At 60.4% G+C, this 230,686-nt stretch carries 189 protein-coding genes, 1 tRNA gene and 5 pseudogenes (2 of these 195 only partly in view); 97 read left to right on the top strand and 98 right to left on the bottom strand.

Translation table 11 applies throughout. The features are described from left to right. Positions 1 to 903: the 3' portion of an SMP-30/gluconolactonase/LRE family protein gene (locus ACMDB8_RS11845; protein WP_056724384.1), read on the top strand. The gene continues 177 nt to the left of window position 1, outside the view; the window shows 903 of its 1,080 coding nt (coding positions 178-1,080); the start codon falls outside the window, past its left edge; the stop codon is at positions 901 to 903. Positions 904 to 1,178: 275 nt separating this feature from the next. Here ACMDB8_RS11845 and ACMDB8_RS11840 read toward each other — a convergent pair whose 3' ends face one another. The 7 genes from ACMDB8_RS11840 to ACMDB8_RS11810 all read right to left on the bottom strand — a co-directional run bounded on the left by ACMDB8_RS11840 (position 1,179) and on the right by ACMDB8_RS11810 (position 10,244). Continuing rightward, entirely contained in the window at positions 1,179 to 1,412 is a 234-nt protein-coding gene (locus ACMDB8_RS11840; protein WP_008050666.1) for a DUF465 domain-containing protein, read from the bottom strand. Positions 1,413 to 1,576: 164 nt separating this feature from the next. Further along, positions 1,577 to 3,688, bottom strand: coding sequence for a hybrid sensor histidine kinase/response regulator (locus ACMDB8_RS11835; protein ID WP_223542784.1), 2,112 nt, complete (start codon positions 3,686 to 3,688; stop codon positions 1,577 to 1,579). 159 nt (positions 3,689 to 3,847) lie between these two features. After that, a complete protein-coding gene (locus ACMDB8_RS11830; protein WP_409078978.1) occupies positions 3,848 to 6,946 on the bottom strand; it encodes an error-prone DNA polymerase in 3,099 nt (1,032 codons plus the stop codon). Beyond that, positions 6,922 to 8,337, bottom strand: coding sequence for a Y-family DNA polymerase (locus ACMDB8_RS11825; protein ID WP_056724378.1), 1,416 nt, complete (start codon positions 8,335 to 8,337; stop codon positions 6,922 to 6,924). The genes ACMDB8_RS11830 and ACMDB8_RS11825 overlap by 25 nt, the downstream gene beginning before the upstream one ends. A gap of 7 nt (positions 8,338 to 8,344) precedes the next feature. Continuing rightward, a complete protein-coding gene (imuA, locus tag ACMDB8_RS11820; RefSeq protein ID WP_056724376.1) occupies positions 8,345 to 8,962 on the bottom strand; it encodes a translesion DNA synthesis-associated protein ImuA in 618 nt (205 codons plus the stop codon). Further along, entirely contained in the window at positions 8,962 to 9,579 is a 618-nt protein-coding gene (gene lexA / locus ACMDB8_RS11815) for a transcriptional repressor LexA (RefSeq protein WP_007987463.1), read from the bottom strand. Before lexA ends, imuA begins: the two co-directional genes overlap by 1 nt. A gap of 506 nt (positions 9,580 to 10,085) precedes the next feature. Continuing rightward, positions 10,086 to 10,244 carry a hypothetical protein gene (locus tag ACMDB8_RS11810; protein ID WP_156385767.1) on the bottom strand — a complete coding sequence of 53 codons (159 nt, stop codon included), beginning with the start codon at positions 10,242 to 10,244 and terminating at the stop codon, positions 10,086 to 10,088. Between the two features lie 651 nt (positions 10,245 to 10,895). Here ACMDB8_RS11810 and ACMDB8_RS11805 point away from each other — a divergent pair. Continuing rightward, positions 10,896 to 11,615 (top strand): AAA family ATPase, encoded by a 720-nt coding sequence (locus ACMDB8_RS11805; RefSeq protein WP_409078979.1) that lies wholly within the window; start codon positions 10,896 to 10,898, stop codon positions 11,613 to 11,615. Positions 11,616 to 11,684: 69 nt separating this feature from the next. On the opposite strand, the gene ACMDB8_RS11800 is transcribed toward ACMDB8_RS11805, so the two are convergent. The 11 genes from ACMDB8_RS11800 to ACMDB8_RS11750 all read right to left on the bottom strand — a co-directional run bounded on the left by ACMDB8_RS11800 (position 11,685) and on the right by ACMDB8_RS11750 (position 22,367). After that, entirely contained in the window at positions 11,685 to 11,963 is a 279-nt protein-coding gene (locus ACMDB8_RS11800; RefSeq protein WP_409078980.1) for a DUF971 domain-containing protein, read from the bottom strand. Further along, positions 11,960 to 12,922 (bottom strand): HEAT repeat domain-containing protein, encoded by a 963-nt coding sequence (locus ACMDB8_RS11795; RefSeq protein ID WP_409078981.1) that lies wholly within the window; start codon positions 12,920 to 12,922, stop codon positions 11,960 to 11,962. Before ACMDB8_RS11795 ends, ACMDB8_RS11800 begins: the two co-directional genes overlap by 4 nt. Then, positions 12,919 to 13,767: an ABC transporter ATP-binding protein gene (locus tag ACMDB8_RS11790; RefSeq protein ID WP_056724366.1), complete on the bottom strand. Its 849-nt coding sequence runs from the start codon at positions 13,765 to 13,767 to the stop codon at positions 12,919 to 12,921. The genes ACMDB8_RS11795 and ACMDB8_RS11790 overlap by 4 nt, the downstream gene beginning before the upstream one ends. Continuing rightward, positions 13,767 to 14,549, bottom strand: a complete 783-nt coding sequence (locus ACMDB8_RS11785; RefSeq protein WP_223542790.1) for an ABC transporter permease — start codon at positions 14,547 to 14,549, stop codon at positions 13,767 to 13,769. Before ACMDB8_RS11785 ends, ACMDB8_RS11790 begins: the two co-directional genes overlap by 1 nt. Positions 14,550 to 14,690: 141 nt before the next feature. Further along, positions 14,691 to 16,097 (bottom strand): ABC transporter substrate-binding protein, encoded by a 1,407-nt coding sequence (locus tag ACMDB8_RS11780; RefSeq protein WP_409078982.1) that lies wholly within the window; start codon positions 16,095 to 16,097, stop codon positions 14,691 to 14,693. 299 nt (positions 16,098 to 16,396) lie between these two features. Then, entirely contained in the window at positions 16,397 to 16,642 is a 246-nt protein-coding gene (locus tag ACMDB8_RS11775; protein ID WP_056724362.1) for a 4Fe-4S dicluster domain-containing protein, read from the bottom strand. Between the two features lie 26 nt (positions 16,643 to 16,668). Continuing rightward, the gene (locus ACMDB8_RS11770; protein WP_223542792.1) at positions 16,669 to 18,399 is read right to left on the bottom strand and encodes a fumarate reductase/succinate dehydrogenase flavoprotein subunit; all 1,731 of its coding nucleotides are present in this window, start codon (positions 18,397 to 18,399) and stop codon (positions 16,669 to 16,671) included. Continuing rightward, positions 18,396 to 19,148, bottom strand: a complete 753-nt coding sequence (locus tag ACMDB8_RS11765) for a GntR family transcriptional regulator (RefSeq protein WP_056724359.1) — start codon at positions 19,146 to 19,148, stop codon at positions 18,396 to 18,398. The genes ACMDB8_RS11770 and ACMDB8_RS11765 overlap by 4 nt, the downstream gene beginning before the upstream one ends. Positions 19,149 to 19,363: 215 nt before the next feature. Next, on the bottom strand, positions 19,364 to 20,332 hold the full coding sequence (locus ACMDB8_RS11760; RefSeq protein WP_409078983.1) for a Gfo/Idh/MocA family protein: 969 nt from the start codon (positions 20,330 to 20,332) through the stop codon (positions 19,364 to 19,366). 16 nt (positions 20,333 to 20,348) lie between these two features. Further along, positions 20,349 to 21,236, bottom strand: coding sequence for a Dyp-type peroxidase (locus ACMDB8_RS11755; protein WP_056724356.1), 888 nt, complete (start codon positions 21,234 to 21,236; stop codon positions 20,349 to 20,351). A 90-nt stretch (positions 21,237 to 21,326) separates the two neighbouring features. Beyond that, the gene (locus ACMDB8_RS11750; RefSeq protein ID WP_409078984.1) at positions 21,327 to 22,367 is read right to left on the bottom strand and encodes an AraC family transcriptional regulator; all 1,041 of its coding nucleotides are present in this window, start codon (positions 22,365 to 22,367) and stop codon (positions 21,327 to 21,329) included. A 208-nt stretch (positions 22,368 to 22,575) separates the two neighbouring features. On the opposite strand from ACMDB8_RS11750, the gene ACMDB8_RS11745 reads away from it, so the two are divergent. After that, on the top strand, positions 22,576 to 23,520 hold the full coding sequence (locus ACMDB8_RS11745) for a SphA family protein (RefSeq protein ID WP_223542793.1): 945 nt from the start codon (positions 22,576 to 22,578) through the stop codon (positions 23,518 to 23,520). 119 nt (positions 23,521 to 23,639) lie between these two features. Here the strand turns inward: ACMDB8_RS11745 and ACMDB8_RS11740 are convergent, their stop codons facing one another. From ACMDB8_RS11740 to ACMDB8_RS11730, 3 genes are all read right to left on the bottom strand, one after another. Next, complete coding sequence (locus ACMDB8_RS11740; protein WP_409079009.1) at positions 23,640 to 24,848, bottom strand: DSD1 family PLP-dependent enzyme; 1,209 nt, start codon at positions 24,846 to 24,848, stop codon at positions 23,640 to 23,642. Positions 24,849 to 24,922: 74 nt separating this feature from the next. Continuing rightward, positions 24,923 to 26,317 carry a D-arabinono-1,4-lactone oxidase gene (locus tag ACMDB8_RS11735; protein ID WP_409078985.1) on the bottom strand — a complete coding sequence of 465 codons (1,395 nt, stop codon included), beginning with the start codon at positions 26,315 to 26,317 and terminating at the stop codon, positions 24,923 to 24,925. 22 nt (positions 26,318 to 26,339) lie between these two features. Then, the gene (locus tag ACMDB8_RS11730) at positions 26,340 to 26,726 is read right to left on the bottom strand and encodes a c-type cytochrome (RefSeq protein WP_056724348.1); all 387 of its coding nucleotides are present in this window, start codon (positions 26,724 to 26,726) and stop codon (positions 26,340 to 26,342) included. A 265-nt stretch (positions 26,727 to 26,991) separates the two neighbouring features. On the opposite strand from ACMDB8_RS11730, the gene ACMDB8_RS11725 reads away from it, so the two are divergent. Both ACMDB8_RS11725 and ACMDB8_RS11720 read left to right on the top strand, forming a co-directional pair. Beyond that, the gene (locus tag ACMDB8_RS11725) at positions 26,992 to 28,617 is read left to right on the top strand and encodes an NADP-dependent glyceraldehyde-3-phosphate dehydrogenase (protein WP_409078986.1); all 1,626 of its coding nucleotides are present in this window, start codon (positions 26,992 to 26,994) and stop codon (positions 28,615 to 28,617) included. Between the two features lie 44 nt (positions 28,618 to 28,661). After that, positions 28,662 to 29,702 (top strand): FUSC family protein, encoded by a 1,041-nt coding sequence (locus ACMDB8_RS11720; RefSeq protein ID WP_056724344.1) that lies wholly within the window; start codon positions 28,662 to 28,664, stop codon positions 29,700 to 29,702. A 15-nt stretch (positions 29,703 to 29,717) separates the two neighbouring features. On the opposite strand, the gene ACMDB8_RS11715 is transcribed toward ACMDB8_RS11720, so the two are convergent. Beyond that, entirely contained in the window at positions 29,718 to 30,611 is an 894-nt protein-coding gene (locus ACMDB8_RS11715; protein ID WP_409078987.1) for a DMT family transporter, read from the bottom strand. 136 nt (positions 30,612 to 30,747) lie between these two features. On the opposite strand from ACMDB8_RS11715, the gene ACMDB8_RS11710 reads away from it, so the two are divergent. Then, entirely contained in the window at positions 30,748 to 31,185 is a 438-nt protein-coding gene (locus ACMDB8_RS11710) for an Lrp/AsnC family transcriptional regulator (RefSeq protein WP_007987480.1), read from the top strand. Between the two features lie 56 nt (positions 31,186 to 31,241). Next, the gene (locus tag ACMDB8_RS11705; protein WP_409078988.1) at positions 31,242 to 31,571 is read left to right on the top strand and encodes a YceK/YidQ family lipoprotein; all 330 of its coding nucleotides are present in this window, start codon (positions 31,242 to 31,244) and stop codon (positions 31,569 to 31,571) included. Positions 31,572 to 31,631: 60 nt separating this feature from the next. On the opposite strand, the gene ACMDB8_RS11700 is transcribed toward ACMDB8_RS11705, so the two are convergent. Continuing rightward, complete coding sequence (locus ACMDB8_RS11700; protein WP_056724337.1) at positions 31,632 to 32,303, bottom strand: Bax inhibitor-1/YccA family protein; 672 nt, start codon at positions 32,301 to 32,303, stop codon at positions 31,632 to 31,634. A gap of 123 nt (positions 32,304 to 32,426) precedes the next feature. Here ACMDB8_RS11700 and ACMDB8_RS11695 point away from each other — a divergent pair. Next, positions 32,427 to 32,514: transfer RNA gene (locus ACMDB8_RS11695), tRNA-Ser, on the top strand. A gap of 138 nt (positions 32,515 to 32,652) precedes the next feature. Here the strand turns inward: ACMDB8_RS11695 and ACMDB8_RS11690 are convergent. The 14 genes from ACMDB8_RS11690 to ACMDB8_RS11625 form a co-directional block, all read right to left on the bottom strand. Then, entirely contained in the window at positions 32,653 to 34,104 is a 1,452-nt protein-coding gene (locus tag ACMDB8_RS11690) for a DUF1254 domain-containing protein (RefSeq protein WP_409078989.1), read from the bottom strand. Positions 34,105 to 34,159: 55 nt separating this feature from the next. After that, positions 34,160 to 34,336 (bottom strand): hypothetical protein, encoded by a 177-nt coding sequence (locus ACMDB8_RS11685; RefSeq protein ID WP_409078990.1) that lies wholly within the window; start codon positions 34,334 to 34,336, stop codon positions 34,160 to 34,162. Positions 34,337 to 34,616: 280 nt separating this feature from the next. Then, entirely contained in the window at positions 34,617 to 35,393 is a 777-nt protein-coding gene (locus ACMDB8_RS11680) for a glucose 1-dehydrogenase (RefSeq protein WP_409078991.1), read from the bottom strand. A gap of 23 nt (positions 35,394 to 35,416) precedes the next feature. Next, positions 35,417 to 36,232 carry an SDR family NAD(P)-dependent oxidoreductase gene (locus ACMDB8_RS11675; RefSeq protein ID WP_409078992.1) on the bottom strand — a complete coding sequence of 272 codons (816 nt, stop codon included), beginning with the start codon at positions 36,230 to 36,232 and terminating at the stop codon, positions 35,417 to 35,419. Positions 36,233 to 36,255: 23 nt separating this feature from the next. Then, positions 36,256 to 36,699, bottom strand: a complete 444-nt coding sequence (locus tag ACMDB8_RS11670) for a hypothetical protein (RefSeq protein WP_409078993.1) — start codon at positions 36,697 to 36,699, stop codon at positions 36,256 to 36,258. Between the two features lie 83 nt (positions 36,700 to 36,782). After that, positions 36,783 to 37,904: a saccharopine dehydrogenase family protein gene (locus ACMDB8_RS11665; RefSeq protein WP_409078994.1), complete on the bottom strand. Its 1,122-nt coding sequence runs from the start codon at positions 37,902 to 37,904 to the stop codon at positions 36,783 to 36,785. Between the two features lie 32 nt (positions 37,905 to 37,936). After that, positions 37,937 to 39,541 carry an AMP-binding protein gene (locus ACMDB8_RS11660; protein WP_409078995.1) on the bottom strand — a complete coding sequence of 535 codons (1,605 nt, stop codon included), beginning with the start codon at positions 39,539 to 39,541 and terminating at the stop codon, positions 37,937 to 37,939. Then, complete coding sequence (locus ACMDB8_RS11655; protein WP_409078996.1) at positions 39,538 to 40,782, bottom strand: thiolase family protein; 1,245 nt, start codon at positions 40,780 to 40,782, stop codon at positions 39,538 to 39,540. The genes ACMDB8_RS11660 and ACMDB8_RS11655 overlap by 4 nt, the downstream gene beginning before the upstream one ends. Positions 40,783 to 40,792: 10 nt before the next feature. Beyond that, complete coding sequence (locus tag ACMDB8_RS11650) at positions 40,793 to 42,025, bottom strand: acyl-CoA dehydrogenase family protein (protein WP_409078997.1); 1,233 nt, start codon at positions 42,023 to 42,025, stop codon at positions 40,793 to 40,795. Between the two features lie 218 nt (positions 42,026 to 42,243). Then, the gene (locus ACMDB8_RS11645; protein WP_409079010.1) at positions 42,244 to 43,698 is read right to left on the bottom strand and encodes a DUF1254 domain-containing protein; all 1,455 of its coding nucleotides are present in this window, start codon (positions 43,696 to 43,698) and stop codon (positions 42,244 to 42,246) included. Between the two features lie 106 nt (positions 43,699 to 43,804). Beyond that, entirely contained in the window at positions 43,805 to 45,451 is a 1,647-nt protein-coding gene (locus ACMDB8_RS11640; RefSeq protein WP_409078998.1) for a DUF1254 domain-containing protein, read from the bottom strand. Between the two features lie 187 nt (positions 45,452 to 45,638). After that, a complete protein-coding gene (locus ACMDB8_RS11635) occupies positions 45,639 to 46,679 on the bottom strand; it encodes a saccharopine dehydrogenase family protein (protein ID WP_409078999.1) in 1,041 nt (346 codons plus the stop codon). A gap of 35 nt (positions 46,680 to 46,714) precedes the next feature. Beyond that, positions 46,715 to 49,216, bottom strand: coding sequence for a LuxR C-terminal-related transcriptional regulator (locus tag ACMDB8_RS11630; RefSeq protein ID WP_409079000.1), 2,502 nt, complete (start codon positions 49,214 to 49,216; stop codon positions 46,715 to 46,717). Between the two features lie 184 nt (positions 49,217 to 49,400). Beyond that, a complete protein-coding gene (locus tag ACMDB8_RS11625; protein ID WP_409079001.1) occupies positions 49,401 to 51,302 on the bottom strand; it encodes a DUF1302 domain-containing protein in 1,902 nt (633 codons plus the stop codon). Between the two features lie 249 nt (positions 51,303 to 51,551). Here ACMDB8_RS11625 and ACMDB8_RS11620 point away from each other — a divergent pair, with 249 nt between their 5' ends. The 3 genes and pseudogenes from ACMDB8_RS11620 to ACMDB8_RS11610 form a co-directional block, all read left to right on the top strand. After that, positions 51,552 to 52,919, top strand: coding sequence for a DUF1329 domain-containing protein (locus tag ACMDB8_RS11620; RefSeq protein ID WP_409079002.1), 1,368 nt, complete (start codon positions 51,552 to 51,554; stop codon positions 52,917 to 52,919). Positions 52,920 to 53,144: 225 nt separating this feature from the next. Beyond that, positions 53,145 to 55,775 carry a LuxR C-terminal-related transcriptional regulator gene (locus ACMDB8_RS11615; protein WP_409079003.1) on the top strand — a complete coding sequence of 877 codons (2,631 nt, stop codon included), beginning with the start codon at positions 53,145 to 53,147 and terminating at the stop codon, positions 55,773 to 55,775. A gap of 79 nt (positions 55,776 to 55,854) precedes the next feature. Further along, a pseudogene (locus ACMDB8_RS11610) lies at positions 55,855 to 56,505 on the top strand (Ig-like domain-containing protein); the annotation flags it as partial. Between the two features lie 96 nt (positions 56,506 to 56,601). Here ACMDB8_RS11610 and ACMDB8_RS11605 read toward each other — a convergent pair. From ACMDB8_RS11605 to nirB, 3 genes are all read right to left on the bottom strand, one after another. Beyond that, a complete protein-coding gene (locus ACMDB8_RS11605; RefSeq protein ID WP_223542804.1) occupies positions 56,602 to 57,042 on the bottom strand; it encodes a CBS domain-containing protein in 441 nt (146 codons plus the stop codon). Positions 57,043 to 57,119: 77 nt separating this feature from the next. After that, positions 57,120 to 57,506: a nitrite reductase small subunit NirD gene (nirD, locus tag ACMDB8_RS11600; protein WP_056725130.1), complete on the bottom strand. Its 387-nt coding sequence runs from the start codon at positions 57,504 to 57,506 to the stop codon at positions 57,120 to 57,122. Continuing rightward, positions 57,506 to 60,067, bottom strand: a complete 2,562-nt coding sequence (gene nirB, locus ACMDB8_RS11595) for a nitrite reductase large subunit NirB (protein ID WP_409079004.1) — start codon at positions 60,065 to 60,067, stop codon at positions 57,506 to 57,508. The genes nirD and nirB overlap by 1 nt, the downstream gene beginning before the upstream one ends. A gap of 247 nt (positions 60,068 to 60,314) precedes the next feature. Between nirB and ACMDB8_RS11590 the strand changes: the two genes are divergently transcribed. The 5 genes from ACMDB8_RS11590 (at position 60,315) to ACMDB8_RS11570 (ending at position 65,371) form a co-directional block, all read left to right on the top strand. Further along, positions 60,315 to 60,800, top strand: a complete 486-nt coding sequence (locus tag ACMDB8_RS11590; protein ID WP_409079005.1) for a hypothetical protein — start codon at positions 60,315 to 60,317, stop codon at positions 60,798 to 60,800. A gap of 204 nt (positions 60,801 to 61,004) precedes the next feature. Then, positions 61,005 to 61,565 (top strand): YSC84-related protein, encoded by a 561-nt coding sequence (locus ACMDB8_RS11585; RefSeq protein WP_056725134.1) that lies wholly within the window; start codon positions 61,005 to 61,007, stop codon positions 61,563 to 61,565. 224 nt (positions 61,566 to 61,789) lie between these two features. Further along, complete coding sequence (gene gltS / locus ACMDB8_RS11580) at positions 61,790 to 63,004, top strand: sodium/glutamate symporter (protein WP_409079006.1); 1,215 nt, start codon at positions 61,790 to 61,792, stop codon at positions 63,002 to 63,004. A gap of 167 nt (positions 63,005 to 63,171) precedes the next feature. After that, positions 63,172 to 63,471 (top strand): hypothetical protein, encoded by a 300-nt coding sequence (locus ACMDB8_RS11575; RefSeq protein WP_082562971.1) that lies wholly within the window; start codon positions 63,172 to 63,174, stop codon positions 63,469 to 63,471. 160 nt (positions 63,472 to 63,631) lie between these two features. Further along, positions 63,632 to 65,371: a dipeptidase gene (locus ACMDB8_RS11570; protein ID WP_409079007.1), complete on the top strand. Its 1,740-nt coding sequence runs from the start codon at positions 63,632 to 63,634 to the stop codon at positions 65,369 to 65,371. 145 nt (positions 65,372 to 65,516) lie between these two features. On the opposite strand, the pseudogene ACMDB8_RS28465 reads toward ACMDB8_RS11570, so the two are convergent. Further along, positions 65,517 to 65,609: pseudogene (locus ACMDB8_RS28465) on the bottom strand (DUF6124 family protein); the annotation flags it as partial. Positions 65,610 to 65,842: 233 nt separating this feature from the next. Between ACMDB8_RS28465 and ACMDB8_RS11565 the strand changes: the two are divergent. Next, positions 65,843 to 70,078: a DUF5801 repeats-in-toxin domain-containing protein gene (locus tag ACMDB8_RS11565; protein WP_413966575.1), complete on the top strand. Its 4,236-nt coding sequence runs from the start codon at positions 65,843 to 65,845 to the stop codon at positions 70,076 to 70,078. Between the two features lie 130 nt (positions 70,079 to 70,208). Here the strand turns inward: ACMDB8_RS11565 and ACMDB8_RS11560 are convergent, their stop codons facing one another. Further along, entirely contained in the window at positions 70,209 to 71,159 is a 951-nt protein-coding gene (locus tag ACMDB8_RS11560) for a LysR family transcriptional regulator (RefSeq protein WP_201783876.1), read from the bottom strand. A 388-nt stretch (positions 71,160 to 71,547) separates the two neighbouring features. Here ACMDB8_RS11560 and ACMDB8_RS11555 point away from each other — a divergent pair, with 388 nt between their 5' ends. The 10 genes from ACMDB8_RS11555 (at position 71,548) to ACMDB8_RS11510 (ending at position 84,160) form a co-directional block, all read left to right on the top strand. Then, positions 71,548 to 71,877: a DUF485 domain-containing protein gene (locus tag ACMDB8_RS11555; RefSeq protein ID WP_056722759.1), complete on the top strand. Its 330-nt coding sequence runs from the start codon at positions 71,548 to 71,550 to the stop codon at positions 71,875 to 71,877. Next, positions 71,874 to 73,523, top strand: coding sequence for a cation acetate symporter (locus ACMDB8_RS11550; protein ID WP_056722761.1), 1,650 nt, complete (start codon positions 71,874 to 71,876; stop codon positions 73,521 to 73,523). The genes ACMDB8_RS11555 and ACMDB8_RS11550 overlap by 4 nt, the downstream gene beginning before the upstream one ends. 173 nt (positions 73,524 to 73,696) lie before the next feature. Beyond that, positions 73,697 to 74,947, top strand: a complete 1,251-nt coding sequence (locus ACMDB8_RS11545) for an OprD family porin (protein WP_056722763.1) — start codon at positions 73,697 to 73,699, stop codon at positions 74,945 to 74,947. Positions 74,948 to 75,235: 288 nt separating this feature from the next. Further along, entirely contained in the window at positions 75,236 to 76,939 is a 1,704-nt protein-coding gene (locus tag ACMDB8_RS11540; RefSeq protein WP_056722765.1) for an AMP-binding protein, read from the top strand. 103 nt (positions 76,940 to 77,042) lie between these two features. Then, positions 77,043 to 78,551: a CoA-acylating methylmalonate-semialdehyde dehydrogenase gene (locus ACMDB8_RS11535; protein WP_056722766.1), complete on the top strand. Its 1,509-nt coding sequence runs from the start codon at positions 77,043 to 77,045 to the stop codon at positions 78,549 to 78,551. 88 nt (positions 78,552 to 78,639) lie between these two features. After that, on the top strand, positions 78,640 to 79,530 hold the full coding sequence (gene mmsB, locus ACMDB8_RS11530; RefSeq protein WP_409079397.1) for a 3-hydroxyisobutyrate dehydrogenase: 891 nt from the start codon (positions 78,640 to 78,642) through the stop codon (positions 79,528 to 79,530). Positions 79,531 to 79,532: 2 nt separating this feature from the next. Next, positions 79,533 to 80,621, top strand: a complete 1,089-nt coding sequence (locus tag ACMDB8_RS11525) for an enoyl-CoA hydratase/isomerase family protein (RefSeq protein WP_223541621.1) — start codon at positions 79,533 to 79,535, stop codon at positions 80,619 to 80,621. An 18-nt stretch (positions 80,622 to 80,639) separates the two neighbouring features. Next, a complete protein-coding gene (locus ACMDB8_RS11520; protein WP_223541622.1) occupies positions 80,640 to 81,791 on the top strand; it encodes an acyl-CoA dehydrogenase family protein in 1,152 nt (383 codons plus the stop codon). 66 nt (positions 81,792 to 81,857) lie between these two features. Continuing rightward, entirely contained in the window at positions 81,858 to 83,486 is a 1,629-nt protein-coding gene (locus tag ACMDB8_RS11515; protein WP_056722773.1) for a methyl-accepting chemotaxis protein, read from the top strand. Then, on the top strand, positions 83,483 to 84,160 hold the full coding sequence (locus ACMDB8_RS11510) for a TetR/AcrR family transcriptional regulator (protein WP_056722775.1): 678 nt from the start codon (positions 83,483 to 83,485) through the stop codon (positions 84,158 to 84,160). The genes ACMDB8_RS11515 and ACMDB8_RS11510 overlap by 4 nt, the downstream gene beginning before the upstream one ends. On the opposite strand, the gene ACMDB8_RS11505 is transcribed toward ACMDB8_RS11510, so the two are convergent. The 3 genes from ACMDB8_RS11505 to ACMDB8_RS11495 form a co-directional block, all read right to left on the bottom strand. Then, positions 84,142 to 85,098, bottom strand: coding sequence for a LysR family transcriptional regulator (locus ACMDB8_RS11505; protein ID WP_156385727.1), 957 nt, complete (start codon positions 85,096 to 85,098; stop codon positions 84,142 to 84,144). The genes ACMDB8_RS11510 and ACMDB8_RS11505 overlap by 19 nt on opposite strands. Positions 85,099 to 85,183: 85 nt before the next feature. After that, positions 85,184 to 86,956: an acyl-CoA dehydrogenase C-terminal domain-containing protein gene (locus ACMDB8_RS11500; RefSeq protein WP_409079396.1), complete on the bottom strand. Its 1,773-nt coding sequence runs from the start codon at positions 86,954 to 86,956 to the stop codon at positions 85,184 to 85,186. A 118-nt stretch (positions 86,957 to 87,074) separates the two neighbouring features. After that, positions 87,075 to 88,697, bottom strand: coding sequence for an acyl-CoA synthetase (locus ACMDB8_RS11495; RefSeq protein ID WP_409079395.1), 1,623 nt, complete (start codon positions 88,695 to 88,697; stop codon positions 87,075 to 87,077). Between the two features lie 221 nt (positions 88,698 to 88,918). Between ACMDB8_RS11495 and ACMDB8_RS11490 the strand changes: the two genes are divergently transcribed. Together ACMDB8_RS11490 and ACMDB8_RS11485 are read left to right on the top strand one after the other, a co-directional pair. Then, positions 88,919 to 91,189, top strand: coding sequence for a PAS domain-containing sensor histidine kinase (locus tag ACMDB8_RS11490; protein WP_223541624.1), 2,271 nt, complete (start codon positions 88,919 to 88,921; stop codon positions 91,187 to 91,189). Between the two features lie 10 nt (positions 91,190 to 91,199). Next, complete coding sequence (locus ACMDB8_RS11485; protein WP_056722784.1) at positions 91,200 to 91,835, top strand: response regulator transcription factor; 636 nt, start codon at positions 91,200 to 91,202, stop codon at positions 91,833 to 91,835. A gap of 4 nt (positions 91,836 to 91,839) precedes the next feature. Here the strand turns inward: ACMDB8_RS11485 and ACMDB8_RS11480 are convergent, their stop codons facing one another. Both ACMDB8_RS11480 and ACMDB8_RS11475 read right to left on the bottom strand, forming a co-directional pair. Further along, positions 91,840 to 96,249: a response regulator gene (locus tag ACMDB8_RS11480; protein WP_409079394.1), complete on the bottom strand. Its 4,410-nt coding sequence runs from the start codon at positions 96,247 to 96,249 to the stop codon at positions 91,840 to 91,842. 51 nt (positions 96,250 to 96,300) lie between these two features. Beyond that, on the bottom strand, positions 96,301 to 97,458 hold the full coding sequence (locus ACMDB8_RS11475) for an HD-GYP domain-containing protein (RefSeq protein WP_056722787.1): 1,158 nt from the start codon (positions 97,456 to 97,458) through the stop codon (positions 96,301 to 96,303). Positions 97,459 to 97,728: 270 nt separating this feature from the next. Here ACMDB8_RS11475 and ACMDB8_RS11470 point away from each other — a divergent pair, with 270 nt between their 5' ends. Continuing rightward, the gene (locus ACMDB8_RS11470) at positions 97,729 to 98,430 is read left to right on the top strand and encodes an EthD domain-containing protein (protein WP_056722789.1); all 702 of its coding nucleotides are present in this window, start codon (positions 97,729 to 97,731) and stop codon (positions 98,428 to 98,430) included. A gap of 55 nt (positions 98,431 to 98,485) precedes the next feature. Here the strand turns inward: ACMDB8_RS11470 and ACMDB8_RS11465 are convergent, their stop codons facing one another. The 5 genes from ACMDB8_RS11465 to ACMDB8_RS11445 form a co-directional block, all read right to left on the bottom strand. Continuing rightward, positions 98,486 to 99,484 carry a 3-hydroxybutyryl-CoA dehydrogenase gene (locus ACMDB8_RS11465; protein ID WP_056722790.1) on the bottom strand — a complete coding sequence of 333 codons (999 nt, stop codon included), beginning with the start codon at positions 99,482 to 99,484 and terminating at the stop codon, positions 98,486 to 98,488. Continuing rightward, positions 99,484 to 100,590, bottom strand: coding sequence for an NAD/NADP-dependent octopine/nopaline dehydrogenase family protein (locus tag ACMDB8_RS11460; RefSeq protein WP_056722792.1), 1,107 nt, complete (start codon positions 100,588 to 100,590; stop codon positions 99,484 to 99,486). The genes ACMDB8_RS11465 and ACMDB8_RS11460 overlap by 1 nt, the downstream gene beginning before the upstream one ends. 96 nt (positions 100,591 to 100,686) lie before the next feature. Beyond that, positions 100,687 to 101,661: an AraC family transcriptional regulator gene (locus ACMDB8_RS11455; RefSeq protein ID WP_409079393.1), complete on the bottom strand. Its 975-nt coding sequence runs from the start codon at positions 101,659 to 101,661 to the stop codon at positions 100,687 to 100,689. Between the two features lie 85 nt (positions 101,662 to 101,746). Next, the gene (locus ACMDB8_RS11450) at positions 101,747 to 103,024 is read right to left on the bottom strand and encodes a spinster family MFS transporter (RefSeq protein ID WP_409079392.1); all 1,278 of its coding nucleotides are present in this window, start codon (positions 103,022 to 103,024) and stop codon (positions 101,747 to 101,749) included. A 244-nt stretch (positions 103,025 to 103,268) separates the two neighbouring features. Further along, positions 103,269 to 104,519 (bottom strand): OprD family outer membrane porin, encoded by a 1,251-nt coding sequence (locus ACMDB8_RS11445; RefSeq protein ID WP_056722799.1) that lies wholly within the window; start codon positions 104,517 to 104,519, stop codon positions 103,269 to 103,271. Between the two features lie 787 nt (positions 104,520 to 105,306). Here ACMDB8_RS11445 and ACMDB8_RS11440 point away from each other — a divergent pair. The 3 genes from ACMDB8_RS11440 to ACMDB8_RS11430 all read left to right on the top strand — a co-directional run bounded on the left by ACMDB8_RS11440 (position 105,307) and on the right by ACMDB8_RS11430 (position 108,598). Then, positions 105,307 to 106,179, top strand: a complete 873-nt coding sequence (locus ACMDB8_RS11440) for a TauD/TfdA dioxygenase family protein (protein ID WP_409079398.1) — start codon at positions 105,307 to 105,309, stop codon at positions 106,177 to 106,179. Between the two features lie 108 nt (positions 106,180 to 106,287). Continuing rightward, entirely contained in the window at positions 106,288 to 106,767 is a 480-nt protein-coding gene (locus tag ACMDB8_RS11435; RefSeq protein WP_056722803.1) for a 2,4'-dihydroxyacetophenone dioxygenase family protein, read from the top strand. A 181-nt stretch (positions 106,768 to 106,948) separates the two neighbouring features. Further along, a complete protein-coding gene (locus ACMDB8_RS11430) occupies positions 106,949 to 108,598 on the top strand; it encodes a 3-(methylthio)propionyl-CoA ligase (RefSeq protein WP_056722805.1) in 1,650 nt (549 codons plus the stop codon). Between the two features lie 60 nt (positions 108,599 to 108,658). On the opposite strand, the gene ACMDB8_RS11425 is transcribed toward ACMDB8_RS11430, so the two are convergent. Beyond that, positions 108,659 to 109,702, bottom strand: coding sequence for an alpha/beta fold hydrolase (locus tag ACMDB8_RS11425; RefSeq protein ID WP_201783875.1), 1,044 nt, complete (start codon positions 109,700 to 109,702; stop codon positions 108,659 to 108,661). Between the two features lie 111 nt (positions 109,703 to 109,813). Between ACMDB8_RS11425 and ACMDB8_RS11420 the strand changes: the two genes are divergently transcribed. Both ACMDB8_RS11420 and ACMDB8_RS11415 read left to right on the top strand, forming a co-directional pair. Beyond that, entirely contained in the window at positions 109,814 to 110,851 is a 1,038-nt protein-coding gene (locus ACMDB8_RS11420; protein ID WP_223541629.1) for an AraC family transcriptional regulator, read from the top strand. Between the two features lie 435 nt (positions 110,852 to 111,286). Then, entirely contained in the window at positions 111,287 to 112,321 is a 1,035-nt protein-coding gene (locus ACMDB8_RS11415; RefSeq protein WP_056722808.1) for an AraC family transcriptional regulator, read from the top strand. Between the two features lie 85 nt (positions 112,322 to 112,406). Here ACMDB8_RS11415 and ACMDB8_RS11410 read toward each other — a convergent pair whose 3' ends face one another. Continuing rightward, entirely contained in the window at positions 112,407 to 113,738 is a 1,332-nt protein-coding gene (locus ACMDB8_RS11410; RefSeq protein WP_056722811.1) for an MFS transporter, read from the bottom strand. Between the two features lie 460 nt (positions 113,739 to 114,198). Here ACMDB8_RS11410 and ACMDB8_RS11405 point away from each other — a divergent pair, with 460 nt between their 5' ends. The 8 genes from ACMDB8_RS11405 (at position 114,199) to ACMDB8_RS11370 (ending at position 122,068) form a co-directional block, all read left to right on the top strand. Then, on the top strand, positions 114,199 to 115,071 hold the full coding sequence (locus ACMDB8_RS11405) for a GNAT family N-acetyltransferase (RefSeq protein ID WP_056722814.1): 873 nt from the start codon (positions 114,199 to 114,201) through the stop codon (positions 115,069 to 115,071). After that, on the top strand, positions 115,071 to 115,964 hold the full coding sequence (locus ACMDB8_RS11400; protein WP_409079391.1) for a polysaccharide deacetylase family protein: 894 nt from the start codon (positions 115,071 to 115,073) through the stop codon (positions 115,962 to 115,964). The genes ACMDB8_RS11405 and ACMDB8_RS11400 overlap by 1 nt, the downstream gene beginning before the upstream one ends. Positions 115,965 to 116,125: 161 nt before the next feature. After that, positions 116,126 to 116,680, top strand: coding sequence for a YdeI/OmpD-associated family protein (locus ACMDB8_RS11395; protein WP_056722819.1), 555 nt, complete (start codon positions 116,126 to 116,128; stop codon positions 116,678 to 116,680). Between the two features lie 283 nt (positions 116,681 to 116,963). After that, positions 116,964 to 118,376, top strand: coding sequence for an FAD/NAD(P)-binding protein (locus ACMDB8_RS11390; RefSeq protein WP_223541631.1), 1,413 nt, complete (start codon positions 116,964 to 116,966; stop codon positions 118,374 to 118,376). A gap of 16 nt (positions 118,377 to 118,392) precedes the next feature. Continuing rightward, positions 118,393 to 119,352, top strand: a complete 960-nt coding sequence (locus ACMDB8_RS11385) for an alpha/beta fold hydrolase (RefSeq protein WP_056722824.1) — start codon at positions 118,393 to 118,395, stop codon at positions 119,350 to 119,352. Positions 119,353 to 119,498: 146 nt separating this feature from the next. After that, positions 119,499 to 120,926 carry a GGDEF domain-containing protein gene (locus ACMDB8_RS11380; protein ID WP_409079390.1) on the top strand — a complete coding sequence of 476 codons (1,428 nt, stop codon included), beginning with the start codon at positions 119,499 to 119,501 and terminating at the stop codon, positions 120,924 to 120,926. 85 nt (positions 120,927 to 121,011) lie between these two features. Beyond that, positions 121,012 to 121,590 (top strand): S-(hydroxymethyl)glutathione synthase, encoded by a 579-nt coding sequence (gfa, locus tag ACMDB8_RS11375; RefSeq protein WP_409079389.1) that lies wholly within the window; start codon positions 121,012 to 121,014, stop codon positions 121,588 to 121,590. A 289-nt stretch (positions 121,591 to 121,879) separates the two neighbouring features. Further along, a complete protein-coding gene (locus tag ACMDB8_RS11370) occupies positions 121,880 to 122,068 on the top strand; it encodes a ribbon-helix-helix domain-containing protein (protein WP_056722830.1) in 189 nt (62 codons plus the stop codon). Positions 122,069 to 122,089: 21 nt separating this feature from the next. Here ACMDB8_RS11370 and ACMDB8_RS11365 read toward each other — a convergent pair whose 3' ends face one another. Then, positions 122,090 to 123,751: a SulP family inorganic anion transporter gene (locus ACMDB8_RS11365; protein ID WP_409079388.1), complete on the bottom strand. Its 1,662-nt coding sequence runs from the start codon at positions 123,749 to 123,751 to the stop codon at positions 122,090 to 122,092. A gap of 175 nt (positions 123,752 to 123,926) precedes the next feature. Here ACMDB8_RS11365 and ACMDB8_RS11360 point away from each other — a divergent pair, with 175 nt between their 5' ends. Beyond that, positions 123,927 to 124,157, top strand: a complete 231-nt coding sequence (locus ACMDB8_RS11360) for a hypothetical protein (RefSeq protein WP_056723133.1) — start codon at positions 123,927 to 123,929, stop codon at positions 124,155 to 124,157. A 466-nt stretch (positions 124,158 to 124,623) separates the two neighbouring features. Here the strand turns inward: ACMDB8_RS11360 and ACMDB8_RS11355 are convergent, their stop codons facing one another. The 3 genes from ACMDB8_RS11355 to ACMDB8_RS11345 all read right to left on the bottom strand — a co-directional run bounded on the left by ACMDB8_RS11355 (position 124,624) and on the right by ACMDB8_RS11345 (position 132,678). Next, positions 124,624 to 125,388 carry a tetratricopeptide repeat protein gene (locus tag ACMDB8_RS11355; RefSeq protein WP_409079387.1) on the bottom strand — a complete coding sequence of 255 codons (765 nt, stop codon included), beginning with the start codon at positions 125,386 to 125,388 and terminating at the stop codon, positions 124,624 to 124,626. A gap of 223 nt (positions 125,389 to 125,611) precedes the next feature. Further along, complete coding sequence (locus ACMDB8_RS11350; protein WP_413966574.1) at positions 125,612 to 132,301, bottom strand: VCBS domain-containing protein; 6,690 nt, start codon at positions 132,299 to 132,301, stop codon at positions 125,612 to 125,614. A gap of 89 nt (positions 132,302 to 132,390) precedes the next feature. After that, complete coding sequence (locus ACMDB8_RS11345) at positions 132,391 to 132,678, bottom strand: PilZ domain-containing protein (RefSeq protein ID WP_056722837.1); 288 nt, start codon at positions 132,676 to 132,678, stop codon at positions 132,391 to 132,393. 202 nt (positions 132,679 to 132,880) lie between these two features. Here ACMDB8_RS11345 and ACMDB8_RS11340 point away from each other — a divergent pair, with 202 nt between their 5' ends. The 4 genes from ACMDB8_RS11340 to ACMDB8_RS11325 all read left to right on the top strand — a co-directional run bounded on the left by ACMDB8_RS11340 (position 132,881) and on the right by ACMDB8_RS11325 (position 136,934). Beyond that, a complete protein-coding gene (locus ACMDB8_RS11340; protein WP_056722842.1) occupies positions 132,881 to 133,546 on the top strand; it encodes a LuxR C-terminal-related transcriptional regulator in 666 nt (221 codons plus the stop codon). A gap of 381 nt (positions 133,547 to 133,927) precedes the next feature. Next, positions 133,928 to 134,668: an AzlC family ABC transporter permease gene (locus ACMDB8_RS11335; RefSeq protein ID WP_409079467.1), complete on the top strand. Its 741-nt coding sequence runs from the start codon at positions 133,928 to 133,930 to the stop codon at positions 134,666 to 134,668. Beyond that, positions 134,665 to 134,991: an AzlD domain-containing protein gene (locus ACMDB8_RS11330; protein ID WP_056722846.1), complete on the top strand. Its 327-nt coding sequence runs from the start codon at positions 134,665 to 134,667 to the stop codon at positions 134,989 to 134,991. Before ACMDB8_RS11335 ends, ACMDB8_RS11330 begins: the two co-directional genes overlap by 4 nt. Before the next feature lie 83 nt (positions 134,992 to 135,074). After that, complete coding sequence (locus tag ACMDB8_RS11325) at positions 135,075 to 136,934, top strand: ABC transporter ATP-binding protein (protein WP_056722851.1); 1,860 nt, start codon at positions 135,075 to 135,077, stop codon at positions 136,932 to 136,934. 212 nt (positions 136,935 to 137,146) lie between these two features. On the opposite strand, the gene ACMDB8_RS11320 is transcribed toward ACMDB8_RS11325, so the two are convergent. Further along, positions 137,147 to 138,484, bottom strand: a complete 1,338-nt coding sequence (locus tag ACMDB8_RS11320) for a Wzz/FepE/Etk N-terminal domain-containing protein (protein WP_082562908.1) — start codon at positions 138,482 to 138,484, stop codon at positions 137,147 to 137,149. 276 nt (positions 138,485 to 138,760) lie between these two features. Between ACMDB8_RS11320 and ACMDB8_RS11315 the strand changes: the two genes are divergently transcribed. After that, positions 138,761 to 139,159 carry a hypothetical protein gene (locus ACMDB8_RS11315; protein ID WP_082562911.1) on the top strand — a complete coding sequence of 133 codons (399 nt, stop codon included), beginning with the start codon at positions 138,761 to 138,763 and terminating at the stop codon, positions 139,157 to 139,159. 198 nt (positions 139,160 to 139,357) lie between these two features. Next, positions 139,358 to 140,530: a DUF1624 domain-containing protein gene (locus ACMDB8_RS11310; RefSeq protein ID WP_223541638.1), complete on the top strand. Its 1,173-nt coding sequence runs from the start codon at positions 139,358 to 139,360 to the stop codon at positions 140,528 to 140,530. 68 nt (positions 140,531 to 140,598) lie between these two features. Here the strand turns inward: ACMDB8_RS11310 and ACMDB8_RS11305 are convergent, their stop codons facing one another. From ACMDB8_RS11305 to ACMDB8_RS11275, 7 genes are all read right to left on the bottom strand, one after another. Then, positions 140,599 to 141,972 carry an LLM class flavin-dependent oxidoreductase gene (locus ACMDB8_RS11305; protein WP_056722857.1) on the bottom strand — a complete coding sequence of 458 codons (1,374 nt, stop codon included), beginning with the start codon at positions 141,970 to 141,972 and terminating at the stop codon, positions 140,599 to 140,601. A gap of 34 nt (positions 141,973 to 142,006) precedes the next feature. After that, on the bottom strand, positions 142,007 to 142,852 hold the full coding sequence (locus ACMDB8_RS11300; RefSeq protein WP_056722859.1) for an amino acid ABC transporter permease: 846 nt from the start codon (positions 142,850 to 142,852) through the stop codon (positions 142,007 to 142,009). Then, positions 142,849 to 143,670, bottom strand: a complete 822-nt coding sequence (locus ACMDB8_RS11295) for an ABC transporter substrate-binding protein (RefSeq protein ID WP_409079466.1) — start codon at positions 143,668 to 143,670, stop codon at positions 142,849 to 142,851. The genes ACMDB8_RS11300 and ACMDB8_RS11295 overlap by 4 nt, the downstream gene beginning before the upstream one ends. Before the next feature lie 189 nt (positions 143,671 to 143,859). Then, the gene (locus ACMDB8_RS11290; RefSeq protein ID WP_409079465.1) at positions 143,860 to 144,828 is read right to left on the bottom strand and encodes a DHH family phosphoesterase; all 969 of its coding nucleotides are present in this window, start codon (positions 144,826 to 144,828) and stop codon (positions 143,860 to 143,862) included. 12 nt (positions 144,829 to 144,840) lie between these two features. Further along, positions 144,841 to 145,629, bottom strand: coding sequence for an SDR family oxidoreductase (locus ACMDB8_RS11285; protein WP_409079464.1), 789 nt, complete (start codon positions 145,627 to 145,629; stop codon positions 144,841 to 144,843). Between the two features lie 31 nt (positions 145,630 to 145,660). Further along, a complete protein-coding gene (locus ACMDB8_RS11280) occupies positions 145,661 to 146,830 on the bottom strand; it encodes a sulfotransferase family protein (protein WP_409079463.1) in 1,170 nt (389 codons plus the stop codon). Continuing rightward, positions 146,827 to 147,942: a DUF1214 domain-containing protein gene (locus ACMDB8_RS11275; protein ID WP_409079462.1), complete on the bottom strand. Its 1,116-nt coding sequence runs from the start codon at positions 147,940 to 147,942 to the stop codon at positions 146,827 to 146,829. The genes ACMDB8_RS11280 and ACMDB8_RS11275 overlap by 4 nt, the downstream gene beginning before the upstream one ends. Positions 147,943 to 148,151: 209 nt before the next feature. Between ACMDB8_RS11275 and ACMDB8_RS11270 the strand changes: the two genes are divergently transcribed. From ACMDB8_RS11270 to ACMDB8_RS11240, 7 genes are all read left to right on the top strand, one after another. Then, on the top strand, positions 148,152 to 148,622 hold the full coding sequence (locus ACMDB8_RS11270) for an SRPBCC domain-containing protein (protein WP_223541643.1): 471 nt from the start codon (positions 148,152 to 148,154) through the stop codon (positions 148,620 to 148,622). After that, positions 148,537 to 149,631 (top strand): sulfate adenylyltransferase subunit CysD, encoded by a 1,095-nt coding sequence (gene cysD / locus ACMDB8_RS11265; RefSeq protein ID WP_409079461.1) that lies wholly within the window; start codon positions 148,537 to 148,539, stop codon positions 149,629 to 149,631. The genes ACMDB8_RS11270 and cysD overlap by 86 nt, the downstream gene beginning before the upstream one ends. Then, a complete protein-coding gene (gene cysN / locus ACMDB8_RS11260) occupies positions 149,631 to 151,523 on the top strand; it encodes a sulfate adenylyltransferase subunit CysN (RefSeq protein WP_056722883.1) in 1,893 nt (630 codons plus the stop codon). Before cysD ends, cysN begins: the two co-directional genes overlap by 1 nt. A gap of 121 nt (positions 151,524 to 151,644) precedes the next feature. Beyond that, entirely contained in the window at positions 151,645 to 152,817 is a 1,173-nt protein-coding gene (locus tag ACMDB8_RS11255) for a helix-turn-helix transcriptional regulator (RefSeq protein ID WP_056722886.1), read from the top strand. 244 nt (positions 152,818 to 153,061) lie between these two features. Then, a complete protein-coding gene (locus ACMDB8_RS11250) occupies positions 153,062 to 153,973 on the top strand; it encodes a peptidyl-prolyl cis-trans isomerase (RefSeq protein WP_413966573.1) in 912 nt (303 codons plus the stop codon). Then, positions 153,970 to 154,968 (top strand): HupE/UreJ family protein, encoded by a 999-nt coding sequence (locus ACMDB8_RS11245; protein ID WP_056722890.1) that lies wholly within the window; start codon positions 153,970 to 153,972, stop codon positions 154,966 to 154,968. Before ACMDB8_RS11250 ends, ACMDB8_RS11245 begins: the two co-directional genes overlap by 4 nt. A 39-nt stretch (positions 154,969 to 155,007) precedes the next feature. Then, complete coding sequence (locus tag ACMDB8_RS11240) at positions 155,008 to 157,224, top strand: DUF3604 domain-containing protein (protein WP_056722892.1); 2,217 nt, start codon at positions 155,008 to 155,010, stop codon at positions 157,222 to 157,224. A gap of 93 nt (positions 157,225 to 157,317) precedes the next feature. Here ACMDB8_RS11240 and ACMDB8_RS11235 read toward each other — a convergent pair whose 3' ends face one another. The 4 genes from ACMDB8_RS11235 to ACMDB8_RS11220 all read right to left on the bottom strand — a co-directional run bounded on the left by ACMDB8_RS11235 (position 157,318) and on the right by ACMDB8_RS11220 (position 162,904). Next, positions 157,318 to 158,559, bottom strand: coding sequence for a thiolase family protein (locus ACMDB8_RS11235; protein ID WP_409079333.1), 1,242 nt, complete (start codon positions 158,557 to 158,559; stop codon positions 157,318 to 157,320). 8 nt (positions 158,560 to 158,567) lie between these two features. Next, a complete protein-coding gene (locus ACMDB8_RS11230) occupies positions 158,568 to 160,451 on the bottom strand; it encodes a feruloyl-CoA synthase (RefSeq protein ID WP_223542104.1) in 1,884 nt (627 codons plus the stop codon). Positions 160,452 to 160,541: 90 nt separating this feature from the next. Beyond that, positions 160,542 to 161,990, bottom strand: a complete 1,449-nt coding sequence (locus tag ACMDB8_RS11225; RefSeq protein ID WP_056722897.1) for an aldehyde dehydrogenase — start codon at positions 161,988 to 161,990, stop codon at positions 160,542 to 160,544. Positions 161,991 to 162,073: 83 nt separating this feature from the next. Beyond that, a complete protein-coding gene (locus ACMDB8_RS11220; protein WP_056722899.1) occupies positions 162,074 to 162,904 on the bottom strand; it encodes a p-hydroxycinnamoyl CoA hydratase/lyase in 831 nt (276 codons plus the stop codon). A 214-nt stretch (positions 162,905 to 163,118) separates the two neighbouring features. On the opposite strand from ACMDB8_RS11220, the gene ACMDB8_RS11215 reads away from it, so the two are divergent. Then, the gene (locus tag ACMDB8_RS11215) at positions 163,119 to 163,607 is read left to right on the top strand and encodes a MarR family winged helix-turn-helix transcriptional regulator (protein WP_056722902.1); all 489 of its coding nucleotides are present in this window, start codon (positions 163,119 to 163,121) and stop codon (positions 163,605 to 163,607) included. A gap of 60 nt (positions 163,608 to 163,667) precedes the next feature. Here the strand turns inward: ACMDB8_RS11215 and ACMDB8_RS11210 are convergent, their stop codons facing one another. After that, the gene (locus tag ACMDB8_RS11210) at positions 163,668 to 164,975 is read right to left on the bottom strand and encodes an OprD family porin (RefSeq protein ID WP_223542105.1); all 1,308 of its coding nucleotides are present in this window, start codon (positions 164,973 to 164,975) and stop codon (positions 163,668 to 163,670) included. A gap of 345 nt (positions 164,976 to 165,320) precedes the next feature. Here ACMDB8_RS11210 and mhpT point away from each other — a divergent pair, with 345 nt between their 5' ends. Next, positions 165,321 to 166,538, top strand: coding sequence for a 3-(3-hydroxy-phenyl)propionate transporter MhpT (mhpT, locus tag ACMDB8_RS11205; RefSeq protein ID WP_056722906.1), 1,218 nt, complete (start codon positions 165,321 to 165,323; stop codon positions 166,536 to 166,538). 95 nt (positions 166,539 to 166,633) lie between these two features. On the opposite strand, the gene arsN2 is transcribed toward mhpT, so the two are convergent. Continuing rightward, on the bottom strand, positions 166,634 to 167,083 hold the full coding sequence (arsN2, locus tag ACMDB8_RS11200; protein WP_409079330.1) for an arsenic resistance N-acetyltransferase ArsN2: 450 nt from the start codon (positions 167,081 to 167,083) through the stop codon (positions 166,634 to 166,636). A gap of 144 nt (positions 167,084 to 167,227) precedes the next feature. Between arsN2 and ACMDB8_RS11195 the strand changes: the two genes are divergently transcribed. Beyond that, complete coding sequence (locus ACMDB8_RS11195; protein WP_056722908.1) at positions 167,228 to 167,548, top strand: isochorismate lyase; 321 nt, start codon at positions 167,228 to 167,230, stop codon at positions 167,546 to 167,548. Positions 167,549 to 167,713: 165 nt separating this feature from the next. On the opposite strand, the gene ACMDB8_RS11190 is transcribed toward ACMDB8_RS11195, so the two are convergent. Together ACMDB8_RS11190 and ACMDB8_RS11185 are read right to left on the bottom strand one after the other, a co-directional pair. Beyond that, positions 167,714 to 168,502 (bottom strand): ABC transporter substrate-binding protein, encoded by a 789-nt coding sequence (locus tag ACMDB8_RS11190; protein WP_056722910.1) that lies wholly within the window; start codon positions 168,500 to 168,502, stop codon positions 167,714 to 167,716. A gap of 59 nt (positions 168,503 to 168,561) precedes the next feature. Continuing rightward, positions 168,562 to 169,731 (bottom strand): M20 aminoacylase family protein, encoded by a 1,170-nt coding sequence (locus ACMDB8_RS11185; protein WP_409079329.1) that lies wholly within the window; start codon positions 169,729 to 169,731, stop codon positions 168,562 to 168,564. Positions 169,732 to 169,863: 132 nt separating this feature from the next. Here ACMDB8_RS11185 and ACMDB8_RS11180 point away from each other — a divergent pair, with 132 nt between their 5' ends. From ACMDB8_RS11180 to ACMDB8_RS11160, 5 genes are all read left to right on the top strand, one after another. Further along, positions 169,864 to 170,817: a LysR substrate-binding domain-containing protein gene (locus ACMDB8_RS11180; RefSeq protein WP_056722914.1), complete on the top strand. Its 954-nt coding sequence runs from the start codon at positions 169,864 to 169,866 to the stop codon at positions 170,815 to 170,817. A gap of 303 nt (positions 170,818 to 171,120) precedes the next feature. Further along, entirely contained in the window at positions 171,121 to 171,915 is a 795-nt protein-coding gene (locus ACMDB8_RS11175) for a PaaX family transcriptional regulator C-terminal domain-containing protein (protein ID WP_409079328.1), read from the top strand. A gap of 33 nt (positions 171,916 to 171,948) precedes the next feature. After that, entirely contained in the window at positions 171,949 to 172,950 is a 1,002-nt protein-coding gene (locus ACMDB8_RS11170; RefSeq protein WP_409079327.1) for a fatty acid desaturase family protein, read from the top strand. A 370-nt stretch (positions 172,951 to 173,320) separates the two neighbouring features. Beyond that, positions 173,321 to 173,455 (top strand): hypothetical protein, encoded by a 135-nt coding sequence (locus ACMDB8_RS11165; protein ID WP_409079326.1) that lies wholly within the window; start codon positions 173,321 to 173,323, stop codon positions 173,453 to 173,455. Positions 173,456 to 174,120: 665 nt separating this feature from the next. Further along, complete coding sequence (locus tag ACMDB8_RS11160; RefSeq protein ID WP_263291782.1) at positions 174,121 to 176,346, top strand: calcium-binding protein; 2,226 nt, start codon at positions 174,121 to 174,123, stop codon at positions 176,344 to 176,346. 248 nt (positions 176,347 to 176,594) lie between these two features. Here ACMDB8_RS11160 and ACMDB8_RS11155 read toward each other — a convergent pair whose 3' ends face one another. The 3 genes and pseudogenes from ACMDB8_RS11155 to ACMDB8_RS11145 form a co-directional block, all read right to left on the bottom strand. Beyond that, positions 176,595 to 177,137: a DinB family protein gene (locus ACMDB8_RS11155; protein WP_223542264.1), complete on the bottom strand. Its 543-nt coding sequence runs from the start codon at positions 177,135 to 177,137 to the stop codon at positions 176,595 to 176,597. Between the two features lie 133 nt (positions 177,138 to 177,270). Further along, positions 177,271 to 177,450, bottom strand: a pseudogene (locus ACMDB8_RS11150) (IS110 family transposase); the annotation flags it as partial. Between the two features lie 102 nt (positions 177,451 to 177,552). Further along, positions 177,553 to 177,993 (bottom strand): hypothetical protein, encoded by a 441-nt coding sequence (locus ACMDB8_RS11145; protein WP_223542265.1) that lies wholly within the window; start codon positions 177,991 to 177,993, stop codon positions 177,553 to 177,555. A 118-nt stretch (positions 177,994 to 178,111) separates the two neighbouring features. On the opposite strand from ACMDB8_RS11145, the gene ACMDB8_RS11140 reads away from it, so the two are divergent. From ACMDB8_RS11140 to ACMDB8_RS11125, 4 genes are all read left to right on the top strand, one after another. Beyond that, on the top strand, positions 178,112 to 178,786 hold the full coding sequence (locus ACMDB8_RS11140) for a methyltransferase family protein (protein WP_409079325.1): 675 nt from the start codon (positions 178,112 to 178,114) through the stop codon (positions 178,784 to 178,786). A gap of 143 nt (positions 178,787 to 178,929) precedes the next feature. After that, positions 178,930 to 179,142: a hypothetical protein gene (locus ACMDB8_RS11135; RefSeq protein ID WP_223542267.1), complete on the top strand. Its 213-nt coding sequence runs from the start codon at positions 178,930 to 178,932 to the stop codon at positions 179,140 to 179,142. A gap of 175 nt (positions 179,143 to 179,317) precedes the next feature. Then, positions 179,318 to 179,608: a hypothetical protein gene (locus tag ACMDB8_RS11130; protein ID WP_056722915.1), complete on the top strand. Its 291-nt coding sequence runs from the start codon at positions 179,318 to 179,320 to the stop codon at positions 179,606 to 179,608. Between the two features lie 137 nt (positions 179,609 to 179,745). After that, positions 179,746 to 180,306: a hypothetical protein gene (locus ACMDB8_RS11125; RefSeq protein ID WP_056722916.1), complete on the top strand. Its 561-nt coding sequence runs from the start codon at positions 179,746 to 179,748 to the stop codon at positions 180,304 to 180,306. A gap of 30 nt (positions 180,307 to 180,336) precedes the next feature. Here the strand turns inward: ACMDB8_RS11125 and ACMDB8_RS11120 are convergent, their stop codons facing one another. Genes ACMDB8_RS11120 through ACMDB8_RS11100 form a run of 5 tightly spaced genes read right to left on the bottom strand, consistent with a single transcriptional unit; the run spans position 180,337 to position 185,389 of the window. Beyond that, on the bottom strand, positions 180,337 to 180,654 hold the full coding sequence (locus tag ACMDB8_RS11120) for a cytochrome C oxidase subunit IV family protein (RefSeq protein WP_008053359.1): 318 nt from the start codon (positions 180,652 to 180,654) through the stop codon (positions 180,337 to 180,339). A gap of 13 nt (positions 180,655 to 180,667) precedes the next feature. Continuing rightward, on the bottom strand, positions 180,668 to 181,399 hold the full coding sequence (locus tag ACMDB8_RS11115; protein ID WP_409079324.1) for a heme-copper oxidase subunit III family protein: 732 nt from the start codon (positions 181,397 to 181,399) through the stop codon (positions 180,668 to 180,670). Between the two features lie 6 nt (positions 181,400 to 181,405). Next, positions 181,406 to 182,098 carry a cytochrome c oxidase subunit 3 gene (locus tag ACMDB8_RS11110; RefSeq protein WP_056722919.1) on the bottom strand — a complete coding sequence of 231 codons (693 nt, stop codon included), beginning with the start codon at positions 182,096 to 182,098 and terminating at the stop codon, positions 181,406 to 181,408. Then, positions 182,095 to 183,867: a cytochrome c oxidase subunit I gene (gene ctaD / locus ACMDB8_RS11105; RefSeq protein WP_056722925.1), complete on the bottom strand. Its 1,773-nt coding sequence runs from the start codon at positions 183,865 to 183,867 to the stop codon at positions 182,095 to 182,097. The genes ACMDB8_RS11110 and ctaD overlap by 4 nt, the downstream gene beginning before the upstream one ends. A 43-nt stretch (positions 183,868 to 183,910) precedes the next feature. Further along, a complete protein-coding gene (locus tag ACMDB8_RS11100; RefSeq protein ID WP_056722927.1) occupies positions 183,911 to 185,389 on the bottom strand; it encodes a c-type cytochrome in 1,479 nt (492 codons plus the stop codon). A 315-nt stretch (positions 185,390 to 185,704) separates the two neighbouring features. Here ACMDB8_RS11100 and ACMDB8_RS11095 point away from each other — a divergent pair, with 315 nt between their 5' ends. Both ACMDB8_RS11095 and ACMDB8_RS11090 read left to right on the top strand, forming a co-directional pair. After that, positions 185,705 to 186,043, top strand: coding sequence for a hypothetical protein (locus tag ACMDB8_RS11095; RefSeq protein ID WP_056723139.1), 339 nt, complete (start codon positions 185,705 to 185,707; stop codon positions 186,041 to 186,043). Positions 186,044 to 186,590: 547 nt separating this feature from the next. Further along, positions 186,591 to 186,746 (top strand): hypothetical protein, encoded by a 156-nt coding sequence (locus ACMDB8_RS11090; RefSeq protein WP_177336460.1) that lies wholly within the window; start codon positions 186,591 to 186,593, stop codon positions 186,744 to 186,746. Between the two features lie 262 nt (positions 186,747 to 187,008). Here the strand turns inward: ACMDB8_RS11090 and ACMDB8_RS11085 are convergent, their stop codons facing one another. Both ACMDB8_RS11085 and ACMDB8_RS11080 read right to left on the bottom strand, forming a co-directional pair. Further along, on the bottom strand, positions 187,009 to 187,935 hold the full coding sequence (locus tag ACMDB8_RS11085) for a LysR family transcriptional regulator (RefSeq protein WP_056722929.1): 927 nt from the start codon (positions 187,933 to 187,935) through the stop codon (positions 187,009 to 187,011). Continuing rightward, complete coding sequence (locus tag ACMDB8_RS11080; protein ID WP_056722931.1) at positions 187,932 to 188,906, bottom strand: quinone oxidoreductase family protein; 975 nt, start codon at positions 188,904 to 188,906, stop codon at positions 187,932 to 187,934. The genes ACMDB8_RS11085 and ACMDB8_RS11080 overlap by 4 nt, the downstream gene beginning before the upstream one ends. Before the next feature lie 332 nt (positions 188,907 to 189,238). Between ACMDB8_RS11080 and ACMDB8_RS11075 the strand changes: the two genes are divergently transcribed. Beyond that, complete coding sequence (locus ACMDB8_RS11075; protein WP_056722933.1) at positions 189,239 to 189,916, top strand: DUF3313 domain-containing protein; 678 nt, start codon at positions 189,239 to 189,241, stop codon at positions 189,914 to 189,916. Between the two features lie 233 nt (positions 189,917 to 190,149). Here ACMDB8_RS11075 and ACMDB8_RS11070 read toward each other — a convergent pair whose 3' ends face one another. Continuing rightward, a complete protein-coding gene (locus ACMDB8_RS11070; protein ID WP_223542269.1) occupies positions 190,150 to 190,575 on the bottom strand; it encodes an ester cyclase in 426 nt (141 codons plus the stop codon). A 238-nt stretch (positions 190,576 to 190,813) separates the two neighbouring features. Between ACMDB8_RS11070 and ACMDB8_RS11065 the strand changes: the two genes are divergently transcribed. Then, on the top strand, positions 190,814 to 191,764 hold the full coding sequence (locus tag ACMDB8_RS11065) for a LysR family transcriptional regulator (protein WP_056722936.1): 951 nt from the start codon (positions 190,814 to 190,816) through the stop codon (positions 191,762 to 191,764). Positions 191,765 to 191,887: 123 nt separating this feature from the next. Here ACMDB8_RS11065 and ACMDB8_RS11060 read toward each other — a convergent pair. Next, positions 191,888 to 191,980 (bottom strand): annotated as a pseudogene (locus ACMDB8_RS11060) (LysR family transcriptional regulator); the annotation flags it as partial. Between the two features lie 261 nt (positions 191,981 to 192,241). On the opposite strand from ACMDB8_RS11060, the gene ACMDB8_RS11055 reads away from it, so the two are divergent. Beyond that, positions 192,242 to 193,048 carry a lytic transglycosylase domain-containing protein gene (locus ACMDB8_RS11055; protein WP_056727392.1) on the top strand — a complete coding sequence of 269 codons (807 nt, stop codon included), beginning with the start codon at positions 192,242 to 192,244 and terminating at the stop codon, positions 193,046 to 193,048. A gap of 66 nt (positions 193,049 to 193,114) precedes the next feature. On the opposite strand, the gene ACMDB8_RS11050 is transcribed toward ACMDB8_RS11055, so the two are convergent. The 3 genes from ACMDB8_RS11050 to ACMDB8_RS11040 all read right to left on the bottom strand — a co-directional run bounded on the left by ACMDB8_RS11050 (position 193,115) and on the right by ACMDB8_RS11040 (position 197,685). Continuing rightward, positions 193,115 to 194,569, bottom strand: coding sequence for a TrkH family potassium uptake protein (locus tag ACMDB8_RS11050; RefSeq protein WP_056727391.1), 1,455 nt, complete (start codon positions 194,567 to 194,569; stop codon positions 193,115 to 193,117). 256 nt (positions 194,570 to 194,825) lie between these two features. Then, positions 194,826 to 196,277, bottom strand: a complete 1,452-nt coding sequence (locus tag ACMDB8_RS11045) for a DUF1254 domain-containing protein (protein ID WP_409079332.1) — start codon at positions 196,275 to 196,277, stop codon at positions 194,826 to 194,828. 514 nt (positions 196,278 to 196,791) lie between these two features. Further along, on the bottom strand, positions 196,792 to 197,685 hold the full coding sequence (locus ACMDB8_RS11040) for a LysR family transcriptional regulator (protein WP_056727388.1): 894 nt from the start codon (positions 197,683 to 197,685) through the stop codon (positions 196,792 to 196,794). Positions 197,686 to 197,779: 94 nt separating this feature from the next. On the opposite strand from ACMDB8_RS11040, the gene ACMDB8_RS11035 reads away from it, so the two are divergent. The 8 genes from ACMDB8_RS11035 (at position 197,780) to ACMDB8_RS11000 (ending at position 209,174) form a co-directional block, all read left to right on the top strand. Further along, the gene (locus ACMDB8_RS11035) at positions 197,780 to 198,946 is read left to right on the top strand and encodes an MFS transporter (RefSeq protein ID WP_223541878.1); all 1,167 of its coding nucleotides are present in this window, start codon (positions 197,780 to 197,782) and stop codon (positions 198,944 to 198,946) included. A gap of 393 nt (positions 198,947 to 199,339) precedes the next feature. Next, positions 199,340 to 200,653, top strand: a complete 1,314-nt coding sequence (locus ACMDB8_RS11030) for a hypothetical protein (protein WP_409079323.1) — start codon at positions 199,340 to 199,342, stop codon at positions 200,651 to 200,653. A gap of 364 nt (positions 200,654 to 201,017) precedes the next feature. Further along, on the top strand, positions 201,018 to 201,758 hold the full coding sequence (locus ACMDB8_RS11025; protein ID WP_056722938.1) for an NAD-dependent epimerase/dehydratase family protein: 741 nt from the start codon (positions 201,018 to 201,020) through the stop codon (positions 201,756 to 201,758). Between the two features lie 475 nt (positions 201,759 to 202,233). Further along, a complete protein-coding gene (locus tag ACMDB8_RS11020; protein ID WP_056722940.1) occupies positions 202,234 to 202,974 on the top strand; it encodes a Mut7-C RNAse domain-containing protein in 741 nt (246 codons plus the stop codon). A gap of 108 nt (positions 202,975 to 203,082) precedes the next feature. Continuing rightward, entirely contained in the window at positions 203,083 to 205,209 is a 2,127-nt protein-coding gene (locus ACMDB8_RS11015) for a TonB-dependent receptor family protein (protein WP_409079322.1), read from the top strand. Positions 205,210 to 205,296: 87 nt separating this feature from the next. Continuing rightward, on the top strand, positions 205,297 to 206,574 hold the full coding sequence (locus ACMDB8_RS11010) for a tyrosine/phenylalanine carboxypeptidase domain-containing protein (RefSeq protein WP_056722948.1): 1,278 nt from the start codon (positions 205,297 to 205,299) through the stop codon (positions 206,572 to 206,574). 156 nt (positions 206,575 to 206,730) lie between these two features. Further along, complete coding sequence (locus ACMDB8_RS11005; protein WP_056722949.1) at positions 206,731 to 208,260, top strand: DUF3300 domain-containing protein; 1,530 nt, start codon at positions 206,731 to 206,733, stop codon at positions 208,258 to 208,260. Between the two features lie 80 nt (positions 208,261 to 208,340). Continuing rightward, positions 208,341 to 209,174, top strand: a complete 834-nt coding sequence (locus ACMDB8_RS11000; RefSeq protein ID WP_056722951.1) for a DUF2950 domain-containing protein — start codon at positions 208,341 to 208,343, stop codon at positions 209,172 to 209,174. A 42-nt stretch (positions 209,175 to 209,216) separates the two neighbouring features. Here the strand turns inward: ACMDB8_RS11000 and ACMDB8_RS10995 are convergent, their stop codons facing one another. Continuing rightward, on the bottom strand, positions 209,217 to 209,720 hold the full coding sequence (locus ACMDB8_RS10995) for a GNAT family N-acetyltransferase (RefSeq protein WP_409079321.1): 504 nt from the start codon (positions 209,718 to 209,720) through the stop codon (positions 209,217 to 209,219). 157 nt (positions 209,721 to 209,877) lie between these two features. Between ACMDB8_RS10995 and ACMDB8_RS10990 the strand changes: the two genes are divergently transcribed. From ACMDB8_RS10990 to arsH, 4 genes are read left to right on the top strand one after another with little or no spacing between them, the layout of a single operon-like run. Beyond that, the gene (locus tag ACMDB8_RS10990) at positions 209,878 to 210,225 is read left to right on the top strand and encodes a metalloregulator ArsR/SmtB family transcription factor (RefSeq protein ID WP_056722953.1); all 348 of its coding nucleotides are present in this window, start codon (positions 209,878 to 209,880) and stop codon (positions 210,223 to 210,225) included. A 23-nt stretch (positions 210,226 to 210,248) separates the two neighbouring features. Further along, positions 210,249 to 211,532, top strand: coding sequence for an arsenic transporter (locus ACMDB8_RS10985; protein ID WP_409079320.1), 1,284 nt, complete (start codon positions 210,249 to 210,251; stop codon positions 211,530 to 211,532). Positions 211,533 to 211,560: 28 nt separating this feature from the next. Then, positions 211,561 to 212,031: an arsenate reductase ArsC gene (locus ACMDB8_RS10980; RefSeq protein ID WP_056722955.1), complete on the top strand. Its 471-nt coding sequence runs from the start codon at positions 211,561 to 211,563 to the stop codon at positions 212,029 to 212,031. Between the two features lie 11 nt (positions 212,032 to 212,042). After that, positions 212,043 to 212,735, top strand: coding sequence for an arsenical resistance protein ArsH (gene arsH / locus ACMDB8_RS10975; RefSeq protein WP_056722956.1), 693 nt, complete (start codon positions 212,043 to 212,045; stop codon positions 212,733 to 212,735). Positions 212,736 to 212,851: 116 nt separating this feature from the next. Here arsH and ACMDB8_RS10970 read toward each other — a convergent pair whose 3' ends face one another. Then, positions 212,852 to 213,679, bottom strand: coding sequence for a hypothetical protein (locus ACMDB8_RS10970; RefSeq protein ID WP_409079319.1), 828 nt, complete (start codon positions 213,677 to 213,679; stop codon positions 212,852 to 212,854). A 441-nt stretch (positions 213,680 to 214,120) separates the two neighbouring features. Here ACMDB8_RS10970 and ACMDB8_RS10965 point away from each other — a divergent pair, with 441 nt between their 5' ends. The 6 genes from ACMDB8_RS10965 to ACMDB8_RS10940 all read left to right on the top strand — a co-directional run bounded on the left by ACMDB8_RS10965 (position 214,121) and on the right by ACMDB8_RS10940 (position 219,345). Next, complete coding sequence (locus ACMDB8_RS10965; RefSeq protein WP_056722964.1) at positions 214,121 to 214,897, top strand: ABC transporter substrate-binding protein; 777 nt, start codon at positions 214,121 to 214,123, stop codon at positions 214,895 to 214,897. 105 nt (positions 214,898 to 215,002) lie between these two features. Then, positions 215,003 to 215,692 carry an ABC transporter permease gene (locus ACMDB8_RS10960; protein WP_046040455.1) on the top strand — a complete coding sequence of 230 codons (690 nt, stop codon included), beginning with the start codon at positions 215,003 to 215,005 and terminating at the stop codon, positions 215,690 to 215,692. A gap of 13 nt (positions 215,693 to 215,705) precedes the next feature. Further along, a complete protein-coding gene (locus ACMDB8_RS10955; protein WP_046040453.1) occupies positions 215,706 to 216,404 on the top strand; it encodes an ABC transporter permease in 699 nt (232 codons plus the stop codon). Positions 216,405 to 216,413: 9 nt separating this feature from the next. Then, positions 216,414 to 217,526: a succinylglutamate desuccinylase/aspartoacylase family protein gene (locus tag ACMDB8_RS10950; RefSeq protein WP_056722968.1), complete on the top strand. Its 1,113-nt coding sequence runs from the start codon at positions 216,414 to 216,416 to the stop codon at positions 217,524 to 217,526. An 18-nt stretch (positions 217,527 to 217,544) separates the two neighbouring features. After that, entirely contained in the window at positions 217,545 to 218,309 is a 765-nt protein-coding gene (locus ACMDB8_RS10945) for an ABC transporter ATP-binding protein (protein WP_409079318.1), read from the top strand. 127 nt (positions 218,310 to 218,436) lie between these two features. Next, positions 218,437 to 219,345: a MurR/RpiR family transcriptional regulator gene (locus ACMDB8_RS10940; protein WP_046040448.1), complete on the top strand. Its 909-nt coding sequence runs from the start codon at positions 218,437 to 218,439 to the stop codon at positions 219,343 to 219,345. A 22-nt stretch (positions 219,346 to 219,367) separates the two neighbouring features. On the opposite strand, the gene ACMDB8_RS10935 is transcribed toward ACMDB8_RS10940, so the two are convergent. Next, positions 219,368 to 220,282, bottom strand: coding sequence for a universal stress protein (locus ACMDB8_RS10935; RefSeq protein WP_056722974.1), 915 nt, complete (start codon positions 220,280 to 220,282; stop codon positions 219,368 to 219,370). 340 nt (positions 220,283 to 220,622) lie between these two features. On the opposite strand from ACMDB8_RS10935, the gene ACMDB8_RS10930 reads away from it, so the two are divergent. Both ACMDB8_RS10930 and fnr read left to right on the top strand, forming a co-directional pair. Further along, complete coding sequence (locus ACMDB8_RS10930; RefSeq protein ID WP_056722975.1) at positions 220,623 to 221,051, top strand: potassium channel family protein; 429 nt, start codon at positions 220,623 to 220,625, stop codon at positions 221,049 to 221,051. A gap of 151 nt (positions 221,052 to 221,202) precedes the next feature. Next, positions 221,203 to 221,949 (top strand): fumarate/nitrate reduction transcriptional regulator Fnr, encoded by a 747-nt coding sequence (gene fnr, locus ACMDB8_RS10925; RefSeq protein ID WP_223541864.1) that lies wholly within the window; start codon positions 221,203 to 221,205, stop codon positions 221,947 to 221,949. A 33-nt stretch (positions 221,950 to 221,982) separates the two neighbouring features. Here the strand turns inward: fnr and ACMDB8_RS10920 are convergent, their stop codons facing one another. Continuing rightward, positions 221,983 to 222,882: a universal stress protein gene (locus ACMDB8_RS10920; RefSeq protein ID WP_409079317.1), complete on the bottom strand. Its 900-nt coding sequence runs from the start codon at positions 222,880 to 222,882 to the stop codon at positions 221,983 to 221,985. 190 nt (positions 222,883 to 223,072) lie between these two features. Here ACMDB8_RS10920 and ACMDB8_RS10915 point away from each other — a divergent pair. Further along, positions 223,073 to 223,194 (top strand): annotated as a pseudogene (locus tag ACMDB8_RS10915) (GNAT family N-acetyltransferase); the annotation flags it as partial. A gap of 55 nt (positions 223,195 to 223,249) precedes the next feature. Here ACMDB8_RS10915 and ACMDB8_RS10910 read toward each other — a convergent pair. Together ACMDB8_RS10910 and ACMDB8_RS10905 are read right to left on the bottom strand one after the other, a co-directional pair. After that, positions 223,250 to 224,173, bottom strand: a complete 924-nt coding sequence (locus tag ACMDB8_RS10910) for a universal stress protein (protein ID WP_056722981.1) — start codon at positions 224,171 to 224,173, stop codon at positions 223,250 to 223,252. A gap of 46 nt (positions 224,174 to 224,219) precedes the next feature. Further along, a complete protein-coding gene (locus ACMDB8_RS10905; RefSeq protein WP_056722983.1) occupies positions 224,220 to 224,444 on the bottom strand; it encodes a hypothetical protein in 225 nt (74 codons plus the stop codon). A gap of 292 nt (positions 224,445 to 224,736) precedes the next feature. On the opposite strand from ACMDB8_RS10905, the gene ACMDB8_RS10900 reads away from it, so the two are divergent. Next, positions 224,737 to 225,663 carry a universal stress protein gene (locus ACMDB8_RS10900; protein ID WP_409079316.1) on the top strand — a complete coding sequence of 309 codons (927 nt, stop codon included), beginning with the start codon at positions 224,737 to 224,739 and terminating at the stop codon, positions 225,661 to 225,663. 66 nt (positions 225,664 to 225,729) lie between these two features. Here the strand turns inward: ACMDB8_RS10900 and ACMDB8_RS10895 are convergent, their stop codons facing one another. The 3 genes from ACMDB8_RS10895 to kynU all read right to left on the bottom strand — a co-directional run bounded on the left by ACMDB8_RS10895 (position 225,730) and on the right by kynU (position 229,891). Next, complete coding sequence (locus tag ACMDB8_RS10895) at positions 225,730 to 227,139, bottom strand: amino acid permease (RefSeq protein ID WP_056722987.1); 1,410 nt, start codon at positions 227,137 to 227,139, stop codon at positions 225,730 to 225,732. A gap of 85 nt (positions 227,140 to 227,224) precedes the next feature. Further along, complete coding sequence (locus ACMDB8_RS10890; RefSeq protein WP_056722989.1) at positions 227,225 to 228,538, bottom strand: OprD family porin; 1,314 nt, start codon at positions 228,536 to 228,538, stop codon at positions 227,225 to 227,227. A 102-nt stretch (positions 228,539 to 228,640) separates the two neighbouring features. After that, positions 228,641 to 229,891 (bottom strand): kynureninase, encoded by a 1,251-nt coding sequence (gene kynU, locus ACMDB8_RS10885; protein ID WP_223541860.1) that lies wholly within the window; start codon positions 229,889 to 229,891, stop codon positions 228,641 to 228,643. 390 nt (positions 229,892 to 230,281) lie between these two features. On the opposite strand from kynU, the gene ACMDB8_RS10880 reads away from it, so the two are divergent. Then, positions 230,282 to 230,686, top strand: the 5' portion of a protein-coding gene (locus tag ACMDB8_RS10880; RefSeq protein ID WP_056722993.1) for an Lrp/AsnC family transcriptional regulator. 69 nt of this gene lie beyond the right edge of the window; 405 of the gene's 474 nt are visible here — the first part of the coding sequence; it begins with the start codon at positions 230,282 to 230,284; the stop codon falls past the right edge of the window.

The raw sequence follows: 230,686 nt of genomic DNA, 5'->3' as shown, positions 1-230,686 counted from the left end.
AACATCGATGGACCGGAAGCCTTGTTGCTGGAAAACGACGCGCTCATCACCGGCCTGCACGACGGTCGCCTGATCCGCACGAGCCTGGACGGCAACAACACCAAGATCCTGGCCGATACCGGTGGCCGACCACTGGGCCTGGCCCGGCATCCCAATGGTCTGCTGGTGATCGCCGACGCCGTCAAAGGTCTGTTGTCCCTCGACGCCCAGGGACGCCTGGTGGCCTTGACCACAGAAGCCGACGGCGTTCCCTTCAGTTTTATCGACGATGTGGCCATCGACAAACCCGGTCACTATGCTTACTTCAGCGATGCTTCGAGCCACTTCGGCTATGGCCACGACGGTGAGGCCGTGATCGAACACGGCGGCGACGGTCGACTGCTGCGCTACGATTTCCAGACCGGCAAGACGGCGGTTGTGCTGGATAAGCTGGAATTTGCCAACGGCGTGACCCTGGGTCCGGACGATGCCTATGTACTGGTCAATGAAACCGGTGCCTACCGCATCAGCCGTTATTGGCTCACCGGTCCGAAAGCCGGCACCCATGACCTGTTCATCGACAATCTGCCGGGGCTGCCGGACAACCTGTCGTTCAATGGCCGCGACCGCTTCTGGGTAGCCCTGTATGCCCCCCGAAACCCCTTGCTCGACGCCACGGCACCGCATCCGTTGGTACGCAAGATGATCGTGCGAGCCATGACCGTATTGCCCAAGCCCGTGGAAAAACGCGGATTTGCCCTGGGCCTGGACCTTGAGGGCAAAGTGATCGCCAACCTGCAGGATGGCAGCAAAAACAACTACTCCCCCATCACCACGGTGCGCGAATATGGGGACTGGTTGTATTTCGGTTCGCTGAAAGCCCGGAACATGGTGCGATTGCCGTTAAGCAAGGCATTGCAATGAGCAAGCGCCCTGTCTGAACTCACCCAGGACCCATTGTGGGAGCGAGCTTGCTCGCGATGGCGGACGGGCAGTCACCAGTGGTGTTGACTGTGCTGACGTCTTCGCGAGCAAGCCCGCTCCCACATGGGACAGCGTTCAGTTCATCGGGATATTCGGGCTGGGTCATGAGGCACCTCGTTGAGAGCCATAACATCGGTCTCTGGGCATTCGAGGTGCCATTTTTTTTGTGCCATTTCAACTGTTCAGCCACCGGTCGTCGGTGGCAGGCTGGTGGGTCAGGACGACGCGCCAAGTTGCTTGACGATCTTGTCCTTGACCAGCAGACGTGTCTCCTTGAGCTTCCTTACGGTGTCATCGTTGGACTTGGCCTCCTCTGCTTTCACCACTTCGGCATCCGCCTGGGAATACTTGTTAAGCAGTGAATCCAGTAACGGATCCTTGGTGCGTTTCTGCTGGATTTCTTCCTTTGAGCGTTTCAGATCCTGATAAAGGTCATGGGGCACCGGCATGGAACACCTCCGTTAGTTGATCGGCAGCGAAACGCGATCAATTGCGTTCACCAACTATCAGAATGGCCTCGGTTTGCCCGTTCTGTCGACCACCTGTCAGACCAGCGGTGTCCGTTCGTCGTCCGGTCCCACAGGCGCTAAAACCTTTGTCTGCTCAAGCGGTTTCAGCCGTTGAGCACCATGCGCACCATTTGCCTGAGCGCTTCAGGATTGTAGGGTTTGCTCAACAGGTGGGTGTCGGGGCTGAGCTGGTGGTTGCGCGAGATGATGTCGCGGGTATGCCCTGAGGTGAACAACACGGCCACCTGTGGTTCCTGCACTTTCGCCCAGGCCGCCAGATCCGAACTCTTGATCAGGCCGGGCATGACCACGTCGGTAAATATCAGGTCCACCGCCAGCCCTTCCAGCAACATTTGCATGGCGACGTCACCGTTGGTGGCCGTAAGGACCTGATAGCCCTCTTCTCGCAACAACTCCACCGCCGCTACCCGCACGGCCTCATTGTCCTCCACCACCAGGATGCGCTCGTGCCCGCCCCGTTGCGGCACATCAGCGCCCGGCGTTTCGCTGGGTGCCGCGCGCAAGGTGCGCGGGAAGTACAACTGCACCCGGGTCCCCCGCCCCACTTCACTGGCGATTTCGATATGACCGCCACTCTGCTTGACGAAGCCAAACACCATGCTCAGGCCCAGGCCGGTACCCTGCCCGTCGGCCTTTGTGGTGAAGAACGGCTCGAACGCCTGGGCCAGTACCTGTGGCGGCATGCCGACACCGGTATCCGTCACGGACACCCGCACATAGTCCCCGGGGGCAATGCCCTTTGCGGCACAAAACTTGCGATCGAGGACGATGTTTTCCGCGCACAGGTCAATCCTGCCCTCGCCTTGAAGGGCGTCACGGGCATTGATCGCCAGATTGAGAATGGCGTTTTCCAGTTGATTGCGATCGACGAACACATTCCACGAGTCTTCGGGTGCCGTCATGTGAACCTGAAGGGTTTCACCCAGGGCACGCAGCAGCAGCTCCGCCAGGCCATCGAAAATCTGCCGCAATGTGAAGACCGCGGGCGACAACGGTTGGCGACGGGCGAATGCTAGCAATTGCGAGGACAGCTTGGCACCGCGCTCGACGGCAGCGATCGACGCCGAGACCCGGCGTTGCACATTGGCGTTACCCGGCTCATGGCGTGCCAGCAGGTGCAGGTTGCCGGCGATCACTTGCAACAGGTTGTTGAAGTCATGGGCCACACCGCCGGTGAGGCCACCGATGGCTTCGAGTTTCTGTGACTGGCGCAGTTGTTCCTCCGCCGCCAGCCGCGCCTCGACCTCATCGGCCACCCGCTGCTCCAGGTTGCGGGTGAACTTGAGCAGGGACTCTTCGGCATTCTTGCGTTCGTGGATATCGATCAGCACGCCGGGGAAGCGAAACGCCTCGCCCTGCTCATTGAACTCGCAACAACCACTGGCGAGTACCCAAAGGTAGCTGCCATCCGGGCGCTGGATCCGGTATTCGACGTTATAGGGTTCGCCCGTCTCAACCGATAGTGTGACTCGTTCCTGGACCCAACTGCGGTCGTCCGGATGGATCCGGCTTTCAGCGATTTCCCGGGACAGGTTTTGCAGGTCTTGCCCGGGCGGATAAGAGAACGCGCGAGCGAAGCGCTCATCACCCGTCAGTACGTTGGCCTTGATGTCCCAGACAAAGGAACCGAGCAAGGCGCCAGCGTTGAGCGCCAGGCGTACCCGTTCGTTGTCGGCGCGGTAGGCGTCTTCAGCCACTTGTCGCCGTTGCTCGGAGATCACCCGCTCCGTGGTTTCCACCACCATGGACATGACCCCGGCCGGGCGCCCGTCATCGTCAGCCACCGGGCTGTAGTAGAGGTCCATCCAGACATCTTCCGGAACCCCGTCACGCAGCAGCACCAGCTCTTTGTTGCGATAGGACAAGGTGCCGCCCGCCAGGCAGGTGTCGACCACGTGGCGATTGAATTCGGCGACTTCCGGCCAACCCAGCTCTACAGCGGAACCGAGCAGATACGGATGACGCCCACCGGCAAACTTGGAGTAAGCGTCGTTATAGATCATGTAGCCGGACTGGCCCCAGAGCATCACCATCGGCAGCGGGGACGCGAGCATCAACTGCACCGCGCTGCTCAGGCTCCTGGACCATGAATCGAGCGGGCCAAGTTCGGTCGGGCTCCAGTCGAACGCACGAATGCGCCCGGCCATTTCGCCGTTCCACCCGGAGCACCCGTGGCTTTCCTCTAGAAACTGCATCGGCTGGCTCTATCCCGGTAAGTTGCACCCGTTTGTTTCGAGCATCCTGCGCGCTATTCGTTTCATAGAGGTATAGCTGATTCTCGCGGGCCACTGGAGATCCCACTATTTGGTCCTCAGTAACCGCGAGCAGGCTCGCTCCTACAGGGAAATGCGGGGTTAGTGAAAATCCCGGCTGCGCACGCTGATGCCATCGAGCAACGGGCTCAGGTCACTCAAGCGTCCGGCAATCAGATGCCGGACCTCACCCTCCTTCTCCCAGCGCCCATCGACCTTGAGCAACTGCGAGCCGACCAACACTTGGCGCTGGCGCTCTGCCAGGTCGCGCCACACCACCACGTTGACGTTGCCGAACTCGTCCTCGAGGGTAACGAACGTCACGCCGCTGGCGGTGGCCGGGCGTTGTCGGCCGGTAACCAGTCCGGCAACGCTGACGGGCCGACCGTGCTCGACGTCCAGCAACTCCTTCGAACTGCGGCAGCGCCGCGCCTTCAACTCACCGCGCAACAGGGCCAACGGATGCGGCCCGAGGGTGGTGCCGACACTGGCGTAATCGGCTTGCAGGTCCTCGCCCACGGTGGGTCTGGGCAACGACACCGCGTTCTCTTCCTGGCTCGGCAGGCCGGCAAACAGACCCAGCTGTTTTTGTACCCCGGCCACTTCCCAGCGTGCCCGATGCCGGTCGCCGGCCAGCCCACGCAACGCGCCGGCATCGGCCAGTTGCTCCTGGGCGCGGGCATCGAGTCGCGCCCGTTCGCCCAGGTCGGCGATGTCGGCAAACGCGCCTTGGGAGCGTGCCGTCTCGATGCGCCGGGCATCGTCCTCGCGAAAACCCTTGATCATGCGTAGCCCCAAGCGAATCGCCGGTTGCGCACCGGCGATCGGCTCCAGGCTGCAATCCCAGTCACTGGCGCGCACGTCCACCGGACGAACCTGCAAATGATGACGCCGTACGTCCTGCAGAATCTGGTCCGGGCTGTAGAACCCCATCGGCCAACTGTTGATCAGCGCACAGGCGAAGGCCGCCGGCTCGTGGCATTTCAACCAGCAACTGGCGTAGGTCAGCAAGGCAAAACTGGCCGCGTGGGACTCGGGAAAACCGTAGCTGCCAAAGCCCTTGATCTGCTCGAAGATCTGCGCGGCGAACTCGGCGGTGTAGCCGTTTTTCTTCATCCCGGCGGCCAGCCGTTCCTTGTGTGGCTCGAGCCCGCCATGGCGTTTCCACGCGGCCATGGAACGGCGTAGCTGGTCGGCCTCGCCGGGGCTGTAGTCGGCGGCGACGATGGCGATCTGCATCACCTGTTCCTGAAACAGAGGAACGCCGAGGGTGCGCTTGAGCACCACCTCCAGCTCCGGTGACGGATAGGCCTCCGGTTCTTCCTTGTTCCGTCGCCGCAGGTACGGATGCACCATGCCGCCCTGGATCGGCCCCGGCCGAACGATGGCGACCTCGATCACCAGGTCGTAAAACGTCTTCGGCCTGAGCCTCGGCAGCATCGACATCTGCGCCCGGGATTCGATCTGGAACACGCCGATGGTGTCGGCCCGACCGATCATTTCGTAGGTGGCCGTATCTTCGGACGGGATGGTCGCCAGACTCAGGTCCAGCCCCCGGTGCCGGCGCAGCAGATCGAAACATCGGCGAATCGCGCTGAGCATGCCCAGCGCCAGGATATCGACCTTGAGCAAACCGACCGCATCGAGATCATCCTTGTCCCACTGGATGATGGTGCGCTCGGCCATGGCGGCATTTTCCACCGGCACCAGACTGTCCAGCGGCTGCTCGGAAATCACGAAACCGCCGGGGTGCTGGGACAAATGCCGGGGGAAGCCGATCAACTGCCCCGTCAGGCTCAGCACCCGGTACAACACAGGGCTTTCGGGGTCAAACCCGCCCTCGCGCAGACGTTCCACGGGAGGCGTTTCATCGCTCCAGTGCCCGCAACAATCGGCCAGGGCGTTGATCTGGTCCGGCGGCAAGCCCAAGGCCTTGGCCACATCGCGCACCGCTCCGGCGGCGTGGTAAGTGCTGACCACCGCCGTCAATGCGGCCCGGGCCCGGCCATAACGCTGGAACACGTACTGCAAGACTTCCTCGCGGCGTTCATGCTCGAAATCGACGTCTATGTCCGGCGGCTCGTTACGTTCCTTGGACAGAAAGCGCTCGAACAACAACGTGGTGCGATCCGGATCGATTTCGGTGATGCCCAGGGCGAAGCACACTGCCGAGTTGGCGGCAGAACCGCGCCCCTGACAAAGAATCTGTTGCTGGCGGGCAAAGCGGACGATGTCGTGGACTGTCAGGAAGTAGCTTTCATAGCCCAGCTCCGCGATCAGTTGCAGCTCCTTGTCGATCTGCACCAGCACTTCGCTTTTCGGCCCTTTTGGCCAGCGCCACTCGATGCCTTCCTCGGTCAAATGACGCAGCCACGAGGTAGCCGAGTGTCCTTGCGGCACCAGTTCGCGGGGGTACTGGTAACGCAACTGGCCAAGATCAAAGGTGCAGCGCCGGGCGATGTTCAGCGTTTCGGCCAGCAAGTCGGGCGGATAAAGCGCTTGCAGCACGTCGAGGCTGCGCAGATGGCGCTCGCCGTTGGGGTGCAGGCGCAACCCGGCATCGGCCACCGGCAGGTGATGACGGATCGCGGTCATGGTGTCCTGCAAGGCGCGCCGGCCGCGCGCGTGCATGTGCACATCGCCACTGGCCACGGCCGCGATGCACAACTCCCTGGCCAGGGTCAGCAGATCGCCCAGGCGCCGGGCATCGTCCTGGCCGCGATGCAACTGCACCGCCAGCCACAGGCGCTCGGCGAAGACCTGTTTGAGCCAGCGCCCCTGTTCAAAGGCATCGACAGCGTCCGGCACCCACAACGCCAACAATCCCGGCAAGGGCTCGCTGAAGTCTTCATGCAGCACCTGATACTGGCCTTTCTGCGTGCGGCGCCGGGCGCGGGTGATCAATCGGCACAGCGCCTGATAGCCCTCGAGGCTCTCCACCAGCAGCACCAGTTTCGGACCGTTCTCGATGCGTATTTCACTGCCGATGATCAGCGGCAACTCCACGGACTTCGCCGCTTGCCAGGCCCGAACGATGCCCGCCAGGGTGCATTCGTCGGTGATCGCCAGGGCTTGATAACCCTGCTTTTTCGCGCGCTGGAACAGCTCGAGGGCACTGGAGGCACCGCGCTGGAAGCTGAAGTTCGACAGGCAGTGCAGTTCGGCATAGTCGCTGCTCATGCGAACCAGCCCTGCAACCACAGCGGGCCGTCCTCACCGACCGCCCGGTAGGCCCAGCCCTGTTGGCCGGCACGGGTTTCGATCAGGTAATAGTCACGGCGTACGTCGTCGCCGTCCCACCAGCCGGACTCGATACGCTCCGGCCCCATGAGGATGCGCGCCGAGCCCTGATGCACGGCCAGCGGCTCAGTCAGCAGCCAGCCCGGCCGTTTCACCGCGGCCGGCACCGCGCAAGGCTGGCTGTCGGCACGGGCCTGCCACGCGCACTCGGGGCGGTGATCGGCCTGGAAGCGCAAGCCATGCACCGCGTCATCCCCCAGCCGTGCACGCAGGCGTTCGCGCAGTTGCTCCCAGGGCAAGGACTGTTGCGGGCGATCGTCGAACAGTTCCTGATGCTGGGGCACGAAGGTCGGCAAATCCTCGGCGCGCAGGCGAAAGCCGCGCACCGGCGCCTCGACCTGGACTTGCTCCAGCCGCCCCCGGGCCAGTTCGAAGAGCATCGCCGGATCGCGCTCGGCACTGAGCAGGCCGACCTTGATGAGCGTGTCCGGCAACCCGGCGTGCTCCAGATGCAGGTCGAAACGCTGTACGCCGCTATCGCGACCGCAGAGGAACGCCGACAGGTCTCCCGTCAACCGGCGCAACGGAAACAGCAAGGCTTGATGGGACTGCACATCGAAATTGAGCTCGATACGCACATCGAAGCGGTCCGGCGGCAGGTAGAACGCCAGCGCCAACCGCCGCAAACCCAAGAGGGCATCCAGGTGCTTGAGCACCTGGGCCTCGAAGCGCCGGGCCAGGCTATGCCGGGGCAGCGCCTGCACCTGGCTCAAGGTGCGCAGGCCCATGCGCGACAAGGCCGTGGCGACCGAGGCTTCGAGGCCGACCCGGTCGACGGGCATTTGCCCCAGGTGATGCTGCAAGGCTTGATCGTCCGGCACCACCAGTCCGTCATAGGCGTTGGCCAGCACCCGCGCCGCCACCGGGTTGGGCGCGGCCACGATGCGGTGGCGAAACCCCAGTTCACCGAGTTCACGGCGCAGAAGCGCTTCGAATTGCGGCCAGGCGCCGAACAGGCCGAGGCTGGATTCGATCTCGAACACCAGGGCCCGGGGGTAATGCACGCTGACCTGGGAACTGAAGCGATAGGCCCAGGCGGCGAGAAACCGCTGCCAGTGTTCGATTTCAGCAGCGTCATATTCAGCCGTGACAAAACCTTTGCTCAAGGCCTGTGCCGCGCTCATGGACTGGCCTGGACGCAAACCCAGCGCCCGCGCCGCGCCGTTGACGGCCTGCAGCACCCGGCGCTGGGCCGGGCCGGTCAGCAGCGCCAGGGGTTCATCGGGATCGGCGCGCTGACGCAGTACCGCGTCCAGCGCCAATTGCGGGAAAACAATGCAGACCCAGCGCATGGCAACCTCAATGCCCCACGGCGAAGGCAATCGGCGCCGAACGGGCCAGGCCGCCGCGGCACTTGAGCACCCGCAGTTGTGCCGGACGGGCATCGATGGCAATGCGCAGGGCCGCCGGCGAAGGGTTGATCGCTTCACCGAGGGGACGATAGGCGAAGGCCAGGGTCTGGCCGGTTTCCGCCGCCACCTGCAAGCGGCGCAAGGCGCGGTCATCGGCCTTGTGCGGCCAGCACAGCACCGCGCCGCAACTGCCCGAACGCAGGCATTGCTCCGCGGCCCACAGTGCATCGCGCTCGCTGGCCTGGATGATCGACAACTGCCGCAGATCGACCCCGGCGCCCTGCCACGCCTGGGGGTACGGCACATAAGGCGGCGCCACCAGCACGATGCGCTCGCCCGCCGCAGACAGCCGTGCCAGGGTCGGCCACACCAGTTGCAGCTCGCCCACGCCCTGCCCGGCCAACAGGATTTCCGTCAGCGCCGCCTCCGGCCAGCCACCGCTGGGCAACGCGGCGTCCAGCGCGGCATGCCCGGTGGGTTGCGGGCTGGCGGCCGGTGGCGCAGGCCGGCCCTTCCAGACCTGGCCGCCATTGAACAGCGTATCCAGCGCAACGACGGCGCCCATCAGCCTTGCCTCACCAGGCCACAGAACACGCCTTCGATGGCCAGGTCCCGGTCGGCCTCGACAATGATCGGCTGGTAGGCCGGGTTGCGTGGCAGCAGGCGAACCACATCGCCGACCCGCTCGAAGCGCTTGATGGTGACTTCGCCGTCGAGCCGCGCCACGACGATCTGGCCGTTGAGCGCCTCGGGGTTGCGGTGCACGCCCACCAGATCGCCGTCGAGAATGCCGTCCTCGATCATCGAATCACCGCGCACCCGCAACATGTAGTCCGGCACCCGCGAGAAGATCGACGGATCGAGCAGCAAGCGGCTGTGCACCTCGGCATCAGCCCCGATCGGCGCACCGGCCGCCACCCGGCCAAGCACCGGGATGTCCAGCAACTCGGGCCGCGGCGGCTGCCCGAGCAGGCGAATGCCCCGGGCCTGATGCGGGTTGACCTCGATAAACCCGGCTTCGGTCAGCGCCAGCACATGCTTGCGCGCCACACTGCGAGAGGCAAAACCGAACGCCTCGCTGATTTCAGCGAGGCTCGGAGGCTGACCGTGCTCGGCGATGCGATCGCGGATAAAGGTCAGGATGGCGGTACGGCGGGGAGTCAGAGTCGTCATGGAGTACATTTGTACTCTTTTGGCTTTTTCCTGGCAAGGACCGTGTAGGAGCTGTCGAGTGAAACGAGGCTGCGATCTCTTGAGACCAGAGCGAAAAGATCGCAGCCTGCGGCAGCTCCTACAGGAGGCCGGTTCAAACGTAACGTCCAGCACTCCTTACTCGAACAAAACGGACGATCAAAAAATAGGGCCTACCGTTCGTCGCCTTTCTAAAATAATTAGCATCTGAAGAAAATAAAAATCCATAAAAAAAGTACGAAACGCACATTTACTCCTACAGAAATATTCTACTTAACATAGCAAGATCATTTCTGCTTGCCTAAAACTAAAACACAGTTTCAAAAAGGAATTTCACAGTTCCACGCTAGAAACTATCCACACCAAAACAAAACCAAGCCACTAAGGTTCCTAACATCATGCAGGACGCATCTTAAAAGCATGCAGGAATCCCCCTACAACACAAAACCCTCTCGCTTGCGTCCAACAGTAAAATCAACTAATCCTTGCAGCACCACTTAATACCAAGCGCCCCCACAAATAAAAGAAAAATAAAAAACAACAAGCCTGAAAAAGTGACGCTCAATGACTAAAAATATTCTGCCCAGAGCTTTCTCCCTAACATCCATATTCATAAAAGAACAATTAAAAGAACCCATCGCTTTTTTCTGGATCATGATATCACCTTGTGCGATGTTCTATTTTCTTGCAACAACCAGGCAAGACCCCAACTATTTTTCCAGCAATTACATTACGATTTCGGCATGGTTTTATGCCTACATCTCTTCAAGTGTCGCATTATTCGGATTCGCCTTTTACATTATCGGAAGAAGGGAAAGTGGATTCACCCGATCATTCATTTACTCCAAGGAATCGAAACTGATTTTTCTTTTATCGCACTTCATTGCCTACTCGTTAATATCGATATCCTATTGCGCAACCTTTTACTTAACGACCAAACTCCCATTTGGAAACTATGCCCTCAATGAATTACTGAATATCGCACTACGCTTTTACATCTGCTTTATCATGTTTTGCACTTTCGGGGCTGCATTTTCATTGTTACCGATCAACTTTCAGAACTCGAACACTTTGCTTTCCATTTTTTCGTTCTGCATGCTGATTCTCGGCGTAATGAGTGCCAGCAGATCAAAACCCATCACCGACACTTTGAACCTCGCAAATCCACTGACACTTGCAAGCCAGATAATGGAACAAGGTCTTGAATCCAACAAACTCATCACGACAGCAATAATTCTTTTATTTATTTCAGTACTGCACAGAACGTTCAAGCACCTAAGAATCAATCCCGTATGGAGCCGATACTGATGAAAAAATTCACGGCGCAGAGCATTGACTTCTCCTATACAGACAACCCCCTCTTGACCCAGGCATCTCTTGAGGTTACTCAAGGCGACATTGTCGGCATTCTGGGGCCCAACGGATCTGGAAAAACAACTTTTTTCGATATCGTCTGCGAGCTTAAAAAAGCAAAGTCCGGCTTGATAAAAAACGACTTCAGTCAGTTTTTATACCTTTCTCAAATCATCACCACTCCCCCGCCGCTACGCATGCGTGACATTTTTAAAATGGTGACTGCGCTGTCATCAAGCGACCCCATGACACAAGATAAAACCCTGAAAAAACTAAGCGCGTGGAGCCCTGCGATAGTTGACCGATACCAAGATATCTGGAACAAAAAATCATCGCTGTGCAGCTACGGAGAGACACGCTGGTTCTTTACTCTCACTCTTCTTTCAATTTCTGCAGACTTCGTGATTCTCGATGAGCCTACCGCCGGTGTAGACCCGGAATTTCGTCGCTATATTTGGCAATGCCTACGCGGCGCCGCCAGGGAGGGCACCGCTATTCTGGTTTCCTCGCATAATGTTGATGAGGTAATTAACCACTGTGATTATTTTTACATGATTAGCCAGCAACGCTTCAATCGCTTTGCCAATGGTAGTGAGTTCATGCATCGGTATGGCGTAAAGACTGTGGACGATGCGTTTATCCGAGCCGTTACTGAACCGGTATTCGCAACATAAGCAACTGTAAACGCACACGGGGGAGCTGCCTTAGACTGCGACAGCTCCCGATGAGGAATGGAATTCGATTCATTCGGTAAGTTCAGCAAGATAGGCCCACGGATAAATCCCCCGCTCATGCCCATCGCTGAAGACCAGTTGCAGGCCATACCCCTGCGAGTGCAACTCGATCACCTGAACCCGCACATCCACCATCGGCGCCATCCCCCGCAACCGAAACGCCCGGCACTGCGAGCACGGGCACTGCCGGCGCAATTCGGCATGATCCAGCAGTTGCTCGCGGCCATCCGGCCAGTCCAGTCGCAACTGCCGTTTGCTGCGGGAATTGCCAATCGCCACCGGGTTCATTGCAGTTGGCTCAAGGCAATGCGCACGGCCTTGCGCACTTCAGGGTCGCCGTCGTCTTGTGCGGCCTGCAACGGCGCAATGGCCCGTGGGTCGTTCAATTCGCCCAGGGCCAGCGCGGCTTCCTTGCGCAGGTTGCTGATGCGGTGGCCGAGGGTGTCGATCAGGGCGTCGAGCGCCGGTACAAAACGCAAGCGACCGAGGCTGCGGGTGGCGCGCAGGCGCACTTGCCAGTAATCGTCGTCCAGGGCGTCGATCAGGGCCGGGCCGGCGTCGAGGTGGCCGACCTTACCCAGGGTGGTGGCGGCTTCTTCGCGGACTTGCCAGGCAGCGTCGCGCAAGGCCTGGCGCAGGGCCGGCAGCACCTGTGCGTCAGACGCCAGGCCCAGCGCCCCGGTGGCGGCGCGCCGAACTTCAGTGTCCGGGTCAGCGCTGGCCAACCGCGCCAAGGCCGGCAAGGCATCGAGTTGCTTGAGCCAGCCGAGCACGCCCACCGCCTCACGGCGCACGCTGGCGCTTTCATCAATCAGTGCCCGGGCCGCCGCATCGGCGGCATCGGGGCAACGCAACTCGCGCAACGCCCTGAATGCGGCGATGCGTACGCCGCTGTCGGCGTGCCCGGTCCACGGCAGGATGACCCGGCCCGCCGCTTCACTCTTGAGCAGGCTGAGGCTTTGCGCTGCGGCCACCTGCACCGCCGGGGATGGGTCCGTCAGGGCCTGGCACAGCGCTTCGACCACCGGTTCGTCCTCCCAGGCTTCCAGCAGGCGTGCGGCTTCGGCGCGAACGTCCGCAATCGGGTCTTCGGCCAGTCGATCGATCAGCCACAGCAGGCCGTCCGGCTCCTCGAGATCGGCCAGTTCGATCAGCGCGATCCGGCGTACACCGGGGTCGTCATCGGTCAGGCGCGGCTGCAGGGCAAGAATGTCGTCGTTATCGGTTACATCGAATAGTGAGGTCATAGGGCAAATCGCGGCAGTTTGGTTTCAGGGGGAAGTCCGAGCGGGTTCAGGCGCGGCAGTTGCCGGCCGTCTTCGTGCCGCAGGAGTTCGAGGCAATGGCGCTTGAGGTGCGAGAATTCGGGGCTTGTCACCAGTTGCGTGCTGCGTGGCCGGGGGAAGTCCAGGCGCAAGTCTTCGATGATCCGGCCGGGCCGTGTACTCATGACCAGCAGGCGATCGGCGAGGAACAGCGCTTCGTCGATGTCATGGGTGACAAACACCACGGTGGTGCGGATGCGCGTCCAGATGTCCAGCAGCAGTTCCTGCATGTTCAATCGGGTCAGGGCATCGAGGGCGCCGAAGGGTTCGTCCATCAGCAACAGGCGCGGACGGTTGACCAACACCCGGGCGATTTCCACCCGTTGCTGCATGCCGCCGGAGAGCTGATCGGGCCAGCGCCCGGCAAAGCCTTCGAGGCCCACCAGGGCGAGGATTTCATCCGCTGCCTTGTGCCGTTCGGCCTTGCCGATGCCTTGCATTTTCAAACCGAACGCCACGTTGTCACGCACCGTGCGCCACGGAAACAGCGTGTGCTGCTGGAACACCATGCCGCGCTGGGGCGATGGGCCCGCCACCGCTGCGCCATCCACGTTCAAGGTGCCGGTGCGCGGTTGCAGGTGGCCGGCCAGTGCGCCGAGCAAGGTGGACTTGCCGCAACCCGACGGCCCGAGAATGCACACGAACTGCCCCGGCTCGATCTGGCAATCGAGGCCCTGCACTGCTTCGAAAGCCGTGTCGCCCTCGCCCAGGCTGATCGACAGCCCGCGAATGTCGATACGCCCTTCCAGGTGTTGAAAAACGCTCATCAGGCTTTTCCTCGTGGTCGATGCCAGGGCGTGAACAGCCCGCCCAGACGCTTGATCAACAGGCTGCTGCCCATCCCGAGCACGCCGATCAGCAACATGCCGACCACGATGTCGGCGTAGTTCTGGATGGTGTAGGACTCCCAGGTGTAATAGCCAATGCCGAACTGGCCGGAGATCATTTCCGCCGTCACCAGGCAGAACCACGAAGTGCCCATGCCGATGGCCAGGCCGGTGATGATGCTGGGCGCAGCGCCCGGCAGAACGACCTCCAGCAGGATGGCCCGGCGCCCCGCCCCGAGGCTTTTCGCCGAGGCGATCAGCCGTGGGTCGACGCCTTCGACGCCGTGCACGGTGTTGAGCAGGATCGGGAACAGTGCGCCGGTGAAGGTGATGAACACCATCGACAGCTCCGAGGAGGGAAACATCAGGATCGCCAGGGGAATCCATGCCACCGCAGGGATCGGGCGCAGCACTTCCAGGGGCGGCAGCAAGAGATCTTCGGCCCATTTCGAGCGGCCGATGGCCAGGCCCAGGGCCACGCCGATGATCAGCGCCGCGAGGTAACCGGCGAACACCCGGCCGAGGCTGCTGCCCAGGTGTTGACCGAGTTTGCCCGAGTCGCCGAGGCCGAGGGCAGCTTCAATGACCGCCACGGGTGTCGGGACGTTGGCGAAGGTCACCAGGCCGAGGTTCCAGTGGTGGCTGGCGGCGAGTTGCCAGAACAGCAGGCAGAGCAGCAGTGAAGCGACCCTTGGAATCCAACGTAAAAATGATCCAGACATACACATTTCCCGATGGCAATCACAACCCCTGTAGGAGCTGCCGAAGGCTGCGATCTTTGACGGCTTCACGATTGCCGAAGAGCACGATCAAAAGATCGCAGCCTTCGGCAGCTCCTACAGGGAACCGTGGTGTTTGGGGGGTTAGCGAACCGCCACGGCCTGGGCAGTGGCATCGGTAAAGTCAAAGACCTTGCCGCCCTGGGCCGTGGCGAACTGTTGGGCCTGACCTTTGAGCAGGAACGCGCTCAGCCGTCCTTTCCCGTCGGTGGCAAACCACGCCTGATCCGCCAGCAACTTGATCCCGCTGTCGCTGGCCTGGGCGTACACCGCGCGGATGTTCTTGCCTTCCTGTTTCAGCGCTGTCAGCGCGGTAAATGCCGACTCCGCCGAGGCGTATTGACGAACTTTCGGCTCGCCGCGCACCCAGATTTCCACCACATGACTGAAGTCGGTGATGGCTTGGCCGCTGGCGGCATCGATGGCCTTGAGCGGCGCCGGCCCGTAACTGGCCAGTTGCGCGCTGTAGTCCAGGTTCGAGGCCTTGAAGGCGGCGCGGATGTATTGGTCGTCGATGAAGGTGTTGAGATCGAGCCCGCGATCGGCCTTCTTCAACAACTTGAGGGTATCGATGGCGGTGCCCACGGCCTGACGGTATTCCGGCTTCCAGCTCAGGTCGCGGGTCTGCACACCGAGGGGGCCATGGAACAGGTAATTGACCTCGGCATCGACCCCGGTGACCCTGGCGATCAACTCGCTGTATTTCTCCGGTTCAGCCGCCAGCAACTGGTTGGCTTCGATGCTCGCCCGCAGGTAAGCGACGACGATTTCCGGGTACTTCTTCGCATAGGCCTGATCGACCAGCGCACCGTGGAAGGTCGGCGCGTTGGCCTGGGCACCGTCATAAATCTTGCGCGCGAAACCACGACTCGGGAACAGTTCGGCGAAGGGCACGAAGTCGGCATGGGCATCGATCTTGCCGGCCTGCAACGCGGAGCCGGCGACTTCCGGCGGCTGGGCGATGATGTTCACGTCCTTGAGCGGGTCCCAGCCCTGGGCCGCGACGGCCCGCAGCAACATGCCATGGGCGGTGGAAGCGAACGGCACGGAAATGGTCTTGCCCTTGAGCTCTGCGAGCGACTGCACGCCCGATGCGCTCGGCACCACGATGCCGTTGCCACTGCCCTTGATGCTGCCCGACAGCACGCTGATGAACAGGCTGTGCTTGCCCGCCGTTTCGAACGCCACGCCGTTGAACGCGCCGGGGAAGTCGGCCATGGCGCCGAAGTCGAGCTTGCCGGCCACCATCTCATTGGTCAGGGGGGCGCCGCTGGTGAAGTTTTTCCACTGCACCTCGTATTGGGCGTCTTTGTAGGGGCCATCGTGGGGCAGGTATTTGTCCAGCAGACCGAGTTCGCGAATCAACAATCCGCCGGCGGCGCAGTTGATGGTGGTGTCCTGGGTGCCGATGGCAATGCGGATGGTTTCGGCCGAGGCCGACAGGGTGAATGAAGCCAGTACCAGACCGGCTAAAGCTGCACGCAACATCATGAGTGTTTCCCCTCGAATCATTTATTGGATGTTCGTCTCCGCCACGATCAGGGCGCGGTGGGAAACGAGGGGTGTCTTGAATCAGGCGTCCGGTGGTGCCGGATGGCGTTTTGTTGTCTGGGCTGGCCTCTTCGCGAGCAAGCCCGCTCCCACAGGGTGTTGCGGTGTACACGGACTTGCGTCTGGCCTCGATCCATTGTGGGAGCGGGCTTGCTCGCGAAGGCGTCCGGTCAGTCAATGGGGATGCCAGCTGTGCCGGCCTCTTCGCGGGCAAGCCCGCTCCCACAGTTGATAGTGTTTCAGCGCAGCAGGTACGGGATCTCTACTTTCACAGCCCCTGTCGGGCAGTCCTTTTCACAGGGCATGCAGTACCAGCATTCATCGAACGCCATGTAGGCCTTTTGCGTGGCCGGGTTGATCGCCAGCAGGTCCATCGGGCAGACGTCGACGCACACGGTGCAGCCTTTGTGGGCGATGCATTTGTCCTCGTCGATGGTGACGGGGGCGTTGGAACGGAAGAAGATTTCCTGGGCTTGATAGGCCATTTCACGGTCTCTCTCTTGGGTGATGCTCAGGCGGCATCCGCGCCGACCCGCAGCCGGTCGTAGGCCTGCAACTCGTCGGCATCGAGCGGGATGATGTAAGGCTCGACGGCTTTCTTGAAACTGCTCATCAAACCGTTTTCGTCTTTCTTCAGGTGGCAATGGCAGAACCAGTCGCGGTCGTTGCGTTGCGGGTGATCGACGCGGTGGTGGTAAAGCCCCCAGCGGCTCTCGGCGCGGAACAATGAAGCGCGGGCGGCCATTTCGGCGCAGTCGCGGATCATGCTGACTTCCATGGCGCGCATCAGTTCGTGGGCGTTGTGGGCCTTGATCTGGTCGAGATCACGCTGGATGTCGCTGAAGCGTTGCAGGCCGATCTGCATCTTCCTGGTCACTTTCGGCGGTTGCAGGTAGTCATTGACGAAGCGCCGCAGCTTGTACTCGACCTGGGCCGGTGGCAGGCCGTGCTCACGATCCAGCGGTGCGTAGACCCGTTGCTTTTCGGTTTCGATCTGCCGCGCATCCAGCGCCGAAAACTCGCGCCCGGCGACAAAATCCGCCGCGTTGTGGCCAGCGAACCAGCCGTAGGTGAACGCGCCAAGCATGTAGTTGTGCGGCACGGCGGCCATGTCCCCCGCCGAGTACAAGCCCTTGACCGAGGTCTCGGCCTTCTCGTTGACCCACACCCCCGACGCCGAATGCCCGCTGCAAAAACCGATCTCGGAGATGTGCATCTCGATCATCTGCGTGCGGTAGTCGGTGCCGCGATTGGCGTGGAACTGGCCGCGACTCGGACGCTCGTTGCTGTGCAGGATCTCTTCGATGTTCTGGATGGTTTCCTCGGCCAGGTGATCGAGCTTGAGGAACACCGGACCATTGCCGCTTTCCAGCTCCTGATGGAATTCCCACATCATCTGCCCGCTCCAGTAGTCGCACTCGATGAAGCGTTCGCCCTTGTTGTTGGCGGTGTAGCCGCCCAAGGGGCCGGTGACGTAGGCGCAGGCCGGGCCGTTGTAATCCTTGATCAGCGGGTTGATCTGGAAGCATTCCAGGTTCGCCAGTTCGGCCCCGGCGTGGTAGGCCATCGAGTAGCCGTCGCCGGCATTGGTCGGGTTTTCGTAGGTGCCCATCAGGTAGCCCGAGGACGGTAATCCCAGGCGTCCGGCGGCACCGCAGGCGAGGATCACCGCCTTGGCCTTGATCACATGGAAGTCCGCCGTGCGGCAATCAAAGCCCATCACCCCGTTGACCGCGCCCTCTTCGTCCGTCAGCAATCGGGTGCAGACCAGGCGATTGGTGATGCTCACCCGCGCGCGCTTCAACTGCCGATAGAGGACTTTCTTGATGTCGTGCCCTTCCGGCATCGGCAACACATAAGCGCCCATGTGGTGAACCTTCTTCACCGCGTAGTCGCCGGTTTCGTCCTTCTCGAATTTCACGCCCCAGCGGTCCAGTTGCGAGAGGGTTTCAAAGCTGTGGGTGGCATAGGCGTACACCGCGGCCTGATTGACGATGCCGTCGTTGGCGATGGTGATTTCCTTGGTGTATTGCTCAGGCGTCGAGTGACCGGGAATGATCGCGTTGTTCAGGCCGTCCATGCCCATGCTGATCGCGCCGCTGCGCTTGACGTTGGCCTTGTCGATCAACAACACCCGCAGGTCGCGGTTGCGTTCCTTGGCCTTGATCGCCGCCATGGGGCCGGCGGTGCCGCCGCCTATGACAACGATGTCGTATTCCTGCTCCAACGTGCTGCGCGTCATGCCTGCTCCCCTTTTTGCCGGTCGATCCGCAGGCGGTACTGGAAAGCATCGCCACGGTAGTAAAGGTGTTCGAAGTCCAGCGGCCGACCCTCGACATCATGGGTCAGGCGCTCGATGCGCATGATCGGCGAGCCGGGTTCAACGTTCAGCGCCTGGGTCAGGTCGCTGTCGGCCAGCACCGCATCGATGGCCAGGTCGGCGTGCCCCAGGGCCAGGCCGCAGTCGTTTTCCAGGATCAGGAAAATGTCGCGGGTGACCAGGTCGGCTTTTTCCAAGCGCTCACCAACGGCCTTGGGCAGGTAGGTGATTTCCAGGGAAACCGGCTCGCGATTGATCAGGCGCACACGCTTGATCTGCGCCACGACCTCGCCTTCGGCCACCTGCAAACGCTCGGCGACGAGCTTGTCGGCGGCAATGAACTTGAAGCTGCGCAGGCGGTTGATCACCTCATAGCCGCGACCGGTCATCGACTCGGCCAGGCCTTGCAGGGTGCTGACGTTCTGGAAGGTTTTCGGCTTGGCGACGAAGGTGCCCTTGCCGTGGATCTTGAAGATCAGCCCCTCCTTTTGCAGGTCGCCCAAGGCCTGGCGCACGGTGATGCGACTGACCTTGAACAACGCGCCAAGCTCGCTTTCGGAAGGCATCTGGCTGTCTTGCGGGTATTCGCCGTCGAGGATGCGTGCGCGCAGCACGTCTCGCAGCTGGGTGTGCAACGGGACGCTGCTCAGGGATAGAACGTTATCGGTCATGGCAGATCACTTGTTATAACGAGTTATGACGTGATCTTAGAGAGGTTATGACAGGCTTGAGAAATACCGAATGCGCATAAGGTTAGAAGTGCAACACAACCAAAAACTGTAGGAGCTGCCGGAGGCTGCGATCTGTTGATTTTGTTTTTTAAGCCAGGATCAAAAGATCGCAGCCTCCGGCAGCTCCTACAGGGGATTGTGTGTGGTCTGAAGGATCAGTGGCGCTTGAGGATCTGGTCCATCACCCAATCGGTCTTCAGCGCCTGCTCGGCCACGGCCGGGTGCTGGGCCTCGCCACGAATATGCGCATTCATGCCCATTACGTGGTGCCACTGAATGTGGGCGTGATGCTCGATGGTCAGGCTGAGGTATTCATCGGCGTGCAGCTCGACCGGGTGTTCATCGAACACTGAAAAGGTGATCCGGCCTTTGCTGCCGATCACTTCGACCCGGTCTTCGCGAAGGTCCGCAACGAAGTTCCAGCAGCCCATGCCCAGAGCCCCGCTGGCAAACCGCCAGGTGGCGCTGACGGCATCTTCGGCCGCATACATACCGGCCTGGCGTGCGGTGAACCCGGCGACTTCGACGATATCGCCCAGCAGGTACTGAAACAGGTCCAGGCCATGGCTGGCCAGATCCGCAAAGTAGCCACCACCGGCAATCGCCGGATCGGTACGCCAGTTTTCACTGCCATTGCGATCCGCTGCCGACGGGGCTTTGGTGAGGGTCCAGCTCAGGTGCCGGACCTCGCCGATCCGCCCTTCCTCCAGCCATTGCCGCACTTGCCGGAAGCGTGGCAACGAACGTCGGTAATAGGACACGAACAAGTGCAGCCCGGCATCGGCAAACACCTGCTGCATCTCGCGGCTTTGCCCGGCATTCAGCGCCATCGGTTTTTCCACGCAGCAATGCTTGCCGGCGGCGGCCACCTGCAAGGCATAGGCGTGATGGCTGTCGGGCGGCGTGGCGATGTACACCGCGTCGACCTCGGGATCGTTGATCAGCGCCTGCGCATCGGTGTAGACCCGCGCGATACCGTGGCGCGCGGCGTAGTCGGTAACGGCTTCCAGGCGCCGGCCCATCACCGCCACCAACGCCGATCCGGGTGCCTTGTAGAAGGCTGGCGCGCTTTTGCGTTCAGCGACACTGCCACAGCCGATCATGCCCCAGCGCACCAGGTTCATAGGCTCTCCTTGCTTATCAGCCGACGCGCAATGCGCGCAGGTCCAGTCGACCGTCCTTGAGCGGCGGGCACCAGTAGTAGCCGCCGGTGATCGGACGGCTGATGCGGTACAGACCGTCGGTGATGCCGTCTTCCAGGCCACTCATGCGGCGCAGTTGGGCTTCGAAGGCATCGAGGGAAAAGCCGAAGGCCAGGAACATCAGGCCGGCGCGGTCGCCTTCGATCCACGGCATCGAACGGCGCACCACGAAGGCCTCGGGCGCAAAGCTTTCCTGGGCGGTGCGTTTGACGTGGGCGGAAACCGGCGCGTCGTCGAGCTCTTCGTTATCGCTCAAGCGGCGACCCATGATGTTGTCTTTTTCATCCGCCGACAGCCCATGGAAACCTTTCAGGTCATGCTGCCACTGCTGGATCGCGGCGAAGCTGCCACCCACCGTACCGTCCGCGCCCTCACCCACCAGGGCGGCGGCCACGGCGGCGGCGGCGTGGGGGTTCTCGGTGCCATCTTCATAGCCGGTCAGGTCGTGGCCATTCATGTGGCGGAAAGTTTCGTTCATCTGCACCAGGCGCAACGCCGGGGCCAGTGCCGCTTCGATGGCGTTGCTGCGGTTGAGCAACTCGCCACGGTCTTCACCGTGCAGCCAGCACCAGAGCGCATGTTGCGTCGACGGATTGTCGACGCCGACACCCGCCAAAGCCGGGAAAGTACGCAGGCCTTCGATCTGCCCCTCCAGTGCCTTGACCAGGGATTCGCCGAAGCCGACGACAGCCGATTTCCCGTCCACCAGATGCATCAAGTTGTCGAGCGCAGCCGGCAGTGCCGCGGCGGATTCGAGGGCGAAGAACATATGGCGGGCTTGAGGCGGAACAGGGGTGGCGAGAATGCCCGGCTGGTAATGGCTCATATGAACTCCTTGAAAAAGAGCACAGAGTTTAACCGGAGTACGAGGGTTTGTGTGCCGTGAGAGGCCACAGAAGCCACTCGCCACAAAAGATCAAACCACGCTGGGGATTTCGTTGCGGAACGCACTCGGGCTCATGCCGGTCCAGCGCTTGAACGCCCGGCGAAAGCTGCGCACGTCGCTGTAGCCGACTTCTTCGGTGATGCGTTCAATGGACATGTCCGGGTTGGCCAGCAGGCTCATGGTGCGGGCCTGACGCACTTGTTCCAGCAGCGCTTCGAAGGTCAATGCGTGTTCGGTGAGGCGGCGGCGCAAAGTGCGGCTGCTCATGTTCAGGTCGCCGGCGATTTTCTCGATGTGGCTGCCTTCGGTCAGGTCCCGGGCAATCGCCCGTTCCACGGCCTGGATCAGGTCCATTTTCTGGTGCACCTGCGCGGCTTCCAGCTCGAGCAATTTCACGGCCTGACGCAGGGCCAGGGAATGGTGATTGGGCAAGTGAACGCCCAGCCAGTGTGCCTCGATCACCATGCGGTTTTGCAGGCAGCCGAAACGCACGTCCGGCCCCAGCAGGCGCGAATATTCGCCGAGATAGTCCGGCGCGGCATGCATGAACTCCACGGCCATCGGCTTGAAATCCGCCCCGACCAGCGCCCGGCCGTACACCAGCAGGCTGGCGAAAAACTCCTCGACCGCGAACAACTGCACGTCGGCGAACGGCAAGCGGCATTCAACGTCGATAAACACCCGATCCCCCGCCTCCTCCACACTCGACACGACAATGCCGCCAGAGGTGTGTTGATGGCGAATGCCCAGTTCAAAGGCATCGCGCAGGGTCTTGCACAGCGACAACACATGCCCCAACAACCCCAGCGTACCGAGCACATTCTGCGCGCCGACCCACAGGCCCAGCCCCTGATTGGGCAAGGCCTTGAGCGCGCGCTGAATCATGGCCACGGCCTGGCGATAGGAAATTCGCTGCGCCGGGTCCTGCAGGTCTTCAAAGGTAAAACCCAAGCCTCGGCACAGGCTTTCGGGGTGGATGCCTTTTTGCTCGGCGACTTCGGCCAGGGTCTGCAGGAGAAACGGCGACACCAGCGCCAGTTCAAAGGTGGGATCGGTCACTTTCATTTGCATGGGGCTATACGTTCCGGGTCGAGCTGCATTCTTATTTTTGTAACCGGTTATGTCGAAGGAAGTTAGCACAGGGTGCAAAGGCTGTCCGCAGAAGTCCCCCTAAATGGCCGCCAATACCCTGCCTTGCAGGGCGCAGACAGCTTATTTCTATGTTGCGGCCCTCGTATGGATGCCGGACAGCCCGCTAACAATAATAATGAGAACACCCATGATCCCGACCCGCACGACACTTCCCCTACTGGTCACTGGCCTGGCCGGCGTCTGCGCCCTGCAACCGGCACTGGCCACCGAGGCTGGCGTGGACAACATCGGCACCGGCACCGACGGCTTTTTCATGTTGCCGCTTTCGCCCGACAGCCTTCCGGACAACATGGTTGCCTTCAACCTCTACTACAACCACTACAAAGCCACGAAGCTCAATATCAGCTCCCTCGGCGGCAAGGTGCCGAACGTCGAGATCGAGTCCACGGCGGTCATTCCGCGCCTGGATTACCTCAGCCCGGTGCGGGTGTTTGGCGGCCGGCTGGGTGGCTACATCGCGCAGCCCTGGCTCAAGCAGGAAGTCTCGGTGTTCGGCTTGCAGGACACCCGTGAAGGCATGGGCGACACCACGGTCGCACCGATCATTCTCTGGGACATGGGCCCAGACCTGACCCTCGGCGCCGCCATCGAAATCACCGTGCCGACCGGCGAATACAGCGTTGATCGCCTGGCCAACACCAGCAACAATTTCTACACCTACAAACCCTTGTTCTCCTTCACCTGGCTGCCGACGGACAGAACCGAGGTGTCGATGAAGACCACCTACAGTTTCAACGAGAAAAACAAGGACACCGACTACAAGTCAGGGCAGATTTTCCACTTCGACTATTCCGCCAGTTTCAAGATCACCGACAATCTGATGCTCGGGTTGAACGGCTATTACCTCAAGCAGACCACCGACGACAAACAGTTCGGCCACACCGTGCAGTTCAATGGCCAGGACGTGAACGACGGGGTGCGCGGCCAGGTGTTTGCCATTGGCCCGGCGCTGCACTGGACCTTTCTCGAATACGCCAGCGCGGAGATTCGCTGGGCCAAGGAGTTCGACGTGGAAAACCGGCCTGAAGGGGAAATGCTTTGGGCCAAAGTCAGTATTCCGTATGCGTTCTGACTGAAATGACGCCTTCGTCGGAACGCCGCCCGGAGCAAGCCCGCTCCCACAGGGGAATGCATTCCAAATGTGGGAGCGGGCTTGCTCGCGAAGGCGTCGGAACAGTCACCTAACAAATTTCAGGAATACACCGGCCAAGTAGCCACAATCTTCCCACCCCGAACCGCCAGCAAATCCCCGAACTGCAATAACACCGACTCCGTCTGGGTCGGGCGCAAGAACACCTGGTCCTCCACCGTCAGCCCCACCGCCGCCGACCCATTGACCATTTCCTGGTTCGAACTACGGCCATACACACCATTGCTCTGCAACCCCGCGGGCGACTCGAACTGCGCCATCCAGTTACCGCCATAGATGAAATACGTTTCGCGCTGATTGGTGTCCCACCAGGAAAACAGCCTGGACTTGTCATCCAGCGCCGGAATATTCAGCGCCCCGGTGCTTTTCAACACGGGCGTGGCGATGTAGGCGGCCGGCACATGCTCGGCCAGTGACGGCAAATCATAGTGAGTGGGCTTGAGCATCGCCGTCCCCACCGACACTTCGCTGCTGAGCTGTTCGTGTTCATGCATGCGATAGCTCGGGCTGCCGGCCGTATTGAGGGTCAACCCTTCGCGCCACAAACCGGGGTATTGCCGACGGGTGAAATCGACGCAGCGGTGGTAAATCACCATCACCTTGGCGAACAGCTCCTCGGGCGAGCCCAGAATCCCCGGCACGCCCATGCCCACGAACGGGTCGTAGCCCATGAACCCGGCGAATTCCAGGTGCTGCGGGTGCTGGCTGATCAGCGTCAGCATCTGCCCGAGTACGCCAAGGTCGCTGACGCCACCGCGATGCAGCCCGACATCCAGTTCGATGTTGACCCGCATTCGCGTGCCCAGCCCTTGGGCCAGGGCGAGGTATTGCTGCAGGCGCTGCGGTGTATCGAGCAACCATTGCAATTGCGTCGAAGGGTCGAAAGGCCCCTTGTGCGACTGATAGAACAACTCGGCCGAACGCACGGGCAGCGGCTTGCCCAACAGAATGTCGGCCTCGGCAAACTGCACCGCGTCATGGTTGAGAAACGGCTGGTGAAACGACATCAGGCGTTGGGTGCCGGCGCGCCGGGCGATGTAGGCCAGGAGCCCCGGCGCCGGCAGTGATTTTTCCACCAGGCGCAGGTGCTTGCCGGCGCGCTTGACCGATTGCATCACCACATCGATGTTGTGATCCAGCCGATCAAGGTCGATCAGCATCACTGGTCGCATCGGCCCGTGGTCCTTGAGTTCGCGGTTCAGCGTACGGAAGTAATCGCTGTACGGCGCGCCCCGGTCACTCGGCCGCAGCCACGCCCCGACACCCACCAGCAAGGCGCCGACGCCTGCGCTGCCAAGCAAGAAATTGCGGCGATTGACGGCCATCAGCTCACCCCCAGAATGGAAGACAGATGCGCATTGAGAAATTTGCCGCCGGGGTCGAGTGCCTGCCGCACCTGGATGAATTCCTGCCAGCGCGGGTACAGCGGCTGCAGGTTTTTCGCGTTCAGCGTGTGCAACTTGCCCCAGTGCGGCCGGCCGTTGTACTTCCAGAAAATCGGCTCGATGGCCGCGAACAAGTTGTGATGATCCATCTGGTAATGCTGATGGACCGAGATCGAACAGCTGTCGCGGCCTTCGAACATGCTCAGTGGAATGTCGTCGGCCTTGACGTACCGGTACTCGATCGGAAACCAGGTGCGCAGGTCTTTGTCCTGGATCAGTTTGAGAATCTCGCGCAAACAGGCCGGGCCGTATTCGGCCGGCACGGAATATTCCATTTCATTGAAACGCACCGTGCGCACGTTGGCGTAGATATCGAACGAGTCGCCCACCCGGTCATCGAAACTGGCCAGGTGGCGCAGGTTGTTGAGCAGGGTGCGGCGCAGGTCCGGGAAGTCGCTGGCGTATTTGTCGATCTTCTCGATCAGCGTGACAAACTCGTTGCCGCCCTCCTCATCCGCCGGCACGGGCGGTGTGGCCGGGTCGGTGGTTTCGTTCAGGGCGATCGACAAGGCGTAGTCCGAATGGGTCACCACGAGCATTTCCCAGTGCTGGTTTTCCCGGGTGTTCTTGTCCAGGTCCTCCAGCAGTTCTTCAGTCTTGGCGATCCATTGGCGCTCCCGCAAGCGGTACGCCGGGCGGTTTTGCAGGCGCACCCTGGTGGCCACGCCCAACGCCCCCAGGGACACCCGGGCTGCGCTGTACACTTCAGGATGGCGACTGGCGTCGCAGTCCAGCACCTCGCCACTGGCAGTCACCAACTGCATGCCGCAGACATGCGCCGAATAGGATTGAAAGTTTTTGCCGGTACCGTGGGTCGAGGTCGAGATCGCGCCCGCCAGGGTCTGGTAATCGATGTCAGCCATGTTTTGCAGGGCCTGGCCGATGTCCTTGAGCGGCGTGCCCATGCGTGACATCGGGGTGCCGGCGGCGAACTCGGCCTGCAGCGTTTTCCCATCGTGATCGAGCAGACCGGTGAAATAGCTCAGCGAAAGCAAGGTGCCATCAGTGGGCACCAGCGCGCTGAAGGAGTGCGCCGAGCCCACCGGCCGAATCCTGCCGGGGGCCTGGCGCACCACCTGCGTCAACTCATCCAGATTCTTGGGCGCCAGCCGCGCCGCCGGCAGGCAACTCTGGCCGCCCGACCAGTTGCGCCAGGGAATCAGGCGTGGCGCGCGCAACAGCTCGGCCAGTGCCGGCGTTGAGCCGAGCGCGGTAAAGGCGCCAATGACGCTCGCCCGTTGCAACAACTGACGCCGTGTCAGGTCCATCGTCATGAATTGCACCCTGCCGTTCTTGTTATTGGATTTGCTGGCCGGACATAAAGGCAATCAGCGCCAGGAACTGTTCTTGCGAACACTGCATGCACAGGCCCATCGGCGGCATGCCGTTGTAACCGTTGATCGCGTGATCGAGCAGCGTGTCGGCACCCTGCAATACCCGTGGTTGCCAGGCCTTGATGTCACCGGTCAGCGGCGCCCCGGCCGCCGGATTGGCGTGGCACAGCCTGCAGCTGTTGTCGTAGACCTGCGCCAGCTCGGCGTCGGCGGGTCTCGCGGCGCCTGCTTCGCTGCGGGTCGGCGGGTTGTCCGGCGCTTCGCCGCACCCTGCCAGCAACGCCGCAAAGACACACCCCGCCAAGGCCAAACAAAGGCTAGGCTTTTCAGTTAATCGGCTTGCCCGCATGGCTGTCCTCTCATTGGCTGCCCGGCCAGCCGGGTGCAGCCTTTTTTGTTGTGATCAAGGAGAGTCAACCTTAAGGCACCCCGCGCGGGCGCATTGAGGGCATTGGGGGCCAACAAGGGGCGCTTCTGAGGCCATGACGGAAAGCACCGACAAATCCCCAGACATCACGCCGTGCGGAAAAACGCTGAGATGAGTCATGACAAGCGTTGCTGAGGTCTGCTAAAACGATTCATCAGTGCATCAGCCAATCCAGAGGGGTAGCGACATGACCACAGCCAATATTCTCCAGAATCTGTTCCCAAGCCCCGCCGACATCCCGGAAAAGTACCGCCTTGACGGCCAGACCGAGCAGCGCGAGTACCTGGTCGATGGCCAACTCAGAACCTGGAACGGGCCGCTGGCCCAAGTCCGCAGCCCGGTGTACCTGGCAGGCCCGAATGGCGACGAGCAAGTGATCCTCGGCAGCACGCCGTTGCTCGATGCCGAGACCGCATTGACCGCCCTCGACGCCGCCGTCCGCGCCTACGACCGCGGCCAGGGCCTGTGGCCAACCATGCGCGTGGCCGAACGCATCCAGCACGTCGAAACCTTCCTCGGGCGCATGCGCGAGCAGCGCGACGCCGTGGTCAAGTTGCTGATGTGGGAAATCGGCAAGAACCTCAAGGACTCGGAAAAGGAGTTCGACCGTACCTGCGACTACATCGTCGACACCATCAACGCGCTGAAGGAACTCGACCGCCGCTCCAGCCGTTTCGAACTGGAACAGGACACCCTCGGCCAGATCCGTCGCGTGCCGATGGGCGTGGCCCTGTGCATGGGGCCTTACAACTATCCGTTGAACGAAACCTTCACCACGCTGATCCCGGCGCTGATCATGGGCAACACCGTGGTGTTCAAGCCGGCCAAGCTCGGCGTGCTGCTGATTCGCCCGCTGCTGGAGGCCTTCCGCGACAGCTTCCCGACCGGGGTGATCAACGTCATCTACGGCAGCGGCCGCGAGACGGTCAGTGCGCTGATGGCCAGCGGCAAGATCGACATCTTTGCCTTCATTGGCACCAACAAGGCCGCCAGTGACTTGAAAAAACTCCATCCGAGACCCCACCGCTTGCGCGCGGCGCTGGGCCTGGATGCGAAAAACCCGGGCATCGTCCTGCCGGAAGTGGATCTGGACAACGCGGTCAGTGAAGCGCTGACCGGTTCACTATCGTTCAATGGCCAGCGCTGCACCGCCCTGAAAATCCTGTTTGTCCATGAAGACGTGGTTGAGTCCTTCATCGACAAATTCAATGCCAGGCTCGCCAACCTCAAGCCCGGCATGCCCTGGGAAAGTGGCGTAGCCCTGACACCGCTGCCGGAATCGGGCAAGGTCGACTATCTGCATGCACTGGTGGCGGACGCCGAGAGCAAAGGCGCCAGGGTGGTCAACCCCAACGGCGGCGAGGCTCGTGCTTCGTTCTTCTACCCGGCGGTGCTGTACCCGGTCACGCCGCAGATGCGGGTGTATCAGGAAGAACAGTTCGGCCCCGTCGTCCCCATCGTGCCGTACCGTCATCTGGATACCGTGATCGACTACGTGCTGGAGTCGGATTTCGGCCAGCAATTGAGCATCTTCGGCACCAATCCGGTGGCGGTCGGCCGGCTGGTGGACACCTTCGCCAATCAGGTCGGGCGCATCAACCTCAATGCCCAGTGCCAGCGCGGCCCGGACACCTATCCTTTCAATGGTCGCAAGAACTCGGCCGAAGGCACCTTGTCGGTCCATGACGCGCTGCGGGTGTTTTCGATCCGTACCCTGGTGGCCACCAAGTTCCAGGAAACCAACAAGGACCTGATCAGCGAGATCATCAGCGGCCGCAGTTCGAGCTTCCTGACCACCGACTACATCTTCTGAGGAGAGCCGGCCTGAGTACATCCAGAGCCCATCGGCTGCCACCCTTGCTGCGCCGACTGCTGCGTCCGTTGCTGGACCCGTACCGGCGCTACCGCCATGCCCGGGTGATCCACGCGGTGCGGGTGTCGCTCGGGTTGCTGGCGACGATCCTGCTGACCACCGGGATCAACCTGCCCCACGGTGAGTGGGCGTCGGTGACCATGCTGGTGGTGATCGGCGGCCTGCAGCACCACGGCAACATCGGCAAGAAAGCCGCCGAGCGCGCCATCGGCACTTTGATCGGCGCCGGTGTCGGCCTGGTACTGGTGGCACAACAGGCCTGGCTCGGGATGCCCTGGCTGACCTATTTCGCCATGTCGGTGGTCTGCGGGTTTTTCTCGTATCACGCCATCGGCAAGGGTGGCTACACCGCACTGCTATCGGCGATTACCGTGTTCATCGTCGCGGGGCACGGCGACAACCCGGTTACCGATGGCTTGTGGCGCGGGGTGGACATCCTGATCGGCATTGCCCTGGCCTTGGCGTTTTCCTTCGCCCTGCCGTTGTATGCGGTTTATTCCTGGCGCTACAACCTGGCCGATGCGCTGCGTGATTGCGCGAAAATCCATGGGCGCATCATAGACGGCCAGGCTATCACCGCCGACGAACACCTCAAGCTCATGACCCGCCTGAACGCGGCGATGGTGCAACTTCGCTCACTGATGCCCTCGGTGTCCAAGGAAGTGAAGATCTCCATGACCGACCTCGATGCTCTCCAGCGCAACCTGCGCATGTGCGTCAGCACCCTGGAGATCCTCGGCAATACCCGACCGGATACCAATGACCCCGAGGCGATGTTGCTGATGCAAACGGCCTTGAAAGCCGAACATCGGCAGATTCGCGTGCAATTGATCGGCATGGCCCGGGCGTTGAAATCAGGCGCCGCCCAGCGGCTCAATCGCCCCGTGGATGCCCCTCTCGTCAGCCTCGATGCACCGGTCTATAACACGCTGGACGGGTACCGCTTGCTGACTCAACAACTGGCCGCCAACGTCGGCGAGATGCGCCAGCGCCTGGCCAAGAGCGCGCCGCGCTGGAACATCTGACGCCTGGGGCGCGGGTTACGGCGTCACCGTGCGCCGAAACTTCAGCGACCAGCCTTGTTGCATGCCGGCAGCGGCCAGCAAAATCGCCGCGACGCCGATCCATTGCAGCGGCTCCAGGCGATGACCGAAGGCAAACCAGTCGACGAAAATCGCCGCGATCGGGTAGATGAAGGACAGCGCACCCGTCAGCACCGTCGGCAGTTTTTGAATCGCGCCGTACAGCAACACGTACATCACACCGGTGTGCACCATGCCCAGCGTCACCAGGCTGGCCCACGCGCTCGGTGCCTGCGGCAATACCGAAAGATTCGCGAATGGCGCGAGCAACAGCACGCCGGTGCTGACCTGGATCAGCGCGATCAAATGCGGCGGCGTACCCGTCAAACGCTTGATGATCAACGCGGCAATCGCATAGAGAAACGCCGCGCCCAACGCCAGGGCAATGCCCATCAGGTAGTCGCTGCCGCTCTCGCCCTGGCTGCCATGGGCGCTGACAATCGCCAGCATCCCGAGAAACGAAACGCCCAGCCAGGTCAGTTTCTGCGCGGTGATCTTTTCGTTGAGAAACAAAGCCGCCAGCCCGACCAGCATGAACGGCTGGACGTTATAGACGGCGGTGCCGATGGCAATTGATGCCCGGGAATAGGACGCGAACAACAGCACCCAGTTGCCGACAATCGCCACACCGCTGAGCACCGCCAGCAGGAACGTAGTGCGGGTCAGAATGCCGGGACGCAGAAAGCCGAAAGCTGCGCAAATCAGCAGCAAGGTGCCGGCACCGAACAGGCAGCGCCAGAACACCACGTCCAGCACCGGTTGCCCGGACACCAGCACGAACCAGCCGATGGTACCGGAGATCAGCATGGCGGCCGTCATTTCGAACGAACCGCGGCGTAGGGTTTTGTCCATCATCAGACTCCTCTGTTTGTGGCCAAAGTATGCCAATGCACCCAGGGACTACTCCAGAGCAAAAAGCAGGCTAAACTCGTAATCTGCCTTTTTTATAAAGGCCATTTTGAAAAAATGCCTAACAGAGGATTTTGCCATGACCGATGACATCGACCAGGTGCTGATCACGGCACTGATGGAAGACTCGCGACGCTCGCTCAAGGCCTTGGCGCAAATCAGCGGCCTGTCCTCCCCCAGCGTCGCCGAGCGTCTGCGCCGCCTGGAAGAGCGCGGCGTGCTCAAGGGCTACACCGTTGAAATCGACCCGAAATGCTTTGGCTATCAACTCCAGGCCATCGTGCGTATTCGCCCGTTACCGGGGCAATTGCAGGAAGTGGAACGGCAAATCATGGCCATTCCCGAATTCACCGAGTGCGACAAAGTCACCGGCGACGACTGTTTCATTGCGCGCCTGCATGTGCGCTCGATGGAACAACTGGACACCCTGCTCGACCGTCTCAATACCCACGCTGAAACCAATACGGCAATCGTCAAGAAAACCCCGGTCAAGCGCCGTTTGCCGCCCATGGCGTGAGTGATATTTGTTTCAGACTGAAATAGATTGATGCTTTCCGGCGAAGGATTGACGGCATGAAAACTCAGGCAATGCTATTGGTGGCAATGGTGCTAGCGGGTTGCGGCACGATTCAGACGGTTGTGCGCAGTGACGAAGCGGCCGCAAAAAGCCTCAAGGACCACAAGAGTTATTGCGGCGCGGTGCCACGAATCTACAGCGGCGTGACCTACGACTTCTGCTACCTGAACGCGGCCCTCGAAGACGGTCGGGATGCGCAGGTACATGATCCCGCCCCCGCTATAGTACTGCTCGACGTGGTCGTGTCCGGGGCGATGGACACACTGCTGCTGCCCTACACCATCTACCGCCAGCAAGCCGATGGCAGCATTGTCATTGCAGAGTAATACTGAATTTCTGGTAATAAAAAACCCGCCTGGGCGGGTTTTTTACTCAGTGCCGACTGATCAGTCATCGCGGCCCATGATGCCGAACAGCTGCAACAGGCTGACGAACAGGTTGTAGATCGATACATACAGGCTGATGGTGGCCATGATGTAGTTACGCTCGCCGCCATGAATGATGGCGCTGGTCTGGAACAGAATGCAGACCGAGGAGAACAGCACGAAACCTGCGCTGATCGCCAGTTGCAGGCCGCTGATCTGGAAGAACAGGCTCGCCAGCGTCGCACCCAGCAGCACGAAGAAGCCTGCCGTGATGAAACCGCCGAGGAAGCTCATGTCCTTGCGGGTGATCAGCACATAGGCCGACAGGCCGCCGAACACCAGCGCCGTCATCGCGAACGCCGAGCTGACCACTTCAGCGCCGCCCTGCATTCCCAGGTAACGGTTGAGGATCGGGCCCAGCAGGAAACCCATGAAACCGGTCAGGGCAAATGCCGACACCAGGCCCCAGGCCGAATCACGGAGTTTGTTGGTGAGGAAGAAAAGACCGTAGAAGCCGATCAGCACCACGAAAATGTTCGGGTAGCCAACATGCATCTGCTGGGCAACGTAGGCTGTCACACCGCTGAATGCCAGGGTCAGGGCGAGCAAGCCGTATGTGTTGCGCAGGACGCGGCTAACCTCTAGCTGCTCAGCCTGCACGCTGTTATTAACTGCGTAATCCTGTTCGCGCATGGCGACACTCCTGTTGGTTTGAAACGTTCAGTCGCAAAGATCATAACAGACGCTCTGTAACAAGCTATGCAGAGAGTTTGACAGTGTGTTTCATTCAGGTATTATGGCGCCCGCAACGCAAACGGAGGTGTGGCCGAGTGGTTTAAGGCAACGGTCTTGAAAACCGTCGACTGTAACAGGTCCATGAGTTCGAATCCCATCGCCTCCGCCATATTTGTACCGACAAAGCCCTGATTATTCAGGGCTTTGTCGTTTCCGGGGTTTGGCTTTCACTGCTGCCTCTGCACGGATCGTTTCCGCATCTTTTCGGCCATTTCCGCAACCTACCCCATTGCAATCGCCGGGAGCGTTACTTGGTCTTGCTCACCGGCGGCATCATGTACTCGCCCTTGACCACGCTGTGCCCCGGACTGTAGAGGCGCAAGAGCAAGCTGAAGTCGCCTTTGGGTACAGGCAGCCAATTGCTTTCCTTGTTAGCCCCTGGCGAAGTGTGCTGCAGGTAAATCGTCAGTGAACCATCGGCGTTCTTCTTCAGGTCCCGGTTCTTGGTGCCGATTGAAAAGCGATTGATCCGGTTAGTTTCGAAGAAGTGCTCACCGTCGTACGCCGATATTGACCAGAACGCCTCGGCCGGCGGCAGTTGATCGGCCGCAAACGTCAGGCTGTACGGCTGAGAGCCCTGCAGCCGTTCGCCGCTGCCATCGAAGTCGGTACCCAGATACAGCGCGTCGTCCGGCTTGTTGGTGGCGATGTACGCCTTGGCTACCCAGGCACGGCGCAAGTAGTCGCTGCCCGCTGCCCCGGCAGTCAGGTCGGCCGCCCACTGATTGCCGAATTTGTCGGGGTGGATGCTGAATGAAAACCCGGCGTTGAGCAGCATCGCGCCATGCGCCAGTGCCCGGTCCAGGCCTCGCTGGGTGGCCGGGCTGGTCTTGGCCAGCTCGAGTGTGCGCTTGAAGGCGTCAATCAATGCCACCTCCTCCGGGCGTGGCTGGTTCTCCGAAAGAACTGTCGCCAGGTCGGCCCAGAATGTTTCGTTCTTGACCCAGCGCACTTCTCCCTTGCTTTGTGCCGGTGCCGGAAATTTCGGCAGTTCGTGCCAATCGACGTTTTTGGGTGTTCCGTCGAACTGACTGAGCGGATAGGCGTTGACCTGGTTGACCAGCGAGCGCACGGTTTCGCGGTCCTGACTGTTGTCGTCCATGAAAATGCGCGGTACCACCCAAGCCAGGTTGGTCGGTGAGCGCAGCACCTCGACCACACCGGCCGGTTTTTCACCCTGCCAGTCCGGCCCGACGATCATATAGAAACCAGGCTTGGACTTGATCCGCGAGCCAGGGGCCGCGAATACCTCGGTGTAGGCGTCCATGCAATGCAACACCCAATAGCGTGCGCCGAAATCAGGAACCTGGAACACCACCGGGCCCTTGCCGAGGTCGGTGAACATCTGACCGTAAATCACGTCCTGGTTGGGGGTCAGCACAAAGCGCTGCCCGGCATCGAGGTAGTCGGTCAGCATGCTCAACTGATTGACCGGGGCCACCGGAATGATGCCGCCGACCAGCCCTGGACGTGGCACCGGCTGCATGGCGGCGCGGCGGTTATGCAGATTGATCGCCGGCCAGCCCCAGATGTAAGCCTGTTTGCCGATGAGGTAGGCGTAATCCTCCTGGGCCTTCTGATAAACCTGAGTCGACTCGGCGGCATTGCCCGGCGTCTTTTCCTCGGCCACGGCCCCCAGGTTAATCGACAAGGCCAAGCCTAAAGCGGCGGCAATCGGTGAAAATTGGAGCGAGAACATTAGCGTGTTTTCCTTGTATTGAAGGGGCCTTCCCTTTCCGCGAAGGGTGTTCATGTCAGGATGGCCAGAACCAGCAAAGCCAGACGCAGGTGGTTGACTGGCTGTTCAGTTGGTCCTGTACGGCGTACCAGGCAGGCGGGTACGAGGCGAAGGCGATGGCGCCGGCGATCAGTAGCGAAGGCAGGATCAATTCAAGAACACGCGCAACCTTGCCCAGCCATTCAGAAGCCATGATTGAGTTCCCCACGTTCAGTTGACACGGCGGATGGCTGGCGCCCGGTCACCGTGGTAGATCGACGGGTCCGTGGCCAGGAATGAAGCGGATAGCGCATGCGCAGGTCCTCGATTGTTGTGATCGGGTGGCCCGAAGAGCAGTCGACAGGCAGGAGGACTATGCAAACTCCCTCGGCGCGAATTGATCCCCCACCTGGGGGGAACCTGGCAGGAAAAAAAGGGCGAACCCCGAGGATCACTCGGGTTCCGCCCCAAAAACACAGCACAGCAACTCGCGGTCACTGCGCCAGATAACCTCCGTCGACCACCAGATCCGTACCGGTCACATAGCTGGAATCGTCCGATGCCAGGAACAGCGCAGCCTTAGCGATTTCCTCCGGCGCGCCCACGCGGCCCATGGGGATGCGCTGCTGCAGGAAACCCTGGAACTGTTGCGCCTGTTCGACGCTGATGGTGCCCAGGCCGCCAGTGAACATCGCCGTCGAGATGAAGCCCGGGCACAGGTTATTAATGCGGATGCCGTAGCCCAGACGTGCGCAATGAGCGGCGGCAGCGCGCGTGAAGATGCGCACACCGCCCTTGCTGGCGTTGTAGGACGGCACCATCGGCTCGCCGATGATGCCTTCGATGGATGCGATGTTGATGATCGCCCCGCTGCCCTGCCCCTTCATGGCCGCGATGGCCTGTTGGGTACCAAGGAATACACCGTCAAGATTGACCGCGTTGGTCTTGCGCCACTGCGCCAGGGTCAAGGTTTCCACGTCGGCGATGATGGCTATGCCCGCGTTGTTGACCAATACGTCGAGGCGGCCCCAACGTTGCTGGACGGCGTCCATGACCTGCTGCCATTGCTCCTGCGAACTGGCGTCATGAACATGGAAGTCTGCCGCCAGGCCTTCTTCCTGCAAGCGGGCGGCAGCGCGTTCGCCATTTGCCACATCGATATCGGTCAACAATACCTTTGCGCCTTCACGCAGGAAGGCTTCGGCAATCGCCAGTCCGATGCCGCTCGCAGCGCCAGTCACCAGGCAAACCTTGTTGTGCAGACGACTCATGAGTTTCTCCTTTCTTCAGACAGTCAGCAGGCGCAAGCGCCGCCGTCGATGACGATTTCGCTGCCGGTGCTCCAGCGCGACGCCTCGGACGCGAGGAACAGCACGGCGCTGGAAACATCCTGCGGCTGGCCGTAGCCGAGCGGATGCAGGGACTCGGCGTAGGCATCGGCGCTGGCTTCGTCGGGCGCCAGGCCGATGGCGACAAAGCCGCGGACCACATTGACGCCCATGTCGGTCTTGATGATCGCCGGGTGGATCGAATTGACACGAACGCCATAGCCCAGGCGAGCAAACTCCACGGCCGCTGCCTTGCTCATCAGGCGGACCGCACCTTTGGAGGAGCAATAACCGCCGAGTGCCGGCATGCCTACCAGCCCGGCTACCGATGACAGGTTGATGATCGAACCGCCCTTGCCCGCCGCGGCACCGGGACGCATGACCCGGGCGGCGTGTTTGATGCCGAGGAACACGCCGGTGACGTTGATCTCGTGCATCAGGCGGAAGTCCTCGACGCTGGCCTCGGTAAACAGCGCCATCTTCTCGATGCCCGCGTTGTTGACCAGGACGTCGAGCCCGCCGAAGGCCTCGACCGTTGCTGCGACCACCTGCTGCCATTGGGCCTCATCGGTCACGTCATGCCGCATGGCCAGGGCTTCGCCCCCCGCCGCACGGATTCGTTCGGCAGTGGCTTGCGCCTGCTCGAGCTGCAGGTCGCTGACCATCACTTTGGCGCCCGCCATGGCCAGGGTGTGTGCGGTTTCGGCACCCAGGCCTTGCGCCGCGCCAGTGACCAAAGCGACCTTGCCAGCCAGGGCGAATCGTTCAAATACAGTATTCATTGTGATTTTTCTCTCGTGTTTGCTCACGCCGGTAAACGACGCAGGAAAGCCAGGAACAGCAGGCTGAACAGTGCATCGGCGCTGGCCAGCAGAGGCAGTTGCCAGCCAATGTCTCCAAGCAGCCAATGACCGAACACCAGCACGACCACCAGCGTCTTGCCCAGCACGCCCAAGGCAATGTAAGGGCGAAAACGCTGCGGATCGCCGGCGACTCGCGCGTAGGCGTAGCCGAACACCGCAATCAGCATCGCCGTCAGGTCGAGGAACAAGGCTTTGCTGCCGTAGGCCGGCGTCAGCCCCAACAGGGGTGCCAGCCAGGATTGGCAAAACAACAGGCCCGAGGCCACGGCAACATTGAAGGCGGCTGCGATGCCGAACAGCCAGCGGGCGTGAAGCAGCACCTCTCGTGCTGCCGCGCGCGGGGCGTGAACCGTATCGGCCGGTGTATCCAGGACGACTGGGGGCATATCTTTCTCCGCTTGCGATGAACCGTTCGCCGTCACCAGGCCCGACAGGCATTCGCTGTTCGGGACTGGCATCGGCTGGCTACTCAGGCCGGCAATGCGCTGCAATAGCCGCGCTCGTGGAAGAACTGGATCAGCTCGCGATGACCGAAAGCTTTGGCAGGCGACTGGAAGCCGACATTTTTCTGTCGGTTATCAAGCAGGCGCAGGGCACCTTCGGCACAGAGATCGCCGGTCCAGGTGTAGGCCGCGGACAGGTTCATCACGTAGGACGTGGTGATCTGCCGACCCTGCCCGTGCACCACGATCACACCGCGTTGCACGTCCAGCGAATCCTTCGGCGGCTCGCCCGTGTCCATCTGGTCGCCCATGTGGTTGGTCCACTCTTCACGCTGCTGCTGGGTCAGACCTGGCGCGACTGTGTTGAAGGCTTTGATCGCCTGGATGACCGGGCCGATCATGTGTTCGCCGACTGCCGTGAGCACCTTGCAGTTGCGCACGCGCGGATCGTTCTTGAACCACACCGGCTCGCAAGCGCCACCCCAGGGGTGAGCACTGAGCAGCGCATTGCGATAAGGCACGGACACCTGATAGGCCACGTCATTGGGCCAGGATTTGTACTCGCCCTGCTCCAAGTAGTACTGGGATACGTCGTTGCAGACCATGCGCAGGAACGACTTGGTCGAGGCTTCCGATGGTAGGCCGTTGTCGATCTGGTAGCAGATGTCCAGGCTGTCGATCTGCGGGTTCTCCAACACCACTTCGGCGGCTAGGGAACCGGCGGCCCACATGAAGGAGTTGGCCGGGCACAGCAACAGGCCCTTGGCGGCAAAGGCCGCACCGAACTTCTCGCCGATGGCGGCGGTCCAGTCCTGCTCGCCAGTGGTATCCATGTAATGGCAGCCCGCTTCCAGGCAAGCCTCGACCACCGGCCAGGCGATCTGCATGAACGGACCGGCCACGTTGATCACCACGTCCACCTCGGCGAACAACGGCAGCAAGGATTCCAGATCGTTGTTGGCGACGACGATTTGCGCGTCGACCGGCTGGCCATGACGCTCTTCGACTATTTGCAGTGCCGCTTCGAGGCGGCTCCGGGTGCGCCCTGCCATGTAGAACGGAATGCCGCGCTGGGCCAGGGATTCAGATACCAGTTTGCCGGTGTAACCGCTGGCGCCATAGACCAATACTTTGCGTGCTTGGGACATGTGAATTTTCCTCTTTTTGTTTGAATTGACTGTCAGCGGACTTCGAGATGCACGTTCGCCCGATCCCGCTCAAGGGCTTCGAGCAGGAAGCGATCCTGGGGTTTTTCCGAGGCGGTCTTGGGGATCTGCGCCAACACCTGCAGGTAGCCCGGCACGACGTTCGACTCGAGCTTTTCGCGGCAGACCCGGAAGATTCGCTGTGGGTCGAACCCCACCAGGTCTTTGGGCACCACCGCCGCGACCACGTCTTTTTCGCCGGGGACACCGCTGCTGGCCGGGATGCCATAGACATACACGTCATCGACCTCCGGGCACTCGGCGATGGCTTTTTCGATGAAGGCGCTGCTTATGAACTCACCGTTGCGGCGAATGCCACTGCCTTTGCGGTACTGGAAGAACAACCAACCCTCGGCGTCCTGTGTCACCACATCGCCCATGTGCAACCAGCCGGCAGCGCATTTCTTCGCCGAGGCCTCGGGGTTGTTGAAGTATTCAACCTTGTAGGGACTGCCATCGACCGGCTGGAACAGCAACTCACCCGGCTGGCCCGGCGCGCAGTCATGGCCGGCCTCGTCGACAATGCGGTGGCGCAGATTCGGCGCCGGTTTGCCGATACTGCCGACGGGGCCTGCACCGATCGGCTTGATGCTCAGCCCGCCCTCGGCAGCGCCGTAGAACTCCAGGACCTGGACGCCAAAGCGTTGCTCGAAGTCATTCCAGATCGCCTTGGGCATGCCGGCGGAAATCACGAAACGCACCGGATTGTCGGCGTCGTCAGGGCGGGCCGCCTCGGCATACAGCGCGGTGGTCATGCCGCCCAGCAGGGTGAAGCTGGTGCAGCCGTACTGGCGGGTGATGTCCCACAGGCGAGATTTGGTGAACTTGCGCGACAGCACACAGCGCATGCCCAATGCCAGCGACGCACCGAGGGTGACCAGTTGGGCGTTGGCGTGGGTCAGCGACAGTCCCGAGTACGGACGGTCGTCGGCGTGGTAGCCAAAGGCGCGGTCGGTGATCAGCGCCGACTCGCAATAGCGCCGGTGGGTCATGACGATGCCTTTCGGATCGCCCGTGGTGCCCGAGGTGAAGATCAATTGCATCGGCGCATCGTCGGCCAGATCCGCCAACGGGTAATCGTCAAGACCTGTCTCTAGGACATCGGCATACAGCGTCACATCGGCGCTGCCCTGCGATTCTCCGCTGGCCTCGTCACTGGGCAAGACCAGCACCCAGGGGCGATCGTCGAGCTGCTCGCGTACTGCCAGCAGATTGCCCAGCGCATAGTCGGCAGCGATCACCCCCTTGCAACGCGCATTGTTGAGGAAGAACGCCAGTTTCTCGCCCTTGGCTCGCGGGTCGATCGGCACGAAGACGGTGCCGGTGATTGCCGCTGCCACCATCGCATCGACAAATTCCGCGTGGTTGGCCATCAGCAAGGCGAAGCAGTCACCGGGCCGCAGTCCCAATCGGCTCAAGCCCCAAGCCAGGCGGTGGCCATTGCGCCACAGCTGCGCATAAGTTCGGGTCTGCGCCGGGCTTGCCGGGCCGTTCTCCACCGTCAACACGCAGCGCTGCGAGTTGCTCAGGACCCGGTTGCCTAGCAGTCCGGCCAGATTAAGATCGCTGTAATGACTCATCGAAAATTCTCCCGCACCAATAGAGTGACAACCGTGGCGGCGGCATCCAGGCCGATGGCCCCGCCGCCGTTATGGGCCAGGCCGATACGCGCGTTATCGACCTGTCGCGCGCCGGCGCGGCCTTGCAACTGCTCGGTCAATTCAACGATCTGCGCGCAACCGCTGGCGCCGATCGGATGGCCTTTGCGCAACAGGCCCCCGGAAGCGTTCACCGGCAGGCGTCCCCCAAGATGCGTCGCCCCGGATTCGAGCAATCGCGCACCGCCACCGGGAGCGCACAGGCCTAGGTATTCGTACGCCATGAGCTCCGACGGTGCCGATGCGTCATGCAGTTCGACACAAGACAGGTCCTGCGGGCCGATTCCGGAAGCGGCGTACACCTGCTGTGCCGCCAGGGCGCCGACGCTTTCGCCGGCCTGCTCGAAGTCCCAGCCCGACACCAGCGCCGAAGCCGCCACCCGTACCGGATTACGCAGGCCGAGTTGACGTGCCTTGCGCTCGCTGACCACCACCACGGCCGCCGCGCCATCGCCAATCGGCGAGCACATGGGCAAGGTCAAGGGATCGACGATCGAGCGGGCGCCGAGCACCTGCTCGACGGTCAGCACGTCACGAAACTGCGCGCGTTCATTGAGGCTGCCATGGAAGGAATTCTTTGCCGCGATCATGGCGAAATGCTCGACAGCGGAGCCGTACTGCTTCATGTGCTTCTTGGCCATCAACGCGTAGATGTCCATGAATACCGAACGGCTGCTGCCCGCCCCGGCCACGTCGAACGGCTCGCCTGCGGCTTCGGCGAGTTTCTTCACCACGTTCATCGCACCTTCGGGGTCTTCGACGTCGATGGCGCTGGAAAAAGCCCCGAGGCTGCGGGCCTTGTCTTCGTGAAACAGCTTCTCGTAGCCGCACACCAGGACGATGTCGTAATAGCCGGCACTGACCATGGCGCAGGCTTGCTGAAAGGCCGTGGACGATGAGGCGCAGGCGTTTTCCACGTTGACCACCGGGATCTTGCCGATGCCCATGCCCCGCAAGACCACTTCGCCACGGATCATTTCCTGGCCGGTCACCACGCCGGCGGCGGCATTGCCCATCCACGCCGCCTGCAGCTGCGTCCTGTCCAGCCCGGCATCGTTCAAGGCCAACTGGATCGCCTGTCCGGCCAGACCTTTGAGCGTCTTGTCCAGGTGTTTGCCGAACGGCACCATGCCCACACCGGCAACGTATGCATTCATCTTCATGTCGAGGTTCTCAGATCCGTGAAATCAGGGTGCCGCCCTTGATGGCGAGCATTTCGTTGCAACCGTCCTCGATCATCGAGGCGCGGGCATCACGCAGCAGCTTTTCGACCGGGTACTCACGAGTGACACCGTTGCCGCCGAACAGCTGGATCGCTTGCGAGGCCACGTCAAAGGCGGTCTGCGTCGCGGTGATCTTCGCGGCGATGGAACCTTGCAGCGCCGGTCGGGGCGCCAACTGGTTGAACAGCACCGCACGGCGCGCTAGGGCCCGGGAGGCCTCGATGCGGGTGAACATATGGAACAAGCGATAACGCACGTTCTGGTGGAAGATGATCGGCACACCGCCCTGCTTGCGTTGATGGACGTAGGCATAGGCATGCTCATAGGCGGCGCGGGCCACGCCGGTCCAGATCACGCCCATCAATGCGTTGGCCTCAGCGAGCACGCCCTGCTCAACCCTGACGTAATCTTCCGGCCCGGCCACCAGATGGTCGAGCGGCAGGCTGACGTTGTCGAAATACAACTCACCCTGCGGCAGTGCACGCTGGCCCATTTTGTCCAGCGGCGCCCCGCGACTGACACCGGCGCTGTCGAGTGACACCAGCACCACGCAGCGCTGGTCCCGGCCAGAGCCATCGTCGAAACCGCAGAACAGGATGCAGGTTTGCGCAATCGGGCCATTGGACACCCAGGCGGACTTCTGCCCGTTGATGACGATGCGCTCGCCCTGGATTTTCGCGTTGCAATTCAACCGGCCATGCCCCACGCCGGGGTGGCGTACGTGGCCGCTGCTGTCGAGCATGTCGCTACCATGGTCCGGTTCGGTGATACCCCAGCAGCCCAGCGGGCGGTCAATGTAGCGCTGCATCAGGTCCTGCCGATCGACCAGGTCCAGGACAATGCCCGGGATCATCGCGGCGCCCAGCACCACGGCCAGGCCACCGTCACCGTGCCCCAATTCCTCGAACACCAGGCTCATCAGGCGCGCGCGATCGGCCGCCGGCAAAGCCTGCAGATCGGCCATATTCAGGCCGAACCCGGCGAACTCCTCGAACACCTGCCATATCGGCGAGTCAGCGGCGATCACCTGAGCCGGGGTCATCTGGTCGAGCTGCTGGCCGAGCGGTCGCATCACGTTGCAGGCAAAGCGTCGTGCACTTTGCTGCATCGCCGTTTCCAGCTCATTGAGGTCGGCATCGAGGCCGGTTGGTTCGAGTTCCACTCGCAAGGCATACCCAATCATTATTGTTTCTCTCGGGAAATAGCGGCAGCGGGCCGCACGCAAGGCGCGGCTGTCGCGACAAGGACGAGGTGGATGGTATTAGGAGGAACGCGGGGGATTGACCCCCTTGATGGGGGATGGGAGGTGTTCAGACTTGCAGGTTAAGGGGCCCGACTTGCCTGCCCGATTGCCGGGCAGGCACGTCAATAACTACGGCTACGCTGCCAGCCGCGTCAAGGTCAGTTGGTTTTCACCACATCAGGCGGGGTCCAGCTGCCATCAATGATCGCGGCCTCAGGCCAATAATTTCGCAGCAACAACGAGAACGGCCCGGCAGGAGCTGGCAGCCAGTTGCTTTCCTTGTCCGCGCCCGGGGACTTGGCGCCCAGGTAGAGGGTCAGGGAGCCGTCGGGGTTGTCCTTGAGCGTCTTATTCTTGGTGCCCAGCGAGAAGCGCTGCAAGGGGTTGGCGTGGAAAAAGTGTTCGGCGTTGTACAGCGTCAAAGACCAGAAGCCCTTGACCGGTGGTGTTTGTCCTTTGGCAAAGGTCACCGTGTATTGATGATTGCCGTCGAGCGGTTGCCCCTGGCTGTCGTTTTCCTTGAATTGGTACTGGGTCTCCTCGGGCGTGTTCTGGTACATGCTCGACTTGGAGATGGCGGTACGGTTGAGGTAGTCGGTGCCCCACTGTGACGCGTTGGCCGGTGCGGTCCAGCCGCGACCGATGGGCCGGCCGTTGTAGCGAAAGTGGAACAGGGGGTCGACCAGGTCGGCATCGGCCTTGGCGAAGGTGTCAACCAGCTGTTGCTTGGTCTCGGGATTGCTCGCCGCGGCCTCCCACACCGAACGAATCCAGCCGTACAGGGCTTCTTCGCCCGGTAGCGGCGGCACTCGTTTCAATACGTCCGCGAGATCCTCGTAGTAGCTCGCCGGCCTCACCCATTTGGTCTCGCCGCCGCTGCCCGCCGGAGCCGGGAAATGCGGGAGCTTGGCGTAATCCACGGTTTTCATCTTGCCGTCGAACTGGCTCAAGGGGTACATCACCACCTGGTTGATCAGCGGCTGTACGGCGGCGGTGTCGGCCGGCGTGTCATCTTTGAACACCCGGGGAATGACGAACACCAAGTCGGTCGAGGAACGGGCGACGGCGGTAATGCCCGGCGGCACGGTGCCCTTCCAGTTGTCCCCGGCAATCAGGTAGAAACCCGGCTTGGTCCCGTACTGCTTGCCGATACGCGCCACTTCGTTGGTGCGCGCGTCATACAAGGCATAAACGTAGAAGCGGTCGCCGAAATCCGGCACCTGGATCACCGTCGGCTCGGTATCAAGCGCAGTGAAGCCTGCGCCATAGACCACGTCTTGGTTGGGACAGGCGATGAAGCGTTGCTGCGGCTCGACATAGCTGGTCAGCATCGCGTTATGGCCGACCGGCGCAACCGGAATAATACCGCCCAGCAAGCCAGGCTTCGGCGCCTCGGAGAAGGCCTTGCGGCGGTTATAGGCGTTGACCATGGGGTAACCCCATACATACGCCATGCGACCGACCATCTCGACATAGGACTGGGTCATCACATTGCCGGCCACCGGGCCAGACACCTGGTTGACGCTGGTGGGAATTGGTACTTGTATGTCCGGCGCTTGCGCCAGACTCAGGCGCGGGGCGATGACCGCCGCCAGCGCAAGACTCAAGGCCATGGTAGTGGGTGCTGTTCTCACGATTCACTTCCCTTGCTGGTTGATGATGTGGGTCAACTCAACTCACATGAGTTCACGGCGCGCAGTCCGCGCGTCGTTGCACTCGCTACTGGACCAGCGTTATATCGCCGGGCTTCCATGTCTTGCTGAAAAAGGCTTCGAGCGGGCTGTACAGCCGCAGGATGGTGAACCAGCCTTTGTTCGGATCGGTCTGAATCCAGTTGCCCGCCTCCACGCCTGCGGGTTTGTTCGGGCTGAAGTACACGGTAGTCGAGCCATCGCTGCCCGGCACTGCGGCCGGGGTCGGATAGTTCTGGCTGCCGGCGCGCGGGTAGCGTTGCGGCGTGTCGAGCATCGAGCGGGTCTGGTTGTCATACACGGTGAAGGACCAGAACTTCCCGGCCGGAATCTTCGGCGGCAGCGTGACCTTGTAGGTCTTGCTGCCATCGAAATACTCGCCCTTGGCGTCCGCCACGCCGACCAGGTACTGCGAGCCGATGTCGGTCAGGCGCATGATCATCGCCGGGGTGATGAAGGTGTAGCCGAAGAACATCGTCGTGCGCACGTTGAGGGTGCGCGCCCCGGTCGGTGGATTGACGCTGATGGCGCCTTCCGGGCTGACCTGCGGCGGTGGCGTTTCGAAGTTGTAGCCGCCGAGGAACAACGGGTTGAACCAGGAAGTCGAATCCGGGTAGTAGTAGCCGCCGTCCGAGGGCCGGAAGCGAAAGTTCAGGCTGCGCGCCGCCGCGTTCCCAATGTGCGCCGCATCGGTGAGGATCTTCTTCATGCGCTCATCGGGCGCAAAGGGTTTGCCCTTGACGATGCCGATGGCGGCCAGCGAACCCATGATTTCCGTGGAAAACGCCGTCGCCGGTTCCTTCTGCACCACGTCGTTGAGCAGCTCGAAATAGCTGAAGTCGCTCGGGGGCACCGTGTTCATGACCTTGCCCGTGCCTTCGGTGAACTGCACCGGCTCCTTGGGTCGCAGGAACGACCAGTCCAGCTGGTGCTCCGGTGTGCGCGCCAGCGTTGCATTGCCCTGCAAGGCAGTCCCGATGCTGGTGCCGTAGCCGCCGGGCAGGTAGGGATAGACCTTGAGGGTGTTCTTGATGCGCGCGACCACCGGTTTCGGATCGTCTTTTTCCAGGAACGAACGCCCGAGCAGCGTGGCGCGGGTGGTGTTCATTTTCTTCACAAAGTAGCCGCCCTCCGGCAGCTCGCCCTTGTAGTCGGGCGGCAGGAACAGGTATTTGCCGCCCTCGCCACGGTCGGGGCCGGGCAGGCCGAAATCGGTCACCCACTGGAACCACATGTCGTCGACCACGCCGAGCGAGAGCGGCGGCGTCTCGACCACGATCGGGCCCTTGCTGACGTCCAGGTTGACCCAGAAATACACGGTATCGGCGTTGGCCGTAAGGAACAGCGACTTGGCGTCCATCAGCCCGGAGAAGATCAAGGCGGTGTTGTTCGGTATGCCGGCCTCCTGGAAGCCCTTGAAGATGGCGGCGACCGAAGCGCCCTGGTAGGCGTTGACGAAGGCTTCGACGCCATGCATCAGGTCCAGGTAGTCATAGGCCTTGGTGACCGTCTCTTTGCTCGGTGCGCCATCCTTGTATTCGAGGGGGCCGAGACTGGATTCGACCCGGTCGGGCGTGGCAATCGAGGGTGGAATGGCCGCTGCGGCCTGGACTGCAGTACAGAGGGGCAGGATGGCGGAAACCATGATTGCCCCTAGAAGTGTGCGTTGATGCATTGAGCGTCTCCCTGCATTGGCTCCCGCAGGATTGCTGGCCATGAATCACGCGCACCAGGAATCCTGCCTTGGGGAGCACATCAATTGTTGAATGTAATCGTGGCCTACGAAATGCACTGCCGGGGTAGGTCAGGAAAGACACGAAGCAGTGTAGATCAATTCCCCCGCCGCCCTGCCCCGCAGGCGCTTAGTGTTCCCACTCCACCCCGGGCAACGATTGAATGAACTCGTTGCCCATCAGCATGGCCGGGGTATGGAAACCGGCGACAGGCCCTTTCAGGCAATGCATAGCGATGGCCAGCCCGGCTTCCACGGTCAGTCGATAGACACTCGGCGCCGAGAGTACTGCCGTGAGCTTGCGGCCATCGGTGGCCACCGCTTCTCCCCAGAATTGGGTTCGGTGATTGTCCAGCTCTGTGTGACTCGGCCCGCCCCTGTAGAATCTGTCGACCAGATGCTTGAGCCAGCGTTGCGCCGTGGGCGTTGCCAGCAGGCCACTGAAGGCAGAAGTCAGGCGCAAGAAAACGCCCATGCCCAACGGCAGCGCGGTATACACCATGCCGTTGGGCACTCCCGTGGACACACCCGCGGTATAGACGTCTGCCCAGGGAATGGTCACGCTCCAGCGGGCGCGATCCTTGAAGGGAACCCGCCGAATGCGATAGCCATTGGCGACTTTTTTCAACTGATGGTCGCGCCTGATGAGGCCACCCAGACGAATGCCTTCGACCAGGGTCTTGAGGCTGCCGGCGCTGGGTCGTGTCCCGAACGCGAACGCCAGGTCAATGCGCTGGGCGTCGGGCATGCGCGCCTTGAGGCCGGCGGCCAGGCAATCGGTCGGTACGATGTCAAAACCCGCGCCCGGGCAGAGCAGTATCGAGGCCGCCTTGGCCCGGGCATCCAGCTCATGGCACATCTGAAACACCGACAGCTCGCCGGCGATGTCCACGTAGTGAATACCCAATTCCAGGCACGCCTCCACCAGCGGCCGAGCCGTGGCCGAAAACGGCCCGGCGCAATTGAGCACGACAGCGATGTCGTCCAGAGCGCCCACGGCATCTTCCAGGGCGAACACCCGATATTCGATGCGCAGCTCATCGGCCAGGGGACGCAGCCGGGTGTCTGAGCGTGCGGCAATCACCACATCGAGATTTCTCTGCGCGGCCGCGCGACACATGAGTTCGCCGCTGTAGCCATTGGCCCCGTAAATCAACAGCTTGTTTTTCATTAGACACCTCAGGTTTGTGTTGTGGTGCTGCCGGGTCACGCCACCAGACCGAGCATCTTCGCGCGGACCACCGCTTGAGTCCGGCGCGATACACCCAGTTTCACGTTGATTTTCTGCGCATGGCTTTTCACGGTATGAAGAGAGATAAACAGCGATTCGGCGATTTCCTGATTCGATAATCCCCGGGAAATCATTTCCAGTACCGACAGTTCCCGCTGACTGAGCAGGACCGCCGTGGTGCAGACCGTGGCGTCGTTGAATACGTCCTTGCCCCAGCGCGTCAAGCCGGGGCTGCGCTGACTGCAAACGCACAGTGCGTGTTTCAGGCCGATTTGCCGGGCCAGCGCCAGACCATCGAGCAAGCTCATTTGCGCCTTGCCTTGCAGATTCTGGGCATACTGGGCTTCGGCCAGGCTGAGCCAGAGTTCGCAGGCCAGGGTCCGTCGCCCCTGGAGCAGGGCCCGTTTGAGCATGGATTCCAGTTGCACGCGCACATCCTGCCCCGACGCCGTGCGTACCTGGCAGAACAACAGTTCCAGGCGCTGGACCAGCTCCGGGCTGCCAAATGGCGGCTTGCAAGCACCAGCACCGCGGTAGTGCGCCAGGATTTTTTCAAGTGCCTGCCCTGCCCGCTCGGGCCGTCCTTGCTGCAGCCACAGTTCGCCGTAGGCCAGCACCAGCGGCCCCATGTACAGCGGCTCGGCGATGTTGCGCCATTGCATCAGGCGCTTGGCCTGTGCCAGGCGAGTAAAGGCCTGGTCGAGATCGTCGGCCGCGGCATCGAGCGCAGCCAGTCCGATATAAGCGTCGATGACCAGTGGGTCTTCGCAGGCCAGACCCGCGTGCAAACCATTCTGGAAATGCCCGGCGGCCTCCGGGTAACGCCCTTGCTTGAGCAGGATCTCGCCCAGGCGCACCTGTGTCCGGCCCCACAGCAGGTCAGGCTCCGCCCAAGTGCCATTGAGTTCGCCCTGCAACTGGCGCAGCAGACTCTCGGCCCGGGTCAATTCGCCGCGAATGCCCAGCAGTTGCACGTGTTGCAGGACCAGAAGCGCCTCCAGACCAAGGCTGCCGCGTTCCCGTGCCAGGCGGGTGGCCGTACCGCTGAGGTCATGGGCGGTTTCCAGGTGAGCGTCGACCTGGGCGAGTTCGATGAAGGCCATCCGGGTCATGAGCTGTTGCGCGCAGGCTGCTGGCGACAATAACGCCAGTGCCTCGCCCAGGTCGCTGTTCGACGGCAAGGGTTGACCACGCTGGGCGGCGATCATGGCGGTCAGTACTTGCCATTGTGCGAGCAATTCGCGCTGCTGCCGGGCACCGGGTTGAGGCAAAAATCGTTGCAACCGGTTGGCGCTTTGCGCTGCCGCTTCGAGGCGACCGCTGAGCAACAGTGCCCAGGCATCGAGGATCAACAGCGACGGTGTACGGCACAGCAGGTCGCGCGGCAGGATCTTGCATCCACTCAGAACTCGGGCCAGCTCACGGCCCTGGAACAAGCTTTCCAACGGCAATTGCTGCAAGAGTTCGGCAGCCAACTCGCCGTCGCTTGCCAACAGGGCCAGTTCAATTGCGGGCCGAACCTGATGCTCGCGGCGATACCAGTCACACGCACGGCGGTACAGCGCCTGTTTCGCCGCCTCGTCGACTTGCCTGGCGAGTACGCCTGTTATGGCCGGCCAAACGCGAAAGCGTTGATGTCTGTTGTCCAGTACCTCAATGAATTGGCCGCACTCGTACAACCGGTCGATGGGTGGCGCTCCCTCGACCGATGCCAGCAGATGCTCGCAGAGCCCGGCATCGAAGGCAGGCAGGTAAGCCAGGGTGCAAAGGGTTTGTTGCCAGGCCGCAGGCAAGGCGGCAAGCACTTCTTCTTCAAGGTAACGCTGGAGCAACGCTGCGTCGGTTTCATGGCCTGACGCATGCCCCTGCCCGGCACCGTGCAAGTGCAAGCGGATCCCGGTGTACCAGCCCCCGGTGCGGGCCAGCAGTTCGTCGACAGCCCAGGGTTGTACTGTCTGCCCGCGGCCGTGCAAAACGGCTGTCAACTCATCGGCCGTCAAGGCCATCTGCGCGGCGCCCAACTCGAATAACTCGCCCTCCAGCAACAGGCGCGTCAAGGGCAAGGCTGGCCGGCGACGACTGGCGATCCACCATTGAACCTGACAGGACGACGCCTGCAAAAGCCGGTTCAAACAGTCGTCAAGGCTTCCTTCGATGGCACCGGGCAGACCGTCGAGCATCAGCCAGACAGGCGTCTGCCGCTGCTGCAGGTGGGTTTGCACCGATTGAAAATCTGCGTGTTCCAGACCCAGGGCCGCAGCCAGGCAATCCAGCCACTCCATCTCCTGAAGTTGCCGACCCTGAAGATCAAACCACAGCAGCGGGACATCGACCGGGCATTGTCGGGCGCACTCGCGCAACAGCAAGCTTTTGCCACAGCCAGCCGGCGCCCAGATCAGGCGCAGCCGGCAGCGCGCCTCAAGCAACGCATCGCGCAGCCGGCAGCGGGGAATGAATCCGTTAGGAAGGGGGGGCATTCTGGACACACTGCTCTCCTGTCTCGCCAAGGGCCCGGGGGCGCAAGCTTGATCGCCGCTCATGCTAGTCGATGGCATTGCAGGCTTTAGTCCCCGCAATGGGGGATAGCCGACTCGCCATGAGCCATTTTTCAAGTGCGCGCCCCGGTGCCCTGGGACTGAGTCAATGTTTCCCGGAGAAGCGTTAGAAGTTCACCCCGACACTGAGGGCGACAAAGTCGCGATCAGTGGAGGTGTTGAAGTCGCCACCAAAGAAGTCGGTGTACGACAGACTGGCGGTGTAGGTGTTGAGGTAATCGGCATCCAGGCCAAGGCTGACGGCTTTGCGCCCCTCTTCAAAGTTGCCGCCGGGACCGGGCGAGTAGCCATTCACGTCATGGGACCAGGCAACGCTCGGCTTGAGGTTGATACCGGCAAATACGTTGGTGTAATCAAGGATTGCACGGCCGCGATAGCCCCAGGAGGTGGCGGTGGTGAAACCGTCGTTGTTGCAGTTTTTGTCGACGTTTTTACCGTTGGCGCCCACTGCTCCCGCGTTGATGGCATGGCAGGTATCGGCGGGCAAGGCGCCCGGGCCGAACACCGCGTCGCGCCCGTAACGTGCCTGGGATTTACTCTCCAGGCCGCCCACATGGGTCACCCCGACTTCACCGACCACCGTCAGACGCTCGGCGCCCAGGACCTGGTCGAAGAAGTGCACGAAGGTGCTTTGCAACTGGCTAATTTCCTTGCGCTCATAGCCATGGACCGTGCTGCCCGGAATGGATGCCGGATCGCCCCCAAGGACCGAAAAGTTGGAGAAGCCGGAGAACGGCCCGCCAAACTGCGCCAGGCCACGCACGCCGCTGTAGAGGACATCCGTGGTATTGAGTTGCACCGGGGCGTTGGGGCGATAGCTGACCTCGCCGGTCCAGGAAGTACCGGTGGGCAACGTGGTCGCGAAGCTCAAGCCGTACAGGCGAATATCTTCCGGGTACTCGATGAAATATTGGCTGCCTGCCGCTACGTTGGCGATCGCCACACCCTGGCGCGCAGCGCCTGGCACGGTGGGCGACGAAGCACCGGCCAGAATACCCGCCGACTCCCGGTAGGTTGCCTGGTTCGCCACTTCGGCACTGAAAATCGGTGCGCGGGAGTGGTAGTTCATGTAATAGCCGCCGAATTCGGTGTTCAGTGAATCGACCATCCAGCGCAGTGCCAGCCCGTACTGGCCACTGTCGCGTGCATCGCGGTCGCCGCTGCGCGGCACGATCACCCCTTCCGACGTGGTTTGGTAGCCGAACGCCGAACCGAACGGCGCGAGGCCAGGCGACAGAACCGCCAGGTTGCGATTGCAACCGTCCGCCACGACGTCCGGCTGGGAGAAGAACGTGCCGCAGTTGTCGACCACGGTCTGATCCCATTCCAGCTGGTAAAACGCTTCGGCGGAGATGTTGTCGGTCAGGCTCTGGGAAATGGTGAACATGTTCACCGGGATCAGGCCTTCCTTGACTTCCGCACCGGGGCGGCGGAAAGCCGAGACATCGATCGGGTTGATCGCGTTGATGCCGTTCTGGATGAAGGTGCTTTCACCCCAGCTGACGACCTGCTTGCCCAGGCGCACCGAACCCGGCGCGTCGCCAATGCTGTAGTTGTGGTAGACGAAGGCGTCGAGTAATTGCGAACCGGCGGATTTGGCGCCCTCCTTGCGTCCGTTGTCGCTGATGTCCTTGAACGGACGGCTTTCATCCTTGAGTTCGAAGTCGTACCAGTATTTGCCCCGCACGAACACACCGGAGTCGCCGTATTTGAGCTCCAGGTCGTGAATGCCCTTGAAAATCTTCGAGAAGGTTTCGCCTTTCTTGAAGTTCAGGTGGCTGTCATCGGTGGTTTGCGCCAGGCCATCGCCGCCGTTGTTCGAACCGATGAAATCCTTGTCCGCTCCGCGCACCGACCAGCTGGCGCCCACCGACAGGGAGGTGTCGAACGTACCTTCGATTTCGCCGATATTGAAGCTGGCTGCCTGGGCCTGGGCCGCGCAGCCAAGGGCGATGGCTACAGCAAGCCCCGTGAGCTTGAATTCTGCGCGCGTTATTGTTTTTTTCATGCGGCTCCCCTGTTGGGTTTTTGTTGGTCGCCGCAGCTAATCAGTTCTCCCCGCCCGAACGTAAGCGACGAAAGAGTGATTCAAAAACTCATACCTGCCCGGCCTTTTAGACGCCCCCCAAACGGGGGAGATTTCCCGCCGCCTCAGTGCGTTAGCGTGTTCCAAGAGCAATCTTTCTTGCTCGGCCGATGACTTGCGGCGAGCTGCGGCGCAAGTCCGGGCCCACTTACGTTGTCGAGGAAAGTTGAAATGCAAACAATAAGAACCTGGCTCAAAGCCGGAGCTTTCTCCCTCACTGCCCTGTCCACCGCGGCGATGGCGGCAGTCCCTGCCGAAGAGGCTGCACAACTGGGCGCAAAACTCACTCCCATGGGCGCAGAGAAAGCCGCCAATGCCAGCGGCAGCATTCCAGCCTGGACCGGTGGCCTGCCGGTAACCGCCGCCCCGGTGGATGCCAACGGTTTCCTCAGCGATCCCTTCGCCTCGGACAAACCCTTGTTCACCATCACCAAGGACAACCTGGCGCTGTACAAGGACAACCTCACGCCGGGTCAGCTGGAAATGTTCAAGCGTTATGGCGACACTTACAAAATGCCGGTTTACCAGACGCGCCGCAGTGCGGCCACCCCGGATTCGGTGTACGCCGCAGTGAAAAAAAACGCCACCACGACGAATCTGATCCAGGGCGGTAATGGCCTGGAGAACTTCGACACGGCGATACCGTTTCCAATCCCGAAAAGCGGTGTGGAGGTGATCTGGAACCACATCACGCGTTACCGCGGCGGCAGTTTTCGTCGGGTGATTACCCAAGCCACCCCTCAGGCCAACGGCGCCGGCACCTTGGTGACTTTTGAGGATCAGTTCACCTACCGCACGCAGCTCAAGGACTACGATCCGAAAGAGCCGAGCAACGTCATGTTCTATTTCACCCAGAACGTACTGCAACCGGCACGGCTGTCGGGCAATGTACTTCTGGTGCATGAAACCATCGACCAGGTAAAAGAACCCCGTCTGGCCTGGATGTACAATGCCGGTCAACGCCGCGTCCGCCGAGCCCCGCAGGTCGCCTACGATGGACCGGGACTGGCCACCGATGGTCTGCGCACCTCCGACAACTACGACATGTATAACGGTTCACCTGACCGCTATGACTGGAAGCTGGTCGGCAAGAAGGAAATCTACATTCCGTACAACAGCTACAAGCTGGCTTCCACCAAGCTGAAATACGATGACATTCTCAAGCCAGGCCATATCGACCAGAACCTGACGCGCTATGAGTTGCATCGAGTCTGGGAAGTCGAAGCTACCCTCAAGCCCGGTCAGCGTCATATCTATGCCAAACGTCACTTTTTCATCGACGAGGACACCTGGCAGGCCGCCGAGGTCGATCATTACGATGGCCGCGGCCAACTCTGGCGTGTAGCCGAAGCCCATGCCATGCAGTTGTATGATCATCTGGTTCCATATTATGCGTTTGAGACCCTGTACGACCTGCAATCGGGCCGTTACCTGGCCTTGGGCATGACCAACCAGGAGAAACGCTTCTACGATTTCGATTTCCAGGCCAGCAAGGCCGATTACTCCACCGCCGCCTTGCGTAACGCTGGCGTACGCTGAAGCGCAACCGTTCGCCGAATACCCGGCACCAGGCCACCCTTGCGGTGGCCTTTTTTCGTATCCGACGCAAACTGGAATGCCCAGCGCCGCGTCATGCGCCAACCCGGTGTCACGGTGTGCGTGCCTATACTGTCGAAGGGTCATTCCCAAGTACGCCCTCCTCCAAAAAAAATACGGGTCAGTATGTCAGCCATAACGACAATGCCATTGTTGGCGACCAAGCTCATGCCTCCGCGTCGCGGCCGTGGAACCTTGCCCAGGCCACGTCTGGAGCAACTGATCGAGCAAATTGCCCACGCCACCCTCACGGTACTCAAGGCTCCGCCTGGATTTGGCAAGAGCACCCTCGCCAGTGCCTGGGCACAGGCGGCTTTGGCACGTGGTGCGCGGGTCGCCTGGCTGACCCTGGACGAAACCGATGCCACGCCCGAGCGCTTGTTGTTGCATGTGGCCGCGGCGGTCCAGCGGGGCTTCAAGGACGACCTGGAGCAAGACCTGATCAAGGACCTGCTTCTGCTGCCCGGCGACCAGTTGGGGATCTTGCTGCTCAACGAACTGGAGCGCAGCTCGCAGAGCAGTTTCCTGTTTATCGACGACTACCACAGTGTGCCGCCGCAAGTGCTGATCAGTGCCTTCGACCAGATCATTCGCTATGCCCCGGATAACCTGCACCTGGTGTTTTGCGGACGCAGCGACTTGCCACCGACCTTGTACGCGCACCTCTACAGCGACGCCTGCCTGGAAATAGACGTCGGTCAGCTACGTTTCGATCTGGACGAAACTCGTGATCTGCTGCTGCGGTCGGGCCTGGAAGCCGTCGATGCAGGCGAAGTACTGGACTTGCACAATGCCACGGAAGGCTGGATCGCTGCGTTGCGCGCCAGTCTTCTGTCCCTGCGCCAGCGTCCTGCGGGCAGTATGCGTCTGCCCAAGAGTATCTCCGGTTTGCTCGATGAATTACTCGAACGCCTGCCAATAGAACTGGCCGGGCAACTGCCACGCTTGGCCACCGTGGAACGCTTCAATGCGACGCTGGCACAAGCCCTGACGGGGCACCCCAATGGGCATGCACTGATCGAGGATATCGAACGCCTGCAGTTGTTTCTCACCGGAATCGACGACGCTGGCGAGTGGTTCAGCTTTCATCCCTTGTTTCGCGAGCACCTGTGTCGCCGCCTGCAAGCGGACGAACTCAATACGTCGCTGCGTTGCGCCGCGCAGTGGTTCGCAGCGGAGCAACTATGGACCGACGCAGTGCGTTGCGCATTGGCTGCCGGCGACAACGACAGCGCCCAGAAATGGATCACCCATTGCGCCATTATGCTGGTCGAAAGGGCCGATTTCATCATCCTGCTGGACTGGCAACGCCAGTTGCAGGACCACCTGTTGCAAAGCCCGCCGCAATTGAAACTGGCGCTGGCCTGGGCGTCTGGCCTGGCAATGACCCGCAGCAACTCTCGCCAGTTACTCGATGAGGTCAAGGCTGAATGGACAGAACTGCAGCGTTTCCATGAACAGGATGATCTCTACTGGGAATGCCAGGCTCTGCACGCCATGTTGCTGGCACTGGACGACCAGGTGGAAATAGCCGGCAGGCTGGCCGAACAGTGCCTGCCACACCTCAAGGACCACCCCTGGATCTGCAATACCCTGCAATGCGTAGTCGGTTATGGCCATTTGGGGGCCTGCCGCTGGGAGGCGTTCTACAGTGTGCCGCCGACGATCTGCGCACCGCTGGAGCGCAGTCGCTACCTGGCCAACCAGGTATACCGGCTGACGCTGATGGGTCTTGCCGAGATCTTGCAAGGTCGGTTTTCCCAAGCCGCGGCCATCCTTGAGGAGGCACTGCGTTGCAGCTCCCGGGAGGGCCGCGAACAGAACCAGGCGCCGGTGCTGCGGGCGATACCTGCCAGTTTCCTGGCCAACGTTCGGTACTTGCAGGGGCGCCTGGATGAAGCGGCCCGGCTCAGTCTGGAAAACATCGAGATTGCAAAACTCGGCGGATTTCTCGACTGCGCTGCCAGCGTGTTTGTCACCGCCAGTGGTTTGAGCAGCAACCGTGGCAGCCTGCAAGGCGCGCGCAGTTTTCTTGAAGACGGCGAGCGCCTTGCGCAGACCCGCCAGTGGCCGCGCATGCAAGCGCAACTGTTGCTGGAGCGCACGCGCATCAGTTTGCTCGAACACAAGCATCACGAGGCGCTGGCCTGTGCCCAGCAACTCGAGGCATTACAGGTCGGCCATCCACCACAAACCAGCGACAGCCTCGATGAGTACCAGTGCCTCGCCAGCCTCGCCGGACTGTGGTGCGAGGCCGCCGGTCTATCGCGCCAGGCCGATCTGGCCATGGCCGAGCATCTCGGCCGACTGGCGATGCACCACAATCACCGATTGATGCAGATCCGCCTTGCCTCCAGTCGTGCCTTGGTCTGTTGGCAACGCCAGCAGACGAACAGTGCATTGAAATCCCTTCTAGAGGCCTGCAGCCTGGTCGAAGCCACGGGCGCCCGGCAACTGCTCGCGGACTTGCCAGCCAGCGAGCACTTGCAAAAGCTCGCAGCCTATGCGCTGCAGCAGGACATCAGCCAGAGCGAAAAAGCACAACTGCGGCAGTTACTACCGGGCGCAGTCAGCGCAAATCAGTTGGCCAGCCAGCTGCGCACGACCATCAGCCTGACCAGCAAGGAACGCAATGTGTTGAAATTGGTGGCCGAGGGCAAGTCAAACAAGGAGATGGCCAAACTACTCGGCATCACCCCCGAGACCATCAAGAGCCATATGAAAAACATCTTCGGCAAGCTCAATGTCGACAGCCGCGCCCAAGCTGCTGTGGCAGCCAAGGCGAGTGGTTTCATCTAATGTTGCCGTGCCAAAAACCTCTGTCCGACATGGTCAACGTAAGATTACTCAGCCAGCTATTTCAGTTGGAACAGCAGGATACGTCAATTCCGCTGCGCTGCCGACCTTCCGCACTGGCGATAGACGTCAAGAGGACGGTGATAACCAAAAACCGATTGCCAACCCCGACAGCGCCATCAGTAACACCGGTCAACCGGTGATCATCAACGTGCTGGCCAACGACACCGACCCTGACGGTAACGTGCCGCTCAAAGTGGTGGGTCTGGAGCAACCGGACTCCGGCAAGGGCGTGGTCAACACCGATGGCCTGCGCGTGACCTACACACCACCAGCCACCGTCCCCGCGCCGTTCACCGCGACCTTTTCCTATAGGGCCAGCGATGCCAGGAACGCGGAGTCGGCACCGGCGACTGTGTCCGTGGCGGTCTCGGCAGCGATCAACGAGAGCCTGATCGTCACCAGCGCCACCGTCACCGCCCGCAGCAACAGCCGCTGGTATTGGGTCCTGTCCGGCACCACCTCCCGAGGCACGGGCAATACCATCACGGCGACGGCCACGACCACCACCGGTACGGTGAACCTTGGCGCCGCCGTCCTGACGCTGACACCGACAGGCGCGCGCTGGAACATAGCGGTGACCACTGCCGGCAGTGGTCCGTCGCCTAACCCGACGGCGACCATCAAGTCGGCCTTCGGCAAAACCGTGACGGTGCCGATAAAGGCGAACTGAGCACAACAGGCATTAGCGATGCGGGCCTCCTTGAGGCCCTCTTGCTACACCGGCCTGGATTTTAAAGCGTGCAGACCCAACCTGCCCCCGGTCGCTTTAATGTCCGCGGATGTAGTGTTCCAGTTGCCGGATCAGTTCGGTCTGCTCGACGATGGCTTCCTTGACCAGATCACCAATCGACAACAGGCCGATCAACTGGTCGCCCTGCACCACCGGCAGATGGCGCAGATGACTGTCGGTCATCACCGCCATGCAACGCTCAATGCTCTGCTGACTGTCTGCTGTCACGACGGGTGCGCTCATGATGGCCCGGACCGGCGTACCGACCGAAGAGCGCCCCTGTAGAACGACCTTGCGCGCATAGTCGCGTTCGCTGATCACGCCGACCACCTGCCCCTCCTCCATGACGGGCAGGGCACCGACATTTTTTTCCGCCATCATCTTCAATGCTTCAAGCACCGTCTGGTCTGGCGCGATGCTATGCACCCGCCGGTTCTGCACGGCCTTGAGTTTCAGCAGTTGTGCGGCTGTTTTCATACGAGCCTCCGATACTGTTTGTCATTGATCATCGACTCCGCCGGAACCTGGCACAGCCCCCGGCAAAATCCATCTGGTCAGGCCACCGCGACCTCAACCAGGCCTGCGTTCAGGCGCACCGGCCAGACCCGCAGGCGCTGCTGCGGGTACTCCAGGCAACTGCCGTCCTCAAGACGGAAATGCTGTTTGTAGAGTGGCGAGGCAATCACCAGGTCGCCCTTGATGCTGCCGATCAACCCGCGCCCGATGACATTTGCCCCGGATTGCGGGTCATGATTATCGACGGCATAAAGGGTCTTGCCCTCGGCAGCCGGCAGGTAGAACAGCGCCACTTGTGCACCGTCGAGCCAGACCACGACGCCGGAGTTACTCACCAGATCTTCCTGGCTGCACACCGCTTGCCAGGCATCGGGGTTGACCAGGGACGAACTGGAATAGGCTCGCTGGGTATCGGACTGGCTCATCAGGCAATCTCCTCGATGACAGGGATAAGGTGGAGTTCAGAGGCCATGATCGGCCGGCGCTGACCGCGTTCCTGGACAAAATGGATGTCCGGGTCCGGGCGTTGATCGTTGACGAAGGTGCGAAAACGCTTGAGTTTTTCCGGGTCTTTGAGGGCATTGGCCCATTCGCATTCGTAGCGGTTGACCACCAGTTGCATCTGCGATTCGAGCTCCGCGCCAAGCCCCAGGCTGTCGTTGATGATCACGTCCTTGAGGTAATCCAGGCCGCCCTCCAGGCTCTCGCGCCAGACCGAGGTGCGCTGCAATTTGTCGGCGGTGCGGATGTAGAACATCAGGAAGCGGTCGATGTAACGGATCAGGGTGGCGTCATCGAGGTCGGTGGCGAACAACTCGGCGTGGCGCGGGCGCATGCCGCCGTTACCGGCCACGTAGAGGTTCCAGCCTTTCTCGGTGGCGATCACGCCCACGTCCTTGCTCTGCGCCTCAGCGCACTCACGGGTGCAACCGGAGACCGCGAACTTGAGCTTGTGCGGCGAACGCAGCCCCTTGTAGCGATCCTCGAGGGTCAGGGCCATTTTCACGCTGTCCTGCACGCCATAGCGGCACCAGGTGCTGCCGACGCAGGACTTCACCGTGCGGGTCGATTTGCCGTAGGCATGCCCGGTTTCGAAACCGGCCTCGATCAACTCGGACCAGATGTCCGGCAACTGATGCAACTGTGCGCCGAACAGGTCGATGCGCTGCCCGCCGGTGATTTTGGTGTAGAGGTCGTATTTCTTCGCCACCACGCCAATCGCGATCAGCTTGTCCGCCGTGATCTCGCCCCCGGCGATGCGTGGCACCACCGAGTAGGTGCCGTTTTTCTGCATGTTGGCCATGAAGGTGTCGTTGGTGTCCTGCAACGGCACCAGCGACGTGTCCATGATCGGCTGGTTCCAGCACGAGGCGAGGATCGAGCCCACCGCCGGTTTGCAGACGTCGCAACCGGTGTGGCCACGGCCATGTTTGGCCAACAGTTCATCGAAGGTGATCACGCCCTCTACCCGTACCAGCGCATAAAGCTCCTGGCGGGTGTAGGCGAAGTGTTCGCACAGGCTCTTGTCGACACTGACGCCACGGGCAATCAGCTCATGCTCGAACACTTGCTTGAGCAACCCGGCGCATCCGCCGCAGCCGGTACAGGCCTTGGTCTGCGACTTGAGCTGGCCCAGGTCGGTGCAACCGCCGTCGATGGCCGAACAGATGGAGCCCTTGGTGACGTTATGACAGGAACACACCGTGGCCGACTCCGGCAGCGCACCCGGCCCCAGGGTCGGCGCGCCTTCGGAGGACGGCAGAATCAGACTGGCGGGTTCTGCTGGCAAGGCGATGCCGTTCTGCATGTATTGCAGCAAGGTGTCGTAATAGCTGTTGTCACCGACCAGCACTGCACCCAGGACGTGTTTGCCACTGGCATCCACCACCAGGCGGCGATAGCTGGCGCTGGTTTCGTCGATGAATTGATAGCTGCGTGCGCCCGGGGTGTTGCCGTGGGCGTCGCCGATGGAGCCGACATCCACCCCCAGCAGCTTGAGTTTGGTCGACATGTCGGCACCGGTGAACGGCTCGGCGACTTCGTTGCACAAACGGGCCGCGACGCTGCGCGCCATCTGGTAACCCGGCGCGACCAGGCCGAACAGGCTGCCGTTCCATGAGGCGCACTCACCGATGGCGTAGATGTTCGGGTCGCAACTCAGGCACGTGTCGTCGATCACCACGCCCCCGCGCGGACCGATCTGCAGTGCGCATTGACGGGCCAGCGCGTCTTGAGCGCGGATACCGGCGGAAAACACGATCAGGTCGGTTTCGAGGCATTCGTCATTGGCGAAATTCATGCGATAGCGGTACTGCTCGCCCGCGCTGATCGATTGAGTGGCGCGGGACAGGTGTACACCGACGCCCAGTCGTTCGATCTGCGCCTTGAGCGCCTGGCCACCGAGGTCATCGAGCTGTACCGGCATCAAGCGCGGCGCGAATTCCACCACGTGGGCTTCAAGCCCCAGGCTCTTCAACGCGTTCGCGGCTTCCAGCCCCAGCAAGCCACCGCCGACCACCACACCGCGCCGGGCATTGGCCGCCGCAGCCCGAATGGCATCGAGGTCTTCCAGGGTGCGATAGACCAGGCGCGATTCACCTTCGGCGCCTTCGATGGGCGGAACAAACGGATAAGAACCGGTGGCCAGGACCAATTTGTCATACGTGACGCCACCTTGCGCGGTGACCACCTGGCGACGGACGCGGTCGATCTCCAATACCGGCACACCCAGATGCAGCGTAACGCCGGGCGTCTGGTAGAGAGACACATCGGACAGCGCCAGCGACTCGGCATCACGACCTGCGAAGTACTCGGAAAGATGCACACGGTCATAGGCGCGCATCGGCTCTTCACTGAAGACGTGCAGCCGGTAATGCTCAAGCGCTCCCCGCTCGATCAACTGTTCGACACAATGATGTCCGACCATGCCATTACCGATCACGATCAGCGTTTGCATCTTGTTCAACGTGGCAACATTGGAATTCATAGAAAGCACCCAGCCCGAGCCAATCACGGTTTTAAAAGCAAAAAAAAACGCCTGAAACCTTTCGGTTCCAGGCGTCTTTGCCTGTTCTTTGGCGGTGTTGAAACCAGACGTCTATGCCTGATCCACCGATGTTGCCCACGACCTGTTCGGCCAATCGATCGTCGTTGACCGAGGGGGCTGTCCACACGAATGCTCTCCAGGTGGACCTGATGACAGCCTTGCAGCCTTTGTGCCAGCCTGCGACAGAGTGACTTCAACTATCTGGAAACACTGGTTTTTGAGCCTGGGGCGAGTGTCACGACGCTGGAGCTGGCGCGGGCGAAAGCGCTTTGCGGCGCTTCCGACTGGTGCAAGTTGTTGTGCATGGCGCTTTATAAAAGTGCATGGACAGTTCGATTCCTCAGCTCGTTGGAGCGAAAGCCTGTTTCTGGCAGCGATCAGCTTTTCCTGTCAGCCCTGTCATGTCGTCGTCACATCCACCCATCACAATGGGATCAGCCAAAAGGATTTGGCCCATCTACAAAGAGCTTGGCCGACACCGGGCTTTTTCACTTGCTACGACATGCTTTTCACGAAACGATCACAAGATGGAGCGCAGATTGGAAACACAAAAGGATTTGACCCCAAACAGAAGGCCCGCCATTGCGCGGGCCTTTTGCTGCCTGCATTGAGCGCGGGACGAAGCGATTTCAACCCTTCGCAAGGTGAAACTGGCGGCAAGAAGCAGAACTGACAGCGAACCCGGCCATTACCCAGTGGTCATAACAGCTGATGGCAGCGCAAACGATCAGTGGCCCAGAGCCCACTTCATTCAGGAGCGCAGCCTGCAATTCACACATTTCAGGGTGCGCCGGATAACCTCAGTGGGTTCGGTTCCTGCGTGACGCGGGCACTTGCCGCTGCTCTCATCCCCCTGCTCCCTCAGCGGAGTACGCAAATGACTCAATCAATACGGTTTTTCCTCTCGTTCTTCCTCGCGATTGCAACATTGGCATCGGCCGCATTACTGAACAATGCCGCAGCGGCCACCGCCGAGGATCTGAATGCCGACGCTCGACAGGCATTGCAAACGCTCTACAAGAGCCATCCATTCTCCGAAACCATCTCGCACCAAGCCAAGGCGGTGCTGGTTTTCCCGAACATCATCAAGGCCGGTCTCGTGTTCGGCGGCAGCTATGGCGAAGGCGTACTGATGAAAGGCTCGAAAGTCGAGAACTACTACAACTCCGTCAGCGGTTCATGGGGGCTGCAGGCCGGCGCCCAGTCGTACGGCTATGCGGTTTTCCTGATGACCGATAAAGCCGTGGACTATGTTGCCAAAACCAAAGGCTGGGAAATCGGTGTGGGGCCAACGGTTGTCGTGGTGGATGAAGGGGTTGCGAAGAACCTGTCCAGCTCGACGCTGAAGGACGACGCCTACGCGTTCATCTTCGACCAGCAAGGATTAATGGCGGGCGTCAGTATCGAGGGAACGAAGATCTCACTGATCAAGCGCTGAAGTTCCCGTCTGACTGGCCATCGGGAGCGTGATGGCGGCCTGTGCCAAACCGGATGGGTTTTTCCGTTTAGGCTAGGCTGTCCTCACCCCTGGCGCACAGACGCACCTGATGATTGGGAAGCTATCTGGACGAGCAAGGCTGTTTCGACCATTCATTGATACAGGTCTAAACATTGAACGAGCGAATCCTGATAATGATTTTCCAGTTTTTTGGTAGGCCTTAAATGACTTCACAGCTCTTCCAGATTCACGGCCTCGTGAGTTTTACCCTCGCCATCCTCCTGCTTTTCCTCGGCAAGACCCTCGTCCAGCACAACGCCTTTCTGCGTCAATACTGCATCCCGGAGTCGGTAGTTGGCGGTTTCGTCTGTGCGGCGGTGACGTCCTTGCTGTACTTCGGCCTGAATATCCAGATCGAATTCGATCTGCAAGTTCGCGACACCCTGCTGCTCTATTTCTTTGCCGGCATAGGCTTGAAATCGGACATGCGCCAACTGCTCAAGGGTGGGCGCCCGCTGCTGATCCTGCTGTTGCTCGCCGCCGTGTTCATTCTGCTGCAGAACTCCCTGGGCATGGGTGTGGCCGAGGCGTTTGGGCTTGATCCCAAGGCGGGCTTGATGGTGGGCTCCATTTCCCTCACGGGTGGGGTGGGCACCACCCTGGCCTGGGCACCGCTTTTTGTCGAAAAACTGGGCATCAGCAACGCCCACGAATTGGGCATCGCCAGTAACACCGTGGGCCTGATTGCCGCTTGCGTCATCGGTGGCCCAATCGCCAACCAGTTGATTCGCCGTTATCAACTGACGCCGTCCAGGGATGCGGAGCTGGAAGTCGGCATTCTCGAGCAACAACCGGGCAAGGCGCTGGACTACTACGACGTGCTCTGGGCGTGGATGTGGCTCAACCTGACCCTGATGCTCGGCTATGGACTCAACCTGCTGCTGGTCGATGCCGGCATCACCCTGCCCAAGTTTGTCAGCTGCCTGTTCGCGGGCATCGTCATTCACCACCTCGTTCTGGCCTTTGTCGGTGACCAGCGACTGAAAACCTGGAGCGGTGCCAGCCTGGGCCTGTCGCTGATCTCCGATATCTGCCTGGGCATGTTCTTGACCATGGCCCTGATGGGGCTTCAGCTCTGGCAGCTCAGCGGCGCGTTGATGTTCATTCTGTGCGCGTTGACCCTGCAGATCCTGCTGACGGTCGCCTATACGTATTTTGTGGTTTTCCGCTTTATGGGGCGCAATTACGAAGCCAGCGTGATCGCTTCAGGATTCGGCGGGATTGCCCTCGGTTCCACGGCGACGGCCATCGTCAACATGTCGACCGTGACGCAAAAGTACGGTGCGGCGCACCAGGCCTTCCTGATCGTGCCGCTGGTGTGCGGCTTTTTCATTGACCTGGTTAATGCCGTGATCATCAGCATGTTCAGTGGCCTGTAGCGACCTCGGCCCGGCTCTCGGACGGCCAGACACGCTGTACGAAGGAAAGCGGACGAAAGGAGCAGCAGGATCGATGCCGCAAGGATAGGCTCAGAGAAAGAGTGTGCCCCGGCCCTGATCCGGCCAGGTACGGTCTCAAATGCGCCTCTTGCTGCAGGGGAACCGGGATGACGGGACACACTGCGCGACAATGCTCGTCATGGCTCCTGCTATCCCTGCTCGCCGTCGATCTGGCGCTGATCGCCGGCTGCTCAGGCAAAGCCAGCACGGCTCGCTATTCAGCCTCCAGCGTCGGCTCGGCCTGCTATGCAAAAGCCCTCCCCACTGTCGGCGAAGGCGGCCTCGCCTGGGGCGACACCCTGGACATGGCTCGGCAGAAATCCCTGAGTAATTGCATACGTTATGCCGGCCGATCCGGTGGCACGCCAAGTACCTGCAAAGTGGTGATGGCAGAATGTAAGCATTGATAGAGCGGTTTTTCATTTCTGCGCCGCTTTTGCATTTCTGTGCGACAGATCCCACTTCAGGGGCTCCCGTTTCACACGCTCGTGGTGTTAGTTTTGAAAAGTTTCTGATCGACTGATCAGATATTTCTTACAAACCGCCTGCAAAGGAATGCCCCCAGCAATGGATTTTTCCCTCAAGCACCTGGCTGCGACCACCCTCATGCTCGCCAGCCTTTCGTCGTTCACCACCGCTGCCCACGCCAATATCACCCCGCAACAGAGCGCGATCATCCTCAAGACCTTCAGTGATGCATCGGTCAAGGATTTCAGGCAGTTCCTGGCAAGCCTGGCCAACAGCGATATCGCCAGGACCGACGACCTCGGCCCGGCCATCCGTGCCTTCCTCGACAACAAGACGCTTAGCGCTGAACAGCAAAACGAAATCCATCGTTTGCTTGGCCTCTATGCCCGGGTGAAATACGGTAGCGCGGCCACCGAAACCCTGAAGGAGCTGGTGGCCATTCCGACCGTGCGCGTGGAAGGTGTCGACCAGCACGACAATCCCGAATTCATCAAGATTGCCGAGAAGATCAAGGGCCTGGCCCAGGCGTTCAACCTGAACTTTCGCAACATCGACAACCGCGTCTACGAGATCTCCCTCGAAGGCAGCGGCGATGAAGTCGTGGGCATCCACGCCCATGCCGATGTGGTGCCGGTAACGCCGGAAAACTGGGTACTGCAGGACGGCACCCGCCTCGATCCGTTCAAGGTCACCCTGATCGGCGATCGCATGTATGGCCGCGGCACCGAGGATGACAAGAACGGCATCGTGGTGGCGCTCTACGCCATGAAGATCATCAAGGAAGAGAAGCTGCCGCTGGCCCGCAACTTCAAGCTGCTGGTGGACACCACCGAAGAGACCACGGGCGACGCCATCCCCTACTACTTCGAACGCAACCCGACGCCCAACTACAACCTGGCGCTGGATGGCGGCTACCCGGTGGTGATCGCCGAGAAAGGCTACGGCACGGTCATGGCCAGCTTCGCCAAGCGCACCGCACAAGGCAAGGGCGCAGAAATCACCTCGATGACCGGTGGCATGGCCACCAACCAGATACCGTCGACTTCGGTCGCGACCCTGGTGACCGACAAGCCCGCCGAACTGGCCGCCAGCCTGCAAAAGGCCGGCACCGAATATGCCAAGCGCAACGGCGGCAATTTCGAGGTCGCCGCCAAGGTCGACGGCAAGGACGTCAAGCTGACGGTCACCGGCGTGTCCGCCCACTCCTCCGAGCCCGAGTCCGGCGTCAACCCGGTGGCCAGGATGCTCGACTTCATCAATGGCCTCGACGGCAAGGTCGCGCTCAAGCACAACCAGATCACCGACGCCGCCCGCTACGCCGCCGACAACTGGGGGCTGGACTACCTGGGTGGCAAGTTGGGGGTCGGTTTTGCCGATGAGTTCATGGGCCCGCTGACCACCTCCCTGACCTATGTCGGGATGGACGACAAAGCCTTCAAGCTCGCGGTCAACCTGCGCGTGCCGAAGGGCAAGTCGCCGGACGTGCTCAAGTCCGAAATCGCCGCAAAGCTGGACGCCTGGAGCAAGAAGACCAGCATCGCACCAGCCTTCGACCTGTCGATTGCCGAACCGATGTACCGCAACCCCGAGGGCGAATGGGTCAAGGCCCTGCTCGCGGTGGCCAGCGAAAACCTCGGCATGGAACACAAGTTCGGCACCTCCGCCGGCGCCACGTCCGTGCATGAACTGCCCAACGGCGTGCAATTCGGCCTGGCCATGCCGGACGTGAAGTACACCGGTCACAACGACAACGAGTTCAAGACCACCGAGCAGTTCCTGCTGGACTTGCAGATCGTGACCGAAATGATGGGCCGCATCGGGCAATTGCCGAAACTGTGATCCCCCTTCGGACCCGCCCTTCTGGCGGGTCTACTTCCAGAACTGCAGTAAAACCCCGGAAGATCGCAGCCTGCGGCAGCTCCTACGCATTAAGCGATCCCCGTAGGAGCTGCCGCAGGCTGCGATCTCTTGATCTTTTTTACCTTCAACCAGGCGGATCAATCTGATCCAGCACCCGGTTCGCCGTGATCTGCGCCAGCATCACGCTGTTGGAAATGCCCAGCAGCGCATCTTCAGCGTTTGGCGTAGTGGTGGACGCGCTGCGTTACAAGCGCTGAGTCGTCACATGCGGAATAGGCGGCTCCGTTGCTTCGCGTCATCCCGTCTCCCCTTCCCAGTAGTCTGAATCTCCCAGCCCGCCTGGGAGTATCGGCCGATGTATATCGTCCGGCGTTTATCCATAGTTGTGGCATGTCCCAGAAATAGGTCCACGGTCAGGCCTTGGTGTCTGCAACTGCTTTGGAGAAAGTCATGGCTACTATCAAAAAAAATTTATCGTCAACGAACGATCCGAACGCTCTATTTACCCAGCCCCTCACCACTGACCTCAATAGCTCATTGGTGACAACATCGATTACCGCCAGCACTTTGGGCGTCGTGGCGACCGGCGAGAGCGTTACGCTGGACGAAACGGCCGGGTTGCAGAACAGCACCGCCACGCCAACCCCCGCGGGGGACGCTGACGACAACGACATTCTGCTGGCGTCCCTGCCCACGACCTTCACTACCCGTTTATCCGCACTGGGGGCCGGAACCGCAACGGGTGCGGCCTTGAGCGGCTATACCGGTGCCGCCGACAACAGCGGCAGCGATGCATTCACCATCACCGCCGCGCCCGGCGCAAGCATTACCGATATCAGCTTCACCGACAGCTCAGGCGCACCGCTCGATGGCCTGGACAGCGGACTCGATACCCTCGATGGCACCAGCATCCTTCTCTATACCGATACGAACGACAACAACATCGTTCTGGGTCGAGCCGGGGGCCCGGCCGGCGCGATCGTGTTTGCGGCCTACATTGAAGAAACCGGTTCGCCGGTCACGGGCGGCAAGCTCTGGACCGTGGAATACCAGCCGCTCAAGCATCCCGATGTGACGAACGCCGATGACTCGCTCAATCTGCTGGACAAGGTTTTCATCGGAACCAGTGAGGACCTGGAGTTCAGCCTGGCCAATGCGCCCTCCGGTCAGAACCTGTTCCTGATGTTCACGAAGGCAAACCCGAACGTTATCGATGACGGTGGTGTGTTGCGGATCACTGATCCCACGATCATCGCCACCGGCAAGGACCCCGCAGACCAGTCAAGCGGCGTCAACATAAACACTGGTGACACGATCAATACCAGCCAGGCGGGCGGCCCGACCACCTTCGGCACCAACAACCAGATGATTGTGGAGCAAGAGGGCATCCGCTTTTCGTTCGTCACCGGTGCCAGGCAGGATTTGACCGTTCCCAACCTGGACCAGAACGAAGCCGACCTTGAAGCCAACGTCGACTTTACCGACGTCTTCAATGCGAAATCGGCCAATTTCGACGTGGTGCAATTGCAAAGCGGCAAGAGCGCCGTGGTAAGGGTCAGCGCATTCAGCACCGCTGCTGAACCTGGTGTGAATTTCATCAATGGGTATGCCAATGATACGACGGTGGCCATCACCAATGTCCGCGTCGTCAACAATAGCACCGGGCTGGTGATCGAGAATTCAGACGGTTCGGTGAATGATCCGGCCATCACCATCAGCTTTACCGCTGCAGGCGTTGCAACCATCACCGGCGTTAAAGCCGGCTACCAGATTGAATACACCACAGCGTCGGATCACAACCGCGTGCTCGTGGAGAACGGGGCCGCCGTCAATGCCAAGGGCAATGACCACGCCGACTTTGATATCGGTGGTTTCACGCTGGTAAAAGCCTCTGTTACGACCACTGAAATCGGCTCCCGGATGATCTTCGAAGACGACGGACCGAGCATCACCACCACCGGCACGGAGCCGACACTGACGGTGGACGAAACGATACTGACGACCGACGCCACCCAGAGCTTTGCCGCCAACTTCAACTCGGCGTTTGGCGCCGATGGGGCCGGTACCCTGACCTATGCGCTGGGCGTGGTGACCGGGGCTTCCGGGCTGATCGACACGGCCTCGGGCGAGGCGGTGAACCTGTCGCTCAATGGCAGCGTGGTGGAAGGCCGCACTGCCACGGGCAACCTGCTGGTATTCACGGTCAGCGTGGCCGCCAATGGCAACGTCACGCTCGACCAGATCCGCGCCGTGGTGCATGCCGACGCCACCAATCCCGATGACTCGACGAGCCTGACCTCGGACAACCTGGTAACGCTGACGGCGACCATCACCGACGGGGACGGCGACAGCGCCCTGGCGACGCTGAACATCGGGCAGAACCTGGTGTTCAAGGACGACGGGCCGAGCATCACCACCACCGGCGTGGAGCCGACGCTGACAGTGGATGAAACGGTACTGGCGACCGACGCCACCCAGAGCTTTGCCGCCAACTTCAATTCGGCATTTGGCGCCGATGGTGCCGGCACCCTGACCTATGCGCTGGGCGTGGTAGCCGGGGCTTCCGGGTTGATCGACACGGCCTCGGGCCAGGCGGTGAACCTGTCACTCAATGGCACGGTGGTCGAAGGGCGTACGGCCCTCAGCGACCTGCTGGTGTTCACGGTCAGCGTGGCCGCCAATGGCAACGTCACGCTCGACCAGATCCGCGCCGTGGTGCATCCCGACGCCACCAATCCCGATGACTCGACGAGCCTGACCTCGGACAACCTGGTGACGCTGACCGCGACCATCACCGACAAGGAGGGCGACAGTGCCTTGGCGACCCTCAACATCGGGCAGAACCTGGTGTTCAAGGACGACGGACCGAGCATCACCACCACCGGTGTGGAGCCGACGCTGACGGTGGACGAGACGGTACTGGCGACCAACGATACCCAGAGCTTCGCTGCCAACTTCAATTCGGCGTTTGGCGCCGATGGGGCCGGCACCCTGACCTACGCGCTGGGCGTGGTGGCCGGGGCCTCCGGGTTGATCGACACGGCCTCGGGCCAGGCGGTGAACCTGTCGCTCAACGGCACCGTGGTCGAAGGGCGTACAGCCCTCAATAACCTGCTGGTGTTCACGGTCAGCGTCGCCACCAATGGCAGCGTCACGCTCGACCAGGCCCGCGCCGTGGTGCATGCCGACCCAAGCAATCCCGATGATTCGAGGAGTTTGACCTCGGACAACCTGGTGACGCTGACCGCGATCAAGACCGACGCAGACGGCGACAGCGCCCTGGCAACCCTGAACATCGGGCAGAACCTGGTGTTCAAGGATGACGGTCCGGCACTCAGTTTCGGCAACCTGATCGGGACCGGTAGCGTCCTGGCGCAATCCGGATTCTGGAATATGGCGACGGGAGCCGACGGGCTGGGTGCGGCCGGTCTGGACATCTCGTTGGTCAATGATCAGTTCACCCTCGTCAGGCCCGACAACACGACCACGACCGGGACCGGCACGCTCACCGAGCAGACGCCATCACCGGACGCCAATGGCGCGTACCAGTTCACGGGAACCTTGACCGGTGATTTCGACAACAACGCTGCAACGGCGAATACCACCGTCGACTACACGTTGACCGCCTATTCCGATGGTCACTATGCACTGGATCTGGTGCAGGGCTTCAGTTCGACGATCGTGCTCAGCAGTGCCGACGGCTCGCTCGCTGCCGGCGGCCCGGATCCGGTGCGCACCTTGTTGATTCCTCAGACGAATGACCCGGCTATTCCTTCGACATCCGAGGAGATCGTGTTCTTTTCCGCGAAGGCGCTGGCCTCGACCGCGGACATCCTGAGCGGCATCGGGCTCGGAGCCCCCGACCCCACCGAAGCCGCGCTACAGACCAACCCCCTGCCGTCGTACATCGACCCTGCATCCATGAACGTCAGCACGTCCGGCATCGGCGTCGGCAACAACGTCTTCCAGGGCGATAACCTGGCGGCCATCAGCGCCGCCGATGAAAGCTTCGTGATCAATCCAGAGACCCTGCTGACGGGCATGAAGGTCTTCATCGACAACTCCGTGGCGGGTTACAACACGGCGACCGAAGACCTGTACTACAGGATCTACTACGCCGATGGCACGTTTTCGGACCGCGTCGAGGTGAACACCTTGACGCCGGAGGCTGGCGGACAGGTGTCCTTCCTCGTCGAGAAGGCGGGTGCGTCACTGATCGACGCCGTTCAGCTGACGATGGGCCGGGGCGATATCAAGATCCCGGTGATCCAGTTCATTCAGCAGAGCGAGAGTCTGGCCAGCGATGTCCAGCTGGCGTTCAGCGCGACGCTGACGGACAAGGATGGGGACTCGGCGACCAGTACATTTGACGCCAACCTGTTCGCCAACGACCCGGCCAACGCCCCCTTCGACTTCACACTGGTGGGCACGATCGGTGAGCAGGATGCGTTCAACATCGATCTGTCAGTCAATGAAAACCTGTACCAGGTCACCGGCTTCGATACGGGTTCAGGCGTGCAAGACAAGCTGGTGCTCAACGGCGACCCGAACGCCGTTGTCCAATCGATCGATAACACCGGTGCAGACGGCGTCGTGACGGTTGCCGAAGCTGGCGGACAAACAACGACCATCACCGTGGTCGGGGCCCATGTCGAGAGTACCGATATCTTTTTTGGCAGTGCTTGAGGCTTTGCGCGTGAACAGATGCGAGGGAGGCCTAGGAAACCACCCTCGCATTCTTTTTGCGGTCCGATACGAGATTCGCATGATCGCATGATCGCATCCGCTAACGCAGAGAGGTGAAATGCGTCGCCCCTCAAGGTGACGGTAGATAGCCCATCACACGTGACTCGCCCATCAGCAGCGGACGATTCAGTTCCGCGCAAGCGCGCAGGTACTCGGCCACCAGGGTGACCCGCTTCAGCTTGCGCAGGTCCTCGCTGTAATACATCCAGAACTGCCGCGTGACCTCCACTTCACCCGGCAGCACTTCGCACAGGCGGGGATCGGGGCCGGCGAGGAAGCAAGGCAGGATGGCCAGCGCCCGCCCTTCCAGGGCTGCGTGGTAATGGGCGACCACGCTGGTGCTGCGCAGGCGGCTGTTGGCGCCGGGCATCAGGTCGTTCAGGTAGAGCAGCTTGAAGCTGAAGGCCAGGTCCTCGACATAGGTTACGAACGAGTGGCCGGCCAGGTCCTCGCGACAGCCGATCGGCGGATGATTGGCCAGGTATTCCGGCGTCGCATACAGGCGCAGGCGGTAGTCGCACAATCGCGAGCACACATAGGGACCGCGCTCGGGGCGTTCCAGGGTGATGGCGATGTCCGCCTCGCGCCGTGACAGGTTGATGAAATGCGGGACCGGCAAAATGTCCACCGAAATATTCGGATAGTGCTCGAGGAAGTGACTCATCTGCGCAGTGATGAAACAGGTCCCGAAGGCTTCGGTACAGCCGATGCGCAGATGCCCGGAGAGCCCCCCCGTGGTGCCGAAAACCTGCTCGCAGGCTACCAGCAGCGTACTTTCCAGGGATTCGGCGTGGCCGACCAGACGCTGCCCCTCCACGGTCAGGACAAAACCGGAAGTCCGCGATTTCTCGAACAGCAGGGCGCCCAGGCACTGCTCCAGGGCGCGGATGCGCCGTGACACCGTGGTGTAGTCCACTCCCAGGCGGCGGGCCGCACCGCTGGCGGTGCGAGCACGGGCAACTTCGAGGAAGAAGCGCAAGTCGTCCCAGTTCAGTGGGGGCTGCGTTGTGCGTTTTTGCATATCCATCGGGCTTTTCTGCCAATACATATGGGAAATATGCACTTATATACTCGCATCTCACCCAGCTTGGCCAGCGTCGTTTTCGGGCCAGGAAAGCCCCCCACCCCAATAATAAATATCGAGGGCTGACAGCATGAACGCATGGATAAAAACCGGCTTTCACGCCGGACACAAGCAGCTGCGCAACAGCGCAATCGCGGCCACGATTCTCGTCTGCCGTGGGCCCGCCCTCCTGCACCGCCCTCTCTGCACCACAAGGTCAACCGGGCGGCAATAACTCCAGCACATCAGCATTCAGGCGGCGTCCCGCATCGGGTCGCTGCCCGGGTACCCGTACGCCCCTCAAAAGGCCGAACAACAAAAACAACTAGAAATGCGGAGCCTCACCATGACGACCGACCATCCGAACCACGTCCTGACCTGTGCACTGGTCAGGGCCAACCCAAAGTTCCAGCGCCTGGCACGCCAGCGTGCACTGCTGGCCTGGTCACTGAGCGGCGCGGTACTGGCCATCTACTACAGCTTCATCATGGTGGTGGCTTTCGCCCCTGCCTGGCTGCACCTGCCGCTGTACGACGGCAGTCACCTCAGCCTCGGCATGCCAATCGGCGTGACGATCATCCTGTTGTCCTGGCTACTCACCGCCTGGTACGTGCACAGCGCCAACACCCGCTTCGACGTACTCAGTTCGCAGATCCTGCAGGAGTCCCGCGCATGAAACGCCTGTCCGCCCTGCTCGCCCTCAGCCCTGTGCTGGCCCATGCCGAGCCCATCATTGCGCAGAAGCAACCACTCAACTTGCACGCCATCGGCATGTTTTTCGTCTTCGTCCTCGCCACCCTGCTGATCACCTGGTGGGCGGCACGACGCACCCGTTCCGCCGCCGATTTCTATAGCGCCGGTGGCGGTATCACCGGCTTCCAGAATGGCCTGGCCATCGCCGGTGACTACATGTCGGCGGCCACTCTGCTGGGCCTGTCGAGCCTGGTATTCGCCAAGGGCTACGACGGTTTCGTCTACATCATCGGCTTCTTCGTCGGCTGGCCCATCGTCACCTTCCTGATGGCCGAGCGCTTGCGCAACCTGGGGCGCTACACCTTCGCCGACATCGTCTCCTACCGCCTCGATCAAACCCGCGTGCGCAGCTTCGCCGCCCTCGGATCGCTGACCGTGGTCTGCTGCTATCTGGTGGTGCAAATGGTCGGCGCCGGTCAACTGATCAAACTGCTGTTCGGTCTCGACTACCGCACGGCGGTGGTGGTAGTCGGACTGTTGATGCTGGTCTACGTGATCTTCGGCGGCATGCTCGCCACCACATGGGTACAGATCACCAAGGCGGTCCTGCTCCTGGCGGGCGGCACCACCCTGGTGCTGATGGCCCTGAGTCGCTTCGACTTCAGCTTCGAGAACCTGGCCGCCCAGGCGGTGGCCGCGCATGCCAGCGGCGTGCAGATCATGGGCCCGGGCACCTTGCTGGCCGACCCGATCAACGCGGTGTCCCTATCCCTTGGACTGGTCTTCGGCATTGCCGGCCTGCCGCACATCCTGATGCGCTTCTTCACTGTGCCCAATGCCAAGGAGGCGCGTAAATCCGTACTGTTCGCCACGGTGTTCATCGGTTTCTTCTTCCTGGTGGTCTGCGTCCTGGGCTATACCGCCATCGTCATCGTCGGCACGGATCCTCAGTTCTACGTCGATGGCAAGATCGGCGGGGCCATGATTGGCGGCGGCAATATGGTGGCCATGCACCTGGCGAAGGCGGTGGGCGGCAACCTTTTTCTCGGTTTCCTCTCTGCCGTGGCTTTCGCCACCATTCTCGCCGTGGTGGCCGGCCTGGCCCTGGCCGGTGCCTCGGCCATCTCCCATGACCTTTACGCGTCGGTATTGAAGAAGGGCTGCGCCGACGAGAAGAAGGAAATGCGCGTGTCGCGCATCGCCACCATCTGCCTGGGCATCGTTGCGATTGCCCTCGGCATTCTGTTCGAGGGCCAGAACATCGCCTTCCTGGTCGGCCTGACGTTCGGCATCGCCGCCTCGGCGAATTTCCCGGTACTGATCATGGCGATGTACTGGGGCGGCCTGACCACCCGCGGCGCCCTCTATGGCGGCCTGACCGGCCTGATCAGCGCACTGGCCCTGGTGATCGGTTCGCCGTCGGTGTGGGTCGGTGTACTGGGGCATGCCCAGGCGCTCTTCCCTTACGACCAGCCAGCGCTGTTCTCCATGCCACTGGCCTTCCTGGTCATAGTGGTCGCTTCCAGGCTGGACCGCAGCGAACGCGCCGACCGCGAACGCGCCGCCTATGCCGACCAGTTCGTCCGTGCCCAGACCGGCCTTGGAGCTGCCATGGCCAGCAGTCACTGACGCTGCTTTTTCCGGGGCTGACACCCCGAGCGCGAGTCCGCTCCTTTGCTTCGCGCTTTTTTACGCCCGACCTGCGCCGCTCGGCGCAGGACACCCCAAAAGCGCCCTTCCCTCGCCAACTCCAAACGGCGCGGGAGCGGCTCGTCGACAACAAAAACAACAAAAGGCAACCCATGAAACCCACCACCCTCACCCTGTTCCTGGCCGGCACCGGTCTCGCCGCACAGGCTCACGCCGACTTCTTCGCAGACAGCACGGCCAGGCTGGAAACGCGCAACTTCTACTTCAACCGCGACTTCCGCCAGGCAAATGCCGCCCAGTCCAAGCAAGAAGAATGGGCCCAGGGTTTCCTGCTGCGCTACGAATCCGGTTATACCGACGGCATGATCGGCGTCGGTGTCGATGCCCTTGGCCAGCTCGGCGTCAAGCTCGACTCCAGTCCCGATCGCTCCGGCTCCGGCCTGCTCAAACGCGATAACGAGCCGCCCAAGCGTGCCAAGGACGAGTATGGCGAACTGGGCCTGACGGCCAAGTTCAAAGCGTCCAACAGCGTGCTCAAGCTCGGCACCCTGACCCCGAAGTTGCCGGTACTGCTGGCCAATGACTCGCGCCTGCTGCCACAAACATTTCGCGGTGGCCAGTTGAACGTCCAGGAGATCAAAGGCCTGAGCGTCGATGCCGGGCGCGTGGATCGGGTCAACCAGCGCGACTCCTCAAACTACGAAAAAATGTCGATCACCACCACCGGCGCCAAGGGCATTGTCAGTGGCCAGGCCCGCAGCGACGCCTTCAATTTCGCCGGCCTTGCCTACCAGTGGAGCGACCGGCTGAACACCGGCTACAACTATGGCGGCCTGGACGACTTCTACCACCAGCACCAGTTCAGTCTGGTCCACGTGCTGCCGCTGGGCGCAGGCCAGACGCTCAAGAGCGACCTGCGCTACGCCCGCTCCACCGACGACGGCAACAGCAACATCGACAACAACGCCTTTGGCGCCATGTTCACCTATTCCCTCGGCGGCCATGCCTTGGGTCTGGGCTACCAACGCATGAGCGGCGACACCGGCTTTGCCTACGTCAATGGCAGCGATGCCTTCCTGGTCAACTTCGTGCAGATCAACGATTTCGCCAACAAGGACGAGCGTTCCTGGCAGGCGCGCTACGACTACAACTTCGCGGCGCTGGGCATTCCCGGCCTGACCTTCATGACCCGCTACCTGTCCGGCGACAGCATCGATCTGGGCGCCGGCAAGCCCGACGGCCGCGAATGGGAGCGCGACACCGACGTCGGCTACGTAGTGCAGAGCGGCCCGCTGAAAAACGTTGGTCTGAAGTGGCGCAACGCTACGGTGCGCAGCGCCCACTTCGGTAACGATCTCAACGAGAACCGCCTGATCCTCAGCTATACCCTGGCGCTCTGGTAAGCCCCCGCACAAGGCGGGCGCTGCTTGCATCGTTTGACGGTGCGGGCAGCGCCCGCCTTGTGCATTCCTGGCGCATCGGGGATGCCGCAAGCCTGTGCTTTTTTGCACAACGCACGGGACTTTTTGAGCATTCTTATTTGATTTATGCCTGCCTATACTCGATTCAACCGCCTGGTCATGAACCAGGTCAGTCCCAATAAAAATAAACAGGGCACCCACCGTGAAGCCATTCTTGCTTGCCGTTGTCTCCCCACTTTCAGGTACTCGCGCGCGTCTCGGGAGACTGCAATGAACAACAACTGCCAACCCTTCCTGGCCGCTCGCGACTTCCTGCTGGCCCACCGTACCGACTACGCCACCGCCGTGCGTGACTTCCGCTGGCCGCAGCTGAGCGAATTCAATTGGGCGCTGGATTACTTTGACGCCATGGCCGAGGGCAACCAGGCCAATGCCCTGTGGATCGTCGAAGAGGACGGCAGCGAACAACGCTACAGCTTCCAGCAACTGGCCGCGCGCTCCAACCAGGTGGCCAATCACCTGCGCGCCCTGGGCGTGCGCCGCGGCGAACGCATCCTGCTGATGCTCGGTAACGACGTGGCCCTGTGGGAAACCATGCTGGCCGCCTTCAAGCTCGGCGCCGTGGTCATTCCCGCCACCGCCCTGCTGACCCCCGAAGACCTGCGCGACCGCATCGAGCGTGGTCATGTTTCCCACCTGGTGGTCGGTAGCGCCCATGTCGACAAGTTCGTCGGGCTGGGTGAAGGCTGCAGCCGCATCTGCGTCGGTCCGTCACCCGCCGGCTGGACCCCGCACAGCGCCGCCAGCGAACATTCCGAGCAGTTCGAAACCGAGGGCCGCACGCTGGCCACCGACCCGATGCTGCTGTACTTCACCTCCGGCACCACCTCCAAGCCGAAGATGGTGCTGCACAGTCACCAGAGTTACCCGGTCGGCCACCTCTCGACCATGTACTGGATCGGTCTGCAGCCGGGCGACCTGCACCTGAACATTTCGTCCCCGGGCTGGGCCAAGCACGCCTGGAGTTGCCTCTTCGCACCCTGGAATGCCGGTGCCTGCATCTTCATCCACAACACCGCACGCTTCAGCGCGCCCGCCCTGCTCGGCGTGCTGGAACGCTACGGCGTTACCAGCCTGTGCGCGCCGCCAACCGTGTGGCGCATGCTGATCCAGGAAGACCTGGCCAGTTACAAGGAGCGCTTGAAACTGCGAGAACTGGTGGGCGCCGGTGAGCCGCTCAACCCGGAGATCATCGAGCAGATCCTGCATGCCTGGGGCCTGTTGCTGCGCGACGGCTTCGGTCAGTCGGAAACCACCGCCCTGGTCGGCAACACGCCTGGCCAGCGGCTCAAACCGGGGTCTATGGGCCGTCCGCTGCCAGGCTACCGGGTGACCATGCTCGACCCTGATGGCGTGCCGGGCAACGAAGGCGAGGTGGCCCTGCCGCTGGACGTGCGTCCGCTCGGCCTGATGCTGTGCTACGAGGACAGCCCGGAAAAGACCGCCGAAGTGATGCGCGACGGCTACTACCGCACCGGCGACACCGCGCAGATCGACGAAGAGGGCTACATCACCTTCGTCGGCCGTGCCGACGACGTGTTCAAGGCTTCCGACTACCGCATCAGCCCCTTCGAGCTGGAAAGCGCGCTGATCGAGCACCCGGCGGTGATGGAAGTGGCCGTGGTGCCAAGCCCCGACCCGGTGCGCCTGGCAGTGCCCAAGGCCTATCTGATCCTGGCCCATGAAGCCCAGGGCAGCCACGAACTGGCCGGCAGCATCTTCGCGTTCGCCCGCGAGCACCTGGCGCCCTACAAGCGGGTACGGCGCATCGAATTTGTCAACGAGCTGCCCAAGACCATCTCCGGAAAGATCCGCCGGGTGGAACTGCGGCAAATGGAAATGCAGCGCCGCCAGAGCGACGCACGTGGCCCGCGGGAATACTTCGAAGAAGACTTCCCGCAACTCAAGGGCTGAACCCCGGGCCGGCACGCCGGCCCTTCCTGACCTAAACCCGACCGCTCGGCCAACCACGCCGAGGGGCCTCATTCGACCTAAAGAAAGCAGACAGGACCCGTAAATGACCTCTTCCATCATTCCCAGCGTCAAGCTTCTGATCAACGGCGAGTTCGTCGAATCGCGCAGCACCCAGTGGCGCGACGTGGTCAACCCGGCTACCCAGGAAGTCCTGGCCCGCGTCCCCTTCGCCACCGCAGAGGAAATGAACGCCGCCGTTGCCAGCGCCAAACAAGCTTTCAAGACCTGGCGCAAGACCCCGATCGGTGCCCGTGCCCGTGTCTTCCTCAAGTACCAGCAACTGATCCGCGAGAACATCAAGGAACTGGCCGCCCTGCTGACCGCCGAGCAAGGCAAGACCCTGCCGGATGCCGAAGGTGACGTGTTCCGCGGCCTCGAAGTGGTCGAGCACGCCGCCAGCATCGGTAACCTGCAGATGGGCGAACTGGCCAACAACGTGGCCAACGGCGTCGACACCTACACCCTGCTGCAACCCCTGGGCGTGTGCGCCGGCATCACCCCGTTCAACTTCCCCGCGATGATCCCGCTGTGGATGTTCCCGATGGCCATTGCCACCGGCAACACCTTCGTCCTCAAGCCGTCCGAGCAGGACCCGCTGGTGACCATGCGCCTGGTGGAACTGGCGCTGGAGGCCGGTGTGCCCAAGGGCGTGCTCAACGTCATCCACGGCGGCGTCGACGCGGTGAACCTGATCTGCGACCACCCGGACATCAAGGCCGTGTCCTTCGTCGGCTCGACCAAGGTCGGCACCCACGTCTACAACCGCGCCACCCAGAACGGCAAGCGCGCGCAGTGCATGATGGGCGCGAAGAACCACGCCATCGTCCTGCCCGATGCCAACAAACAGCAGACTCTCAACAACCTGCTGGGCGCCTCCTTCGGCGCCGCCGGCCAGCGCTGCATGGCCCTGCCGGTGGTGATCCTCGTGGGTGAAGCGCAAACCTGGCTGCCGGACCTGATCGAACGGACCAAGACCCTCAAGATCAATGGCGGCACCGAGCCGGGCACCGACATCGGCCCGGTGATTTCCTGCGCCGCCCTGGACCGCGTCAACGGCCTGATCGCCAGCGGCGTCGAAGAAGGCGCCAGGCTCGAACTGGACGGACGCAACCCGAGCGTGCCGGGCTACCAGGACGGCAACTTCGTCGGCCCGACCATTTTCTCCGGCGTCACCGCGCAAATGTCGGTGTATCGCGAAGAGATCTTCGGCCCGGTGTTGTGCGTCATGCACGCCGCCAACCTGGACGAGGCGATCGAGATCATCAATGCCAACCCGAACGGCAACGGCACTGCCCTGTTCACCCGTTCCGGCGCTGCCGCGCGTCACTTCCAGGAAGAGATCGACGTCGGCCAGGTCGGCATCAACGTGCCGATCCCGGTACCGGTCCCGCTGTTCTCCTTCTCCGGTTCGCGCGCCTCCAAGCTGGGCGACCTGGGTCCCTATGGCAAGCAAGTGGTGACCTTCTACACCCAGACCAAGACGATCACCCAGCGCTGGTTCGACGAGGACGACACCGGCGGCGCGGTGAACACCACCATCACCCTGAAATGACCTTGGCCGGCCGGCGCCCGGCGTCGGCCGACGACAAGCGTGCAGGATTTCCTGCGCCACTGCCCCCTTATCGTAAAAGGTAGCCAACATGCATATCGGATTTCTCGGCCTCGGCAACATGGGCGGCCCAATGGCCCGCAACCTGCTCAAGGCTGGCCACAGCCTGACCGTCTTCGATCCCTTCCCCCAGGCTGTCGCCGCCCTGGTGGAGGCCGGCGCCCGCGCCGCCGACTCGCCCGCCGCCGTGGCCAAGGCCGGGGTTGAGGTGATCATCACCATGCTGCCGACCGCCGACCACGTGAAGCAGGTCTATCGCGGCAAGGACGGCCTGCTGGCCAATATCGGTCCAGGCGTGTTGCTGATCGACAGTTCGACGATCGACCCGCTGAGCACCCGCGAGGTGGCCAAGTACGCCCTTGCCCAAGGCAACCCAATACTCGACGCACCGGTTTCCGGCGGCACCGGCGGCGCCGCGGCAGGCACCCTGACCTTTATGGTCGGCGGCCCGGACAGTGTGTTCGACCAGGCCCTGCCGATCCTCTCGGCCATGGGCAAGAACATCGTGCACTGCGGCGCGGCAGGCAACGGCCAGGTGGCCAAGATCGCCAACAACATGCTGCTTGGCATCTCCATGGTCGGCGTCGCCGAAGCCATGGCCCTGGGTGTATCCCTCGGGATGGACGCCAAGGTACTGGCCGGGATCATCAATACCTCCAGCGGTCGCTGCTGGAGCTCGGAGGTCAACAACCCGTTCCCGGGCGTACTGGAAAACGCGCCGGCCTCACGCGGCTACAGCGGCGGATTTGGCAGCGACCTGATGCTCAAGGATCTGGGCCTGGCCACCGAAGCGGCCAGGCACGCGCGTCAACCGGTGGCGCTCGGTGCCGTAGCCCAGCAGCTGTACCAGACCTTCAGCCTGCAAGGTAACGGCGGCCTGGACTTCTCCGCCATCATCAACCTGTTCCGCGGGGAAGCCTGAGCATGAGCGAGCAGCAAGCCCCGGTGCTGGCCAGCGTACGCAACCGCGTCGGCCACCTGACACTGAATCGGCCAAGCGCGTTGAACACCCTGGACCTGCCCATGGTGCGCCTGCTCTGCCGGCACCTGTGGGCTTGGGAACAGGACCCGCAGATCGTCGCCGTGACCATTCGCGGCGCCGGTGAAAAGGCCTTCTGCGCCGGCGGCGACATTCGCATGCTGTACGACAGCTACAAGGCCGGCGATAACCAGCATGAGCTGTTCCTCGAGGAGGAATACGCCCTCGACGAGTACCTGCATGGCTACACCAAGCCCGTGCTGGCGCTGCTCGATGGTTTCGTCCTTGGTGGTGGCATGGGCCTGGCCCAGGCCGCCTCGCTGCGGGTGATCACTGAGCGCACGCGGATGGGCATGCCGGAAGTCGGCATCGGCTTTTTCCCCGATGTCGGTGGCAGCTATTTCCTGCCGCGCCTGCCGGGGGAACTGGGAACCTACCTGGGTATCACCGGCTGCCAGGTGCGTGCCGCCGATGCTCTCTATGCGAACCTTGCCGACTACTACCTGCCCAGCGAACGGCTGGCCGAACTGGATGCCTGTCTCGACCACCTGAACTGGACCGCTGCGCCCGACGAAGACTTGCACGACCTGCTTGCCGACATGGCCACAGAGCGTCTTGCCGGGTCCGAGCTCAAGGCCTGTCGCCTGGCGATCGACGAATATTTCGCCTTGCCCGATGTCCCGGCCATTCGTACCGCGCTGCAGCGTGAACAACGCCCCGAGCTGCAAGACTGGGCCGAGCAGACGGTGAAACTGCTCGACAGCCGCTCGCCACTGGCGATGGCCACGACGCTTGAGTTGTTGCGCCGTGGTCGTTACCTGAGCCTGGCCGAGTGCTTCGCTCTGGAGTTGCACCTGGACTACCAGTGGTTCGACAAGGGCGACCTGATGGAGGGTGTGCGCGCCCTGATCATCGACAAGGACAAGTGCCCGCGCTGGAACCCGCCAACCCTGGCAGAGCTGGTACCTGCCAGGGTGCAGGCCTTCTTCAACGACTTTGAACGCGCCTCCGGCAAGCCCGTACGCACCGCCTGATCGGCAGGAGACTTTGCAATGCACGATATCGAATTGACCGAAGAACAACGCATGATCCGCGACATGGCGCGCGACTTCGCCCGCAGCGAAGTCGCGCCACATGCCCAGGCCTGGGAGAAGGCCGGCTGGATCGATGACGCCGTGGTGGCGCAGATGGGCGAGCTGGGGCTGCTGGGCATGGTCGTGCCGGACACCTGGGGCGGCAGCTACACCGACTATGTGGCCTACGCCCTGGCCGTCGAGGAAATCTCGGCTGGCGACGGTGCCCTCGGCGCGCTGATGAGCATCCACAATTCGGTGGGCTGCGGCCCCCTGCTGAAATACGGCACCCCCGCGCAACAGGACAGCTGGCTGCCGCTGCTGGTCAGTGGTCAAGCGATCGGCTGCTTCTGCCTGACCGAGCCACAGGCCGGCTCCGAAGCGCACAACCTGCGTACTCGTGCCGAACTGCGCGACGGCCAATGGGTACTCAACGGCGCCAAGCAATTCGTCAGCAACGGCAAGCGCGCCAGTCTGGCCATTGTCTTCGCCGTCACCGATGCGCAGTTGGGCAAAAAGGGGCTGTCGGCCTTCCTGGTACCCACTGACAACCCCGGGTTCGTGGTCGACCGCAGCGAACACAAGATGGGCATCAAGGCCTCCGATACCTGCGCGGTGACCCTCAACGACTGCACCATCCCCGAGGCCAACCTGCTGGGCGAACGCGGCAAAGGCCTGGCCATTGCCCTGTCGAACCTTGAAGGCGGCCGCATCGGCATCGCCGCCCAGGCCCTGGGCATCGCCCGCGCCGCCTTCGAGGCTGCCCTGGGCTATGCCCGCGAACGCGTCCAGTTCGGCAAGCCGATCATCGAGCACCAGAGCGTGTCCAACCTGCTCGCCGACATGCACACCCGACTCAACGCCAGCCGCCTGCTGATCCTGCATGCGGCGCGCCTGAAAAGCGCCGGGCAACCGTGCCTGTCCGAGGCCTCCCAGGCCAAGCTATTCGCTTCGGAAATGGCCGAACGCGTGTGCTCCAGCGCCCTGCAGATCCATGGTGGCTACGGCTACCTGGAGGACTACCCGGTGGAGCGTTACTACCGCGACGCGCGCATCACCCAGATCTACGAAGGCTCCAGCGAGGTCCAGCGCCTGCTGATCGCCCGCGAACTGAGCCACTACGCGCTCTGACTCCCTCCCGCCGGACCCGACTGCCGCGTCCGGCATTTCCCTGTCTTGCCCGTTGTGGAGTTGCCCATGTTCGGCTTGCGCAATATTTCCATTAGCAGCCGTCTGTGGCTGATCTTGCTGACATCCATCCTGATGCTGATGATTCTCGCCGGCTTGATGCTCAAGCAGAGCCATGACGACCTTTATACGGCCAAGGCGCTGAAAACCCGCCACGTGGTCGAGACCGCCAGCAGCATCCTGCGCCACTTCCAAGGCCTGGAAGGCCAGGGTCTGAGTCGTGAGCAGGCCCAGCAGCAGGCCATCGCGGTCATGCGCGACTTGCGCTACGACCGTGAGGATTACTTCTGGCTCGAAGACCTCGACACGCGAATGGTCATGCACCCCAATGCCAAACTCGAGGGCAAGCGCATGGCCGGTACACTCGATCCGGACGGCAAGGCGCTATTCGACGAAATGGTCGCCACCGCCAACCGCGATGGCGCCGGCCTGGTGCACTACCGCTGGCCCAAGCCGGGTTCCGACGCGCCGGTGGAGAAAGTTTCCTACGTCGAATTGTTCAAGCCCTGGGGCTGGATTGTCGGCTCGGGCATCTACATCGACGACGTGCAAGTCGAGTTCCGCCGCCAGCTGATCCAGGCCTTCGTCATATTGGTGACGATCACCCTGCTGCTCAGTGCGCTGATCCTGCTGATTGCCCGCAGCATCGCCTCGCCACTGGCGCGGGTGGTCGATGCCATGGAGAACATCGCCAGCGGCGAGGCCGACCTGACCCGCAATCTGGATAACCGCTGGCGCGATGAACTGACAGACTTGAGCAGCCATTTCAACGTTTTCACCAACAAGCTGCGTGGCGTGATCGGCCAGTCCATACAGTCCGCTGACAGCCTCGACCAGGCTTCGAAGTCACTCGGCGAAATCGCCGCCGATAGCCAGAACCACAGCCAGCAGCAATCGCAGCAGATGGAGCTGGTGGCCGCCGCCATCCATGAGGTCTCCTACGCCGTGCAGGAAGTGGCCAGGAACGCCGAGCACGCGGCCAACGAAGTTCGCCAGGCCGAAGAACAGGCACGCCGGGGCCAGCACAACATCGACAGCAGCCTGCTCCAGATCGACCAGCTATCCGATACCATCGGCCAGGCCGTCGAGGTGATCCAGAGCCTGGCCCGGGAAAGCACTCAGATCGGCAGCGTGCTGGAAGTGATCCGCGCCATCGCCGAGCAGACCAATCTGCTCGCGCTGAACGCCGCCATCGAGGCAGCGCGCGCTGGCGAACAGGGGCGCGGCTTCGCTGTGGTAGCAGACGAAGTGCGGCTGCTGGCCCAGCGCACCCAGCAGTCCACCGCGCAAATCCAGGACATGATCGAGCGCCTGCACGGCAACTCGGAAGCCGCGGTGAATGTCATCAATGCCAGCAGCCTGGCCGCTCGACAAACCGTGGAACAGGCCCACCAAACGGCAGAAAGCCTGCACCAGGTACTCGGCGCACTGCGCAATGTCACTGAATTGAACGCCTCGATCGCCAGCGCCACCCTGGAACAGTCGCACGTGGTCGAAGACATCAACCAGAACGTGACCCTCGCCGCCTCTCTGGCCCACGAAAATGCCCAGGCAGCGGACCGGTCCAACGAGGCGAGCCAGGAACTGGGCCAACTGGCGGGTCAGCTCAATCGGCTATTGGGACAGTTTCGCGTATGAGGTGGATGAGCAACATGCAGCCCTCCAAAAACCTTTTTGCGTTGCCGGTCGACGAAGAGCGCAACACGCGTTACCTGGAAACGCGTCACAAGGCTGTCGAACTGTTCGCCAGGCATGGTTTCAGCCGAGTCAGCATGCGCGACCTGGCCACTGGCCTGGGGATCACCGCCGGCTCCCTTTACAACCACATCGACAGCAAAGAAGCACTGCTGTTGGAACTGATCGAGGAGCTCTACGAAGCGTTGCTTGACGGCGCGAGCCTGGTGACCCGGCGCAAATCCGCCCCCACTGTACGACTGCACGGCCTGCTTGAGGCGCACCTGCGGCTCCACGAGCGGATGGCCGCGCATTTCCGCCTGGCCGAGTACGACCTCCATTGTTTGAGCGGCGAACAGCAAGCCTCGATTCTGGCCCTGCGCCGGCGCTACGAGGAACATCTGGTGGAGACCCTGGAGCAACTCACCGGTAAACCGGCTGGCGCCACCCGGCGCGCGACCGTAAGCGGCATCGTTTCCCTGCTCAATCAATTGCCGGCCTGGGTCGGGCAGCCCAAGACCGGCATTGGAGCTCGCCGCAAACTGCTGCTAGAAATGGTGATGAGTACTCTGCAGGGAGCATTGCGGGCAACCGAGACCGCAGACCTGGCGGCAGTCGTTCACGGCGACGGCAGGTAGGCCATCTTGTATGACTCGCCCATCAGCAGCGCACGATTGAGCTGCGCGCAGGTGCGCAGGTAGTCGGCCACCAGGGTAATCCTCTTGAGGTTGCGCAGGTCCTCGCAGTAGTACATCCAGAACTGTCGAGTGACCTCCACTTCACCCGGCAGCACCTCGCACAGGCGCGGGTCGGGACCGGCGAGGAAGCAAGGCAGGATCGCCAGCGCGCGCCCTTCCAGTGCCGCATGGTACTGGGCGACCACGCTGGTGCTGCGCAGGCGACTGCGCGCGCCGAGCATCAAGTCGTTCAGGTAGAGCAGCTTGAAGCTGAAGGCCAGGTCATCGACGTAGGTCACGAACGGGTGAGCGGCCAGGTCCTCGCGACAGCCAATCGGCGGATGACTGGCCAGGTACTCCGGCGTCGCATACACACGCAAGCGGTAATCGCACAACCTCGAGCACACGTACGGACCGCGCTCGGGCCGTTCCAGGGTGATGGCGATATCCGCCTCGCGCCGTGACAGGTTGACGAAGTGCGGGACCGGCAAAATATCCGCCGAGATATGCGGGTAGTGCTCGAGGAAGTGGCTCATCTGCGCGGCGACGAAACAGGATCCGAAGGCTTCGGTACAGCCGATGCGCAGGTGCCCGGCGAGCCCCCCTGTGGTGCCGAAAACCTGCTCGCAGGCTACCAGCAGCGTACTTTCCAGGGTTTCGGCGTGGCAGACCAGACGCTGCCCCTCCACGGTCAGCACGAAGCCTGCGGTTCGCGATTTCTCGAACAGCATGGCACCCAGGCTCTGCTCCAGGGCGCGGATGCGTCGCGCTACCGTGGTGTAGTCCACCCCCAAGCGGCGGGCTGCACCGCTGGCGGTGCGGGCACGGGCGACCTCGAGAAAGAAGCGCATGTCGTCCCAGTTCAAGTGACCTTGCGTTGTACTGGCTTGCATATTCATCAGGCTTTCCTGCCGTACGTTGAGAGGGCCAGTGAATAAAAAGCGCGGGCCAGGGCGTAGGAAGGCGCCGCGCAACACTCAATCGTCAGAACTGTTCGTCAGCAAGTCCGTACAGGGGCGCACTGCCGGCACGGATGCTGGCTTCCAGGCTCAGCGTGCGTGGCAGCAGGCGGGCGAAGTAGAACTCGGCGGTGGCCAGTTTGGCAGCGTAGAACGGCGGGTCCCGGTCGAGTCTGGAGCGGGCCACGGCGGCCATGCGCGACCACATGTAGGCGTAGGCGACATAGCCGAACAGGTGCAGGTACTCCACGGAGGCTGCGCCGACTTCGTTGGCGTTGGCTTTGGCCCGCTCCAGCAACCAGTTGCTGAGGCCCTCCAGGCGCTCCAGGGCCTGCAGCAGTTCGCTGCCATAGGTGCTTTCGTGGTGCAGGGCGAAGTGGCGGACTTCCCGGGCGAACAGGCGTAGCGCGACGCCATCGTTGGCGAGCACTTTGCGTGCGAGCAGGTCCAATGCCTGGATGCCATTGGTGCCTTCGTAGATCTGTGCAATGCGCACATCACGGACCAATTGTTCCTGGCCCCATTCGCGGATGTAGCCATGGCCGCCGAACACCTGCTGGCCGTTGATGCAGCTTTCCAGGCCGGTGTCGGTAAAAAACGCCTTGGCCACTGGCGTCAGCAGCGCAACCAGGATCTGCGCACTGTCGCGCTCGCCGGCATCGTCGGAAAACTTCGACAGATCCAGTTGTTGCCCGACATAGCTGGCGAACGCGCGACCGCCTTCGGTCATGGCTTTCATGCCCAGCAGCATGCGCCGCACATCCGGGTGAGCGATGATCGGGTCGGCCGGTTTACCCGGGGCCAAGGCACCGCTGGGAGCCCGACCTTGAATGCGGTCGCGAGCATAGGCGACGGCGCTCTGGTAGGACGCCTCGGCGCAGCCGATGCCCTGAATGCCAATCGACAGACGTTCGTAATTCATCATGGTGAACATCGCCGCCAGGCCTTTGTTCTCCTCACCGACCAGCCAGCCACTGGCGCCGTCGAAGTTCATCACGCAGGTGGCCGAGGCCTTGATGCCCATCTTGTGTTCGATCGAGCCGCAACTCACCGCGTTGGCCGCGCCAAGGGAGCCGTCGGCATTGACCAGGACTTTAGGCACGATAAACAGCGAAATGCCTTTCGGACCGGCAGGCGCGTTCGGCAGTTTGGCCAGTACCAGATGCACGATGTTCTCGGTCAGGTCCTGATCGCCCCCGGTGATGAAAATCTTGCTGCCGGTGATCCTGTAGCTGCCGTCAGCCTCAGGTTCGGCGCGGGTGCGGATCAGCCCCAGGTCGGTACCGGCATGGGCCTCGGTGAGGCACATGGAGCCAGCCCAGCGGCCTTCATACATTGGTGGCAGATAGAGGTTTTTCAGGGCGTCGCTGGCGTGGGCGTCCAGCGCCAGGCAGGCACCGGAACTCAATGCGCTATACAGCGCAAAACTTGAGTTGGCGCCGTAGAGCATCTCTTCGAACTGCACGGCCAGCATTTTCGGCATGCCCATGCCACCGAACCCGGGGTTGCCGGACAGCCCCACCCAACCGCCTTCGATGTAGGTCGCGTAAGCCTGTTTGAAACCGATGGGGGTGGTGACCCGGCCCTCATGCCACTGCGCGCCTTCTTCGTCGCCGCTGCGATTGAGGGGCGCAATCAGGTGCGAGGTGACTTTGGCCGCCTCCTCGATTATGGCGTCAGCCGTATCGGTGTCGATGCTCTCGGCCAAGGCCGGCAGGCGCGCCCACATGGCCGGAGCGTCGAACACTTCGTGCAGCACAAAGCGCATGTCGCGCAGCGGGGCTTTGAATTGGGGCATAACGTAAACCTCGTTGGGACGGTTGTTTCATGGGCAAGGCACAGCCGGATTCGGCGTGCACGAACCCGTAGCAGCAGGTCAAACACCTGCTGCTCGATGGATGCGATGTCAGATCGGGTTAGAGCGCCTTGGCCCGGTCGCGCAACACGTACTTCTGGATCTTGCCGGTGGACGTCTTCGGCAAGAGCGTGAAGACCACTGTGCGCGGTACCTTGAATCCGGCCAGGTGCTCACGGCAGAAACTGATGATGTCTGCCTCGCGAACGTCCTGGTGATCGGCCTTCAAGGTGACGAAGGCGCAGGGCGTTTCGCCCCATTTCTCATCGGGACGGGCGACCACGGCTGCTTCCAGCACACCCGGGTGGCGATAGAGCACCCCTTCGAGTTCGATGGTGGAAATGTTCTCGCCGCCCGAGATGATGATGTCCTTGAGCCGGTCCTTGATTTCGACATAACCGTCGGGATGCCAGACGGCCAGGTCACCGGTGTGGAACCAGCCGCCTTCGAACGCTTCGGCAGTGGCGCTCGGGTTCTTCAGGTAGCCCTTCATGACGGTGTTACCGCGCAGGAAGATCTCACCGATGGTCTGGCCGTCACGCGGGGTTGGCTCCAGCGTTGTGCAATCGCCGACCATCAAGCCTTCCAGCGTCGGGTAGCGCACACCCTGTCGCGACTTGATCTGCGCCCTCTCCTCCAGGGAAAACTCATCCCATTCGGCGTGCCAGGCGCAGACCGTCACCGGGCCATAGGTTTCGGTCAGGCCAAACACGTGAGTGACCTTGATGCCCATCTCTTCGACGGCACCGATGACTTTGGCCGGTGGCGCAGCACCCGCGACCAGGGCATTGACCGGATGATCGATGGCCGCCTTCGCTGATTCGGGCATGTTCACCAGTGCATTGAGCACGATCGGCGCACCGCACAGGTGAGTGACCTGATGCTCGCGGATCAGCGTGAGGATTTTCTGTGGATCGACCCGGCGCAGGAAAACGTGCACACCCGCCAGGGCGGTGATGGTCCATGGGTAGCACCAGCCATTGCAATGGAACATCGGCAGGGTCCAGAGGTACACCGGATGATTGCCTATGGCCCAGGTCATCTGGTTGCCCAATGCGCTCAGATAAGCGCCGCGATGGTGGTAGACCACGCCCTTGGGGTTGCCGGTGGTGCCTGACGTGTAATTCAGCGAAATGGCCTGCCACTCGTCGCCCGGCCATTGCCAGTCGAATGCCGGGTCGCCTTCGGCCAACAACGCTTCGTAGTCCAGGTCGCTCGCGGCCTGACCTTCACCGTATTCCGGGTCATTGACGTCGATCACCAAAGGCGGGTGATCGAGCATGCCAAGCGCCGCCTGGATCACATCATGGAACTCGCGGTCGGTGATCAACACCTTGGCTTCGCCATGCTGCAGCATGAAGGCGATCGCCTCGGCATCGAGACGAACGTTGAGCGGGTTGAGCACGGCGCCGATCATCGGCACACCGAAATGCACTTCGAGCATCTCGGGGATGTTGGGCAACATCACCGCCACCGTATCGTCCTTGCCGATACCGCGACCGGCCAGCGCCGAGGCCAGGCGTCGGCAACGGGTGTAGGTCTGCGCCCAGGTGCGGCGAATCGAACCGTGGATGACGGCGAGGTGATCGGGATAAGTGCTGGCGGTGCGCTCGATGAAACTCAGCGGAGACAAGGCAATGTGGTTGACGGCCGAAGGGCCCAGGCCTTGGTCATAGATAGACATGTGCGGGTACTCGATGGCTGATTGTTAGCTCTATGGTTGACCTTGCAGCGTAGTCGCCGGGGTCACCTTCAAAGTCCGGATGACTTTATATAACATTCAGCCATCGATATGGAAGTTAAACCTATGTCGTATAGTATATGTACCATATCAAGCTCCGATTCAATGCCGTCAACACCCCAAGGCTGGTATATGCTTGGTTTCCCTGAGAAAGTGGACCCGCAATGACCCAGACGCCCGTTCGATTGCACAGTTGGTTGCGCCTGCAGCGCGAGGGTGTGTCTCTGGCCGCCCGGGCCGATGCATTGTGTCGGGCGCTGCAGGATTGCCCTGAGGTGCAGCGGGCGGTTTACCTGAGCTGGCAGCCCAATGCGCGAATCTACAGCCATGAGGGCGCCGCCCAGCATTTACCGCCGGGACTTGGCGACCCGGCGCTGGCCAGTGACCAGTTGCTCTTCGAGCATCTGGTCGAGGCAGGCCGCCTGGACCTGGCTCAAGTCCGTCAACTCGATTGCTGGTTGTCCGGACGTTTGCGCCGGGCCGCGATCAGCCATGGCCAGGTATTTGATCTGGCCTTGCAGTCGGGGCAGCCGGGCTTGTTGCTGGTGGAAGTGCGCGAGGGTGTGAGTCTCGATTGGCTGGGCTGGGTTCAGGATCTATTGACGACGCTGCTGAGCAGCGTCAACGGCCTGCTGCGTGGTTCGCCGCTGCTGGGCCACGATCCGCAACCGAGCCTGTTGCTCGATGCGCAAGGTCGACCGCTGGAGTTCAACGCGGCACTGATGGCGCTGCTCGCCGAGAAGTCGCTGACCGATGTGTTGGGTTTTTTACCGGTCAATCATCGGGTGCTGGTGCGTGCCTGCCTGGACCAGCAACGCGCCGTCGAAGGTGTCGAGGCTCAGTTCGAAACGCAGATCCTGATCTGGACGTTCATTCCCGATCCCCAGGACAACCGAGTGCTCGCCCGTTGCCGCGACGCCACGGCGCAAGTGCTGGCCGAGCGTGAAGCGGCCACCGCACGACGGCTGTACCGGCTGATCATCGAAAACACCACCGACCTGATATCCCGTCACACCCCCGAAGGGCGCGTTATCGATGCATCACCGGCGTCCTGGACCCTGCTCGGTTACTGGCCCGAAGAGTTGCGCGGGCAAATGGCCCAGGGCCTGTTTCATGGCCAGGACCTGGCCGGCCTGGTGCAGCGCGCGCGCGATGCGCTGGAGCAGGATGGCTATCACACCATGACCTATCGCATCCGCCATCGTGACGGCCATTACCTGTGGTTCGAAACCGCCAGCCGGGCGATCCGCGAAACCTACACTGGGGCGGTGGTCGAAATCGTCAGCATATCCCGGGACATCACGGCCCGGGTGCAGGCCGAGGAAAACAAGCGACGCCTGGCCGAAGTGGTCGAGGCCAACATCGACCCGGTGTTGTTCATCGCTCCCGAGGGCCTGGTCACTTACCTCAATCCGGCCGCGCGACGCATCCTCGGGATCGGTGAGCAACAACCCATGCCGGCCCTGGCCGCGTTGTTCGCCAGCGGCGACTTTGCGCGCCTGCAACGCGATGGCTGGAGGCGCGCCGAGCGCGATGGTGTCTGGAGCACCGATGCGCGGTTGCAACCACCGGGTGGCGGTACATCGGTGCCAGTGTCGCTGGTACTGCTGGCGCACCGTTCCGCCGGCGGCGAGCGTTATTACTCTTTGGTCGCGCGCGACATGACCGAGCGCGAATTGCGGGAAGTGCAACAGCGCCGTCATCAGGACGAACTGGCACACACCGCACGGTTGGTCACGCTCGGTGAACTGGCCTCGGGGATCGCCCACGAAATCAACCAGCCGCTGGCTGCCGTGGTCAATTATGCGAATGCAAGCCAGCGCTATCTACAGACACTGGATTCCAATCCCCAGGCCGCTGCCAGAGTGACCCAGGGCCTGGAGCGCATTACCCATCACGCCACCCACGCCTCCGAAGTGATCCGGCGGCTACGCTCCTTTTTGCGCAAGGGACAGCGTCGCATGCAGGCGCTGAACTTGACCGACGTCGCCCGCGAAGCCGTGCGCTTGTGTGCCTGGGAGGCGAGTAATTGCCAAGTGACAATCGAGGATCGACTGCCGGATAATCTGCCACCCGTTTATGCCGACCGCGTGTTGCTGGAACAGGTGCTGCTCAATTTGTTGCGCAATGCCATCGATGCCAACCGTGAGCAACACCCCGGGCAACCCTCTGTAATCGTGATGGCCGTGGAGCATGGCAGTGACGCCTGCGTGGAAATCAGTGTGCGAGACCAGGGGCCGGGCGTCAGCGAGCCGGAGCTGGAGCAGATATTTACCCCGTTCTACACCAGCAAGGCCGATGGCCTGGGGCTCGGTCTGTCCATGAGCCGCAGCATCATCGAAGGTTTCGGTGGCGAACTGAATGCCCGGCGCCAGCCTGTCGGGCTGCTGATGGGTTGCCGCTTGCCGCTTGCCGGCCCAACAAAACAACAATAGGAATCAGGTAATGGCAGGTGTAACGGAGCACGTTGTGTACGTGGTCGATGATGACCAGGGCATGCTCGATTCGACGGTCTGGTTATTGGAGTCGGTCGGGCTCAAGGCCTTGCCGTTTACCAGTGGCGTCGCGTTCCTCGACGCCTGCGATGCAAGCCTCGATGCCTGTGTGCTGCTGGACGTGCGCATGCCCGGTATGGGCGGGTTGAACGTGCAGGAAGAAATGCGTGTGCGCCAACTGAACCTGCCGATCATCTTCGTCAGCGGGCACGCGGATGTGCCGATCGTGGTGCGTGCGTTCAAGGCCGGCGCCCATGACTTTATCGAGAAGCCCTACAACGAACAGCTGTTGCTGGACAGCGTGCAACAGGCGCTCAGCAACTGTGCCGCCAACCGTTCGGGCAACCAGGGTCACGAAGCCTTGCAGGCGCGCTTGCTGACCTTGACCCCGCGCGAGCGCGATATCCTGTTACCACTGGTGCAGGGTTACACCACCCGCGAAATCGCGGAGCAACTGGGCGTGAGCGCAAAAACCATTGATCTGTATCGCGCGCGCGTCATGAAACGCATGCAGGCCAACACACTGCCGGACCTGGTGGGCATGGCCATCGCGGCGCGGATGGTCGACCCGCTGAAGTTGCGTTGACTCCTCAGGAGAGGTTTTCCAGCAGCTCCAACGCCTGATCGAAATCGAAGCGCTCCGCTTGCCACACAACCCGAAGCAACTGCTCGGTCATCATCGGGTCTGAAGCCAGCCCCTGCAGTTTGAGCAAGGCCGTCAGCGCCTGGGTGTCGCTCTCGGCCAGCAGAGACCGGACGTGGGCCAATTGTGCATGCCATTCGCTACCCGCTGGCGCGCTTGATGAGCCTGCTGACGTTGTAGGCTCGCCGAGCACCGATAAGCCTTCCAATACGGTTGTCAGGCAACGCTCGACTTCCACCAGCCGGTCAGCCAGGTCCTGCTCCGCCCCATCGCTCGCCCCATCGTTCAGGCAGGCCAGTTCCAGCGCGGCGGCTGCATTCGCCACTTCAACGGCACCAATGTTGCCCGCCGTCCCGCGCAGGGTATGGGCCAGCCTGACCGTCGCCGAAGGATCGCCCTGGCCTCGGGCAGCCAGGAACTCGGCGCAAAAAGCCTGGTGGCCGGAGCGAAACTTGCGCAGCAGGCGCAGATAGAGCTCGACCTTGCCCATGCAGGTGCCCAGGCCCGCTTTCAAATCAATGCCGGGAAGGCTGGCTGGCAGGCTCGCCACCGACTCCGTGGTGACCGGCGAAACGTCGGCCGGGATCGTGCCACGGTCAGCTCGCGGATGTATCCACCTGGCCAACGTGGCGAACATGTCGTCGACGTTCAAGGGTTTGGAGATGTGGTCGTTCATGCCGCAGGCCAGCGCCCGCTCACGGTCCCCCGCCATGGCGTCGGCAGTCATGGCGATCACCGGCAGATTCGCCCAGCGCGGCTGCTCACGTATCTTGCGGGTCGCGGTATAACCGTCCATCACCGGCATCTGGCAGTCCATCAGCACACCGTCGAAGTCTGCGTCGCGCTCCAGTTGGTCGAGCGCTTCTGCGCCGTGAACGGCCAGGCGCAATTCGATCCCGGCGCCCTCCAGCAGTTCACAGGCCAGCTCGCGGTTCAGCTCATTGTCTTCGACCAACAGCAGTCGCGCGCCATGCAGGCTGGCCATGGCGCCGGTGCTCTGGCCCAATCGCTCACTGGCCCGGGTATCGGCCTGGGGAGTCTTGCCGAGCACCCTGCCCAGCGCCTCAAGCAACGTAGACGGCGTCACCGGTTTGGTCAGTACCACCGGCAATTGAATACCCTGTCGACTAGCCTCTTCGCGGGCCTCCTCGCGCCCGAACGCCGTGACCATGATCACCGCTGGCGTTTGCACCAGTTTGGCGGCCTGCATCTGGCGCACCGTTTCCACGCCGTCCATGCCAGGCATGCGCCAATCCATCAGCACCAGATCATAGGGCAACACCTTCGCTTCGGCGTCCACCAGCATGGCCAGTGCGGCCCGGCCACTTTGCGCGACATCCACCTCCACGCCAAAACTGCGGGCCATGCTGGAGAGGATCTCGCGCGCGCTGGCGTTGTCATCGACCACCAGCACACGGCTGCCGAGCAATTCGTCGGCGGTCACCATGCGCCGCAAATGGCTGTCGCGCTGCACCCCCAGGCTCACCTCGAAATGGAAAGTGGAACCCAGGCCCGGCTCGCTCTCTACCCAAATGCGCCCGCCCATCAATTCCACCAGATGGCGGGAGATGGCCAGGCCCAACCCTGTGCCTCCGTACTTGCGGGTGGTGGTGCTATCGGCCTGGCTGAAGGGTTGAAACAGGCGCGAGCATTGCTCGGCGTTCATGCCGATGCCGGTGTCACGTACCCAGAAATGCAGTTGCGCCTGCTCTCCCGCCGAGCCCCGCTGCTCTACGCCGAGCACGATCTCGCCCTGCTCGGTGAACTTCGTCGCATTGTTGCCCAGGTTGATCAGCACCTGGCCAAGGCGCAGCGGATCGCCGATCAAGGCGGTCGGCAGCTCGGCATCGGTGTTGAACAGCAGCTCCAGGCCTTTGTCCTCGGCTTTGAGGCCGATCATGCTGGCAAAGCCGTCGAGCACGGCCTCAAGGTGGAAGGGAATCTGCTCCAGGTGCATCTTGCCGGCCTCGATCCTGGAGAAGTCGAGGATGTCGTTGATGATCACCAACAGGTATTCCGCCGAGCGATGGACTTTTTCGATGTAGTTACGCTGGCGGTGGTTGAGCTCGGTGCGCAATGCCAGGTAGCTCATGCCGATGATGGCGTTCATCGGTGTACGGATCTCGTGGCTCATGGTGGCCAGGAAGTTGCTCTTGGCCCGGGTCGCCTCTTCGGCGGCCTCCCGTGCGCGCTGCACCTCGGCCTCGGCGGTTTTGCGGTCGGTGATGTCAAAGTACCAATTGGCCCCCATGCCCCGCTCCCCCAGCGTCATCGTGACGGCCGAAACCAGTACGTCGAAGCGCTCGCCGCCGGCGCGCTGCAGGGTGGTCTCGAAATTCAGCACGGCACCTTGCGCTGCCGCTTCGAGAAAGCGCTGGTGTGCCTGCGGGTCGACCCAGAACTGCGCCGGATCCGCACCTTCGAGTTCAGCCAGGCGAGTCCCGAACAAACTGTCGAACTGCGGATTGCAGTAGGTCGGACGGCCATCGACGTCCCTGATCACCATGGCCACCGGGCTGCTGTCGAGTACCGCGCGCAACTGTGCCTCGTTGGCCTTGAGTGCCGCCTGCAGATGACGCCGTTCACTCACGTCGCGCACCGACGCGCACACGCAGACGCCGCCCCCTTCCAGGCTCGGCAAGCGCGACAGGCTGATCTCCGCCGAGAACAGACTGCCGTCTTTGCGCACGCCTTGCAGATCGTCCAGGTTGGCCCCCATTTGGCGAGTGGTACCGTGGGCCATGAAGCCCTTGCGCAGCGCCTCGTGGCGCCCTCTGCTGGCCAACGGCACCAGGCGATCGATGGTCTCTCCAATCAACTCGCCGGCGTTATAGCCGAACAGCTGGTCCAGTTGGCGATTGGTGCGCAGGATCTGTCCTTCGGCATCCACCACCAGCATGCCGTCCGGCGCCGCTTCGATAATCCCGCGATACCAGGCCTCGGTGGCGCGCAACGCCGATTGCTGGCTTTCCAGTGCCTGGGCCTGCTGCTCAAGTTGCAGTGCCTGTTCGGCCATTTCATTGGCCTGGCGCCGGGTCTCCGCCAACAGGGTCTTGACCGCCTGATTACGCTCCAGAATCGCCATGGCCGCGGCCAAACGTGGGGTGGCTTCCTGCAGCAGCAATAATTCACGCTCGCCCAAGGGTTCCAGCCCGGCCAGTTCGAGCACCCCCAGCAAGCGCTCGCCACGGACAATGGGTTGCAGTAGCAGGCAACGGGCCGGGACCTCGCCAAGGGGCGAGCGCAAACGCCAGTATTGCTCCGGCATCGACTGAAACTGACGCGGCACGCGATCCACCGCGCACTGCCCCAGCAGGCCCTCGCCGAACATGACTTGCGCCTCGGGTGGTCGCTCGGAATCGGTGGCATAACGCCCCATCAACAGCAGCGTGCCGGAATCCTCCTGCGCGCTGTACAGCACCCCCTGGCAGATTCCGTGCAGGCCGGCCATGCATTGCAGGAACACCTGAGCCAGTTCGGCCGGGGTTTCCGCCTGCTGCAGATCGACCTGCAATTGAGCGGTATGGGCCTTGATCCAGCGCTGACGCTCAAGTTGTTGGGACTCGGTCTGCAATTTGGCGATGGCCCGCGCCAGATCGCCGGTTTCGTTGTTAAGGTCGGTGTGGGGAATCGGTTGATCGAGCTGCCCGGCGGCCAATTGGTCTACCGCCACCCGTACTCGGTTGAGCGGATTGCGAATCGACTGGCTGACGACCCAGGACAACAGCAATGCCAGCGACAAGCCACCGAACAACAGGACGTAGGTCAGCATGGTGCTGTGTTCGGCAAACTCGGCAATGTCCTTGGCCGTGTCGCGAATCGAGGCTTCCTTGACCTGGGCGATCGCGTACAACAGGCCGTCGGCCTGCTGGGCAAGTTGTTGGAATTCACTGCTATTGAGCAGCACCAACGCCTTGTTCTGCTGGCCCTGGTCGATCAGTACAAAGGCCTGGTCGCCAAGACGCTGCAACTGTTGCAGCAACAGATCGAACTCGGAGAGACGCGCCAGATTCTCCGCACGCTTTAAGGTGACTTTGGCCAGGGCCACGGCCTGCTGCAGGCCTTCGCGGATTTCCTGTAGTTGCTGCAGGGATTCGACACGAATCTGCGCGCTGTCGGTGCCCACCGCGCGTTGCAGCGCTTGCAGCATATGGGGCAATTGCACACGTGCTTCCTGCAAGTGCTCCATGCCGACCAGTTCCTGCAGATAGAGGTTCTGCATGTCCTGCTTCAGCGATTGCTGGGTGCGCAGGCTTTGCACGCCGAGCACCAGCACCAACAGCAGCAGCGCTGAAAAACCCAGGATCAGTTTGTGAAGCAGCGCGAGGCGCTCAAGCAGGGTACGCAAACCAGCCATGACTATCCTCGTGGACCTGATGAAATTACTGACAAAGGGACAGTTGCCGGTTCACGGAGTCTGGCCGAGACGCTCCAGGGCCGCCCGCTGGACGGCCATGTCCTGGTCGGTATCGGCGAAGCGCTCGGCAATGGTCTGGAATTGTTCGAGGCAATCCAGGAAGGCATCGCAGATATCGGGGTCGAAGTGCGTGCCGCGCCCCTGACGAATAATCTCGACGGCTTGCGCGTGGGGCATCCCCGCTTTATAGACCCGACGGCTGATCAACGCGTCATAGACGTCCGCCACCGCCATCAACCGGGCGCTGATAGGGATGTCGTCACCCACCAGCCCTTGCGGATAGCCACTGCCGTCCCATTTTTCCTGGTGACTGTAGGCAATCTCCTTGGCCAGGCTGAGGAATTCGGCGCGAATGCCAAGCTGATCCTCGGCATGCTGGATGGCGTCACGCCCCAGCGTTGTATGGGTCTTCATGATCTCGAATTCTTCCTCGGTATAGCGTCCCGGCTTGAGGAGGATATGGTCGGGGATGCCAATCTTGCCGATGTCATGCAGCGGCGCCGACTTGAACAATAACGCGATGGTGGCCTCGGTGAGAAAGTGACTGAAGCGCGGATGACCGCGTAGATGCTCCGCCAGCACCTTGATGTAATGCTGGGTCCGCCGGATATGGTTGCCCGTTTCGTTATCGCGAGTCTCGGCCAGTGAAGCCATGGCCTGGATGGCCACATCCTGGATCGCAATCACTTCGCGGGTCCGGCGCGCCACCTCCTTCTCCAGATAGTCGTTGTGATCGCGCAGGAAGTCTGCCGCCGCCTTGAGCTTGAGCTGGGTATCCACCCGCGCCAGGACCAGCGCCGGCCTGATCGGTTTGGTGATGTAGTCGACGGCCCCCAGCTCCAGGCCATGGATCTCGTCTTCGGTGCCGGCCATGGCCGTCAGGAAGATGATCGGAATGTCGCGGGTACGCGGGTCGCGCTTGAGCTGCCGGGCCACTTCATGGCCGGACAGCCCGGGCATCATCACGTCCAGCAGGATCAGGTCCGGGAGGGTGTCGCCCTGCAGTACGCGCAAAGCCTTTTCACCGCTATTGGCGGCCTTGACCCGGTAGCGATCCTTGAGCAAATCCGTCATCAGCATCAGGTTGTCGGGCGTGTCATCGACCACCAGCAGGGTCGGCGGGCTGTAATGACTCTGTTCGGCGCTCATGGCGGGTGGCTCCCTTGCCGGAAATGGACCTCCCGGGGCAACGCTTGCACTGCCACCCCGGCGCAAGAGAGCTTAGCTGCTGTTTTCCATGGCTGCCCGGCGTCGAGCGGCGCAGTCATTGCCCTCATATTGTGAGTCAATAGTCTGTTTGAAGTATTACCCGGGGCTGACCTTGATTGACTATGACGCCAGGGATTTTCGGTCATCCGGATGGGCCAGACAGCACGACCGCGATCCCATCCATCAACCGCAACGAGGAGCTTGATAGCTATGGAAAAAGTCATCTATCTGCTGTGGCGTGATACCCAAGTCAGTCCTGATACCTTCGCCCATCGCCTGCGCAGCGAGGTCGCCGGGCAATTGCAGGCACTCGGTGCCCGAGGTGTGCAATTGAACCTGGCCGATGCCGATGTCCAGCCGGCCAGCGGCCTGCGCCAGGAAAACAACCGACCGTTGCCCGATGGCAGCCTGTCACTGTGGCTGGACAGCGCCAACGGCCCGGCCCGTCGCCCGTTCGACCAATTGATCAGCGCGGCAACCGCGCGCATGGCCGCCTACCTGGTCTGCGAGTCGGTCGCCATCGCCAATACCCGGTTCCCGGCAACGCCCGGTGAGCGTACCCACGGATTTGCCCAACTGGCCCTGCTGACCCGCCCTCCACGGCTGACCCCCGAGGCCTGGCTGGACATCTGGCGCAACCATCACACGGCCGTGGCCGTGGACACGCAAGCCAACTTCCAGTACGTGCAAAACCTGGTGGTGTCGGCACTGACCCACGGCGCCCCACGGATCGACGCCATCGTCGAGGAATGTTTTCCGCCAGCGGCCATGACCGATCCCATGGCCTTTTTCGATGCGGCGGGCGACGACGCGAAATTCCAGCGCAACCTGGCGGCGATGATGGACAGTTGCAGCCGCTTCATCGATTTCGACAAGATCGACGTGCTGCCCACCAGCCAGTACTGCCTGTAGGACTGGGAAATCGTAGCGTGAAGCGTGTCAGGGCCCGGCCTCCAGGCCCTGATGCTCAGGCCTGTTTCAAGGCGCCATCGAACGCAGGCGTCAGCCCCGACAACTCCAGCTTGCGAACAAAGTCGCCAAGGCGCTGCTGCTTGTAGGCGTCTACGTCCATGTCGCGGTAGTCGTAGAAACCCTGGCCATCGCGCAAGCCATTGCGGCCGTTTTGCATGTTGTCGGCGATTACCTGCGGCGATTCGAAGCGCGGTGACAGCGCACCACTCAGGTAGCGCGAGGCGTAGTAAAGGATGTCGCCGCCGCCCCAGTCGATGAACTCAAGCAGGCCTAGCACCGAGAAACGTAAACCAAAGCCGACGCGTACCGCCGTGTCGATATCCTCTGCACTGGCCACGCCCTCTTCCACCATCCGTGCCGCTTCGTTCATGACCAATGCCTGGATGCGCGGCACGATGTAGCCAGCCACCGGGTTGCACACCACGGGCACCTTGCCGATGCGTTTGAGCAGTTGCAGCAGCCTCTGGACCACCTGCGGGCAGGTCGCATCGCTGCGGCTGACTTCCACCAACGGCATCAGGTACGCGGGATTTAGCCAGTGCGCGTTCACGAAGCGCTGGGGCTCACTGACCATTTCGCTCAGTTCGGTGACCAGGAAAGTCGAAGTGGTCGAGGCGATGATGGTCGAGGCCGGGACATGCTCGCTGACCCAGGCGAAGGTCTCCTGCTTGACTGCGATGACTTCCGGCACCGCTTCGAACACCAGGTCGCACTGGCGCAAAACCTCTGCGGCTTGGGATCTGGATTGCAGCGTCAACCGGGCTAGCGCGATGTCCGCCTGATGCCCTTCGAGCACACCAAGGCGTACCAGCATCTGCAATTCGCTGTGGATGTTGTTGCGCACACGCTCGAAATAGCCGTGCCGCTCATCCTCGGCGCGATCCTTGATATCGATCAGGGTCACCGGCAGGCCCGCATGGATGAATGCCAGGGCAATGCCCTCGCCCATCCGCCCGGCACCGACCACGCTGACTTGGGGCAGCGCGGCGTTCATCAGTTGTAGCCCTTGGTCAGCAGCTCGGTCATCTGCGCCCGACTCAGCGTGGCCAGACCGAGGTTTTCCAGGGTGCGGCCTTCGGCGTAGAGATCACGCGCAGCGACGACCGAGGCAATGCTCAGCAGGCCTTGCGCAACCGGAGTCGGCACACCGGCCCAGCGACCGACGGACACCAGGAAGGACAGGCCCAGGCGGGTGTCTTCGAGCATGTAGCGATGCTTCTGCAGGTCGATGTCTTCGCGCCAGTCGCCGCTGTCGGTCAGCTTGCCATGGGCACCGCGACCGTACATCCACTCGTCGCCTTCAGTGGTGTTGTAGTGGTCGGACAGCGGGAAATGCGGCGCGCCGTAGGTCAGTGCTTCGCGCACGGCCATGCGCTCGGCATCGAGCTGGTTGGTCACGCGGCGAATTGACGGTTGGGTGCCTTCGTTGTGAATGTCCCAGGCCTCGAAATGCTCCAGTGGACCTGCGTTCATCATGATCAGCGGCGGGTGGATGATGGGACCTGCGTTCATCAACGCACCGCTCAGGGCGTCTTCAATCGGCTCGACGCTCGGGTAGGCTTCACGCAGCACCGCGAAAGCATGCTCGGACAGGTTGCTGGGCAATACCCCGGTCGGCAGGCGGGTAGCATAGCCGCTGATCACCAGGTCGCTGGCGCCGTGTTTGCGTACCAGGTACGGCAGCGTACCGGTTTCTGCGAAGGCGACCTTGCTGCGGTTGCCCGCATCGGCCATGGCCTTGGCGAACACGAAGCTGCCGAAGGTGCCCGGCGGCAGGAACACCACCTGACCGTCGTGCAGGTGCGGCGCAACATGTTTGGCCAGGTCTTCGTGGGAGGTCGACGGCAGCGGGATGATCACCAATTGTGCGTCGGCCAGGGCTTCGGCCAGGTCGTCGCTGAACGAGAGCTTGTCGCCCTGCTGGCCGACGGACAATTTGCGAGTGCCCTTATAGTCCTTGATGGTCAGGCTGCCGATGGCCAGCAGTTCCTTGAGCGCGGCGCCGTCTCGACGCCACAGGCGGGTCTGGTGGCCCTTTTCAGCCATTTCGACAGCAGCGGCGTAACAGCCGTGACCACCACCCAGCACAGTAATATTCATGCAGATACTCCTTTTTGTCAGAGACTCGATCCTATCGAGCCGCACCGCCACGGACTCATCCGATTGCGCAGCCGAATGACGGATTGCGCAGGAGTCTCAATGCTTTTGCCGCCGCAGGGTGTCCGACGGCAGGCAACCATAGCGCTGCCGGTAGGCGCTGGAAAAATGCCCGAAGCTGTTGATGCCATGACGCAACAGGATATCGGTGACGGTCTCGCCGGCCCTGCCCTGTTTGAGCGATTCGTGGATCACCGCCAGGCGACGGTCGCGGATGTACTCGACCGGCGCCTGCTGGAGGAACTGGTTGAAGCCGTTCTGCAAGGTGCGCACCGAGACGCCACACAGTTCGCTCAGGGTCGTCAGGCTGATCGGTTCGTCGAGGTGTTCCTCGATGTAGTCACGGGCCTTTTTCACGTGGTGCGGCAGCGGCGCGCGCGAGTCGATCAACAGATCCGCCGAGTAGTTGTGCGGCAGCTGAGTGAGCAGCAACTGCATCAGGTATTCGGACAGGCCGCTGGCCAGGCGCGAACCGTCAACGCCGCTGCCGTACAGCCGGCAAATGTAGTCCAGGGTGTGATAGAGGCTGACGACCCCGACGCCCAGGTGGTCGACGCTGACATCAAAGATCACCGACTGTCGCAGGCTGCGGCCAAGCAGGCGTTGCAGTTGCGTCTCCAGGGCATCACGGTCGACGCGCAGGATCAGGTTGCGGCACTCGCCATCGGTGACGATGCGGCTTTGCGCGAACGGCGAGGAAACGCTCAGGTAGCCCGACTGCATCGCCGCGCTGCGCCGCCCGTGGGCCACTTCGCAATGCCCCTGCAAGGTGATGCGAAACAGGTACTGATCGGTAATGTCGCCGATGGTGATCTCCACCGGCGCGCCATAGCGCAGGTCGAGCAGTGCCGAATCGCCGAAGAATACGCCGTTGAGCCGGGTGTGGATCGGCTCGTCACACAGCACGTTGAAGCTGTGGGGGCACAGGTATTGGCTGACCTTGTCCTTGATCTCGCGGTAATCGGCCGAGCTGAGCAGGCTGTGCCGTTCAAGCAGGTGTACGTCATTCAACATCAAGGGTTCTCCTGACCTGGAGCACCTCGGCCCCGCTCCCTTTAACAGGAGCGAGGCCGGGGCGCCGATCGTGGACTATGACCAATCAGGCCCGGGTCGGGTGCTCACGGGCATAGCTTTCGCGGAAATGACGGCAACCACGCCACAGTAGAAGTACGGTCAATGCCGAGGCGCCGGCGATCACCAGCGACATCGACGAGCCGACTGCCGCAGGCGATCCGAAGTAGCGGTCGGTCAACAGCGCCACCAGCGTGGTGCCCAGGCCCAACCCCAGCAGGTTGCTGATCAGCAGGAACACCGCCGATACCTGCGCACGTACCTGGTTCGGCGCGAGGATCTGCATCGCTGCCGTGGACGCCGGCATCGGGAACGAAGCGAAGAACATCGCCGGCACCAACAGGGTCACCGACAGCCAAAGTTGATCGACTTGCGAGAACAGCACGGCCGGCACCGCCATGCCGAGGGCACCGATGACGCCAGTGCGCATGGCAGCGTCCTGATGACCTTTCTTGGCCAGGTAGTCGGTGAGCCATCCACCGAACAGCACCCCGGCGGTGTTGGCCACCAACAGCACGGTGCCGAGCATGTAGCCAGCCTCCATCGGCGACAGGCCAAACTTGCGGATGTACAGCGCCGGGCTCCAGCTCATCAAGCAGAACAGGGCCATGGCGTAGAACGAAAAGCCCAGGTAATGGCAGGTGAAAGTGGCACGGTGGCGGCCAAGGAAGCGCAAGCCATCGCTCATCGCGACCTTCTTCGCCCGACCCTGCGCATCGACCTGCAGGCCTTTGCGCGCCGGATCGCGCACGGTGAGCCAGATCAACAGGCCGACCACGATGCCGGGCAGGCCGACAATGAAGAACGCCAGCTGCCAGGCCTTCATCGCGCCGAGAACGGCGACCTCAATGGTGTTCATGTCCTTGAGCATCGCGATCACATAGCCGCCCACCAGGAAGGCCAGGCCACCACCGACGAACGAGCCGATCGAGTAGATGCCCACGGCGCGGCCGAGTTTCTCCTTGGGGAACATGTCGCTGAACATCGAATAGGCCGAGGGCGACAGGGCCGCTTCGCCGACGCCAACGCCAATGCGGGCGAGGAACATGTGCAGGAAGTTCTTGCTCAGGCCGCAGGCCGCCGTCGCCAGGCTCCAGAACACCACGCCGACGGCGATGATCTTCGGCCGGGAGAAGCGGTCGGCCAGATAGGCGATGGGCATGCCCATGAACGCATAGAACAACGAAAAGGCCAGCCCGTGCAGCAAGCTGAACTGGGTGTCGCTGATCTGCAGGTCGGCTTTGATCGGCTCGATCATCAGCGCCAGGATCTGCCGATCCACAAATGAAAAGATGTAGGCGATCATGCACAAGCCGACCACGTACCACTCGTAAATGTAGGTTTTCTTCTTCTGCTGCTGCAGGACCGCGTTATCGACCTAGATATTCACTAGTGTTTGCTCCTCTTGGAATCCGCTCATGCGCGCAGCGCGCCGGGTGACGGTGCACAGCACACCGACTGGGAAGTTGCGGGGCAGATGCAAAGGACAAAGGGTTCGAACATGGTCAGGCCTCTTATTGTTATGGGGTCAATCCCTGGGTGGACCGGGCTTACCAGAACTTCCAGGTGTAGGTCGTGGCGACACGGAATTCGTTGTAGTCGTAGCCGTACTTCTGTTTCACGTCGATGTTGCGCAGGTCCAGCCCCAGGCCTTGCAGCGCTCCGCTCTGGACCACGTAGCTGAGCCCCAGGAAGCGTTCGCTTTCCTGGTTGTCGCTCAGGTTGTTGCCTCGGTCCCAGTTGGTACCCTTGATGTAGCGGGTGTAGAGCTTGAGCCCCGGCATGCCCATCCCGGCAAAGTCATAGCTGTAGCGCGCGCCCCAGGACTTTTCATCCGGGCGGACAAACCCCAGGGACGACCAGTGCACCAGGTAAGGTTGCGGGATATAACCGTTCATCGTCGGGAACACGCTGTCACCAAGCATGCGCTGGTAACTGAGGCCAAACATGTGCGCGCCTTTGAGCAAAGTGAACAAGCCACCGTAGGAACGGTTGTCGATCTCACCGTTCAAGGCATTGCCATCTTCATTGTTATTGAAGTAGCGCAAGTCGGTTTTAAGTTTGTAGCCATTACCCAGGTCAGCCATATGCATCAGGCCAAAATAGTGTTGCTGATAAATATCGTGCAACACGCCGTAGAAATAACTGGCTTGCAGGTTCTTGGTAATGTCGTAAGTTGCGCCGCCGAAATCCAGGCCGTCACTGTCGAGATTATCGGTGGAGCCAAACTTGTACAGTTTCTCGTGGTTGGAAGATTCCCGCGTCACGGCAGACCAGAACCGGCCACCGGTCATCGTCAACCCGTCGACTTCCCTGGACTCGACCACAGCCCCTTGATAGATCGTATCCAGTTGCCGGCTGGTGTCATCGTACGCCACCGGCAATTGTGGGCGAAGGTCACCCACCTTCAGCTCGGTCTTGCTGTAGCGCATCTTGAAGGTTGCACCGGCGCGACTGTAGTCATCGGCCGTCTGCTGGTCACGGACGCTGTAGGGCAGCGAACCGTCGTTGCCCGACGAATCCAGGCGCACGGCGTACTGCGCATCCACATCAAGGCCGATGGCCAGGGCCGTGTCGGTATAACCGGACGTAAACTGCGCATCGAAACCCTGAGACCAACTATGCACTTCAGAAACCGGCGCGTTGTTATTGGTGTAGTTACGGTGCAAGTAGAAGTTGCGCGTATCCACTTTCAAGTGACTGTCATCGACAACATCGGCATAGACTGCCAATGGTGAACAGATCATTCCCAACACGCCGGCAATACCGAGCCCACGGCAAGATTGTTTTACCTGATACATCTAACTTCTCCACACTTGTATGTGCTGGGCACTGTATTTATAGGAGCAGATTCGAACTGAAAATTAAAAATGCCGGCAGCCGAACACCGAGCCTTCTTGCGCAGGAAGGCGGATTGCATCAGGGATATAGAGAACGATGGGTTCGAGCATTGTCAGGCCTATTGTTGTTATGGGGGTAAAACGCCAGGCGGGCTCAATGGAACAGTCCGCCACGACGACACGCCTCTTGTCTAACCAAGGTAAGTCAGCAGGCGCCGCGCCGATATCGAGATGAACAGCATCCTCTGGGGGGAAATCTTCAACCCGGCTAAAGGTTTCCCTTAGTCGACTCAAAAGCGCAGGGCCCACAGTGGGCGATGGCAAGCCTGTATTGCATAAGCCTTCCTTTAGCGAGGTCTTGTTGCTGAATGGACCCTAAACTAGCGATTGCACTGCCCGCCAACCTCCCCGATTGCGCAGGCGACTCTCCAATTGCGCAGTCAGATGCAGACCGGCCGGGTACTGCAGCCCGCGAGCAACTTTGTTCGTTCTCCTCCTCTCCAGCGTCCCAATATGCGAAGAAACTGTCCCGCCATGCCCATGACATTGCGCCCTGGACACCTACTATTGGACCTGCATCCCTGCCCCACTAGCAGGGACCCGCTACCTATACCGGATGTGCACAGCGCACCCGGACAAGCACGGATTGGAGACAACAATGACAACAGTCGCCGCACCCCAAGACGCTCCTTCACCTCTTCCCGCCTCGGCACCCGCCATTATCCGCTCGTCAGTGCGCCAGCATTCGATCAAGGTGCAGATTTGCTCCCCCGCCATCGGTGCCGAGCTCAGCAACGTCAACCTGGCCGACGCTGCCCAGGACCCCGAACTGATCGCAGAAATCAGGGCACTGTGGTTGAAGCACAAAGTGCTGTTCTTCCGCGACCAGGACATCACCCCCCTGGAGCAACAGCACTTCGCCGCGCAATTCGGCGAACTGGAAGCCCACCCTCTGGCACCGAGCCATCCGGAGGCGGACAAGCTGCTGATGCTGTATCGCAATCTCGATCCGGGTAAACCCAAGAGCTATGTCGAAAAGGCCAGCCGCGAAAACCTCTGGCATGCCGATGTCACCTACAAGCCGGCGCCGCCCCGCGGTGCGGTTTTGCGCTGCGAGATGGGGCCGGAGGCCGGCGGCGATACCTTGTTTTCCAACATGGTGATGGCTTACGAAAAACTGCCGCAGGCCATCAAGCAACGAATCGACGGTCTGTATGCAAAGCATGGCGCCGAGCAGACTTTCGGCGCCCAGTTGCCACGCGAAGAGCGTCATGGGATGGCCGCGAAGAACCCCGCCGTTGAACACCCGGTGGTGCTTACCCATCCGGAGACCGGCGAAAAGGTCTTGTTCGTCAACTCCGCGTTCACGACCCACTTCTCGAACTTCTTCAACTTCGAGGATATCCGCTACGGCCAGGACTTCATGCCAGAGGCTCATCACCTGATGAACTACCTGATGTCCCAGGCTGCCATTCCGGAGTACCAGGTACGCCTGAAGTGGCGAACCAACACGATTGCCATGTGGGACAACCTGCAAGTCCAGCACTACGCGGTGGCGGACTACGGCAATGCACCCAGAAAGATGCTGCGCGCAACCCTCGCGGGTACCCCGCTCAACTGATCCGGACAGTCTCCCCGGAGTAACCGGGGCACCCGACCAGCAGAAATCGTCGGACGGTCCTGACTGCCGACAAATATTCGATCTGAACCGCATTATTGGAGAAATGACATGCTCTATGAACACGTCGACACCGCAGTCATCGATGGCGAATCGCTGCCGTGGATTCCCTTTACGCCCTATGCCGAAAACGTCCTGCTGAAGTACTTCAAGCTTGACCCGATTCGCGGTGAATGGATTGTCATGATGAAGGCGCCGCTGGACATGCAACTGCCCAAGCACCACCACACGGGCACGGTCATGGTCTACACGATCGAAGGCCAGTGGAAATACAAGGAACACGACTGGATCGCCGGCCCCGGCAGCATCGTCTACGAGACGGCCGCGTCGACTCACACCCCTGAAGTCGTCAGCACGGGGACCACGGACGGGTATTCGCTCATGCTGGTTCAAGTGACGGGCGATCTCGCGTTCCTGGACGGCAACGACAACATCGTCGCGCTGGAGAACTGGAAGACCGGGTTGCAACGCTATCTGGCTTATTGCGAGCAACATGACATCGCGCCGAAGGACCTGACGGCATTCAACTGACCCGGATTTCACGGGAAAACCCGGCGCCTCTGGTTCAAGGGGCGACCGGGCCAGTTGCCGGTTGGCAATCATTCAGGGGAGGGAAACAGGCTGTGTCGGGTCGCGGTCTTGACGCGACATCTGACCCGGGCCTGGCCGCCTGCTCGCTCCCCGATCACAGACAAGCGAACGGAGCGATGCCATGAAAGGCCTGATGATGCAAAAGCAGCTTTTGATTTCCTCACTCATTGAACATGCCGACCGCCATCACGGCGATACGCAGATCGTATCCCGTCGGGTGGAGGGCGATATCCATCGCTACACCTTCCGTGACTGCCACCGCCGCGCGCGCCAGCTGGCCAGCGCGCTGACCCGCCTGGGCGTCAAGCCTTCCGAGCGAATCGGTACACTGGCATGGAATGGCTATAGGCACCTGGAGTTGTACTACGGCGTTGCCGGCATGGGTGCCATTGTGCATACCATCAACCCTCGCCTGCATGAAGACCAGGTCGCCTACATCGCCAATCACGCCGAAGACCAGTACATCTTCTTCGACTTGACCTTCCTGCCACTGATCAAGGCCATCGCCGGGCGCTGCAATGGGGTCAAGGCGTTCATCGCCATGACCGATCAGGCGCGTATGCCCAAGGATGCCGGCATCGACAACTTGCTGTGCTATGAAGACCTCCTTCAACAGGGATCCGCCGGCTACGCCTGGCCGGTTTTCGACGAGGATGCCGCCAGTACGCTCTGCTACACCTCTGGCACGACGGGCAACCCGAAAGGGGTTTTGTACAGTCATCGCTCGTCGGTGCTGCACACCTATGCCGCCGCGCTCCCCGATGCCCTGAATTGTTCGGCGCACGACGTGATCCTGCCCGTTGTGCCGATGTTCCATATCAACGCCTGGGGACTTCCCTACATCGCGTGCATGGTCGGGGCAAAACTTGTATTTCCCGGACCGGCCCTGGACGGAGCATCGCTGTTCGAACTGCTCGAAGCCGAGCAGGTGACACTGTCCGCGGGTGTCCCGACCGTGTGGCAAGGCTTGCTTGGTCATCTGGAAAAAACCGGCCGGCAATTCTCCAGCATGAAACGCAGCATCATTGGTGGCGCGACCTGCCCCCCGTCCATGCTGCACACCTTTGAGCAAACCTACGGCGTAGCGGTATTGCACGTCTGGGGGATGACGGAGCTGAGCCCTATCGGAACCGTCGGCGCCCTGAAGGCCAGGCACCTCGAAATGTCCCCGGCAGAGCGTCATGTCGTGCAATCCAAGCAAGGCCGGGCGGTGTTTGGCGTCGACATGAAGATCGTTGACGCCGATGGCATGGAATTACCCTGGGACGGCGCAACCTCGGGTGAGCTGTTGGTGCGTGGACCCTGGGTGGTGCGCGATTATTTCAGGAACGAAACGAACAGTTCGCCGCTGCTCGAGCACGCAGGCCAAGGGTGGTTCCCAACCGGCGATGTAGCGACCATCGACGTCGATGGCTTCATGCAGATCACCGATCGCAGCAAGGATGTGATCAAGTCGGGCGGCGAATGGATAGGCTCCATCGAGCTGGAAACCATTGCGATGGGCCATCCGGCAGTCTCCCAGGCGGCCTGCATTGCCGCCAGACACGCCAAGTGGGACGAACGCCCATTGCTGATCGTCGTCAGGAAGCCGCAAGCGACACTGACGCGAGAAGAACTGCTCGCATTTTATGAAGGCAAGATCGCGAAGTGGTGGACGCCGGATGATGTGATCTTTGTCGATACGATTGCGTTGGGTGCTACGGGCAAGATCCAGAAGAACCGTCTGCGCGAGCAGTTCGGTGACCATCTGCTGGTCAAGGTTGCCGGCTGAACGAGTGTAAGCACTGTGCGTGGCCGCGAGTGATCGCGACCACGCACAGTGCACTTGTTTCTAGCGCTCCAGTTGCTCGAGAAAGGTCAGGAGTAATTCATTGACTTGATCGACGCTTTCTTCCGCGGCGCTGTGGCCCACGCCGGGTAGCAAGACCTTCTTCTGCAGCCCGGGCAGATAAGTGTCGAGCCGTTCGTAGAGCGCGCGGATTTCGTCCGGTTCCAGCGAAGGGTCGGCGGCACCGCCAATGAACATACTCGGCTGGCGTACCAGCGCACCGTCGAGAAACGCGGTGATCTCCCAGTTCCGGTCACGACAGCGGTAGTAGTTCAAGGCACCGGTAAACCCTGTGCGCGTGTATTCAGTGACGTAGTAGTCGAGCGCCCGTGGGCTCAGCCATGACGGGAACTCGCCCTTCGGCTCAGTGAACGCGTTGAGAATGGGTTCACCAGGTTCGACGAACAGGCGCCAGCGTTCAGCCCCGACAGCGCTGCCGGAGATCGAGTAGAAGACGCTGCGCAAGGTCTTGCGCGGATCGCTGGCCAACTCGCGGTCCGGCTTGTGGAGCTGCTGGAAATACAGGTGGTGATACACCCTGCCCTTCGCCATTGCCTGCAAGCCTATGGTCGGCTTGACCTTGCCCCGCGGCGGCACTGGCGTATTGAGCATCACCAGGCCACGGAACAGATCCGGCCGCAGCATGGCCGCCGCCTGGGCCACCCAGGCGCCCAGGTCGTGCCCGATGATCACAGCCGATGTTTCGCCCAGCGTCGCCATCAAGCCGACCATGTCGCCGACGGCCTGACTCATGTCATAGGCTTCAATGGCATCGGGTCGATCGGTTTGGCCAAACCCCCGTTGATCAGGGACCACGACTCGATAACCGGCCTCGGCCAGTACCGCGATCTGGCGCCGCCACATGTACCAAAGGTAAGGAAAACCGTGCAGCAGGATGACGAGAGGCCCTTGTCCCTCGTCGATGTAATGCATGCGAATGCCGTTGAGTTCGGCAAAGCAGTGGTTGAATGCATCGGGGTCATCGGCGTCCACCTGCACCCTTGCCGCGAGCGGCTGGCCGATACCTGTAGCGGTGCGCGTGTCCATTATCTACCTCCATCTTTGTTGTCATTGTCGGCGTGAAGGTAGCCTTGGGCGGCTGTCCTGCACTAAGCTTCCCGGGACACAATCTGGTGAAACTGGGACACGAGGCCAAGCATGTATACCTTGACGCGCAGCGCCAGCCTTACCGACTTTGAGCAGGTTGCCCGTTCAGTGGGGCTCGATCCATTTCGCATGCTGCGCATGACCCGGCTACCGGCCAGTGTCCTCGACGATCCCAACATCATGATCAGCAGCGATTCGGTAGGCTGGCTGCTGGAGGAGTCAGCCCGCCTGTCCGGCCAGGAGGCCTTCGGGCTGCTGCTTGCGGAAACCCGGCACCTCTCCAACTTTGGCATGCTCGCGCTGCTCATCCGCGAAGAGCCAACACTTCGCGCAGCGCTGCAATCGTGCTTTCGCTATACGCGCTTGCATAACGCCGGTGTGCAAATGTGGCTCGAGGATGCAGGCGACCTGACCCTGCTGCATGTGGGTGTAAACATGCAGGGCCATCGTGGCGTCTGGCGCCAGGCGATTGAACAGGCAACCGGTATTATGCTTCGCACGTTGAGCATCCTGAGCGGCCATGCCTTCCGGCCGGTAAGGGTCAGTTTCACTCACGAGCGACCTTCCAGCCTCGAAGTGCACCACCGCGTGTTGGGTACCAACATCGAGTTTTCCCAGGAATTCAATGCCATCGTATGCCGTCGGCATGATCTGGACCTGCCTATTCCCACGGCCGACCCCGCGTTGCATCGCGAGGTGAAGCGATCGCTGGACATGCAGTTGGCCAACCTGCGCGACGAACCGGCGCAGCGGGTACGCCAGATCGTCAAGATGCTGCTGCCAAGCGGACTGTGCTCCGTCGATGGCGTGGCCCAGCATCTCGGAATGCACCGACGCACCCTCAACCGACACCTGGCAGCCGAGGGAGAGAGTGTCACGACCATCATGAATACCGTACGCGCCGAACTCGCCGAAGAGTATCTGGCCAACAGCAAGCGCCGATTGTATGAAGTCGCCGAACTCCTCGGTTTTTCCTCTGCCGGTGATTTTTCACGCTGGTTCCGCAGCCGTTTTGGCAAGACACCCTCGGCTTGGGCCGTCTCCTACCGAGCGAGCAAGACGGCATCCGGGCCCCTGTCGCCTGAATAAGAAAGCAGGTTAATGGCCGACTCAAGCCTGTTGGCCAGCCACATTGCCTGAGCCTCGCACCCCCGACGTTTCTGACCCCGCCACCCTTGCGCAAGCGTCCCAATACGCGAAGATTCTGTCCCGAAATGCTCCTTGCACCGCGCTCGTGCAACCTACTATGGGTCAGTGGCCCCTGCTCCGTTGATGGGGGCCACAACACCTACCGGATACACGTAGACCGCCCAGGATCCTGGGTCCTTGATGGCTCCAGCGGTTCGTGAATTCGGGTCCAGCAACCCATTCGATGGTGATGCAAAAAAATACGATCCTGGATCTGATCGCGCTACTTGCAGTCCCCCACCGGGATCGTCCCGGGAGCAGCGCAAACATCATCAGAACAGCGCCCGATCGCGCAACACATCTTCACGTCACCATCGGCCGAGGGAAGTCCTACGCATGCCCACGCTTGTTCGCGCCGCCGTTTTGACCAAATACCTGGACGTTACCCAGGACCTGGGATTCAACCCGCTCGACGTCATGGCAGTCGCAGGCCTGAACAAGGCTCAGCTGCAAGACCCGGAATCGCGCATTCCCATCGATGCCGCCGTGCGTCTGCTGGAAGATTCGGCCATCGCCAGCGGTTGCCAGACCTTCGGCCTGAGCATGGCCGAGTCGCGCCAGTTATCGGACTTCGGCGTGGTCAGCCTGCTGCTCAGCCATCAACGCACCCTGCGCGAAGCGCTGCAGGTGATGGTGCGCTACCGTCATCTGATGAATGACTCGCTGGCCATCTTCGTTGAAGAGTGCGGCAAGATGGTGATCATCCGTGAAGAAATGGTCACCGAGTCGCCGATGCCCAGTCGCCAGGCCACGGAGCTGGCCATCGGCGTGACGTTCGGTCTGTGCTCGGCCCTGCTCGGCTCGCACTGGCGCCCTTACAGCGTCAACTTCATGCACCAGCCGCCGGACAACCTGTACCTGCATCGACGCGTATTCGGCTGCAACCTGGAATTCGGCAGCGAGTTCAATGGCATCGTTTGCCCTGTCGCCAGCCTCGACATGATCAACCCCGATGCCGACCCGACCATGGCCCGTCATGCCCAGAGCTACCTGGACTCGCTGCAAAGCCCCGAGACCACCTCGACGCTGTTCGAAGTGCGCAAGGCCATCTACCTGCTGTTGCCCATGGGCCGCGCCACCATTGAGCAGATCGCCCAGCACCAGGGGATGAACGTGCGCACCCTGCAACGTCGCCTCAAGGACCATGGCTGTGCCTTCAGCGACCTGATCAACGATGTGCGCCGCGCCCTGGTACTGCGTTATATGGAAAACCCGAACCACTCGCTGAGCCACATTGCCGACATGTTCGGCTTCTCCATGGCGAGCTCCTTTACCCGCTGGTTCATCAACCAGTTCGGCATGCCGCCGGCGGTGTGGCGCAGCGCGCAGAAACAGTCCGGTTCGGACGCTGCCGCCTCCAAGTCATTCTGAACACACGGCAAAAAAAACGGCGACTGCTGGTACAGTCGCCGCAAAAAACGGTGTTTGTGGCACAGGTCGGGATGTTAACGACGACTCACAGTTTCACCTCCAGCCCGAATTCGCTCATGGACTCAGGAACACTCTGCCCCTGAAGGCGGGCAATGTCTTTGTGGTAATGACACTTGGCATAAAAGAACACCGCCGCCGCGACGAGGCTGATCAATGGCACCAGTTGAAACGCGGCATGCAGACCGATGAGGTCCGACACCCGGCCGGTGATGAACGGCCCCGGCGCCAGCCCCAGCAGGTTGTTGGCCAGGGTCAGCGTGGCGAATGCCGTACCGTGCACCGAGTAATGGGTCAGGTTGGCAACCATCGCGCCACTGGGGCCTGTAGTGCCGGTGGCAATCAACATGCCCAGGCAGATCAGCAGCAGTTGCACCGGCCCTGCCTGCAAGGCAAAGGCCGTCGACAGCAACAGGCAACTGCCCAGGCAGAAGCCGATGGCCAGGCTGACCTTGCGCTCCGGTGAGTGCCGACACAGGCGGTCGCTGAGCATGCCGCACACAATCATCCCCACACCGCTGCACAACACGATGCCCGCCGCCATGCCACCGGCCTTGTCGGTGGGCATGTCGTAGTAGCGATTGAGGTAGCTGGGAATCCACACCATCACCGTACCGCCGACGAACAACTGCAAGCCGCTGCCGATGTAGGTCGACACCACCGAACGGCTGGACCACAGCGTGCGCAGCGGACGCTTGACCGCCACCGTTGCCTTGTTCGCCACTGGAGCGACACGTGATGGCGCAATGCGCGCTTCCTTGACGATCAGCGGATAAAGCATCGCCAGCACCAGGCCAAACAACGACATGCCGGCGAACGACCAGCGCCAGCCCAGCTTGGCCGCGATGGCGCCGCCCAGGGCCATCCCTAAGACAGCGCCGAACAATCCGCCGGCCATGAAGGCACTGGTCAGGGTGGCCCGCATGTGTTTGGGGAACACCGAAATCACCACGGCGATGCCGACGCTGCCGTAGGCAGCCTCACCGACACCGACCATGAATCGCGCGATGAACATCTGCTGGTAGTCCTGAGCCAGCGCGCAACCCAGGGTCGCCACGCTCCACAGCAACGCCATCAGCGCCAGGCTCTTGACCCGGCCGAAACGGTCGGCCAGCAACGACAGGGGAAACGTCAGCAGCCCCACCATCAGGGCAACGATGCCACTGAGCAGGCCGAGCTGTCCGTCGCTCAGCGCCCACTCGGTCTTGAGCAACGGGAACACCGCGTTCAGCACCTGACGCGACATGTAATCGGAAATCAACAGGCCGAACGTCAGTGCAAAAACGATCCAGGCATATTGGCGCGAAACGCTGACGCAACCAGCGTCGTCATCGTCGGCGACGATTGGATGAAAGGCCATGCAGCCTCCTCGAAGTCTTTATTTTATTGTTGTTATCAAGCGTGTAGCCGGACGGCGAGCGATAGTCTCTTCAAAGCCCGCACGGGAGTGCATCTACATGGCCAGGGTCATGTTGTTGCCCGGCAGAACGTTCTTGAGCAGGGGGTCGGCGGTCAGGATTGACCAATGCGCATTGCAGTGAGTGCATCCACTTTCTACCTCCATCTATTTTCAGTAGTCGGCTTGAAGGTAGCCCTCGGAGGGCGCCTTGCACTCAGCTTTTCAGGACACAATATTGTGATACTGGGACAAAAGACCGTTCAGTTTGGGCATGCTCGCGCTGTTTATCCGCGAAGAACCCGCCGATGCTCCGGGTCAAAGCGGTCGGTAGACAGGCCAATGGCAAACAGGTGGTGCCCTGCTACCCTCTTTTTTACCCGGGTCGGGCATACCGTCAATAGCGACTGAGGAGAACTTCGCGGTGTCGAATCAGCTGGTCATACGCAACATGACCCGTCCCGAGCTGGACGAGCTCGTCGATTGGGCTGCCCGTGAGGGTTGGAATCCCGGCCTTCACGATGCCGAGCTGTTCTGGGCGACGGACCCTGCCGCCTTCATCGCGGCGTCCCGGGGCGGCGAATTGATCGGCGGCGGTGCCATCACCTCCTACAATGGCGAATTCGGCTTCATGGGTTTTTTCATCGTCCGGCCTGAATATCGCGGTCAAGGCCTGGGCGATACCCTCTGGCACGCACGCCGCGAGCGACTCCTCGCCCGACTGCGCCCAGGCGCGAGCATCGGCATGGACGGCGTCTTCGCGATGCAGGACTACTACGCCAAGGGTGGTTTCGTCTTCTCCCATCGCAACATGCGTTTTCGCGCCGATCTCACCGCCCGCCCGACGACTTCGCAGGTAGACGGCCAGGACATCGTCCCGTTGGCCTCCTTCCCGTTCGATCAGGTTGTCGATTACGACCGCACCTGTTTTCCCGCCGCGCGCGCAAGTTTCCTGAGCGGGTGGATAGCCCAGGCCGATGCGCTCGCCGTGGGTTGCCGGCGCGCGGGCAGGCTAAACGGCTATGGCGTAGTAAGGCGCTGCCGGGAAGGCTACAAGATCGGCCCCTTGTTCGCCGATGACGCCCTGGCAGCCAATGCCCTCTATGCGCGCCTGGCGGAATTTGCCGAGGGTGGCCCGCTGTTTCTCGATGCCCCGGAGAATAACCCCGCCGCGATGGCACTCGTGCACCAACAGGGCATGCTCGAGGTTTTCGGCTGCGCACGCATGTACCTCGGCCCTCCTCCGGCGATCGCGCACGAACGTGTGTTCGGCGTCACAACCTTCGAGCTGGGCTGATGTCTGCTCGCGACCTCATCGGATATGGCGGCTGCCCGCCCCACCCGCGTTGGCCCGGTGAGGCGCGCGTCGCGGTCCAGTTCGTACTCAATATCGAAGAAGGCGCGGAGTCATGCCTCCTTAATGGCGATGCCCAGTCGGAGGCCTGGCTTCACGAGCTGCCGGGCCGCCCGCCACGTGTGGGGGAACCGGACTTGAGCGTCGAGGGCATGTACGAATACGGATCGCGCGCGGGGGTGTGGCGCATTCTGGATCTGTTCAGCGCCCGCGGCCTGCCGCTGACCGCCTTCGCCGTCGGCCGGGCACTGGAACTCACCCCGGCCATTGGCCTGGCGCTTTGCGCTGCGGGGCATGAGATTGCCGGGCATGGCTACCGTTGGCTGGACTATCGCGACATGCCTGAAGACCAGGAGCGGCGCCATATTCGCCTCACTCTCGACGTGATCGAGCAGATCTGCGGTAAGCGCCCCGTGGGTTGGTACACAGGAAGGGTCAGCCAGAACACCCGCCGTCTGTTGCGTGAGGAAGGTGGGTTTCTCTATAGCTCGGACGCCTACAACGATGACCTGCCCTATTGGCTCCCAGGCTCGCCCGCCCACCTGGTGATTCCTTACACACTGGTCAACAACGACGCCCGCTATCTGCTGCCCAATGGTTTCGCCTGCGGTGAAGACTTATTCCAGCTGCTCAAGGACGCTTTCGACCTGTTGTGGCAGGAGGGCGCGCAACACCCGAAGATGATGAGCATCGGCCTGCATGGGCGGATCAGTGGCCACCCAGGTCGTGCGATGGCGCTGGCGCGTTTTCTCGATTACGTGCAATGCCACGATGCGGTGTGGATCTGCCGGCGCGAAGAGATTGCCAGGCACTGGATAGCCCGATTCCCCGCGTGAGTGGCAAGTGGTTCGCAACGGCCTGCATCACTGACCTGTCTTATCCCGAATGTGTCACATTGTGCCGTTACCGCTCGTCCCTGAACCTCGGAATCGGCACCTGTCTGTCGGTCTGGGTAACGACCGCAGCTGAGCTTGGCGTATTAGTTGGAGGAGTTGCAATGACAACAATCGATGTGAAATCCCGATTCGAAGCAAAGCTTCTTCGTCCGGCAAAGCCTGGTAACGATACGTCGTGGGCGTTCGTAGTACTGCCAAGAGACGCGAGTGAACAGCTTCCGAGGCGAGGAAGGACAACCGTTGAAGGCACCATCAATGGACAGCATTTCCAGGCAACCCTTGAGCCCGATGGTCAGCTGAGCCATTGGCTGCAGGTAAGTAGAGCGTTACTCGAGGCCGCAGGCGCGGCCGTTGGGGATATCGTTACACTCGAGCTAACCCCTGTGAAGAAGGAACCCGAGCCTGACATCCCGGCAGATTTTCAGGAGGCACTGGCAGCCGCTCCCGAGGCTCGTAACGTTTGGAACAATACGACGACCATCGCACGAGTAGACTGGATTCACTGGATTACTTCAGCCAAGCAACTTAAGACGCGCGCAAAAAGAATTGGTGATGCCTGCGATATGCTTGCATCCGGCAAGAAGCAGGTTTGCTGCTTCGACCAGTCCGGCTACTACAGTAAGGCCTTCCGTGCGCCCGAGGCAGAAAGTTGTTAAATGGAACATTCCGTTAAATACACCTGACAATGCGTTCAAGTTGTTCACCGGGACGGTTTTCGGGGCGTCCGTCTACCGCGCGGTCATTGACTACCGGTTAACTGAAATCCAGGCCGCATGGCTGGATGTTTCTTCGCGCATGCCCACTTGAGTATGGACATTCAGGCTGCAGCCATTAATTCCATTGGTTATGTGGGTGAGGAGCATTCGTTCTATTGCGCGCGGCATGGGTGGCTAATCTTCGGAGGTTAAGGAGGGGCAGCCTCCGGGAAGGTGCAACCTTATGGACGCAAATCCTATCGAAACCGACTACCTGGTCATCGGGGCTGGCGCGACGGCCATGGCCTTCGTCGATACGCTGCTCAAGGAAACGAATGCACGCATCGTGATGGTGGATCGACACGGTCGACCTGGCGGGCACTGGAATGATGCCTACCCCTTTGTCCGATTGCACCAGCCCTCGGCCTTCTATGGCGTCAACTCACGGGAACTGGGCAGCGGAACGAAAGACACGACGGCACTGAACGAGGGCTTGTATGAGCTAGCCTCCGGCGCCGAGGTGGTGAGCTACTTCGATCAGGTGATGAACCAGCAGTTTCTGCCGTCAGGTCGGGTCCGTTACTTCCCCATGTGCGACTACACCGGCGACCGCATTGACGACCACCGGTTTACCTCCCTCGTTAGCGGTGTAAGCCATCAGGTGCGGGTGTACAAAAAGGTGGTGGACGCCACCCATGCCCAGACGGCGGTGCCCTCGACCCGCCCGCCCAGATACACGGTGGAGCCCGGCGTGCAATGCGTGCCACTGAACGACCTGCCGAAGATCCGGCACCCACACACTGGCTACGTCGTGGTGGGATCGGGCAAGACCGGGATCGACGCCTGCCTGTGGTGCCTGCAAAACGGTGTTGCGCCCGAAAAAATCTGCTGGATCATGCCGAACGATCCGTGGTTGATCGACCGGGCCAACCTGCAACCCGGCCTCGACGGCTTCGAACGAACAATCGGCGGCCTCACGGCACAGTTCGAGGCCATCGCCGCCGCGGACTCGATCCCGGACCTGTTCTCCAGGCTTGAGGCGGCGGGCCAGCTCCTGCGCCTGGACAAGTCCGTCGAACCCACTGCTTACCGCTGCGCCACCGTCACACAGGCGGAACTGCGTGAGCTGCGACGCATCGACAACATTGTGCGCCTGGGGCGGGTGCGAGTGATCGAGCCAACGCGCATTGTGCTCGAGCAGGGAAGCATCGCCACGAGCCCAGGCGTTCTGCACATTGATTGCAGTGCCAGCGCCATTCCGTCACTGCCTGAAATGCAGGTGTTCGACGGAGGCAAGATCAACCTGTTGATGGTAAGCACCTGCCAACCGTTGTTCAGCGCGGCCTTGATCGCTTATGTGGAAAGCCACCTGGAGGATCAAACGCAAATGAACGCGTTTTGCACAATGGTCCCCCCGCCTCACCTCCCCACGGACTGGATCAGAATGTGGGCGGTCAACCTGGGTAACCAACTACGCTGGGGAGAGCATGAAGGCCTGGCCCGCTGGGTCAGGCAGTCGCGTTTGTACTTCATGACGGCGGTGGTCAGGGGCATGCAAGAGGCCGACACCGAGAAACTGGCGCAGCTGCATCGGCTCTCTGTCAGCAAGCAGCAGGCTCTGGCGAATCTGCCGCGGTTACTGGAGGCCATCGCTTGAATAGCAGGAAGCGCACATGAACGAGCCACACCTCGAACTGCTCGACATCAATGGCATCCGCATGCAGGTCGCCATCCAGGGCTCCGGTCCGTTGGTCTTGCTGTGCCACGGATTCCCGGAGCTGTGGTACTCGTGGCGCAACCAGCTTGCTGCGCTGGCGGCCGCCGGCTACAGAGCGGTAGCGCCCGACATGCGCGGCTATGGCGGCACGGATGCGCCAGCCGAACCCGACGCCTACACCACGCTCCACCTGGTAGGCGACATGGTCGAGTTGGTCAATGCACTCGGCGAACAGCAAGCAGTGATCGTTGGCCATGACTGGGGCGCGCAGGTGGCCTGGAGCGCAGCATTGATGCGACCCGATCTGTTCCGCGCCGTGGTCGGCATGAGTGTTCCCTTCTCGCCACCGGGGCGCGTGGAGCTCCTCAGTGCGCTTGTCTCACGGGGTATCAGCGACTTCTACATCCAGTATTTCCAGACGCCGGGTGTGGCCGAGGCCGAGCTGGAAAGGGACATCGAGTCGTCGATCCGGCGCATCTACTTCAGTGGCTCGGGTGACGGGCCCGATTGGCCGGTTTTCGGCAGGCTGCAGCCAGGCCAGGGCTTCCTGGGCGCGATGATCGAGCCCGAAACCCTGCCAGACTGGCTAAACCTCGAGGATATTGCCTACTACACCCGCGAATTCACCCGCAGCGGATTTCGCGGCGGCTTGAACTGGTACCGCAACATGACTCGCTCATGGGCACTGCTGGCACCTTGGCGCGGTTGCATTATCCGGCAGCCGTCGATGTTCATTGCGGGCAGCCGCGACGGCGTGCTGAAGTTTCCGAGCTCCCCGCGGCAGATCGAAGCCTTCGCGCAGACACTGCCGGAACTGCGCGGGTGTCATATCCTCGAAGGTGCCGGCCACTGGATACAACAAGAGCGCGCGACAGAGGTCAATGAGCTGCTACTGGACTTCCTGAAAAAACTCTGATCAGAAGGTTGAATTTTTATCCATAATTGAAATGCCATAGACCGGTCCATCCCGTATTTGGGTATTGATGCGAGTGACCGTGGGCATGCAGGCGGCGCCAACACCGGACCGGTGTTGGCTGTATGGATTCAAGATTGGAGGGAACCATGAGCAATCTCATCGCCACCGACGAACCACCTGAAGCCGTTCGCCTCATGGTCAGGGTTTACGCCTACTTGCTGCTCGCAGGATTTGCGTTTGTTCCGGCCTATCTGATTGGTTACTTATACTTTTTCCAGGACCCCACGCTTTTATTCGAGAATCACCTGTTCCATATAGTTGCGATCACGACAGCCACCTTGGCAGGCTTGTTTGTTACCTACGTAACGTGGCGCTGCTATCAGTCATCGGGAGATCCGCTGCTGCGATGGATGACGCTTGGATTTCTCGGCTTTGTTCTGATCTACGCGTTGCACGGTGCGTTCACCGAACAAGCACACCACAATATCTGGCTCTTCCTGCTTTATGGACCAGCCTCTCGACTGGTCATGTCGATTCTGCTGTTAGTCGCAATGCTGTCGTACCACCGCCCACCTGATACCGCGGACCAACGAATGAAGGCCCGCCCGTGGTTGACCTGGATAGGACTGTTCCTGGTGGTTGACGGGGCAGTGGCGTACGTCGCGAATTCGCCGATCGCCAGCGATCTCGCGGTGCGCCTCTCGATGGAGGGTGGTGCCCTCGTTCTTTCCACATTGACCGTGACAATACTCGTACTGCGCCGTATCCGTTCGCCGCTGATGACAATTTTCATCATCTCGGTCACCGCGTTCGCGCTGTCCTCTCTTGCCTTCATCCTTGCACGTCCGTGGAACCATATGTGGTGGCTCGCCCACGCGATCTTCGCCGGTGGATTCTTCATGCTGAGCTATGGGGTAGTGCAAGCGTTCCTCACCACGCGGTCGTTTTCGAAGATTTACAGCCAGGAGGAGTTGATAGTGCGTCTTGCCGAGGCGATGGCGTATACCGAGAGCGCCCTGCAGGAGCTCCAGCGCACCAATCAAAAACTCGGGCACCTTGCGGCGACCGATCCACTGACAGGCGCTGATAATCGGCGTCGGTTCATGGAGCGGGTCGAAGCCGAAATTGGCCGGACCAAACGCGGCGGTGCGCCGTTCTCCGTGTTGGCACTCGATCTGGATAATTTCAAGTCCATCAACGATCGCTTCGGGCATCAGGTTGGCGATGACATCCTGAAGAGTTTCGTGGAGAAATGCCTCGATTCGATCCGGCCGTATGACGGTGTAGCCCGAGTGGGCGGGGAAGAATTCATGATACTGCTACCTCAGACTTCACTTGAAGGCGCGCACGAAATCGCTGAGCGTCTGCGAAACACCGTTGCAAACAGTTCCTTTCATGGCCTGCAGCGGTCAACCGTGGTTACAGTGAGCATCGGCGTATCGCAATCCGGTCGCGATGGCGACACCATCGAGGCAATTCTGCGTATAGCCGATCAACGCCTGTATCACGCTAAACACGAAGGCCGTAACCGAGTGGTCACTACCTTCAAAACCAGCCTGCAACCTCTGCCCTGACCATCGTCTCGAAGTCGCTGAACTACCGGTCTGAGGTACGGCCCCAGGCAATTTTGTCCGCCCCCCCTGAAACGGAGACGCCAGCATGAGCACCTTGCAACTTCACCCCGCACTGGACAACGGTATCCAACCCGCCGCCGCGAATTTCACAGGTGGCACCCTGCAATGCCTGTGTGCGACCGACAAGGTCGAGGTCAAGATCGACGCACAAACTCTGTATAACCACGCGTGCGGATGCAGCAAATGCTGGAAACCACAAAACGCGACATTCGCCGTCATCGCAGTGGTGCCTCGAGATAAGGTCAGCGTCATTGCCCACAGCGAAAAACTGGCAATTGTCGACGAAACCGCCACCATCCAGCGCCACGCCTGCAAGCAGTGTCACGCTCATCTCTTTGGGCGCATCGAGAACAAGGACCATGCGTTTTATGGCCTGGACTTCGTCCACACCGAACTTTCGCCACAGAGCGGATGGGCGGCGCCGGGATTCGCGGCGTTCGTGTCCTCCATCATCGAAACCGGCACACCGCCAGCGCAAATGAAGGCTATTCGCGAGCGCCTGCGCTCGATCGGCCTGGAACCCTATGACTGCCTGTCCCCGGATTTGATGGACGCACTGGCGACTCATGTTGCCAAACAGAAAGGCCTGCTCCCCGCCGCCTGATTGATCGGTTGCCGCGGTTTCTTTTTCGGACCGCGGCCATATCCGGTCGCTCGTGACTAGCCACAGTCCACCCGTTGCAGGCAGTCGGCTAGCCTGGAATAAATTTGCTCCCTTGCTTGCGGATGGGGATTATCCACGCTGAGTCGAAGCAGATCCGACTCATCACCCACCGTGAGAGCCAAATCTTTTCGTGTGAGTAAAGTCGAAGTAACGAGCAGCACAGTGACAGCACCGGACAAGGCAATTACAATTTGATTAACATCTAGCGACTTGAGCGATTGAATACCCCATGGAAAGCAAGACTGCGCGCCTCACTGTGCTCATTGATCCCGTCAAGAAAAAAGCCTTCGAGAAACTCTGTGCAGCACAAGACCTGACGCCTTCTCAGGTGGTCCGTCAACTGATTCGTGACTACCTGGACACCCACGGTGCCACCTATTCAACCAAAAGTAAGCATGCCGCCAGTACCAAGTCATAACCTGACACGGGCAGCAAGCCTCTAAAGGATCGACGGACCCTCTGCGAGGCTGACCGCTTTAGCCAGCGCGGTGTTGAAGTCGGCGTGGTAATGCTCCGTGCCGATTTCTTGCAAGATACCCACCCTATCGAGCTTGTTGAGCACCTTCGTGTTCGCTTCGCAGAGTTTCACCACGATATTGCGCTTGTGCAGTTGCTGAATGACCTCCTCCAGCACCTGCAAGCCAGTGATATCCATGAACGGTACACGCTTCAAGCGAATAATCAGCAGACGTGGATCGGTATGGGTCTGTGCCAAGACTCGCTCGAAGGTCTCAGCCGCGCCAAAGAACAATGGCCCTTCAATCGTATAAATCAATGTGCCTGCCGGCAGGCGAGTGTGCCCATTGGCCCTCAACTCTTCTTCAAGCTCGTGCTCGACTACCTGTTGTACCTCAACAGATGAGGCCATGCGGCGCATGAAGTGCAGCATCGCAAGGATGACGCCGATATTCACAGCGATCACCAAGTCACTGAACACTGTGAGACTGAAAGTGATGAGCAGAATAGCTACGTCTGCGCGAGGGGCCCGCTGGACCATGCGTTTGAAGTGCTTCAACTCGCTCATGTTGTACGCGACCACGAAAAGAATGGCGGCCAGAGCGCACAGTGGAATGTTTGAGGCCAGAGGTGCCAGAAACAGAATAATAAGCACCAACGTGACCGCGTGCATAATGCCGGCCAGCGGGCTCGTGCCGCCGTTACGGATATTGGTTGCAGTACGGGCAATCGCTCCGGTAGCTGCGAAACCGCCAAACAATGGCGTGACCAGATTAGCCACTCCCTGACCGATCAGCTCCTGATTGGAATCATGCTTAGTGCCCGCCATGCCATCGGCCACCATCGCCGACAGCAGTGATTCGATCGCTCCAAGCATGGCGATAGTGAACGCCGGACCGATCAAATCGATGACGCGAGACAGCGTGATTTCAGGCAGGCTCAACGCTGGAAGGCCTTGAGGTATGCCACCAAATGCGCTGCCAATCGTGGCTACCCCCTCGAAATGAAAGGTTGACTGTATCGCTGTAGCTACCGCCATTGCGACTAATGGACCAGGTACCCGTTTGAGTCCGGGCATTTTGGACGCGGTGATGACCAGGAAAAGACTAAGTACCGCCAGCAGGGTCGTGGCCAAATGAAGATCAGGGAGCGCCTGGAGCAAATGCCAGAGCTTTTCATGGAAATGCTCTCCACTGATCCTCGGTAAACCGAAAAAGTCTTTCCACTGTCCGACCCAGATGATCACGCCGATGCCTGCGGTGAATCCGACGATCACCGGATCGGGGATAAACTTGATGATTGCACCGAGCCGGGTCATCCCCAGCAATAACAATATGGCACCTGCCATCATCGTGGCGATTTGCAGACCGTCAACACCATGCTCGGCCGTGACTCCCGCCAAAATCACGATGAACGCGCCTGTCGGCCCGGCAATCTGCAAGCGGCTTCCCCCAAAGAGCGAAACCAGCAGGCCACCGATGATTGCGGTGTAGATGCCTTGCTCAGGTTTGACGCCAGATGCAATGGCAAACGCCATTGCCAGAGGGAGCGCCACGACCCCGACGATCACGCCAGACACCATATTGCCCAGCCAATGCTCTCGCCCCAACAACCCCGCCTTCCATGCCTCAACTATCGCAATCATGGCTAGCTCCTCAGTGGATGCATGTGCATAATATTAACATACAGTGATAATTTAAATGCCCTTGATCCACTGCTTCGGGCGGCTGGAAATGTTTATAGAGAAAGTTCAGATGGAGCTGGGCGGGCATGCACTGCAAATAGAGAATCTTGAGAGCGCGTGTAGCGTGGTGACTGACATGAATCGTAAAGCTGTGAAATGCAAACACGCCGAAGGCGTGACCTTTGACACCCATGTGATCGCAAACCCGACCAACCCCAAGGAGTGGATCGTGTTTTTCAAGAAGGACGCCGGGAGAAGTTATTTCTTGGTAGATGACAACGAGGAAGTCGAGTCTTTCGGGCATCTGGATGACCTGATCGCAGAGCTTCGAGACTTGGGCCTCAAGACCGCTGAAATCCACTTTTAACCCTTGGATCGCGCCTTGGAGACATGATCATGTCAGTGAAAATCGAGTACCTATCCAGTCAAAGAGAAGCTCTTTGGTCTGTATGTTTTGGCATCAGACGAGTTCAGTTTCGGCATGAAAAAAGTGCTCACGACTTTGCTGCCAAGCTCAAGGAGAGAATCGAGGCTCCGCATGTTTACCCTCAACGTGATCCGCCAGCGAAAAATCATAGTTGATCGGTACAGGCAGATTGAACATCGCCCTGCATATCTACCTGCTTGTTCTACATAACGGATCCGATTGAACTCGTGACCTCCGGTAAAAAGGCCGAGTAGCTCAATCACCGGTCAATTGGCCTTGATCCAATTGGTGACGATCGGTCAGTCCGCATTTGATAGCGTTTTCGGCAGGTAACTTTATCCCGATCACAGTTGTTTGCAGCCCCTCGCGACGGACACCCCCCTAGCCAGAAGTGGACACTCAGAACTCAGCCGCGCACCAGATAGGCTCCTGACGGAACCCGATGTCGCAGCTTCTTGCATTTGCCGGGTGCAGGCTGATGCCCCGGCGGACGATCAGGAAACCAGATTCGGCATTTGCCCGGAGGCGGCATATGGTCGCGCGGGATCTCAACCTCAGCGTACGCCCGCCCCGGCTCGACATTAGCCATTTGTAATTTTCCTTCGGGCCCGGTTCTGCCAGCCATCGGCGCAGCCGGAACCCGATCTGCCTCTGCGCGAGCGAAGTTGCCAGCATCGTGCCCAGTGTCGGAAGTGGATTGCTCGGCAACGGCCAATTCCGCTTCGCGGCGCCTTTGGGCCTCCTCTTGCAGCCCCTTCTGTGCTGCGACCAGGTCCTCTTTGGCATTGGGTGGAATACCCGAAGCCTGGGCCTGCTGCGCCGCCTGGATCAATTGGAAGTTGCGGTTGCGTAACGCGACATTGCCACCAACCCGCATGTTCGAGCGCGCCGCCAGGGTTTCGGCCTGCTGGTACTGCCCCTGCTGAAGACGCAACACACCGAGGTAATGCAGGGTCGCGGGATTGTTCGGCTGGATATGCAGGGCACGCTCCAGCGTGGCAGCAGCCTGGTCCGGTTGGCCATTTTCATACTGTCGCGAGGCGGTTTCGATCAGGGTGGTTGATGCGCTGTTGCTTTGCGCGGGCGCTCTTCGCTCGGCAGCAACCGAACAAAGCGACGCGACGGCGCAGAACGCCAGGATGAGTCCCGACAGAAAACTCTTGGTTGGCATCAGGGGGGCGAACTCGACTGATCTCGGACGACACTGAAGTAAAACAGGCCAAGGCGCTGCTCGGCATCTGCGATACGGGGCCCCAATTGACCTGGCCAGCACCCTGAAGTTCCCGCTGCAACAGCCACTGCAACCAGGACTCTACCGTCCGCAAACCCCATCGCGGATTTGTTCGCGATGAGGTCTGCAACCGCATAGCAACGTGCGGCCAGTAGCAAAAGCATCATGTCATCAGGATAAAGTCCGTCTGATCGATACCTGCACTGTTAACACCGACAAGGCGAATAGTGTCCACTCCGATCCCGATCACCGTGTCCGCCCCGTCAGCGGCAATGCTCACGTTGGCAGCGAACGTCTCGCTGCTGATCCCCAGCCCTGCGATATTGAGCAAGTCCTGCCCTGCGGCCGGATCAATATCGAAGTCCTGGATCGAGTCGTTGCCGAAGCCTGCCGCAGCAAACATGAAGGTATCGTTGCCGAAGCCGCCATTGAGCGTGTCGTTGCCCAGCCCGCCGAAAAACAGATCGTCACCCGCACCGCCGACCAGAATGTCGTTGGCCTGGCCGCCCAGCATCGTATGGCTTGCCGCCGCTGCATCGTAGGCCAGCTCACTGCCGCTGCCCTCGGTGTTCGCCTGCAAACCCGCGGCCGCGTATTGGCCATTCAGCGCGACCTGCGCCACATGCGCACCGTCGCTCACGCTCAGCATGCCGCCGGTGCCCGTGTCATTCGCTGCATAGGTGATCTGCGTATTGGCGCCGAAAGCAACATCGCCGAAGTCCAGCTTGTCACCTGCGGCAAAACCGCTGACGCTGCCACTGAACGCCGTCGACTCATCGAGCTTGAGCGTGCCTGCCGCGCCGCTGTCGAACGTCACATGCTGATCGGAGGCTGCACCGAACTCCAGGATCGCCGAACCGCTGATAGTCGCGCTTCCCGCGCCACTGGCGTCGCCGTGGACCGTGATGTTGCCATCGTTCGCCCACAGGCTGCCGCTGTTGATGACCGCACTTTCAATCACCAGTCCGCCGCTGCCGCTGGCTTGCAGCACACCCGTGTTGGTGACGGCGCTGCTGCCGGTATCGATCACCAGTGCATTCATACCGCTGGCAAGGATCAGGCCCGAGTTGACCAGCATCATCTGCCCCGCTCCCAACTGGCCGGCACCCGAGAGGGTGTTGTCGGCATTGGTGAGCACCGTGTCCGCGCTGCCACCAAAGATCACGTTCTGCGCGCTGTCGGACAGAACCACTTGCCCACCACCGCTCAACGTCGCGCCACGGAACAGAATCTCAAGGCTGGTCGCGCTGCCGGTGGAGCCGAGCTCGATGGTGCCGCTGTTATGGATGCTGCCACCGAACGGCATGATCGCGCCGTCGGCAATGGTGAGGGTACCGGCGTTGTTGGTGATCGGGTCCACATCGAACTGGAAGTTCGCTTCGCTCAAGTTCGCTGCATCGACACCTTTCAGGGTGATCGTCTGGCCGGAGCTTATGCTGACCAGTGCATTGCCATTGGCGTCGTTAGTGATGCTCAAGTCAGCAAGACCGGTGACACCCGTGAAGCCGATCATGTCGATCTTGTCTGCCATGGCATCGAAACTGTAGATCTGATTGTTGCCGATCGGCTGGGCGAAGACGAAGGTGTCGGCACCGGACGAACCGGTCAGGTTGTCGTCAGCGGACAAGGCGAAGATCGGCGTGTCGGGGACAAAGGCCTCGACGTTATTGAATACATAGGAACTGCCCACACTGCCGTCGGCGTTAGTCCAGTTCATATTGATGTGGAGTACCGCAGCACCCGCGAAGCCTCCTGGTGTTGTCACGGTCAATGCTCCGGGATCGCTGGTCTGCACGGTCCAGGTGCCGTCGCCGTTGTTGATTCCGGCGTTTAGAGTCCAATTTGACGGAACGTCGGCAATTGTGACAACAAAGCTATCGCTCAGGCCTGCCGATGGATCAGCAATCGCAAGGTTTATTGCTTCTCCGGACACTCCCGCAGGGTAAGTCAGGTTAATGCTTGTTGCAGCACTAACGTTGCCTGCCGCGTCCATAGCCGTGACAAATAGCGTCTTGGCACCCGTAAACTTGCCAGTCAAATCAATATTGGCGAATTGACCACCGGTATTGGTCGTTCCGGTCCCAATTTCTGTGTCGCCGGCGCCAAACACGCCATTGCCATTGTCCAGGTAAACCTTAATGAATGAATTAGCTTCGGCGCTCCCTGAAAGCTTATGGTTTGTACCGGAGTTGTTGTAAGTCAGCCCAGTCGGTGACGCTGGCGGTGTTGTATCAATCGGAGTTTCAACGACGTTCTGCACGTTTACCGTAATCGTCTGCGTATCGATTCCGCCATTGCCGTCGGCCACCTGAACATCCACGACGTAGGCGTTGTCGCCATCGGTACCACCGACATCCTGGGCATTCTCGTAATCGGGCGCTGAGTTGAACGTCAGCACCCCGCTCGAACTGATCGAGAACTTGCTGAAGTCCGTCCCGGCCGTATTCAGGAGCGAGTAGCTCAGTGTTTGCGCCGGCAGATCAGCATCGGTCGCCGTCACTGTCGAGACCGCCGTGGTGTTCTCCGCCACATTGACCGACGCCGTCGTACCACCACCGTTGGAAGTGATCGTCGGTGAGTCGTTGCTGCCGGCGATATTCACGGTGACCGAAGTGAGGCTGCCATCGGCACTGCTCACCGCAAAGGTGTCGGTGTAGGTGGTACCGGCGGCGAACTCGTTGTGGGCGGAGTTGGCGACGTAGGTCCAGGCTCCGCCGGTGCCGATGGAGAATTGGCCGTAGCTGCCGGCGGTGTTGGTTTGCGCGACGAAGGTTGCGGCGCTGTCGACGTCGCTGATGGTCAGGGTGCCGGTGGTGGAAATGTCGACGGCGGCATTGGTCTCGCTGAGGTTGGCGATATCGGCGGACAGCACGGCCGCATCGTTGGTGCCGAGGATATTCACGGTGACCGAAGTGAGGGTGCCGTCCGCACTGCTCACCGCGAAGCTGTCGGTGTAGGTGGTACCGGCGGCGAACTCGTTGTGGGCGGAGTTGGCGACGTAGGTCCAGGCTCCGCCGGTGCCGATGGAGAACTGGCCGTAGCTGCCGACGGTGTTGGTTTGCGCGACGAAGGTTGCGGCGCTGTCGACGTCGCTGATGGTCAGGGTGCCGGTGGTGGAAATGTCGACGGCGGCATTGGTCTCGCTGAGGTTGGCGATGTCGGCGGACAGCACGGCCGCATCGTTGGTGCCGAGGATATTCACGGTGACCGACGTGAGGGTGCCGTCCGCACTGCTCACCGCGAAGCTGTCGGTGTAGGTGGTACCGGCGGCGAACTCGTTGTGGGCGGAATTGGCGACGTAGGTCCAGGCTCCGCCGGTGCCGATGGAGAACTGGCCGTAGCTGCCGGCGGTGTTGGTTTGCGCGACGAAGGTTGCGGCACTGTCGACGTCGCTGATGGTCAGGGTGCCGGTGGTGGAAATGTCGACGGCGGCATTGGTCTCGCTGAGGTTGGCGGTGTCGGCGGACAGCACGGCCGCATCATTGGTGCCGAGGATATTCACGGTGACCGAAGTGAGGGTGCCATCGGCACTGCTCACCGCGAAGCTGTCGGTGTAGGTGGTGCCGGCGGCGAACTCGTTGTGGGCGGAGTTGGCGACGTAGGTCCAGGCTCCGCCGGTGCCGATGGAGAACTGGCCGTAGCTGCCGGCGGTGTTGGTTTGCGCGACGAAGGTTGCGGCGCTGTCGACGTCGCTGATGGTCAGGGTGCCGGTGGTGGAAATGTCGACGGCGGCATTGGTCTCGCTGAGGTTGGCGATATCGGCGGACAGCACGGCCGCATCGTTGGTGCCGAGGATATTCACGGTGACCGAAGTGAGGGTGCCGTCCGCACTGCTCACCGCGAAGCTGTCGGTGTAGGTGGTACCGGCGGCGAACTCGTTGTGGGCGGAGTTGGCGACGTAGGTCCAGGCTCCGCCGGTGCCGATGGAGAACTGGCCGTAGCTGCCGACGGTGTTGGTTTGCGCGACGAAGGTTGCGGCGCTGTCGACGTCGCTGATGGTCAGGGTGCCGGTGGTGGAAATGTCGACGGCGGCATTGGTCTCGCTGAGGTTGGCGATGTCGGCGGACAGCACGGCCGCATCGTTGGTGCCGAGGATATTCACGGTGACCGACGTGAGGGTGCCGTCCGCACTGCTCACCGCGAAGCTGTCGGTGTAGGTGGTACCGGCGGCGAACTCGTTGTGGGCGGAGTTGGCGACGTAGGTCCAGGCTCCGCCGGTGCCGATGGAGAACTGGCCGTAGCTGCCGACGGTGTTGGTTTGCGCGACGAAGGTTGCGGCGCTGTCGACGTCGCTGATGGTCAGGGTGCCGGTGGTGGAAATGTCGACGGCGGCATTGGTCTCGCTGAGGTTGGCGATGTCGGCGGACAGCACGGCCGCATCGTTGGTGCCGAGGATATTCACGGTGACCGAAGTGAGGGTGCCATCGGCACTGCTCACCGCGAAGCTGTCGGTGTAGGTGGTGCCGGCGGCGAACTCGTTGTGAGCGGAGTTGGCGACGTAGGTCCAGGCTCCGCCGGTGCCGATGGAGAACTGGCCGTAGCTGCCGGCGGTGTTGGTTTGCGCGACGAAGGTTGCGGCGCTGTCGACGTCGCTGATGGTCAGGGTGCCGGTGGTGGAAATGTCGACGGCGGCATTGGTCTCGCTGAGGTTGGCGGTGTCGGCGGACAGCACGGCCGCATCGTTGGTGCCGAGGATATTCACGGTGACCGAAGTGAGGGTGCCGTCCGCACTGCTCACCGCGAAGCTGTCGGTGTAGGTGGTGCCGGCGGCGAACTCGTTGTGGGCGGAGTTGGCGACGTAGGTCCAGGCTCCGCCGGTGCCGATGGAGAACTGGCCGTAGCTGCCGGCGGTGTTGGACTGCGCCTGGAAGCTTTCCGGGCTGTCGATATCGCTGATGGTCAGACTGCCGCCGGTGGTCAGCGGAGCATTGGTTTCGCTCAGCGTAACGCTGGCCGAGGACAGCACGGCGGCGTCGTTGCTGCCGGTGACGGTGATAGTCACCAGTTGGGTGTCGACACCGCCGAGGCCGTCGCTGACCTGCACGCTGAACACTTCGTTGTGACTCTCGCCAGCCGCCAGCGATTGCACCGCACTGGCGACACCATCGGTGCCGTTGGCCAGGGTGTACGTCCACTGGCCGGTAGTGTCCACGGCGATCGAGCCGTAGGTGCCTGTGGGCGAGCCATTGATGGTCCAGGTCGCCGCGGCGTCGTGATCGATGTCGGACGAGCTGAACTGGCCATTCACGCTGAGCGCGCTGTCTTCCTGCACCGCGCCGGCATCATGGCCGGTCGCGAAGCTGAGCACGGGTGCATCATTGCTGCCGGTGATGGTAACGGTCACCAGCTGGGTGTCCACGCCGCCCAGGCCGTCGCTGACCTGCACCGTAAACACGTCCTCATGGCTTTCGCCGGCCTTCAGCGACTGCACCGCACTGGCGACACCATCGGTGCCATTGGCCAGCGTGTACGTCCACTGGCCGGTAGTGTCCACGGCGATCGAGCCGTAGGTGCCTGTGGGCGAGCCATTGATGGTCCAGGTCGCCGTGGCGTCGTGATCGATGTCGGCCGAGCTGAACTGGCCATTCACGCTGAGCGCGGTGTCCTCCTGCACCGCGCCGGCATCATGGCCGGTCGCGAAGCTGAGCACGGGCGCGTCGTTGCTGCCGGTCAGGGTGATCGTCACGTCCTTGGTCACCGTCGCCCCGAAGTCGTCGGTCAGCGTCACCGTGAACACTTCGGTCTTGGTCTGGCCCTCGGCGAGGTACTGCGCCGCGCTGTTGTCCAGCGTATAGGTCCAGCCCACGCTGCCCGCCACGTCGCCGGTGCTCTCGTCGCTGACGTTGGCCACCAGCGTACCCAGCGCACCGGCCGGCGCGCTCACGCTGGCCACATGGGCGTCATCGGCCAGGTCCACGTCGCCAAAGGCGAAGCTGCCGTTGGCCACCGTGGTGCCGTCTTCGGTCACTGCACCGCTTTCGATTTCTGCCGCCGTCACCGTTGGTGCGTCGTTGGTGCCGGTGATGGTGACGCTCACATTCTGCGTTACCGACGAACCATGACCATCGCTGATGGTGACCAGGTAAGTTTCGGTGACTGTCTGTCCCTGGGCCAGGTACTGCGCCGCCGTATTGCTCAGGTTGTACGTCCATTGCACCGAACCGTCGGCCGCGTTCGCGGCTTCGCTTACCGGCGAGAGTATGAATGTACCAAGCTGAGTGGCATTGCCCCCCGCCGGCGCGAACGTCGCCGTGTGCGTGTCGCTCAGGTCGATGTCATTGAAGGTTATCGTGCCGCTGGCCGCCAGCGAGTCGGTTGCGCTCGCAGTGGTGTCGGCGTCTTCGGTCACCATGCCGGCCTGCGCGCCGAGACCGATCGTCACACCATCATTCTCGCCCGAAAACTGCACTGTCGCGGTGGCCCAGCTGAGCGTTCCGTTGCCCAGACGCATCGCATAGGTAAAGCTGTCCGTCAGGATCTCGCCAGTAGCAAGCGCCTGGAGTTGTGCCTTGAAAGCAGTGGTGAAAGTAGCGGCGTCGTAGCCGACCTTGCCATCCGGGGTGATCCAGATCCTTGCACCATTCAAGCTGGTGTCAGTACTCGTCGCCTCAGCCCTCGCCGTATCCTGGGTCAGCAGGTCGGCCGGAGCATAAACCTTGGTGGCAGTAGAAAGACTGTCCGCGTTGTCGAGTGACCAGAGTGTCTTCGCGTTGCCACCGAGGTCATTGGACATGACGTCCCAATACATGACCCCCAGCAGATTTTCAGTGGTGTTAAGGACGTCATCCTTCGCCTGCGGCGTGCTGGAGAACGAGGTAACGGTTCCGCCGCTGGTAGTTGTAGTGCTAGCCATGTTTTTCTCCCTAGAATGTCACCCTGAGAAAAAAACCGCTGTGGGCCGCTAACAGCCACAAGCCGATTCTTCCTCAACCCACGAACACTTCACTCCACCGGTACCAGCCGGCTGGCCAGCAGCTTCACACCCACCCCCGCCCTGCCATCCTGTTGCTCAACGCGCACGATTTGTCCTTGCGCCTTGAATTTCATCGGGCCGCCGGGAGTGTCGAGTTCGATCTCGAAGTCAATCAAGTTGCCCACCTGCTGCTCGCTATCGGTTTCGAAATACAATCCGGAGGCGCTGATGTCACGGGTGACACCGTTGCCCCCGCCGATCAGTTGCAGCGACAGGGTGACTTGTTCACGGGGCTCAATTCGGTGTGCGTCTTTCATGGCTGCAGTCTAAAAACGACCACTGTGTTTTACATGAGTGCTCTATCCCTTTTTTCTGGGAGTCAATCACCCGGAAAAACAGTGTTTTACGGGACAAATGTCATGGGAGGGGGTGCCTGAAGCGCTATGGAAAAAGCCAGGATCTGCAACGATTGCTATCATGATCAGCTAACACAACCCGCCTAAAGAGGCAGCGAGCCGCATGCCAATTCAAGTCCTGTTAGTCGCTCTACCGCTCGTGGCCTGGGGCCTTGAGCGTCTGGTGGAAAGCGCTCAACCGAAGTTGGCGCTGGCGGGTTCGACGGCGTCAGTGGCGCAATACCTGCTTTCGCTGCACCTGTACACACCAGATGTGGTGGTATTGGACCTGGACAGCGAGGACTGTATCGAGTCGCTGGCCGAACTGCACAGCCGGACCAAAGCCAGGATTCTGGTAGTGACAGGGTCGAGCGACGAGGCACTGCATGACCGTGCGGTGCTGGCGGGCGCACGTGGGGTGGTGGATAAGCGGGAGTCGGCATCCGCCTCAATTTTGCTCAAAGCCATAGAAAAAGTGCATGAAGGCGAACTCTGGATTGACCGCAATGCGACCAGCCGTATCTTCCTTGAACTGGCGCGCAAGAAAGCCGATCGCGATATAGACCCGGAGCAACACAAAATCGCCAGGCTGACACGCCGCGAGCAGCAAACCATTGCATCGCTGGCCAGCGATCCCTCAGCCCCTGGCAAGTTGGTGGCCGAGAAACTGCACATCAGCGAGCACACGCTGCGCAACCATTTGACATCGATCTACAGCAAGCTTGGCCTGACTAACCGCGTAGATCTGTACGCCTACGCACACAAGCATGGGCTTTCCACAGGCGATTGAGGACTCTTGACTGAATGCCTCTTAACCGCGCAGTAATGCGGGCTTTGCGCCGTTGGTATCTGTAGATCGTGGGATTGAAAAGCGAACCACACGTTCCAGTCGACCTGCTCCGACAGCTGTGAAAGCCAAAGCGCTGATAACGCCGGGGAGCAGCACAACGCTTCTGCGGCCCGGGTGAAATCCCGGTACTTGGCGGCAGCAACAAATGACCGCATGGCCTTGAACGATGGCATTTTCATGAGTGCCTGATCAGGCTGGGGAATTCTTGCCATAACAAAAAGTACCTGTTTTCTCAGAAAAAAAGTCGATTCTGCCCATGCTCCTGCGGCGCCTACACTCCACTCCACGAAGCCCTCGCAGCGCCGGTCAAAAGGAAACGAAATGCAGTATCGAACAGGAATGGAAGCTTTCATGCACGGCGTTCGAACGCTCATTCCATTGACTCCCGGAGTGATTCCATTCGGGCTGGTTACCGGAGTGATGGCCATCGAAATGGGAATGTCGCCTGGCATGACGATGGGCATGACGCTGCTGTTTTACTCTGGATCCGCACAGATGGTTGCACTCCAGCTGCTACATAACGGTGTCTTGCCGGTGGCGATTGTGGTTACAGCCTTGATCATCAACTTGCGCTTTATCATGTACAGCGCTTCGTTGGCACCTCGCCTGCATCACCTGCCCCGTCGCTGGACATGGCCAATGTCCTACCTGCTTTCCGATCAGTCTTTCGCGCTCTACAGTCTAAGGTTTTCCTCGGGAGAACCAGATCGATTCGGACATTACTTTTATGCCGGTACTGCTGTGGCCATGTGGCTAACCTGGCAGCTCTCGGTATTGGCCGGGGTCTTTCTGGGCGCAAGTATCCCCGAGTCGTGGTCACTGAGCTTTGCCATTCCCTTGTCTTTTCTGGCGCTTCTCGTTCCCAATCTGCGTAGTGCGGCGAGCCTGGGGGCCGCAGCGGTCGGCGGGTCGATCGCTGTGTTGGCAGTCAATATGCCCTACAACCTTGGATTGGTAATGGCTTCGATAGGTGGAGTCTTTACAGGGTTATTGATCGAGAACATTCGTAGAAGCCCGTTGAACACTATGAGCTCTGACGGCGTCGAGAAGGAGACACGATGAGTGACCTGGCTTTGTGGGGGATGTTTCTGGCAGTAGGCGTGGGAACCTTTGTGATGCGCCTTTCGTTTGTCGAGCTCTATGGTCGATGGCGAATTCCCGACCTGCTGAGTCGAGCCCTGCTCTACGTACCGGCAAGTGTGCTGGCGGCGTTGGTACTCCCCGCCGTGGTGTATCCCAACGGGCACAGTGAATTCGTGCTCGGCAACCCGCAAATCCCCGCCGCCATTGTTGCTGCCTGGGTCGCGTGGAAGACTCGAAATACTGTCCTGACACTGGCGGCAGGCATGGCGGCGCTTTGGGCTTTCAAGTTGATCGGATCATGAAGCGCTGACCCGCCACTCCATATAACTCTCAAAGTAACCTTTAAATGGCAGAATCTCCTTACTTGATCGTTTCGGAGACCAGCATGCTTCGCGCATTTGAACAAAGACTCGACCCCTTCCCGCCCGACGAGATACCACCGCCACCCGAAGGCCTGACTCGGTTCCTTTGGGCGTGCACACGGGGCGCCCGCGGCTATATTCTTGCGTTTGCGCTGCTCAGTGCCGGCGTGTCGATCTACGAAGCCTGGCTGTTTTCCTTCCTCGGCCAGGTCGTGGACCTGCTCTCGACCTGGCAGGCCGGTGGTGATGCGGCTGCGCAGGAGAGTCGCGTGTTGTGGGGCATGGGCATCGTAATGCTTGCCAGCATCGGGCTGGTGGCGCTGCGAACCATGGTTCAGCACCAGATATTGGCGATCAATCTGCCGTTGCGGCTGCGTTGGGACTTCCACCGCCTGATGCTCCGGCAAAGCCTTTCGTTCTTTTCCGATGAGTTCTCCGGACGGGTCACCACCAAGGTGATGCAGACTGCACTGGCCGTGCGCGACGTGCTGTTCACCCTTATCGAGATCGCACCCGGAATCGGGGTGTACTTCATCGCGATCATCGCACTGGCCGGCGGCTTCGCACTGAAACTGATGCTGCCCTTCGTTGCCTGGATCGTGTTGTTCGGGCTGGCCATGCTCTACTTCGTCCCCCGCTTGGGGAAAGTCGGACAGGAACAAGCCCATGCGCGGTCGTCGATGACCGGACGTATCTCAGACGCCTACACCAACATCACGACAGTGAAACTGTTCTCCCACTCCAATCGTGAAGCGCACTTCGCGCGCGCGGCCATGGAGGATTTCAAGCAGACCGGCTTCCGCCAGATGCGCCTGGTCAGCCAATTCGAGATCGTCAACCAAGCGTTGGTGGTGGCTTTGATCATGGCAGCAGGCGGTTATGCGCTTTGGCTGTGGCACCTGGGCGAAGTCGGCACAGGTGCCGTGGCGGCGATTACCGCCATGGCGTTGCGTATCAACGGCATGTCGCACTGGATCATGTGGCAGATGGCCTCGCTGTTCGAAGGCATCGGCACCGTACAGGATGGCATGGCAACCCTTACCCGCGGCCCAAAGGTGCAGGATGCACCAGGCGCGGGAGTCCTGGTGACCTCCGGCGGAGCGGTAACCTTCGACAACGTGAGCTTCAACTACAATGGCGAACGCCAAGTGCTCGATGGCCTGAGCCTGAGCATTCGTCCTGGCGAAAAAATCGGCCTGGTGGGCCGCTCCGGCGCGGGCAAATCCACACTCATCAACTTGCTGCTGCGCTTCTATGACGTCGACAGCGGGCAGATTCGCATTGACGGGCAAGACATTGCGCACGTGACGCAAGACAGCCTGCGCAGCGCCATCGGCATGGTCACCCAGGATACTTCCCTGCTGCACCGTTCCATTGGCGACAACATCGCCTACGGTCGACCCGATGCAAGCGACGCACAAATCCGCAGTGCCGCGGCCAATGCCCAGGCCGATGAGTTCATCAGCCAACTGAGCGACCGGCAAGGGCACACCGGCTACGACACCTTGGTGGGCGAGCGCGGCATCAAGCTTTCGGGCGGCCAGCGCCAGCGCGTCGCCATAGCCCGAGTGATGCTCAAGAACGCCCCGATCCTGCTACTTGACGAAGCGACCAGCGCGCTGGATTCGGAAGTCGAAGTGGCCATTCAGGAAAGCCTCGATGAAATGATGGAGGGAAAAACCGTAATCGCCATCGCCCATCGGTTGTCCACGATTGCGGCAATGGATCGACTTGTTGTCATGGACGATGGACGCATCATCGAACAGGGCACCCACACCGAGTTGCTCGCCAGGAACGGCATCTATGCGCGGCTGTGGCACCATCAGAGTGGCGGGTTCCTGGGTGAAGATCGGGGGATGACCGAGGCTATGGATCAGGTATGAGCGTGAACGGCCGGGGATGATCTCCAAGCGGCAGCTTTGTGTTGTGGATTCAACCGGTCGATGCAAAACAACTGAATTCCGTGCAAGCAGAAGGAGTGTTGCAGATCATTGAGCAGCTGCGACAGACTCACACGACATCACAATGCTTTCACCGCCAAGCCCGAGAGAGCCGCCGCATAACTTCGGAGTTATGCGACATGACTCCTTAATGCTTATTGTATGGTTGATTGCCCTATAAGTACTTTTCCGGTACTCAACTCGTAATGGCTGGCAGAGCGGTTAAGTACTATGCCGCGTATCAGTGCGACGAATATGCCGAGCACACCGCCCCCGAATATCCCGAGAATCAGAATCAGCAACTTATTGGGCTTGATCGGTTGGTTTGGCTTGATAGCCTGCTGATCAACCTTTACCAAAACCAGTTCACTCAGGTCGCGATTGATATGTTCCAGCCGTGTTTTTTCTGCCCTCATATCAACCAGCGTGTTGAGGAATAGATCGTCGTTTTTACGCGATTTAAGTCGTTCAATCTGCCGATTTTGATCCAGAAGCTGAAGCTCTTTTTTGATCTCGGAGATCCGAGGGCTGGCATGGTCATCAGACTTTCGTGCCAACAGGGCATTTCGCTCGGCACCAAGAGCTTCAGTACCCATGAAGTGCAGCGGGAACTGCTCGTTGAAAACTTCCGCACGAAAAACATTGCCCTGACTTACGCCGTTACCTTGCCCCATCGCCGTAGGGGTAGTCGGCTTCACGATCCCCAACTCACGAGCTATGTGAATGGACTCGTTCAGCTGGGTGATACGACTTTCCCGACGGTCGCGCAGCTCTGTACGAACTGCACGCAACTCATCCTGCAGCTGCGCGCGCTTGAGAACGTCACTTTCACTGATTTTAGCAATCGTTGAGTCCTTATCGGCCTCATAACTAGCGCGGGCAATGCCCATCTTGCGTTCCAGGGTGTTGAGACTGTTGTCAATCACACTGTTCAAGTCGTCCTGAATCTGCTTGCGCTCGCTGTTGATGGCTTCTTGCACGATCCCATTAAGAATGAGATGACCTTCGACGGTTTCCGGATAAGTGATTTCCAGTCCGACGAATGTTGTGAGGTTGTCGCCGATCTTAGTACTTGGCTGAATAACCCTGAACGCTTCGCTGTTGAAGCGTTCGAAGGCCTGTTTCAAGTCGCCTGAGTCAATACCGGAGAATTGTTCTTGGTGCTTATCGAAGTAGGATTTATGCACTTCATAGGAGTTAAGTGCAGCACCTACGCGCCTGAGTGATTCCTCGGGATTGAGGGTGTAAACCCCAGTCTGATTGAGTGCGTCAAGGTCTTTAATAGACGGAGGACGAAGAAATGTCTTCGTCCGGTATTGAGGTGTCGCTGTAAAAGCGTAGACCGCTGCCATCGCTGTGACTGCCAAGGCTATGCCTGCGATTAGATACTTTTGACGCCACAGGGTGGTGAATAACTCACCCAAATCAATTGCTTGGGTATTGTACGAAACCGGGATGGGGCGGGATGACGGTAGCGACTCTGCGTGACTCATACAAGCTCCATTGCACAATTTACTCCATTAAAACGGAACTATTCTACACGCCCGATGTCGCGTCCGAGCGTTTATTTGCGCTCAATAACTTTCGAGGATTAATGCCTGGATCCCGCCCCCTTATGCCGTTGGCTATTTAAACAGCGGCCCCCTAGAACTTTTTCCTGTTTATCGGTCTATGTGGATAGGCACATCCACTCGCCAGGCGAGAACCCGCAGGATTCCCGCAGCCGGATGGCCACACGCCCAGAAATCAATCAGAGGTTGTCTTCGCTCATGAAATTCCATGACCCACGGATGGTGCTCTTCGGCCTGTTCGCGTTCGCGGCAGTGGGCTCGGCATCAGCCACACAGATGAAGACCTCAACCCCTGTTTTGGCACCTGAAGTCACGGCAGTTCAGGTTCCCGTCCAGGCAGCTGGCAACCCTTGGCCGACCTTGGCCAGCATGTCCGACAAGCAGACAGGGCCGTTGCTTGCCCATGACGACCGATACTGGCATGACGGCCGTTGGCACTCTCGTAGAGACGATTGGCGCCGGGACGACTGGCATCGAGATAACTGGCGTAGAGAACAAGCTCGCCGGGAAGCCGAACGCCGCCGTGATTGGGAGCGCCACCAGGATCGGGCCATGCGGTACCGTTACGAGGACGATCGCCGCTACTATCGTCGCTAATGCGACGCCCCGCAGGCTAAAAACGTCGATGAGGTACGAGCGATGCGCTTTCGCCCTCCTCGACGTGACGATGACACCGATTTAGCCACCCCATGCGAATGTCCACGAAGCAGGCAAACATGTTATGTTATAACCAATATAAACATGCGCTGCCCGTTGTCACTGGCAGAGCCATCCACTCCCTGCTTGCGATATTCGATGACAACTTCTACCCATGTCCCGCCCATCACAGGCTTGAGCCAACGCCTGCTGTCCATTGATGCCCTGAGGGGATTGGTAATCCTCCTGATGCTGTTGGATCACGTGCGCGAAACGTTCTTTTTGCACCGTCAGGTAACAGACCCGATGGACATCGAATCCACTGAGCCGGCGCTATTTTTCAGCCGCACACTTGCCCATTTGTGTGCGCCGGTTTTCATACTGCTCACCGGGCTTTCCGCTTACCTGTATGGCCAAAAACACCAGGGCAAGGGCGATGTGTCAGCCTTTTTATTCAAGCGCGGTCTGTTCCTTGTGCTGCTTGAGTTCACCCTGGTGAATTTCGCCTGGACTTTTCAGTTCCCGCCTACGGCAATCTACATGCAAGTGATCTGGGCCATTGGCATCTGCATGATTGCCCTGGCCGGACTGGTTTGGTTACCCAGGCCCATGCTGTGCTGCCTGGGCCTGGTGATCGTGGCCGGGCACAACCTGCTGGATAATGTTCACTTCGCGGCAGGCTCGCCCATGCATATACCTTGGGCGATTCTGCATGATCGCGGCTGGATCGATTTCTCCGACAGCTTGCGTCTGCGCACCTCTTATCCGGTGCTTCCCTGGATCGGTGTGATTGCCCTTGGATACAGTATCGGCCCCTGGTTTGCCGGCCAGGTCTTGGCCGCGCAGCGTCAACGTAATCTGCTGCTTGCCGGGGCCGGGGCATTGGTCGGATTTGTCGCGCTGCGAGCCATCAATGGTTATGGCGAGGCGCATTGGGTCGCCCATGAAGGCATCACGCAAACCCTCATGAGCTTCTTCAACATTACAAAATACCCACCTTCCCTGCTGTTTCTTTCACTGACGCTGGGAGTGGGGCTGTTACTGCTACGTGCCCTGGAACGGGCCCGACAACGCAAGTGGGTCAATGCATTGGCCGTCTTTGGTGCGGCGCCGATGTTCTTCTACTTGCTTCACCTTTACGTACTCAAGGCGCTGTATCTGGTCGGCGTGGCGCTGTTCGGATTGAACCAGGGAGTTTTTTTCGGTTTCGACAGCATTTGGGCTGTGTGGCTGACGGCGGTGTTCTTGGCTCTATCCCTGTATTTACCCGTGCGTTGGTTCGCGGCATTGAAGGCACGCCGTCGCGATATCGGATGGCTCAAATACTTCTGAACAGGATATTTGCTCAATGAAGGGGTCCCTGGAGAGCCCCTTTTTCAAGATGTCCCGTCCTGAAACCCTTAATCAAAGCGGAATGAGGCGCCGTAAGCCGAATCCGGTAAATGGCTAGCGCCATCTTCCCGTAACCGCGAACGGAAAGTACCGCTCTGTGGCCGGGTGCGATACAAACCACGCTTTTGCAGTTCAGGAATGATCAGCTCAACGAAGTCCTCAAGGCTGCCCGGGCTGATCAGCGGGTTGAGCATGTAGCCGCTGGTGCCGGAAATACGGGCGTGCTCTTCGATCCGGTCGGCCACTTGTTGCGGCGTTCCCACCAGAATCAGGTCACTGCCCCGGGTGACGTTGGCAAAGCGCTGTTTGACATCGCCGGCGGTCAATGGCTTGCCACTGCCATCGGGACGCATCACATAAGAGGTCATGCCTTCGGTGTGAGTGGACAACGCATCGCTGTCCGCGTAGCGGCTGATGTCGATACCGGTGTCCCCGGCATAACTCACCAGTTGCGCCTGCAAGTGATAGTTGCTTTGCAGCTCGTCATATTTGCGCTGGGCTTCGATCTCGGTCCTGGCCGTGACGATGCGCAGCACCGTCAGCGACTTCACATCCTCGGCGTGACGCCCCCGTGCCCTGGCCTGCGTCCATATATCTTCCAGTCCCTGGCGAATCTCCAGCGGGTTGGACTTGGCGATGAAAATCAGTTCGGCGTGCTTGGCCGCAAACTCGCGACCACGGCCTGACCAACCGGCCTGGATCAGCAAAGGTGTACGTTGCGGTGACGGGGACGTCAAATGCGGCCCGGCCACCCGGTAATGCTCGCCAACATGGTTGATCGGTCGCACGCGATCGCCCCTGGCATAGACCTGGCGAGACTTGTCGGCCACCACGGCATCGGTTGCCCAACTGCCTTCCCAGAGCTTGTAGACCACATCGAGAAATTCATCCGCGCGCTCATAGCGATCATCGTGCCTGATCATCTGCTCCAGGCCGAAGTTGCGAGCGGCGCTGGTCAGGTAGGAGGTGACGATGTTCCACCCGACCCGGCCATTGGTCAGGTGATCCAGCGTGCTGAAGCGCCGGGCATGGGTGAAAGGATGCTCGTAACTGGTAGTGACAGTGACGCCGAAGGCGAGGTTTTCCGTCACGGCGGCCAATGCCGGGATGATCATCAACGGATCGTTGGCCGGTGCTTCCACCGCCCACTTCATGGCCGCGTCGGCATTGCCGCCAAACACATCGTAGAAGCCCAGCACATCACCAAAGAACAGCATGTCGAGATGAGCCTGGTCGGCGATGCGTGCCAGATTCGACCAGTAGCCCAGGGAATTGATGGTCAGTCGTTCATCAGCCGGGTGCGTCCAGAGGCTCGGCGCGCCGCCACAGCCAACACTGGCTTGCTCGTATAACGCAAACAACAGAGGTTTCGGATCGGACATCGTAGTACCTGTAAAAAGTCATTAAACGGACGGGTCAGCGCTGATGCTTGAAACCCTTGCCGTAGTGGCGTTCAAGACGGTTCTGAATCAACTCCAGCCCAATGGACAGGAGCCAATAGATAACGGCTGCGGTGGTGAGCATTTCGATGTAGCGGTAGGACGAGCGACCGTACGACTGCGCCAGGAACATCACTTCCCAGACCCCCATCACCGATATCAACGAAGAGTCCTTGAGCATTGAAATGAACTGGCTGGTTGTCGGGGGAATGATCGTGCGCATGGCTTGCGGCAGGACGACGTGCAGGAATGTTGCCGCCGGCTTCAGCCCCAGGGCCATCGCCGCTTCGCGCTGCCCGGGTGCGACAGCCATGATGCCGGCACGAAAAATCTCGCTGAGGTAGGCACCATAATTGAGCGACAGCGCAATGATCCCCGCGCTGATGGCGCCCGGAACCACACCCAACTGCGGCAGCCCCAGGTAGATCAGCAGGATCTGGATCAGCAGCGGAGTACCGCGAAAAAAGGACGCATAGAAACTGGCAATGCCGAAAGCCACTGCACTGCGAGACAGGCGTGCCAGTGCCGTCACGAAGCCAAGGAGCAATGAAAACCAGATCGAGCAGAAGCACAAGAACAGTGTCAGCGCGGCGCCCTGCAAGAAACCGTCAGGCCCCAAATGCAGGCCGACCAGGTTGGGCAGCTTCTGCACAATGATCGAGAACTTCAGATCGAAGCTCATGAAAAACATGACGCACAGGGCAAACAGCACTGCCCAGGTCAAATACAGGCGAGTGCGAAAACCAGGTAGCGGGCTGAAACGACGCGTCTGGGTCTCGGGGGCGACAGTCGCCTTGGCCGGGTGTGGATTGAGGGCTGTCATTGGCTGATATCGGCACCGATCCACTTCTGTGAAATCTTGCTTAATGTGCCGTCGGCCTTGAGCTGGGTGACGACCTCAGTGACTTTGGCATTCCATTGCGGATCGCCCTTTTCGATCGCTACCACGTTGGGTTCCGCATACAGCGTGTCGCCGGCAATTTTGAAGCGAGGATCCTGGGCGATGCGTTCGCGAGCGGTGATGAGGTTGGTGACCATGGCATCCAGGCGCACGCCCGTACCCAGGGCCAGATCCTGGAAGGCTACCGTTTCGTTGTCGTACGGCGCGACCTGGACGCTTTCGAATGGATAGCTCAACGGCTTGTCCTCGGCGCCCTCGATCACCAGATCCTTGTTCAGATAGGCTTCATAGGTCGACGCACTGATCACACCGACTTTTTTACCTGACAGATCCTTGCCCGTGGCAATGTTCTTGTCTTTGGCATTCACCACGATCACGGCCGGTGACTGGTAATACTCGACCGGGAAGTCGAACACTTCGGCCCGTGCCTTGCTCGGGGTCATCGAGCAGACGCAGATGTCATAGCGTCCGTTCCAGTGTCCGGCAGCGATGACATCCCAGGACGGTGTCTGCAGCTTGAGCTTCACCCCTAACCGTTGCGCAACGGCCTTGGCGACATCCACGTCAAACCCGTCCAGTTGGTTCTGTTCATTGAGAAAGGAAAATGGCGGATAGCTTTCCATCAGAACGCCGGTCAGCTCCCCGCTGCCGGTTACGCGATCCAGGGTGGCGCCCGCGAACGCCGTCGAGCAGGTAGCCAGTAATGCCAAGCCAAAAGGTAAAAGCGCCTTAGTGTTCACAGACAAGTGCTCCAATCGATTCAAAATACTGAATAGATTAAAACGCACTATAAAAATACTTTGTACTTCCTTTATGGAATATAAGACTGCGTTCAAGCTATATTGGATCGAGCGGTTCAGGCGCTTGTATCGCTGACCCTTGGTGGCAAGCAACACCCCGACCGATCCGCTCGGGGCGTTGCTCTTTCTTCAGCGATAGCAATCGAGCAGGCGTGCGGCGACTTCCTTCAATTGCGCGTCGGCCAGACGGTTGATCCCGGCAGCACGCTTGCGCCCTCCCCCCGTTGGAAACTGCCGGCAGAAGGCATCCGCCGCCAGCCCGGCCTCTTCCGGTACCCGCAGGCTGAACGCCCAGTCACCGTCCGCCCTGGCGCTGAGCAAGCCGATCGCCTTGCGCGGTGCACCGGCCGCCAGCTGGTTGGCCAACACGCCACTGACCCTTCGCGCCCAGGGTTGCTCGGGCAGGCGATACAGCCGCGCGCCCCGGCCTTCGTGCCAGGGTTCAAGGCCTGCGGCAGCAGCCATGTCGGCGGCGTGGCCGATGCGCAGGGTGGTGAAGCTTGTGCTGTGGCGGATGAAATCCAGCGGGTCGTGGTAAGGCAGCAGCTCGGCGGCCAGCGCCAGCGGCTCGAAGTGCAGGTCCGACAGACTGTCGCCATAGGCGTTGTAGTTGAGCAGCAGGCCTAGCTCCTCCAGGGCCTGCAACTCATCGTTGGCCAGGCCATGCTGCTTCGCCAGCGCCCGCGCCGGCCCGGCCAGGCCGTCACCAAAGGCGGCGGCCACCGCCCAACGGTGATGACGCCCGTCCAGCCAGGTGTTGACCAGCAGGCTGGTGCACACCTGGGCGACCGTGTCGATGAAGGACTCAAATGCCGGGTGCCGAGGCAGTTCGCCGGCAAAGTGGTGGTCGAAGTAGCGTACCCGGACGCCGGCGTCGAGCAGGCGCCGGGTGGCCTCGCGGTTCTGCTCGTGGGCCACGTCCAGCACCGTGACCCGCTCGCCGGGTCCGGCCTGGACTCGGCGCAACAGTTCGATGTCGCGCTTGACCCCGCTGACCAGGTGCACCTGCGGACCCAGTTCTCCCGCCAGGCGCAACTGCTGCAGGGCGCACAGACCGTCGGCATCGCCGTTGAAGGCGCAGTGATCGATTGTGTTCATCTGCCGTCCTCCTCAGTGCATGACTTCGCCGCCGTTGGCATCGAGCTGCGCGCCATTGATCGCACTGGCGTAGTCCGATGCCAGAAACAACGCAGCGCGGGCGCACTCCTCGTCGCTGCGCATGCGACCGCCAGGGATGCCGGCACTGAACTCGACGCGCACCTGTTCTTCGCTGACACCCCGGGCGGCAGCCGTTTGTCGTACCAGGGCCTGCACCGGCTCGCCCCACATCCAGCCACAGGCCAGGGCGTTGACCCGCAGACCATGGGCCGCCTGCTCACTGGCCAGGTAGCGCACGCTGGCCGCCAGGGCGCTTTTCGACGCGGCATAGGCCGCCCCACCCTGATACGGCTTGCGCACCCCCAAGGTGTTGATCATCACAATCGCCCCCGCACCCTGCGCGCGCATGGGCGCCAGCACCGCGCGGCTCATGTTCAGCGAGCCCAGCAGGTTGACCTCCAGCGCCTCGCGAAGCGGGTCGTTGTCTGCCTCGTCCACCGCCTGGAATCCGCCATGGGAAAAGGCGCTGTTGATCAACGCATCGATACGGCCGAATTGCTCGAGGGTGGCTTCGGCGAAACGCTTGCAGGCCTGCACATCGGTGATGTCGGTGGCCACGCACAGCACTTGGCAATGCCCGGCGACCGCCTTGATGCGTTGTTGCGCCTCAAGCAGGCGGCTCATGTCGCGGGCGCCGATGGCCACGGCCCGCGCCCCTTCCCGTGCGGCCTCCAGGGCCAGTTTGATACCCAGCCCGGGGCCAACGCCCGAGACCATCACGACTTTGTCTTTAAGCAGCATGGGATGAATCCTCTTATTGTTTTGGACAGGCTCAGGCACCCAGATGCCGGGCGCGGTACTCGGCGTAGTCACGTTGCAGCAGCATGTCGCTGAGGCCGAACTGGTCAGGGCTGTAGTGATGGGCAACGCGTTTTTCCCGGCCGTTGGCGGACAACCATTGGTCCATGGCCGCCCGGACCTTTGGCGTGCATTCAAGGCCGGCGAAGCGATAGATGCGTTCGACCACTGCCTGGGGCGCGGCCAGGGTGTCTTCGAACTGCACATCGAGAAAGCGCTCGGCCGGCATGCGTTCGCGCACCGCCATGGCATGGCGCAAGGCCCGCGCCATGCGCCGGTTCCACTGCTCGCCGACGGCGATGGCATCGGCCTGGTCGCTGTACAGCTGCCACAGGGTATGGATGAAGCTGGCCAGCGAGGGAATGGTCCTGGCCGGTTCGCGATGAGTGAGCACCACCTGCGCCCCGGGGAACACGTCGAACAACAACTCCAGGGTATGCAGGTGCTGCGGGCTCTTGAGCAACCAACGCCGGCCGGGGGCGATGCCACGGCGTGCCTGCTGCCATTGCAGGAACTGCAAGGTGCGCTTGAGGTAACGGTAGACTTGGGTCTGGTCCTGACGGTCGAGCCAGGCGGTGTAGCTGGGGACGTTGACGTAGGAGTCCATGGCGCAGAGGAACGAGTGCTCCATCAACATGAACTCTTCGTCGGGCTGCTCGGCGTCCAGTGGGTGGATGGCCAGCAACTGCGGAAGGAACTCGATCATCGCCGCCACTTCAGCGCGCGCCAGGCCCAGGCGCTGCAACGGTTGCTCCAGGGTCTCCCCGCTCAGTGGTGCCGGGTAGCGGGTTTCCCACCACTGTGCCTTGCTGAACTGCGGGTCCACCGCCAGGGTGCGTTGCAGCAATGTGGTGCCGGTGCGTGGCAGGCCGACGATCACCAACGGATCGTTGATTTGCAGTTCGAGGATTTCCGGGAAGCGTCGACAATGGTCTTCGATCACCAGACGGTTCACCAGTTGCGCCAGCAGTTTCTCGCGCAACAGTGCACGCCCCCGGGACGACAACCGTGCTTCTTTTTCCAGAGCGTCAGCCAGCACCACCAGGCCCTGGCGAAAATCACCCGGGCCGAAATCCTCAAGGCCACCTGCGCGAGCGCTGGCTTCGGCCAGCAGCAGCTCCGGAGAAAAATCGTTGCCGCTCATAGTGCCAGCTCCTTGAGGTCATTGAGTTTGACCACGCGGGTGGTCGGGTGAACCGGTTGCGTGGCGCCGACCCAGCGCAGGCACAGGGTGCCGTGGGGATGGCCGGCGGTTTCCAGCCAGTTGGCCAGGCCCGGGTCACGGTGGCTGAGGACCATGCGCAGGCTGCCGTCCGCCGCAAGCTGTGCCGAGTGCTTGTTCAGGCAGATGCGGTGGTAGCGGTAGTCGAGCGACTCCATCCAGTAGTTGTTGATCTGCAGGTTCCAGAAGTCGCAGGCCGGCACCTGGTCGACCTCGATCAGCAGCGCTTCGTCGTCGGCCAGCGCCCAGCAGGAGTGGTAATAGAAGATGTTGGGGTCGCCGCCCACGGCCTGGCACAGCGCCTGGTCGGCGGGCGGCAACCGGTTGCTGTGCTGCTGGTAACCCTGGGCCCAGTCGGCGAACAGGCGCGCGGTGTTCTCGACGAAACTGCCGACCCGCTGCAGGCTTAGCTGCAGGCCCGCGGCATCCAGCGGCGCGGGTGCCTGGCTGGCCTGCAGGCGTTCGATACGCAGTTGCGCCGGCTGCTCGCTGCTGCGATCGAGAAAGGTCTGGCGCACGATCAGCGCATTGCTCTGCGGCTCAAGGGGCAGCCAGTTGCCGCTGGCCGGCGGGCGCTGGCTGAGGATGATTTCGAAATTGCCCTCGGCATCCAGTTGCAGTTGCCCGGCGTCGATAAAGCCGGTCTGGATCATCTTGCCGTCCGTCTCGTAACCGCCCTTCTGCGAACCGAAGCTCAGGTAGGCGACACTGCCGCGCTGGCCGCTGACCCGGTATTCGTGCTCGCCGTTCAGGCGCGCATAGCGGTACAGGTTGTCGGGGTTGTCGGCGCCGATCTTGGCGGTTTCATGGGAAGGGGTGATGAACCCGGGGAAGTCGGGGTCGGCGAATTCCAGGTGCATCTCCAGGGCGATGCGCAGCAAGCGGGTGAGGTAGCGAAAGCCTTCGGCGCGGGTCTGCTCGTCGGCCGGGGCTTCGGCACGCAGTATCTGTTCGCCACTGCGGCGCAACTGCTCGCAAAACCGGGTCCAGGTCTCACCGCTGATGACCTCCTGTTGGGGGGTGTCTGTAGCCATGTCAGTCTCCTCTGCCGGCGGAGGGCCCGCCGCTGTAGACGACCTTAGGGAGAAGCGCGGCAACGGTTCTTCGTCCATGCGGACTAAACGCCCGATCTAGTCCGGGCGGACGAGGAGCCGACGGGTACAAGCGGTGAGGATCGCGCCTGAGCCCAGGGCTCACTGGCGCCACCGTCCGTGGCGCGCAGTCATCCTCACAGGAGCCACCCATGAGCGCAGAAAAAAACCTGGTCCGTTCGCTGACCGTGGACATCGCCGCCCCGGCCGAACTGGTCTGGGCAATCCTCATCGACCTGCCCGCCTACCCGCAGTGGAACCCCTACACGGTCAAGGTCGAGTCGAGCCTGGTGCTCGGCGAGCCGGTCAACCTGTTCCTGCCCAATCCGGGGCGCCCGGGTGAACTGCTGCACGTGATCGAGTACCTGGCGGACTTCGAGCCCCACCGGCTGCTCGCCTGGGAGATGTATGCCAACGCCGGCAATCCCGACGCGGCCCGTCGCGAGCAACACATCGAGCACACCGGCGCGGCCAGTTGCCGCTACCACACCACCGACCAGTTCCTCGGCGCCACCGCCGACCAGGTCATGACCGACCATGGCGCTTGGGTCAAGCAAGGGTTCGATGCCGTTGCCCATGCCCTCAAGGTCCGTGCCGAGACGCTGTACGCGTCCGTCGCGTGATCTTCAACCGCCGGCGCTTCTTCGTCCGAGCAGACGAAGAGGCACCGGCGGTGCTTTACCTACCGTGGTGTTCAGCCGGCACCCATCCCGGCAGAACACGAGGAGGTATCCGATGTTGACTCATCTGCAATGGCTGGAAGCGGAAAGCATCCAGATCATCCGCGAAGTGGTGGCCGAGTGTGAGAACCCGGTGATGCTCTACTCCATCGGCAAGGACAGCGCGGTCATGCTGCACCTGACGATGAAAGCCTTCGCCCCGGGCAAGCCGCCCTTCCCCCTGCTGCACGTGGACACCACCTGGAAGTTTCGCGAAATGATCGCCTTTCGCGACCAGACCGCCGAACGCCTGGGCCTGGAACTGCTGGTGCACATCAACCCCGAAGGCGTGGAAAAGGCCATCGATCCCTTCATCCACGGCTCGGCCGTGCACACCGATGTGTGGAAGACCCAGGGCCTGAAGCAGGCCCTGGACCACTACGGTTTCGATGCCGCGTTCGGCGGTGCCCGGCGCGACGAAGAAAAGTCGCGGGCCAAGGAGCGGGTGTTTTCCCTGCGCTCCGAGCAGCACCGCTGGGACCCCAAGCAGCAACGCCCGGAGCTCTGGCGCCTGTACAACACCCGCAAGCGCAAAGGTGAAAGCCTGCGGGTGTTCCCCCTGTCGAACTGGACCGAGCTGGATATCTGGCAATACATCTACCTGGAACAGATCCCCATCGTGCCTTTGTACTTCGCCAAGGAGCGCCCGGTGGTGCGCCGTGACGGCACGCTGATCATGGTCGACGACGAGCGCTTGCCGCTGCTGCCGGGAGAAACCCCGGAACTGCGCAAGGTGCGCTTCCGCACCCTGGGCTGCTACCCGTTGACCGGCGCCATCGACAGTGACGCCGACAACCTGCCGGCGATCATCAGCGAAATGCTGGTCAGCCGCACCTCGGAACGCCAGGGCCGCCTGATCGACAGCGATTCGGCGGGCTCCATGGAGAAGAAGAAACAAGAGGGGTATTTCTGATGAACGCGATCACCGATGCACGCAATGGCGACCTGACGCCCTACCTGCAACAACAGCAGAACAAGCAACTGCTGCGCTTCATCACCTGTGGCAGTGTCGACGACGGCAAGAGCACCCTGATCGGCCGCCTGCTGTATGAATCCAAGGTGCTGTTCGAGGACCAGTTGGGCCAGCTCGAAGCCGACTCGAAAAAGCTCGGTACCCAGGGTGACGAACTGGATTTCGCCCTGCTGGTGGACGGCCTGAGCGCCGAGCGCGAGCAAGGCATCACCATCGATGTGGCTTACCGTTTTTTTGCCACCGACAAGCGCAAGTTCATCGTCGCCGACACACCCGGCCACGAACAGTACACCCGCAACATGGTCACCGGCGCGTCCACCGCCGACCTGGCGGTGATCCTCATCGACGCCCGCCAGGGCTTGCTGACCCAGACCCGCCGACACAGTTACCTGGTGTCGCTGCTGGGTATTCGCAAGGTGGTGGTGGCGATCAACAAGCTCGACTTGGTGGACTATTCCCAGGCATTGTTCGAGCGCATCGAAGCCGAGTATCGCGCCTTCGCCGCGCAGATCGGCCTGCTGGATATCCAGTGCATCCCGCTGTCGGCACTGCGCGGTGACAACATGCTCCAGGCCAGCCCCAACACGCCCTGGTACCAGGGCCCGAGTCTGCTCGCCTACCTTGAAGACGTACCGCTGGAGCAGGACCGGCAGAGCAATGCGGCGTTCCGTTTGCCGGTGCAGTGGGTGAACCGGCCGAACCTGGATTTTCGTGGCTATTGCGGCAACGTCGTGGCCGGCAGCGTGAGCGTCGGCGAGCGTATCCGCGTGCTGCCCTCGGGCCAGCAGAGCGAGATCACCGGTATCCTGGGCAGCGCCGGGGAGCAGCAGCAAGCCCTGTGCGGCCAGGCCGTGACCCTGACCCTCAAGGACGAGATCGACATCAGCCGCGGCGATGTGATCGCCCTGGCCGACGCCCCGCCGGCGGTGGCCGACCAGTTCGAAGCGACCCTGGTCTGGATGGACGAACAGCCCCTGTTGCCGGGCCGCCCGTACCTGATGAAAATCGGTTACCGCACCGTTGGCATGAGCTGCGCCAACCTCAAGCACCGGGTCGATGTGAACAGCCTCGAGCATCTGGCGGCCAAGACCCTGGAACTGAATGGCATTGGCGTGTGCAACCTGCACCTGGACCGGCCGATCGCCTTCGATGCCTATGCCGACAACCGCGACACCGGAGGCTTTATCGTCATCGACCGCCTGAGTAATCGCACGGTCGGCGCCGGCATGCTGCACTTCGCCTTGCGCCGTGCGCAGAACGTGCACTGGCAGGCCATCGACGTCAACCGCGAGGCCCACGCCGCGCTCAAGGGCCAATCGCCGCGAGTGCTGTGGTTTACCGGTTTGTCCGGCGCGGGCAAGTCGACCATCGCCAACCTGGTCGAACGCAAGCTGCATGCCCTGGGCCGGCACACCTACCTGCTCGACGGTGATAACGTGCGCCACGGTCTGAACCGCGACCTGGGTTTTACCGAAGCCGACCGGGTGGAAAACATCCGACGGGTTTCGGAGGTGGCCAGGCTGATGCTCGATGCCGGGCTGATCACCCTGGTCTCGTTCATCTCGCCGTTCCGTGCCGAGCGTGACATGGCCCGCAGTCTGGCAGGCGACGGCAACTTCCTCGAGATCTTCATCGATGCGCCGCTGGCCCTGGCCGAGCAGCGCGACCCCAAGGGCCTGTACCTCAAGGCCCGGCGCGGTGAGCTGAAAAACTTCACTGGCATCGACTCACCCTACGAGCCGCCGGTGGCGCCGGACATCCACATCGACACCCAGTTCGAGTCCGCCGAGGCCGCCGCCGAACGCATCGTCGAAGCCCTGCTGGCGCTGTAACGGCTGCCGGGCGCAGCCTGCCCCTTGGGCATGCGCTGCGCCCCTAGGCCAAACGGACGATTTTGCTGTCGTAACCCCGGTCGATACTCGCCCATGACAACACGCAGCCAAAGAGGCGCGCATGACCCTGCCCTTTTCCACCTGCCCGGACCTGCACGCCAGCATCGACATCCCCTCTGCCGAGCTCAGCAGCCTGCTCGGGCTGGTCTACCACGGCACGCTGGAGCCAACGCCCTGGGCCAGTTTGCTCGAAGCCCTGCGCCAGCGCTTCGCCGTCAGCTTCTTCACCCTGGTGCTGCGCAACCCCGACCATGAACGCCCCGGGCTGATCGTCAATGCCTCGGTGCATGGCGCGCTGTTGCCCGGCGAGCCCTCCTACAGCGAGCACTTCTATTCGATCTGCCCGTTCCTCGACTGGCCCGCGGACCAGGTGGCCAGTGCCGACCAGGTGCTGGGCACAGAGGCCTGGCTGGCCCATGATTTCTACCGCAACTACCTGCAGCCCCTGGACCTGCGCGATGTGCTGGTGGCCAACATGCGCACCGCCGCCGGCATGCACTGCGCGCTGTTCGCCTGCCGCGACCACGCCAGCGAAGCCTTCACCCCGGCGCAGCTCAACCTGATCCGCCTGTTGTTGCCGCACCTGCAACAAGCGGTGGACCTGCACTCGGCGGTGGATCAACTGGATGCCGAACGCCAGCTCTACGCGGCCACCATCGACCGCCTGATGGTGGGCACGGCCATCCTCGACGAGAACGGCCGGATGATGCGCTGCAACCGTGCCGCCCAGCGCCTGTTCGACAGCCATGACGGCCTGGAGTGCAAGCACGACAAGCTCTGTGCCTTCGCCAACCATGAGAACCGCACACTGCAGCAGGCCATCCAGGCGGTGCTGAAACAGCGCCCGCGGGGCCTCGACGACCTGCAAGTCCTGACCCTGTCGCGGCCCAGCGGCGAGATGCCGCTGAACTTGCTGCTGCGCCCGATTGCCATGAACTACCAGACCCACAACAGCGCCCGACGCCCCGCAGTGGTGGTATTCATCCGCGATCCCGCCGACTCGCCCCAAGCCTCCCGAGACCTGCTGCGCAGCCTGTTTCAGCTGACCCGCACGGAAACCGAAGTGGCCATGCTGGTCATGGACGGCCAGACCCTCGACGAGACGGCCGAGGCACTCGGAGTTTCGCGCAACACCGTGCGCGCCCACCTGCGCGGAGTGTTCGCCAAGACCGGCGCCACGCGCCAGGCGCAACTGGTCAAGACCTTGCTCAATAGCGTGGCGTCGTTGGGATAGCGGTCATATCGCAGCCGTATCAACCCGTTGCACCGAAAGCCGCGCTGACGGGTGAAAATGGCGACATGCGCTCCGTCCCGGACTGTATAGACAGAAGACTGGACGGCCTAGGGGAATTGGTTAATCCGATTGCGACTAAGCCATAGTGCTTATGGTGATTAGCCTTGGTGGAAAGTTGCGTCACAGCAGCAATACTCCGTTCTGCTGCGAAAACCATTCGCAGAATGGCGTGGGGCGATAAGTCATGAACTCTAGCGTCTGCGAAGCGAAAGAATCTCGATTTTCGTTAATCAAGCGATGTCTCCACCAGCCGCTATTGCACTTTCTGATCGCAGGCTTTGCACTCTTTGTGTTGTACGGAGGTTTACACCGTTCAACCCTTGATCAAGATCCGCAACGCATCGAAATCACCCCCGAAGTTGTTCAGCGGATCGCGATTTCCTGGCTGGCACGATGGCAACGACCCGCATCGGAGCAACAGTTGCAGGGCCTGATTGAGGAATATGTGAAAGAGGAAATCCTCTATCGCGAAGCGCTGAAACTTGGCCTGGATAAAGATGACACTATTATTCGCCGCCGACTGGCGCAAAAAATGGACTTCCTCGCCGAGGATGTAGCGTCACTTCGCGAACCGGCACCCGGTGTACTTGAGGCCTGGTATATCCAGCATCAGGACCAATATGCCCCGCCGCCACTTTTGACCTTCCATCATTTGTTTTTCGCCTTCGACAAACGTGGCGCGGATGCGCAAGCGCAGGCTCAGTCCGCACTCAGTGGGCTATCTGACAAGAACAGTGGTGAAGGCGATGCCTTCATGTTCAAAAACGCCTATACAGAACAATCCCGGGATCAGGTGGCGCGGGTCTTTGGTTCAACGTTCGCCACTTCATTGTTCAAACAAACGCCGGGGGGGTGGGCGGGGCCTGTGGAGTCGGGTTTTGGCTGGCATCTGGTGTGGATTGATGCACTGACCAAATCACCTCCTCCGCCCTTCGAAACCGTGGCCCGGCAGGTCAAGTCCGATTGGTTGTCCGAACAGCGCAGTGCATCGAAACGCGCGAGTTTCGATGCACTGAAAGCACGCTATGAGGTCGTAGTGATGATGCCTGCTTCTTCCGGTGCGATTGCCGCCACACAGACGCAGCGGTCGCGATGAGGCGCGCAGTCTGGCTGATGTTGGTGCTCTGGCTCATGGGGCTGCCGGCCATGGCCCATGAGTCGCGCCCTGCTTACCTGGAACTCAACGAAACGGCCGTCGGGCGCTATGACGCATTGTGGCGCACGCCGCTGCTTTCAGGCATGCGATTGCCGATTGCGCTCCGGTTTGCCGAAGGTATTCGTACTGTCGTTGAGCCCGTGGAAAGCGAACTGAACGATTCACTGATCGAGCGTCGCGTCATTGATGCCGGTCCCGCAGGGCTGGTCGGGCAACGTATTGAATTCATCGGTCTGCAAGCGAGCATCACCGATGTGCTGGTGCGTGTCTCGCGCCTGGATGGCAGCCTGACGACCACCCTCGTCCACCCTGCGCAACCCTGGATAGAGATCGCTGCCACGCCGGGAGCGTTTTCGGTGGCCGGTGCATTTCTGGTCCATGGCATCCAGCACATCCTGGGAGGCTTCGATCACCTGCTGTTCGTCTTCGGTCTCCTGTTGCTGGTGAGTAATGGCTGGATGCTGGTGAAGACCATCACCGCATTCACCCTCGCCCATTCCGTCACTCTGGCACTCGCTACACTGGGTGCGGTGCGGCTGCCCGGCCCTCCTGTGGAAGCGACGATCGCGCTGAGCATTCTGTTGCTGGCAGTGGAAATCGCCCGCAAGAACCGTGACGAAACCAGTTTCACACTCCAGTGGCCATGGGTGGTGGCGTTCTGTTTTGGCTTGTTGCATGGCTTCGGTTTTGCCGGTGCGCTGGCGCAAATCGGATTGCCGCAGCGCGACCTGCCGCTGGCGCTGTTCACCTTCAATGTCGGCGTCGAGATCGGCCAGTTGATGTTCGTCGCCGTCGTGTTGAGCCTGCGCGAACTGCTGCTGCGTTGTCGATTGCCACAGCCTGCAGTCCTGTATGCCCGACCAATTGCTTCTTACGGGTTGGGCACGCTGGCTGCCTTCTGGTTTTTCGAAAGAGTCTCGAGTTTCCTGTCCTGAGTTGCACCCTGTCATTGCCGTATTCCGGAGACGTGGAATATGAAAAACCCTACACACTTCACCGCACCAACACTGCTCGGTTGCGCCGTGTTTACTGTCAGCACGCTGGCATTGGCAGAGGGCAACCCGGATCGCGAGGTTTACTTTGGCCAGACGCACTCGCACAGCTCCTGGTCAATTGATGCCTACCTGATCGGCAACCACCAGGTCGATCCCGAGCAGACGTACCAATTCTCACTGGGGATGCCGATCAAGCATCCAATGGGGTTTGAAGTACAACTCAAGGGTCGCCCGCTGGATTTCCATGGCGTGACCGACCACTCGGAATACGTGGGCGTAATCGCCCTGGCCAACGATCCGAAGTCAGACTTCAGCAAGCAGCCCATCGCGCAAAAGCTGATTGTCAAAACCCCGGAAGATTTCAACCGGGTGTTCAAATGGATCGCCGGCAGCTTGAGCCACCCGATCAAGGAGCTGATCGATCCGAAGGTCGCCGGCAATATCTGGCAGCAGAGCATCGCCATCGCCGACAAGTACTACAAGCCCGGCAAGTTCACCACGTTTGTCGCCTATGAATGGACCTCGGCCCCCAACAATCAAAACATGCACCGCAATGTGTTTTTTCGCGACTCGAAGAAGGTGCCGGACCTGCCCTTCACAGCCCTCGATTCGGACAAACCGGAGGATTTGTGGGGCTGGATGGACGATCAACGCAAAAAAGGCAACGAGGTGCTGGCGATCTCCCACAACGCCAATCTCAGCAACGGCCTGATGTTCCCAGTGGACGTAGATGACCGTGGCCGCCCCATCGATGCCGCCTGGGCCGAGACGCGGATGCGCAATGAATCCCTCACCGAAATTCACCAGGTAAAGGGCACCTCGGAAACCCACCCCGAACTGTCGCCGACAGACGAATTTGCCAATTATGAAATCATGAATTTCCTGCTCGGCATCGACAACAGCACGTCGAAAATCAATGGCAGTTACGTAAGGCAAGCCTGGCAAAACGGCATGGCTTTGCAGCAAGCCCGTGGATACAACCCCTACAAAATGGGCGTGGTCGGCGCCAGCGACTCGCACAATGGGGTGATTCCTTATTCCCAAAGCTACAACTTCGGCTCCCACGGCTTTACCGACAGCACCCCGGCGGCGCGTCTTTCCGGCAAACAGAACTCGGGGTTGATTGCCTTGCAAACCAGCACTTCCGGTCTGGCCGGTGTCTGGGCCGAAGAAAACACCCGCGAAGCGATCTTCGATGCCATGAAGCGCAAAGAAGTCTATGGCACCAGCGGCGTGCGCATCCCCGTGCGCATGTTTGGTGGCTGGGGCTTCGACAGCGGTTTGTGGAATGAAAAAGACTGGGTGCATGCGGCCTACGCCAAGGGCGTTCCCATGGGCGGCGACTTGCCGGCAAAACAGGGCAAACAGGCGCCGTCCTTCGTGGTGTGGGCGGTCAAGGATGTCGACGATGGCAACCTCGACCGAATCCAGATCATCAAGGGCTGGACCAAAAACGGCCAGACCTTCGAGAAGATCTACGACGTCGCCTGGTCCGGTGATCGCCAACCGGACCAGGCCACCGGCAAAATCCCACCGGTGGGTTCCACGGTCGATGTTTCCAAGGCGACTTACACCAATACCATTGGTGCCACCGAGCTGAAAAAAGTCTGGGTCGATCCGGATTTCGATCCGGCCCAGCACGCGTTCTACTACGCCCGCGTGCTCCAGATTCCGACCCCGCGCTGGAGCACCTATGACGCGGCCAAGTTGCAAGTGCCGCCACCGGCCGATGTCTCGGCCACCGTCCAGGAGCGTGCGTGGACTTCGCCGATCTGGTACACGCCGACCGTTGAGGACAGCAAGCTTGTCGCTGCTGGCAAAACCATCGACCAGCTGAAAAGCGAAGGCGCCAAAGCGCTCACTAACGAGCAGTTGCAAGCCTACGTGGTGGGTAAGACCATCAAGGTGCGCAATACCGTCACGGGCCAGACGTTCGAGATCGTCTATGGAACAGGAGGCCAACGCCTGGTCACCAGCGTCGATGGCAAGCCGCCTACGCAAGGGGAATACCTGAACCTGCTGCATGACGGCCAGTTTGGCGTGCCGGCCAAATATGAAATCAAGGACGGGCATCTGGTGACAACACTCGGCGGTACGCCCTTCGAGGCCACAGTATTCGAGCAAAACGGCAAATACATGGCGGTTCGCAGCAATGAGTTTGGCTATGTGAATTATGAAGTTGAGGAGGTCAAGTAGCGTCGGGGCTGGACGCCCCGTTGCAGCAAGATCAATACCCTCACGAACCGTTCATTAGCGGACAACACAGGCTGTCCGCCAGCCGAGGAAATCTCAAGCACACCAGGCCGGGTTCTCTATCAATAGCGCCATGCCCTGCCCGCCGCCAACACAGGCCGCGGCGACGCCGTAACGCAGATTGTGCTCACGCAGTTGTCGGGCCAGGGTCAGCACCAGACGCAAGCCGCTGGCGGCCAAGGGGTGGCCAAGCGCCAACGAACCGCCCTGGACGTTCAGACGCGAAGGGTCCAGTTCCAGTTCCTGAGCCACCGCCAGGACCTGGGCGGCCTGGGCTTCGTTGATTTCAAAGCGACCGATCTGCTCCAGGTTCAGGCCGCTGCGTTGCAACAGCAGGCGAATCGCCGGTGCCGGACCGATGCCCATGAACTCCGGCGCCACCCCGACCACCGCGCTGGCCCGCAGCAAGGCCAAGTGTGTATCCCGACAGGCCGAAGCGCGCCCGACCAGGGCAGCCGCCGCGCCATCAACCACCGCACAACTGTTGCCGGCGGTTTGCACCCCGTCTTCGTGCACGCTGCGCAACCGGGCCAACGCCGCGATGTCACCGGGTCGTGGGTGGCTGTCCTGACTCACCGTGGCGACACCGCGTGACAGGCGGATGCCCCGTGGCTGATAGCCTTGCAGTTCGAACACCTGATGCCCCACGGCAACGATCTCGGGTGCCAGCCACCCCGCTTGTTGTGCCGCAAACGCCTGCTGATGACTGGCACAGGCGTAGGCGTCCACCGCTTCGCGACTCAGCCCATAACGCCGCGCCAGGTTGTCGGCGGTGGTGATCATGTCCACCCCGGGGGCCGGGTCGTACAAGGCTTCCCAGAGAAAATCCTTGAACTGCACTTGCGCGCCAAGGCGGAAGCCACCTCGATGGGTATAGGCCGCAATCGGATTGCGCGACATCGATTCGGTGGCCACGCACAGAGCCAATTGCACGCCGTCATCCAATTGCCTGGCGGCCTGGCGCAGCAGTTCGAAACCGGTGGCGCAGATGCGCTGCACCCCCAGTGCCGGTACCGACTGCGCCACGCCGCTGTAGAGGCCAATGTGCCGTGGCAGCAGGTAGGCATCGAAGCTGGCCTGGGCCATGGAGCCCGCCAGCACGCTGTCGACCGCCAGCGGATCGACTTGCGCGCGCGCCAGTACTTCGCGCCCGACCTTGATGCCCAGGTCGATCGGCGACACCTCGGCCAACGCCCCGCCGAGGTCCACCCACGGCGTGCGCACCGCATCGAAAATCGCCGCATCGGTAAAGGCCGAGTACTGCCCGCCGGTGTTCAGGACTTCGCTCACGACTTCGCCCCGGCACGCAGGATGGCCGGATCGAGCCCGCGATACAGCGCCTCGACCTGCTCCGCGCGCCACTGCAATACCGCACGCTGATTGATCGAGCCCTTGTCGGTGATTTCACCCCGGTCGATAGACGCCGGCTCGTCGAGCAAGGCGATCCATTCCAGGCGACTGGCATTGCCCGTGGCGTCGCGATTGAGTCGCTGCAACCAGCCGGCAAACCATTCGCGCACCGGCGCGCTGGCCAACACCTCGGTGTCACTGGCACTGGCCGCCAACCCTGATAGCCGTCGACATTCGAACATCCGCGCAAACACCAACGCGCCCAGGCATTCGCGATCCGGCGCGGTCACCACCAGGTCCTGGACATAGGGCGAACCTTCGAGCACCGCACGACTGCGCAAGGGCCCGACGCTGACAAACACGCCGGATGACAATTTGAAATCTTCGGCGATACGCCCGTCGAACATCAGCCCCAATTGCGGATCACGCGGGTCGGCGAGCTTGAGCGCATCGCCGGAACAGTAGAAGCCCTGCGGGTCGAACGCATCGAGCGTCTGCTGCGGTGACCGCCAGTAGCCGGGCATGATGTGCGGCCCACGAAAGCGTCCTTCCAGCTTGCCGTCCACCGGCACCAGGCGCACCTCGCAACCGGGCGCCGGCAAGCCGACATAACCGGCCATGGACAACGGCCCGGTGGTGAAGGTGCAGGACGGTGAAGCCTCGGTCATGCCGAGCCCGGCCATCATGCGGATACGCTCGCCGCAGTGCTGTTCGCTGATCCGGTCGAGGCGGTCCCAGACGCTTTGCGACAGACCGGCCGCAGCAAAGAAAAACAGGCTGATGCGCTTGAAAAAGATCTCCCGCAACTCCGCGTCCTGCTCCAGTGCCGAGGCCAGTTCCTCCCAACCCTTGGGCACGGTCAGGTAGGCGGTGGGCGACACTTCCTTGAGGTTACGCAGGGTCTGCGCGAAACCCTGCGCCGTGGGCTTGCCGTCGTCCAGGTAAAAGCTGCCACCGTTGTAGAGCACGATGCCGACGTTATGGCTGCCGCCGAAGGTGTGATTCCATGGCAGCCAGTCCACCAGCACCGGCGGTTCTTCGCCGAACACCGGAAATGTCTGCAACAGCATCTGTTGGTTAGAGCACAGCATGCGCTGGGTGGTGATCACCGCCTTGGGCAGTTTGGTCGAGCCAGAGGTGAACAGGAACTTGGCGATGCTGTCCGGCCCCGTGCCGGCAAACGCGGCTTCGGCCTCGGCCCCGCCCGGCTGCTCAAGCAGGCTGGCAAAGCTGACCTGGTTACGCCCGGCGATTTGGCCACGGACGGTGATCAATGGCGTTTGGGCCGGCAGCACCGCCTCGATGGCGCGTTGGTAGGCCGCGGCGTCACTGACAAACACCAGGCCGGGCTGCAGCAGCTCGCAGACGTGACGCAGCTTGGCGAAATCCTGGGACAACAGCGAATAGGCCGGCGATACCGGGCAGTAGGGAATGCCCGCGTACAGGGCACCGAACGCCAGTTGCAAATGTTCGATGTCGTTGCCCGAAAGCAGCACCAACGGTTTCTCTGCGCACAGCCCGTAACTCAGTAAGCGCTGGGCAATGGCGCGAACGCTGTCGAGCATCTCGGCATAGCTGACCCGGCGCCACTCACCGTCGGCCTGGCGGGCGGCAATGAAAGTCTGCTCGGGACGCACCCGGGCCCAATGCACCAGACGGTCAAGCAGGCGCGGCGGATACTCGGCCAATGGCTCCAGGGAACGCATGTGCAATGCGCCCTGCCGCTCTGTCACCTCGACCGCGGCGCGACCGATGGACACGTGGCGGTAGCGCGGCGCGCCGGCCTCGGTGTGGGGTTGCGATCTGAATTCGGAACTCACGTGCTTGTTCTCCATCAAGGCACGCTACCACCAAGCCGCACGAATGGGCATGGTGGTAGCTGCAGCCTTTTTTATTGTTATTTCTGCGGTTCAGATCGGGTAATGCCGTGGTCCATGCTGCAAGGTGACCCAGCGCAACTGAGTGAAATGCTCGATGGATGCCTTGCCGCCAAAGCTGCCGTAGCCGCTGGACTTGACCCCGCCGAAGGGCATTTGCGCTTCGTCGTGCACGGTCGGGCCATTGATATGGCAGATGCCCGACTCGACCCGTTGGGCCAGCGCCAGGGCACGCCCGGTATCACGGCTGAAGATCGCCGCCGACAACCCGAACTCGGAATCGTTGGCCAGACGCAACAACGCTTCATCGCCATCACCACGCAACAACACCGCTACCGGGCCGAAGGACTCTTCGCGGTACAGGCGCATGCTCTCGTTGACACCATCGAGCAGGGTCGGCTGCAAAATGCTGCCTTCCAGTTGCCCGCCAATCACCAGCCGCGCGCCCTTGGCGACGGCATCATCGATCAGCGACTTGATGCGCGTGCCGGCACTGGCATCGACCAGCGAACCGAGCACTGAATCCGTCGCCGCAGGATCACCGGCGCGCAAGGTCTCGACCTTGGCCGCCAGTTTGGCGACGAAGGCATCGGCAACCTTGGCATCGACGATCAGCCGTTCAGTGGACATGCAGATCTGGCCCTGATTGAAATACGCGCCAAAGGCTGCCGCCGCCACCGCTGCATCCAGGTCGGCATCATCGAGCACCAGCAACGGCGCCTTGCCGCCCAGCTCCAGCAGCGCCGGTTTGAGGTGACGCGCCGAGAGCTCACCAACGATGCGCCCGACATGGGTCGAACCGGTGAAGTTGACCCGCCGCACCGCCGGGTTGGCGATCAGCCGCTCGACAATCGCCGGGGCATCGGCCGGGGCATTACTGATGACGTTGACCACGCCATCGCCCAATCCGGCATCCTGCAAGACCAGGCCGATCAGGCGGTGTGCCGCCGGGCTCAGCTCCGAAGCCTTGAGCACCACGGTATTGCCGCACGCCAGCGGCATGGCGATGGCGCGGGTGGCGAGAATCACCGGGGCGTTCCACGGGGCAATGCCCAACACCACACCGCAGGGTTGGCGCAGGGCCATGGCAAAACTGCCCGGCACATCCGAAGGGATGACTTCGCCATTGATCTGGGTGGTCATCGACGCCGCTTCACGCAGCATGTTGGCCGCCAGCCGCACGTTGAAACCGTACCAGTTGGCCATGGCCCCGGTTTCGCCAGCCGCAGCAATGAACTCGTCGCTGCGCGCCTGCAACTGCTCGGCGGCCTTGAGCAAACGGGTGCGACGTTCATTGGGCGCCAGGGCGGCCCAGGCGGGAAACGCTGCCTGGGCCGCAGCCACCGCGGCATCGGCATCTTCCAGGGTGGCGGCGGCTACCCGCGATACCACTTCACCGGTCACCGGGTTGCGGCGTTCGAAGGTCCGACCGTCGCGGGCAGGCAGCGACTGGCCGCCAATCAGCAGGGGCACGTCCAGCATGGTGATTCCTCTTTATTGTCTTTATCGGGAATACAGTCGAGCGATACAGAGCGCCGGGGCAGACATGCACCCGGCGATCAGTCTCAGCGCTTGTAGGCCTGCAGACCGGGCTTGATGCTCTTGTCGTCGAGGAACTGCTTCATGCCCTGTTCGCGACCACCTTCGGTGTCGAGCAGGCGCGACTGGTCGAGCTTGGCGTACAGGTAGTCCTCGTTCTGCTCCCAGGTCAGCTCGCGGCAGCGCTTGAAGCCATGCTTGGCCGCACGCAGCACCACCGGGTTTTTCTCCAGCAGGTTGCGCGCCAGATCCACGGTGACTTCACGCAGTTGCGCCAGGGGCACGCTTTCGTTGACCAGGCCCATCTCGGCGGCTTTCTGCCCACCGAAGGTCTTGCCGGTCATGATGTAGTACAGCGATTGACGGTGGCCCACGGTGTCGGCCATGGCCTTGCTCACCAGGTTGCCCGGCGGGATGCCCCAGTTGATTTCCGAGAGGCCGAAGGTTGCTTCATCGGCGCAGATCGCCAGGTCACAGGCCACCAGCGGACTGAAGCCGCCACCGAAGCACCAGCCGTTGACCATGGCGATGGTTGGCTTGGCGTACATGCGCAACAGTTTCCATTGCCATTGCGAGGCTTCGCGGCGGATTTTTTCCTGGAGGATCTCCGGGCCCGCGTCCACTTCGCGAAAGTACTCCTTGAGGTCCATGCCCGCGGTCCAGGCGTCACCGGCACCGGTCAGCACCAACACGCCGGCCGCCGGGTCCTGCTCCAGGGTTTCCAGCACATCGATCATTTCCCGGTTGAGCGTCGGGCTCATGGCGTTGCGTTTTTCCGGGCGATTGAGGATGACCCAGGCGATGCCTTCTTCGATCTCGACCTTGACGGTTGTCCAGCGACCTTCGTAATTGCTCATGGCGATGCTCTCTTGTTCTTGGCTTGAAGATGACTGGAAATTAAAGGAGCGATTTAGTTATGTCAATTAACTATTAATCTAATTAACCATTTTTTTATCTACCCGCAAATATCCTTCCACCCCATCGCGGTGAACGACGGGCATAGCTATCAGCGGCCAACCCCGGCAAACTAGATACACTTGTTAACCTCCACCTCTTCAGGATTCACCCGCAATGGCCAAGCCCTCTCCCCTCGCCGACCAGAGCGAGTCCCCGTCCGCCACCGCCGAGCTGCAGGCACCGCTGGATTCGGCACTGGATGACCTGATCGGCTACGCGATGCGGCGCGCCCAACTCAAGCTGTTCCAGAACCTGATCGGTCGCCTGTCAGCCCACGACCTGCGCCCCGCGCAGTTCTCGGCCCTGGCGATCATCGACCAGAATCCGGGGCTGATGCAGGCCGACCTGGCCCGGGCCCTGGCCATCGAGCCGCCGCAGGTGGTGCCGCTGCTCAATAAACTGGAAAGCCGCGCGCTGGCGGTGCGGGTGCGTTGCAAGCCGGACAAACGCTCCTACGGGATCTTCCTGAGCAAGACCGGCGAAACTTTGCTCAAGGAGCTCAAGCAAATCGCCGCGCAAAGCGATTTCGACTCCACGTCAGCGCTGACCGGCGGGGAACGCGAAGAACTGCTGCGCCTGCTCAAGAAGGTTTATCAGGACTGAACGCGTTATGCCGGCACACCCCCGAGGGGTGGCCGGCCAGGAACATCGAGCAACTTGGCGTTACCAGATAGGCAAGGTGTAGAGCACCTGGAACCGGGTCTGGTTTTCGTCACGAAAGGCCGTACCGCTCGGGAAGTCGTTGCGATAGATCGCCTTGCGCGCCAACAGCCCGACGTTTTTCAGCGGACCGCTCTGAATCACATAACCCAGTTCCATCTGGAATTCGCGCTCTTTGCGGTCCTCGGCGTTGAAGGCGGCCAGCTCAATGTTGTCGCCGCGCACGTAACGCAACCTTCCCTTCAAGCCGGGCACCCCGGACGCGACGAAGTCGTAGTCATAGATCGCTTGCCAGGTGCGCTCCTTGGCGTTGAGAAAATCCGAAGCCATGGTCTGTTCGCTCATGCCCATCAACTCCGTGCCGGAGATGTAGGGCGTCGCCGTGTCGCCGCTGGAATGCATGTAGCCGAGGCTCACACGGTGCCCGCCGAGGCGGTAGCCGAACAATGCCGAGAGGTTGCGGTTGTCCACCTCACCCGCTTTGGCGGCGCCATCCTCACGGCTGAAAAAACTGCGCAAGTCACTGGTGAACACACCGTCGCCGAGCGGCAGGTTGTGCAGCAGCGCCAGGGTGTCCTGTTGGTACAACTCGGCCACCTCCGCATGGTAGGCGCGCAGACTGAGTTCTTTGTTGACCTGATAATCGCCCCCCACGTACGCCAGATGCGAGGTCGTGGCGGCGCCGTTGAATCGCCGGTTTGGCGTGGCGATACTCATGGCCTGATAGTCCGTGGAATCGCGCTTGTTGATGCGGTCGATGTAGCCGGTGTTGAGGGTCAGGCCATCGAAATCTTTGGAACTGAGGGTCGTGCCGCGAAAGGTCTGTGGCAACAGTCGCGATGGGCTGGCGAAAGCGAACGGCAGGAAAATCGAGACATCGCCGCTCTTCACCGTGGATTGGGCAAATCTTAGTTTGGCTGTCGGGGCGAGCCGTGAATATTCATCCGCCGCGCGCTTGTCGCTGGCCGACACCGGCAACAACTCGGTGCCGCTGCGATGCGGCGCGGAGTCGAGCTTGACCCCCAGCAACCCGCGAACGTCCAGACCGAAACCCACAACCCCTTCGGTAAACCCCGACTCCATGCCAAGGATGAACCCCTGGGCCCACTCCCGCGCAGCAGACTTGGCCCCGCCATCCTTGTAGTCACGGTCCATGTAGTAATTGCGCAGGGTCAAGTTTGCGTGACTGTCCTCGATAAACCCCTCGGCCCGCAGCTCAGAGGGCAGAACGCTGACGCCTAGCAGTGCCACGACCCACCCTGGATGGACACTGCAGACGCAGGGAAGTGACGCTACGGAACCGCTGTTCATAGGGCGTTTTGGCATGTTCGATGTCCACTTTTTATTGTTGTTCGTGGGTGCCGGATCCGCACGGGACTGCCGGCTTCACGACCAGAGAATGGAAACAGCCAAGGGTCGCCGTCAATCGCAGATGACCGATAATCGAACATTAATATTATTATCTATTTTCACATAACCATCTGAATGCATTCTTAATAGACTGTTTTTAAACACTTTATTTGTGTTTTTTACAATTTTCAGGACGGTGTTCTTTTTTTAGTTATCTTTGTTATCTTAATCACCAGCGGTCAGCGACGGCACCCCAAACACATGGCGGGCTCGACTGCATAACAAAAACAACAATGAGGTTCACCCATGGACAGTCCATCGCGTCGCTCGACGCTGACAATCGCTTTGTGCTTTATCGTTGCGCTGATCGAGGGGTTCGATCTGCAGGCTGCCGGCACCGCTGCCGCGGGATTGCGCCAGAGCTTTGCCCTGGACCCGAAGATGATGGGCTGGGTGTTCAGCGCCGGGATCATCGGCCTGCTGCCGGGTGCGTTTTTTGGCGGCTGGGTGGCCGATCGTATCGGCCGCAAGAAAATCCTCGTCGGCGCCGTGCTGCTGTTTGGTGTCTTCTCGCTCTGCACCGCCTATGTCGAGAACTACTCCAGCCTGCTGCTGGTGCGCTTCATGACCGGCCTGGGCCTGGGTGCCGCCCTGCCCAACCTGATTGCCTTGTGTGCCGAGGCCGTGAGCGAGCGCCATCGCGGTACCGCCATCAGCGTCATGTACTGCGGCGTGCCCCTGGGCGGCGCGCTGGCGGCGGTGGTGGCGATGTTTTCCAGTGAGCACTGGCAAACCACCTTCATCATCGGCGGTCTGACGCCCTTGCTCGTAGTGCCGCTGATGGCCCTGCTGCTGCCCGAATCCACCGCGTTCCGCCAGCAACACATCACGACCAGCAGCTCACGCTCGTCTACCGCCCAGGCGCTGTTCGGCGAAGGACGCGCACGCTGCACGCTGGCCTTGTGGTTGAGCTACTTCTTCACCCTGACCGTGATGTACATGCTGCTCAACTGGCTGCCTTCACTGTTGCTGGAACAGGGCTTCACCAAGCCCCAGGCAGGCATGGTGCAGATGCTGTTCAACATCGGCGGCGCCATTGGTTCGCTGCTCGGCGGGGTGATGCTGGACCGCTGCAACGGCCTGAAAGTGGTCCTGTTCGTGTACGCCGGGGTGTTGGCGGCGCTGGCCGGGGTCGGCCTGTCGGTGGGTATCGTGCCAATGGCCATCGCCGGGTTTGCCGTCGGGTTGTTCGTCATGGCCGCACAGCTGGTGCTGTATGCATTGGCGCCCCCTTCCTACCCGACATCGGTGCGCGCCACCGGAGTCGGCGCGGCCGTGGCCATCGGCCGGCTCGGCTCGGTGGCAGGCCCCCTGGCCGCCGGCCAGATCCTCGCCGCCGGTGCCGGCACCACGGGCGTGCTGCTGGCAACGTCACCAGGGCTGGTGATCGCCGCGCTGTCGATCCTGACCGTGATCGCCCGCAACGGAGCGACCACCGAGTCTCAACCGCAAGCGGCAAACTGAGCTCCGTAACCTGGGTCGCAGAAATGAAAATGCCCGGCAATTGGCCGGGCATTTTTTTGACCACCGAATCAGCCTCAATCGATGCGCATCAATGACTAATCAGTACAAGGGAGACGGTTAAGCACCTTGCGCAGATAGCTCGCCGATGCAGGGCACAAATGCTTGAATTGAACGGTCTGGGTGATCACCGCAGGCGCCTCGTCCCTGCCAAGCAGTTCGTACCCATTGGCAGTGAAAAAACCAGCAGCGCCCTGGGTCAACAGGTGCAACCGGATTACACCTTGAGAGACCGCCAAGCGTTCCAGTTCAGACAACACCGCTTTACCCAGCCCCTCCCCACGATGCGTCTCACAAACGACTATCGAGCGCAGCAACAGATCGGAACCCGCACCTTCGAGCCCTCCATAAGCCACCCATTGCCCATCCACTTCAAACCGGTAAAACTGTCGATCCGGTTCGCTGACATCACTGAAGGGCAGCCCTGCCTGGCTTAATGATTTGCGCAGATGGTCCATTTCATTCAGCGCTACTTTTCTTGTCTCCATGGTCCACCCTTGTTTGGCTCGCTGACATCCAATGCTAGCAGGCTCAATGAAGTGGCCAGGCAGCTCAATAGCCGCCCTCACGAAAGACCGCGCGCCGTTACTTCTTCCGAACCCACGAACATCTCAGCAAACGGAGTCACCTACATGGACGTTATCAATCAGTTGCAGCCCGAAGAGTGTGCAGGCATGGAGGATATCCGACGCGAAATCGATGCCCTTGACCAGGTTGTCATCAAGTTGTTGGGCAAGCGCTTTCACTACGTACTGGCTGCCTCGAAGTACAAGACCTCAGTGACTTCGGTGCGTGCTCCGGAGCGTTTCAAGGCCATGTTGGCGACACGACGCGAGTGGGCCGAGGCTGAGGGCCTGAGCCCTGATGTAATCGAGAAGATGTACAGTGACCTGGTGAACCACTTCATTGCAGAAGAAATGAAACACTGGGCGGCTCATCAATCCGACACCTGACTCTAGTGTCCGGACTGTTCGCCATGGGTCGGTCGCGAGCCCGGCGACGGCAGAATTGAAGGGGGGCAATAGAGCGCTCGAACGAGCGCCCTGTTCAAGCTAACGACGACGCGCTACCTGGCGCCGTTATCGGGCGCCGTTACCGGGCGCCGTTACCGGGCGCCGTTACCGGGCGCCGTAGACGTCAAAGTCGAAGTACTTGTTGTTGATCCGCGCGTAAGTACCGTTGGCGAGAATGGTTGCCAGGGCTTTGTTCAAGTCTTCGCGCAACGCGACATCCTCCTTGCGCAGACCAAGGCCATCACCGACGCCGAAGAAGCCCGGGGCATCCAGAGTGGCACCGGCAAATTCATAGTCCTTACCCGCCGCTGTCTTCAAGAAACCGTAACTGGCTTGAATGGCACCCTGCAACGAGGCATCAAGTCGCCCCACGACCAGGTCGGCGTACACCTGATCCTGATTTTGATAGGAAAGAACGTCCACGCCTTTGGCACCCCAAACCGCTTTGGCGTAGTGCTCCTGGGTCGAACCCTGCTCCACACCAATGCGCTTGCCCTTGAGCGATTCGAGGGTCGGCTGTAATCCCGATCCACGTTTGGCCACTAACCGTGCCGGAGCATTGGAGACCTTGTCGGTAAACGCAATCTGCTCCAGGCGTTTGGGTGTGATGGTCATCGACGACGCCACCGCATCGAACTTGCGCGCCAGCAGTCCCGGGATCATCCCGTCCCAACTGCTTTCCACCCAGACGCATCGGGCTTTCAGTTCGGCGCACAACGCCTCGGCGATGTCGACCCCGAAGCCGGTCAGCGTGCCATCCTGGTTCTTGTATTCCAGCGGTGGATACGTCGGGTCCACCCCCAATTTCAACACTTTGCCAGACCAGTCGGCCGCCCCCGCCAGGCTCGAGGCCGTCAGGAACACCAGGGAAACGGCTGCAATCATCTTGTTCATTTTTATTCCTCTTCAGGCCGCAGATTTTTTACCGGCACAACGGGCGAAAATGCGCCGTCTCAACACAGAAAACGTTCGACCAACTTGACCCAATAGCTGGCGCCCACCGGCAGGCAGTCGTCATTAAAGTCGTAGCCGGGGTTGTGCAGCAGGCACCCGCCCTCTCCCTCGCCATTGCCGATCACCAGATAGCTGCCGGGGCATTTTTCCAGGACAAAAGCAAAGTCCTCGCTGGCCGTGAACGGTCGCAAGTCATCGATCAGGTGTTCCTCTCCCAGCCAGTCGCGGGCGACTTCATGGGCAAATGCTGTCTGTTCGGGATCGTTGATCAACACCGGATGGCAATGCTGGTAATCGATGTCGACCCGGGCGCCAAAACTCTCGGCCTGGCCCTTGACCAATTCAGTGATTCTGACCTCCAGCAAGTGGCGAATCCCGGGGGTCAGAGCGCGTACGCTCAGGCTCAGGTCGGCGCTGGACGGGATGACATTCGAGGCGCTCCCGGCATGCAGGGAGCCCACCGTGATAATCGCCATCTCCTGCGGGTTGACGTTGCGCGAGACGATACTTTGCAGGGCCATCACGATCGAGGCAGCGACCACCACCGGGTCGACGGCTTTGTGCGGCACCGCGCCATGGCCACCGTTGCCGATGATTTTGATGTTCACCGTGTCGGCGGACGCCATGAATGGTCCGCTGTAAAAACCCAAATGCCCGACGGGATAACCCGGCACGTTATGCATGGCGAAGATCGCGTCGCACGGAAACCGTTCGAGCAGCCCGTCCTCCAGCATTTTCCTGGCACCGCCCAGCCCTTCTTCCGCCGGTTGGAAAATCAGGTGCACGGTGCCTTTGAACGCCCGTGTCCGGGCCAGATACTGACCGGCTGCCAGCAGGACTGCTGTATGACCGTCGTGACCGCAGGCATGCATGACACCGTCGAGCCGGCTGGCATAGGGCAAACCGGTGGTTTCCTGTATCGGCAACGCATCCATGTCAGCGCGCAAGCCAATGGACCGACCCTCGCCATTTTCCAGGGTGGCAACGACCCCGGTCTTGCCCACCCCGGTGCTGACCTCAAAGCCCCACTGAGTCAAACACGTTGCAACCAGTTCACTGGTGGCGAATTCTTCAAAACCCAGTTCAGGGTGCGCGTGAATGCTCTGGCGTATCGCGATCATTTCATCTTGCATCGCGGCAATACCAGGCAGGACCAGGCCGGCATCCATGGGTGTTCTCCTTCGACAGGGGCTGTGCAGCAGCGAATGCGCTGTTGGGGTCGATCTTAGGGAACGGACGCTGGGCTGGGGAGGCGCAGTTTGGTTATGATGACAACCATGAGTTGTCACCAGGGTGAGCAGATGAAACTGCATCAATTACAGGCGCTGATTGCCAGCGCCGAAACCGGCAGTATCCGCGCGGCCGCTCGTTCGCTGCAGATTTCCCAGGCCGCTGTGACCAAAGCGTTGCGCGAATTGGAAACCAGCCAGCAGCTACCGCTGTTTACCCGAACCGCCAGCGGTCTGAACTTCACCGAATACGGCAAAGTGCTGCTGACTCACGCCCGGCTGGTGATCAAGCAACTGGAGCACGCACAGACCGAGCTTGATCACATGCGTGGCAAGGCTCAAGGCCGGCTCTGCGTCGGGATCACCCCATGGGTCGCCCTGACCTTCCTGCCCGAAGTCGTGTCGGTGTTTCGCGAACGTATGCCACAAATCAAGCTGGAACTGTTCGAAAGCCTGATGGCCGTTGCCCAACCGCTGCTGCGCGACGGCAGCATGGACTTCGCGATTGGCCAACTCCATCCCACACAATCGAGTCAGGAATTCGCCTGCGAAACCTTGCTCGATTACCAGACCTCGGTGTTGGTCCGCGAAGGTCACGCCCGACAGCATGCGCGATCGATCCACGAGTTACTGGAAGAAAACTGGACCCTGAACTACGCGCCGGACGGGCACGATGGGCTGATGCAGGAACTGTTCTGGAAACACGGCGCGCAAATTGATGAGAATCGAATCGTGCGTGCTCATTCACTGGCCATTTTGCAGATGATGGTCGAGCGGGCCGACATGTGCACCTGGGGGCCGTCCATCGTAAGCACAGCCCCGCCATTTCTGGGGCGTGTGGTATCCCTGGGGCTGACTGAGCAGTTCGAGCCCCGACAGCTGAGCATCGTGACGCGCCGCAATGGCGCACTGAGCAATCCGGCGGTCTGCTTCACCGAATGCCTGTTACAGGTCATTCGGCGCCATGCGCGCTCGGCCAAAAAGGAAGACCGCGCGCTGTTTGAAACCTTACGGCTGCGGCTGTGAGGTGACCCGACAGCTTTATGTCTGATACGTCAGGACGTCTTTGGGCCGAATCTGGCCGCAGGTACCGGCGACAAGCGTTCTCTTCTGACTGATTCCTGCACGTGGCGACAGGCGGCTCTCGGCCAAATGCGGACCTTGCGGATGGTTGCCAGAGGACGACTTTCGCTTCTACCGCTCGCTACTTCAGCCCCATCACGACAGGCAGCGCGCCAAATTACCCAGAAAAGGCATTTTTGTCATATTGATTAATATTAATGCCAATGCCGAAAATATGACAATCAATGTAATAATTTTTGGGGGCTTATGAAACCGTGCGCAAAAAACCTGGTGCTCGATCTGCTTGTTGCAAAAAGTGGCGCCCCCTTGCATGTAAGGGAGGCCATCACCGCCTGTAACCTATTTGGAATCAGTGCAAATAATGTCCGGGTTACCTTGGCGAGGCTGACGACCGAAGCGCTGCTTGAAGGCGCCGGCCGCGGCAGTTATCAGCTGGGATCCCGGGCCATCGAGCTTTCAACGCAGTTGTTTGAGTGGCGCAATCTGGATCAACAGCTTCGTCCCTGGTCTGGCGGCTATCTGATGGTCGCTTGCAATGCTCTGGGGCGCAGTGACCGCAGGGTATTGCGCCAGCGTGAACGCGCGCTGCACATGCTCGGTTTCGCCGAGCTGGAAAAAGATCTCTACGTACGTCCAAACAATCTCGAACCCGGCGTCGAAATTTTGCAGCGGCGACTGATAGAGCTCGGAATGGAGCCTGCCGCACTGGTCTTTCAGGCCATGGGTTTTGATGATGAACAAACCCGTCGCATCCAAGGCCTGTGGGATGGGATGGCGCTGAATGACAGCTATCGTCGCCACTGCGAAACATTAAATAACTGGTCATCACACGCCAAACAACTGGGTCTGGATCAAGCCGCTCGCGAGTCTTTCCACCTTGGTCGCGAAGCGATTCGCCAGGTGGTGTTCGACCCTTTGCTGCCACCCCCCTTGGTCGATGTTGCGCTGCGTGACGAGTTCTTTGCCTGCGTCAGGCATTTCGTCGATCGCGGCCACCGGATTTGGCGTGCCTTTCTACAACAAGCCCCAACGCTCAACTAACCCATCAACGGGCCCCTGCCAGCGAGGATAGACATGCGCAACAAAACCAAAATCAGCGACATTCTCAGCCGCGACGAAATCAAATCCTTCAGCGAGCGTTCGGATGTGTGGGGCACCTGGGCAGTGGCGTCTACCTGGGCCGTAGTCGCCATAACCTTTGCGAGCCTGGCGTGGGCACGCACCGTCCTGCCTTGGTGGGGCCTGGTCCTTGCCCTGATTATTGGCATGGTCATCATTGCCGGGCGTCAGTTGTGCTTCGGCATTTTGCAGCATGACGCCGCCCACGGAACATTGTTCAAGACCAAGTGGTGCAACGATGTGCTGGTGGACTGGCTGTGCGCGCGACCGGTCTGGAATGAACTGCACAAGTATCGTCCATACCACCTGACCCACCACGCCAAGACCTCCACGGCAGAAGACCCCGATCTGTGCCTGGTGACCGGGTTGCCCACGACTCGATCATCAATATTGCGTAAATGCCTGCGCGATCTCTCGGGGGTCACCGGGTTGAAGTTCTTGCTGGGTCGTTTCCTGATGGATGCCGGCGTGCTGCAGTGGTCGTTGACCAGCGACATCCGTCGTTTGCCCCAACAGGAGCGGCGCTGGTGGGACTATCCACTTTGTTTCCTGAAAAACGCCAGCGGCATGCTGATCACCAATGGCTTGCTGCTAGCCGTGCTCTGGGGTTGTGGCAATGCCTGGTTGTATGGCGTTTGGGTGCTGGCCTACATCACCCCATTCCCACTGTTCATTCGCATCCGTTCAATGGCAGAGCATGCCTGTCTGGAGCCGGGCCCGGATGTACTGCGCAACACACGCAGCACCCACGCCGGCTGGATCGCGCGGGCATGCGTCGCGCCAATCCGGGTCAACTATCATATCGAGCATCATTTGATGGCATCCGTGCCGTACTTCCGGCTACCGCAACTGCACGCGTTGCTACGTCAACGCGGCATTGTGCCCGAGCCCCCTTCTTATCTGGAGGTACTCAGGCTGGTGAGTTCTCGGAGCAAGAGTGAAAGGTGGGTAAATTAAATTCAGGATCAGATTGTCTGAACAGTTACCAAGCGGTTTGAGGTAACCGTCTGCTTTGGGTGATCCCGGGCTGCGAACTGCCGAATGCCGACCGATGACCTACGTTTTTCCGGTATCGGCCATCAGGAATAATGAATGCCATACCACGAAGGCGGAGCAGCAGATTGAACATCGACACCCGAATCAAATTCCGTCATCTGGTGTGTTTTCTCGAGGTGGCGCGCCAGGGCAGCCTGCTTGCCCAGCGCCGTTTCTGAAAAAACCGAGGTCTGCCGCGAGGCACTGCGAACGTTACGCTGTTTCGCCCCCTCGCGGCTCACAGGAAATGCTGATGGCCAAAGGAGCTGCTTACGACAGACTGCTATAGGCTGTGGATTCAACCGGTCGATGCAACAGCCTGGCTAACACGCTGACCGGCAACAGCGCGGACAACGTTCTCGACGCCGGAATCGGCAACGACATACTGTCGGGCGGTACAGCCAACGAGCGCCTGGTTCATCGGTAGCATGACCGCCTTTACTGCTGCTGGGCAATTGAAGGTTGCGAATGGCGTGCTCTACGGCAACACGGATGCGGACAACACCGCCGAGTTCACTATTCAGCTCATCGGGGTTACCGATGTACGTATCAGCGATGCTGAACGCTTCCTCTTCTCCATGTGCAACCTACTTGACAGAGCCCATACTCTCAGTAGTATCGTTTTGATATCATCCAGACTTGGGGACCGCATGAGGAGTAACAGCCGAAAAAATTGCTGCTGATCCATTCTGAACAATGAGGTCAGGGTAGTCAGGCGCAGTGGAATGGCGTCAAAAAGCCCCTACGGCACCAACGTACGGGGCATTTTATTTTCCAAAGCCAATGTGGAAGTCGGGTCGACTTACGCCCCCAACTTGCCATCAGCCATCTGTGAACAGGTGTAGTGATTCCCCCTGGTTTCGTAGATACATCTAATAGTCAACTATTGATCGAACTTGGCTAGTCGCCAGTGTCGACTTTGGATTGTAACCACGCAAGTGGAGCAGGATTGAGAATAGCGCACCGATTTTTAAACCAAGCAAGAGTTTAACATGAGCATGTACGAGGATGGGTTGCACCTCGAGTTACTGCTTGGAGTTTAGCCTGTGGCAGAAGCGCCGCTTTTTTGGCAGTAAAGAAAGGAGAGTCTAAATGGCAACAGTTAATGGAAGGACGGTAACCGGGACCACCATCTATGGAACCACCGGCTATGATATTATTTATGGCGCCAACATCGCCGAAGTTATTTATGGCGGAACGGGTGACGATACCATTTATGGCAATGATGGTAACGATACGATCTATGGTGGCAGTGGGTCGGACGCCCTGAATGGCGGCAACGGCAACGATATCCTGGACGCGGGCACTAGCAGTAATAGCGTCCTTACAGGCGACGCAGGGGCAGATACTTTCGTCATAAATCGTGGAGCCAGTTATATAGGGCAAACCATCACGGATTTTGACGTGTCCGCAGATCGGCTGGATCTTCGTCAGGTCGGCATCTCCGACATCGAGACGCTTAATCGCCTGTTTGAAGTCAATTACGATGACAAGCTTTTATTTACAATCAATACTAACGGTTATTATTCGACGACCACGCTGAACAATCTTTGGGCCACCGGGATCGAGGAGTTGGACGCGTCCAATGTGCTTCTCAATACGACCGTCCAAGACGATACGCTGACCGCAACCTCAAGGAGCGATCTGTTCGCAGGGTTGGGTAATGACAGGCTTACAGGTTCCTCGTCCAGCGACCGCCTTTTTGGCGAAGGCGGCAATGACACCCTCTTCGGCATGGCTGGGAATGACCTTTTGGTCGGTGGTGCCGGCAACGATACCCTGAGCGGTGGCGCTGATGGAGATGTGCTCGAAGGCGGTAGTGGCAACGATATCCTGAACGGTGGCACTGGGAGCGATCAGCTCATCGGCGGGGCTGGTAGCGACGTATTCATCGCTCAGCGGGGGAGCAATTACTACGACTCGACCCGAGTCATCGATTTCAGTCTCGCGGAACAGGACAAGCTCGATGTCCGCACGCTCGGGATCAGTGATATCGATAGCCTCAAGCGCTTGGTCGAGGCGGTGGACGGCAAAGGTGGCGATGTCATCACAAATTGGAACGGCGGCTACTCGGCTGAGCTGGCGCTCACGGGAGTATCGGTCGCCAACCTGACAACGACCAACCTGCTCCTCAATACGAGCACGGCCAACTCTAATCAGTTCGCCACCGACAGAAGCGATTTGTTCGGTGGCCTTGGCAACAACCGTCTCGTTGGCTCCTCGTCCAGCGACCGCCTGTTCGGCGAAGGCGGCGCTGACACCCTGGAGGGAGGCAATGGTTACGACCTACTGGTGGGTGGCAGCGGTAACGATAGTTTGTTCGGTGGCAATGGTAACGACACACTGGAGGGCGGCATTGGCGACGACAAGCTCGATGGTGGCGACAACTATGACATCCTCAAGGGTGGCGTCGGTAACGATACTCTGAATGGCGGCCTGGGAGACGACGTGTTATCGGGCGGCACCGGTAATGACTTGCTGATCAGCAGTCTTGGCGACGACTTTCTGGACGGCGGTGAGGGCATCGATACCCTGTCCTACGCAGCAGAGGGATTGGCGCTCAACGTCGATCTCAACCTCACGGGCGAGCAGCGTGTCCTGGCATCCCGTTACGAGGATGATCGAATTCTCAATATCGAAAACGTTATTGGTGGTTACGCGAACGATCGCCTGGTGGGCAATGCCTATAACAACAGCCTCGATGGAGGCAACGGTGACGATACACTCAGTGGTGGACTTGGTAATGACGTCCTGCGTGGTGCGGCTGGCAATGACACCATAAATGGGGGTGGCGGCGTGGACACGGCTACCTACGAGGGGGCAGCCTCTGCGGTCAAGGTCGACCTGAACATTAAGACTGCCTCCCAGAATACACTCGGTGCAGGTGTCGATCGCCTCCTCTCCATCGAAAATCTCACCGGATCCAGCTACGCCGATACGCTGAAAGGCGATGCGGCAGCCAACGTGTTAACGGGCGGACTAGGCAAGGACACCCTCATCGGCGGCGCTGGCAGCGATATTTTCGACTTCAATTCGTTGTTGGAAATGGGGACGATCAGCTCCACCTGGGATGTCATCAGCGACTTCGTGCGGGGCAGCGACAAGATTGACCTGTCGACGCTTGATGCCAACACGGCGACGACCACCAATGAAGCCTTCACCTCGATCATCGGCAGTACCGCAGCCTTCAGTGCGGCCGGCCAGTTGAAAGTTTCAGCGGGCGTGCTCTACGGCAATACCGATGCCGACAGCGCCGCCGAGTTCGCCATCCAGATAGTCGGTCTCAACAGCGCGACCACGGCGGACTTTATACTTTAACTTGCGGATCTGGCATCTGACAGAGTGACGCGTCGCGAGTCACCCTTGATTTTGCAGACGTATCTGACGCTCTCCTTCTGGCCGATTGCAGCCCTTGGCGACAGGCAGCAATCGGCCAGAAGCACTCGCTGACGACTGAGCCGATCACCCCTAGCGTCCGTTCAGGGCACAGTAGTCATTTCAGATGGCCACGCTGGTTTACCGGCCCGGTATGACATGAAAGTCCCGGTCTAGTGCTGGTTTTTAGATTATGTGCGGGACTCGGAAGGAATGAGGAGGACCAGATCAGTATCGCCTACGTCGACACCACCTTGTGACAGCAAAGTAGTAACTTGGCCTCGGTGATGAGTCTGATGGTTGAAGAAATGCGTGACCAAGCCATAAAAACTCTTGTCAGCGGGGGTTCCTTTCATGCTCGTGTAATTGAGGGTGTAATCTAAATCCGACTCTGTAATCGAGCGAGACCACTCGACAATTACCTGATCGAGCCAAACGCGATGCGTCGAAAGTTCTCGGATATTTGAGAGCAGTAACTGGTCGAGGCTTTGGGCGGCAGGGAGCTGTCGAATCGGCTCCAGAGCCAAGTGATTCGCCGGGTGCTTGGCAAATCGCTTTAGCCAGATAGTGTCCCCGGCCACCAGGTGGTTCAACGTCCCGAGAATAGAACCAAAGAATGCTTTCCTATCCACGGACAGCTCTTCATCTGTCAGACTTCTGGCCGCCTCATAAACCTTTACGTTCATCCAATCGTTATAGATCGCCATCAGGCAGATATGGTTGGTGCGGCCCATCGTGTTCATCCTTTGAGTGAATACTAGACAAGCGTTCCACGCTCATCTGGGGGCCATTCTAGAGCAAGGCTTTTTGAATCGCGCCTGATTTCGTAGACACGTGACCGGCTGCTTCACGCCCTGAGGAAGTCAGTCAACCTAAATCAAGGCTCTTGAGAAGCGGTGACCCACGCTCCCTCAAAGCATTTAAATAGGTGGTTTCATCGTAGGGCGTCCTGGTCTGCCAGCACCGGTACAGAATTCGAATCCACTTAAACGCGAGTGCGCGTACAGCCGCTTGATAGGTACTCCCTTTGGCGCGTTTCATGTCGTAATTGTCAGCCCCTACGCAGGACGCTTCCCAAGCGTCGCTCAGAAAGGTCTGAGAACCTTGGCGAGCCTGTTTTTCGAGCTCCGGATTTACCGCGTGCCATGTTCATGGAACACCATTCTCCGGCGATGAATCGGGCTTGGCAATCCAGCCGACATAGGTGAGCCAGAGACCGATCAGCACGCCGATGCCAAAGCCGATTTGCACCAGCCACTGCATCCTCGCCGATACAGCCACGCCACGTTCAATCAGTTGCGGCGCGGCCAGGAGTACAACACCGCGAAGCGCCAGGAACCAGCCGAACAGGGAAATCACAAACGCTGCGGCGCTCGACCAATATTGATGGAACGCGATGATCGGCAGGCCACCGGACAACAGTAGAGCGCCGGCAAACCACACGGTGAGCGGACTCGCGAAGAAGTCGGCCGCCAGTGGCCCCATGTCTGGCGCCCGTACGGCGATGATGCCGGGCACGATGACCAGCCAAGGCCCGATGACGCGTGCGAACGCGCGCGTGCGCGCTCTGGATTGTGCTGTGGCGGACATGAGAGTTCCCTCAATCACCTTCGCTCGGTGGTCAGGGGAACTCTAGACTCCATTTGCGGGCCTATCGAATATGGCTAGCAAAATGGAAAAGACAGCAGCTCCCCGGCAGCCGAAGGCGATGTCACGGCGCACGGCCATCACTTATGCAATCGGCCTGCCGCTTGCGCTGCTGGTGTTGATCTTCCTGCCGGCCGGCACCATCGCCTGGCGACCTGGATGGGTATTGCTGTTCGTTCTGATATTGGCTTTTGGCGCGTCAGGCCTTGTCCTGGCGTGGGTCAACCCTGTGATCTATCGCGCGCGCAGCCGGATTCAGCCGGGCACGAAAAGCTGGGACAAATCACTACTGGCGTTCATATTGCCGGCGATGACTGCCGTCCTGCCGGTCGCGGCGCTCGATGCCGGGCGTTTCCATTGGTCGCAGGTACCGGCCTGGTGGGTGCCAGGCGGCTACATCGCTGTGCTGGCGGGCATCGCGGTGACGGGCTGGGCGCAGGCGGTGAACCCCTTCTTCGAGCCAGGTGTGCGCATCCAGGCCGAGCGGCATCAGCGCGTGATCGATAGCGGCCCTTACCGTTTCGTGCGTCACCCCGGGTACATCGCCGCACTGTTCCTGTTCATTGGCATGGCCCTGGCACTGGGCTCGTTCTGGGCACTGGTGCCCGCTGCGCTGGCGTCGGCGTTACTCGTCTTGCGCACCGCATGGGAAGACCGGTTGTTACGGTCCGAGCTTGCGGGTTATGACGACTATGCCCGTCGAGTACGGTGGAGATTGGTCCCCGGCCTCTGGTGAAGACCAGGGTCAGATAGTGGTTGCCGAACGGCTGGAGGGGAACACGCCAAGGTTGGCACCCCTTCACGGCTTCGTTCGCCGGGCTGGCAAAAACAACGCTTTTGCTCGCCTGTAACGTTCATGGTCAGGTCGAGGAGAACAGCATGAAATCCCCAATCATTGGGCTGCGAGTGGCCGGCACCGTCTACGCACTGATGGCCTTGGCACAACTGGGGCGCATGATCATTCGCCCCGAGGTGCTCGTTAATGGGTATCCCATGCCGCTGTGGCCAAGCGTGCTCGCCTTCTTGTTGCTCGCGGTTTTGAGCGTCTGGATGTGGTCGCTCACACTGTCACAAAAACCGCAGCGTTCATGAGTCAACCGGTCGTGGGAGGCAGCTTCCGGCCAAAAATGGCCGGTGGTCGTTGCATTACGATTGTCGCCTGCGTTTGGCTAAGCTTAATAAATCAGGGTGAACTGAAACCTTGAGTGATAGCGGCCATCAACGGATCTGGATCGGCCTCAAGGCGGCACTCCCAAGGGAGACGACTATGTACGCAGTTATAAGAACCTACCTGGGTACTGGAGCAAAGGAGCTTTTCGGGCTGTTGGAACAGCGTAATGCCGACGTCGAAGCGACCCTGCGGACAGTACCTGGCCTCGTCAGCTACACACTGTTGAATACGGGTGATGGTGGCACGTCGGTGACTGTTTGCACGGACAAGGCCGGCAGCGATGCGAGCCTGAAAGTCGCGCGTGAATGGATTCAGAAAAATGCATCGAATATTCACTCGAACCCACCGATCGTAACGGAAGGTCCGGTCATTGTGCAGATCAACTAGCGTCCGGTCCGCATGATGGTGAGTGCTATACTTTTTTTCAGATTGCACGAGGTGTGCAACGTTCCCCCCCACAGTACAGCTACCGACTGCTGCCGGACATCGGAGGTCTACAGCAAACCCGAAACGGGAGGTGTGGCATGAATCGACACTATTACATCAGTGACAATCTCAACGATCTTGAAAACGTTGAATATGAACTGGAAGCCAGCGGCATCAATTCCGAACAGATCCATGTACTCAGTGAAAAAGTTGCTGATGTAGAAGAACATCACCTCCACGAGATCAGTTCGCTAATGGAACAGGATGCTGTTCATTCTGGTGAGATTGGTGCGGTGATCGGCGTGCCACTCGCGGCACTTGTCCTGGGCGGCGCCTATTGGATGGGCTGGACCGAATCCCCCGCAGGCTGGATGCCCTTTATTTTCCTTGCCATTGTTGTATTGGGCTTCTGCATCTGGGAAGGCGGCTTTTTTGGGTTCCAGGTGCCGAACACTCACTTCCGCAATTTCAAACAGGCAGTAAAAGAAGGCAAACATATCTTCTTCGTGGATGTTGAACCGAATCAGGAATCGGTACTGGACCAGGTAATCAAACAGCATCCGAAGCTGAAGATTGCCGGCACCGGAACTGCAGCCCCCCACTGGACAGTGGCCTGGCAGCACAAATGGCATCAGTTCAAGCGAGTGATATCGGGTTAGCCAGGAGACTCAAGGCCATCCGACAGCTGCTTACTGGCCAAAGAAAATGACCCGGCTGAGGAAGACATAGTCTGCCTCGGTGGCCATCAGCCCGATGAGCACCAGTAAACACAAGGGTGGCACCAGTATGGCGTAGACCATGGCCAGGCGCTCCCATGCCATATGCATGAAGATGGAGACAATCAATCCTGCCTTCAACAACATGAACGTGATAATCAGGGACCAGCGAAGGTAACCATGGAAGTGGAAATAGTCGACCAGGTACGACAGCGTGCTGAGGACGAACAGCAGCCCCCAGATCTTAAGGTACAAACTGATCGGATGTTGCTGACCCTGAGCATGTGCCATCACCCGTGCTCCTCTACCATAAATAGAAGAATGCAAAAATAAATACCCACACCAGATCCACGAAGTGCCAGTAAAGCCCGGCTATCTCGACGTTCTGATAATTTCCGGAGCGCTCATAATCTCCGCGCCATACTTTCAGCGCCACAATGCTGAGGTAGAGGGCGCCGATCGACACATGCAGTCCGTGAAAACCGGTAATCATGAAAAAGCTGGCGCCAAATTGCGCCGCTCCCATGGGGTTGCCCCAAGGGCGCACCCCTTCTGCGATGAGTTTGCTCCATTCAAATGCCTGCATGCCGACGAAAGTCACCCCCAGGGCAGCGGTCGCCAGCATCAGGGCCGTGGTTTTCGCGCGGTTACGGCGATAGGCGAAATTGACGGCCATGGCCATGGTACCGCTGCTGCTGATCAGCACAAAGGTCATGATGGCAATCAGGATGAGCGGAATTTCCTTGCCACCGATCGTCAACGCGAACACCTCACTGGGGTTCGGCCAGGCGTTGGTGATGGTCATGCGTACCGACATGTAGCCGGTCAGGAAACAGGTGAATATAAACGTGTCGCTGAGCAGGAATATCCACATCATCGCCTTGCCCCAGGGCACCTGCTTGAAGGCCTCCTTATCCGAGGCCCAGTCGCTGGCGATGCCCTGCCATCCCGGTGCAGGGGGCGAGCCTGGCGGATTGGATAAACTGGTCTCGGCTTGGGCTTGGGCTTGGGCTTGGGCTTGTGAGTGCAATGCCATGGCTGTTCACCTCAGGCCGCAGAATCTGGCGATGGCTTCATAGGTTTGCGGCGTGCTGGCCAGCAGCGCGAATAGCACGAACCAAAGGCCCAGCAAGTAATGCCAATAAATGGCACAGAGCTCTACGCTGGCGCCAAGTTGCGCCAGTGGCACATGACGCAAGAATCTGGCGACGATCCAGCACCAGGCGATCAGCCCGCCCAGCAGGTGGAGCCCATGCAGGCCCGTCAACAGGTAGAAGAAACTGTTGGCTGGATTGCTGGCGACAAAGTAGCCCCAGGCGACAAATTGCTGCCAGACCCAGAATTGCCCCGCCAGAAAGGCAATGGCAAAGACACCCCCCAACGCAAAACCAATGACCGTTGCGCCCAGCCGAGCCTTGCGGGCGGCCATGCGCGAGCACTGCAGTGCGATGCAACTGATTACCAGAAAAGCCGAATTCAGCCAGAGCGGCCGGAGATTGCCTAACGGCGCCAAAGGCTCTGTCAGGGGTAGCCAGTCGACCATTTGAGAACGGGCGACAAAGGCGATCAGGAAAAGGAAGAATAACGAACTCACCACCACCAGAAACAAGCGCAGGCCTACCCTTGCGGTTTGCCGTCTAACGGCATCCTCGGCGGCCTGATTACCCTCAGGGTCGCGGCTCCAACTGCCGCCGGGGTCAGCGCCGCCGGCGTTTCTCAATAGCAGCCTGTTCATGTCTTGATGTCCGCCCTGGTTCCGGCACTGAACTGCCGCATGTGCTCCAGCTCCTCGGCGGAGACCGTTTGCGGCACGAAATCCTGCTCTATCCCCGGCACGCTGTAGTCATAGGCCCAGCGATGCACGACCGGCAATTTTTCTCCCCAGTTACCGTGTTTCGGCGGGGTGTCCGGCGTTTGCCATTCCAGGCTGGCCGAACCCCAGGGATTACTGCCTGCCGGCTTGCCCTTGAATGCACTCCAGGCCATGTTGAACAGGAACAGCAACTGGGAAACGCCGACAGTCAACGCGACCACCGTAATGAAGGCATTCAAGTCTTGCGCGGACTGCGGGATGAACGCGTAGTTTTCATAGGCGTAGTAGCGACGTGGCATGCCCTGGAATCCCAGGTAGTGCATGGGGAAAAAGATGGCGTAGGTACCCAGAAAAGTAATCCAGAAATGCAGCTTGCCCAGGGTGTCGTTCCACATGCGCCCGGTGACTTTCGGGAACCAGTGATAAATGCCGCCGAACACCACCAGTACCGGTGCAACGCCCATGACCATATGAAAATGGGCCACGACGAAATAGGTGTCCGAGAGCGGGATGTCCACGATCACATTGCCGAGAAACAACCCGGTCAGGCCGCCGACCAGGAAGGTGACGATAAAGGCCAGGGCAAACAGCATCGGCACGGTCAAATGGATGTCGCCGCGCCACAGGGTCAGTACCCAGTTATAGACTTTCAGCGCGGTCGGCACCGCGATGATCAAGGTGGTGACGGCGAAGAAAAAACCAAAGTACGGGTTCATTCCGCTGACGTACATGTGGTGTGCCCAGACCACAAAGCTGAGTACGCCAATCGCAATAATGGCCCACACCATCATTCGGTAGCCGAAGATATTTTTACGCGCATGGGTACTGATCAAGTCGGAGACCAGGCCAAACGCCGGGAGAGCAACGATGTAGACCTCCGGGTGGCCGAAGAACCAGAACAGGTGCTGGAACAATATCGGGCTGCCACCCTGGTGATCGAGCTGCTGCCCCAGCGAGATCATCGCCGGCATGAAGAAGCTGGTGCCCAACAGCTTGTCAAACAGCATCATGACCGCACTGACAAATAACGCCGGGAAGGCCAGCAAGGCCATGATCGAGGCCATGAAGATGCCCCATACCGAGAGCGGCATGCGAAACAGGGTCATGCCGTGCGTGCGCGCCTGCAACACCGTGGTGACGTAGTTCAAGCCGCCCATGGTGGCCGCGACAATGAAAATCGCCAGTGAGACGAGCATCAGGACAATGCCCCACTCGACCCCCGGTGTCCCCTGGGTAATGGACTGAGGCGGATAAAGCGTCCAGCCGGAACCTGTGGGGCCGCCGGGGACAAAAAAACTGCTGAGCAACACAACTACCGCCACCAGGTAAAACCAGTAGCTGAGCATGTTGACGTAGGGGAAGACCATGTCGCGGGCGCCCACCATCAGCGGGATCAGATAGTTGCCGAAGCCCCCCAGAAACAAGGCCGTGAGCAAGTAAATGACCATGATCATGCCGTGCATGGTCATCGCCTGATAGTAAGTACTGGCGTCCATGAACGCCAAACTGCCGGGGAAGCCTATCTGCATGCGCATCAAGCCGGACAACACCAGAGCGATAAGACCCACGAAGATGGCCGTCAACGAATATTGAATGGCTATGACCTTGTGGTCCTGACTCCAGATGTATTTGGTCAGGAAACTTTTGGGCTCGTGCAGTGCTTCTGTTTCGGCTTGCTCCGCATAGGCCATCACGTCATCCTCCTGCCGAAGTTTCAGTGTATTGCTGGCTGCTTTACGGCGACTTCCCTGGCTGCGCGTTGTTCGCATCAGCGTCAGCATTCGCTTTGGATTTGATGAAAGCGATCAGTGCATTGAGCTCCTCGTCACTCGCAGCCAAGGTTGGCATGACGGCGGCATAGCCCTTGACGATTTTGGCATTGGGATGAAGAACCGAATCCTTGAGATAGTCCTCATCGACCTTTACGCTCGTATCGTCGGCAAGGGTTTCCGTCTTGCCATACAGGCCCTGCCAGCCGGGGCCGACGCCCTTGTTGCCATCGACACTATGGCAGGCCAGACAGCCGAGCGACCCGGCCAGCCGCTGCCCCTGCGCCACCAGGTCTTCACCCGGGCTCGACGCTTCGCCGGTCGAAGGTTCACCGTCTTGCCCCGCAGCACCCAGTGATTTGATCAGGGCGATGACGGCACCCAGTTCATCGTCCTTGAGAGTATAGGCCACCATGACCGGCGGGTAGCCCTGTACCAATCGGGCCTTCGGATCGAGAATCGACTCTTTCAGGTAGGCCTCGTCGACCTGCACACTGGTGCCATCGGCAAGCTGTTCCGTACGGCCGTACAGCCCCTTCCATCCCGGGCCGAGACTGGCACCGCCATCCTGGCTATGGCAGGCCTTGCAGCCGAGTTGCTCGACCAACTGCCGGCCTTTTTCCAGCACGCTGTCTCGACCGGGTTTGGCAGTTGCCGTCAATGTCTGCGCAAACGTCGGTTGGCCTTTGAGCCATTGATCGAAGACGCCCTGCTCTTCCACGATCATATGGCCGCGCATGTTGTAATGACCTACGCCACAGAACTCAGCGCAAAGGACTTCGTACTTTCCGGTTTTAGTTGGCGTAAACCAAAAGTACGACACCATTCCCGGCACCATATCCATCTTGCTGCGAATTTGCGGTACATAGAAATCGTGCAGGACATCTTTAGCCCGCAACAAGACTTTCACCGGCCGATCGAGCGGAAGGCGAACTTCATTATTCATGACAAGCACATCGTCCTGCCCCGCAGGATCCTTGGGATCAACGCCGAGGGGATTGGCGGAGTCGACAAACTTGATATCCGACTTGCCCAACTTCCCGTCCTGGCCGGGAAAACGAAAGGCCCACTGCCACTGCTGGGCGACCACTTCAAGGTCGTAAGCCTCTTTCGGCACCCGGATGAAATCGTTGTAGACAACCAGGCCTGGGGCCAACATCCCGGCGATACCTACCGAAGTGATGATAATCAACCACAGTTCCAGCTTTTTATTTTCTGGCTGGTAGGCCGCCCTGGCACCCTCCTTGTGCCGATACCGCATCACCGCGACCGCCATGAATACCGTGATGGCAATGAAAAATATGCCGCTGATGATCAGCGTGATGAACAGGGTGGTGTCTATGGACCCCCAGTTGGAAGCTGCCGGTGTCGCATGCCAAGGCGCAAGTATGTGGAATAGCACTGATGCAATAACGATTAGTATCAGGACAATTGCTATTACCATTTCCTCTTCATCCTATTCCTGTTGTTCATTGGGTATGCAAAAGCATCGCCGCTGACTTCCAAGCAGGGCAGGCAAATGCCACCCGTCCGGGCGGCAAAGTCAGTAAGAAGTATAGAGCCCATCGGATGTACCGTGAGGTTGGCAGGCGAGGCCCGGCGACCGGCTATACTGAATTTCTGATGACGAACAGCAGAGATTGGCCAGAAGCGGCGCCAAAAATCGAACCCTGCCATTGAGTAGTCATCAAACATGAGTGATGGCATTGAGCAGGGACGATAGCTACAGAGTCCAGCAATCCAAATGGGAGGTTTCGTCATGAGTGCGCTGACGATCGAAGGCTGGTGCAAAACCGGCAACGCCCAAAAGTCCACCCCGATGGGGGAAGTCCACTTCTACGTCGACGGACCTCTCCACCTCCGTCTTGAGGAGGCCGAAGAGCGCTTGCAGAAGACCCACGAGCGTGAAGCCATGGTCGATGTCGATATGGACTCGATGGAGTTGATCATGCCCGAGGGATATGCCCCCTTGTCCGACTGCCAGATGCGTGTCTATCTGCAACACGAACGCGGACAGTTCCATCTGGTTGGACACCGAGCGAGTGACGGCAGCCTGATCTACACCAACGCAGTGTTGATTGATCAACTGCTTGAGTAGCGGTTACGTGATTCCCGGTATCGGAGTTTCTCCGCGGGATAATGTGCGGTACCGAAAACTCACGGGTCTTTTGAACACAATTCAGTGTGTTGCTTCGACCGGTTGAAACCCCAGACAGAAGCGGCCCTTCCCGTCCCGTTAAATCCACCTCGCCGCAGGGGCAAGTAGCCCCTGGCAAAAGCGATCGGTGAAACAGGGCCGCGATTCTCTCCATAAATGGGGTACTACACCCACCCGACCAGGTGTTTGCCACCAAAATTGAGGGATATTCCCCCCTTCCCCGTTCTCTCGCTTGAAGACCTCGCAATCAGCCTGTTAATTCATTTGAGTTTTTTCTTCGCCCTATTGAAATGGCTCATTAGTTGCACCACCCCTGATACCCGCAACAGCTGTCGTCCCGGACATCACGGAGGCGGCGGGGCTCGCCGGATCAGGCATGACGCGAGGGGTGAAAAAATGAATCGAGCGACACCACCATGCAGTTCCATCGCCTTGTTGCCCAGGTCCAGCCTGTGGTGCGTATTCCACGCAAACGTGAGGACGGGTGATGGCTTCCACTAATAGATCAATCGCTCGAATCACCAAGCGACCAATGGCCCTTTATAAGCAGCTCGCTGAGTTAGGCCTGATGTTTATTGCGTTGGTGATGACGCTGGCGTTGTCCGTTGTACTGGCGATGGAGTTCACCCTTGGAGTGTTTTGACAAGTTATTGCTCCTACGACGAGCGCCCGTTTTACCAGGCACCCATGTAAATGAAGCGACTATGGGAGGTGTGTCATGTGGAATCAGCCTCTGATGATGGTGGCGATCTACTTTGCCATCACCCTCTGCTTCGGCTGGTTGTGGTCCGCAGCTACCTTGTATTGGTTTTGACCCAATGGAAAAAATGAGTCACCACCTGATTTTATAAACACACATGGCCGGCAGCCATGCGTCGGCCAGGTGGAAACCGAAGGTCAAGCGGTCAAATGGCCCATGGGGGCGCAGGGGAAAACTTTGACTCGATCCATTGTTTGAACGCGACAACCACCGCGCCCGGAAACCTGGCCGATGGCCTGACCAGATAGACCCCACCGGCGGTATCCAATTGCCAGTCCGGAAGGACCTGCAACAGCCTCCCGGCAGCAATATCGCGCCTCATCAACCAGTCACCTGCCCCCAATATTCCGGCATCGGCGCGGGCCGCTGCCAGTAATGACTCGCTGTCATTGGCCGTCAGGTTTCCTTTGGGAGAAACCGTCTGCAGCTCATTGCCGCGATGGAGTCTCCACTGGGGAAAAGACGCCAGGCCGCTGAAGCGAAGGCAGTTGTGCCGGATCAGGTCCTGTGGCGTTTCGGGCATGCCGTGTTGCCTGATGTAAGCAGGCGAGGCACAGAGTATCCGGCGATGGTCACTCAGTTTCCTGGCGATCAACCGGCTGTCTTCCAACTCTCCGATTCGGATCGCCGCATCAAAACCTTCATCGATGATGTCGACCAGACGCTCGCTGTAGTCTGCGAGGATCGAGACATGCGGATGAGCCTCGAGAAACTCCGGCAGCATCGGGCCAAGCCAACGCCTGCCCATGGCTGCCGGCAATGCAAGGCGCAAAGTACCGCGGATTTCGCTGGCGCCCTCGGACGCCTGCTGCTGCGCTTCATTCATCAATTCGATGGCCGAGCGAAGGCGCTGCTCCAGCCTGGCACCTGTTTCAGTAATTCGAACCTGGCGGGTGGAGCGCTCCACGAGCCGAACGCCAAGGCGCTTTTCCATTGCGGCGAGGCGTTTCGAGACGACGGTTGGGTGTCGCTGCAATAGCCGGCCAGCCCCGACAAATGAGCCTTGCGAGGCCACGGCCAGAAACGCAGCGATTTCATCACTGTGCTGATTGTTCAGAACATCAAGATTCATGGTTTTAGAATGATCGCCCCCGATGAACGCCCCGACTCCAGGTCGGCATGCGCCAATGCTGCGTCCGCCAGAGAGTAGCTTGCCCGGACCGAAGGTTTGATAATACCCGCACCGATGGCCGCCAACACATCCTGCGCTCGTTCCTGGTACTCGGAGGCACTCGCGGTATGGGCTGCCAACGAAGGACGTGTGAGGAACAGCGAGCCTTTGGCATTGAGTGTCGACAACTCCACGGCTGACGGCGCACCTGATGAAGCGCCAAACGACACCATCAGCCCCCGTGGTCGCAAGCTATCCAGGGATGCCTGGAAAGAAACACGCCCTATCGGGTCATAGACGACGTCGACCATTTTACCGTCGGTGATTCGAGCGACCTGGGAGGCCAGGCTGGCAGCATCGAACACCAGGACTTCATTGCACCCCGACGCCAGGGCTTTCTCGACACTGGCCTGCTTTGAAACCACGCCAATCACGGTGGCACCCAAGTGCTTGGCCCACGGCACCATGATTTCCCCCAGCCCTCCCGCCACACCGTAGAGCACAATGGTGGTGCCGGGCCCTACGGGATAGGTGGCTTTCAACAGGTACTGCGCAGTGATGCCCTTGAACATGACGGCTGCGGCATCTTCAAATGACAGCGAATCCGGAATTTTGACCAGCCGCTCCGCCGGATAAAGCCGGGCCGAAGCGTAGGAGCCGATCGGACCGGTGGCATAAGCCACGCGATCCCCTGTTCGTACGTTGCTGACACCCGCACCCACAGCGGCAACACGCCCCGCGCCTTCCAGCCCAAGCCCGGACGGCAAGGGAATGGGCACCGCTCCCTTGCGCTGGGTAACGTCGAGAAAGTTGACACCCACAGCCTCTTGCTCAAGCCATACCTCGCCCTGGCCTGGTGATTGTTCGCTCAGTGCCTCCAGGTTCAGTACTTCAGGGTTGCCGAACTGGTTAAACCGGATCGCAGATACCATGGTCATTTCTCCATCAGTCAGAAACCGTAATCAAATGAGTGGTCTCAGTGTGAGAACTGATCTGCTGATGAACAAGACTGGGAAATTGCAGGACATTAATGCACTGATTGCAGCAATGTAATCGCCGATAGCGGACTATGCTCTGGGGACATCAACGTCAGTCGGGCTGGGTCTGGCTCTGAGACATGTCGGCGCAGCAGATCCAGTTCACAACGGCAATAAATTCTCCGGTCGGTTCGACAACGCTTCATTCATGCCATGAAGGGAAACATGACTTGGCGTTTCTATTTTTCAGTTGACTGAGCACGACTAAATCGTGGAGTGAACCCACCATGTCCCTGGACCGTAAACTGTTTGTTGGCGTCGCACTGACATACCTGCTACTCAGCGGTTGCACCTCCCAAGTCACTGAACGCGAGCAATATTCGGGCTTCCTGTCCAACTACAACAACCTGCAAGAAGTGACCACCGCCACGGGTGAGAAGGCAATGCGCTGGGTGAGCCCGTCGTGGAACCCGAATGCGTATGACACCATCGCGTTCAGAACGCTGGAGTTTTATCCCTCGCCCAAACCCAACGAACAGGTCAATCAACAAACGCTGGCCGACTTGCAGGACTTCATGTCCAGGAAGGCCAAAATCGTACTGGGCCAGAAATACCAGAGGGTGTCTAACGCCGCCGCCGCACCAGCCAGGTCACGCCCCCTGATTCTTCGTGCGGCAATCACTGGCGTCAGCGCCTCGAACGAAGGCATGAAGTGGTATGAAGTGATGCCGATTGCGGCCGTTGTCGGAGCGACACAGGCAGCTACCGGTCACCGGGATCAAGACACTAATCTATTCATTGAAGCCGAGTTCATTGACGCAAGAACCAATCAAACAATGGCCAAAGTGGTGCGTAAGGTATTCGGCAACCCGTTAGAGAACGAAAGTCAGAAAATCACCACCAAGGACTTTAAAGACGCTATCGAAAAACTGAATACCGATCTCTGGACGTTCATCCACAGCTGACCGCTAATAAACTTTCAGCTTCTTTCTCCCCTTGCGCCCTGCCAGCCGATGCGCGCCCCTGTATATGTTGAGGCGGCGATCCGACTTGCCCGCGAACACGACGACACACTGGCTGCTTTGGGCCGGCAGTTGACGTTGATGACAGGCAACAATCGGCCAACAGCGGCCTCTGACCACCGTGGGGAGTATAATTTCACCACGGTGGACTTATTCCCCCTTGGAATTTAACTAAGTTACTCGTAACTGATGATTCCGAGTTGCTTTGCCATAAACAGTTCGTTCCGCTCAACGATCTCCTCGATCACTTTCCCCTCTTTGTTAAACCGAAAATACGTCAGAGCGGTCCAAGTCAAGCTCTTGCCTTCTACGTTAAAGCCGTGCCATGTATTCGAGCCAGTAGCACAGTGCGTCAACGCGACTACAACAACGTCATCCGTGACAACTTCCTTGCTGAACGTAGTTTCAATTGTTTTATATCGTTCGAGAACATTTTCGCTCAAGGCTCGCTTAAAGTTTTCCAAACCACCTATCGGAGCATCGCAGTCCGGTCGATGCACAACCACATTGACATCGAAATACTCGGAAACCCGCTCAACATCCTTACCATCCACGCAGTATTTAAAGTAGTTCTTCACCGTATCTAGATTTTTGACACCCATACGACACTTACTCCTCTCAGATTGATAACAAGCAATACATCCCAAAGCTTTATAAAAGGCCGCCCCGCTCAAAAGGAGCCGTATACCAGAAGCGTTACATCAATTCGAATAAGACCTTTTGCACACTTCACGAGTGATTAACTGGAACGACCCAGCGCGCCAGGTACATTCTAGGAGGGGTTATGGTATTCGTAAATCTAGAATATATTAGACCTGATATCGTATATTGGAATACCACATGAGTCTGGAACGGTTGGAAAAATGGGCAACAGTCAGGCATTTCCGCCTGGCGATTGCGTTGTTTGAATATGGCAGTGTTTTGCACGCCGCACGCTCGCTGAACCTCTCACAGCCTACAGCGAGCAAGCTACTACAGGATCTGGAAGAGGCTGTAGGGGCTCAGCTCTACACCCGAAATCGTAGGGGGGTTACGCCTACGGAGCTTGGTCGGGACTTTGTACAGCGCAGCCGGATGATCCTTGCCCAACTGGATCATGTATCCCAAGCAATCGACGCGCTTGGAAAAGGGCATGCCGGGCGTGTTGCTATAGGAAGCGTGTTAACAGGGTCAAGTTATCTTGTGCCAGCAGCCATCGCACGACTCTGGGCAAGCCGACCAAGCATCCGCATCAAAATCATCGATGGTGTAAGCGGAGAACTAATACCTCGGCTCATCTCGGGCGAATTGGACTTCTTGATTGGGAGACTTTCCGATGTCAGCTCAAGCGTCGTTGTCGCTCAGGAGGCACTTATTAGCGAAAACGCCGTCATCGTTGCGCGCCGTGACCACCCTCTTGCCCAGCAAACAGAGGTTAAACTGGAAGAGCTCGCGCGCGAAGCATGGATACTGCCCCCAATAGAAACTACTTTACGGAAGCAGTTCGATAATATCTTTCATCGAAATGACATCAATCCACCACATGCAACGATAGAAACCGCATCATTCTTTAATATACTTTGGTTATTAAAACAGACCGATTTTCTTGGGATATTACCACAATCAGTTATTTCTGACCCAGCACACAGTAAGGAACTAATCCGCCTCCCGGCTTTTGAACCTCTAATTCTGGAACAAATTGGTGTTTCCCGACTAGCAGACGCTACATTGTCACCTGCCGCTTCCGCTTTATTGGACTCACTAAGAGAGATTATGCACAACACCCAAAAAATGGGCGGATACCTTCCGTAAGAGAAGGAGTTCTAATCGTTGCAATAGCCCATCGAATTGACGGGCAGCCTTGAGAACAGGCAGCAATCGGCCAGAAGGAGACATTCGTTTGCGTCGGGATGCCCCCTATCCAGTCGTCAGGCATTAAGCACTGTTGAGATGGTCGCGTATGAACTCGATGAACCGCTGGGTCTTCGCAGGAAGCAGCGGTTTTTCGGTCAGTGCGTAGACCGAGATGCCAGTGCGACTACGACCAGATGTGCCACATCCTAGAAGGCAGCCTGCGCCTGACCGATGCTGACGGCGTGGCGAAGACCTTCGGGCCTGCGCCTCGCCTGGGAACGCCGCCACCCCATACGTCAACGCAAGTTCCAAAGCCGGTTACAAGGGGTATAACTATCAGAACAAAAGGCGGGTCACGCAGAATGGGCCCTCCGAAGGTAGCGCCCGGGCCAGGTGCCCCAGGCCCGATCGGCGCCTGCGGCGCGGAGCGATGTGATGAGATCCAGAACATGGCGATGGGCTCGCAAGAGCCTTCTTGGCTGCATCGAGCTGGCCTTGCTGGTCGCTCCTCTGTGCGCCAGCGCCATGTTCAAGTGCCAAGCCAGGGACGGCGCCATCAGCTACACCAGCCAAGCCATCGCCAGCGCCCGTTGCACTCGCCTCAATGGCATGGCGGGCGCCGGTGTCGGCGCCAAGGCAATGGCCCTGCCACGGGTTGTGCGGGACGACGACTCAGGCGCGGTGCGGATTCGGGTGTTCACCTTCATCCACAAGGGTACTCGTCAATATGTGAGCCGGCGCCCCGTCGGTATCTCCGCACGGGTCGATGTCCTTGAGCTCTATTACATCAAGGGCTGCTATCTGTGCATGGCGCCGAAGGATTTCAAGGTCGCCTCACTGCGCCTGGACACCCTTTCCTATCGGCGGGAGATCGAAGCCGCTTCGGGTCATTATGGTGTCGACAGGGCGCTGGTCCGCGCAGTGATACATGCCGAATCGGCGTTTCGCCCCAACGCCATTTCCGAAGCCGGCGCCCAGGGGCTGATGCAGTTGATGCCCGCCACCGCCCAGCGCTTCGCCGTGGACGATCCGTTCGACGCACGACAGAACATTCGTGGCGGCGTGCGCTACCTGGCCTGGCTGCTCAAGCGCTTCAACGGCAACCAGGTGCTGGCTTTGGCAGGTTACAACGCCGGCGAAGCGTCCGTGGTCGAGTACAACGGGGTGCCTCCCTACGCCGAGACGCAATCCTACGTCACCCTCGTGCAATCCTTGACCGAACGCTATCGCAACCATCGCTAGGTAAGTATCGACAAGCTGATTTTCGTCCCGCATGTAGCTTGTAGTCTCAGCCCTCGACTAGCTGGGTCAATATCTCCAGAAAACTGGAGTTACGAGTACCAACACAGTCAGGATTTCCAACCTTCCTAGAAGCATTCCAACCGTGAGCAGCCATTTGGCGGCATCCGGTAATGATGAGAAATTACCGGCCGGCCCAATGATTGCGCCAAGACCCGGTCCGACGTTACACACCGCCGTAGCGGCACCGCTCAACGCGGTTGTCCAATCAAGCCCAATGAGAGCCAGGCCCAAAGCGATGGCGGCAATCGTGATGGTGAAGAAAAACGAGAAGGTCAAAAGCGAGCGCACGATCTCCTCATCGATGGGATGGCCGTTGTATTTTTTCTGAATCACCGCTCGAGGATGGATCAACTGCTTCAAGCTGCTGACCAGTAGAGCGCCAGCCACCTGAAAACGGAAGATTTTAAGACCGCCTGCCGTTGAGCCGGAACAGCCACCGATGAAGGTCAGATAGAAAAACAGCAAGACAGCGAAGCTGCCCCACAAGGTGTAGTCGCCAACCGCAATTCCGGTGGTCGTGACGACCGAGGTCACATTGACCGCCACGATACGAAACGCATCCCACCATCCGTAATCGCTGTGAAAACATAACCAGGTACCCACAGCCAGCGATGTGACGAGCAAGAATCCAATGAATCCGCGGACCTGGTGGTCCTTGATCAGCGCACGCCGATTGCCCCGCAATGTCGCGACGTACAAGGTGAACGGCAGGCTGCCCAGAATCATGATGACTACCGCCACCCAGTGAATCGCTGGTTGCGTCCAATGCCCAAGGGAAGCGTCCGAAGTTGAGAACCCTCCGGTAGAGATTAACGACATTGCATGGTTGACCGCTTCAAATGGCGTCATTCCAGCGAGCCAGAGCGCCAGAGCTCCAAACCCGGTAAGCCCCAGATAGAGCAAAAGAATGTACTTGGCTGCCACATGGGAACGCGGTGTCACTTTCTCCGACCAATCGGAGGACTCTGTCTGGAACAGACGCATGCCGCCTACTCGCAACAGTGGAAGGATCGCCACAGCCATGCCGATAAAACCGATGCCGCCCAACCAATGCAGCATGGAGCGCCATATCAACAAGCCGGGAGATGAGGTATCCAGACCGGTGAGTACCGTCGAACCAGTGGTTGTGATGCCAGACATCGTTTCGAAGAATGCGTCGGTGTAGCTGATTTGGCTAATGAACACCATTGGTAACGCTGCGAAGGTGCACACGACTACCCAGCTTCCGGTAGTCAGCAAGTACATGTCCCTGGGACGAAGTTGGCCAGTATCCGGGCGTCCCCGCACGATCAACAGGAGGCCACAGATGAAGGTAATCAAACTCGACCAGAGAAAGGCCGACAGATCGTCGCTACGCTCATAGGCCACCAGTGTGATCATGGGAATAGCCATGCTTATGGCCAGCGTGATCAGAAAAATGCCCAGGATGAAGCCGATAAGCCGAATTGCTGCGAGGGACATGACAATAGCGTTCCAAATTAACACCGCGCAGTATTAGATACCCAACCTGAAGACCCCGTAAATTTTGCGTAAAGCTTCTACGGGAAACCCCATAGGCTGCGTGCGTGAACGGGCTTTATCGGGTGGAATTCTGCCGGTCAGGACAGGCAGAAACCGGCCAATAGCAGCCCTTCATGTTCGGCTGCTATTGGCGAAAACGCAGGACTGGCCGACACCTGCCCACGGCGGGTGTCGGCAATGGGCCGCAAGAGGCGAACTACTTCGAGACCACCAGCGCCGGTGGCTGCCAGCTGCCTTCGCCGGCGGGAAGAATCGAAGGCGGTGCGGTCTTCGGCCAGTAGAGGCGCATCACCAGAAAGACCGTGTCGTCGGGCGCGGGCAACCAGTTGGCTTCCTTAGCCTTGCCGGGGGAATCTTTCTGAATGTACAGCGTCAGTGAACCATCCGTGTTTTTCTTCATCGCCGACAGCATCGGCGAGTTGATCAGGTAACGGTTGAGCGGATTTTTGATCAGCAGCTGGCTCTTGCCGTCGTACATGGTCACCGACCAGAAGGCATTGACTGGCGGCAGTTTGCCGGCCGGGAAAGTCAGCGTGTAGTTGCGCTTGCCGGTATCCAGCGTCTGGCCAGTGCCGTCGGTGCGCGTGTTGGGATACATCGCCTCGACGGCATCGTTGCCGTAGAGACCGCCTTTCGCGGCACCGGCACGCTTCAACCAGTCGGCCTTGTAGAACGTTTGGTCGCCGAAGTACGCGCCGACGTTCCAGCCGTTGATTATCTTCGTCCCACTCGCGAGGAACTTGTCGACCTTCTGGTCACCGGCCTTCATCCCGAGCAGGACCACGGCCTTGTGCTCGAGCGAGAGATCCTTAAATTCGAAGGTGCGACCGGGTCCCACCCCGATGCTCGCCAGCTTGGCCCGGATCTCCTGGTCGTCAGCCGATGGCGGCACATACTCCATCGCGGCCGACAGGTACTCGAAGAAGTTGGCCTTGATGCCTTCCGTCGTAGCCGGGACAAAATCAATCTTCGGCGCAGCCGGTGGCGCGGGTTGATGGAGGAAGGCGGACAGCGGCTGGACCTTGTAGCCCGCTTGCACCTTCTCGACATTCGGCATGTCCTTGGCGTTGTAGAGCTGAGTCCGAATGGCGCTCACGGCGAAGGGAGTGGTCGAGGTGAAGACTTTTTTGATACCGGGAGGGGGCACGCCTTTCCAGTCGGGACCGACCACCATGTAGTCGCCTGGCTCGTTGCCGGTGGTACGGCTGCCGATGTAACCATAGTTGTAAGTGTTGCCGTCGATCATCTGCACCGAGTAGTAACGCCGCTTGCCCACTGCCGGCACCGAGATCACCATCGGCTCCGCGCGCAGGTCCAGCCAGACAAACGAATAAGGGGTGTCGCTGTTCGGAGTGATGATGGCCGTGTCTTGGTAGGTGAAGACGCGAGGCTCGTTCTTGATCTGGTTGAACGGCGCCTTGTATTGCGGGCCGCCCTTGTCCACAGCATATTCGTGCATTACGGCGTAGTTCATGACCAGCGGTAAGCCGTAAATAAAGCCTTCCTCGGCGATTGCCTTGGTCTGCTCCAGACTTGGCGCGGGTACGCCTTTGGTCACATCCGTCTTGTCTGCCTGCGTGATCGGGTCGTTCTTGCTCGCACACCCCGCAAAAAGCGTTGAACCCACTACGACGAATGCCGCAGCCATTGACCAGCCCCGGTTAAACTTCCTGTTCATTTCTACCTCGTTAGTTTTGAGCAAGCTGGCACCGTGAGCGTTCATGGTCACGGTGAAATAATTTGAATACTTCTTGTGGCGAAGCGTCTACTCACGCGCTCAGGGAGTGTAGATCACAATAAGCCAGCATCACCTTGCGCAACTGAGCAACTCCGATTCAATTCCGTAATACTTACGCGCTGCCGTTACGGACCATCTGGCTTCTAGACGGCCAATCGTGATCAGCAGCCAAAAAGCGGATAGTCAGAGATTCACTTTAGAGGCCCGCCAAAGCCCGCTATGGGTCGATTTCTGCCTATCGTGACAGGCAGAAACCGGCCAAAAGCGGTCTTTCACGACGGCCATTTAAGACGTGCGGACGACCCATCAATGCCAGAGTTCGCGATTGTTCCAGTAAGGCAAGCCACCTATTGATAGTGCACCCAAAAATGTTTTGGTCACTTCAACATCACGAGTACCCGGAAATATCAGCTTACGCCTCCGCTTACATCCGGTGATGTTCCAGCAAGAAGTCCACGAACAATCGCACCCGCGCCGGCATTGCCGCCCCGCCGACGAACACCGCATGAATCGGTTCCTGGTCCCCGGGGTTCCAGGCTTCCAACAGCGGAATCAGGTCGCCGCGCTGCAGATCCTCGCTCACGCTGAACTCACCGATACGTGCAATGCCGGCACCTACTCGCGCGAGTTGTGCCAGCGCTTCACCACTGCTGCATTCGATGTTGCCGCTGACCTTCAGGGAAAACTCTTTTCCATCGCGGATGAACGGCCAGTTGGGTTCGGCACGCCGAAAGTTGAAGCGCAGGCAGTTGTGCTGTAGCAGGTCTTCCGGTTCCTGGGGGATGCCGTGGCTCTGCAGATACTCGGGCGATGCCACCACTACCTGGCCGGTGTCGCCGATCCTGCGCGCGGTCAGCGGGCTGTCGGGCAGATGGCCAAAGCGGACCGCGACGTCGGCCTGCCCGCCGAGAATGTCGACCACTTCGTCGCCGAGGGTGAGGTCGACGACGATGTTCGGGTAACGGGCGCTGAATGCTGCGACCAAAGGAACGATGGCCAGCCGCCCATGGCCAAGGGCGGCACTGACCCGCAATCGCCCCCTGGGTACGCCCTGGTCGGCGATGGCTTCTTCGACCTCGTCCATGTCGGCCAGGATACGCCGGGCGCCGCGCAGGAACGCTTCGCCCTCGGCAGTGAAGGTGATCGCTCGGGTGGTGCGCAACAGCAGGCGGGTGCCAAGACGTTGCTCGGTACGCGCGATGATCCGACTGACTGCCGAGGGTGTCAGGCCCAGTGCACGCGCGGCGGCCGACAGGCTGCCTTCCTGCGCCACGGTGATGAACACGCTCATTTCACCTGACCTGCCGTTGAAATCCACTTGTGCCTCCTGCGCAAAGGTGATTGCCAAAAATGCTATCTACCACCTGAAAAGACTGGATCGTAGCATTAGCGGCATAGATAAGGAGCCTTCCATGCGTATCAATCCACCACTTGTCGCGCTCGCCATCGGTGCCTTTGGCATCGGCGTAACAGAATTCGCCCCCATGGGCATGTTGCCGGGTATCGCTGCGGATCTGGGCGTTTCCATTCCCGCCGCCGGTTTGCTGGTCAGTGCTTATGCGCTGGGCGTATTGCTCGGCGCACCGCTGATGACCCTGACCACCGGCAGGATTCCCCGGCGCTATCTGCTGATCGGGCTCATGGCGATTTTCACCCTGGGTAATCTGATGTCAGCCCTGGCCACCGATTACTACAGCCTCATGGTCGCCAGGGTGGTGACCTCACTGAACCATGGTGCATTTTTTGGCGTTGGCTCCATCGTCGCCGCCAGCGTGGTCGCCCCGCAGAAACGTGCCGGGGCGGTTGCGGCGATGTTCATGGGCCTGACCCTGGCGACCATCGGCGGTGTGCCGCTGGCCGCCTGGTTTGGTGAACTGTTCGGTTGGCGCACCGCTTTCTGGGGAATTACCGGCCTCGGCGTGGTGACCATGGCCGCATTGTGGTTCGCCCTGCCTAACCTGAAGACGCCGAAAAGCGTCGGTGTAATGGCCGAAATTCGGGTACTGGGGCGTGGTCCGGTGCTGGGCGCGTTGGCCCTGACCGTAGTCGGATCGAGCGCAATGTTTACCGTCTTCACCTACATCGCGCCGATCCTCAGCAGCGAGACCCATGCGTCCACCGCCTACATCACCGCCATGCTGGTGCTGTTCGGTGTGGGGTTGACGCTGGGCAACATGTGGGGCGGCAAGGCCGCCGACCGCTCGATAGATCGCACCCTGATCGTTTCGCTGAGCGTGCTGATTCTCGTCTTGCTGGCGTTTACCGTTCTGATGCGTTGGCCGCTGCCGGCCGCCGTTGCCATCCTGATATGGGGTATCGCCAGCTTCGCCCTGGTGCCGCCGCTACAGATGCGCGTCATGGAAGCAGCGAAGGACGCGCCCAATCTTGCCTCTGCGGTGAACATTGGCGCCTTCAATTTTGGCAACGCGATTGGCGCAGCACTGGGCGGAGCGGTGATCAACGGCGGTCTGGGTTATCCGGCGATTTCCCTGGCCGGAGCGGCAATGGCTGCTCTGGGGCTGCTGATGGTGTTGGCTTATGCCTGGCGTTCCAGAACGATTGAAGCGGCAGTGGTGTGACGAAGATGAGGGGGAGTGGTTCGTTACGATCGATGAGGGGCGGCAATCGGTCAATTTTAGCCTTTGCTGACCGGCAGCTTTGGGTCGTTTTCTGCCTATCGTGACAGGCAGAAACCGGCCAATAGCGGTCATTCATTGCTGACGAAATCAGGGGCGATTCAATGTTCTGACGCGACTGTCGACACCGCGGACGAGCGAGATCGGGCAGTTGCTGCCGCATCAGTGGATGCCGACCTCACTCACGCAAGTTGAGTTGGGCGGGCGTTCACGAATGAAGCTCTCAGCAAGGCTGCTTCTAGCTTGGATCCAGCGAATGCGCATAGTAGCATGTGGCCACTCATGCTCGGCGCCTAAGCGCCTATGCGCAATCAGGATATGAAGGGAGTCATGCACATGTCGATGTTAGAGTTCATTGGCGAACTGGGCCGCGCGGAAAAAATTCACAAAAAGCCGCACATACCTCGCGACAAAGCTTACAACGCTATCGCTTCGTACTGCCCAGATGTCAGTTATGACGACATCCAATTGCTTATCGATGAGACGGTTTTTGGTAACGCAAAAGTAGGCGTCATCATCACTGCGAACGAGATCTGCGGGAAGGAAAACTTCTGTGACCCCTTCCGCTATGCCCTTTCGAAGGTATCCTCAGTCTTCGTCAAGAAAAGCTTAATGACGTCAACGCTCTACATTAACGAGCGGCAGGTGATTAAGCTGACACAGCCTTCGGGAGGTACGCTAGTCCACCTGTTTGATAGTGTCGAACAATACTTGCAGCAAGCAAAACATGCCGCTAAACCGGAGCCTATCATCACGCCTGCTGCGCTGCCTGCCGATCAGACTGCTGAAATCTGGCCTTCCCCTGAATCCGCCTCCCAAAGCGCACCTGCCGTCGCTGAACTGATCGAACCCAGCCCCCGGCTCCACGCCCGCCTGCCTGAGCAGGCTGAAGCCATAGTGGAGCTTGAAAGCGTGGAAGTCGTGACTGAACAACCGACAGCCACTGCTCCGGTAGACGAGGAGAAAAGCTCATCCCGATTTCGCCGCTGGCCAAAGGACAATTTGATCACCTCGATCCAGACGGATAAACACGTGAGCGCTGTGTTCAACTTCATCGGCGATGTATTGAGCGATAACAAGTCCAGCAAATCTGCTGCGCTACGAAGAGAAGTCCAAGGCTTCTTGGCCAAGACAGTACTGCGGTTGAGGAAAGAGTACATCGATCGAAACCATGTAATTGGCCTAATGAACGACGTGGCCACGATGGAGTTTCTGATCTACAGCATCGCCTATCTCCGGCTTGAGCTAGCCAACCGACGTGTAGATCCGAGGCTGATAACCTACACGCTGAGCGAAGGTGTCCAGGCGCTCCTCTCACTGGACAACTCAACTAGCTCCCGGAGTCTACTGGCCAAACTGCTGCATCTCGCTGAAGCGATGGGAAACAACATCGATCAACTTATCTTTACCTTCTACATTAGAGTTTTGATGAGCAACATGAAGGGCGAACTAGCAGACGATGAGCTCGAAATGAGACAACTGCGCACGCTTGCTTCGTTCAACAAGGAATTACCGCTGCAAGAAGCGCTAGAGAAAATTATCCAGGAGTTCGTGGTGGCCACTGTAGATGAGATCGGGGATATCAGCGGCAATCGTCAAATCAGCTATGACGCACGTCGGTGCGCTGACAGCATCATTGATCTTTTCTGAGATTTTTGGGGGGGGGATCTAAGTATTTTGAATACAAAGCCTTTCTCGCTGCGCATCGACCCCAAGCGGACAACAGGATGCCGGGGCCACTCCGCGGCCATCGCCAGCAAGCTCAGCTCCCAGAGATGCAGCGCAGTCTTGGAGTCAAATGGTATTCCTTTGGGAGCCGGCTTGCCGGCGACGAGGCCGGTACGAGCCACAGAACCTTGAATCGGTGTCCGCTTGGGGTCGTTTTCAGCCGGTCACCACAGGCAGAAAACGGCCAGAAGCGGACGTATTGACACTTGTTACTCTCATTGGAAGTTGTCAACCGACCACGACGCTGGGAAGCTACAGTGACGTTTACCATAAGGACATGCTGAAAATGAACGCGCGAAAAATTTTAATCACAGGTGCTGCGGGCCGAATCGGCAGCGCTTTTTGGAAAGCGTATTACGATAAATCGGATTTGCGTTTAGCCGACATAGATGTATCAACACTTCCGCAATCGGCACAACGTTTCGCTCTCGACATCAGCGTTCAAGCCAGTTGCCTTGAAGCTTGCGAAGGCATACATACAGTGATTCATCTAGCTGCTGACCCTCGCCCAGACGCCGATTTCATGACCTCCCTGCTCCCTGTGAATATTGTGGGCACCTACAACATGCTATTCGCCGCAAAGGCTCAAGGCTGCGAGCGCTTTATATTTGCGAGCAGCGCTCAGGCTATCGAAGGTTATCCAGAGGATGTTCAGATACATGAATGTATGGCACCTAAGCCAGGCAATCTATACGGGGTCAGCAAAGCGTTCGGGGAAGCTCTGGCTTCGATGTATGCAAACGATGGTCAAATGACAACAATCGCAGTCCGTATTGCAAACGTAGCTATATTTCACCAAGGGGAAAACCACAGTCACAGGGATGTAGCTGCTTTTATTAGTGTCAGGGATGTTGTTGCACTACTTAAAAATTGCGTCGAGGCCGAGCTGAGCGGATTTCATGTTATCCACGGGGTCTCAGATAACAGATATAAGCGACTTTCTATCGAGAAGACCAGAAAAGTTGTGGGATACGCCCCCCTTGATGATGGATTTGAGATTCTGGAAGGACACGCTCAACCTGACTGAACTACTTCATTATCAGCTGTCTCTTCGACTGTCCGTTTCGGGTCGAAAGTGACCACTCTGCGACAGGGAGTTTCCCGGGCCATCAAGCTACAAAATCAAGTGCGATTCAGATAGCCCTGGCGGGATTGGAAATTCTTTTTTGCACCTGCGTCCTGGACAGGTTTTGCTCGATGATGGTCAAGATGACCGCGCAGCAGATGAGCTAATGCGCGCATACATGGGAGCTGGCCCAGAGATTTTCGCTGCGGAAGACGCCCGCTACCTGACTTTTCGCAAAACACGTGCTGATCTTGACGCACCATAACTATTAGCCCACCTGTTTTACGTCCAGGGTCCCTAGACACCCTGACGTGAGCGCCATGGGACGAATGCGGCCATCCGGCAAACGGTCATTCAACGTAGACAAAACCAGGGGCGATTCAGAAGATGTCCCGACCAACCTCGCTCACCCCGCAGCCCTGCCATACTGTTCAACATGACCAGTGCAACTTTCCGCTTCTTTGATGAGCTCAACGATTTCCTGCCGGCCGAACGGCGGCGGCAACCCTTCACCTGCCAGTGCGCGCAAGGGGCGACGGTCAAGCACATGATCGAGGCGCTCGGGGTGCCGCACACCGAGGTCGAACTGGTGCTGCTCAACGGCGAGTCGGTGGGCCTGGAGCGGGTGATCCTCGACAGTGACCGGCTGGCGGTGTATCCCAAGTTCGAAGCGCTGGACATCAGCCCCCTGCTGAAAATTCGTGCGCAACCTTTAAGGGTGCTGCGTTTCGTCGCGGATGCGCACCTTGGCGGGCTGGCCAGCCTGCTGCGCATGAGCGGCTTCGACACCCTCTACGACAATGGCTTCGAGGATGGCGAGATCGCCGAGATCGCTGCGCAGCAAGGACGCATCGTGCTGACCCGCGACCGCGAACTGCTCAAGCGGCGAATCATCAGCCACGGCTGTTATGTGCATGCCCTGAAACCCTCGCTGCAGTTGCGCGAATTGTACGAGCGCCTCGACCTGGCGCGTAGTGCGCGGCCATTCAGCCTGTGCCTTCATTGCAACCTGCCGCTGCACGAGATCAGCCTGGAACTGGCCCGGACGCAGGTGCCGCCACGCATCGGCGCCCTCTATTCGCACTTCCTGCGCTGCGACGCCTGCCAACGGGTTTACTGGGAGGGTTCGCACTGGCGCGGTATGTGTGCATTGCTGGCACCGCTGCTGAACCGATAGCCGCCAGCCCTTGGCGGAAAAAAAATAACAAAATTGCCATGTGCTCCCTTCGTACCTTCTTGCGTCGCACTGTTCATTGCCCGTTCCCGTACGTCTGGAGTTTTCCCAATGCCCTCGCCTCATTCCTTGCCCGCTGCGCTGCTGGGCCTGGCCCTTGTTTGTCCGGCCATGACCGAGGCGCAGGGCCTGGAGCTGGGACAAGTGCTGATTGGCGCCGAGGACCAGAGCGACGAAGACCAGGGAATCGAGGACGCCAGGGCCCGGCTGGCCCAGGTGCCCGGAGGCACTAACGTGGTCGACATGCGCCGTCCGTTGCAGGGCCGCGTGGCCAGCAACCAGGATGTGCTGGCTTACCAGCCGGGGATCTATGCCCAGTCGGCGGGTAACGAAGGGGTGAAGATCTCGATCCGCGGGTCGGGCATCAACCGTGCCCCGGGCGCCCACGCCTCGGGGCTGTACACCCTGCTCGACGGTCTGCCGCTGACCGGTCCCGGCGGCACGCCCTATGAATTGCTGGAACCGCTGTGGCTCGACCATGTGGAAGTGCTGCGCGGCGCCAACGGGTTCGACCGGGGCGCCCTGGCCCTGGGCGGGGCCATCGATTATGTCAGCCATACCGGCTACGACGCGCCGAAGTTGCAGGTACGCTACGCAACGGGCAGTCACGGCTATCAGCAGCGTCAGGTCAGCTCCGGACAGGTGCTGGGTGACTTCGATTACTACGTGGCCATGACCGACGCCAACGCCGACGGCTACCAGGACCACACGGCCAGCGAGAGCCAGGGGGTCATCGCCAACTTCGGTTACCGCTTCAACCCCAACCTGCAAACGCGCTTCTACCTGCGCCACCGCCAGACCGACAACGACCTCGCGGGACGGGTGACCAAGCACTCCATCGAACACGACCCACGGGCGGCCAACCCGGCCTACGTGGCGCGGGATGACCGCCGCGACGAGCCGGGCAGCACCTTTATCGGCAACAAGACCACTTGGTACATCGATGACGATTCGAGTATCCAGACCGGCCTTGTCTACCACGACTACCCCATGGACTTGCGCGAGGGCCCCAACCGCCTGAAGGTGGCATACACCGATGTCAGCGGCACGTTCGACTACAAGCGTCGCGACACGCTCTGGGGGCTGGAAAGCCAAAGCACCCTGGGCCTGCGAATGACCAAACACCTGCCCAACGCCGGTGCCAGCGAGTTCGTGCGCATCCCCACCGGCAATACCGCCGGTTATGCACCGGGCACGCTGATCCGCAACTTCACCTACCAGGGCTCGGACACGGTCCTGCATGCCGGCAATGACCTGGAGATCGCCGACGACCTGTGGCTGACCACCGGCCTCGCCGCGATCTACACCCGCCGTGAAAGCGATGTCACCTACCCGCCGGAAGGTGGCAAGACCAGCCTGCACGACTGGGACTACGCCCCACGCGTGGGCCTGCGCTACCAACTGACACCGGACCTGCAACTGTTCGGCAATCTCAGCCGCTCGGTCGAGGCACCGCACCCGTGGTCGCTGATCTATAGCTCGAACATCCGATTCCCCGCAGGCAGCGGCGTCGCCACGGGCGCCCAGCGCCAACCGGTCACGCTGCAAAACCAGACCGCCACCACCCTGGAAATCGGCGGTCGCGGGGACAGCACGCTGGGACAATGGAGCCTGGCCTGGTACTACGCCCAGGTGCGCCACGAACTTCTTTCGGTGCTGCCGGACGCCAACGCCACCACGCCCTACGAACTCAACGCCAGCCCCACCGTGCACCAGGGTGTGGAAGCCAGCCTGCTGAGCCCCCTCTGGTCGCCCGACGATGGCGGCCAGTTGAGCCTGCGCCAGAGCTATACCTTCAGTGACTTCCATTACCGCGACGATGAACGCTTCGGCGACAACCGCCTGCCGGGCCTGCCGATGCACTATTACCAGGGCGAACTGCGCTACGACTGGCCACAAGGCTTTTTCGCCACGGTCAACACGCAATGGGTGTCCAAAGTGGCGGTCGACTACGCCAACAGCTACTACGCCGATCCCTACGCCCTATTCGGCGCGACGCTGGGCTACAACGCACCCAAGGGTGACTGGCAGACCTGGCTGGACCTGCGCAACCTGACCGACAAGCACTATGCCGCCACGGTCACGCCGGGCTACGACGACAAAGGGCTGGACGCGGCACGCTCCACCCCGGGGGAAGGCATGGCGATGTACCTCGGGGTGTCGTGGAGCCTGCTCTGAGGCCGCTTGCCTGTCTTCGCAAACGTACGCAACCGCACGCGACGACTAAGCTTTTGTAACGCCACTTCGTCTCTCAAGGAGCTATCCATGAGCGCCGCCGCCCTGTCCGAACTCGATGCCGCCCTGCCCGGCCTGACCCGCAAGATCCGCGTGCTGGATGCCCTGTCCTGGCCGGACGGCGTCGAGGAAGACTTCCTGACGAAATGGCGCGGCGGGCGGGCCGAGCTACCCAAGGTCGAGTTGCAGCCCCGCGACCACAGCGCCGACATCGCCGCCCTGGAAACCTTTATCAGCCATTGCGATGTGGGGCATCCGGCCGGGAATTTCCTGGCCATGACTGCCCGTAGCTATGCCACGGCCGGACACATGCTGGGGGCCATTGGCACTCCTGCCTTTACCCAATATTCGTCAGCGCTGTACCGGCGTCCGGACTTCTATTACACACGCCTGCAACTGAGCATGCTCGACGCGGCCCGGTTCTTCCTCAAGACCACCGACGCCCTGCTGGGCGGTGCGCGGATTCCACCCTGCCCGGCCGAGATCCCGGCCAAGGCGTTCGCCGCCTGGATTCAACCGGAGCTTGACCGCTTCTTCGGCGCCGGACAGATCACAGTCGTGCTCGATCCGAACCTGGCCGCCAAGGCTATCGCCGGATCGAGCCGCATCCGCCTGCGGGCCAGCGCGCTGTTCTCGGAACTGGACAAGCATCAGCTGTTGCAACACGAAGCCTTCGTGCATGTCGCCACGGCACAGAACGGCGCGCGCCAGCCCAACCTCACAAGCCTGGGCCTGGGAGCGCCCCGCACCACCCAGACCCAGGAAGGCATTGCCACCCTGGCCGAACTGTTCACCGGCAGCATGGACATCAACCGCCTGCGTCGCCTGGCCCTGCGCGTGCTCGCCGTCCAGCAGGCACTGGAGGGTGCCGACTTCATCCAGGTGTTCGAAGGTTTTCTGGCGGCCGGGCAGACAGAAGAGGAATCCTTCCGCTCGACCCAAAGGGTATTGCGCGGCACCGACCTGCGGGGTGGTTCGGCGTTCACCAAGGATGCCGCTTACCTGACCGGCTTGCTCGGTGTCCACACCCTGCTGCGTATCGCAATTCGCGATAACCGGCCGGAACTGGTGGGGCATCTGTTTGCCGGGCGCCTCAGCCTGGGTGACACCGTGCGCCTGGCGCCCCTGTTCGATTCCGGCTGGCTCAAGGGGCCGGTCTATCTTCCTGCCTGGGCCACCGACCTGCGCCTGCTGGCCGCCAACCTGGCCTTCTCGGCGTTCATCGCCCAGATCAAGCTGGATGTGCTGGACCTGGATGTGTTCATGGCATTCGCCGAAGAACACGAAAGCGATGCCAGCGCCCAGTGATCGACGCGCAATTTTACAGGCAGCCTTGACTCTCCAAATCAACTGCTACCATTAGGAAGCGGTGTCGAGGCCAGGCTCTGTGGCTTGCAAAGTCGGCTTCACCTGCCAGGGATTGGTCCACCCACTTCAAGCCTGCCTGACCCCATGGGGGGTGCAATGCACAATCCATTACTTTACGCGTTGTCGGCTGTACTGTTCTTGAGCGGATCGTCCTGCCTGGCACTGGATACGAATGGGACCGCCGCCACACCGACAGCCGCCGCTGCCCCCGCTCCGGCAAGCGCGACCACGGCAGCGCCCGCCGCCCCGGTGGCCAAGGATCCGGTGTTTACCCAGGAACAGCTGGATCAGATGCTGGCGCCCATTGCGCTTTACCCGGACCCACTGTTTGCACAGGTGCTGATGGCCTCCACCTACCCCGGGGAAGTCGGCGAGGCGGTCAGTTGGTCCAAGGCGCACCCCGACGCCAAGGGTGACGATGCGGTCAGACAGGTGGCGAACCAGCCCTGGGATCCGAGCGTGCAGGCGCTGGTCGCCTTCCCGCAGGTTCTGGTAATGCTGGGGCAGGACCCCGTCTGGGTCCAGCGCCTGGGTGATGCCTTCCTGGCGCAGCCCGACGATCTCATGGAAAGCGCCCAACGCTTGCGTCGCCAGGCACAGGCCGCCGGCAATCTGCAGAGCAACCAGTATCAGAACGTGACGATCCAGAATGTCGCGCCGTCGGCACCGGCGACCACGAACGCGGCACCGGCCCCTGAAGCGGCCCCGGCCAGCAACTCCACCATCATCATTCAGCCTGCCGATCCGCAGGTGGTGTACGTCCCCACCTATAACCCGACAACCACCTACGGCACCTGGGCCTACCCGGCATCGCCGCCCGCGTACTATCCACCGCCACCGGCCTATTACCCCGGTCAGGCGCTGATGGCCGGACTCGCGTTTGGCGCCGGTGTGGCGATCGTTGGATCCTTGTGGGGTGAATGTGACTGGGGCAATAACGACGTCGACATCGACGTCAATCGCTACAACAACATCAATGCCAACAACCGGATCAACAACAACAAATGGCAGCACAACCCGGTGCATCGCAATGGCGTGCCCTATCGGGACAATGCGAGCCGCGCACAGTACGGTCGCCAACTCAATGGTGCCAATCAGCGGGAAGCCTATCGCGGAGACAATGCCCAACGCGCCCAGGCCCGTGAAAATGCCCGCACCTCAATGGACAAGCACGGTATCGAACGACCTGCCACCAGCAACCGCGAAGCCCGTGATCAAACGCGCAAACTCCAGTCCGCAACTGCGGGCGGCGATCGACGGCAGGCCGGTGCAGACAGGCCCAAGGCAGCGGACAGAAGCCAGGGCACGACCAGAAACACCCGGGAGAACCAGCAGCCCAGGAGAGAGACCCAGCAGGCCAGGAACCAGAGTTCCCAGTTGAATCAGCGCCGGGAAGGCTCCGCGCAGACGCGGCAAGCGACGAACAAACGGCCCGCCGCCAGTGCCGGCAGTGCCCGCAACAATGCGTTCGCCGGCGCACGGTCACCGTCCCAGGCCAACGTCCAGGCCAATCGAGGCCGGGCCAGCCAGGCATCCGCCCAACGCCCCAGTGCCTCGCGATCAGCCGGTCACCAGGTCAGCCGGCCGTCCAATCCACCAGCGCGTCAAAGGGGGGGCCGCCGTTGAAAAACCATCCTCGATTGAAGGGACTCACGGGCTTGCTCCCTCATGTCCTGGTTATAGCCGCCGGCTTGTTGTGGTCGTGCATGGCGACGGCACAGCAGGCCTTTCCAACCCCGGAAAAGGCCGCCGAAGCCTTCGTCGAGGCACTGGGCACGGAGCACTCCGACCAGGTACGCCTGACCGAGCTGCTAGGCAGCGACTGGCACAGCTACATCCCCCGCGAAGGCGTGCAGCGCGAAGATGTGGATGCATTTTTGCAGCAATACCGCGAGCAACACCACATTGAAAACACCAGCGACCGCAAGGCCATCCTGGCGGTTGGCAGCAACAACTGGACACTGCCCATCCCCATGACCAAAGCCGCGGACGGTTGGCGCTTCGACATGAAGGCCGGCAGTGCCGAGATCCGTGCACGTCAAATCGGCCGCAATGAACTTGCCGCGGTGCAATCGGTGCTGGCCTATCACGATGCCCAGATGGACTATGCGTCAGTGGATCGGGACCATGACGGCGCACTCGAGTATGCGCAGAAAATCTTCAGCACCCCCGGCCAGCACGACGGACTCTATTGGGCCGAAGACGACAGCGACCAGATCAGCCCGTTGGGGCCATCGTTCGGCAAAGCCATTGCCGATGAAGAGTGGCACGGCTACCGCTTCCGCATCCTTAATGGCCAGGGTCCTTCGGCACCTGGCGGCGCCTACAGTTACCTCATCGGTGACAAGATGAGCCGGGGCTTTGCGCTGATCGCCTGGCCGGTGAAGTACAACGACACCGGCGTGATGAGTTTCATGATCAGTCATGAAGGCCAGGTGTTCGAGAAAGACCTGGGGCCCGAGAGTGAAAAACTGGCTCTGGCGATGAAGCGCTTTGATCCGGATGACAGCTGGAAAGAGGTGGCTGAGGACCAGGAGTAGCAGGCGCGACCTGCTGCAAGCCTTCAGAACGGCTCAAGGCAGTTATCTGATCGACAGGACGAATCGGTCTTCGCCCCCGGTGTTGTCGTTACAGGAGGGTTGCTCAAGCTTGAATCCGCACCGATCCAGAACTTTTCTGGAACCGGCATTCTCCCTGAAAGCATACGCAACCAGTTGCACCAGTCCCCAGCGCATCCGTGCCTCCTGGATCAGGTGTCTCAACGCCAGTGTTGCCAGCCCCTGGCCGCATGCGCGCTGATCAATCCGATAGCCCACCTGCGCAGAACCCGTCGATGAATCGATGCTTTTCAGATTGGCTCGACCGACGATTCTCTGACTGCAATCCTCGATGACAAAGGGGTGCCAGGCGCCGATGGAAAAATCGGACAAATAGCTTTCGATATGATCGGCGACACCCTGCAACGAGTAAAAAGCAGGGTCGCGCGCATCGATATGGGATTCGAACCATTCACGGTTGTGGATTTCGAAAGCCAGCAACGCTTGAGCGTCAGTCATTTTCAGCTCGCGTACGCTAAACGATTCCATTCACCACCTCTCCTTTGTCTTGTGCCGAATTGGCTCGAGTCTATCCCATACCTGAACATCCTGGCCGGACCGAGCCTTACCTTCTCAGTCAGAGCGGCTTGCACAAAACATATGGAGAATCGTATATTCGAATAACCATATGTATCGAGCCACGCCAATGCTCAATCCTGCCGCCGTATTCAAATGCCTGTCCGACGAAACCCGCGCCCGGGCCACCTTGCTCATCACCCGTGAAGGCGAGTTATGCGTGTGTGAGCTGGTCTGCGCCCTGGACGACAGCCAGCCCAAGATTTCCCGCCATCTTGCCCAGCTTCGCGGCTGCGGCCTGCTTCTCGACCGCCGCCAGGGACAGTGGGTGTATTACCGACTGAACCCCGAACTGCCCGCGTGGGTTCGCGACGTTCTCGAGACAACCTTGCTGGCAAACGCCGACTGGCTTGCGAACGACAGTACTCGCCTTGCCGCGATGGGCGACCGTCCGCTCAACACTTCCGCCTGCTGCTAACCCTTCATTCATCGAGACTGTGCATGTTTACTGCGTTTACCATTTTCCTGCTCACCATGGTGTTGGTCATCTGGCAACCCAAGGGCCTGGGCGTCGGCTGGAGCGCCTCCCTGGGGGCCGTCCTGGCCCTGCTGGCAGGCGTCGTGACGCTGGGCGATATCCCACTGGTGTGGGGCATTGTCTGGAACGCCACCGCGACCTTCATCTCGCTCATCATCATCAGTCTGCTGCTCGATGAGGCCGGGTTTTTCCAGTGGGCGGCACTGCATGTGGCGCGCTGGGCCAAGGGTGACGGGCGGCGCCTGTTCATCTTCACGATACTGCTGGGGGCCGGCGTATCCGCCCTGTTTGCCAACGACGGTGCCGCCCTGATCCTGACCCCCATCGTCGTTTCAATACTGCTCGCACTGCGCTTTTCGCCAGCCTCTACCCTGGCGTTCGTCATGGCGGCCGGTTTCATTGCCGACACGGCGAGCTTGCCCCTGGTGGTGTCCAACCTCGTCAACATCGTTTCGGCCGACTACTTCAACCTGGGCTTCAGCGAATACGCCGCCATCATGGTGCCGGTCAACTTCGTTGCCGTGGCGACCACGCTCGTGGTGCTGTACTGGTTTTTCCGGCGTGACATTCCCAGGCATTACGCGCTCGATGACGTGATGGATCCGCGACGCGCCGTGCGTGATCCCCTGACCTTCCGCGTCGGCTGGCTTGTCCTGGCGCTGCTGCTGATCGGGCTGTTTGCCCTGGAACCCTTGGGCATTCCCATCAGCGCCATCTCAGCGGTCTGTGCCGCGATGCTGTTCGCCGTGGCGGCGCGTGGGCATGTGATTTCAACGCGACGGGTACTGCGTGAAGCGCCCTGGCAGGTCGTGATCTTTTCACTGGGCATGTACCTGGTAGTGTACGGGCTGAAAAACGCCGGACTGACCACCTACATGACCATGGCCCTGAACTACTTGGCCGAATTCGGTATCTGGGGCGCCGCGCTCGGCACTGGCCTGCTCACGGCCTTGCTGTCATCGGGCATGAACAACATGCCCACGGTGCTGGTGGGTGCCCTGTCGATCCAGGCCAGCGACGCCACCGGTGTGGTGCGCGAGGCCATGATCTACGCCAATGTCATCGGTTCCGACCTGGGCCCCAAGATCACCCCTATCGGCAGCCTGGCCACCCTGCTCTGGCTGCATGTCCTGGAGCGCAAGGGCATCCGCATTACCTGGGGTTACTACTTCAAGGTCGGCGTGGTCCTGACCCTGCCGATCCTGTTCATCACCTTGTCTGCCCTGGCCCTGCGCCTGAGCGTCTAGCCCTGTGCGACTGCAAAGAGGAATCACCATGCGCGTTCTGTTTATGTGTACCGCCAATAGCTGTCGCAGCATCCTGTCCGAAGCCATGTTCAACCATCTCGCCCCCGAAGGTTTTGAGGCGGTCAGTGCCGGCAGCTTCCCCAAGGGCCAGGTGTTGCCCCGCAGCCTGAGCACGTTGCAAGAGGCCGGCATCGCCATCGACGGTTTGAGCAGCAAAGGCAATGAGGCGTTCGAAGCCAACCCGCCGGACATCGTCATCACGGTCTGCGACAAGGCCGCCGGTGAGGCGTGCCCCGTGTACTTCGGGCCGGCGCTGAAAGCTCATTGGGGCCTGGAAGACCCATCGGACATCAAGGGCGATGAAGCGACGGTATCGGCGGCGTTCCACTCAACCCTGGCGCACATCGAAACGCGTTGCCGGGCATTGCTCGACCTGCCTTTTGCACAACTTGACCGCGATGCGCTGAAGCGGGAACTCGACCGCATCGGCACGCTTTGACCGGAGCCCCCATGACCCATCCCCTGCCCAATCTCGACACGTCACTGACCCAGCCCATCGCCGGACGCGACGACCAGCACAAGCCACGCATCCTGCTGCTGTACGGCTCGACTCGTGCACGGTCGTTCAGTCGCCTGCTGGTCGAGGAAGCGGCCCGGTTGCTCGAACACTTCGGCGCCGAGACTCGGATCTTCAACCCATCAGGCCTGCCGCTTCCGGACGACGCGCCCTCCGATCACCCGAAAGTCCAGGAACTGCTCGAACTGATGCAATGGTCCGAAGGCCAGGTCTGGTGTTCGCCAGAGCGCCACGGCTCCATGTCTGCAGTGTTCAAGGCGCAAATCGACTGGGTGCCGTTGGCGTTGGGCGCCGTTCGCCCGACCCAGGGGAAAACCCTCGCGGTCATGCAGGTCTGCGGCGGTTCCCAGTCCTTCAATGTGGTGAATCAGCTTCGTGTGCTGGGCCGCTGGATGCGCATGTTCACCATCCCCAATCAATCTTCCGTGCCAAAGGCTTTTCTGGAGTTTGACGACGCCAATCGCATGAAACCCTCGTCGTTGTACGACAGGGTGGTGGACGTCATGGAGGAACTGGTGAAATTTACCCTGCTGCTACGGGATCGCCCCGATCTGGTAGACCGCTACTCGGAACGCAAAGAGTCCGCAGAGGAACTGACTCAGCGCGTGAATCAGCGGTCGATCTGACTGTAGAAATGTTCCCCCAGGCCCGATAACCGAAAAAAGTCGCAAACCCCACGACGTTTCAGGGCTTGCGACTCTTTACTGCTATGCCTGCGGTGTTCATTGCCGAACGTGCAGGCTTAGTTCTCTACCTCGACCGCGTCGAAATCCGGCTCGTCCGGGGCATCCGGGGCGTCCGCCATATCTTCCCTGGCGTCCTTCGCCACGGCCTTGGCGGCCTCTCTGGCTGCCTTCGCCTCGGCTTTGGCGGTGTCCCTCGCGGCATCCGCGGTAGCCCGGGCAGCATCCCTGGCGGCATCTGCGTCGGCCTTGGCCGCGTCCCTCGCTGCATCTGCAGCGGCACGGGCAGCGTCCCTGGCGGAGTCTGCGTCTTCGTCCGCCAAGCCAGCAGCTTTTGCGGCATCCCGGGCTGCATCAGCTTCAGCCCTGGCGGCGTCCCGGGCGGCATCCGCAGTCGCTTTTGCCGCATCACGGGCTGCATCCGCAGTCGCTCTGGCCGCGTCACGGGCTGCCTTGTCATCAGCCTTGGCAGCGTCCCGGGCTGCATCGGCGGCATCGTTGTCTGCATCGTGATCAGCGTCGTCAGCGTCGTTGTCATGGGCATTGCCCGGGCCTTTGTTCCCGGCTACACCACCATGGTCAGCGTCGCCGCGCCCCGGACCTCCATGACCGTCACCGTCATGGCCGGCAGCGCCATGATCGCCACCCTTGGCTCCATCACCGCCAGCACCGTGACCGCCTCCACCGTCACCACCTCCATCACCGCCGTGGCCACCACCTCCAGCGCCGCCACCGCCACCGCCACCGTGACCTCCACCGCCTCCACCGCTGCCGCCATCCTTGGCATACACGCTGGAGAAACTACCGATGTAGTCGGGCACCAGGACAGTCGATGCCGACAGGACTCCACCGATGGCCAGAGCCAATAAACATTTCTTGAGCAGCATGATGCACCTCCGCATGGAGTTGCGTACTCATCTCCGTATCGAACGCAATGTCCAGTGAGTTCCCGGCCGCCCATTGGAGCAGCCGGCCAACCGGCACGGCCATCAATCTGCAGCATTATCGAGCTGCTGCGGTATCCGCACGATCCCTGAAAGCCAGCTGGCATCGTTGCGTGGGAAACATTCCCACATTTTTTTTGGATAAGTACTTTCAGCCCGAGTTCAAAAAAACAGCTTCAGGGACTGACGCATGGGTTGAGCAACCACTTCAACCCGACTCATTGGAGCATCGCCATGCCGCAAACTGATATGATTATTTTCAGATATCTTGCATATAGAATTTTATTGTGTCATTTATAGCCTCGCCGATCACAGGACTGATCCACCGCGCCAACCCGGATGGCGGGCACCCGTTCCCCCAAATGCCCTCCAGGAGTCAACAATATGAACAAGACAGAACTTCTAGGTGCTCTGGCGCTATGCGCCTTCAGTTTCCTGGCACATGCCGACGAAGACAGCCTGCGTATCGGTATCGAAGCCGCCTACCCGCCCTTCTCCTTCAAGACACCCGAAGGCAACGTCAGCGGGTTCGACTACGACATCGGCAACGCCTTGTGCGAAGAAATGAAGGTCAAGTGCGAGTGGGTCATTCAGGAGTTCGACGGCATGATCCCGTCGCTCAAAGTGCGCAAGATCGATGCCGTGCTGTCGTCGATGTCGATCACCGAAGACCGGATGAAGTCCGTGGACTTCAGCAAAAAGTACTACCACACGCCGGGCAAGTTCGCGATGAAGGCCGGCAACGTGATCAATGACCCCCTGATCGACCTCAAGGGCAAGAAAGTCGGCGTGCAACGCTCCTCGACTTACGATCGCTTTGCCACCGAGCAACTGGAAAAAGCCGGCGTCGTCGTGGTGCGCTACGGCTCACAAAATGAAGCCTTCCTCGATCTCGCCTCGGGTCGTCTGGACGCCACCCTCGCCGACATCGTCAACACCGATGAGAGCTTCATCAAGACACCCGCCGGCCAGGGCTTCGCACTCACGGGGCCCGACATCAACGACCCGAAGTATTTTGGCCGGGGCGCCGGGATCGCCGTGCGCAAGGGCGACAGTGCCAACGTTGCGCGCCTGAGTGCCGCGATTGACGCCATTCGCGCCAATGGCAAGTACCAGCAAGTGATGACCAGGTACTTCGCGTTCGATATCTACGGCGAGTAGGCCTTACCCCTGCCCCACTGACCCCAGCCCCGGCGCCGGCCCTGCGCAGGCACCTGTCGGGGCTTGTCTTGCGCGCCTCGCGGCGCTCGCTTGAGGAACTTCATCATGCTTCACGGCTACGGATCGAGCATTCTCGATGGCGCCTGGCTGACCATAAATCTGGCCCTGACGTCCATGTCCATGGCGATTGCCCTGGGCCTGATCGGCGCGGCCTTTCGCTTGTCACCGCTCAAATGGCTGGCCCTGCTCGGGGAAAGCTACACCACCCTGATTCGCGGCATTCCAGACCTGGTGCTGATCCTGCTGATCTTCTACGGCGGCCAGGATCTGGTGAACCGAATTGCCCTGGCGCTCGGTTACACCCGCTATATCGACATCAACCCCTTTATTGCCGGCGTCTGCACCATGGGCTTCATTTTTGGCGCCTACCTCTCGGAAACCTTTCGTGGCGCCTTCATGGCGATCCCCAAGGGTCAGGCCGAGGCTGGCGTGGCCTATGGCATGGGCGGTGCGCAGGTGTTCTGGCGAATCCTGGTGCCGCAGATGATTCGCTTCGCCATCCCCGGGTTCACCAACAATTGGCTGGTGCTGACCAAATCCACTGCGCTGATCTCCGTGATCGGCTTGCAGGACATGATGTTCAAAGCCAAGAACGCAGCGGATGCCACACACGAGCCATTTACGTTTTTCCTCGCGGTGGCAGCGCTGTACCTGATGCTCACCAGCCTGTCCTTGCTGGTGCTGCGCTATCTGGAAAAACACTACTCGGTCGGCATCAAAGCCGCCGAATTGTGAGGGGGAGCCACCCATGATTCTCGACTACAACCTGATCTGGGAAAACCTGCCGCTGTACTTCAATGGCGCCTTGTTGACCCTCAAAGTCCTGCTCATTTCCCTGGCGCTGGGTCTGGTATTGGCGATGCCACTGGCGCTGATGCGAGTGTCGCGATCGCCGCTGATCAACTTCCCGGCCTGGCTCTATACCTACGTGATTCGCGGCACGCCGATGCTCGTGCAATTGTTCCTGATCTACTACGGCCTGGCGCAGTTCGAAGCGGTGCGCCAAAGCGTGCTCTGGCCTTACCTGTCCAGCGCCACCTTTTGCGCCTGCCTGGCCTTCGCGATCAACACCAGCGCCTATAGCGCCGAGCTGCTGGCCGGCAGTCTGAAAGCCACCCACCCTGGCGAGATCGAAGCCGCCAGGGCCATGGGCATGTCACGCCTGACCCTGTATCGCCGCATTCTCATGCCATCGGCCTTGCGCCGGGCATTGCCGCAATACAGCAACGAAGTGCTGATGATGCTGCAAACCACCAGCCTGGCCTCCATCGTCACCCTCGTCGATATCACCGGGGCCGCGCGCACGGTCAGCTCACGCTTCTATCTACCGTTCGAGGCGTTCATCACCGCCGGCCTCATCTACCTCGCACTGACCTTCATCCTGGTGCGCCTGTTCAAGCTGGCCGAGCGCCGCTGGCTGGCGTACCTGGCACCGCGCAAGCACTAAGGAGCTGCTATGGAGCACATTCAATACCTGTTGCCGTGGAGTGCCTCGGGCACCGAGCGAACGCTGTCACTGTTTCGTTTTGGCAGCGGACCGCGCAAGGCCTACATCCAGGCGTCACTGCATGCCGACGAATTGCCGGGGATGCGCGTTGCCGTCGAGCTCAAGCGCCGTCTTCTGGAACTGGAAACCCAAGGCCGCCTGAGCGGGGTGATCGAGTTGGTGCCCATGGCCAATCCGATCGGTATCGCCCAGATGTTCCAGGCCACCCATCAGGGGCGCTTCGAGTTCTCCAGCGGCAAGAATTTCAATCGCGACTTCCCGGTGTTGGTCGATGCCATTGCGCCGCTGCTGGAAGGCCGATTGGGCGACGATGCCGATGCCAACATCGCACTCATCCGCCGCGCCATGATCGATGCCCTGGCCGCCATGCCGGCACCGACCTCGGAACTCGACGGCCTGCGCCGCCTGTTGCTGCAGCATGCCTGTGACGCCGATGTGGTGCTGGACCTGCACTGCGATTTCGAATCGATCATGTTGATGTATGCGATGCCACAAATCTGGCCACGCTTGCAATCACTGGCCGCTCGCCTCGGCGCGGGGGTCACGTTATTGGCCGAAGATGCGGGCGGCAGTGCCTTCGACGAAGCCTGCGCCATTGCATGGTTACGCCTGGCCGAGCTGTTTCCCGAAGCCAATATTCCCCTGGCGTGTGCGGCCACCACCATCGAATTGCGGGGCATGGCAGACACCGAACGCGAGCAATGCCTCGACAGTGCCCAAGCCATTCTCGGGTATCTCGCCGAACAAGGCCTGATCAGCGGTGAATGGCCAGCGGCACCGCCGAGCCATTGCCAGGCCATGCCATTCGCCGGCGCGCAGTACGCCTGTGCGCCCCACCCGGGTGTGGTGAGTTTTCTGCAACCGCTGGGCGCCCGGGTCAAGGTCGGCGATCCGCTGTTCGAAGTCATCGACCCGCTGACCGACCGCCATAGCGTGGTGAGCGCCAGCACCGACGGCATTCTCTATGCCCGCGAACGGCTGCGCTTTGCCCAGCCTGGATTGTGGCTGGCCAAGGTTGCAGGCGTCACCCCCATTCGCCAGGGTCGCTTGCTCAGCGACTGACTCCAGAGAGTTCAAACCATGTACAAACTTGAAGTTCGAGACCTGCATAAAAGCTACGGCGCGCATCAGGTGCTCAAGGGCGTTTCCCTGCAGGCACAGGCCGGTGACGTGATCAGCATCATCGGCTCCAGTGGCTCTGGTAAAAGTACGTTCCTGCGCTGCATCAACCTGCTGGAGCAACCCAATGCGGGCAATATCGTGCTCAATGGCGAACCGCTCAAGCTGGTGGCCAACAAGCTCGGCGGACTGAAGGCGGCCGAACCCAAACAGTTGCAACGCATGCGCTCGCAACTATCGATGGTGTTTCAGCACTTCAACCTGTGGTCACACATGAGCGCTCTGGAAAACGTCATGGAAGCGCCAGTGCATGTGCTGGGCCTGGGCAAGAAAGAGGCACGGGAAAAGGCCGTGCACTACCTGGACAAAGTCGGTGTGGCGCACCGCATGAACGCCTGGCCGGCGCATATGTCCGGTGGCGAGCAGCAGCGCGTGGCCATTGCCCGCGCACTGGCGATGGAACCGCAAGTGATGCTGTTCGATGAGCCGACGTCGGCCCTCGACCCCGAACTGGTCGGCGAAGTGCTTAAAGTCATGCAGGATCTGGCGCAGGAAGGCCGCACCATGGTGGTGGTGACTCACGAAATGGGCTTTGCCCGCGAGGTTTCGAACCAACTGGTGTTCCTGCACAAGGGCATGGTCGAAGAGCGCGGCGACCCCCGTGAAGTGCTGGTCAACCCGCAGTCCGAACGCCTCCGGCAGTTTCTGGCCGGGAGCCTGAAGTAACGCCGCCCCCCACCCATGCACTGCTCGGCGCTGCCCAGACAAGGTTGGCTTCGGATACACTCCGGCCAACCTTGTCAGGGCATCAGGCACAGCCCTTCTCTCACCTTCAGGAAATGTTGAGCCGGATATGCCCACCCCATCGAAAGACACCACTGTCTATGCCGCGCCGGTCATGCGCAAACTGACGGAAATCGTTTCCGATCTGCCGCCGTCACTGCGCAAGGTCGCGGACTTTATCCTGCGTCACCCGCTCAAGGCCGCGACGCTGACCATCGAGGAGATGGCTCACGAAACATTGACCTCACCCGCCGCCGTCAACCGCCTGGCCAAAGCCCTGGACCTCGGTGGCTACAGCGGCATGAAGGCCGAGCTGGTAGCAACGTTGCAGCAGATGGTGTCGCCGGTCGACAAGCTGCGCAACGAACTTGCCCATCGCCCCGGCGGCGCGTTTGGCCTGCATGAACAACTGCAGAGCGCCAGCAGCAACCTGGCCACTGCGGCGAGCAACAACCACGCCGACACCTTCGAAGCATTCGTCACTCGCCTGATCAAAGCGCGCAAAATCTACATCCTGGGCTTTGGCAACAGTGTCTACTTCGCCGGCCTCGCCGCGTCGACCCTGATGCCCTTCTGTGCGGACGCCACTGCCATCAGCATGGAGGGCGGCAACGAAAACGCCGCTTACCGTCTGGCCGCGATCACCGACCAGGACGTGCTGCTGGCGATCGCCCTGCCGCGCTACTCCCTCGACACCCTGCAACTGGCACGCTTCGCCAATGAACGCGGCGCATCGGTGCTGGCAATTACCGACTCACCCGCCTCGCCGCTCACCGGCATAGCCCAGCACACGCTGTTTGCGCCTTGCGATCACCCGGTGCTGACCAGTTCCAACATCGCCGTACTGGCCTTGATCGAAGGCTTGGTCGCCGGCGTGATGGCGCGCAATAAAGAAGCGGTCAAACTGGCAACCGAACTGACTGAAAGCGTGATGTCGTACCTGCACATCCCTGCCAGCGGCAAACCTGCGAAAAAGTGAGTACCTGGCGCCACTGGCAGCATCAGGCCAGGGGCTTGACGAACATCAAACTGCACTGCGCATTGGTCAACACCTGCTCAGCAGTGCTGCCCAGGAACATGTCGCCCCCGCGGTGATGATACGCAGTGCCCAAGACCAACAAGTCAAAAGCATTGTGTTGCGCAAATTGCCTGATCACTTTGTGGGGTAGACCGGTCAGAAGATGCCGTCGTTCTTCTTCTATGCCATAACGATCGGCAAGCGCCTCGAAGGCCTCCTCCTGGGCATCGATGACCGCTTCTTTCAAGCTACCGCCCAGGCTCAATGTCGGTACGCTCATTTTCGTATCGCCTACCACCGCCCAGCTGTTGACACTAAGCACATGCAAGGCGGCACCCGATGACGCCGCCAGTGTCGAGGCTACGTCGACAATCCGGTCGTTCAGCCCTTGGCTCAGCTCCTCCAGATGAGACAAATCCATGGCGGCGAGAATCTTCAAGGGTGTGGAGTTCTTGCCCTCGGCCACCAGGTGCAGGTGGGCAGGACAATCACGCAGTAACAGCAAGTCCACGGGCTGGTGGAACGCACGGCCGAGTGCCGATACATAGTGGAAGTCCTTGATGACCAGATCCGGGTGGAAGTCATTCACATACTCAAGCACATGAGCCGGGCTCGATTTGCTCCAGACCACTTCCGTGGTCACCTGCAGTCCCACGCACTTTTGAATTCGGCCTTGCTGCTCAAGCCATTGGCGATGCACTTGCAAATAGCCTTCTCGTGCCTGGGCCATCGCTTGATGGTCAAACAAACCGGCCAACGCCAGCGCCGGGACATAATCGAACGCCACGATGTGCAAACATGCGCCCGTTGCACAGGCCAATGCATGAGCTCGCTCAAATGCCGGAGTACGGACCATTTCCGCGGGTGCGATCAACAAGATTCGCTTAAGTTTAAGCATCATATACCTCGTACTTGCAGCACCTCACGGTCACGACTGCAATCCCGGCTCCTGTCGGACTGCATGCCATCTCTCAATACTTGCCGGGTGCTTTATCGGCGGACTCCAGGCGGGCATCGACTTCCTGCGCGTGTCCTGTTGATCGAGTATCTGGCGTGAGAACCTGTACTCCTCTGACATTTGTCAAACATGAGTGCGCTTTCCTTTGGCGCACAGATAACTTGCCATCGACAGAAGGATTGTTGATAAAGCTCAAAGCTTTTTTGTTGCGCTGGTGTAGAACACACTATGCGGGCACTCACGGTCCGTCGTGGACAACCAGTCAGAACGAGGTACTGCCATGCTGGCAGTTACATTGATCAATACGTTGGTGGTCATCATAGTCGTCGTCATTCACTACGAATGCCTGTTGCGTCTGAACGACTGGCTTCCCCGACTCAACCTTTGGAGTCGTTTCAGAATTGTGGTGGGCGTGTTCGGTGCCCTGGTGGCCCATGCACTCGAGGTCTGGTGTTTTGCGCTGGTTTATTACCTGATGGTCCACTCTGAAAAGTGGGGCAGTTTGCAGGGAAATTTCGACGGTTCACTGATGGACTGCGTGTACTTTTCCTTCACCACTTACACGACAATCGGTTTTGGCGATATCTCGCCGGTGGGCAATCTCAAATACCTGACGGGGCTGCAAGCGCTGACGGGGCTTGTTCTGATTACCTGGACGGCTTCGTTTCTGTTTCTCGAAATGCAGAAATACTGGAAAAGCAGCAGATAAATCGCCTTGAGCAGCAGGTCGCCCTTGAGTATCACCCGCAGTACAAAAGTGATTCCCAATTACTCATTCAGTCGCGCCAATGTCCGAGAAAAATCAGCCTCGGCCCCCATGGAGTCTAAGCTCTACGCATCAATACCGGACATACCAGAACATGTCTGAAATCAAACTGTCGGCCGTCCATTCTCTCAAGACGGCCTGTTCAAACTGTAGCGTAATGGAGCTATGCCTGCCCCTTGGCCTGACCGGTCAGGAGGTCGCGCGCCTGGACACACTGATCGTTCAAAGGGTCAAGGTTAAAAAAGGCGCCACACTCTACCGGGCCGGCGACCCGCTGCGTTCGCTGTTTGCCGTTCGTATTGGTTCATTTAAGACCAGTGTGCTTTCAATCGATGGTCGCGAGCAGACCACCGGATTCCATATGCCCGGTGAGATGCTCGGCCTGGACGCTATCAGTAACGAGTTGCACGCTTGCAGTGCTTTTGCCCTGGAGGACAGTGAAGTCTGTCCTGTCCACTTCTCTCAACTGGAGAAACTCGCCCAGGAATTGCCTTCACTGCAGCACAGCCTGAACAAAATCCTCAGCCGTGAAATCGTGCGTGATCATGACATGTTGATGATGCTGGGCAACATGAACTCGGATGAGCGCCTGGCGGCGTTCCTGCTGAATCTGTCCCAGCGCTTGAGCTTGCGAGGTTATTCATCGAGCAACTTTGTGCTGAAAATGCGCCGTGAGGAAATTGGTTCTTACCTGGGCCTGCGACTGGAAACCATTTGCCGGGGGATTGCACATCTGCGCGATCAAGGACTGGTGGAGGTGTCCGGTCGAGACGTCAGGATTCATGATATGGAAGGGCTTAAACAGCTGATTGCAGGCTGTAATCGCCCTCCCCTGCGCTAGGTGCTGCCAATCGGCGCTTGACGAACATGAGGCTCACTGCCTGACAGCCAGAATGCTACCTGGTACAGAGTACAGCGCCCGTTCCGTGTTACTGCCAATCAACTGGTCGATTCCGACCCGATGCACAGTGCCCATCACCACTACATCCGCCAGATACGCCTCGACAAACTCTCGAATGGCCGGCACCGGCGGGCCCATGACGAAATGCCGACGCTCCGGTGGCACGTTGTAGCGATCCGCCAGATTGACAAACGCCAGGTGCAAGGACGAACGCAGATCCTCGATGAAGTCCCCGGCCCATCCACCACTGACCAGCGGTGCATCACCATTGAAAGCCGGCGACAAGTCATAGGCGTAAAGCAGATGCAAGGGGGCATCACATTGCAGGGCCAACGCATTGGCGGTCTGGATGATGGTGTCGTTCAGGCCGCTGATTTGCGTTGAAGGATCGAACGGATCCACTGCCGCTACAACACGGTGCGGCAAGCCGTAGCGGGCCTGGTTCACCAGGAGCACGGGGATCGGGCATTCGCGCAGCAGGTGGCAATCGAGCGGGGTGATGAATACTCGCTTGAGCATTGGCTCCAGAGTCACATCCTTGATCAACAGATCGGGATCGAGGTCGGCGACAGTCTTCAGAATGTCCAGCAACGGGTGGGTCGTGAAAACCACCTCGACCGTCACTTGCAGCCCCTGGTCGCTCAACCGTTCAACTTCATCGGCCACCCAACGGCGATAGCGCCGCAAATAACGTTGCTGCCCTGCATCGTCGGTTTTCTCCTCCCACAAATGCACCATCGGCACCGGCTCGACAAAAGCCCGCACGTCGAGTGCGGCACCGCTGGCCCTGGCCAGTGCGACGGCACGCAACGTGGCAGGGGACTGGTGCAGGGTTTGATCGGCGATCAGCAGTAAACGTTGATATTGCCCCATCACACACCTCGGCTCAGCTCCGGTCTTGAAGTACCGGCAATGCTCAAGACTGCGTCCGAACCCTCACCCCCTGCTTGATTTTAATCAAACACAAGCGAATGAACACCGCCATGACAGGTTCCTGATCCAGATCAGATAAAAGCACGGCCACCGGCGTAAAAAAGACCTGAGCCGCACGCTTGCATCAATCCAGATGGACTCGGTGGACGCCTCCAGCAATGCGCCGATGCGCGAACTGGCCCGATACCTGGGTTTCGACACACACACAATGATCCGGATGACAGTCGGCAGGTCATTCACCGGCTTTACCTGAAAAAAATCCCCCCGCGAGAGTCTGGCCAACAGCTTGTCGCGGGGCGAATGATCTTCAGGACTGCAGCATCCTGCCCGGTTTGATTGCCAGCACGCTGCAAGGTGCCCGATGCAGGAGTTGCTCAGCGGTACTTCCCGGCAGCTTGCTCAACCCGTTGTGCTGCACGGTCCCCATCACAATGACGTCCGTGTGGTGCCCGGTGGCAAATTCGCAAATACTCGGGATCGGCGCACCTTCAATGAAATGGCGACACGCCGGTGGCACCCCGTGGCGCTCGGCCAAAGCTGAAAACGCTTCGCGCTCAGCCGTTCCCAGGGCTTCATAAATCCCGGTGGCCAGAGGCAACGCGCCAAAGCCCATATCCTGGACATACGCGGCCGTCCAGTCATACACGTGCGCCAGCTCAAGCCGGGCCTCGCAGACTGACGCCAGTTTCTTCGCGGCAGCGACAATCCGATCGTTGAACACCAGGTCCTGCTCTTCGCTGCGCAATACATCGACGATGACCAAAATGTTGTGCGGCTGCGGGTTGCGGTCGTCAGTCACCAGATGCACCGGCACCGGACAATCGCGCAGCAATTGCCAGTCCAGCGCCGAGAAGAACACCCGTTTCAAGGCAGACTCCTGTTGAGCACCCTTGATGATCAGCGCCAAGGGCATCTCGCTGACAAAATGCACGATCTCTGCATAAGGAGCCTGTACCCACGCGACCTCACTGGTGACCTTCACGCCGTGCATGCTCAACCTTTCAGCTTGCTGCACAAGCCACTGTCGATGGGCTTGAAGGTAGCCCTCCCTGGCCGCGCTTATTTGTTCGGGGGCGAACAGACCGGCTACCGCCAGGGCCTGAAAATAATCGAATGCCACGATATGCAGGGGCAATTGCATGGCGCGAGCCAACGCGCCGGCGCGATCGAATGCCGGTGTCTGGGTCATGGTCGGGGGGGCGATCAACAGTACATGCTGAGCATTAGACATAGGACACCTCGGTACCCGGGTATATGGACAGGCGTGGTCGGTATCGTCACTCCACGAGGTCGAAACGAACCTCCTGTTCCCGGGCCGGGACAGTTCGACAGCTTGCCGCCGAGCGGACAGTCACTGGCCAGACATGAGGTGCCTCGATACGTGCCTTGAGTTGGCCGACAAAGCTACTGGCAGCTTCCTGGCTATTGAAATTGACTTCCAGGGCATCCAGGTGCACGACCCAGCAATGGGGAACCCGTTGCTCGGTAATATCAATGTTCATCGTCAACCTCCGTTAAAGCTGGAGACATGCTTTAACTTCAAAGTGTAATTGCGACCTTCATGACCCTGCTCCCGAGACTGCACCGGGCTGGCAGGCGAAGGTTTGACAATGGTCAACAAATCCGTGTTTGGACCTGCCGTGCCCACCGCACGTCGGGAGCGTATTCCGGTCAAGCGACTGCTTGATAAAGATCAAACTCATCTCTGTGCGTCGTCTCAAGATCCAGGCAAGGTGTTCCTGCCTGAATGCAGCCTCTCAAATGAGCAGACGCAATCGCCACGGGAGATTTGTCATGTCCGAGCCATCAAGATTCATGCTGGTCGTCTCACCGCTCATGAAAAACAGCCCGGCCTTCGACCGGGCTGCCGCCTTGGCCAAGGCCTCGGGAGCTGCACTGCACATCGTTGCGTTTGATTACCTGGAAGGCCTGGTGACCGCGGGTCTGGTGAACGAGCAGGCGCGCGAAGAAATCCGTTTGGGCTATGTCGAACGCCACCAGCAATGGCTCGAAGAACAGGCCCGGCCGTTACGCAAGATCGGCGTGCACGTCACGACCGAAGTGGTCTGGGTCAATAACCCGTTGCAGGAAATCCTGATTCATCTTGAAGAGGCCAAAATGGCTGTTCTGATCAAGGAACTGGAACACGAGTCGCTGCTGTCGCGGCTGATGTTCACCCCCCTCGATATTCATCTGCTACGCGAGTGCCCGGTGCCTCTGCATTTTGTCAGCCAGATGCATCACGCACTGCCGCGCAGGATCGTTGCCGCCGTCGACCCTTTCCATCGTGATGGCCAGTACGAAGGTTTCAACGACAGGATTTTGCGCGAAGCGTCGAAACTGGCGAGCACCTGCAACGCCCAACTCGATGTCGTCTATGCCCATGACCTGTCTTCGATCAGTGCCGACGAATTTGGCTTTAGCAATGGCTCGGCGTTTTTCTCTTCAAGCAAAGCCAAGACCCTGTTCGACATGCAGGGCGAGGCCTTCGGCGAGTTGGCCGAGCGCAACGGCATCCCGCCGCAGAACCAGCACATGATCATGGGCGACCCGGCCAGGGTGCTGTGCAGCTTCGTCGATGCCTATGACATCGACGTGATTGTCATGGGCCGCGTGGGGCATCGCGCGATGGAGCGTTTGATCGGCAGTACCGTGGAACACCTGCTTTACAAAATGCCGTGCAGCATCTGGGTGGTTTCCCCCGAAGAACTCGAGGGATGACACCCCGGGAAATAAAGGCGATGGGAGAACGAGTATTAAGTGCGCCGCCCCGGCACGACCCTCAGGCTAGAGTCTGGCTTGCGCACTCAGCGCCGCAACGCCCCTGGTCTTGCGGAAGAAAACACCGTAGACAATCGACAGCACCAGCAGGAACGGCACGCCGAACACCAGGGTCATCTTGAAGGCTTCAGTGAAGTAGGTCGTGATCATCACGGCCCCCATCAGCACCAGCCCCAGCAATGTGCTGTAGGGAAACAGGCGCATGCGGAACGACAGTTTGCGGTTGCCGTTGCGTTCGTGAAAACGACGGAAACAGAAGTGTGTGAGGAAGATCATGAACCAGGTAAAGATCGCGCCGAACATCGAGATCGCCATCATCAAGGTGAACGAACTTTCCGGGTACAGGATGTTGAGCAAGGTCGCCAGGGCGATACCCGAGCTGGAGAGCAACAGCGCGTTCAGCGGGATCCCGGTCTTGCTCAATACCCCCATGGATTTTGGCGCGTAGCCGGCGCGGGACAGGCTGAACATCATGCGCGTGGTGATGTACAACTGGCTGTTCATCGCTGACAACGCCGCGATCAGGATCACGAAATTCATCACGCCGGTGGCGCCGGGAATGCCGATGGCTTGCATCACCGTGACGAACGGACTCTGGGCATGGCCAGCCTGGACCCAAGGCACGATCGCCAGCATCAACGCCAGGGTCAGCAGGTAGAACACCACCAGGCGCACGATAGTCCCGCGGAAGGCTTTCTTCACCGCTTGTTCCGGGTCTTTTGCCTCACCGGCCGCCACCGCGATCATCTCCACGCTCAGGTAGCTGAAGATCGACACGATCACCGCGATCCACATCCCTTGCAGACCATTGGGGAAAAAGCCGCCGTGAGCCGTGTAATTGTGCACGCCGTATTGCGGATTGCCGGAACCGAACACCACGTACACCGCCAGGATGATGAAACCGACAATCGCGCCGATCTTGATGGTCGAGAACCAGTACTCGAAGGTGCCGAAGGTCTTCACGCTGATGGCATTGAGCACGATCAGCACGCTGGAGAACGAGACGATCCATATCCACTCCGGCACGTTGGCGAACCAGTACTTCATGTACATCGCCACCGCCGTCACTTCCGTGCCCACCGCCAGCACAATCGCCGCCCAGTAGGCATAGCGCACCAGGAACCCGGCCAGCGGGCTGACATAAAATTCGGCGTAGGCACCGAACGAACCCGAGGTCGAATGGGCCACGGTCATTTCCGCCAGGCAGCCCATCAGCAGCAAGGTGATGATTGCGCCGATGGCATAGCTGAGCAATACGCTCGGCCCGGCATAGCCGATGGCATAGGCGCTGCCCATGAACAGCCCGGTGCCGATTGCACCGCCAATGGCGATCATGCTCATTTGCCCCGACGTCAACTGACGCCGCAGGCCGTGTTCACGCTTGGATATCGTTTCGAAACCGGAGTTATCGGTCATTTTTATGTCCTCTGGATTTTGTCTTTCTTGAAGAGCACGTCGTGGGTTTAACAGTGGGGATCAGCCACGCACAGCAGGACACGGATCAGAAAATACTCAGTGGATACTCGATGATCACCCGGACTTCGTTGTTGTCCGTGGTATCGGCGCGGGCGACCTGCGCGGTGGAACGCACACTGGCCTGACGCACGCGGATTGAAAGGTCCCGGGCCTTGCCCGACTGCACGACATAGCGCGCCTCGATGTCGCGCTCCCAGCGCTTGCCGTCATCGCCGTATCGTCCGTAGGCGCCATTGGGGCCACCGTCATAATGGCTGTCATCGATGTGGTCACCACTGACGTAGCGGGACATGAAGCTCAGGCCCGGCACCCCGAAAGGCGCCATGTCCAGGTCATAACGCAGTTGCCAGGAGCGTTCGTTGGGGGCGTTGAAGTCGAGGACCTGAATCGAGTTGGCGAGGAAGATCGAGGTACCCGGTTGCTGATCGAACCCCAGGTAATCGAACGGCTCATCGCCATCGACCCGCTGGTACGCCAAGGTCAACCGATGGGCACCGAACCTGTACGCGGTGGACAGCGACCAGGTGGTGTTGTCGATCCTGCCGGCCAGGCTCTGGCCGCTGTCGTTGGTGCGGTAGATGTTGAAATCCAGGTTCAGCGACTGGCCTTCACCAAGGGCATGGGTGTAGTTGGCGTTGCCGTAGTACTGGCGCCAGATGTCGGTGAACTGTGAACCGTAGAGGCTGACACTCAGTTGATCGCTCAGGGCGTAGCTGCCGCCCAGATAATCGACACTGCGGGTTTCCACGCCGGCGTACAGCGCTTTGAGCGCGCCATTGGCATTGGTCGAATTACTGTCGTTGCCGGCGGTGAAATGACCGATGTCCAGTTGCAACGCCTTGAGTTCATTGCTGGTCAGTTGAAAGCCGGTGGCACTGCTGGTGAACAGTCGCGCATTGCCGGTGCCGAACACCGGGTTGAGCGGGGTCAGGTTGCCGTACTTGAGTTCGGTCCGGGAAATCCGCGCCTTCACCGCGCCACCCGCTTCGGAGTACTCATCCTCGGGGCGGCCATCGGCATCGACCGGCAGTAAACCCGTACCCGTGCGTCCCTTGCCACTGTCGAGCTTGAGGCCCAACTGCGCGTAGGCATCGACCCCGAAACCCACCGTTCCCTGGGTGTAGCCGGAGCGGTAATCGAGCATGATCCCGTGGGCCCACTCATCCCGATAGTTCTGCCCGCCCGGGTTGTTGAGGTTATTGCGGTAGAAATAGAAGTTACGGTTAGTCAGGGTCAGGCTGCTGTCTTCGACAAATCCGTTGTCGGAGGCGGCACAGGCCATTTGGCCAAGGCAACTGGAGATGGCGAGCGGCAAGGCGGGCCAGAGGGACAGTTTCATTCTGCGTGCTCCTTATTATTGTGATTGCAGAACTGGTTATTGCCGGCGGCCGAAGCCCTGCCGCCGAGAAACTCCTGCGGCAGGAATCGGATGTCGGAGGGTTCAGGTCACGCTGTGGCGAACCTGGAATTGCGCTTGTGACCAAGTGTTCCGGTCGAGGATCTCGCCGAGGATTTGTACCGCGTCCCAGACTTCGGTGAAGGTCGTGTACAGCGGGGTGAAACCGAAACGCATGATGCGCGGTTCACGGTAGTCACCAATCACGCCCCGCTCGATCAGGGCCTGGATCACCGCATAACCTTGCGGATGTTCGAAGCTGACGTGGCTGCCGCGCCTGGCGTGCTCACGGGGTGTGATCAACTTCAGTTCGTGGGCCGCGCAACGCTGCTCGACCAATTCGATGAACAGGTCCGTCAGGGCCAGGGATTTGCGGCGCAAGCTGGCCATGTCGGTCTGGGCGAACACATCCAGGCCGCACTCGACCATCGCCAATGAGGTAATCGGCTGGGTGCCGCACAGGTAGCGGGCGATACCGCTGCTCGGCTCGTAATGCGACTCCATGGCGAACTGCCGTGAATGGCCGAACCAGCCGGACAACGGCTGCGGCACCAGATCGCACAACCGCGGCGAAACCCAGACAAAGGCCTGGGAGCCCGGCCCGCCATTGAGGTACTTGTAGGTGCAGCCGATGGCGTAGTCGGCACCCGCCTGGTGCAGATCAACCGGCACCGCGCCAGCGGAATGGGCCAGGTCCCAGATGGCCAGCGCACCACATTCGTGGGTCAGCGCGGTCAGGGCCTGCATGTCGTGCATATAGCCGGTCTTGTAATTGACGTGGGTGAGCATGACCACCGCCGTGTCCTGGTCAATCGCATGCGGCAACGCTTCAGGACTGTCGACCAGGCGCAGGGTGTAACCCTGTTGCAGCATCTGCGCGAGGCCTTCGGCGATGTACAGGTCGGTGGGGAAGTTGCTCGACTCGCTGACGATCACTCGCCGCTGCGGCGACCTGGTGGCCTGTACGCGCAAGGCAGCGCTCAGCACTTTGAACAGGTTGATCGAGGTGGTATCGGTCACCACCACTTCACCCTCCCCCGCGCCGATCAGACCCGCCAGGCGATTGCCCAAACGCTCGGACAGCTCGCGCCAGCCGGCGCTGTTCCAGCTGCGAATCAAGCCATTGCCCCATTCCTCGGCGACCACCGCTTGCGCCCGCGCCAATGCAGCGACCGGCCGCGCGCCCAGGGAGTTGCCATCGAGATAAATAACGCCCTCGGGGAGCGCAAACTGCTGGCGCAGGGGTGCCAGAGCGTCCTGGGCATCAAGCGCCAGGCAACTGTTTCTTGTCGTCATCGGGTGTCCTGTTTTTTGTTATGCGACGCCATCCGGGCAGGTTGCATCAGCCGGTTCCGGCGCCCTGAATAAAGGCGATTCGCCTGATATTGATCAGTAAACACTCGAAATCTGTGGGAGCGAGCTTGCTCGCGATGGGGGCTTAATGTTCAACATCAATGTTGACTGACCCGACGCAATCGTCGGATCGCCGCCCGGAGCAAGCTCGCTCCCACAAGGACTGCAGTGTTCAAACGCCTAACTGACCGGCACCAGGCAATTCACTTGCCTTTCGGTGGAGAGATAATGAACGAACCTTTGAAGAATTTTCGTGCAAAGTAACCGGCCATGTAGTAATTATTTCGCAGAATATTCGAATCTAAAGCCAATAAACGCGGATTTATTCAAACCATGAATCTCGACTCGACAGACCTGCGGATCCTGCATCAATTGCAACAGGATGGCCGTATCAGCAATCAGGAACTGGCAGAGAAAGTCGCCCTGTCACCCTCGGCTTGCCTGCGACGTTTACGCCTGCTGGAAAGCGAGGGAATCATCACCGGCTATCGCGCGGTGCTGAATGCCGAGCGGCTGGGCATTGAGCTGGAAGCGATCGTCCATGTGTCGTTGCGACAGGACGTGGAGGACTGGCACGAGACCTTCATCAAGAAGGTTCAGCAGTGGCCGGAGGTGGTCACCGCGTATGTCATTACCGGGGCGAGCAACTATGTGTTGCGGGTCCAGGCCCGCAACCTCAAGCACTTCTCGGATTTCATCGTCAATCACCTCAATCGCACCGCCGGCGTCACCGACATA

This window comes from Pseudomonas monachiensis (assembly GCF_047345015.1).
Taxonomy (GTDB): Bacteria; Pseudomonadota; Gammaproteobacteria; order Pseudomonadales; family Pseudomonadaceae; genus Aquipseudomonas; species Aquipseudomonas monachiensis.
The sequence above is the reverse complement of the archived record's forward strand: the minus strand, read 5'-3'. Positions and strand labels throughout refer to the sequence as shown.

Coding starts and splice junctions, on each gene's coding strand:
- ACMDB8_RS11840 (WP_008050666.1), bottom strand. CDS start 1,412: ATGCCGGTGCCCCATGACCTTTATCAGGATCTGAAACGCTCAAAGGAA.
- ACMDB8_RS11835 (WP_223542784.1), bottom strand. CDS start 3,688: ATGCAGTTTCTAGAGGAAAGCCACGGGTGCTCCGGGTGGAACGGCGAA.
- ACMDB8_RS11825 (WP_056724378.1), bottom strand. CDS start 8,337: ATGCGCTGGGTCTGCATTGTTTTCCCGCAATTGGCGCTGGACGCGGTA.
- imuA (WP_056724376.1), bottom strand. CDS start 8,962: ATGGGCGCCGTCGTTGCGCTGGATACGCTGTTCAATGGCGGCCAGGTC.
- lexA (WP_007987463.1), bottom strand. CDS start 9,579: ATGTACTCCATGACGACTCTGACTCCCCGCCGTACCGCCATCCTGACC.
- ACMDB8_RS11810 (WP_156385767.1), bottom strand. CDS start 10,244: ATGATCCAGAAAAAAGCGATGGGTTCTTTTAATTGTTCTTTTATGAAT.
- ACMDB8_RS11805 (WP_409078979.1), top strand. CDS start 10,896: ATGAAAAAATTCACGGCGCAGAGCATTGACTTCTCCTATACAGACAAC.
- ACMDB8_RS11800 (WP_409078980.1), bottom strand. CDS start 11,963: ATGAACCCGGTGGCGATTGGCAATTCCCGCAGCAAACGGCAGTTGCGA.
- ACMDB8_RS11795 (WP_409078981.1), bottom strand. CDS start 12,922: ATGACCTCACTATTCGATGTAACCGATAACGACGACATTCTTGCCCTG.
- ACMDB8_RS11790 (WP_056724366.1), bottom strand. CDS start 13,767: ATGAGCGTTTTTCAACACCTGGAAGGGCGTATCGACATTCGCGGGCTG.
- ACMDB8_RS11785 (WP_223542790.1), bottom strand. CDS start 14,549: ATGTCTGGATCATTTTTACGTTGGATTCCAAGGGTCGCTTCACTGCTG.
- ACMDB8_RS11780 (WP_409078982.1), bottom strand. CDS start 16,097: ATGATGTTGCGTGCAGCTTTAGCCGGTCTGGTACTGGCTTCATTCACC.
- ACMDB8_RS11775 (WP_056724362.1), bottom strand. CDS start 16,642: ATGGCCTATCAAGCCCAGGAAATCTTCTTCCGTTCCAACGCCCCCGTC.
- ACMDB8_RS11770 (WP_223542792.1), bottom strand. CDS start 18,399: ATGACGCGCAGCACGTTGGAGCAGGAATACGACATCGTTGTCATAGGC.
- ACMDB8_RS11765 (WP_056724359.1), bottom strand. CDS start 19,148: ATGACCGATAACGTTCTATCCCTGAGCAGCGTCCCGTTGCACACCCAG.
- ACMDB8_RS11760 (WP_409078983.1), bottom strand. CDS start 20,332: ATGAACCTGGTGCGCTGGGGCATGATCGGCTGTGGCAGTGTCGCTGAA.
- ACMDB8_RS11755 (WP_056724356.1), bottom strand. CDS start 21,236: ATGAGCCATTACCAGCCGGGCATTCTCGCCACCCCTGTTCCGCCTCAA.
- ACMDB8_RS11750 (WP_409078984.1), bottom strand. CDS start 22,367: ATGCAAATGAAAGTGACCGATCCCACCTTTGAACTGGCGCTGGTGTCG.
- ACMDB8_RS11745 (WP_223542793.1), top strand. CDS start 22,576: ATGATCCCGACCCGCACGACACTTCCCCTACTGGTCACTGGCCTGGCC.
- ACMDB8_RS11735 (WP_409078985.1), bottom strand. CDS start 26,317: ATGACGATGGACCTGACACGGCGTCAGTTGTTGCAACGGGCGAGCGTC.
- ACMDB8_RS11730 (WP_056724348.1), bottom strand. CDS start 26,726: ATGCGGGCAAGCCGATTAACTGAAAAGCCTAGCCTTTGTTTGGCCTTG.
- ACMDB8_RS11725 (WP_409078986.1), top strand. CDS start 26,992: ATGACCACAGCCAATATTCTCCAGAATCTGTTCCCAAGCCCCGCCGAC.
- ACMDB8_RS11715 (WP_409078987.1), bottom strand. CDS start 30,611: ATGGACAAAACCCTACGCCGCGGTTCGTTCGAAATGACGGCCGCCATG.
- ACMDB8_RS11710 (WP_007987480.1), top strand. CDS start 30,748: ATGACCGATGACATCGACCAGGTGCTGATCACGGCACTGATGGAAGAC.
- ACMDB8_RS11705 (WP_409078988.1), top strand. CDS start 31,242: ATGAAAACTCAGGCAATGCTATTGGTGGCAATGGTGCTAGCGGGTTGC.
- ACMDB8_RS11700 (WP_056724337.1), bottom strand. CDS start 32,303: ATGCGCGAACAGGATTACGCAGTTAATAACAGCGTGCAGGCTGAGCAG.
- ACMDB8_RS11690 (WP_409078989.1), bottom strand. CDS start 34,104: ATGTTCTCGCTCCAATTTTCACCGATTGCCGCCGCTTTAGGCTTGGCC.
- ACMDB8_RS11685 (WP_409078990.1), bottom strand. CDS start 34,336: ATGGCTTCTGAATGGCTGGGCAAGGTTGCGCGTGTTCTTGAATTGATC.
- ACMDB8_RS11680 (WP_409078991.1), bottom strand. CDS start 35,393: ATGAGTCGTCTGCACAACAAGGTTTGCCTGGTGACTGGCGCTGCGAGC.
- ACMDB8_RS11675 (WP_409078992.1), bottom strand. CDS start 36,232: ATGAATACTGTATTTGAACGATTCGCCCTGGCTGGCAAGGTCGCTTTG.
- ACMDB8_RS11670 (WP_409078993.1), bottom strand. CDS start 36,699: ATGCCCCCAGTCGTCCTGGATACACCGGCCGATACGGTTCACGCCCCG.
- ACMDB8_RS11665 (WP_409078994.1), bottom strand. CDS start 37,904: ATGTCCCAAGCACGCAAAGTATTGGTCTATGGCGCCAGCGGTTACACC.
- ACMDB8_RS11660 (WP_409078995.1), bottom strand. CDS start 39,541: ATGAGTCATTACAGCGATCTTAATCTGGCCGGACTGCTAGGCAACCGG.
- ACMDB8_RS11655 (WP_409078996.1), bottom strand. CDS start 40,782: ATGAAGATGAATGCATACGTTGCCGGTGTGGGCATGGTGCCGTTCGGC.
- ACMDB8_RS11650 (WP_409078997.1), bottom strand. CDS start 42,025: ATGATTGGGTATGCCTTGCGAGTGGAACTCGAACCAACCGGCCTCGAT.
- ACMDB8_RS11645 (WP_409079010.1), bottom strand. CDS start 43,698: ATGGCCTTGAGTCTTGCGCTGGCGGCGGTCATCGCCCCGCGCCTGAGT.
- ACMDB8_RS11640 (WP_409078998.1), bottom strand. CDS start 45,451: ATGCATCAACGCACACTTCTAGGGGCAATCATGGTTTCCGCCATCCTG.
- ACMDB8_RS11635 (WP_409078999.1), bottom strand. CDS start 46,679: ATGAAAAACAAGCTGTTGATTTACGGGGCCAATGGCTACAGCGGCGAA.
- ACMDB8_RS11630 (WP_409079000.1), bottom strand. CDS start 49,216: ATGCCCCCCCTTCCTAACGGATTCATTCCCCGCTGCCGGCTGCGCGAT.
- ACMDB8_RS11625 (WP_409079001.1), bottom strand. CDS start 51,302: ATGAAAAAAACAATAACGCGCGCAGAATTCAAGCTCACGGGGCTTGCT.
- ACMDB8_RS11620 (WP_409079002.1), top strand. CDS start 51,552: ATGCAAACAATAAGAACCTGGCTCAAAGCCGGAGCTTTCTCCCTCACT.
- ACMDB8_RS11615 (WP_409079003.1), top strand. CDS start 53,145: ATGCCTCCGCGTCGCGGCCGTGGAACCTTGCCCAGGCCACGTCTGGAG.
- ACMDB8_RS11605 (WP_223542804.1), bottom strand. CDS start 57,042: ATGAAAACAGCCGCACAACTGCTGAAACTCAAGGCCGTGCAGAACCGG.
- nirD (WP_056725130.1), bottom strand. CDS start 57,506: ATGAGCCAGTCCGATACCCAGCGAGCCTATTCCAGTTCGTCCCTGGTC.
- nirB (WP_409079004.1), bottom strand. CDS start 60,067: ATGAATTCCAATGTTGCCACGTTGAACAAGATGCAAACGCTGATCGTG.
- ACMDB8_RS11585 (WP_056725134.1), top strand. CDS start 61,005: ATGACTCAATCAATACGGTTTTTCCTCTCGTTCTTCCTCGCGATTGCA.
- gltS (WP_409079006.1), top strand. CDS start 61,790: ATGACTTCACAGCTCTTCCAGATTCACGGCCTCGTGAGTTTTACCCTC.
- ACMDB8_RS11575 (WP_082562971.1), top strand. CDS start 63,172: ATGACGGGACACACTGCGCGACAATGCTCGTCATGGCTCCTGCTATCC.
- ACMDB8_RS11570 (WP_409079007.1), top strand. CDS start 63,632: ATGGATTTTTCCCTCAAGCACCTGGCTGCGACCACCCTCATGCTCGCC.
- ACMDB8_RS11565 (WP_413966575.1), top strand. CDS start 65,843: ATGGCTACTATCAAAAAAAATTTATCGTCAACGAACGATCCGAACGCT.
- ACMDB8_RS11560 (WP_201783876.1), bottom strand. CDS start 71,159: ATGCAAAAACGCACAACGCAGCCCCCACTGAACTGGGACGACTTGCGC.
- ACMDB8_RS11555 (WP_056722759.1), top strand. CDS start 71,548: ATGACGACCGACCATCCGAACCACGTCCTGACCTGTGCACTGGTCAGG.
- ACMDB8_RS11550 (WP_056722761.1), top strand. CDS start 71,874: ATGAAACGCCTGTCCGCCCTGCTCGCCCTCAGCCCTGTGCTGGCCCAT.
- ACMDB8_RS11545 (WP_056722763.1), top strand. CDS start 73,697: ATGAAACCCACCACCCTCACCCTGTTCCTGGCCGGCACCGGTCTCGCC.
- ACMDB8_RS11540 (WP_056722765.1), top strand. CDS start 75,236: ATGAACAACAACTGCCAACCCTTCCTGGCCGCTCGCGACTTCCTGCTG.
- ACMDB8_RS11535 (WP_056722766.1), top strand. CDS start 77,043: ATGACCTCTTCCATCATTCCCAGCGTCAAGCTTCTGATCAACGGCGAG.
- mmsB (WP_409079397.1), top strand. CDS start 78,640: ATGCATATCGGATTTCTCGGCCTCGGCAACATGGGCGGCCCAATGGCC.
- ACMDB8_RS11525 (WP_223541621.1), top strand. CDS start 79,533: ATGAGCGAGCAGCAAGCCCCGGTGCTGGCCAGCGTACGCAACCGCGTC.
- ACMDB8_RS11520 (WP_223541622.1), top strand. CDS start 80,640: ATGCACGATATCGAATTGACCGAAGAACAACGCATGATCCGCGACATG.
- ACMDB8_RS11515 (WP_056722773.1), top strand. CDS start 81,858: ATGTTCGGCTTGCGCAATATTTCCATTAGCAGCCGTCTGTGGCTGATC.
- ACMDB8_RS11510 (WP_056722775.1), top strand. CDS start 83,483: ATGAGGTGGATGAGCAACATGCAGCCCTCCAAAAACCTTTTTGCGTTG.
- ACMDB8_RS11505 (WP_156385727.1), bottom strand. CDS start 85,098: ATGAATATGCAAGCCAGTACAACGCAAGGTCACTTGAACTGGGACGAC.
- ACMDB8_RS11500 (WP_409079396.1), bottom strand. CDS start 86,956: ATGCCCCAATTCAAAGCCCCGCTGCGCGACATGCGCTTTGTGCTGCAC.
- ACMDB8_RS11495 (WP_409079395.1), bottom strand. CDS start 88,697: ATGTCTATCTATGACCAAGGCCTGGGCCCTTCGGCCGTCAACCACATT.
- ACMDB8_RS11490 (WP_223541624.1), top strand. CDS start 88,919: ATGACCCAGACGCCCGTTCGATTGCACAGTTGGTTGCGCCTGCAGCGC.
- ACMDB8_RS11485 (WP_056722784.1), top strand. CDS start 91,200: ATGGCAGGTGTAACGGAGCACGTTGTGTACGTGGTCGATGATGACCAG.
- ACMDB8_RS11480 (WP_409079394.1), bottom strand. CDS start 96,249: ATGGCTGGTTTGCGTACCCTGCTTGAGCGCCTCGCGCTGCTTCACAAA.
- ACMDB8_RS11475 (WP_056722787.1), bottom strand. CDS start 97,458: ATGAGCGCCGAACAGAGTCATTACAGCCCGCCGACCCTGCTGGTGGTC.
- ACMDB8_RS11470 (WP_056722789.1), top strand. CDS start 97,729: ATGGAAAAAGTCATCTATCTGCTGTGGCGTGATACCCAAGTCAGTCCT.
- ACMDB8_RS11465 (WP_056722790.1), bottom strand. CDS start 99,484: ATGAACGCCGCGCTGCCCCAAGTCAGCGTGGTCGGTGCCGGGCGGATG.
- ACMDB8_RS11460 (WP_056722792.1), bottom strand. CDS start 100,590: ATGAATATTACTGTGCTGGGTGGTGGTCACGGCTGTTACGCCGCTGCT.
- ACMDB8_RS11455 (WP_409079393.1), bottom strand. CDS start 101,661: ATGTTGAATGACGTACACCTGCTTGAACGGCACAGCCTGCTCAGCTCG.
- ACMDB8_RS11450 (WP_409079392.1), bottom strand. CDS start 103,024: ATGATCGCCTACATCTTTTCATTTGTGGATCGGCAGATCCTGGCGCTG.
- ACMDB8_RS11445 (WP_056722799.1), bottom strand. CDS start 104,519: ATGTATCAGGTAAAACAATCTTGCCGTGGGCTCGGTATTGCCGGCGTG.
- ACMDB8_RS11435 (WP_056722803.1), top strand. CDS start 106,288: ATGCTCTATGAACACGTCGACACCGCAGTCATCGATGGCGAATCGCTG.
- ACMDB8_RS11430 (WP_056722805.1), top strand. CDS start 106,949: ATGAAAGGCCTGATGATGCAAAAGCAGCTTTTGATTTCCTCACTCATT.
- ACMDB8_RS11425 (WP_201783875.1), bottom strand. CDS start 109,702: ATGGACACGCGCACCGCTACAGGTATCGGCCAGCCGCTCGCGGCAAGG.
- ACMDB8_RS11420 (WP_223541629.1), top strand. CDS start 109,814: ATGTATACCTTGACGCGCAGCGCCAGCCTTACCGACTTTGAGCAGGTT.
- ACMDB8_RS11415 (WP_056722808.1), top strand. CDS start 111,287: ATGCCCACGCTTGTTCGCGCCGCCGTTTTGACCAAATACCTGGACGTT.
- ACMDB8_RS11410 (WP_056722811.1), bottom strand. CDS start 113,738: ATGGCCTTTCATCCAATCGTCGCCGACGATGACGACGCTGGTTGCGTC.
- ACMDB8_RS11400 (WP_409079391.1), top strand. CDS start 115,071: ATGTCTGCTCGCGACCTCATCGGATATGGCGGCTGCCCGCCCCACCCG.
- ACMDB8_RS11395 (WP_056722819.1), top strand. CDS start 116,126: ATGACAACAATCGATGTGAAATCCCGATTCGAAGCAAAGCTTCTTCGT.
- ACMDB8_RS11390 (WP_223541631.1), top strand. CDS start 116,964: ATGGACGCAAATCCTATCGAAACCGACTACCTGGTCATCGGGGCTGGC.
- ACMDB8_RS11385 (WP_056722824.1), top strand. CDS start 118,393: ATGAACGAGCCACACCTCGAACTGCTCGACATCAATGGCATCCGCATG.
- ACMDB8_RS11380 (WP_409079390.1), top strand. CDS start 119,499: ATGAGCAATCTCATCGCCACCGACGAACCACCTGAAGCCGTTCGCCTC.
- gfa (WP_409079389.1), top strand. CDS start 121,012: ATGAGCACCTTGCAACTTCACCCCGCACTGGACAACGGTATCCAACCC.
- ACMDB8_RS11370 (WP_056722830.1), top strand. CDS start 121,880: ATGGAAAGCAAGACTGCGCGCCTCACTGTGCTCATTGATCCCGTCAAG.
- ACMDB8_RS11365 (WP_409079388.1), bottom strand. CDS start 123,751: ATGATTGCGATAGTTGAGGCATGGAAGGCGGGGTTGTTGGGGCGAGAG.
- ACMDB8_RS11360 (WP_056723133.1), top strand. CDS start 123,927: ATGAATCGTAAAGCTGTGAAATGCAAACACGCCGAAGGCGTGACCTTT.
- ACMDB8_RS11355 (WP_409079387.1), bottom strand. CDS start 125,388: ATGCCAACCAAGAGTTTTCTGTCGGGACTCATCCTGGCGTTCTGCGCC.
- ACMDB8_RS11350 (WP_413966574.1), bottom strand. CDS start 132,301: ATGGCTAGCACTACAACTACCAGCGGCGGAACCGTTACCTCGTTCTCC.
- ACMDB8_RS11345 (WP_056722837.1), bottom strand. CDS start 132,678: ATGAAAGACGCACACCGAATTGAGCCCCGTGAACAAGTCACCCTGTCG.
- ACMDB8_RS11340 (WP_056722842.1), top strand. CDS start 132,881: ATGCCAATTCAAGTCCTGTTAGTCGCTCTACCGCTCGTGGCCTGGGGC.
- ACMDB8_RS11335 (WP_409079467.1), top strand. CDS start 133,928: ATGCAGTATCGAACAGGAATGGAAGCTTTCATGCACGGCGTTCGAACG.
- ACMDB8_RS11330 (WP_056722846.1), top strand. CDS start 134,665: ATGAGTGACCTGGCTTTGTGGGGGATGTTTCTGGCAGTAGGCGTGGGA.
- ACMDB8_RS11325 (WP_056722851.1), top strand. CDS start 135,075: ATGCTTCGCGCATTTGAACAAAGACTCGACCCCTTCCCGCCCGACGAG.
- ACMDB8_RS11320 (WP_082562908.1), bottom strand. CDS start 138,484: ATGAGTCACGCAGAGTCGCTACCGTCATCCCGCCCCATCCCGGTTTCG.
- ACMDB8_RS11315 (WP_082562911.1), top strand. CDS start 138,761: ATGAAATTCCATGACCCACGGATGGTGCTCTTCGGCCTGTTCGCGTTC.
- ACMDB8_RS11310 (WP_223541638.1), top strand. CDS start 139,358: ATGACAACTTCTACCCATGTCCCGCCCATCACAGGCTTGAGCCAACGC.
- ACMDB8_RS11305 (WP_056722857.1), bottom strand. CDS start 141,972: ATGTCCGATCCGAAACCTCTGTTGTTTGCGTTATACGAGCAAGCCAGT.
- ACMDB8_RS11300 (WP_056722859.1), bottom strand. CDS start 142,852: ATGACAGCCCTCAATCCACACCCGGCCAAGGCGACTGTCGCCCCCGAG.
- ACMDB8_RS11290 (WP_409079465.1), bottom strand. CDS start 144,828: ATGAACACAATCGATCACTGCGCCTTCAACGGCGATGCCGACGGTCTG.
- ACMDB8_RS11285 (WP_409079464.1), bottom strand. CDS start 145,629: ATGCTGCTTAAAGACAAAGTCGTGATGGTCTCGGGCGTTGGCCCCGGG.
- ACMDB8_RS11280 (WP_409079463.1), bottom strand. CDS start 146,830: ATGAGCGGCAACGATTTTTCTCCGGAGCTGCTGCTGGCCGAAGCCAGC.
- ACMDB8_RS11275 (WP_409079462.1), bottom strand. CDS start 147,942: ATGGCTACAGACACCCCCCAACAGGAGGTCATCAGCGGTGAGACCTGG.
- ACMDB8_RS11270 (WP_223541643.1), top strand. CDS start 148,152: ATGAGCGCAGAAAAAAACCTGGTCCGTTCGCTGACCGTGGACATCGCC.
- cysD (WP_409079461.1), top strand. CDS start 148,537: ATGGCGCTTGGGTCAAGCAAGGGTTCGATGCCGTTGCCCATGCCCTCA.
- cysN (WP_056722883.1), top strand. CDS start 149,631: ATGAACGCGATCACCGATGCACGCAATGGCGACCTGACGCCCTACCTG.
- ACMDB8_RS11255 (WP_056722886.1), top strand. CDS start 151,645: ATGACCCTGCCCTTTTCCACCTGCCCGGACCTGCACGCCAGCATCGAC.
- ACMDB8_RS11250 (WP_413966573.1), top strand. CDS start 153,062: ATGAACTCTAGCGTCTGCGAAGCGAAAGAATCTCGATTTTCGTTAATC.
- ACMDB8_RS11245 (WP_056722890.1), top strand. CDS start 153,970: ATGAGGCGCGCAGTCTGGCTGATGTTGGTGCTCTGGCTCATGGGGCTG.
- ACMDB8_RS11240 (WP_056722892.1), top strand. CDS start 155,008: ATGAAAAACCCTACACACTTCACCGCACCAACACTGCTCGGTTGCGCC.
- ACMDB8_RS11225 (WP_056722897.1), bottom strand. CDS start 161,990: ATGCTGGACGTGCCCCTGCTGATTGGCGGCCAGTCGCTGCCTGCCCGC.
- ACMDB8_RS11220 (WP_056722899.1), bottom strand. CDS start 162,904: ATGAGCAATTACGAAGGTCGCTGGACAACCGTCAAGGTCGAGATCGAA.
- ACMDB8_RS11215 (WP_056722902.1), top strand. CDS start 163,119: ATGGCCAAGCCCTCTCCCCTCGCCGACCAGAGCGAGTCCCCGTCCGCC.
- ACMDB8_RS11210 (WP_223542105.1), bottom strand. CDS start 164,975: ATGAACAGCGGTTCCGTAGCGTCACTTCCCTGCGTCTGCAGTGTCCAT.
- mhpT (WP_056722906.1), top strand. CDS start 165,321: ATGGACAGTCCATCGCGTCGCTCGACGCTGACAATCGCTTTGTGCTTT.
- arsN2 (WP_409079330.1), bottom strand. CDS start 167,083: ATGGAGACAAGAAAAGTAGCGCTGAATGAAATGGACCATCTGCGCAAA.
- ACMDB8_RS11195 (WP_056722908.1), top strand. CDS start 167,228: ATGGACGTTATCAATCAGTTGCAGCCCGAAGAGTGTGCAGGCATGGAG.
- ACMDB8_RS11190 (WP_056722910.1), bottom strand. CDS start 168,502: ATGAACAAGATGATTGCAGCCGTTTCCCTGGTGTTCCTGACGGCCTCG.
- ACMDB8_RS11185 (WP_409079329.1), bottom strand. CDS start 169,731: ATGGATGCCGGCCTGGTCCTGCCTGGTATTGCCGCGATGCAAGATGAA.
- ACMDB8_RS11180 (WP_056722914.1), top strand. CDS start 169,864: ATGAAACTGCATCAATTACAGGCGCTGATTGCCAGCGCCGAAACCGGC.
- ACMDB8_RS11175 (WP_409079328.1), top strand. CDS start 171,121: ATGAAACCGTGCGCAAAAAACCTGGTGCTCGATCTGCTTGTTGCAAAA.
- ACMDB8_RS11170 (WP_409079327.1), top strand. CDS start 171,949: ATGCGCAACAAAACCAAAATCAGCGACATTCTCAGCCGCGACGAAATC.
- ACMDB8_RS11160 (WP_263291782.1), top strand. CDS start 174,121: ATGGCAACAGTTAATGGAAGGACGGTAACCGGGACCACCATCTATGGA.
- ACMDB8_RS11155 (WP_223542264.1), bottom strand. CDS start 177,137: ATGGGCCGCACCAACCATATCTGCCTGATGGCGATCTATAACGATTGG.
- ACMDB8_RS11145 (WP_223542265.1), bottom strand. CDS start 177,993: ATGTCCGCCACAGCACAATCCAGAGCGCGCACGCGCGCGTTCGCACGC.
- ACMDB8_RS11140 (WP_409079325.1), top strand. CDS start 178,112: ATGTCACGGCGCACGGCCATCACTTATGCAATCGGCCTGCCGCTTGCG.
- ACMDB8_RS11135 (WP_223542267.1), top strand. CDS start 178,930: ATGAAATCCCCAATCATTGGGCTGCGAGTGGCCGGCACCGTCTACGCA.
- ACMDB8_RS11130 (WP_056722915.1), top strand. CDS start 179,318: ATGTACGCAGTTATAAGAACCTACCTGGGTACTGGAGCAAAGGAGCTT.
- ACMDB8_RS11125 (WP_056722916.1), top strand. CDS start 179,746: ATGAATCGACACTATTACATCAGTGACAATCTCAACGATCTTGAAAAC.
- ACMDB8_RS11120 (WP_008053359.1), bottom strand. CDS start 180,654: ATGGCACATGCTCAGGGTCAGCAACATCCGATCAGTTTGTACCTTAAG.
- ACMDB8_RS11115 (WP_409079324.1), bottom strand. CDS start 181,399: ATGGCATTGCACTCACAAGCCCAAGCCCAAGCCCAAGCCCAAGCCGAG.
- ACMDB8_RS11110 (WP_056722919.1), bottom strand. CDS start 182,098: ATGAACAGGCTGCTATTGAGAAACGCCGGCGGCGCTGACCCCGGCGGC.
- ctaD (WP_056722925.1), bottom strand. CDS start 183,867: ATGGCCTATGCGGAGCAAGCCGAAACAGAAGCACTGCACGAGCCCAAA.
- ACMDB8_RS11100 (WP_056722927.1), bottom strand. CDS start 185,389: ATGGTAATAGCAATTGTCCTGATACTAATCGTTATTGCATCAGTGCTA.
- ACMDB8_RS11095 (WP_056723139.1), top strand. CDS start 185,705: ATGAGTGCGCTGACGATCGAAGGCTGGTGCAAAACCGGCAACGCCCAA.
- ACMDB8_RS11090 (WP_177336460.1), top strand. CDS start 186,591: ATGGCTTCCACTAATAGATCAATCGCTCGAATCACCAAGCGACCAATG.
- ACMDB8_RS11085 (WP_056722929.1), bottom strand. CDS start 187,935: ATGAATCTTGATGTTCTGAACAATCAGCACAGTGATGAAATCGCTGCG.
- ACMDB8_RS11080 (WP_056722931.1), bottom strand. CDS start 188,906: ATGGTATCTGCGATCCGGTTTAACCAGTTCGGCAACCCTGAAGTACTG.
- ACMDB8_RS11075 (WP_056722933.1), top strand. CDS start 189,239: ATGTCCCTGGACCGTAAACTGTTTGTTGGCGTCGCACTGACATACCTG.
- ACMDB8_RS11070 (WP_223542269.1), bottom strand. CDS start 190,575: ATGGGTGTCAAAAATCTAGATACGGTGAAGAACTACTTTAAATACTGC.
- ACMDB8_RS11065 (WP_056722936.1), top strand. CDS start 190,814: ATGAGTCTGGAACGGTTGGAAAAATGGGCAACAGTCAGGCATTTCCGC.
- ACMDB8_RS11055 (WP_056727392.1), top strand. CDS start 192,242: ATGAGATCCAGAACATGGCGATGGGCTCGCAAGAGCCTTCTTGGCTGC.
- ACMDB8_RS11050 (WP_056727391.1), bottom strand. CDS start 194,569: ATGTCCCTCGCAGCAATTCGGCTTATCGGCTTCATCCTGGGCATTTTT.
- ACMDB8_RS11045 (WP_409079332.1), bottom strand. CDS start 196,277: ATGGCTGCGGCATTCGTCGTAGTGGGTTCAACGCTTTTTGCGGGGTGT.
- ACMDB8_RS11035 (WP_223541878.1), top strand. CDS start 197,780: ATGCGTATCAATCCACCACTTGTCGCGCTCGCCATCGGTGCCTTTGGC.
- ACMDB8_RS11030 (WP_409079323.1), top strand. CDS start 199,340: ATGTCGATGTTAGAGTTCATTGGCGAACTGGGCCGCGCGGAAAAAATT.
- ACMDB8_RS11025 (WP_056722938.1), top strand. CDS start 201,018: ATGAACGCGCGAAAAATTTTAATCACAGGTGCTGCGGGCCGAATCGGC.
- ACMDB8_RS11020 (WP_056722940.1), top strand. CDS start 202,234: ATGACCAGTGCAACTTTCCGCTTCTTTGATGAGCTCAACGATTTCCTG.
- ACMDB8_RS11015 (WP_409079322.1), top strand. CDS start 203,083: ATGCCCTCGCCTCATTCCTTGCCCGCTGCGCTGCTGGGCCTGGCCCTT.
- ACMDB8_RS11010 (WP_056722948.1), top strand. CDS start 205,297: ATGAGCGCCGCCGCCCTGTCCGAACTCGATGCCGCCCTGCCCGGCCTG.
- ACMDB8_RS11005 (WP_056722949.1), top strand. CDS start 206,731: ATGCACAATCCATTACTTTACGCGTTGTCGGCTGTACTGTTCTTGAGC.
- ACMDB8_RS11000 (WP_056722951.1), top strand. CDS start 208,341: ATGGCGACGGCACAGCAGGCCTTTCCAACCCCGGAAAAGGCCGCCGAA.
- ACMDB8_RS10995 (WP_409079321.1), bottom strand. CDS start 209,720: ATGGAATCGTTTAGCGTACGCGAGCTGAAAATGACTGACGCTCAAGCG.
- ACMDB8_RS10990 (WP_056722953.1), top strand. CDS start 209,878: ATGCTCAATCCTGCCGCCGTATTCAAATGCCTGTCCGACGAAACCCGC.
- ACMDB8_RS10985 (WP_409079320.1), top strand. CDS start 210,249: ATGTTTACTGCGTTTACCATTTTCCTGCTCACCATGGTGTTGGTCATC.
- ACMDB8_RS10980 (WP_056722955.1), top strand. CDS start 211,561: ATGCGCGTTCTGTTTATGTGTACCGCCAATAGCTGTCGCAGCATCCTG.
- arsH (WP_056722956.1), top strand. CDS start 212,043: ATGACCCATCCCCTGCCCAATCTCGACACGTCACTGACCCAGCCCATC.
- ACMDB8_RS10970 (WP_409079319.1), bottom strand. CDS start 213,679: ATGCTGCTCAAGAAATGTTTATTGGCTCTGGCCATCGGTGGAGTCCTG.
- ACMDB8_RS10965 (WP_056722964.1), top strand. CDS start 214,121: ATGAACAAGACAGAACTTCTAGGTGCTCTGGCGCTATGCGCCTTCAGT.
- ACMDB8_RS10960 (WP_046040455.1), top strand. CDS start 215,003: ATGCTTCACGGCTACGGATCGAGCATTCTCGATGGCGCCTGGCTGACC.
- ACMDB8_RS10955 (WP_046040453.1), top strand. CDS start 215,706: ATGATTCTCGACTACAACCTGATCTGGGAAAACCTGCCGCTGTACTTC.
- ACMDB8_RS10950 (WP_056722968.1), top strand. CDS start 216,414: ATGGAGCACATTCAATACCTGTTGCCGTGGAGTGCCTCGGGCACCGAG.
- ACMDB8_RS10945 (WP_409079318.1), top strand. CDS start 217,545: ATGTACAAACTTGAAGTTCGAGACCTGCATAAAAGCTACGGCGCGCAT.
- ACMDB8_RS10940 (WP_046040448.1), top strand. CDS start 218,437: ATGCCCACCCCATCGAAAGACACCACTGTCTATGCCGCGCCGGTCATG.
- ACMDB8_RS10935 (WP_056722974.1), bottom strand. CDS start 220,282: ATGCTTAAACTTAAGCGAATCTTGTTGATCGCACCCGCGGAAATGGTC.
- ACMDB8_RS10930 (WP_056722975.1), top strand. CDS start 220,623: ATGCTGGCAGTTACATTGATCAATACGTTGGTGGTCATCATAGTCGTC.
- fnr (WP_223541864.1), top strand. CDS start 221,203: ATGTCTGAAATCAAACTGTCGGCCGTCCATTCTCTCAAGACGGCCTGT.
- ACMDB8_RS10920 (WP_409079317.1), bottom strand. CDS start 222,882: ATGGGGCAATATCAACGTTTACTGCTGATCGCCGATCAAACCCTGCAC.
- ACMDB8_RS10910 (WP_056722981.1), bottom strand. CDS start 224,173: ATGTCTAATGCTCAGCATGTACTGTTGATCGCCCCCCCGACCATGACC.
- ACMDB8_RS10905 (WP_056722983.1), bottom strand. CDS start 224,444: ATGAACATTGATATTACCGAGCAACGGGTTCCCCATTGCTGGGTCGTG.
- ACMDB8_RS10900 (WP_409079316.1), top strand. CDS start 224,737: ATGTCCGAGCCATCAAGATTCATGCTGGTCGTCTCACCGCTCATGAAA.
- ACMDB8_RS10895 (WP_056722987.1), bottom strand. CDS start 227,139: ATGACCGATAACTCCGGTTTCGAAACGATATCCAAGCGTGAACACGGC.
- ACMDB8_RS10890 (WP_056722989.1), bottom strand. CDS start 228,538: ATGAAACTGTCCCTCTGGCCCGCCTTGCCGCTCGCCATCTCCAGTTGC.
- kynU (WP_223541860.1), bottom strand. CDS start 229,891: ATGACGACAAGAAACAGTTGCCTGGCGCTTGATGCCCAGGACGCTCTG.